The organism is Paenarthrobacter sp. 10N417 (assembly GCF_056394745.1).
Map to the genome: position 1 here is coordinate 56,851 of NZ_JBFTIL010000003.1, position 227,347 is coordinate 284,197.

Below are 227,347 nucleotides of genomic sequence, written 5' to 3' on the forward strand. Positions count from 1 at the left end.
GTGATGTTCAGGCCGTTGAAGCCCATACGCTGGGCGGCGGTGAGGAGATCCCCGACGGCGGTGGCCGGCAAGGCCAGATCCAGCAGGTCGATGGGACGGTACAGCAAGCGAAGGCCCTGCACGTCGGCTTCGCGTTCGTGCATGGGCGGCGTGAGCGAGGGCATGACGCCTTCGCCTATGAGGCCCACCAGAACGGACTCGGCTCGATTGCTCATCCTAAAGCTCCTTTGACTTCAGCACCCCGGGCTGTTGGCGCTTTTCGGGCGTCGCCAGGCCGGGTGCTATTGAGATTACTACAAGTGTTCATATTCCGCACGCTTGTTCTTATCGCGAACATTTCCGCCAACCTCACCCAACCAAGTAGCACTAGTGCGCGTTTGGGACCTTCTAAGCGCGCTTAACTGCGACCTAGTTGGGTTAGCGCTGGGGCAGGCGGGCGGCGAGTTCAGCCGCGGCCTCCTGCAACGTGGGTACGTGGGCGATGAGTTCGTCCATGGTGAGACGAAAAACTGGCACGGCCGTGGCGAGAGATGCAAAGGCGTGGCCTTGGGAATTGAGGACCGGCACCGCGACGGCACGCATGCCGATCTCGTTTTCTTCATCCATCACCGCATAGCCCTGCCGGCGCACCTGCTCAATCTCCGCCCGGAATGCGGCCCGGTCGGTAATGGAGCGCTCAGTGAGAGGCTCCAAAGGCAACTCTTCGAGCAGTCGTTCGCGTTCGGCGTCGTTCTCAAAAGCGACAATCGCCTTACCCACGGACGTCGTGTGCAGCGCGCCCAAATGACCGGGATCGCTGGTGACACGGAAGGTCTTGGGGCCGTCCACCTTATTGACTGTCAGATGATGGTTGCCATCGCGCACGGAGAGGATGGTTGCTTCCTCGGTCTTCTCGGTGACGCGCTGGAGTACGGGAAGGGCGGTTGCTGCGAAGCCATGGTGGTTCGACACCCGCTGGCCCAGCTGGAAAACCCGCAATCCCAGGTGATATCGACGGCCGTCCGGCTCGTAGTCCACGAATCCATCGCGCGTCAGCGAGCCGAGCAGGCGGTAGGTGGTGCTGAACGGAAGTCCCGCACTCCTGGCCAGATCCGCGGCACTAGCGCCCTTGGGCTCATTTCCCAGCAATACCAACAGGCCCAGGGCCTTGCCGACCATGTCGGTCTTTGTGTCCTCTTTCACACTCATGCTTAGATGCTCTCACATAGTGAGAGCTATTTCTAGATAGTGGGGACAAGTCTTGACAAGTGACCCCAGTCACGGCCACTATTGCTGTATTGCACAAGTAGCTCTCACCATGTGGTTACTTTGGGATTGATCCGGCCGCACCTCGCTCTGGTCTTCCCGCAGAAGCCAGACCCGCGACATCGTCGTCACAGAAGGAACACCCATGAGCCACACAATGCCGTCAGCGACGCCAGGCACAGTTACCCCAGCAGGAACACCCAAGAAGGCGGCACTCGCCAGCTTCCTGGGAAGCGCAGTGGAGTACTACGACTTCTTCATCTTCGGCTCCGCCGCAGCCCTGATTTTCCCGCACGTGTTCTTCCCGGACGCGGACACCAACGCATCGATCATGTCCTTCGCAACGTTCGGCTTCGCCTACGTTGCCCGCCCTGTGGGCGCTGTCATCCTGGGCCACTTCGGCGACAGGATCGGCCGGCAGAAGGTCCTCATGTTCACACTGGTCCTGATGGGTGCCGCGACCTTCGTGATCGGCTGCCTCCCGGACTTCAAGACCATTGGCTGGTGGGCTCCCGTCCTGCTGGTACTTGCCCGCCTTGCCCAAGGTCTTTCGGCTGCCGGTGAGCAGGCCGGTGCCTCGTCAATGACGCTGGAGCACGCTCCGGACAACCGCCGCTCGTTCTTCACCTCGTGGACCCTGACCGGCACCCAGGGCGGCCAGATTTTGGCAGCGCTCGTCTTCATTCCAGTACTCGCGCTCCCGGACGAGATCAAATACGGCATTGGCTGGCGCATCCCGTTCTGGCTCAGTGCCGTAGTAGTGATCGTGGCGTTCTTCATCCGACGCACCCTGCACGAGCCGCCGGCATTCGCCGAGGCCAAGAAGAACAACCAGATCGCCAAGCTGCCCATTGCCGATCTCCTCAAGCTGCACTGGCGCGACGTCCTCCGCGTGGTGTGCTGCGCCTTCATCGCCGCCGTGAGTACCGTATTTGGAACCCTGGCCATCAAGTACGCCCAGGACGTGGCCCACGTCAGCGGCACCATCACCTTGTGGCTCGTTGTAGTAGCCAACATTGTGGCCCTCGGTACCCAGCCACTGTTCGGCATGCTCGCGGACAAGATCGGCCGCAAGCCAGTCTTCATCTACGGCGCCATCGCCAGCGCCATCATGACTCCGGTGTTCCTGCTGACTTTGGAATCGGGAGTCGTCCCGCTCATGTTCCTGGTCTCCGTGGTGTTCTTCTCCTTTGGGTATGCCGCCGCCAACGCCGTGTGGCCGTCCTTCTACGGTGAAATGTTCAGCACCAAGGTCCGCTTCTCCGGTCTCGCCATCGGCACTCAGCTCGGCTTCCTCATGGCCGGTTTTGCTCCGACCATCGTGACCGCGCTCGGTGGCACCAAGCCTGGCGGCTGGGTCCAGATCTCCATCTTCACCGCAGTCATCTGCCTGATCGCAGCGGTCTCAGCCATGACCGCACGCGAGTCAGCAAAGGTCCCGACGGCGGAACTCGGCTTGCACAAGTAAGTCGCCGCAGCTCCCACCTTGGCAGGGCGCAGACGGTGACCTCGAGCACTGGAACCCCGAGAAGGACCAACCCTCCAGCGCCATCCTCAAAAGCTTCCAAGACCAGCTCGCGCCCAAGATCCGCCGGGCATTGGAAGGCGACAGCAACGACGACGAACACGAAGCCCTCTTCGAGATCGCCGAATTCTTCGGGATCGAATACCGCGATCCCTCCACCTACGACAGCCCGAAGGGCGACGAATGACATGACCCCCACCAAGAACATCCGCGGCCGCGCCACGCTTGCCACTGCAACCCTCCTGATCAGTGCACTGGCGCTGCTCACCGGCTGCGCAGGCGCCCCGTCCAACACGACCACATCCACTGCAACCAGCGCCGAGCCAGCGCCCTCCCAAACCGCGACTCCAACGCCGACAGAGTCGCTGGATCTGCGCGGCTTTGATGCAGACAAAGCTGAGGAGTACATCGCCTTCCTCATGAAGCGTGACATGGGTATGCGCGACTACATGGCCATGGACTTCGCCTTCAGGACATGCACGGGTCTCGAAGCCCGACGCGAACTCGGAGATCTCTCCGATGAACTGGCTGACGAGTTTCGGGGGCAGCGGTACATGATCGGCAATCTCATGGCCGTGACCACGTCGCAGTTCTGCCCCGAGAACAACGCGTACCTGAAGGAACAGGGAAACGCCCTCGCCGGCTACACCATCGAGAACATTCCCTAAGCGTCTGCAACCCACGCAGCACTTCAGCCACACCCACACTCGAGCCCCCGGAGCGCCTCACATGGCGCTCTGGGGGCTCTTTCTACCTAGCCACGAGAGGAGCGGAACCGAACTGTGTCATTCCCCATAGCCGGACCGAACTACCTGCACCCCTCGAAGCAGGCTCATCTCGCAAGAGTGGCCGCCTCACGAGCTCGCCTTGAGGCCTTCAACCACCGGGTGACAATCAACCAGATCCTCGGTAAGGAGAGAGCGCTCCAGCTGGCAGCAGCTCGCTTCTTACCAGCCGGCGAAACACTCACCTCGCCCCGGCATCTGGATCTCGCTCAATGGCCGTACTCCGGCACCGACAAGCATCCCTACAACGTGCCTTTCGCAAAGAGAGCTCAGGTGCTCAAGGACGACGCTGTCTGTGTGTGGTGCCGGCTGAATCCCTCCACAACGATCGACCACGTTCGCCCGCTCAGCCGAGGCGGCAGCAACCACCCACTCAACCTGGTGGGCGCCTGCGAGCCCTGCAACTCGGCAAAATCCGACTTCATGCCACGCGAGCTCGGCTGGGTGATGCGGCTTCCGTTGCGGGCATTCGCGCTCGAGGTCATCGTCGGCGGCACCAAGCCTGGCGGCTGGGTCCAGATCTCCATCTTCACCGCAGTTATCTGCGTGATCGCAGCGGTCTCTGCCATGACCGCACGCGAGTCAGCTAAGGTCCCGACGGCGGAACTCGGCTTGCACAAGTAAGTCGCCGCAGCTGCCACCTTGGCAGGGCGCAGACGCTGGAAAAGCCCGGAATGTCCTATGACATTCCGGGCTTTTCGCTGTCCAACACAGAACTACCTACCGCGGGTTCAGCGCCACCGGCTTGAACTTCCCCGTGCCCGTCCCGGAGTACATCAGCAGCGTTCCGTCCCCAGCGACTCCCACCACGGAGGGGTCGCCAGTACCGGTAAACCCGTTGCCGAGGGCCGCGATGCTGGAGAACATGTTCCACCCTGAACCAAGGTAGGAGCGTGCAAGGAAGCCACCAGCGCCGTTCCCCGGGTAGAGCCAGAGTCCGCCATCACCGGAACGGCCAACCAGGTCTTCCCTTCCATCGCCGTTGAAGTCACCGGCCTGCAGGACCAGGTTGAACATGTCCCACCCGGTGCCGATCTGCTTGCGGGCAAGAAAGCCCCCGGAGCCGTTGCCGGGGTAGACCCACAGCACGCCATCGCCGGACTGGGCAACGATGTCCGGCTTTCCGTCGCCCGTGAAATCGCCCGGGGCCAGCAACTGCTCGAAGCCCTGCCATCCGGTGCCGATCTGTTTTCGGGCAAGGAACTGTCCCGTGCCATCGGTCGGGTAGAGCCACAGTGTCCCATCGGAAGCCCGGGCTACAAGATCGGGGTGCGAATCGCCGTCGAAATCTCCCGCACTCAACACAGACGTGAACTGGCCCCAGCCCCACCCGACTTGAACACGCGGAAGGAAACTGCCGGATCCGTTGCCCGGGTAAAGCCACAACGCGCCGTCGGTGCCTCGCGCCAGGATGTCGGCGGCAGCATCGCCGTCGAAATCGCCTGCTTCCCACACCTGAAGGAACTGGTTCCAGCCGGTCCCGATCGCAAGCCGATCCGCGAAGCCACTGCCGTCACCTGGATAGAGGGTCATACCCCCGCCCGCTGCAGCCGTCAGGACGTCCACGCGCTTGTCGCCCGTGAAGTCCCGGCCGCCGACGATGTCACCTACCCCGTTCCAACCGGTTCCGACGGCGGCGCGCGGCAGGAAGCCGCCCTTGCCATCCCCGGGGTAGACGTAGAGGGTGCCGTCGCTGGCACGTGCCAGCAAACCTGGAGCGCCGCCGCCGAACGAACCTGACGCTGCCAGGCTGTTGAAGGAATCCCAGCCCTGGCCGATCTGCGTTTGGGCGAGGAAACCACCCGTGCCATTGCCTGGATACAACCACAGGCGGCCATCAGAGCCGGCAGCAATCAGGTCACTCCGGCCATCCGCGTTGAAGTCCCCCGCCGCAACCAATTGGGTAAAGCCCTGCCACCCAAAACCGATCTGGCTCCGGGTCAGGAATCCGCCCTTGCCGTTGCCCGGATACAGCCAGAGTGCGCCCTCGCTGGTCCGGGCCAGGATGTCCGCGAAGCCGTCACCATTGAAGTCCGACGTTCCAAGTACGGCGTTGAAAATGCCCCAGCCCGAGCCGATCTGCACCGGATCATCCAGCCGGTTTCCCGGGAGGCCAGTGAAGAGCAGCAGGGAACCGTCGGCCTCGCGCGAGATGACGTCCGCCAGTTTGTCGCCGTCAAAGTCGCCTGCGGAGAAGCGCATGCGCGCCTTGAGTTTGGGATCGGCGTTGATGGTGACAGTCGCCGACGTTGTGGAGACGGAGTTGATGGTGACCTGCGTGCCCGTGTACGTGGTGAAGGTGCTGCCGGCTTGCCAGGCGTGGTTCTTGGCGTAGTACTGTTCCTGGAACGGGATGGTGGAAGGCATGAGAATCAGCGATGAGGCGATCGTGGCGCCGCCGCGTTGGACGATCTTGACGCCCCTGTTGCCAGCGGGCCTGCCCTGCTCCCCGAGATAACTGTCGTACCCCGCAGGCTCTCTCAGCTCCAAATAGTAGGCTTCCCCGCTGACGGGGTCCGTGAACTTGATGGCCCTCTGCGCCTCGGTGCCTCCCCAGGGCTTCAGCGTGTAGCTTTTGACGCCTGTGGCCACCCCGACATCCCGAATTTCGTCGCCGCGGCCCAGCCCCGCGTAGTCCCAGAAGCTGGAGCTCACCACCGGCTGGGCGTACTGCGCCGCGCCCATGAGGTCCGTGGTGTCCCCGTATTCGCGGATGTAGCAGGAGCTGTCCGTGAACCGCCCGGTGCTGTCCACGCCGACGTCGGACGCGCCGCTGTTGCACTGCAACGCGTCGGCGTGCATCAGTCCGATCACGTGCCCGAATTCATGGCTCATGACGTTGTTGGAGAAGTTGCTGATTTGCGGCATCAGCACCCGCCCGCTGTAGCTGCCACTGCTGTAGCCCACGCCCAGGGCGTTCCCGGAAAGCGTGGACGCCGGAATGAAGATCACCAGTGCCGTGTACGGGCTGGCTGTCCACTTCAACTCGCTGGTGATGGTGGACATGATGGTGCTGTAGCTGTCGGTCGACTTGGCTTTGGATTGGAACCCGGAGACCTTGCTGTCCACGGTCATGGACAGCTTGTTGTCCGTCATGGCTTTCCAGTAGCTGCTGGTGGCCGCCACCGTCTGCTCGGCCCCTGACATGGAGATTGGGTTGGTATTATCGGCCAGTTTGGCCGTCACCAAACGGACCCGGATATCGCCATTGGGGCCGGTTGCTGCTGCGCCCGCGCCGAGAAGGGATTCGACGTCGGTGGTCGCGCCACTGCTGGATGGCGCCTGACCGGGTGGCGTCTCGAAGACGTGCTCGGAATGCGGTGTCCCCTCGAAGAACCGTACGTTCGGATTATCGGGCGTGGGTTCCGGCACTGCCGAAGCAGGGGCCTGGACGAAAAACAGGCCGGTGGCGAAAACCACCAAGCCTGTGGACACCGCGATCGCACGTCGCAAAAAACCCATTGAATCTCCCGGGGACGGAGTCTGCGGTCCCTGTGAGTCTCAAGAACCGAGATCAGGCTACAGCCGAGCCGGCAGGCGTCTCTGGACGTGCGCGCCAACCGTCGGCGAGTCCTGCCGCCGGAGGCGCGTACCGGCGTCGGGCTTAACCCGAAACGCAAGCATCCCGGAATGCTAACCGGACCCTAACCACGCCGAAATACTCCGGCAACAATGCCCCGCCACACTGGAATAGCCGGCAAGTGCAGGCACCAGCTCCAGTTCAGGAGGACACCATGCTGAAGGAAGTCACCACTCACACAACACGTATACGCGCTCTCAGCCAGCTCCACCGCGGAGACGAGATCGAGGCCCGCATGTCCGTAGGTCCCGCTTACGATGACGTGGTCATCCGTCGTGGACGGGTCCAGGAAACCGCACCGGGAATCGGCGTCGTCTGGATCATGGACCAAGCCTCCGGGATGAGGAAAGCCATCAATACCGACGAATGCAGTGTTTGGCGCGTCGCCTGAACCCCGGCTTGACCCCAAACACCCGCTTAGCCGCCGGCCACGGACTGGATTATCAAGACCTCCTGGCCGGCCGCAACTTCCGTATCAAGACCCTTCAGACGCCGGACCTCATCGCCGTTCACGTAAATATTCACGAAACGGCGGAGGGCACCGGTTTCATCACGCAAACGCCTGGCCAGCACCGGATATTCTCCGGTTACCGAGTCCAGCAACTGTCCAACGGTCACAGCCCCGTCGGCGGACGCAGTCAGATAGGACTGTCCGCCGACGAGAGGCTGCAGGACACCCGGCAACACCACCGTAAAGTCAGCCACAACGGGCCTAACCAGGTACCGGGGCGCTGGCTGATGCTTCCCGCTCCACGCCGCTGCGGTTTCCAACCACGACGGCGGCACGCACGCACAGCACGTCCGGCAAGTGCGAGGCCACTTCAGTGAAGGTCTCGCCCTCGTCGGCGCTGGCATACACCGATCCGCCGCGGGTTCCGAAGTACACGCCAGTCGGTTCGGCCGTGTCCACGGAGGCAGCATCCCGAAGGACTGCGTTGTATTCATGGTCCGGCAAACCAGTGTGAAGCTCTCTCCACGTTCCACCGGCATCCTCCGTGCGGTGGACACTGAGCTTGCCGTCCGGCGGGATGCGTTCGCCGTCGGCCTTCAGTGGGATAACCCAGGCTGTCCCCTCGCGCCGGGGATGGGTCAGCATCACGAAACCAAAGTCCGCGGGCAGCCCGTCCGCGATGGAGTTCCAGTTCTCGCCGTCATCGTCCGTGCGGTACACACCGTGGTGGTTCTGTGCGTACAAACGGCCCTCGACGGCGGCATCCGCAGCAATCTTGTGAACGCACTGGCCGAACTCGGGATTGGGATCGGGCATGAAGTAGGCCGAGATTCCCTTGTTGCGGGGCTCCCAGGAGGTCCCGCCGTCGAGCGATCTGTAAACGCCGCCCGTGCTCATGGCGACATGGACCTTCTCGCCGGAGGGATCCACCACGATCGAGTGGGCCGCCGCGCCACCATAGCCTGCACCCCACTCACTGCGGTGGGGGTGGTCCCACAGTCCGCGGTTCAGCTCAAAGTGCTCGCCGCCGTCGGTGGATTTCCACACTGAAATCGGTTCGCACCCGGCCCAAACTACGCCAGGACGGGACTCGGTGTCGGGGTAAATCTGCCAGATGCGTTCCAAGGCAGCGTCTGCGCCGTCCGGGAACTTGATGGCGCCCTGCTCGGGCTCGGTCCAGGTCGCGCCAAGGTCATCGGAATGGGCAATGGTGGGTCCCCAGTGCTCCGAACGCACCCCCACCATGATTCTGGTTTTGCCGTCCCGGGTGTCTATCCCGATGCTGGGGATCTCGCTCATCAGGAAGTGCGGGCCGGAGAGGGACCATTCTTTGCGGTCTGGGCTGGTTGCCAGCCACAAACCCTTCTTGGTCCCGATCGCTAGGACATAACTTTCTGCGGTAGCCATGAACCCCATCGAACCATCAGGGCGCACGGGTGGCAACGGGTTCCTTGGAGCATGTGGATAACCACGGTGGTTTGGATGGCAGCCTGCGACGAGACCCGCGTCATCTTTCGCTAGAGGAGGTCCCGGATGAGTTCCGTTGCAGCATCCATGCTGTACAGCTTGTTCAACGTATCCAGAATCTCCTCCGGGGCACATGCAGTACCCTTTCGCCCTGACCGAAGAGACATGGTCCAAACAGCGCGAAGACCCAGGTCAGGCCTCATGGATACCGTGTCAAAGGCAAACTCCTTGGCACTCACGATCTGGATTCCCCCGGGGAGATTTTCTTCAGGGAAATCGCGGAAATTCTCCGTAACGATACTTCCGGCGCCGCCCACAACTGCGGCGGCCAGCACATGCTCGTCATCAGGATCAGGCAAGCTGTAGGTTCCCTCGAGCCCTTCCCACTGCGTGACAATCGCGTCTCCAAAGCTGAAACGCATGCGCCCGACCAGATGTGCAGCCTTTTTCCGTGCCTCTTCTTCGCTATCCCCCCGCTCGAGACGCCTAATCTCCTCATTAGCTTCGACCTCCGCCAGGATGGCCTCACTGAAGATGAAGCGGTAAGCCCCCTCGAATGCCAGAGACAACAGAAAATCGCGTTGCGTGCTCGGCCAAAGGACGCAGCTGTCAAGAAGGGCCGTGAACATGGCCCTATCGTGTCACCCTTTGTGCTGCCGGCGCCGCTCCGCCGCTACAGCACGAGCCTTCTTCATCCTGTTGATCGCCGATTCCGGGTCCTCATCGTCAATCGCTCCCATGGAATCCAAAGCTTCGTACTGCTCGGCTTTTCGGACTTCCTTGAACGCCAGTACGTCTTCAAGCTTGATACGCCGGTGAGTTCCAGGCTTTTCGAAGGGAATCTTTCCAGCATCGAGGAGTCGAACGATTGTAGGCCGGGTCACGCCCAAAAGCTCTGCCGCCTGCTGGGTCGTCAAAGTCATCGAACTGGGTGTGATCGTAATTGCCAGGCCCTTACGCATAGCCTCAACGGTCTTAACGAGCACTTCGTAGATTTCGTGAGGGATCTCAACCTGATCACCGGCATCCGCACCGGAAAGGAAGAAGTGAGGAGAAGGCTGAGAACCATTCTTCTCAGCATGGGCCTCCATGAAGTTGTAGATCTTCCCCGTTTGAGGTGCCTCTGGTGCGAGGAAGGTTTCTTTGGTCGCTGCACTCATAGCCATGGTGTGCTCATTTCCGTTTCCTGCGAATTTATCGTTTTGTTCGTTTTGGCTCATGCTAGTCCCTAGAGATAGAGGAAGCCAGCCACGGTGGTTTGAAGCCCTCCACGGTTATCCACATATGGAAGTAGTACACGGAAATACTCCGTACTGTGTCCGGCCTCACCCGTACTCTGTTTATATGCCTCGTTTTGCACTCGACATCGATTCCGTTCCTCGTCCCGTTCGCTCCCAGTCGCTTCTGGACGCAGTTAACCAGCGCGTCGTCATTGCTGATGGTGCGATGGGCACCATGCTGCAGGACAGGGAATTGTCGCTTGAGGCCGACTTCCAAAACCTCGAGGGCTGCAACGAGATCCTCAACCACACACGTCCGGACGTTATCGCGGACATCCATGACGCCTACTTCGCAGTGGGAATCGACGCCGTCGAAACGAATACTTTCGGAGCGAACTGGTCCAACCTCTCCGACTACGGCATCGATGATCGCATCGAGGAACTGGCCAACAAGGGGGCCAGAATCGCCCGCGAGCGCGCCGAAGCGGCAGAGGCCGAAGACGGTCGGATGCGCTGGGTCCTGGGGTCCATGGGGCCTGGCACCAAGCTCCCCAGCCTCGGCCACACCAGCTACGACTACCTCAAGAAGACCTTTGCCCTGCAGGCCGAAGGGCTCATCGACGGCGGAGCCGACGCATTCCTCATCGAGACGAGCCAGGACCTCCTGCAGACCAAAGCCGCCGTGAACGGCTGCAAGCAGGCGATTGTCTCCCGCGGCGTCCGCCTCCCCATCTTCGTGGAGGTGACGGTGGAAACCACCGGAACCATGTTGATGGGTTCCGAAATCGGCGCTGCACTCACCGCCCTGGAGCCGCTCGGCGTCGATGCCATCGGCCTGAACTGTGCCACCGGGCCGGATGAGATGAGCGAGCACCTGCGGCACCTCTCCAAGCAGTCCTCTGTCGCAATCGCCTGCATGCCCAACGCCGGGCTGCCGATTCTCGGCGCGAACGGCGCGCACTATCCGCTCTCCCCCACGGAACTCGCCACTGCGCACGAGCAGTTCGTGCGCGAATTCGGCTTGGGTCTGGTGGGCGGCTGTTGCGGTACGACGCCGCAGCACATGGCCGCCGTCGTCGAACGTCTTGAGCCCTTCCGTACCAACGGCAACGCGCCCGACGCCGGGACCGTCACCGGCGGCGCGAAAAGCGCTGGCGGCCGGGTCCCCACCGAGCGGGAGGCCGGCGTCGCGTCCCTCTACCATCACGTTCCCTTCGACCAGGAGTCGGCTTATCTGGCCATTGGTGAGCGCACCAACGCCAACGGTTCCAAGGCGTTCCGTCAAGCGATGTTGGAAGAGCGCTGGGACGACTGCGTCGATATCGCCCGCGAGCAGGTCCGGGTGGGCGCGCACTTGCTCGATGTTTGCATCGACTATGTGGGGCGCGACGGCGTAGCCGACATCAAGGAGATCGTCTCGCGTTTCGCGTCGGCCTCCACCCTGCCGTTGGTCATCGACTCCACTGAGCCCCCGGTGCTGCAGGCTGGACTCGAACACATCGGCGGACGTCCGGTGGTCAACTCCGTCAACTACGAGGACGGCGACGGCCCGGACAGCCGCTTTGCGCGCATCATGCCGCTTGTTAAGGAACACGGAACGGCCGTGATTGCCCTGACTATCGACGAACAAGGCCAGGCCCGCACCACCGAAGGCAAGGTGGCCATCGCCTCCCGCCTCGTAGACGCCCTGGTGGGCGAATGGGGGATGCGCGTTGAAGACATCATCGTGGACGCCCTGACCTTCCCCATAGCCACCGGCCAGGAAGAAACCCGCCGGGACGCTATCGAAACCATTGAAGCCATCCGCCAGATCTCGACGAAGTACCCCGGCATCCAGACCACCCTCGGCGTGTCGAACGTGTCCTTTGGCTTGAACCCTGCCGCGCGCATGGTGCTGAACTCGGTGTTCCTGCACGAGGCCGTCCAGGCGGGCCTGACCAGCGGCATCATCGACGCCGCGAAGATCGTCCCGCTCGCGTCGCTGCCGGATGAACAGCGCAAGGTGGCCCTGGACCTCGTCTGGGACCGTCGCGAGTACGACGCCGATGGCAACGTCACCTATGACCCCTTGGCGATCATGCTCGACCTCTTCGCCGGCGTCGACACCGCCGCGCTTAAGGACCAGCGCGCCGCGGAACTCGCGGCGCTGCCTACCGGCGAACGTCTGCAGCGACGCATCATCGACGGCGAAGGCAAGGGCCTCGAAGAGGACCTCGACCTCGCACGCAGCGAAGGCATGACCCCGCTCGGCATCATCAACGACCAATTGCTGGAGGGCATGAAGGTTGTGGGTGAACGCTTCGGCGCCGGTGAGATGCAGCTTCCCTTCGTGCTGCAATCCGCTGAGGTGATGAAGAACGCGGTCGCACTACTCGAGCCGCACATGGAGAAGTCGGATTCATCGGGCAAGGGCACCATGGTGATCGCGACCGTTCGCGGCGACGTGCACGATATTGGTAAGAACCTCGTGGACATCATCCTTACCAACAACGGCTACAAAGTGGTCAACATCGGCATCAAACAGGGCATCGCCGAGATCATGGCCGCGGCCGAGGAGCATGACGCCGACGTGATTGGCATGTCTGGCCTGCTCGTGAAGTCCACTGTGGTGATGAAGGAAAACCTTGCCGAGCTCCAGTCCCGGGGCCTGGCGAAAAAGTGGCCCATCATCCTCGGCGGTGCAGCCCTGACGCGTGCCTACGTGGAGCAGGACCTGGCGGAGCAGTTTGAAGGGACCGTCAGGTACGCCAAGGACGCCTTTGAGGGCCTCGCTCTCATGGAACCGTTGGTGCAGGTGGCGCGCGGCGCTGACCCGGACGCGGTCGGCCTCCCGCCACTGAAGAAGCGGATCCACAAGAGTGGCCCGAAGTTCACGGTCACCGAACCGGAGGCAATGCCCGGCCGGTCCGACGTCACCGCCGAAAACCCTGTGCCTGCCCCACCCTTCTGGGGCACGCGAATTGTCCGCGGCGTCGCGTTGCACGATTACGCTGCTTTGCTCGATGAGCGCGCCACTTTCATGGGCCAGTGGGGGCTCAAGCCCGGGCGGGGCGACGACGGCGCCTCCTACGACGAACTGGTGGAACTCGAAGGCCGCCCGCGTCTGCGGTATTGGCTGGACCGGATCCTCGCGGAGGGCATGCTCGATGCATCGGTCGCCTACGGCTATTTCCCGGTAGTGGCCGAGGGCGAACAGGTGGTGGTGCTGCACCATGGAGAGGACCTCGACGGCGTCCTCGGCACTCCCGGGCTGCTCGCCCCCGATGGCGGCTCAGGCGGTCCAATCGGCACCGAGCGCCTGCGCTTCGACTTCCCACGCCAGCGGCGGGACCGGCACTTGTGCCTCGCCGACTTCGTTCGTTCCCGTGAATCGGGCCAGATCGACGTCCTGCCGATCCAGCTGGTCACCGCGGGCTCGAAGATCGAAGAAGTGACTTCCAAGCTGTTCGCAGGAAACCACTACCGCGACTACTACGAGCTCAATGGCCTGGTCATGCAGCTCACCGAGGCGCTGGCTGAATTCTGGCATGCGCGGATCCGTTCCGAGCTGGGTTTCGCAGCCGAAGAGCCCAAGGACAAAGCCGGATACTTCAAGCTCGACTACCGCGGTGCGCGCTTCTCGCTGGGATATCCGGCGTGCCCGGACATGGAGGATCGCCGCAAGGTCACGGAGCTGCTGAAACCGGAACGGATGGGCGTGATCCTCAGCGATGAACTGATGCTGCACCCGGAGCAGTCAACTGACGCTTTCGTGTTCCACCACCCGGAGGCCAAGTACTTCAAGGTATGAGGCGGCGGCTCAAGGTGTAAGTTGGCGCCGGTCCTTGGCTTTGGGGCCTTGGGGGCGGGCACTCTTTGTGCCCGCCTTCTTGGTGCTCGTCCTCCTGGATCCAGCGTCCTCAACCCGGGTGGTTTGGCCGTCCTGGCTGGAGACTGGCTTCGCTCGCCTGAAAGCGGCCAGGATAGCCCGCCCCACAGCAGCGATTCCGATGATCGTGGTGATGCCACGCAGGGTGTCCCATCCCGCCGTCGAGGTCACTAGGGAGTAGAGCAGGAAGCTGCTGAGGTTGGTGCCCAGCGGGGCACCGGGCGCGTACGAAATGCCGGTTCCGGCACCGACAGCGAAGGGCCAGAACCAGAGATTGGTCAGCAGGCCGAAGATATAGGACGCCACAACGCCGTAGCCACAAAGCATCCATAGTTCAGCCCGTCCTCGAACCCGGCGTGGCAACAGGCCCGCCCCCGCCCCCACCCAGGCGCAGGCGAAAATCTGGAACGGCGACCAAGGGCCGATACCGCTCCACAGGACACTGGAAACGGCTATGGTCAGCGCCCCGAGGAGCATGCCGAAGCGGGGACCGAAGGCGCGGCCGGCCAGGATCAGCAGGATGAACACTGCTTCAACGCCCCCGACGCCGGTGCTCGCCACCCGGACGGCTGAACCTACTGCGGCCAGTACGCCGAGCAACGCCACCGTATGCGCGGAGCGGACGGAACCGTCGAGGGAGACCACGACGGCCACTACGGCCAGAGGTGCGATCGCCAGGGCTGCGAAAGGTACGGCCGCGGCGGCATCCTCGGGTAGGGCCGCCGCGAGCAACGGCCAGCAGAACGCTGCGAGGGCCAAAGCGTTGGCAGCCGCGAGAACCGCGATCTCCAAGGCCCGCGGCAATCGGAGGTGGCGTTGCGGGGTCCGCTCTGCGCCGCGCAGAGCGGGCCCCACAACCGCGGGAGTCGCAACTGCGGGCCTCGCAGCCGGGGGAGTCACCGAAGTGGTGTCTCCACTGGATGCGTGTGCGGCGTCGGCCTGCGCGGCTGGCGCCACGCCTTCGTCCATCTGCACGATGCGGGCACCCAGGCCGTGGGCGAAATCGAGGTCGTGAGTGGCGATCAGGACTGCTGCGCCAGTGTCCGCCAATGCGCGCAAGGCGGCCGAGACTCCTGCGCGGGCCTCAGGATCGAGCCCGCGGGTGGGCTCATCAATAAGGAGGACTTGGGGGTCGCCCGCAGTCTGAAGCGCGATGGCGAGGATACGGCGCTCTCCGGCCGACAGGTCCCGCGGGTGCTCGTCTCCTATCGGAATCCGAACGTCACCACGCAATCGGGCCAGGCGTGATGTTGCCGGCTGGGACAGGGTCCTGTCCGAGCCATTCCGGTCTGATTTACGCCGGGCCCGCGCTTCGCGTCGATCTGCGGCCCGGAGCTCAGCGGCCACTGTGTCCCTCGTGAAAAGGTCATCAGAGGCGTCCGGAACCAGGGCGACGCGGCCGCCGCCGACCGTGCCGCTGGTTCCTTCCCCGAGCGCGAGGGCCACCAGGAGCGAGGACTTCCCGGCCCCGTTCGGCCCAACCAAGGCGACCACTTCGCCTGGGTGCAGGGTCAATGAGGCGTCGCTGACGAGCGCCTTGCCGTCGCGGTGCACAGCGAGGTTGATCGCAGACAGCACCGGCGCGTCCTGCGGTTTCGACGTCGGTGAGACGGCCGGCATCGGTGACGGTGCCAACCCAGGTGACACTATCGACGTCGAACGGATCTCACCCGGACGTGACAGTACTGGGCGTGAAGGTGCCGGCGCAACGCCCGCTACGAGGCCGCCGTCGTAAATTCTCCACCATGAATCGGCGACGGGTAGCAGCGGCTCCGCCCGATGCTCAGCCACAATAATGCAGATGCCCGATCCATGGGCGAGGGCATCGAGTACTGCGATAACGCGGGCCCTGGCTGTGGTGTCGAGGTCGGCAAGCGGCTCGTCGACCAAGAGCAGGGCCGGGTGCTCCACCACGGCAGCGGCGATGGCCACGAGCGTTGCCTCGCCGGCCGAGAGGGAATTGAGGTTCCGCTCCAGGAGCGCCGACACACCAATCCACTCCGCGACCTCCACCGTGCGGGCCCGGGCGATGCCGGCTGCAACGCCGCGCAGTTCAAGCGAAAGTGAGATTTCGTCCCGGACGCGGGTGCTGGCGAAAGCGGCGCGTGGGTTTTGCAGGACAACGCCGACGACGCCGGCGGTATCGCGTGGCGGCGCGGGGGCACGGTCCACTCCGGCGACACGGACCGTGCCCGTGAGTTCTCCACCGTCGACATGTGAAAGGAGGCCCGCAATACCTCGCAGGATGGTGGACTTTCCGGAACCGGTGGGCCCGGTAATGACCGTTACTGTGCCGGGATCTGGCTTGAAGTCTTCAACGTGCAGCCGCGTGCCGCCGATGCGGAATTGGGCGTCCCGGATCTCAAGGGGCAAGCCGGAATCGCTGCCGGCTTGGTGCGGAGCCCTGCTCCCAAAGCCACGCAATTCCAAGGCCGCGGCTACCCGGCTGGCGTGCTCAAGAGTTCGCTCAAGTACCGGAACAAGGGCTCTCGGCCCCAGGCGTTCGCCCCGCAACCGGAAGGCCAAGCGGACGGAGGCAACGGCGTCCGCGAGTGCGGGGAGCGCCGCCCAAGCCACCACAAGCGTGCGGGCGATGCCTTGGAATGGACCGCCGCGGGCCAGCCGCATGAAGCCCCTTGCCACGTCCACGAAGGCGTTGAGCAGTCCGAAGGCAAGGATCATTCCGGCAATTGGCAGGGCTGAAACAACCGCCTCCCACAGACCAGGCGATGTTACGGGTCCGAGGAAGACCACGTGGGCGTATGGGGCGGGCAGCCGCACTGACGGCAATTCCAGCAGCACCGGCCCAACAGCGCCCGCTCCGTTGAAAAGGATGCGATAAATGACCCGCGCCGCTATGAATACGACGGCAAGCGCCGCGGCAGCACGTAACGGCGCGGGTCGAAAGGTCATGCCGTGGGTGCGGCCGGTGCACCGTCGATCGTGTAGAGCAGTTCCAGGCTCTCGCCTGGCTTCACTTGCTGGGTGGCGAGGCCTTCCTGGGCGTAGGCCCAGTCACCGGAGGCCGGCTTGACCCAGATGGACCAGTAGGCGAAGGCAGCGGGCATCTTGCCGCATTCTTCGCGGTAGGTGCCGCCCTTGTGGGTGATGTCGAAGTCGGCAGCGGGCACGCCGTTGACCCGGCATACCAGTTCGGTGGGGTATTGCTTTGTTCCCTCGGTTTTCACCTTCGCCTCATCGAGCACCTTGGCAGCGGTCGTCGGCGCATCCACCGCTACGCAAACAGTCTTGTCGGCGGCGGGTTGCTTAAGGGCGCCGGAATCGACGATGACCTTCACACCGGTGCAGGGCCCGGCGTCAGCGCTGGAAGAAGGGGCTGCCGATGCTGGGGTGCTTGCCTGGGGGGCAGCCGGTGTGGAACAGGCGGCGAGTGTAATCAGGAGACCAGCGGCGGCGAGGGAGCTCGCGGCGGCGGTGCAGATCTTGGAAAAAGTCACGATCCAAGGGTAGGACGTTGCTTGGTTGGATTGGGATGTGGCGGGTTGTGTGACGTTCGGAGGCAGGCGGTTCGCCGATGGAGCCTCTGAACAAATCTCTAGGAAATTGTTGACAATTGACAGTGAGGCATTTAGATTCATAGTGAATCAAAACCCCAACACCTCCACTGAAGGGACCCATCATGGCTTCTACCAACTCCCGCCCGCAGTACATCTCCTTTGACATCTACGGCACACTGATCAACTGGGATACTGACGCCACTACCCGCCGGCTGCTCGCGGGCCGTTTGCCTGAAGAGCAGTGGCCTGCGTTCAAGAAGGTGTTCCGCGGGTACCGCTTCGACGAGGTCACTGGCGACTACAAGCCCTACGAGCAAATCCTTCAGGATTCCTTTGACCGGGTATGCAAGTTTTTTGGCATTGGGCCAACCCCCGGCGCCGGCGCAGAGTTCGCTGACGCCGTTCGCGGCTTTGATGCCCACGACGACGTGCCGGCGCCGCTGAAGCTCATGGGCGATAACTACAAGCTTGTTGCTCTGTCCAACGCCGACGACAGCTTCCTGGAGATCAGCATCCCCAAGCTCGGCGCTGACTTCCACGCCGTGCTGACCGCCGAACAGGCCCAGGCCTACAAGCCCCGCTACCAGGCCTTCGAGTACATGCTCGATACCCTGAACGCCAAGCCGGAAGACTTCCTGCACATTGCCTCGCACACCCGGTACGACATGCACCCCATGCACGACATGGGCTTCCGTAACCTCTGGGTACTGGACCGCGGCTACGACCCCATCACCGGCGGCTATGACTACAACAGCGTTAAGTCCCTGGACGAGATCAACAAACACCTCGGTCTCTAAACCGGCTGCTGGCTCTCCGTCGATGAAAGGGTGAAATGAGCGATTCTGCTTTTATCCAAGCAGTGGCATCAGAGAGTGGACTCCTGGCGGAGCATCCGCAGTTCGCTGACCCCGCCGTCCTGGAGCTGCTTGAACAGTTCTACGGCCTGAAGGGAACGCTGGTCCGGATTCCCACGGAGAAGGACGAGACTTTCCGGCTCCGGGACGGGGACGAAACGTATCTGGTGAAGATTTCACCCTCGGATGAGGATCCGGTGATCGTCCACCTCCAAACGGCTTGCATGGAGCATTTGGAACGGACTGCCCCTGAACTTCCTGTCCAGCGTCTTGTCAGGAGCCTTGGCGGAGAGCCACAAGTCCTCATTCCGGAGCCTGCGGGCGCCTTTGATCGGGTACTGCGGGTGATGCGCTTCCTGCCTGGGGACTTGCTGGCCAATCACGACGCGTCGGCTGGCCAGCTTCGATTGGTGGGCTCAAGCCTGGCCCGCCTGGGCATTGCCTTGCAGGACTTCGATCATCCTCGCGCGGACCGTTTGCTCCTCTGGGACCTCAAGCACTTTCATAGGATGCGCCCGCTTCTTGACTATGTCGATGAGAAGGAAAAACGATCCCTCGCGGAGGACATTTTCGATCAGTTCGACGAAAAGGTGGTTCCGCTCCTCGGCACGCTGACATCCCAGGTTATCCATGGTGATTTCAGTCCGTTCAATGTCCTGGTCAACCCCAGCAGGCCCGATTACGTGACGGGGATTATCGATTTCGGAGACGTCGTGCGGACCCCCGTAATCTTCGACATCAGTGTCACCATGGCCAACCTGTTGGGGGCAGACCCGGGCCACCCCTGGGAGCACGCACTCCACGTCATGAACGGCTATCGAGGCATCCTCCCCCTGCCGGGGCAGGAGTTGGAGGCCCTGATCGTCTCCGCCCAGGCGCGCCTGCTGCTGCGGGCCCTGATAACCCAGTGGCGCGCAAGCCAGTTGCCGCAACGGCGCGACTATCTCCTCTCCCACTCAAAACCCGACTGGGACCGGCTCGCCTCCACTGCCGCGGCCCCGGCACCAGAACTTTCTTTCACACCATGAACCCCACCGCCTAGCTTCCAGGAGAAAACATGGGTACTTCCCCAATCCGCAAGCCCTCCAACCCCATGGTTAACGGCTTCGATCCCAGCCGCCTGGACGAGCTCCCGGACCAGATGCAGAAGAGCATTCGACGCCGGGACAAGAGCCTCGGGCCTGGTTACAGGCTCTTCTACGACGAGCCCTTGGAAATCGTTCGTGGCAAGGGCGTCACGTTGTTTGACCGGGATGGCAATGAATATCTGGACGTTTACAACAACGTCCCTTCCGTCGGTCACGGCCACCCGCGTGTCATTGAGGCTGTCCACCAGCAGATGCAGACGCTGAACACCAACACCCGCTACGTCCAGGAGTCCATCCTGGATTACTCGGAGCAGCTTCTTTCAACGTTCCCCGCCGAGCTTGGCCATGTCATGTTCACGTGCACCGGTTCAGAAGCCAACGACCTCGCGATGCGCGTCGCAAAATATGTGACCGGACAGCAGGGCATCATCGTCACGGCCGGCGCGTACCACGGCCTTACCGCCGAGGTCTCTTCGTTCTCGCCTTCCTTGGGCAAGGGCGTACCCCTGGGTCCGAACGTGCGGGTTATCGACGCCCCTGACGCCCTGCGCTATACATCAGATCAAGGCTCGTCATCAGATCAGGGCTCTCTGCAGGATCACCTGCGGGACCAGGTGCGCGCAGCCATCGCTGACCTGCACCGCCACGGTATCGGAGTGGCTGCTTTCATCGCCGACAGCATCTTCTCCTCCGACGGTGTCTTCGCTGGTCCCGCAGGCTTCCTGCGCCCCATCGTCGAAGAGATCCATGCCGCGGGCGGCCTGTACATCGCCGACGAAGTACAGCCAGGGTTCGGTCGTACGGGTGAGGAATGGTGGGGCTTCCAGCGCCACGGAATCGTCCCCGACATCGTGACCATCGGCAAACCCATGGGTAACGGCATTCCAGTAGCGGCAGCAATCTTCAAGCCCGAATTGCTGCAGGAGTTCGGGAAGAACATCCGCTACTTCAACACGTTCGGCGGAAATTCGGTAGCCATAGCGGCAGCCCAGGCCGTCCTGGACGTGATCCGGGATGAATCGCTCATAGAGAACGCTTTGAAGGTTGGCGGAAAGATCCTCACCGGCCTGAAGGACCTTACCCAGAATCTGGAACAGGTGGCAGAAGTACGCGGGAGCGGCTTCTTCATCGGCGTCGACCTCGTCACCGATCGATCCACCCTCACACCCAACGGGGAGGCCGCCGCCAGCATCGTCAATGCCCTCCGGCAGGATCGGATCCTGATCTCGGCTTGCGGCGCCCAGGGCAACGTCCTGAAACTCCGTCCGCCAATGCCCTTTTCCAGTGACGACGCCGATCGCCTGCTGGAAGGACTGGGCCGTGCCTTCAAGGCACTGCGCTGAGGCGCAACAACAAACAAGCCGGCCTAGTGCTGACACCAAATGCTTGGGGATTGTGCCTTCCACTGTGAAAGCACTCTGTGTATTACACCAGCTGAAATCACTTGAAGGGTTGCACCATGAAGACAACACATAAGATCCAAACAGCCGCCGCGGGGCTCGCTGTCCTGTTGGCCCTGAGCGCCTGCGGCGGCGCCGCAACGGGCAGCCAGGCGACAGAAATCCCCAAGACGCAGAACACCCGTGACATCTCAGAGGGCGTCCAACCGGACGCCGCCGCGGTGGCGTTGCTGCCGAAGGCCATCAAGGACAAGGGCGAGCTAACGGTCGCGATGGACCTCAGCTCCCCGCCGATGACGTTCCTCGCCGAGGACAACACAACCCCCATTGGCGTAAACCCGGACCTTGCCCGTTTGGTGGCAAAGAAGCTGGGCCTGAAGCTGAAGTTCGAGAACACGGCGTTCGACACGATCATTCCCGGCATCGACGGCGGCCGTTACGACTTCACCGCCACGACCATGTCCGCTACAGCCGAGCGGCTGAAGGTGCTGGACATGATCAACTACCTCAAGGGAGGCTCGGCCGTAGCCGTAGCGAAGGGCAACCCGCTCAATCTGACCAATGACACGCTCTGTGGCAAGAACGTTGGCGTGACCAAGGGCTCAACACAGCAACTGAAGCACCTGCCCAACGTCTCGGAGTGGACCTGCACCTCCCAGGGCAAGCCCGCCATCAACGCCATCACCCTGCCCAACGTCCAGGAAGCCCTGACACAACTGGACTCCAAGCGGATCGACGCTGTCTTTTACGATGCCAGTGCCCTGGCGTGGGCCAACGATCAGCAGCCCAACCACTTCACCACCTTGCAGCCACGCATGGATACCCGCACGGACACCAATGTCGCCATGGGCCTGAAAAAGGGATCACCCCTGACCCCGGCACTCCAGAAGGCCATCCAGTCCGTTCTGGAAACCCCCGAATACAAGAAGTCCCTGGACTACTGGGGCCTGGGAGAATCAGCTATCACCGAAGCCAAGATCCGCTAACGATTGTGCTGTCCGGTCCCGGCTTCGCTCTGATATCTCATTAAGGTTGTGCTATGCGTACCAATCCCACCGCTAGGGACCACACCAAGGCTTGGGTTCTTGATGCTGTCCTTTCAGAGGCGCCCTTGACGCGTACCAGGCTCATCGAATTGACGCGATTAAGCCAGGCCACGGTATCCCGGAAGGTGGATGAGCTTCGTTACGACGGTCTCGTCGTCGAACAGGGAGTCAACTCGGTTGCGCGCCGTGGCCGGCCCTCCACCTATCTGGATGTGCCAGGCACGGCGGGGCATGTTGTGGGCATCTCGTTCGGAGCACGGACCACATGCATCCTGGTGACGGACCTGCGGGGCCGCGAGGTCAGGCACGTGATCGTGCCCAGTCTGGAGGGCGGCGATGAGGAAGCCATTGCCGAGTGGTTGCTGGACCTGGTTGTGGATACCAGCGATTCCGCCGAGGGGCCACTGCGTCAAATCGTCGCCGCCCTGCCTGGCCGCGTCCGGACGGGTACGGCAATTCTTCAAAAGACCTTCGAAGATCGGTTGAATGCTCCCGTGCTGCTCGAGGGCGATGCCAGCGCCTCCCTCCGGGGGATCCTGAAGGACGACGCGACCATAGGAAACGCCGTTTTGTTCATGCTCAGTACCGAGCTGAGCTTCGCCAGTTGCACTGATCATGAAATCGCCAAAGGGCGGACTTCGGCTTTCGGCCACCTCGGTGAGGTTCTCTTCTCCGGTGTTGGCAACGAGACATTGGAGGGACTGTTAAGCACCAAGGGACTCCTCCACTTCGCCAGTGGACGCGGACTGGACCTGGACAACATCCAAGCGCTCTGGTCCCAACAGAAGGATGCGGCGTCCCGCGCGGAAGTGATGGAGGCATTTACGACGGCGGTGGTCGCCGCCGTCGGTGCCGTTGCCGTGACGCTTGACCCCGAGTCCGTTTATTTCGTGGGCCGCCTGAGCCCGCTCGTGGACGAAGTCCTTCCGGAGGTGCAACGGAGGCTCGCACAAAGCCTTCCGGTAGTCCCTGGGATCACGGTGGTGCCGCAAGTCGTCGGGCTCTCGGTGGCCCAAGGAGCCGCGTATGCGGGACTGGCGTTGGTCCAGTCGCGGCTGCGGGACTCTATGCTCGAAGCCCCGTAGCAACCACGGAATCGACAAGAACCGTTGACAATCTACAACTACCCGGAGTATTGTCGACAATCGACGATACTTCTCAAGCAAGTCTCGTCGACAATCGACGAAGATGACAATCCAAACTGGAGGAAAAAATGGCATTCGACATCAAGCCGAAGTTCGCAACGTTCGACATGAACGGAACATTGATCAAGTTCGCTATCGCCGACGCGACCCGCGCGGTCCTGGGCGATCGCCTGCCGGCAGAGCTCGCCGATGAATACTTGCAGGCCACCAAGGCATACCGGATCGATGAGTGCATGGGGGATTACAAGCCCTTCCACCAAATCATCGCCAACTCCATGGAACGCGCCTCACGCCGGCTCGGCCTTGAGTACCGCGAGGCCGACGCAAGGGCGGTTTACGAAATTGTCCCCACGTGGGGCCCGTACCCAGGTGTGACCGACGCCCTGAACCGCCTGGCCGAGGCAGTCCCCCTGGTCATCATCACCAACAGCGACACTGTGCATGCTGAGCGACTTTCGGAAAACCTCCAAGCTCCGTTCGCAACCGTCATCAGCGCCGAGCAGATGGGCATGTACAAGCCCCGGCTCGGAGCGTTTGAGTACATGTTCGACAAGCTTGGCGTCACGCCCGATGAGATTGTGCACGTCTCTGCGAGCCCGATGTACGACCACCGCTCCGCAGCCACCATGGGCATCAAGAACAAGGTGTATGTGGACCGTGGCTTCGAGCATGACGAGCACTGGCTCGGCTACGAGCGGATCACCGACATCGCCGAGCTCCCCGTCCTCTTCGGCCTGCCGCGTCTTTCCGCTGCTTCGTAAGAAAGACCTGTGAACAGATGAGCATCACTAAGGCGGGCTCGGCTTTGGATAGGCTCCAGGCCTTGGGCCTGGAGCTTCCAACCCTCGCTGATAGCCCTTATTACTTGGACCACCGCGCGGTGGGTTCCAGTATCCACATCGCCGGCCAACTGCCTTACAAGGACGGTGTGTTGCTGGGCCAAGGCATCGTGGGCCGGGACGTGGGGCTGGAGACAGCGCAGGAGCTCGCCCGCCATGCCGCGCTCAATTGCCTTGCCGCGGCTGTGCAGGCAGTGGGGGACCTGGACCGGGTCCGGATCGTGCAGATGCTGGTGTTCGTGGCCAGCACACCGGACCTCGGCCTGCAATCGCGGGTCGCCAACGCGGCCAGCGAACTGCTCATCGAGGTGTTGGGGGAGAACGGACGGCACGCCCGGACCGCAATCGGCGTCGCCGGGCTGCCGGCCAACACTCCTGTAGAGATCCAGATGATCTGCACAGCCGTTTAGGCGCGGTTATGTTGGCGGTAAATTCATGAGGAGAAACAGCGTGAACCGTATCCAAGGAGCACTCAACGCTCTGGTCGGGCGCGTCGATACCCCGGCGCCGATCGTGCTGGTGGACGTTATGCAGGACAACATCGATCGTATGCAGGGCTTCGCGGCCAAGCAGGACCTCGACGTCAGGCCGCACGTAAAAACGCATAAATGCGTCGAAATCGGTCGTCGCCAGATCGAGGCCGGAGCTGTGGGAATCACAGCAGGCAATGTTGGTGAGGCCGAAGTCTTCGCCGCAGCGGGCTTCGACGATATCTTCATCGCCTACCCCATCTGGCCTTCGGGAACGAAAGGCCTGCGCATCCGCAAACTTGCCGTAACCACCCGACTGCGGTTCGGCGTCGACAATTTCGCGGCAATCGATGCCCTTGCTGATGCGATGGGATCTGAGGCCGAACGGCTCCAGGTTGTGATCGAGGTGGACTGCGGTGCGCGTCGTTCCGGCGCACCACCCGAGTTCGCCGGCGACCTCGCCGCCGCCGCGCGCAGGCGTGGACTGGTGCCGGTGGGTGTCTTCACCTATCCAGGTCATGGAAGCGCCAGCCCGGACGCCCGCCAGCGAGCAGCGATGGACCAGGAAGCCGCGCTCACCACAGCGGTGCGGAGCTTCAGCGCGGTGGGCATCAGCGCAGACGTCGTCAGCGCGGGCTCAACACCCACCATTGAGTACGCTACGAGCAACGTGATCACTGAGATCAGGCCCGGCGAGTACGTGTTCAATGACTTGAACAACGCCCGACTCGGAGCCTGCACGGAAGATCAGATTGCCCTGTTTGTCGCTGGCACGGTGGTCAGCGACTGGGTTCCCGATCAGGTCATTCTCGACGTAGGAACCAAAGCACTAAGCCGGGAAGGCAGCCCCGAGATCGGTTATGGCGCTGTCCCCGGTACGTCGGCCGTTCTCTCCAAGCTCAACGAGTACCACGGGTTCCTCCCACTGCCGACTGGCGACTTCCATCCGGGCATCGGCACGGTTCTCCCGATCGTGCCGAACCACGTTTGCCCGGTTGTGGTCAATTTCGAGGAGTACATCGTCACTGACAGCACGGGCACATTGCTCGAGCGGTGGCGGGTGGATGCCCGCGGCTTCCTGAGCTGATTCGTGGGGGCCGACATGTCCGGACCCCAGCCCGCAACCCCAGACGGGCAACCCGCAGAAACAAACCGTACAAGGACTGACCACTATGAGACTTGATAAGACCACTGCCGTCATAACCGGCGCCAGCAGCGGAATCGGGGAAGCAGTGAGTTCCCACTTCCGCCGCGAAGGTGCCCGTCTGCTGCTCACCGGCCGCAGGGAGCAACTCGACAGCGCCCAAACTGATGACGTGTACGTCCCCGGAGATCTCAATGACGAGGCGTTCGTCGAAGGCCTGGCCCGGCAGGCCGCCGAAGCGTTCGGAACCGTTGACGTCGTCGTCCTTAACCATGGCCTGCAGGTAAGCGGCCCGCTGACGGAGATGGCGTATGAAGATGCCAAAAACGTGCTCCACAGCAACCTCCTCAGCTCCTTCCTGATGATGAAGCATTTTGCACCGTTGATGCCGGCCACGGGAGGTTCGTTCGTCTTGGTCAGTTCACGGCTGGGCATGGTTGGCAAGCCTGATGAAGTCCTTTACTCCGCAGCCAAAGGCGGCCTCATCATGCTCGCCAAGGGCGCTGCAATCGAGTGGGCCTCACGCAATATCCGCGTCAACGTCGTCGCGCCAGGACTGACCGTCACTCCGGTCATCGAGGCATCGTTCCAGCGCAGGGAGAACCCTGCGGCCTACCGGGCAGAACGCGAGGGCCAGATCCCGCTCCGGCGCCTGGCCACTCCCGAAGAAATCGCCGGCGCCATACTTTTCATGGCGTCCCCGGAATCGTCCTACATCACCGGCGCGGTACTGCCCGTCGACGGCGGCTACACGGCCGCCTGAACACCACACCGCCTTCCACTGGCTCACCAACTCCCCACAAAGTAGGACAACGATGAAAGCCCTCACAGCAACACCCCGAAACGGAGACCTCGGCTTCTGGATGGCAGGACTCGCGGAAAACCGGCCGGCATACCCGCGTTTCGCAGGGCAGGGGTCCGTGGATCTGGCCATCATAGGCGGTGGCTACACAGGCCTCTGGGCTGCATACTTCGCCAAGAAACTCGAACCCTCACTCGAGGTCGCGGTTTTTGAGGCAGAACAGATCGGCTACGGAGCCTCCGGGCGAAACGGCGGCTGGCTTTCTGCGATGCCCCCGGGAAACCGGGCCACCTTCGCCCGCGCATCAGGAGATGGGTTGGACGCAAGCCGGGCATTGCAGCGGGAGTTCGTGACCGGCGTCGACTCCGTCCTTAGTATCCTTCAGGCCGAGGGTATCGACGCGGATCAGCACAAGGGCGGCGCGCTCGTCGCTGCCCACACGAAGGCGGGGCTGGGGCGGCTGGTAGCCAGGCGTGACGCCGACTGGAAGTATGGGTTGACCGAAGACGATGTTCACTTGCTCGACCGGGACGAGTTCCAGAGCAAGATCAACATCTCCACCGTCCACGGCGGGCTCTTCTACAAGCCCTGCGCCCGCATTCATCCGGCGAAACTTATCTATGGCCTCGCGGACACCCTCACGTCCATGGGCGTGGAGATCTACGAAAACAGCCGGATAAACAGTATTGACGGCAAGACCCTGACCTTGGCCAACGGACAGGTCACGGCGGCCAAAAAATTCATCTGCACGGAAGGGTACTCCGGGCAACTCCTGGGCAGCAGGGCTTTGATACCGATCAACTCCTCCATGATCGTGACCAAGCCCCTGTCCGAGGAGGCCTGGCAGCAGATCGGCTGGAATGGGCGTCAGTGCCTGAGCGATTCCGCCCACACATTCATCTATTCGCAGCGAACAGCGGACGGACGCATCGCCATTGGCGGCCGTGGAAGGCCCTACCGCTACGGCTCCGGTACAGGCGGCGCCGGTGCCACAGCCCAGTCCACGGTTGACTTGATCTCCACAAAGCTTCGGTCCTTCTTCCCGGGTATCCACCTCGAAGTGGACCACGCGTGGTCCGGAGTCCTGGGCGTTACCCGTGACTGGAACGGCGGCGTGCACTGGGACCAGGCCTCCGGAATCGGATCGTCCACCGGCTATGCCGGACACGGTGTTACAGCCGCCTACGTGGGCGGGCGAACACTCGCGGAATTGGCTTTCGAACGGGAAACGGAACGCACCACACTCCCCTGGGTTGGCTACCGCGCACGGAAATGGGAACCGGAACCCATTCGCTGGCTGGGTGTTCACGGCATGTACCGGCTTTTCGGTCTTGCTGATCAGTGGGAAGAGCGCAAGGATTCCACCAAGACGTCCCTCCTGGCCAGATTCGGCAGCAGGCTCGCCGGACTTCACGAATAATGCACTATCCAAAAACCTTCATTTGAAACGCCCCCGGAGGTACGTCATGAAGAGCATCAGCAGGATCCAGGCTGCAGCCGCAGGTTTTGCAATGCTGGTGGCCCTCACCGGCTGTGGCGGGGCAACAAGCACCTCCCCATCGGATCCGAAAACCGCCGACATCTCCGAGGGTGTCCAGCCTGACGAAAAAGCTGTGAGCCTGTTGCCCGCGTCCTATAAGGACAAGGGCGAACTGACGGTCGCGATGGACCTGCATTATCCGCCGACGACGTTCCTCGCTGAGGACAACTCGACGCCGATCGGCCTGAATCCGGACATTGCCCGCCTGATAGCCAAGAAGCTCGGCCTGAAGCTGAAGTTCGAGAACACCGTCTTCGACACGATCATTCCGGGCATTGACGGTGGCCGCTACGACTTCACGGTCACCACCATGGCACCAACACCGGAGCGGCTGAAGGTCCTGGACATGATCGACTACTTCAAGGCCGGCAACTCAGTGGCAGTCAGCACTGGAAATCCGTTGAAACTCACCAACGAAACCCTGTGCGGCAAAAACATTGCCGTCACAGCCGGCTCCACGGGCCAACTGAAGCGCCTCCCGGCCCTCTCGGAACAGACCTGCACCTCCAAGGGACAACCAGCCATCAACGCCGTGACCCTGCCCAACGTCCAGGACGCCCTCACGCAGCTGGCGTCCAAGCGGATCGACGGCATCCTCTACGACACAACTTCCCTCGCCTGGGCCGAGAAGCAGCAGCCCAAATCGTTCACCATCCTGACTCCCCAGGTCAACGTCGGCTCCAGTGACGTGACGGCTATCGGCCTGAAAAAGGGCTCTCCCCTGACCCCCGCCCTCCAGGCCGCCGTCCAGTCCGTCCTGAACAGCCTGGAGTACAAGAAGTCCCTCTCGAACTGGGGCCTCGAATCCGGTGCCATCACCGACGCCAAGCTCAACTAGGAGACGTGGTCCCCACATGCAAAACATCAGTCGCAGAAGCAAGGGCTTCGCCCGCCCAACAGCAGACACCGCGCTGTTCATGAATGAAGATCTCGAGGTGCTCTAAGCATGGACGGAAAACTCGCCGTCATCGGCCTGGGCAGCATCGGCAGCATGGCGCTCTGGCAGGCCTCCCGTCTTTCCGGTTCCGTGGTCGGCTTCGAAGCACACACCCCGGCCCATGGGCGCAGCGCGGTAGGCGGGGACACCCGGCTGTTCCGCATGATCTACCGCGGCAGCCCGGCGCACTACCCCATCCTGGAGCGCTCACGCGATCTCTGGGCGGAACTCGAGGCAGAAACCGGACAGGACATCCTCACCCGCTGTGGCGGACTCTCCATCGGCACCACCGACGGGCCATACCTGCGCAGCGTTCTGGAGACTGCCCGGACCAATGGGGCTGCCCACCAACTCCTGAGCCGTGAGGAAATGGCTGAACGCTACCCCCAGCACAACCTCCGGACCGACGACTCCGCGGTGTTCGACCCCAACGCCGGGGTCCTACGGACCGACCGTGCAGTAACGGCCGCCATTGCCGCTGCACAAGCCAACGGGGCAACGGTCCTTAACAACACTCCTGTTACCGGCATCCGGGACACCAACGACGGCGTTGTCGTCACCTCCGGGGACAGTACCTGGACTTTCGAGAACGTCATCGTCGCCTCAGGGGGTTGGTCCCAGCGGCTCATGCCCGATTACCTGAAGGCGCACACGGAAACCCGCAGGGTTTTCCTGAGCTGGTTCGTTGCCCGCGACGCAGCCCACTTCACCCCGGAGAAGTTCCCCACTTTCAGCCGGATGTACGAGGACCGCTCCATGTACGGAGCACCGGCCGTGGACGGCGTTACCGTCAAAGCCACGCTGGACGGCCGGGGCACGGTGACGACTGACCCCGATGCTTTCCCCAGGGAGCTCTCAACAGCCGAAATTGCCGACACCTTGGAAACCATCACCGAATTCCTGCCCGGCCTGGTTCCCAGCATCGTCCGATCTGACGCCTTCCCTGACCTCTACACCGAGGACCGGAACCCGCTGTTGGGCTGGCTCGGCGGGTCAAGCAGGATCTACGGCGCCACAGGCTTCTCCGGAGGCGGATTCAAAAACGCCACGGGCTTCGGCCACATCGCCGCGTACGAAGCGCTCGGAAAACAGTCGGTCGACGGCCTGGAATTCGTACGCCCTGAGCGGTTCAGGACGAGCTAGGCCGGTATAATCGACAATCGACAGGGAGGTGGCACATGGACCGCAAGTTCACGTGGCAGGAACAGCGGATGACGACGCCGGATGGTGTCTACCGCGTGCTCCGCACCGCCATCCTGAACGGAACTGTGCCTCCGGGGGAACAGCTTCGCGAAACGCACATCGCCGCAGACCTCGGTATCAGTCGGTCCCCGCTACGTGAGGCGCTGACCAAACTGGAGGAGGAAGGGCTGGTGGTCAAGATCCCCTTCCGGGGGTCCTTCGTTGTGGAAGTCAGTGCCCGCGACGTCGCTGAGATCGCATCGATCCGGGTACTCGTTGAACCGTATGCTGCCGAGCTTTCAGCCCCCACCCTGCGGGGTCCCGAGCGGCTCCGGCTCAAGCAGACCATCGAGGAACTGTACCGGGCCACGGACACCAACGACATCCCCGGCAGCATTGACGCCCACCTTCGTTTCCATAGGCTCTTCTACGAATTTTCGGGGAACACCGCCCTGCAAAACATGTGGAACGGGTGGGAGAACAAGCTGCGCCTGTACCTGGCGGTCGATCACCGCACCTATAGCGACCTGCACGATATTGCTGTTGAGCACGAGAAATTGGCTGAGCTAGCTCTGGCAGGAGATTTCGATGCCTTCCGCCAGGAAATGGTCAGCCAATTCCGGAATGCCCTCCACGAAGAACCTTTAGAGCAGAAGTAAACCTGGCAAGCCCCGCCCTAGTCCACGAACGCTTAGTCCACGAACTCCGACTGCGTCTCAATGAAGTCCCAGTCCTGCAACGTCAGCACCCCGCTGACCTTGTCTGTATGAGGCCCGCCAGCCTCGGCGATATGCTGCAGGACCTGCAACGGAAGTTCCTCGGCACGCAGGTTTTCGCGCAGCCACTCCTTGCTGTCCAAGTGCAGGTCCAGCCACCACATGAAGATTTCCATCGCAGACCACCTTCCTTCGGGTTAACCGTAGGCCGGGGTCGGGTCGTCTACAAGGGCTGCCCTACAAGGGTTGCTCCATCACGGCCTCGGTTATCAGGGTCTTGTGGGGAATCGGGTGAGGGGCCAATCTGTACCTAGGACGCTGGCGCACAGGTTTCAAGAACCCGTGCCGACGCCCGCTCGCACAAGGGATCCGCGATGGACTGTGACATCGAGCTGGAGATCGATACCGGCTCTGCACGCGGCGAATACACGGTGCACGTGGTTCGTGCTCCGGCGGGAGGCCACGCTTCGGGGACGTTCACTTTGGACGTTGACGGCATCCTGGACCGGCTGCCCCAGCTTGAAGCCACTGTTCTTGCCTCCGCGGTAGCTGCCCGCCGCACCATGCCCGTGGCCGAGATGGCAGTCCGCGAAGTGGGCCAGCAGTTGTTCCAGGCTCTGTTCACCCGCGAGGTCTACGGCACGTACCGGGCCAGCCTTGGCGCGGCCCAACACGCTGGCCAGCAACTCAGAGTGGTCTTGCGGCTGGCCGCCCCGGAATTGGCAACCATGCCGTGGGAGACCCTCTTCGACCCCGAAACCGAAACGTACCTGTGCCAAACGGAACCCCTGTTGCGGCATATCCCTGCTCCCGACTACAACCAGAACCCCTTGGACGTGGCTCCCCCGCTGCGGATCCTGGGCATCGTTGCTTCGCCCCGGGACCTTCCTACCCTCGATGTCGATGCCGAGAAGGACCACCTGAGCAGAGCGTTGGCTGGTCCTGTAGCCGAGGGACGCGTGGAACTGGTGTGGTCCAGGAGCGGAACCTGGGACGACGTTCAGTCCCTGCTGCTCGCCGGCCCATGGCATGTGGTCCATTTCGTGGGCCACGGCGATTACGATTCCCGGACCGACGAAGGCAGGATCGCTCTCGTCGGACCCGACGGCAGGGCCGCAATGGTCCGCGCCGTGCGGCTCATGGCCTTGCTCAGCGTTGCCGCACCACGCCCGCGACTCGTTGTGTTGAACTCGTGTTCCTCCGGCGAGATGGGCCAATCGGACCTCTTTTCCGGTACCGCTTCGTCCTTGGTCAGGAGCGGGATAGGCGCCGTCGCGGCAATGCAGTTCGCCATCAGTGACTCCGCGGCCATCGCCTTCGCCCACGGCTTCTACGCCGCGATCGCCAACGGCCGAACGGTGGACGAGGCAGCACGCGTCGGCCGAATCTCGGTTATGGCCAGCCCGGACGGCACACTTGAGTGGGTCACGCCGGCCCTCTACGTCCGGGGCGGCTCCACTCAACTCTTTACGCTGCGCGGCACGCCACGCGCAACGGTTTCGGAAGCACGTTCGACGCCGGCACCCACCTCGGGCGGGCAAGCCGGCCAAGCTACGGTCCCGACGCCGGCACCCACCGTGGGCGGGCAAACGTCAGTCCCGCTGCAGGCCCCGGGAAGCTCCGGCGCGGGAGACGGCGCCGCCGCGAAGGCTGCACAAGCGAACGCCGACCAGGCCATGAAGCGAGCCCAACTGCGAGCCCTATACGTCCAGGCCTCCGCGGAACTAAGGGCACGACGCTTTGAGCAAGCCGTGGAATTGTTCGATGACCTCCTGACCTTGGAGCCCGGCTACCGTGACGCCACGGCGCTAAGGGAGAGCGCACAGCATCGTCTGGACATGTCCCGCACCTACCGTGAGGCACTTAGTGCTGAAGAGGCCGGCGATTGGCTGGCGGCGGCGGACGCCTTTGCCTTGGTGCAGGAAGATCCGGAGTTCCCGGAAGCAGCGAGCCGCAGGCAGGACTGCGAACGCCGTCAACGCATCTCCGACCTTCAGGGCGAACTGCGCTACCACTCGTCTTTGGGCTCATGGGGAGCCGTGGTGGATGTGGCGGCTGAACTTGCGACCCTGGACCCGGACGCGGCCGACCCCGACGGACTTGCGAGCGCTGCCAGGGCTGAGATCGAGAAGGCGAAGCCACCAGAACCGGAGCCGGCAAAGCAGCCTTCCCCGGAAAGAGGTTCATACACGGCGGCGGACCTGTCTCCAGAGCCCCGGCGGCCATCGGCAGCCCGCGCAACGGCACCCCCCGCAGCGCGGGTCCCGGCACCTACCAAAGCCCCGGCACCTACCCAAGCCCCGGCGTCGAACGCTCCATCGGCGAAACAGGTGCAACCAGAACTCGCTTGGCTACCGCTCGCGTGGGGCGGTGCCGCCTTGGCGGTGGCGGGCGCCATGGGGGCGTGCATCGTGGTGTTCTTCATGTGGTTCGACGAGACTTACTGGCAGGACAACGGCGGCGACATCGTGCTCCGGATCCTGTACGGTCTGCTGGCACCACTCGGTTATGTGCTCCTCATGGTCGCCGGACTGCCCGAGCGGACCGTACCAGCGCGTGTTGCGATGACCGGCGTCGTGCTTTCCGCCGCGATCTTTGGGCTCGCCGGCCTGAACTACACGGTGGAAGTGACCGCCGTCGTGGCCAGTTTTATCCTGGCCGCCTTCGGACTTTGGGCGGGCATCCTGGCTCTAAAGGATCCGGCCCGGCGAACGTTTGCCTGGCTCCTGCTGCTGCCCACCGTGTTGCAACCGATCATCTGGATCCAAGGGAAAGGCGTGTTCATGGAGAGCTGGTACATGTCGCAGGCGGTGCCGTTGCTGCTGCATCTGATGCTTCTTTGCGCGGTGGGCGTGGTGTTCGTCGTGATGGCCCGGCGCCTTCGGCCAGCCACTGCAGCGGGACCAGCTGCCAAGAGCGGAACATCGCCGTGAGCCGCCTGGTTGAGTTCACCACCGACGACGGCGGCACGGTAGTTGTGGAAGTCGCGAGCACAGCCGGGAGCATCGTGACCCGGGGTGGCGATCACGCGGGGGATCATTCCGGCGTCTTCGCGAGAGCCCAACAGACGTTCCAGCGGGCCCTCGAGCACGTCCGACCCGCAGTCCAGGGCGTGATCGATGAACTGTTGAGTCTGGAGAACCGGCCCGATGAGGTCAGCGTTGAGTTCGGCATAGACCTCCACGCCGAGGCCGGAGCTTTCATTGCATCGGCCAGCACGGCATCCAACTTCAAGGTGCGGCTGACGTGGAACAAACCGTCCCCACCCAAGTAGGTCGCAGCTGAGCGCGTTCTGAGCCCTCAAAACGCGCTCAACTGCGACCTACTTGGGTGAGCAGACGGCCTGTTCAAGGACACCTCGCGGCGCAACAATAAGGTATGGCTGCGGAGAATTTCAGCGGACGGATTCCTTTGGTTGTCGGCGTCTTGCCCGACCAGCACGTGGAGGTGCTGCAAACAGCCCGGACGCTGGCTGAGCAACTCGGCGTGCCGCTGGTTTGTGCCTACGTGGACGAGGCCAGTTACCTCGTGGAATGGGACCCGGCGCGGGAGACACACCGAATGTCGCTTCATCCGGAGAAAGATGACGAGGAGGTCGCAGCTGTCCGCAGTGATCTGGGCAAGGTCATCGGCGAAGCCATGGATGGCGGCTCAGCGGATTGGACTCTGCGGTTGCTCGCTGGAGATCCTGCCCGCGCCCTGGGCCGACTCGCCGAGGACATCCACGCCTCGATGATCATTGTCGGAACGCCGGAACCTGGCCTGGGACACCGCATTTCCGAGGCTTTGAACGGCTCGGTGGCGGCATGGCTGAGCCATCATCAACGCCGGCCGGTGCTGATCGTGCCGCAGAAAAAGCCCCAGGAAGCTGCCCGTAAAAACTAAAGCGAAAGTACTTATTCGAGGTGGTGGCAATGCCGTCCCGCCCAACGTAGAGTGATTACTGCAGGAAGCGGAAGCACCTGCTCAAAGACCGCTCCGGAGTGCGTATCCCCCAATAACGCACTCCGGAGCTCTTTGTTTAAGCTGCACTCTCATGGGGACAAGCGCACGACGCCGGCACCCGGCTTGGGTGCCGAAAGGTCACCTCACGAACGTGTACAGCAGCGCCGCCATTGCGAAGCCCACGATCGACAACACTGTCTCCAGAACGGTCCAGGTCTTCAGGGTGTCCTTGACTGACATGTTGAAGTACTTGGAGATGATCCAGAAGCCGCCGTCGTTGACGTGGCTGGCAATGATGGAGCCGGAGGAGATGGCCACCACGATCAGGGCGAGCTGCGGCTGGGTGTAACCCGAGGCCAAGCTCGGGGCCAGGATGCCGCCGGTGGTGACGATCGCCACGGTCGCCGAGCCCTGCGCAATGCGCATGCCCGCGCTGATCACGAAGGCGGAGAGGATGATCGGCAGGCCGGCCTGGGCCAGCGAGTCCGCCACAGCCTTGCCAACACCGGTGGCTGAGAGAACTGCGCCAAAGAAGGCACCGGCGCCAACAACCAGCAGGATCATGCCGACGGGACGAAGCGATGAACCCGTGATTTCGCTGAGTTCGGCGGAGCTCATGCCGCGTCGGATGCCCAGGAGCCACATGGCCAGCAGCACGGCGACGGTCAGCGCGATGGCCGGGTTGCCGAAGAACTGGAGTACGTCCCGGAAAACACCGGGAGGAGCAAAGATGTTGCCGAAGGTGCCACCGAGGATGAGGATCATGGGCAGGCCGATAGCCAGCAGCACCAGTCCGATGGACGGCTCGTGGCCACGGGCTTCCTCGGCCTCAGCAACGATGCGGTCCTCGGGAACATTCACCATCACGCGCTTGCCAATCCACGTGCCCCACAAAATACCGGAGGCGAACCAGGCCGGGATGCCGCAGATGAGGCCCATGAGGATGATCCAGCCAAGGTCCACATGGAACAGGCCTGCGGCAGCAACGGGTCCGGGGTGCGGAGGCAGGAAGGCGTGTGTCACGGAGAGGCCGGCCAGCAACGGAAGTGCATACAGTGCCAGCGACTTACCACCGCGAATTGCAGCGACGTAAACCAACGGCGCCAGGACGAAGATGCCGATATCGAAGAACACCGGAATACCCAGCACAAAGCCGGTGATACCCATGGCGAGCGGGGTGCCCTTTTCGCCGAAGATCTTCACGAGCCTGCCGAGCAGCACTTCCGCGCCACCAGAACGTTCGAGGATGGCACCGAGCACAGTACCGAGGCCGATGATCACGGTGATGTGGCCAAGGATGCCGGCGAAGCCCTTCTCAATCAGGGCGTCGCTGCTCTTGGTGGCCGAGCCGACCAACGCTTCAACCGAGACCCCACCCACCAAAGCCACGATCACGCCGGTTCCCACCAGGGCGATGAACGGTTCGAGCTTGACCTTGATGATCAGGAACAGCAGGAGGGCGATGCCCGCGCCTGCCAGGAGGAGCAGGCCGGCGGTGTCGTGCCGCAGCCATTCGAGAAATTCATTCATGGGGATTCTTTCTGGGTGAGTCCTACTTGAGGGTGCCGGTAAACGCGGCGGCACGGGCCGCGATGTCTGCCCAGTTGCCTGCAGCGACCGCTGCGGGCGGGACCACGCTGGTGCCGCAGCAGACTGCGGCAGCACCGGCGTCGAGGTAGCTCTTGGCGTTGGAAGCGTCGATGCCTCCCGAAGGCAACAAACGGATGCCTGGGTAGGGGCCCTGCAGGTCCTTCAGATACGCAGGTCCGAGTTGCCGGGCAGGGAAAATCTTGACGACGCCGGACCCAAGGTCCAATGCCTGCGCCACTTCGGTGGGCGTCATGGCGCCAAGGCTGAAGGGTATGCCGGCGGCCACGGCGACTGCGGCGACCTCGGGCCGAATGCCAGGTGTCACCAGGAACTTGGCTCCGGCGTCGATCGCTGCGCGGGCTTGGTCAGCGGTCAGGACCGTACCGATTCCGACGGCGGCACCATGGTCTGCTGCAGTCTCTGTCGCGCGCTTGACGTGCTTGAGGGCATCAGGGGTGGTGAACGTCAGTTCCACGCTGCGGATGCCTCCGCCGCATGATGCCGGATCCGGAGGTTCTGGTCATCAAGAACGAGGCGATCAGCGCCATCTCTTTGGACCGGACCGGCACCCGGGAGGAAGTTCCCGCACTGTCCGTCGCCGTCGTCGAGCCTGTTGGCGCGGGTGACTCGTTCGCCGCCGGTTACCTCAGCGGCATGCTGTTCGGGCTGGGACAAAAGGAGAGCCTCCGGCGGGGGCACGTCGCGGCTGCGTGTACCCTGACCGTCCATGGCGACCGCGGCCCCCTGCCTGACGCTGTTGAGCTCGCGGCCATCCTCGATTCTTCGGATGAGGACTGGGCTGCTATCCATGTTGAAGAGGGACATTTCAACACCAGAACCGGAGCGTGACATTTTGAGCCAGAGCCTCATGCGGGCCATCGACCTGCTCGCCGAACTCGCAGCGAAGCCCGCCACCCTTGACGAGCTCTCGTCCAAAGCGTCCGTGCACAAAACCACCGTGATGCGGCTGCTGCACGCCATGGAGGAGAAGCGGTTCGTCGTACGGGACGAAGAGCAGCGGTTCATGCTGGGTTCCAAACTGTTCGAACTGTCATCGCTGGCCCTTGAGCAGAGGGACATCCGCAAGGTAGCGCACCCGCACCTGGCCGAGCTGAATGGCCGCACCGGGCACACCGTGCACCTCGCGGCATTTGAAGGGAATGAGGTGGTGTACATCGACAAATTCGAGTCGCACCACCCCGTCCGCATGTACTCGCGCATCGGCCTGACTGCATCGCTGCACTCGGCCGCTGTGTCCAAAGTCCTTCTCGCCGACATGCCGCGGAGCCGGCAGGAAAAGATCGCGGCGGGGCTGGACTACATCAAAGTTACCGAGAACACCCTGACCTCGCCGGAGGCCCTGCTGGCCGAACTCGAGCAGGTCAAGGAACAGGGCTGGGCCCACGACAACGCTGAGCACGAGGCATTCGTGCACTGCATCGCGGCCCCCATCCGCGACGCCAGCGGCGCCGTTGTGGCCGCAGCCTCTTGTTCGGTACCGGTAGTGATGCTCAGCTATGAAGGCTTGCTGGAGCTGCTGCCCGACCTCAAAGCCAGCACCGAGGCTATCTCGAATGACCTCGGCTGGATCAGCCACGAAAGGAACTCAGCATGAGTGAAAAGAACGTAGTACTGACCGAAAGCGCCCCCGCCCCGGCGCACGTATTTTCCCAGGGCATCAAAAAGGGCGGGATGTTCCAGGTCTCCGGCCAGGGCCCCATGGATCCCGCCACCAACCAGTACATCGGCGAGGGCGACGTCCGCGTCCAGACACGTCGGACGCTGGAGAACGTGAAGGCCATCCTCGAGGCCGGCGGTTCCTCCGTTGAAGACGTCATCATGTTCCGCGTCTACCTCACCACCCGTGATGACTTTGCCGCGATGAACGAGGTTTACGGAGAGTTCATCCGCGAGAACGTGCCCAGCGGATTGCTGCCGAGCCGCACCACCGTGTTTGTGGACCTCCCGCACGAGGTCATGCTGGTGGAGATCGACGCCCTGGCTGTTACTGCGTAATTTTTCCGCCACGCCAACGGGCTAGCGACACCCAATCCGGGCGTCGCTAGCCCGTTTTTGCGTCCGCCACGAATTTGGGTGTCGTGCATCAGTCCAAGGCTTCTCCACCTGTGGATAACGCTCGTATATCTGCTGATGTTCGATGCAACATGGCAGACTATCGATGGCTACTTCTTCCTGTGCGCACATTCCGCTGGGACAAAAACTCCGTAGGAGGTCTTCTTGATGAGCAATCGTAGGAGCGTCGTCTCTGGACGGCTGCTAAAGGATTTCAAATGAGCATATCCGTCCCCGAGAACAGCCTTCCCGATCTTGTTGTGGAACTCGCGTCTCTACCAAACGAAACCGAATGGGTCGAATTTAAGGAGAATATCGCTGACCCCGCCGCGATTGGAGAATACATCTCGGCTCTCTCCAACTCCGCAGCCATGGCGGGGCAAGTCTACGGATATATGATCTGGGGCGTCAGAGACGATGATCATGCCATTGTTGGTACCAACTTCAAGCCACGGCAAAAGAAGATCGGCAATGAGGAACTTGAAAACTGGCTCTTACGAGTCGTGTCCCCCAAAATCAACTTCGAGTTCTTTGAAGTCATTGTTCAGGCTCACGATGTTGTTGTACTGCGCATAGAGCGCGCATATGGACATCCTGTGCGGTTCCAGGACACCGAATACATCCGAATCGGCAGCTACAAGAAGAAGCTCAAGGAGTTTCCTCAAAAAGAGCGGGAGCTTTGGAGACTTTTTGACCGAACGCCCTTTGAACGGCTGATAGCTCTCGAAAACGTCCGCGGCGATGATGTTCTCAGGCTACTGGACTACCCCGCATACTTTGATTTGATGGGACAGCCACTTCCGGGAACCCCCAACGAAATCCTTAACGCCCTCGCATCCGAACGTTTCGTTGAGCTCTCAGGGTCCGGAGATTGGAACATCTCCAACCTCGGAGCCCTTCTGTTTGCCAAGCGGCTCTCCGAGTTCCAGAATCTGTCCAGAAAGGCCGCCCGAGTCATTCAATACCGCGGTGCAGGTCGAATCGAAACTCTCAAGGAGCAGGTGGGCACCAGAGGCTACGCGAATGGATTTGATGGGCTTGTTGGGTACATCGAGGCCTTGCTGCCAGCCAATGAGGTTGTAGAACGAGCTTTGAGGAAAGATGTTCCGATGTTTCCTCCTCTCGCCATCCGTGAGATTCTTGCCAATGCGCTGATCCATCAAGACTTCACTGTCGGTGGTTCCGGGCCAATGTTTGAAATATTCGAGGATCGCATCGAGTTTACGAGCCCTGGCGTTCCGCTGATGGACCCCGCCAGGTTCGTCGATACACCTCCTCAGTCCAGGAACGAAGCACTTGCTTCTGTCATGCGAAGGGCCGGAATCTGTGAAGAACGCGGAAGCGGCTGGGACAAGATTGTTTTTCAAACTGAGTACCACCAGCTCCCGGCGCCGCTTGTAGAGGTGACGGAGAACCACACCCGGGTCGTGCTCTTCGCGTATCGGCCGCTTACGAAAATGGACAAACAAGATCGAGTTCGAGCAGTCTACCTTCACGCGTGCCTGCGGCACGTCACCCGACAGCACACTACCAACACCTCAGTGCGTGAGCGATTCGGCATAGAACCTCAGAACAGTGCTCAAGCGTCGCGCCTAATTCGCGAAGCTGTTGAGGCCGGATTAATAGCGCCGTTCGATCCCGAAGCCGCACCGAGAATGCGGCGATACGTGCCCACGTGGGCTGCGGCCGAGCCACAGGCAATCACTACGTAGCGGTGAGCTGACAGTGCCGTCGGATTTACTTGATGGGAACTTGATAGAGGAACCAGCCGACCGTTGGGAAAGTCTCACTAGAGCCGGATTAGCAGCATTATTGGTAGAGCGTCTCACTTGATGGGTACTTGATTGGCTAAGCTTCAGGGGCTGATCCGTCAGCACCCACTTTGACGCTCACAGCCCGTCGACACGCCGCATTCCTCGGCGCGCCGCGGGACTCCCGCCGTCAAAGAAGGTCAGGAAGCCACCCGGCGAACCACCGACGGCGGGACGGCCGGCACCCGCTGGCGCTTGGCATAGATCCTGGCCCGTTGGCTGGACAAAGCAAGCAGCACCAGGATGTCCGTGGCCAAACCGGACAGGCCTGCCTCAAGCGTGAGATTGGTGGTCCCCGTGGAGGCATCGATGGCTTGGACCACGATCGAGATGGAGCTGAGTCCCATCGCAATGACTCGGGCGCCGTTGCTGCCGAGGAATATCCGCCAGGCAAGGAATACCTCGCCGAGCCCGAAGACCAGGACGATCGCAGCTATGGTGACGATTGCCGCCGTCGTGGTTTGCGGGTCAAGGTTGGCGTCCTCAATGGTGATGTCGCCGCCCGAGGTGAGCAAGGTGATGGCCAAAGCCAGCGCCGCCAAGGCCCGGATGACCACGAGGAATGCGCCCGTCATGGTGGGTGCGGGACGGCGGTCGCGGCTGTCCGTCTGGCTGGCTGGTTGGTCGGCGGGGACGGGCACACGGCGGGCGTCGATGATGGGCAGATCGCCGTCTGTGGAGATCGAGTCCCCTCCGCCATTGCGCGAGTGATATCCGGTGGAAAAGTCCTTGATGACACGGACGGTTAAGGCAGGCTCAGCCTCCGACACCGTCCGCACGATGTGGTCCCGCTCCACATCGGTATTCTGCTCGATCTTGTGCGTGATCTGCAGGGTGAACAGTGAGAAGCCAACGCTGCGATCGTAGGTGCCGGCGGCGAGCCAGTCCACCTTGTGCCCGCCGGGCAGCATCCAACCCTCCGGGCAGCGCCAAAAGCGGACGTGGTGGCGTTTGCCGGGGTTGCTGTCCACTTCCTGCTGGTAGGCGAAGTCCTGCTGACGGTCAAAGAGGTACAAGGGGCTGACGGGCGCCTGGGTGTAGCTCTGCCGCAAAAGTGTCGAGCTCACGATGCGCCGGCTGCTCGCGAAGGTCACGTCGTCGGCAATGGTCCACCCGGCAGCCCTCATGGTCGCGTGGATCTGCGGCTCGGTGCCCATAAGGGCCACATTCACCGGGTCACCGAGCAGTCCGTCGCTGGTCCGGGCCCGCCCGATGAAGTAACCGGGAACGTAAATGGTGGTCAGTATTCGGTGGAGGCGGGGCAGCAGCAGGTAGGCAAGGAAGGCCCAGAACACAAAGGAGAACCACACCTGGCCCCACCCGAGGTGAAAGCTCTCCCCCACCAACAGGAACGCCAGCCATACGGCAGCGGCTCCCCCGAGAACGAAGAATGCGTGGTCGAGCCGGCTGTCCGTGATTGCCTTGTTCGGCGCTTTGTACATTCGGAACTCCCCCTGGGTGCACGTGCCCCTTAAGCTTCGCCTCCCGCCCTCCTTGTGTACACAGGCTTGGGCGTTAAGGTTCGACGCCGGAACTTGCGTCGGCGCCTATGCAACCAAAAGCATTCCACTTGTGTCATTGACTCACCATTCCACTTGTGTCATTCTTTTCTTAGAAGACGTGATCCGCGTCACGGAATGACCCGCCAATGGAGAGAACAATGAAGCTCGAACACATCCTTCTTGGAGTTCTGCTGGAGCACCCGAGCACGGGCTACGACATCAAGAAGTTCCTGGACACCCACGGCCGCTTCCTGCGCTCAAATACGCAGATGAGCCAGGTCTACCGCTCGCTCGGGAGCATGGAGAGCCAAGGTTGGGTGACCCATAGCGTGGACCCCCGGCCCGGCGCACAGGACGCAAAGACCTACCGCGTCACTGATGAAGGAGCCACAGTGTTCCTCGATTGGCTCACCGGCCCGTACCACCCGGCCAGCCGTTTTCAGGACCCCGAACTCGCCGCGCGGTTGTCCTTTGCGGGTTTCATGAGCGCGGAGCAACTCCTCCGGATTCTGGACGTCGAAATCCAGACCCGCCAGGACGAAATCGCCCGCTACCGCAACCGCGACCGCAGGGAACAATGGGCTCCCACCATCGCCTTTGACACGGAGCTGGCCGAATCCGTGGGAGAGCGCCTGCACCTCATGGGCGCGAGCGCCATCGACGCCCACGTGGCTGGACTGATCAGCCTGCGCAAGGAGCTCCTGGATGGACAATTGTCGTCCCGCTCGCTCACCGCAGTACCGGCGGAGTTGCGACCATGAAGGCCATCATTCTCATGTTCGATAGCCTCAACAGGCACATGCTCTCCCCGTACGCCGCGGACACGTTCGTAGATGCCCCCAACTTTGCCCGCCTCGCAGCAAAGACAGCCACGTTCGACAATTTTTATGCCGGTTCGATGCCCTGCATGCCAGCCCGCCGCGAGATGCACACCGGCCGCCACAATTTCCTGCACCGCAGTTGGGGGCCGCTGGAACCTTTCGACGATTCCATGCCGGAGATGCTGGGAAAGGCAGGAGTGCACACGCATCTCGTGTCAGACCACCCGCACTACTGGGAGGACGGAGGCGCCACCTATCACCCGCGTTACACAACCTGGGAGTTCTTCCGTGGCCAGGAAGGCGACCCTTGGAAGGGTGTAGTAAATCCTTCCGGCGGGAGCCAGGACTGGCGTGCCGGGATGAAGCGGCAGGACCTCATCAACCGCAGTTACATGCCCACCGAGGCTGATCACTCCCAGACCAAAACTGTCGACGCCGGCCTGCACTTCATCGATACCAACCGTGAAGCAGACAAGTGGATGCTCCAGATCGAGCTTTTCGATCCGCACGAGCCCTTCTTCACCCACAGCAAATACAAGGCCTTGTACGAGCATGATTACGATGGCCCCGAATTCGATTGGCCTGGATATCAGAAGGTCACCGAGCCTCAGGATCAGGTGGAGCACGCCCGTTACGAATATGCCGCTTTGGTCTCGATGTGCGACAAGTCGCTCGGACGCGTTCTGGATGCCATGGATCAGTACAACCTGTGGGAAGACACCCTCCTCCTGGTGAACACGGACCACGGCTTCCTGCTGGGCGAGCACGGTTGGTGGGCCAAATCTGTTCAGCCATGGTTCAACGAGCTGGTTCACCTGCCCATGTTCCTGTGGGACCCGCGCACGGGCGGCAAGGACACCCGGCGTGGAGCTCTTGCCCAGACCATCGACATCGCACCCACCATGCTGCGCTTCTTCGGCGTCGAACCTACGCAGGATATGCAGGGCCAGGACCTTGCCGCCGTGCTGCAGGATGACAGCGAAGTACGTGAGGCGGCCCTGTTCGGTATTCACGGTGGCCACGTCAACGTCACTGACGGCCGCTACGTCTACATGCGTGCCGCCGTCGATCCTTCCAACACTCCGCTGGAGGATTACACGCTGATGCCCACCCACATGCGGTCCCGGTTCTCAACGGCCGAACTCGCGCAGTGGGAACCTGCGGAAGCGTTCAGCTTCACCAAGGGACTGCGGACAATGCAACTCCAGACCACCTCCATGATGAACTCGTGGGTCCACGGATCCCTCCTGTTCGACGTGGAAAACGACCCACACCAAACGAACCCGATCATCGATGACGAGTTGGAACTGCGCCTTCTGAAAACAATGGCCAAACTCATGCACGCCAACGATGCACCGGAAAGCCAGTTCCAGCGGCTCGGAATTCCCTTCGATTCCGAACCCACAGCCCAGCACCTGCTCGCCGCCCAGCAAGCGGACAGGGCGCGGCTCGCCTTGGAACCCCTGCCTCCGATCGACAGCTTCGGCGACGGCGGAGCGGCCCTGGCACTGCCCCTTCTGGAACTGCTCCAGGACGTCCGCGGCCGCGAAGCCGTGGAGAGGTACCTCCCCGACCTCATCAGCACTGAGTTGGTAAACATCCCCGCCCAGCTCAGCCTCTACCAGCTCGCAGCCGTCATCCCGGTTCCCCCGAGCGCCCTCGGGTCCATTGCCGAGGAACTGGCTGCCGTCCCCACGGCGTAACTCCAAGCCAGTGACACATCCCCAACCCAGCCTGACAATGTAGACAGGACCTACAGCCCATGACCACCCAACCCAGCCCCGCCCTCGCCACGGAAGCTCCAGCAGAAGGAGCAGCCCAGGCCAGCAAAGTCCCCCACCGCTGGCGAAACCTCGCTGTCCTCACCGGCGTTACCGTCGTGGACAATACGGAAGCCGGCCTCAGTGCCACCCTCTTCCCGACCATTGCGGCGGCCCTGAAACTGCAGAGCAGCCACCTTGGCCTGCTGGCCGCACTCGGCAAAATCATTGCTGTCCCTGCCGGTCCGGCGTGGGCCTGGCTTGCCGGAAAGATCGGCCGACGGAAAGCGCTGATCGCCACTACCTTGGCAGGTGGCGTCTTCGGTATAGCAGCAGGTTTTTCCCAGGATTTCGTGCAACTGTTGATCCTCAACACGCTGATGTCGGCATCGATCATCGGTGGAAGCCCGATCGCCAACGCCATCATCGCGGACTCCTTCGATGACAGCCAGCGCGGCAAGGCTGCGGGCTACTTCTACGGATTCATGAGCCTTATCAGCTCCTTCATTGCCCCGCTCATCGCTTTGTTTACGGGCATTACTGACGGCTGGCGCTTCGGCATGTGGACCATCGGTGGCATCTGCCTCCTGGCCGGCTTGCTTGTGGCACTGCTCCTGAAGGACCCGGGAGTTGGCGCTTCCGAGAAGCAGCTCGCAGACCTCAGCGGCCGCGAGCGCCTGGCCCCTAAAGTCACTGTTCGCTCCGTGGCCTCGCTGTTCCGGATTCCGAGCTTCTCCATCATGATGCTCTCGCGGTTGCTGTCCGGGCACCTCCTCATCGCGATCTTCGGTATCCAGTTCCTCGTGGTGGAACGGGGGTTCACCAACGCTGTCGCGGCCATCGTCCTGGTGCCCTTTGGACTCGGCTACTTTGCCGGAACCGCGGGTGGCGGCTGGCTCGTCGCCCTCTTGGATCGGGTCCTTCCCGATCGCGGCCGGGTTGCCTACCTGCAGGGCGCCCAGGTTCTCTTCGCCGCCGTCGCATTCTTCGCCACCCAATTCGACTACGACAACATCGGCATCTACAGCGCGTTCTGGGCCTTGATCGGCTTCGCCCAAGGAGCCAATCCGCCCGCCAACCGTCCGATCGTCGCGGCCGTCGTCCTGCCGGAACTTCGCGGCCAGGCCTTCGCCATCTTCCTGACCGTTTTCGAGACCATCGGGTGGGCCGTCTTCTCCCTCGGAGCGGGCGCACTGGCCTCAAGCCTCGGAATCCAGGCCGTGTTCCTCTGGACCCTGGTGATCCTCATGCTGGTCAACGCGGCAGTCCTCACGGCCCTCTACTTCTGCTACCCGCGGGACGTGGAGCGTGTCCGCAACGCGCTGGAGGAGCGCCGGCAGGAAGCACTGCACCAAGGCTGACCAACGCAACCGCCAAGGCTCGACGCCGGCACTCACCTGAGGGCCGTCGTCGAGCCTTTTCGGGTGGTTCCGCAACCCACAGGTCAGTCATGGGTCGACAAATGGTGTACTCCGGTGCTTAGCATGAAGACTCCGGGAAGCCGGAGTACGCGACCTCTTGAACGACCCCTCGGAAGGTCGGCGCGAAAGCGGCGACCGCGTAAAGGAGAAAACTGTGCGGGAGCCCATAGCCAGCGAGAACGTGTCAGAGAACCGAAGCCTCGCAGGAGATTCCGGTGGGCAGGATACGCCGGCCAACGGTTCGAAACCGGACGGCGTTAAACCCACGGACGGCGCTGAGCCTGCACAGGGTGTGAACGGCGCAGAGCCTACGAATGGCGCGGAGACCGCCGACATTGCAGCGTCCGAGCCGGCGGAAATTACTTTCGACGAACAGTTCTATCCGGCCCGCCCGAAAGCCCTGCGTCCAATAGCCCGCAGACGGCAATTCTTCGCAGCCCGCCCCTCCTTGGAATTCGACGGACGCAACCCAACGTATGTGGACTGGCTACGCAATCAGTCGATGCTCGGCGATGCCAACACCATGGCCCGGCAACTCTCGGGCCAGGCGAGTATGTGGCAGAACGCCTATGCTCGGCCAAATCCCAGGGCCGCTGTGGAGCGCGCACCCGTGTGGTTCACGGCCTACCCTCTCTCCTTCATCACCCGCGAGGGCCAGTCATTCCTGTCCGCGTTGGGAGATCCGGGGCTCTGGAAAGCGTTCCGGGAGATCGGCATCCGTGGACTGCACACCGGACCCGTCAAGCTGGCCGGAGGCATAAGCGGCTGGTCCCAAACGCCCAGCGTTGATGGTCACTTTGACCGCATCAGCATGGCAATCGATCCGGCATTCGGCACCGAAGAGGAATTCCGTCGGATGTGCGAAGTCGCCGCAGATCATGACGGCACGGTCATCGACGACATCGTGCCCGGGCACACGGGCAAGGGCGCGGACTTCCGTCTTGCCGAGATGAACTTCCGGGACTACCCGGGCATCTATCACATGGTGGATATCCCCGAGGAAGACTGGCACCTGCTGCCTGATGTTCCCGAGGGCGAAGACTCAGTGAACATCAGTCCCGACGCCGAGCAGGCCCTGCAAAAGGCGGGGTACATCATCGGCAGGCTCCAACGGGTGATCTTCTACGAGCCCGGGGTCAAGGAGACGAACTGGAGCGCCACCCGGCCGATCGTGGATACCACCGGCAAGACCCGTCGCTGGGTGTATCTCCATTATTTCAAGGCCGGCCAGCCGTCCATTAACTGGCTGGACCCAACCTTCGCCGGGATGCGTTTGGTGGTGGGCGATGCGCTGCACTCCCTCCTGGACCTGGGCACCGGCGCTCTGCGGCTGGATGCCAACGGGTTCCTCGGCGTCGAGAAGAGTGCTGAGGAGCAGCCGGGCTGGTCGGAAGGCCACCCCTTGTCCGAGGCAGCGAACCAGCTCATTGGTTCCATGATCCGCAAAGTGGGCGGGTTCTCTTTCCAGGAACTCAACCTCACCATTGACGACATCAAGGCGCAGTCGGAATCGGGCCCGGATTTGTCCTACGACTTCATCACCAGGCCGGCCTACCACTACGCGCTGGTCACCGGTGATACCGAGTTCCTGCGGCTGACCCTTCGGCTTGCCATGGAGATCGGCGTGGACCAGGCCTCCCTGGTGCACGCGCTGCAGAACCACGATGAACTGACCTACGAGCTACTCCACTTTGCCGCTGGCCACCGGGAAGACATCTTCGAGCTTGCCGGCGAAGAGCTGACCGGTGCCGAGGTTGCCGAGAAGGTTCAGAACACCCTGCGTGAACGCCTCACGGGCGAGAATGGCCCGTACAACGCGGTCTTCACAACCAACGGCATCGCCTGCACCACCGTCAGCTTCATCATGGCGGCCCTGGGCATCAATGACCCCGCCGCCATCACCAAGGAGCAAGAGTCCCAGGTCCTTGACGCCCACGTGCTCCTGTCCATGTACAACGCGCTGCAGCCCGGGGTCTTCGCCCTTTCCGGCTGGGACCTCACCGGCATCACAGCCCTGGACCGCGCCACCGTACGTGTGCTCACTTCCCAGGGCGATACCCGCTGGATCAACCGCGGCGCACACGACCTCATGGGGACAAGTCCCGATGCCAAGACGTCGTTGGCCGGGATGCCACGTGCTACCAGTCTTTACGGTCCGTTGCCTGAACAGCTCAACGATCCTGGCTCCTACGCCCGGCGACTGCAGCAGATCCTGAAAGTAAGGGAACAATCAGGGATCGCAACCAGCACTTTGCTGGACGTGCCCGACGTTTCCAACCGCGGGCTGCTCGTCCTTGTCAACCAACTCGGCAGCGGCGAGCTTGAAGTCACCGTCCTAAACTTCTCCGACCAGGACATCGCCGGCAGCATCCAGTCCTCGCATCTTGTCCCTGGCGCCAGCGTCCACGATCTCTTCAGCGGCGAAAACGTGGGGCAAGTGGACGATCTTGGCAGCTTCTTCCTCGAACTGCGGGCGTTCCAGGGGACAGCGCTGGTTCTGAAGGAAGCCGAGACCGGATAGAAGGCCCCGACGTCGGCACCCAGGTGAGTGCCGACGTCGAGCCTTCTTGCGTGGTTCAGGACGCGTACGGAACGCGCTGCCAGCTCAGAACATCGCTGCCCCGAGAACTGTTGGGAGCAACCGTCACACGCAGCCACTCGTTGGACGTTGCTGCACCTTCAACGGTCACGCGGCGGATATTCTCTGCAGCGTTCACGCCGTAGATGCCCAGCCAGGGCGAGCCCGCAGTCAACGGTGCATCGTCGTTGTACACGTGGCTGTCGCCGTTGAAGATGTAGACGGGGCCACCGAAGGACGCGGACCCGGCACCAATTGCCTCGACGATCGGGCGGAAGCCGCTCACGAGCTCCGGGTTCGCCTCGGCACCCTGCGAGAGCATGAATGGGTCGAACATGTCGGCCTGGGTCATGATCACGACGGCGCGCGAGCCGGTCTTCCTGGCATCTGCAAACGTTCGCTGCAACTGGGCCACATCCGCTGCTGTCCTTGCCCGGACCTCCGCAAGTTGAGCTTCATTGGGCACGGTCTCACCGAGACCTGACCAGGGCGCGAGTGAATTGTTGGAACCCTGGACGTTGATGACGGAGAAGGCGACCCGCTCCTTGCTGAATGTCACATTTTCGGGCAGCCCCTGCTCCGCGGCGGACTTGACCGGCATGTTGCCACCCAGGGTCTTTCCCGGAGTGTTGAAGAACATTTCGCGCAAGGTGTCGAGCCGCTCCAGCGGGTTGTAGGCGCCATTGTTGGCTCGGTGGCAGTCCACCCATTCGTTGTCGCCGGGCGTATAGATGAGGGGAGCTTCGAAACGGTCAAACTGGGTCCTGATGGCGGCGAAGTACTCGTCCGTGCATTGGGCGGATCCGGCCTTGATGTCGCCCAGATGCGTGACGAACTTCAGCTCGTCCTGGTTGTTCAGTTCGGTGACCATCTGCGGAAAGCGTTCGACTTGGGCGGGACCGTACGGAACATCCCCGATGACGCCGAAGGTGAAGGAGGAGTCACCGGCGTCTGCGCTCGGGGCCGCTTGGGCTGGCAATGCGGGGATGGCACTGAGGACCAAGGCGGCGGCTACGCCCAGGGCACGTTGTGTGAGTGACATATCAGGCTCCAGAGATCGGTTTGGCTTTGGGGGCACCGGCCAAATTACCTGCGCAAGGCTACGGGAACGGGAAGCCGAGCCGTCACGTGGGTGAACAGGCGGCGCCCCCCAGCATTGGAGCCAATCGCCAGACCTTGGTAGCTTTCAACACATGGCCATCAAATTTGAGAACGTGGGCATCGCCGTTCGCGACATCGAAGCAGCAATCGCCTTTTTCACCGATCTTGGTCTTTCAGTCATCGGGCGTGACACGATCAGCGGCGAGTGGGCCGACATGGCTGTAGGACTTGACGGAAACCATGCCAAGATCGCGATGCTACAAACCCCTGACGGTCAGGGTCGCCTTGAGCTATTTGAATACATCCACCCGGAAGCGATCGAGTCTGACCCCACGCGCCCCAACGACATTGGCATGCACCGCGTGGCCTTTTCGGTCGACGATATCGATAAGGCCCTCGAGGTAGCTGCAAAGCACGGATTCCATCCGCTTCGCGGCGTGGCGACCTACGGCGACGTCTACAAACTCACGTACCTCCGAGGCCCCAGCGGAATCCTCGTGATGCTCGCCCAGGAACTGAAGAAAGCCTGACGGCCGAAGTTCCTCACATCACCGGCCCGAGGTTCGGGCGATGTCTTGGGCAGAATCCTTCAAGCCGTCCCCGTACTTGTGAGCTGTGACCAGTGGATCGGGCTTCTGCGAGCTGACTCCGGAAGCAGTCTCGACTGGGAGGCCATTCCTGATCCAGTACTCGATGCCGCCTATCATTTCCTTCACGGAATATCCCAGCTCGGCGAATGCGAGCGCCGCGAATGTGCTGCCGTTGCATCCCGGACCCCATGAGTAGACCACTACTTTTGAACCCGCCGGGATCAAGCCAGCAGCCATCGCCGGAATCTGCGCAGTCGGAATATGTACCGCGTCGGGAATATGCCCGTGGTCCCATGAGGACTGCCTGCGTGTGTCCACCACAACGAGGGAACCGGGCTCCGATTCGGCCACTTCCATGACGTCGATCTCGCACTGCAGCTTGGCGCGGAAAAAGGCGGCCGGATCGAGATTTATGGCGAGCGGTGAGGTTTTCACGTGTCCTCCGTTGAGAAAAGCGGATTCAGCGGCATTCTCCTTCCGCCAAAGCAAAGACTACGTGATCGCCGGCTTGCTTCGCGCTCCTTGGCAACAACTAGCGAGATACCCCTGGGGGGTACTTGATTTGATACCCCCAAGGGGTATACATTCAATGCATGAGCAATGCAGACCTGAGTATTAGTCAGCCGGGCGGTGACTTCCCGACCATTGAAGTGGATCTGGAGCACGCCGCGCCGCACGGTTATACGAGCAACAAGGATGCATACCTGCGCCGCCTGAAACGCATTGAGGGGCAGGTCCGCGGCATCGCGCGCATGGTGGAAGAGGACAAGTACTGCATCGACATCCTCACGCAGGTAGCTGCTGCCACGAAAGCCCTGCACGCCGTCAGCCTTGGGCTCGTCGAGGAGCACATCGGCCACTGTGTGGTTGGCGCTGCCTCCGAGCCCAACCCGGAAGCCCGCGCCGAACAGATCGACGCCAAAGTGAAGGAGGCCACCGATGCCATCGGGCGCCTGCTGCGGTAACTCCGCCACCACACACCACACCATTCAACTCACTACAAAGGAGCGCATCATGAGCCAGACCATCCAGACAAACGTCAACGTTTCCGGCATGACCTGCGGCCACTGTGTTTCAAGCGTGAGCGAGGAACTCGAAGCACTTAACGGCGTGGAAGAGGTCTCAGTGGACCTCAACCCCGGCGGACTGTCCACCGTGACCATCAAATCCACCAACCAGCTCTCGCCTTCAGAAATAGGCGAGGCCGTTGCTGAAGCCGGCTACTTGGTGGTAGCCAACGAAGCCTAGGAGACCTCTTGAGTAACCAGGAGACCTTCAATCAGCCCGAAACCCGGGTCATCGAACTGGACATAGAGGGCATGACCTGCGCCTCGTGCGTCAATCGAGTTGAGCGGAAGCTCGGCAAGCTTGAAGGCGTTGAAGCCAGCGTCAACCTGCCCTTGGAATCAGCCCATGTGACCGTTCCGGCCACGGTAACGGACCAGCAAATCGTGGACACCGTCAACGCCACGGGCTACAAAGCCAAAGTTCGCCAACCCCCGGCCCCCCACACCCGCGAGCGCCACGCCGAGCACCACCACGTTGGACTCACCCCCACCGAGAGCAGCACTGACCTCTCGGATCACAAGGCCCACGCAAACACGTCCACCCATCACAACGCGATGACGCCAGATCAGACAACGCTGGCTGTGCCCAACGGAAGCGGCCACGGCGGAAGCGGCCACGCCCACGGCGGAACCGCCGGAGGCGTGCGGCAGCATGCGTCTAAGCGAGGCACGAGCGAGCATGCAGAGCACGGCTCCGGCGGTTCCGCACCCGCCGACCACGCAAATCACGCAGAGCACGCAGAGCACGCAGACCACATGTCCCACGGCCCTGCCGCGTCAACACTCCGCCCACGCCTGATCACGGCAGCCATACTGACCATCCCCGTCTTCGCCATTTCGATGGTGCCCGCCCTGCAGTTCACAAATTGGGGCTGGATTGTGGGTGTACTGGCGCTGCCAGTGGTCAGCTGGGCTGCATGGCCGTTCCATAGGGCCGCTGCTATCAACGCCCGGCATTTCGCATCCACCATGGACACGCTCGTTTCCATCGGGGTGATCGCGGCTTACCTCTACTCCGCCTGGCAGTTGTTCGCGGATCCCCGGATGACTGAGCATCCCGGCATGGAAAGCATGTCCGGAGGTGGGCTGTATTTCGAGGTCGCCGCGGTTGTCACCACGTTCCTGCTTTTAGGCCGGTATTTGGAAGCGAATGCGAAGGCCAAGGCAGGCGGAGCTTTGAAAGCCCTGCTGAATCTTGGCGCCAAGGATGCCACGATTTTGGTGGACGGCCGGGAGCAGAAAATACCTGCTGAAGAACTCCTGGTAGATGACGTCATTGTGGTGCGCCCTGGTGAGAAGATCGCGACGGATGGCGTGGTCATTGACGGCGCGTCCGCCGTCGACGCCTCTCTCGTTACCGGCGAATCTGTTCCGGTCGAGGTCGGTCCGGGGAGTCAGGTGACAGGCGCCACCATCAACACCTCTGGCCGTCTGTTGGTTCGGGCCACACGGGTTGGGTCCGACACCACCCTGGCGCAGATGGGCCGTTTGGTCAGCCAGGCGCAGACCGGAAAAGCGCCGATCGCACGTCTGGCGGACAGGATCAGCGCGGTGTTCGTGCCGATCGTGCTGGTGCTTGCGCTGGTGACGTTCCTGTTGTGGCTGTTCTTCTCAGGCGACCTCAATGCGGCGTTTACCGCTGCGGTTGCTGTCCTCGTGATCGCCTGCCCCTGCGCCTTGGGGCTTGCAACTCCTGTGGGCCTGCTGACCGGAACGGGCCGCGGCGCCCAGCTGGGCATCCTCATCAAGGGTCCACAAGTGCTTGAGGACACCCGCCACGTGGACACTATCCTTTTGGACAAGACCGGCACCGTGACCAGCGGAAGGCTGGCTGTGGATCATACAGTTGCCCTCAATGGCCACTCACCGGCAGCAGTTCTGACCCTTGCCGGTGCGGTTGAGTCGGCATCGGAGCACCCCATCGCCCACGCGATTGCAGCAGCGGCCAAGGAAGCAATGCCCGACGCCGGTACCTTCCCGGGCGTGGATGACTTCAGTTCCGCTCCTGGCGGCGGTGTCCGGGGAACCGTGGCGTTGGACGGCACCGCAAAAACGATTGTCGTTGGGCGCTCAGGCTGGCTTGAGGAGAACGGCATTGCCCTCGATTCCAGCCAACGGGACGAACTCGCAGCCCAGGAGAACAGCGGTGCAACCGCAATTTGGGTTGCGGTGGACGGTCAAGCTGCGGGAATTGTCAGCCTGAGCGATACCATCAAGCCCAGCTCGGCTGCTGCGATCCAGCGGCTGAAGGACCTGGGAATTCGTCCGATGCTACTGACGGGTGATAACGCTGCCGTGGCCGCCCAGGTAGCTTCCGCCGTCGGGATTTCTCCTGATGACGTGTTCGCCGGTGTCTTGCCCGAAGGCAAAGTGGACGCGGTGCGGAAGCTTCAGGACTCCGGTGCAACTGTGGCTATGGCCGGCGACGGCGTGAACGACGCCGCAGCGTTGGCGCAGTCCGATCTTGGCATTGCGATGGGATCGGGCACGGATGTCGCGATCGAAGCCTCGGACCTTACGGTAATGGGCAGCGATCTGGGTCAGCTCGTCCAGGCCATTGAGCTCTCCCGCAAGACGCTCTCCACTATCAAGACCAATCTGTTCTGGGCCTTCTTCTACAACGCGATTGGTATCCCGGTGGCAGCTCTTGGACTGCTGAATCCGATGATCGCGGGCGCAGCAATGGCAGCGAGCTCCGTGCTTGTTGTGGCGAACTCCCTGCGGCTGCGCTCGTTCGGGAAGTAGCGCCTACTACTTAGCAGCACATGACGTTCCGGGTTCCCGGAACGTCATGTGCTATTCAGGTTGCAGGTGTTCGCCTTAAGCCGTCCCGAAGCGGACAGCAGCCCGGGCCTTTGCCTTGGCGGCTTCCTCGTCACGATTCTTCGCCGGGGCATGGCTCACCAACGAATCCAGCAAGTGCTGAGTGATGTGGGCGATCTCGTGGACAGCCTCAGCGAAAGCTTCCTCGTTGGCCTTGGACGGCTTGGTGGACCCGCTGATCTTGCGCACATATTGCAGCGCGGCGGCCTCCACTTCTGCCGACGTAGCGTGTGGTTCGAAGTTATGGAGAGTCCTGATATTCCGGCACATAACCCCATGCTAACTATGGGCAGCGCTGCATGGGGAGGGGTGCCCATCGACGCTCTTTGGAATCCCACGATAGGTTTTAGCTATTGGATCTTCCGGATGAGCCGGAGGCCGCTGGGGATGCCGAAGAGCTCGGGTCCGAACAAATGAAGGAGAATCTCATGGCTATTTGGGGTGCAGATGTTGATCAGCTTCGTCAGCTCGGTAACAAGCTGAAGGCCGGTGCCGAGAACATCGAGCAGCAGCGTTCACAGCTCAAGGGTGCCCTTGACGGCACCGACTGGAAGGGCCCGGACGCTGACAAGTTCCGCGGCGAGTGGGACAGCCAGCACGCTTCCAACCTGAAGAAGGTTGCCGACGCCCTTCGCGAAGCCGGCGACCGCGCTCAGAAGAACGCTGAGCAGCAGCAGCAGGCTTCCAACTAAGACAGTTGGGAAAACCCCGGACGCAAAGGCGTTCGGGGTTTTCGCTTTTCCAGGATCAAAACTTGCAGTCGCCCCTTAGTCCCGTGGGACCTTGGCGACAGGCCCCGAGGGGACAGGTTCGACGTCGTTCGCGTGATCCAGGACCCTGGCGCGGACGGCCTCTTCAGCATTCCGGGCTGCCTTGCGGTCGCCGCGCAATTCGTCCACGCGGACCAGGACCACACCGCCCACAATCAGAAGTCCGCCCAGCAACTGGATGGGACCCGGCAATTCGCCCAACAGCAGCCAGGCCCAGATCACGGCGAACAGCACCTCTGTCAGCGAAACGAATGACGCCACTTTGGACCCCAGGCTGCGCGCCGCCATGATCCCTGAAACGTAGGCGAGGACGGTCGCAAGGATTACTAGTCCCACGGCGGACACCCACCACGGTATTGTCCATGGGCCAAGGGTGGTATCAGCGGTGCTGAAAGTCATGGGAATCAGCCCCAAGGCACCCACCAGCCACATGACCAGCGCGCCCACCAGAAGCCCGCCCGAGGCGAGCACCAGTGGAGGAAGAGTGTCGTTTTCCTTGGCTGTAATGAAGAAGTAGATCACCAGGCATACTGCGGCAGCCATGCCCCAGAGGACGCCGATGAAGTCCACCTTCACAGCGCCGGTCAGGTCCAGGACAAGGACCAGCCCGCCCAACGAAAGCAGCGCGCCGGCAGCGGTGAGGGCTCGGGGACGGCGTCGGCTGGCGATCCAAAGCCACAGCACGATCATCACCGGAGCCAGGTATTCGAGCAGCAGTGCGACACCCACGGACAAGCGGGCCACTGCATTGAAGTAGAACAGCTGACAGCCGGCGACTCCGATGAGCCCGAACAGCAGGATAGTCAGCCAGTTGTCCTTAAGCTGGTGCCAGCGGCCGCGGAGAACTACGACGCCGGGAATCGCCAGAATCAGTGCGGCACCGGTGAGTCGCACGGCAACGGCAGCGCCGGGTGACCAGCCAGTTTCCAGCATGGATTTAGCGAAAGAGCCGGAGGTGCCGAAAACTGCGGAAGAAAAGAGAGCGATGCCAAGTCCTGAGGCCAGGAAACCTTTTGCATCAGCCTTCGTCTTTGTAGCTGACACAGCAGCCTCCTGTCAGGAGTAAAGTGGGCTTATGGTCATGACAGTACCCCCGAACCATGTAAGGAGTCAAAGTGCATTTTGCGCCTGACACCGAGATTGCACTTCGCAGCGTCGTAAATCTCGTCAACACCGCAGCCAACGGCGAGGATTCCCTGACGTCCGTGGAGGACCTCGACGCGTTTCTGGCGGCCGAAGAATTTTCCGGTTCGAGGACTCATGACGAAGCGGAATTGCGCAGTATCAAGCGCCTCCGGAGCGAATTGGCTTCACTGTGGTCCGCCGATCAGGACACCGCCGCAAAGACTGTGAACAAACTGCTGGTTGACGCCAAGGCACTCCCCCAGCTCGTCAAGCACGATCACTGGGACTGGCATCTCCACGCCACAACCCCCGAAGCACCCTTGGCCGACCGCATGGGCACGGAAGCTGCCATGGCAATCATTGACGTGATCCGCAGCCAGGAAATGGATCGCATGCGCGTGTGCGCCGCCGACGACTGCGACGCCGTGGTCCTTGACCTCAGCCGCAACCGCTCCAAGCTCTATTGCGACACGGGCAACTGCGCCAACCGGGCCCACGTCGCGGCATATCGGGCAAGGAAAGCTGCTGAGGGCGAGTAAGCGGGGCCTGGCGCCGCCCCACAAAAAAGCGCCTCCCCACCGAAGTGAGGAAATGCTGGAAGGTCAGTGGCCGCCGTCGGGCGTTTCTGTCTCATCAGCAGCCGAACCCGGGGCTGCGGAGCCGCCGTGCCCTGGGCGCTTTGAACTGAGATTGACGCCCGAGCCCTTGCCCAGGTGCTCGGCGTTTTCCTTGTGGCTCATGGAAAGCATCGCAGCCACTACGAGGCTCACGATGAACGCGATACCGGCGCCGGTGAACGCGAGGTCGAACCGGGGAGTGCGTGCGCTGCCACCCGAGGCGAAGATCAGCACCGCAACAAATGCCAATACTGCGAAGAACGCGGAGAACATGAGGGGTCCCTTGACCGAGGTCCGCATCTTGCGCGGCTCTCTTGGTGCCTGGTCTGCCACGGTCATTCCTCCAATGATGGCGGGCCTGTTCGGCTCCCCGCCGGTTGCAAAAGTTCTACAGCGAGTAGAACGTCCAGCTACTAGTTTACGGCCTCGGGGGAAGCACCCGGCGCAGTGGCCTGAGTCCCCGACCGAACGTCATGCCGGAGGGTAAGTCCGGAGAGCATCCACAACACTCCGGAAAGGATAGCGCCACCACCAGCGACGCCCAAAAGAGCGTGAGCCCCGAGCGAAATGAAGAACGGCAACGCCACGGCAGTTCCCAAAGCGATAACACCGGAAACAAGCCAGTCACGGGTCAACGAGTCGCGATTCCGCAGTCCATGAACCAGTTCAAAGACGCCAAGTACCAGTAGCGCTGCGGCGGCGGAAAGCGCGACGCCGGCGTCGGACTGAGTGACCAAAGCCACCACACCGCCTGCAGCGACCACCACAGGAACGGCCGCAGGCAGAACGCGGGACATCCATAAAGCGCCCGCTGTCCCCAGCAGATACAGGCCGATAGCCCACGCCAGGACCTGCACAGAAGGCGATCCCCAAAAGATCGTGACCAGGCCAAACACCAGTGCAACCGCAGCGCGGATCAGCACGGGTTTCCAGAGCTCGGCCACGGAGGCAGACGGTGTCTGGGCAGAATTCGCTGGGAGAGTCACGCGTCCAGTTTAGTGCGAACCCAGCACCATCCATTTATCAGTGCGCGCACGCAACCCCAACGTGACCCCGCGGGCCAGCATGTAGCCCAGCGCAAAGACGACCCACAACCACACCAGCCCCGCCGCGCCGTCGGGCCTGACGATGTGGACGGCCGCCAGCAGTGGCACATAGACTGCAAGATTTACGAGGCCGGCAATCGCCAGGTAGCGCGCGTCGCCAGCACCGATGAGAACTCCGTCGAGGACAAACACGTAGCCGGCCAACGGCTGCCCAACGGCGAGGACCCAAAGGGCCAGGGTCAAAGCCTCCCGGACACCGGCGTCAGAGGTGAAGAGGTAGCCGGCCCAAGGAGCAACCAACGCCAGCAGAAGCCCGGTGACCACCCCAAAACCGAGACCCCATCGGATCATGGTCCGCGTGAGTTCCCGGACGCGGCCAGCATTTCTCGCACCCAGTTCCTTGCCGATCAAGGCTTGCGCGGCGATGGCGAGGGCGTCCAAAGCGAAGGCCAGGAAGGAGAAAATGGTCATCGCCAACTGGTGCGCGGCGAGGTTCACTGCACCCTGGGCTGTGACCACGAGGACCGTGGCGAGGATGGCGAGGCGGAGGCTGAGCGTGCGCAGCATCAGCCAGGAGCCAACCTTGGTCATGGCCCGGATGCCATGCCAGTCGGGTTTGAAGGACACGTCGTGTTGCCGTGCATTCCGCCCGACCATCACCAGATACACGGCGGCCATGGCCCATTGGGCAATGCTGGTGCCGATCGCCGAACCAGTAACAGAGAGGTGCACGCCGTACACGAGAAACCAGTTCAGCCCGATGTTCAGCGCAAAACCTGCAGTTGCAACCACCAGAGGAGTCCGGGTGTCCTGAAGACCACGGAGCACGCCGGTGCCTGCGAAGATCAGGAGCATCGCGGCGAGCCCGGGCATCGACCAGCGCAGATAATCGACCGCGAACCCACGCACATCGTCGGTGGCGCCCATCAGACCTACGAGAGGTTCGGCAGCGACGAAGCCGACCACAGCGAGCGAAATGCCCAGCACCAAAGCCAGCCACACGCCGTCGCGCCCTGCCGCCAAAGCTTTCGCCAACTTACCGTCACCGATCGCGCGGGCGACTGCCGGCGTCGTCGAATATGCCAGGAAGACCATAAGTCCCACGGCGGTATGCATAACGGTGGATGCCAGGCCAACACCAGCGAGCTGATCGACGCCAAGGTGGCCAACGATGGCGGAGTCGGCCAGCAAGAACAGCGGCTCGGCTATGAGCGCACCGAACGCGGGCACTGCCAGATGCAGAATCTCGCGGGCATTCGAACGAGTGGTGATGGTTGTGGTTTGAGGCACTAAACAAGCCTAGTCTTCTCGGGGACGGGTAAATTTGGGGCCGTGTCACACAAGCATCCCGTTACCGTTTCCGTCGCCCGCACCATCCTTCCGGGGTACATCCGGCAAGCAAACGCCTGGGCGCACGCCGGCCAGGAATTGGCGCGTGAGTGGCCTGGGTATCTGGGGTCGGGATGGGTTCGGAGTGGCGCCGGATCAAACGAATGGCACATGCTCTACCGCTTCGCTGATGCTGAAACGCTGCACGGATGGGAGCAGTCCGAGGAGCGGCGCTGGTGGATTGATAGCGCCCGGGAAATGATGGAGACCACCCGCGTTGAACGGCGCACAGGAATCGAGGGCTGGTTTTCACAGCCCGGTGACGCCTCTGTGGTCGTCCCCGAAACCGTTGTGCCGCCTCGTTGGAAGCAAGCTATCAGCATCTTCCTGCCTTTCTTCCCACTCAGTCTGTTGGCTAATTTCCTGCTGCACCCCCTGACGCAGGGGTGGCCGCTGGTGTTCCAAGTGCTCCTGAATATCGTCATCCTGACGCCGTTGATGACGTACATCTTCCTGCCGATCACGACGCGCCTTCTGCAGCCATGGCTACAAGCAAGGCCACGTGGGAAAAGTCACGGAACTTCTTAATTGGTTGACTCTTCAACTTATCTGGGCAAAGGTTGAAGCTATGAACAAGTCCAGCCTGAGCACCACAGCCCTGACCGTCCTGCGCGTTATTGCAGGTTTTCTCTTCGCCGCGCACGGTTGGCAGAAGTTCAACGAATTCACCATCGCCGGAACGCAGGCCTCCTTCGCGCAGATGGGTGTCCCCGGCGCTTCCGCGGTAGCCCCGGTGATTGCAACCCTTGAACTCGTGGGAGGTATCGCGCTGATTATCGGGCTCCTGACCAGGGTCTTCGCAGCCCTCCTGGCCATTGACATGCTCGGCGCACTGTTCCTGGTTCACGCACCGGCTGGCGTCTTCGTCGCCAATGGTGGATACGAGCTGGTTCTGCTCTTCGCCGGCGCCGCCCTGGCCCTCGCTCTTGCTGGTGCCGGCAAGCTCTCCGCCGACAACGCACTCTTCGCCAGGCAGGGATCCAAGCTCCGCGTCCTCGCCTAAGCGCCCTGCTAACCCCAGACGTTCTCTCACATAACAGCCCATTGAGCCGGATGTTCTCTCCCTTTCGTCAGGAAAGCGATAGAACATCCGGCTTTAAGCCAGTGGACGTGAGAGAAGATCGGCGGAAAGGCCGCTGGAAGTGAGAGAGCGTTTAGCCTTCTACACCAGTCAGTTCATTCGGGACATGCTCCAGCTGAGCCGACTTCTTCACTTTGCCTATCTTCAAGTCCACCGCGTGAATGGTGCTCGTCGCAGGTTCGGTGACGAACGCCGTCGAGCCTTGGACAAACAGCGTGGGACGCGGGTCCTGCCACGTGGTGGATTCTTCCCAAGCGGCGACAACCGGGATCGTCGAGGTCACAGAACCGGAAACCGGGTCGATAACGCGTAAGGAACCATCAGTTCCGAGCACCAGAGCTTCACCGGCAGGTCCGCGCCCCAGCGAGCGGAAGGAGTAGCTGGTTCCAATATCGACAAGCTGAAGGTTTGCGGTCTCAGTGTTGACCAGCGAAATACGGGTTGGGCGTTCCAGCTCAGCGGCCTTGTCCACTTTGTAATCCCCCAGGATCACGGGCGACTTCTCGGAACCCGCCTGATTACCCAGACGTCCGTATGCATCCGGGCTGGCGACCTTGGTAATCACGCCATCCTTGTAGATCAGCATGCCGTTCTCGCAACCGACCACCACAGCTTCTCCGGCAGCAACAGCCTCACCATGGACGCCAGGGCAGTCCTCATTGCGGACGATTTCCTGACGTTCCTGGCCCTTGCCTGCGGAGAGGATGGCGATTCCGGAGCGGCTTTCCTCATTTCCGAGCGTCACCAGCAGCTTGCCGCCTTCAAGTTCGACTGCCACACCGTGATGCGCTTCTGGCGTTGTGTAGACGTCGGTTGCGGGCAGGGCACCATCCTCGATCGAAGCACCCAATGAGGACGACTTGAAGCTCTCGACCTTGCCTGATCCGTCACTGAACAGGACTGTCTTGCCCGCATGATGGACCACGTGACCGGACTTGTCCGCTTCAAACGCCAACTCGGTCAGCTTGGGCTCCGCGACGTAGTGATGACTGTGGTCACCGTGCGGCTCGGTCCAGGCACCTGCGTCGAACAGGCGGAACGAGTCTCCCGTGGAAACAAACACGTGGCGTCCGTCTCCAGCCGGATTCAGTCGATTGAAACCGGACAGCTCCGCCCCTCCCACAGGCTTGAGGGTGGTGGCGTCCAGGACTCCGATGCCGGCGTCGTGCGTGTAAACCAGCCGCGGAGTGGGCGCGCCCGCCTCTTTCGGGCTGGACTTCTCACTGCCGGCTGCGGCGGTCTCTGCGGCGATGCCAGCTGAGCCTCCGGGTGCTCCGCAGGCGCTAAGTAGAAGGGCGGAAAGCCCGACGGCGGCAAGCGGCTTGGCGGGGAACCGGCGTTTCGAGGTGGCTAGGACAGGGGAAACAAGGATGGGATAACGAGGCATGCGTTAAATGATATTGATTCTCATTTGTGTATCAAGTCCAGCGGCTGTGTCTATTAGAAGGACTGCATCAACAGTATGTTGACAACATAATGTTGATATTCCATGCTTGGGGTCGAAGAAGCGAAGGAGCAGCACATGGAAAACGTCGGAGGCTCCCAGGACGCTGACGAAGCGGAGCGGGAAACCAGCGCTGTCCGGTTGCTCATGGACAGAGGTGGATCGGACCTCAATGCCCGGCCGTGGCTCGCCCCGGGTCAGCCTCCTTCCGCCATGGACCTGATCCAGCACGTCCTGTGGCGATCCCGGGGTTCCGGTCAGGGCGAAGATGCCAATCCCGCCCCCGTCGAGGTCGCGGATCTACGTGCCGCCCTCGCGCTGGTTGCCGCCGCTCGTGGTGAGATGGACGCCGTCGAAACCGCGCTTCTGTTTCTTGCGCGGGCAGAAGGCCTCACGTGGCCGCAGATTGCAGAGAGCCTCGGGCTCCGCTCCGCCCAGGCCGCACAACAACGACTGGATCGGCTTTCGGATCGACCCAACCCGGCGGGTGGCCGGTGACGATGGCTCTGACGCTGAGCGGAACCGCCGCGAGCGCAGGGATCGCCTCCGGGACAGCGCGAATCATCAACGGACCTGATGGCTTCGGTCGGTTCCAGCTTGGCGATGTGTTGGTGTGCCGCACCACCGACCCCGCGTGGACGCCACTTTTCGGAATGGCTGCGGCAGTTGTCACTGAGAATGGCGGAATGTTGTCCCACGCCGCGATCGTTGCCCGTGAGTTCGGAATACCGGCCGTAGTAGGTGTCCGGGACGCTATGACGTTGCTCGCGGACGGAAGCTTTCTGATGATCAACGGATCCTGGGGCACAGTTGCCTGTGCTGCCGTTGTGGAATCAGCCGAATGACTGGCGACTTGTTGCTTACACTTCACGCCGTCCGACTCCTCGGGTTCGCCGACACCCAGGCCGTCGCGGATCGATTCAGTCGGGATCACAGCTTGGTCGAATCCGAACTCATCGACGCCGGCGTGCTCGGTTTCGTTTCCCACACTTCATTTGGAGGTAGCAGCGGATGGGCACTTTCCAGCCTGGGGCGGGTCGAGAATGAACGCCTCCTCGCAGCTGAGCTGGAGCGTGAAGATGCCCGGCCGCTGGTGATCGGCGTGCACGGCGAGTTCGTGAACCTCAATCTGACCGTTGTCAGTGCCTGCAGCGCCATCCAACTGCAGCAGGTAGCTGGCACAGCTGCCGCCGGGATCTTGGAGGAGGCGTTGGCTTCGTGGAGTCCGTTGGAAGAACGCCTGACGGGATCATTGCCACGATTCGGGGGCTACTCCCGGAGGCTGATGGACGCGCTCGAGCATGCCCGGAGGGACATGGCCTGGTTCACTGCGACCGACTGCGATTCCTTCCACCGGGTATGGTTCGAGCTGCATGAGGATCTCATCGCAACCCTGGGAATCCAGCGCGGGTAGGCAGCCGATGTCCGGTCACGGGGACAGCAGGTCAGACTTACTCACGTAACAGAAACCTGCCAACAGTAAACTTCCAGCATGAGTGAGACAGCCGACAATTCAGTGACCCTCCGCTTCCTTGCGGCACCGATGGACATTGGACACAGCGGCTCGGTCGACGCCGGCACAGTCCTTGAGTGGGTGGACAAGGCCGCGTATGCCGCAGCGGTGGGCTGGGCTAAGTCGTATTGTGTCACCGCCTACGTGGGCAACATTCACTTCACCGATCCGGTGAACAGCGGCGACATGGTGGAGGTAACTTCCACCATCGTGTATACGGGTCGCTCCTCCATGCACATCCACACGGTGGTCAGTTCCCGTGACCCCAAGGGCGGACCGGAGACGATGCACAGCCAGTGCATGGTGATTTTCGTGGCCGTCGGACCTGACGGCAAGCCGATTCCCGTGCCGCAATTCGAGCCGGCCACCCCGGAAGAAATCGAGCAAAGGGGTCATGCGCTTGCGCGCATTGAAGTTCGTGAACAGATCGTCAATGCGATGAACGCCCAGGAATATACCGACGCCGGGACCGCCGAGCGCGTCGTCCTGCGGTTTATGGCGGCCCCCACTGATGTGAACTGGGGCGGCAAGGTCCACGGCGGCATTGTCATGAAATGGATTGACGAAGCCGCGTACGTTTGCGCCTCCCGATACTGCGGCAAGGACACCGTGGCAGTGTTCTCAGGCGGCGTGCGCTTCTACCGGCCGTTGTTGATCGGCCACGTGGTGGAAGTAGAAGCTCGTCTCGTTTACACGGGCGCAAAGGGGATGCACATCGCTGTCCACGTCCGCTCCGGTGATCCGAAAACCCGCGAGATGAACTTAACAACGTACTGCCTCACCGTGATGGTGGCCCGGGACGAAACGGGAACGGCGGTGCCCATTCCTGAGTGGGTTCCTGTGTCCGAAGAGGACAAGAAGTTGCATGCCCACGCTCGCGAGTTGTTGGAAATCCGAGGCCGGGCTCCGGGGAATCGGCTGCCGGATCATTTGCTCAAAGCGGCCGGCAACTAGCTGAAACTCCATCACCTCAGGCACGAACACCAGTAAAATTAAGCCAAGAGGTGCGTGGAGATGTCTCTGGCTTTTGCTGTTGTCTTAGTCCTGTTGGGCCTGGCTTCCCTTGCCGCCGCAATAGGCGCGGTGGTGTTGATTATTCGCGACGGCCGCGGGCAGATTCCACTGGAACCATCAGTTCAGCCGTGGGTGGCAGGAACCCTCCCAAGTCGCCCCTACTCGACGCTCCGTCGCATTTAGGGTGGTGTAGCCCCCGTCCAATGGTGGAAAGGCTGCCTTCAGGTGGTGGAGGGCCGAGCGCTAAACTGGATCATGACCGGTGCCCGTGCCCGTCTCCTGGCTTGGTTCGTCGCCTTGGCCACCCTTCTCTCGGCCTGTTCGTCCCCGATAGGCGTAGACGAGGCCGCCCCGAATCAACAAACATCATCTTCCACAGCCCAGCCAGTGGCCGGCGGTGTCGCCGGTCCAGCTCAGGGGCCCCCTCAGACAACAGCCCCTGCTCCGATTTCGACACCTGCTCCAGTTCCAACCCCTGTAGCGGTGCCTCAGGCTTATTCCCTGAACCTGTACCAAGAAGGCGACTTCGTACCGCAGTACACGTTTGATTGGTGCGTCGCGGCGAGCATCCAGATCGCGCATAACCTCGTCGACGATACCGGAGGCGGCACGTGGGCTGGCCGCGCCCAGCAGTCCGAGCTTTGGGAAATGGCGCGAATGCGGTCCTCCGACTCATTCAACGGTGCGAATCCATTCGGCTGGGCGGCAGTGCTGACTGCCGTCGGGATGGGACCCTACGAAGTCGTCAGCGTCGCTAATTATGGGGAAGCAATTCGAACTGCCGCACGGGCCATGGCCACTACAGGCCGCCCTGTCGGCCTGGTCATGTGGAGTGGCCGCCACGCCTGGGTGATGAGCGGATTCGAGTCACTCGGGGATCCCTCCCAGTTCCCGGACTTCTCCGTCACGGGAATTCGTGTGCAGGATCCGCTCTATCCCTACGGCAGCGGGCAGTGGGGGCCTTCCCCTGCACCCAACAGCCTGCTGACCCCTGAGCAGCTGGCGACGCAGTTCGTTGTCCGGGAGCCGCGACGCTGGAGCAGCGCGCTCCCCAGCGGGTACCTGCTGGTACTGCCACGGCCCTGAACAACCGCCTTAGTCCTGTTGGAACATCGCCTTTAACCAAGCACCGGATTCATGCGCGGACCGGGAGTCCGCTGGAGAGCGCGTGGGATAAGAGGGCCCCTGCCGTCCACCTCATTGAGGCGACGGCTTCCTCACGACTAAGCCCGCCGACGTCGGTTAGCCAGACGAGGGACTCGATGCCGATGGCACTGCGTATCGCCAGGACCAATTGATGGATGTCCTGGTCCGTCATTGTCCTTTGCAGTGGGGCAAGCGCTTCGGTGATCCAGCCAATTGCCCTGCCCTGCCGGAGGGGAAGGCTGTTGCCTTCTCCGTTTGACTGCTCAAGCGAAAGCCGCAACATGGTGCGTTGCTGGGCTTCGGTTTCAACAATAATCCGAAGGAACTCCACTACCACTGCGTCCAATCGCTCCGCGACACCCTCGGGAGGAGAGGCCGGAAGCAGTGATGTTCGTGCAGTTTCAGGATGGGCGGCAGCCAGAAGCTCCCGCTGTCCGGAGAAATACCTGTAGGCGGTGCTTCGTGGGATGCCCGCCGCTTGAGCGGCCTCATCCACAGTGGGAGAAACGCCGGACGCGATCAGGGTACGGGCTGCCGCGAGGAGCGCCTCCAGGGTGCGACGCTTTTGACCGGTCCGCCCAACGTCAACGTAGGCTCTTGACATACCCCTCATGGTACATGAGTCTTGTCATGAGACATACGTCTCATAAAGTCTTCCTACAACGCATTGAGGCGAGCACCATGGAGACGAAGAAGGCAGCATCGGCAATCATCCGACAGCCCGGAGAAGGGGCCAAGCGCTGGTTCTTCGGTGGCGGCATCCATACTTGGAAAGCGACGGCTGACGAGACAGCAGGGGCGTTCCTCCTCTTTGAAGACGAAATGTCCCTCAATAAGGTGACGCCGATGCATACGCATCCGGACTCTGACGAGACCATGTACATCTTGGCCGGAGAGATCCTGATGAACATGGACGGTGAGGAGCATCGCGTCGCCGCCGGCGGAGTGACCATTGCGCCCCGCGGCGTGCCACACGCGTTCAAAGTTCTTCAGGACGGAACCCGCGTTTTATGCCTCCACACACCCGGCAGCTCGCAGGCGTTTTACGACGGCGCCAGCGAACCTCTTCGCACGGAAGACGAGGCTCAGGCGGTGGACTTCGACCGGATTCGAGAATCCGGTCGGGTAAATGGCGGCATCGAAATCGTTGGCCCTCCCCCGTTCGCGTAGGCCGGGCCCTGAGCCTGAAGGGTTAGAACCCGCCCCCACCACCAGAATCGCCGGCCATGTTCGCGAAGCGCGAGTAGTGGCCCTGGAACGCGACAACAATGTCTTTGGTGGGACCGTTACGGTGCTTGGCGATGAGGATGTCGGCCTCGCCGGCTCTCGGCGATTCTTTGTCATACACGTCTTCACGGTGGAGCAGGATGACCATGTCGGCGTCCTGCTCGATGGAACCTGATTCACGAAGGTCAGACACCATGGGGCGCTTGTCCTGGCGCTGCTCGGAACCACGGTTCAGCTGTGACAGCGCAATGACGGGAACCTGAAGTTCCTTGGCTAGCAGCTTGAGGGCACGCGAGAACTCGGAAACTTCCTGCTGGCGCGACTCAACCTTTTTACCGGAGCTCATCAGCTGGAGGTAGTCCAGGATGACGAGCTTGAGGTCATGCTGCTGCTTCAGGCGGCGGCACTTTGCCCTGATTTCCATGAGCGACATGTTGGGGCTGTCATCAATGAAGAGCGGGGCATCGTTCATGCGGCCCATCGTGGTGGCAATCTTGGACCACTGCTCGTCCTTGATTGTGCCCTTTCGGAGGTCCTGCAGACCGATGGTGGCTTCAGCGGAAAGCAGGCGCATCGCGATCTCGTTCCGGCCCATTTCCAGGGAGAACATAACCGTAGCCAGGTTGTGCTTGATGGCTGCCGATCGGGCGAAGTCCAACGCGAAGGTGGACTTACCAACGGCAGGACGGGCAGCGATAACGATCATCTGGCCCGGGTGGAGGCCGTGGGTCAGCTCGTCGAGTTCGTAAAAACCGGTGGGAACGCCCACCATGCCTTCGCCGCGATGCCCGGAAGCTTCGATCTCGTCCACGGTGGACTCCATGACGTCCTTCAACGCCACGTAATCTTCGGCAGTGCGCTTTTCAGCAACCGCGTAAACCTCGGCCTGTGCCTGGTTGACGAGGTCTTCCACCTCGCCGTCCTGGCCGTAGCCCATCTGGACAATCTTGGTGCCTGCGTTCACGAGGCGGCGCAACACTGCGCGCTCTGCCACGATCTCGGCGTAGTAACCGGCGTTGGCTGCCGTTGGCACAGTTTGGATGAGCTCGTGCAGGTAGGCCGGTCCGCCGATCCTGTTGATCTCACCGCGCTTGGTCAGTTCATCGGAGACCGTTACGGCGTCGGCGGGTTCACCACGGCCATAGAGGTCAATGATGGACTCGTAAATCGTCTCGTGCGCCGGACGGTAGAAGTCGTGACCACGAACGATTTCCACGACATCGGCGATGGCGTCCTTGGACAACATCATGCCGCCCAGGACTGACTGCTCAGCGGGGATGTCCTGCGGAGGTTTCCGGCTCGAATCCGAAGCGCGTGAGCCCTCGATTGAGTCCAAGTGCGTAACTGACAAAGCCGTCCTCCATTTGTGTACCACTGCAGAGAGTTAGTCCCTCAGTGGTGCGTAAAGCGCAGGTGAACCTGGGATGGATTGCCCGAGCCTCCGGACCAGCCGAGTGCTCCTGTTATATCCATGGGGGTCCGACAATTTTCGGCTTTCCCCAATTTCCACAACTTATCCACAGAAGTCTCCCCAAGCATGTTTGCGCGCGGCTGCTTGAAGGTCACTGAGAGGGCAAATTCCATACTGAAACAGGTACCCGAGCCACGTTAGCGGTGTGCAGTCCGGGCGCAAAGTCCGCCGTCAAGTGCACATGTGGATAACCTGTGGAATACCGCCCCCACGTTGTGCACAGTCTGTGCGTTACCCTGTGGATAGAGAAATTCTTTTTGCAGTAACTAGGGTCTGACCTGCGGAAACATTCATCACAGGCTGTGGAGCAAAGAAAGTTTTGGTGGAAAACCATCCACAGACCCAGCTGATCTGGTTGGTCATCAGGGCCTCAAATCCATGCTAAACATGCCGCAAATGTGATGCATCTTACAAAGCGGGCCTTAATTTGACACTGCCCTCTCAGAAGTCTATGCCGAGTCTGGAATGTGCTGTGGATAACCAAGTTCTGGCATAAGCTCTAAGCATGGGGATGAACTTTGGTGACGTGCTGATGATTGCCCTTCCGCTAATTGTCCTCGTGGGCCTGCTGTGGGCGCTTTCAGCGGCCTTCAAACCGCGCGATACAGGCCTTTCTGATGCCGAGCGCTATCAACACGAACTTGCGGCCCGTTCCGCAGCGCACCAAGCCTCGCAAGTTCAGGCTGCACTTGCTGCCAGGGCCAAGATCGAGGCTTCCACCAAGCCAAGCCAGAACGAGGCCCAGCACACCCAGCAGACAGAGCAAAGCCGGGCCGCTCATCAGGCCCAAATCGCCAGGACGGCAGGTACACCAGCGGGGCACCAGCCTGCGGTGCTCCCCAATGGACAGCTGAATCCGCAGCTCGCCTTTGAGTTGCAGAACCTGGTCCGTGGCGGGCGCAAGATAGAAGCCATCAAGGTCTTCCGCCAGGCCACCCATTCAGACTTACTCACTGCTAAGAACTACGTAGATCGGCTCTGACAACGCCATGGATTCCTTGTTTGTCCCGCTCGTGATTTTGATCGCGGTCATTGCGGGCGTATTGCTGCTGATGCGTTCCTTTAGCAAGCGTTCGGCCGAGACAAAGGCTGATGTAGCTGCAGCCAACTCCCCCAAGGATCCGGTTCAGCTGGCCAAAGAATCCGCGGCGAAGCTGAATGAGGAACAGCACAGGCGGCTCTACTCGCTCATTGCCCAGGGTCAGGGCATGGCAGCGATCAAACTGTATCTGCAGGCCACTGGTGAGGGGCTACGGGCGTCGCGCGACGCCGTCGGCGCTCTGGCCGCCCACCCACAGCCCTTTACGCCAGAGGCGCAGCCCAAGGATCTGTTGTCGGACGACGACGACGAGCCCGAGCGTTTCCCCTACCGGTACCGGGCCATCGTCAGCAAGGGCGATGTGACCCGCGAGGTGAGCAGCAACATGCTCAACGACGAGATCTACGGACGAATCCGGACTCTGGCAAAAAGCGGTGATGTGGAGGGCGCAGCTCTGGCCCTGACACGCCACTCGGACATCACCATCAAACAGGCCCGTGAGTTCATCGAACTCCTGGACGACTAAGCGCGACTAAAAGTCGAAATTCGAAACGTTGGTACCTCCGTGCATACTGAACGGATGATCCCTCCGGAGCTGGTCGAAGCACAGCGGCTCATCAAACGGCTTGGGAGGGAGTGCCCCCAACCCACTCCGGAGGCCGACAACGCAGAGTACGGAGCCGCTATCGCCATCATTGGCAGGGCGTCGATTCGTTTCCGGGTCGGCAAGCTCACGCCGACGAAGGTGGGTCTGTTTGTGGCTGTGTGGCGGCGATCGGCCGACGGAGGCACGGAACCTTTCCCCGCGGACCACCCTTCCGCCGACGACGCGGACACCCTGGTGATCTCAGTAAGGGAAGGGGCGAAGTCCGGTCACTTCGTGTTTCCACGGTCAGCCCTGATCAGCCACGGCATAGTTTCCGTCGGCGGCACCGGTGGGAAGCGTGGTTTCCGCGTTTATCCCCCGTGGTCCCTTACGTCGAATCGCCAGGCGCGAAAGACACAGGAGTGGCAATGCGCCTACTTCCACGACTCCAATGACATTGGATTACCTGCCAGCTGAAATACCGGCCAGCAGCTGTTCGAATGGCAGTGACTCCAAGGTTGGGGCCTTGCGCCCAGGCTGGGGGCCGCTGAGCAGTTGCACGAGTTCACCGGCAGCCCGGTCTACGCGGGCCGAGAGGGGCGAGCCGCCGTCGTCGTTTCCCCAGTCCTGGGGCCCGGCGAAGACGCCGGTAGACGCAACCCGGGTCCGCAGGTAGCTGAACAGCGGACGCATGGCGTAGTCCAGGACCATCTGGTGGCGGTCGGTACCGCCGGTGGCGCCAAGCAGTACGGCCTTGCCGTCGAGGGACTTGGGGTCCAGGACGTCGATGAAGGACTTAAAGAGGCCGCTGTAGGACGCGCTGAAAACGGGGCTTACGGCGATGATGCCATCGGAATCCTCGACGCCGGCAATCACCTCTGCGAGGCGCGGAGCGGCGTACCCGGTGACGAAGTTGTTGGCGATGTCCACGGCCAAATCTCGAAGTTCGACGACGTCGATCCTCGCCTCGTAGCCTGCCGCCTGCAGCTGCCGCTCGGCGGAGGCCGCCAACTGGTCGGCCAGCAGACGGCTCGACGACGGGACGCCGAGTCCGGCGGAAAGGACTGTGATGCGGCGGGTTTCCATGGCATTCTCCTGTTGCTCGTTCATTCCCAGCATACATGCATATGCATCTAAATGAGTGAACGGGGGAGCATCACAAACTATTCCCGCACGGCATCTACGGTCGGCGCTTCTTTCCTCCAACACCCGGGACGGCCGTGACCTGTTTCATCCAGGACGCTATTTGGTCTTCGTCGATGTCGTCCACGGATTCGAGCTCCACACCCCGCGTCGCCTTGCCCATTCCCACGGGCGTCACCGGCGGCACGGGCTGGAGTGTCACTCCATTGATAAACATGAGTTTGACGTGGCCCGCGAAGCCACCGCAGCTGAAGCACCAGCCGTCGCCGACGCCGTAATACGCCATGCCCCATTTCACCGAGCGCTGGAGCGTAGGCAACGTCTTGGCTGCCAGCGCATCGATGGCTTCGGCGATGGCACGTTGCGGCTGCGGAAGGCTGGCGACATAGGCAAAGACAGGCCCGTCACCAATTGCGGCCTTCGCAGGGCTTGCCCTGCCGGTCATGGCTTCCGGCAGGGAGAAGGCTCCGGCCTCAATGGGTTCGTCCGAGCGGTCCACAGTATTTCCCTCAATCCGTTCTGGAGGCATGCGTGGACAGGAAGTCGAAGGTCTTGTCCCTCGCATCGCGCGCCTCGGGGAAGTTCAAGTGGAACTGGTACTCATGTGGCAGCTCAGGGTCGTGGTCCGCAGCCCAAAACAATTCGGTCACCGGAACACCCGCTTCCTTCAGGCGATTGCTGTAGGGAACCGACTGAAGCCACGTCAGACCATCGCCATTGCCGCCACTGATGAAGGTCGGCGGGAAATCCTTGGTCACGAAATCGATGGTGGACATGGTGCTGCCGGCATATGTGGAGGACCAGTCCTTCGTTCCCGTGTATGCCCACAGCGAGGTTTTGAAGCCCCACGCCACCAAGCCATTGAGGTCCGCCATCGCCCGGAGATCGTAGACTCCGCAATGCAGGATGGTGGCAGCAAGGTCCGATTTCTGGAGCGCGGGTTTGATCCCCATCAGGTTGGCATACTCGGGATTAACAGTGAGAGTGGTCATTTGGCTGGCCAACTGCGCTCCTGCAGAATCGCCAGCCAGGACAATCCGCGTGGTGTCCACATTCAATTCAATGGCGTGCGCCTTGATGTAGCCAAGCGCATCGTTAATGTCGCCGATGGCCGCCGGATAGACGGCCTCCGGTGCAATCGGGTAGCTCATCCCGATGGTCGTGTATCCCTCAGCGGCAAGAATCCGCAGATAGGGTTCCACATCGCCTTGAGCCCCGGAAATCCATGCGCCGCCGTGAATCCAAACGATGGTCGGGAGCGCCGCGGTGGTGCCCGCAGGGCTGAAAACGTCAAAGGCAGAGCCAGGCTTGTAAACGACACCGGAGCGCTCCTGCAATGGAGTGTCCGGGACGTATGGCTCCATCTCGTCAATGGTGGACTGCGCACCGCGCTCAAAAACGCTGCGAATCAACATGGCGGAGGGCCAAGGAGTAGCGGACAGGGCCAGAAGGATGATCAGGACCAGGATGATGGCCAGGTCCAGTTTCCTCAGGCGGGATGGCCGCCGTCGTTTGGCCTGCAAAACTGCACTGGAACCGGGACCCAAAGGGGAATCGCCTCCCGCCCCGGTCCGGCCTGATGCCGCGCCAGTCATGTTGGTTTGAGTCGATTCCAGTGGCCCCATTACACACTCCCCCAATTGGTGTACTTGGGGACCATGCTAAGCCGCCGGAGTTGCATCACGAAGGGCACGGCAGTGAAATCGCCCGCGTCCCCTTCTTTAGACCTCCGGGCGGGGCGCCCTGAGCAGCAGTCCCTCACCGCCGTCGAACGTTACCGTGTGAAATCCGGGACCGCGGGCCACCTCCTGAAAGCCCCAACGCTGGTGGAGGGCGAGCGACGCCTGATTACGGGAATTGACCACGTACCACGCCGTATCCGCCCGCTCCCAGATCCACTCCAGCCTCGCCTCCGTCAGCGCTGCCGCCACGCCTTGGCGCCGAAAAGGCCGAGCTACCGTGATTCCGCCGAGGTAATAGCCCGCAGGCGCAGGCCCTTCGGAATAGTCCCAGTAGTGCGTTTTGGCCCAACCCACGACGGCGGAACCTCCATCGTCATTCGGCCTACCTTGCGCTGCGAGCTCCAACAAAACGGCTCAGAAATTGTTACCCGCTCCTTCGAGCACCCTTGAGCGGAGCTGGGAAGGGGGCCGCGGCGTGGCGGGCATCGCGAAGCGGGCACGGCCCCCTTCCCAGCGCAGCGACCAATTGGGACAGTCTAATTTGCGCGAAGGCTTTCAATATGAGTTCAAACTCATACTATGGGATTAGCGAATACGCCGCGTCTCACAGGGAACGCATCAGCACGCACGAGAGAAGACCATGACACACGAAACAATCGCCCCCCTGGACGGCGTCCGAGTCCTCGAACTCGGCAATTACATTGCCGCCCCCACGGCTGGCAGGCTGCTTGCCGATTTCGGCGCCGAAGTCATCAAGGTCGAGCGTCCAGGCACCGGCGACGAGCTCCGCAACTGGCGCCTCCACAAGGGCAACACCTCCATGCTCTACCGCACGCTGAACCGCAACAAGAAGTCAGTGGTCCTGGACCTCCGCACCGAGGCCGGCAAGCAGGCTGTCCTGGCCTTGGTTGCCAAGTCGGACATCCTGCTTGAGAACTTCCGCCCCGGAACGCTGGAGAAGTGGGGCCTCGGACCGGAAGTCCTCAACGAAGCCAATCCGGACCTCATCGTCACCCGCATCTCTGCCTTTGGACAGACCGGGCCCCTGTCCGAGCGGCCGGGGTTTGCCGCCGTCGCCGAGGCCTTTAGCGGTTTCCGCAATCTGGTGGGGGATCCGGACCGCGCTCCGGTGCGCGTGGGCGTCTCCATCGGAGACTCGATCGCGGGGCTTTACGCCGCCTTCGGCTCCATGATGAGCCTGTACCAACGTGAAGCACGACGCCGAAGCTCGGCTGGCGCTGTTCCCCTCGCCGAACGCATCATCGACGTCGCGCTGAACGAAGCGATGTTCTCCATGATGGAATCGCTGATTCCTGACTATCAGGCTTACGGCGTGGACCGGCAGCGCGTGGGCGGCCGGATGGAGGGCATTGCGCCCTCGAATGCGTACGTGTGCAAGGACGGTGCCAGCATAGTGGTGGCCGGCAATGGCGACTCGATTTTCCAGCGGTACATGCAGACCATCGGCCGGCCGGACTTGGCGGAGGACCCAGCGCTGCAGACAAATGCCGGGCGCTGGGCGAGCCGGGAGGAACTGGACCAGGCAATCTGCGAGTGGACCGGGCAGCTGACCGCGTCTGAAGCATTGGCGGCCCTGGAGGACGCCGGAGTTCCTGCTGGTCCCATCTACACCGCCGCGGACATCAGCACGGACAGCCAGTACGCGGCCCGCAACATGATCCAGAAGTTCGACGTTTCCACTGGCGAGGAGATTCTCCCTGGAGTAGGTTTCCCGGGCATCGTCCCCGTGATCGGGGACCAGTCCCTGCCCATCCGCAACCTGGGACCGGACCTCGGTGAAAACACTGAAGAAATCCTTGGCGGGCTCCTTCACCTGGATGCAGCGCAAATCGATGCGGCTTCCGGCCGCGAGGAGGCTGTCCGACCATGAACCGTTTTGAAAGCGCACACGCCAACACCCTGGGCAGCGCCATCCTGAGGGACGTCACCTTGCGGGACGGGCTGCAGCTCACCGGAAAACTCCTGCCAACGGAGCAAAAGATCGAAACGGTCCGTGAGCTGCTGCGCCTGGGCGTCCCGGCGATCGAGCTCGGATCCATGGCCCGCGCGGACCTCGTCCCCACCATGGCCAACACACTCGAGGTAGTCCAGGCCCTCACTCCCGAGGAACTCGAAAAGTGCTGGATCTGGGTAGCGACACCCGGCCATGTTGCCAAGGCATCAGCTGCAGGCGCGCGGAATTTCCAGTACTGCCTGTCTGCGTCGGATTCACACAACAAGGCGAACATCGGCCGGACCACGGACGAGAGCCTGGCCGCCTTGCCTGAGGCAGTTGAGTACGCGCGTGCAGTCAATGGCCGGATTCAGCTGTGCATCGCGACGTCCTTCACTTGTCCTTTCGAAGGCTACGTTCCGGAGGAGCGCATCCTCTCGATCGCCAACGATCCCAGGGCGGAAGGCACCACGGACATCGTCATCTGCGACACCTTGGGTCAAGCCGTTCCTGCCCAGGTGTCCAGCCTGATCGCGCGTGTGCGGGATGAATCCCCTGCCCGGCGGATCGTCTATCACGGGCACGACACCTGGGGCTTGGGCGTCGCCAATACGCTCGCCGCAATCCAGGCGGGCGCTGCAATGGTGGACGGCGCTTTGGGGGGCCTGGGTGGCTGCCCCTTCGCCCTGGGCGCCAGCGGCAACACTTCCAGCGAGGACATCGTGTTTGCCACACGTCCCGAATGGCTGACACCGGATGTCTTCGGGGAGCTTGTGGTCTTGTCCGAGAAGCTGCTGGCAGAGCTGGGCGAACCCAACCGTTCAAAGGCTGCCCAAGGCGCCCGCTCCCGGGCGGCAGCCTTTGACTGGGTCATCCGCTCCCCGGCCGTTTAGAAGCTAGGCTTCCCCGCTCCGCCAGCCGCCATCAGCTCCAGCCGCCGCAGAGTTTCGCGGTTGCGGACTGTGATCATTGGATCCCTAAGTACCTTTGGTACCACCTTGCCGGGGCCCCGGATCGCGTCTTCGGCCATGGACACCCGGCACTGGTTGCCACCCAGATCCTCCAAGGTGATGCGGACCTTTGCTTCACCTACGGGCCAGCCACGGGCCAGGAGTTCCAGGCTCCGGCCAGGCTCGACGGCGGTGACACTCGTGCTGTCGTTGAGGAGGAGCGGCCACGATCCCACGGAGTGATGGAGCTTGGATCCGACCTGTGGCCACTGGTCATCCACAGCACGAATTCTTGATGCACCCACCACCCACCCGGAGTATAGCCAGCCGTCAGCGATGACGTTCCAGACGTCTGCGGCAGAAGACTTGAACAGCTGGGTAACGGTGGACATGGAGTTCCCTTCTGTGTGCCTTCGTCATCTGTGGTGAGACTAAGCTAAGCATGCTTATAAATTGTCCGCCATAGGCCGCCTACACTGTTGGCATGGTGTGCAGGGGATGGCGATATTGGGCGGCAGGCCTGGCTCTGTTGTCCACCCTGCCGCTGGCGGCATGTGACGGCTCCCCCGACCAAGAACCTCCGACCAGTTCCGGGCCACAACCCATTTCGGTGGAGGTTAATCAATCCCGGGACCAATACGGCAAGCAAGCCATCCTCATACAGCTCACCAACACCACAGACACTCCCGTTACCGTGAGCGGTGCGCGGCTGAAGTCCGCGTTGTTTGAGAAGGACATCATCTGGGAGCCAACAGGCGGCGCCCTGGAGCTACCACCCCGGCAGCCCAAGAGCCTTCCCGCCAATTTACCTGCTCCGCATTGCAGGCAGTCGCCTACTGAACCCCTCAAGGCCGTCGTTCAATATTCGGAGCCAGCCAAGGGACCCACAGAAACCTCGGTTGAGGCGCGGGATCCGTTCAACGTCCTGCCCCGGAACGCCGACGAGCTGTGCTTGGCAGCCGACGTTGCCGCCGTAGCTGCCATCGTCTTGGCCCCCGATCTTGAGGTGGCCCCGGATGGTCGCACCGCCGTCGTGCGTCTTGTCATTACTCCTGCGAGCACTCCTAGTGAGTCACCGCAAAAGCTCACGATCAACTCCATCGACGGAACCACCCTGCTGGCCGAATCGCCCGCGGATCCTTGGCCGCGGGACATCGCGATATCATCCGGTGCGGCCCCGAAGGAGGTGCCCTTGACTATCCGTCCGGCGCGATGCGACCCGCATGCAGTGGCCGAGGACAAGGTGGGAACGCTGTTGCCGCTAAGGATTTCGGTGGGCGCACGGGAAGGCGTACTGAAAGTTGCGGCATCGAATGAGTTGCGTGGGCGTATCTACGACTTCGTGACGGCGGCCTGTGGTGGAGACGTTCATTAGCCCACTGTCGCCAGAGCGGCCGGAGCGCATTCCACCCTGACTTTCACATGGGCTTCCACCGTCTTCACTTCGCCGTCCATCTGGTACGGCAGGGGTTTGAGCGTAGTGAATTCGTAGCTGCTCACGCTCGGCTGATCGCCCAGGCCTTGGGTGGTCGCTCGGAGGGCAGTCAGCAACACCCTCCATTTGGGCATGTGCGGAAAGATAATTACCTCGAATTTTCCGTCCGACGGGTGATCTTCGGCCTCACTGAGCGTGGCGTATTTGGCCATTTCGGGGATGTTGGCGAAAACCAGGCTGTCGAATTTCCGGCGTTTGCCATCGGATGTGCGGATGGCGAAGGGCTCGAACTTTGAGAAGGTCTTGATGACGGAGACCATTTCAGTCAGGGCTCCCTTGCTGCCCTTTTCCAGTTCGGTGGCCACAACAGGTGTGAGGCCGAAGCCAATGTAGGAATGCGCATACTCCAAAGGCTCGCCGTCTTTTTGGCCAGTGTGAATGCTCAGGAGGTCAATCTTCCGGACGTGGCCCTCAGCAATGGCCTCTTCCAGTGGCTTGGTTCCCGTGATCCGGCGGTGGTCATTGGCGTTGCCCGCAGCCATGACCGCACATACCGCCTGCGGATTTCCGGCGTGCATCACGCCGTTGACAACCTCGTTATAGCCACCATCACCGCTGACAGAGACAACCAGGACGTCGCCTCCCTTTTCTGCCGCCGTCCGGGCCAACTCAACGGCGTGTCCAGCGTGTTCGGTGGGCTGCAGGGTAATCTCCGGCGCGTAGGGAAGCATGTCCTTCAGCTTGACCTGTAATTGCTCGGCCAGTTCGGGCGCATTACCCGTGCTGTTGGGATTGAAAATAATGGCGATCGATTCAAAAGTCCGTGCAGAATCCATAATGTGCTCCTTGCGTGTACGCCCGTTTGATTACTACCCGTTCGCTCTTAATATCCCCTACGACTCCCCCGGGAAACGCCCACCAATGAGTCTGGTCATATGTTCCGCAGTCGCTAGCAAAGGTTCCACCCACGCCTGACACGTTTCCAGTGGCATCCGCAGCGTGGGGCCGCTGATGGTGACTGCGCCCACCAGGGCAGCGGCTGAATCGAACACTGGCGCCGAAAGCCCGGAAGCCCCGTCTTCCCGCTCCCCTACAGTGATCGCAAAGCCATCGGCCCGCGTCTTCTTGACCGCAATCTCCAATTCCTCGGAGCTGGTGATCGTGTAGTCGGTAATGGGCTCCAACGGGTCGCGAAGGACAGCCTCCATTAATTCAGGAGACCAAGCGAGCAGGACCCTGCCGGCCGAACCTGCGTGGAGCGGAATGATCTTGCCAAGGTGCATCTCCCGGCGGAGCGCGTGACGGGTATCTGCCATGGCGACGCATACGCGGTAGTGCTGTTCTGCTTTGAAGAAGCACGCAGTCTCACCGGTAGTATCGCGCAACGTCTTGAGCAGCGGGCTGAGGATGTCCACCACTTCCATGCCACGGGTGGCCGGAGCCGCCCAATAGGCCATCCGCATGCCGATGCGGTACGCGTCGCCCTCCCGGTCCAGGAATCCTTGGGACGTCAGGTTGGTGACGAGACGCTGCACCGTGGATGTCGGCATCCCGGTGTACTCGCGAATGTCGCTCAGCTGCAGCACCGGCTTCGAGAGGGAAAAGGCGTCCAGGATGGACGTGATCTTGCCAAGGACAAGCAAAGGGTTGCCGTTGGCCTTCACGGAAGCATCGGATGCTGACATAAGTCTCACGCTAAACGCTCGCCGGAGGGGACGCCAATCCCCGGGCCGGTAGAACTACAGCAGGACCGTGCCCTGGATGCAAGTAACAGATGCCCCTCCGACCCAGATGTCACCGCCCCCAGCCTTCACATGGATGCGACCCGCCCTGCCCAAGGCAGTGCCCTGCGCCGCCACGTATTCTTCAGGAGCCCGGCCGCTGCCGATCAGCCACTGCGCTGCACCGGCATTGAAACTGCCGGTCACGGGATCTTCCACCATCGCGTCGCCTGGAATGAACGTCCGCACTTCAAAGTCGACGTCGGAACCAGGCTCGTGCGGGCCGATCACCCCGACCTTGAGATCACCCATGGCCACCAGATCCGGTTCGATTGCGAGGACCTGTTCCGCAGACTCAAGCAGGACACCAACCCACTCTGGGCCATTCACCAGCCATGATGCGTCCAGCAAGGAGTCTTCTGTGAGCCTGAGTCCGGCTGCCAGCTGGGAGCGGACTCCAGCATCCACCGGCTCGAAGCGGGTCAGTGGTGGTGCAGCAAAAGCCAGCCGACCGGCGTCGTGCTTCACCCGGACCAAACCTGCGCCACATTCCTGCACCAGAACGCCGTCCGTCTTGGGCTCTCCTCCAGCCTGCAGCCAGGTGTGTGCGGACCCGAGGGTTGGGTGCCCAGCGAACGGGAACTCCTCGCTGCCCGTAAAGATGCGCACACGGTAATCGGCACGCGGATCTGTTGGACGGAGAAGGAAGGTGGTCTCGGAGAGATTGGTCCAATGAGCAAAGTGCTGCATCGCCTCGCTGCTCAGTCCCTCTGCGTCAACTACTACTGCCAGCGGGTTACCGCGATATGGCTGGGCTGAGAAGACGTCAACCTGGTGAAACGGGCGGATACGCAAGGATTCTGAAGTCACCGCTGCAGGCTATCACTGGTGCTTGGCCAGTCGTGCGTCTGCGAAACTACGAGCATGGCAGAGAACAAGACCCAGCCCACCAGCATGTCCGTGGATGAATTCCTGTCCTCCGTGGAGCACCCCGGCCGGCGAGCCGATGGGTTGGAACTGCGGAGGATGATGCAGGAGATCACCGGCGAGGAAGGCGTTATGTGGGGGCCCACCATCGTGGGATTCGGCAGCTACCACTACAAATACGAGAGCGGACGCGAAGGTGACTCCGCCGCCGTCGGTTTCTCACCGCGCAAGGCGAACCTGGCACTCTATGGCCTCACCTACGGTCCCGATGCCGACCGGCTGCTTCCGGAGTTGGGCAAGCACAAGACCGGTGCCGCATGTTTATACGTCAATAAGCTGGACGACGTGGACCGTGAGATCCTCGCAGAGATGATCCGGACGGGCTACCAACACGTCATGTCGGAGCTCCACACCCCGTAAATCTCCGCCGAGGTGGCATTTAATGACAATCCCAGCGCTCCGGATTGGCATTAAATGCCACCTCGGCGCGCGTTGGGGGCAACAAAAGGACCCCCACAACCGGAAACCGGCAGCGGGGGTCCTTCTTAGCAGTCAGAGACTACTTCCCTGCAACGACCTCGAGGTCGATAACAGCGGAAACATCCTCGTGCAGGCGAACGTTGGCCTGGTACGAACCGACAGACTTGATGTGGTTCGGCAGTTCAACGTTGCGCTTGTCGATGGCGCCGAGGCCAGCGGCCTCAACAGCAGCAGCGACATCAGCAGGCTTGACGGTGCCGAAGAGACGACCGGACTCGCCGGCCTTCACCTCGAGCTTGACCTTCTTCGAGGACAGAGCCTGAGCCTGTGCCTGTGCAGCTTCAACAGAAGCGTGGGCACGAGCAGCGCGGGCAGCCTTGATGGACTCAACCTGCTTCTCGCCACCCTTGGTCCAGGTCAGAGCGAAGCCGCGGGGCAGCAGGAAGTTACGTGCGTAACCGTCCTTGACCTCGACAACGTCGCCAGCAGCACCGAGACCGGTTACTTCGTGGGTCAGAATGAGCTTTGCCATGTTAGTTAATCCCTTCCCTTAGCCGCGGCCAGCGCCGGAGTAAGGCAGCAGAGCAACTTCGCGGGCGTTCTTGATTGCCTGGGCGATCTTGCGCTGTTCCTGAACGGTAACGCCAGTAACGCGACGAGCGCGGATCTTTCCGCGGTCGGAGATGAACTTGCGCAGCAGTGCTACGTCCTTGTAGTCGATGACAGTGATGTCAGCGGCCTTCAAGGGGTTGGACTTTGGTTTGGGCTTACGGAGTTCAGCCTTAGCCATCGTGGAGCTCCTTTTCTATGGAGCCCGTGGATATTGATCCACGGGATGGTGGTGTTCGACGGCGGTAGTCGCCCGGATGCCTTGCGGCAGTCCCGGCGGGTTCCGGCGTCGGACTTTTTCTTGGTGTTTAGAAGGGAGGTTCGGAATCCGGGCCGTTGCCCCAGCCGCCTGCATTGCTGACACCGGGCGTAGCCCAAGGGTCATCCTGCTGTGCGGGCTGGTTGCCGCCCCAGTTTCCACCGGAGTTGCCGCCCTGGCTTGCACCAGCTGCTGCACCTCCTCCGAAGCCACCGGCGTTACCGCCACCGAAGCCACCTTGGCCACCGTTTCCGGCGCCGAACTGGCCACCGGAGCGCTGGGTACGGTTGACTTTGGCGTTTGCGTAACGCAAGCTGGGGCCGATTTCATCGACCTCAAGCTCGATAACGGTGCGCTTCTCGCCTTCTTTGGTTTCGTAAGAACGGCTCTTCAAACGGCCGGAGACAATGACGCGCATGCCCTTGGTGAGGGACTCGGCCACGTTCTCGGCTGCTTCGCGCCAGACGGAAGCGCGGAGGAACAGGGTTTCCCCGTCCTTCCACTCATTCGACTGGCGGTCAAAGGTCCGGGGAGTAGAAGCGATGGTGAAGTTCGCTACTGCTGAGCCAGACGGGGTGAACCGCAGCTCCGGGTCATTGGTGAGATTACCGATGACCGTAATAGTGGTTTCGCCTGCCATCTACTGCCTCCTTGTTCGTTCCTGCGGTGTAAAGATCTGGAAGGGGCTGATTACTCAGCAACGACCTTCTGGTCTTCGGGGCGGATGATCTTGGTGCGCATGATCGTCTCGTTAAGAGACAGCTGGCGGTCAAGTTCCTTGGCGGTAGCCGGCTCAGCGGTGAAGTTCACCACTGCGTAGATACCTTCGGACTTCTTCTTGATGTCGTATGCCAGACGGCGACGGCCCCAGATGTCAACCTTCTCGATGGTTCCACCATCGGTGGTGATGACATTGAGGAACTTCTGAAGCGACGGCTCTACGGTACGCTCTTCGACCTCGGGGTCGATGATTACCATCAATTCGTAAGGACGCATATGTGAACCCACCTCCTTTGGGCTAAGCGGTTACGGTATTTCCGTAACAGGAGGTTCATTTGCGATGCTGTGGCTCGCTCCCCCGCCGAAGACTCGGAAGGAGGGCGCAACACAGACTTCAATATCTTAGTGCATCTCCTGCACTCAAAGCTATTCGGTGGGGTCGTGGACCGAAACCTGCCAGTTGCCGTATGTGGATAACCCCGGCTCTGCAGGAAGCTGACGCCCGCTTGAAACGACAAAACCCCTGGAAGATCAGCGATCTTCCAGGGGTCTCCTGTGCGCGGAGGGGGACTTGAACCCCCACCCCCTTTCGAGGACTAGCACCTCAAGCTAGCGCGTCTGCCATTCCGCCACCCGCGCAGGGTGATTCGAAGAAACAGTGTTTCGTTTTTCTCCGTAACAGCGACAAAGACACTAACACGAGGATGCCCATTCCGTAGATTCCTGCGTCCCGGATCAAAAGGGGAACCCGAGCTAGGGTGGGGGCATGGATGCACTGAACTCCCTGGTCCTGACAGTCGTTTTCGCAGCGATCTTCCTCTACGCCCTCTATTTCGTGGTCCGTTCGGGCGTACGGGATGGCATCCTTCAGGCCGACAAGAAGCGCAGCAGTACCGGCGTCGGTGACTAGGTGGCCATGAACAATGTGAGAGTCAGGCGCAGCCGGTTGCGCTTCGTGGTCATGGTGGCAGCGGGCGCCGCAGCCTTCGTGGTCACAGGCTTCGCAGGCAGCTGGGTTGATGCCCCGGCCGTGGGCTGGGCAACGGCCGCGCTGATCTATGTTGCGTGGGTGTGGCTGGTGATAGCGCGGATGGATCCCGCCGAAACGCAGCAACACGCGACCTCCGAGGACCCGTCCCGTGGGGCCACCGACCTTCTGATCCTCATCGCAAACCTGGCCAGCATCGCAGCCGCGGTCGCGGTGATCGTCAACTCGCACACCGAAGGATCGGACACCCGCTTTTACTCGGCCGCACTGTCCCTTGCATGCGTAGCCCTGTCCTGGATGCTGGTCCAAACGCTCTTCACCCTGCGCTATGCGGAGCTCTACTACAGCCCTGACGCCGACGCCGGTGGTGGAGTCGGTGGCATCAGCTTCAACCAGGATCGCCCACCGCAATACACGGATTTCGCTTACCTGGCCACCAGCCTGGGCATGACGTATCAGGTCTCAGACACCAACCTGGGCAACCATAGGATCCGGCTTGAGGCCTTGAAACACAGTCTGCTGTCCTACCTGTTCGGCACCGTCATCCTGGCTGTCACCATCAACCTCGTCATTGGCTTGGCCCAGTAGCCCATACCGCCCGGCGCTCAGTTCCCGGCGGCGCACCCAGGCGTAGGCTACTTGCCATGAAGCCCCGGCTGATATGGGTTGCGGCCGTCATTCTCGTGGCCGCAATCGGCGGACTGGTGTGGTTCGCGGTGGACAAGTCGCGCGTGTGCCCAGCCATTGGGAGCGCCACGCCGATCGAGCTGAAGATAGCGTCGACGCCAAGCCGCGTCCAGGCATGTTTCGGAGACAGCTGCACACCGCGGCCCCTCCAGCAGCAGACGGATGGCCGCTGGCTCGTCCCTCAGGAGCCTCCGTATCTACCTGCCGGGCAGTCAGCTTCCCCTCCCAGCGTGGTGGCCAAGGTCCGTGTTGTGGTCAAGGAGTCCGGCAAACGCCAACGGGACGCCGTCTTCGACATCCCTGCGATTCCGGGTGTTCCCGACACCACCGGCGCACAATGCCCCGGGCCCATCCAGTACCTCCCCGTTGAGGTGCCTTAACCACAAACGGGGCAGCCGCCGTCGAACGCTGACGGCGACTGCCCCGGACGAAACGAACGCTTACGACGCCGGACCGGAACCCAACGTCACACGCTCGGCTTCCCCATCACCCATGGGAGCGGACGGCGTCCCGCGCTTGCGGTATCGGAATACGCCGATGGCTACGACAACCGCAGCCAGGGCCAGCGAGAGGAAGAGCGATTCTCGTGTGGATTCAAGGATCACCATGCCGATGATGAGCGCGATGATGCTTCCAATCGCCATCCACGTGAGGTACGGGAAGAACCACATCTTGAGGTCGAGGTCCTTGGCGGCCGCGCCCATCCGGCGGCGAAGGATGAGCTGTGAGCTGGCGATGACCAACCAGACGAACAAGGCGATGGCGCCGGACGTGTTGACGAGGAACAGGAACACGGTGTCCGGCGCAACGTAGTTCAGGCCAACCGTGATGAAGCCGACCACGGTTGAGGCCAGTACTGCTGCCGCAGGCACGCCGCGCTTGGAAATCTTCATCCAGGATTTGGGGGCGTCGCCACGCTGCGAGAGCGAGAAGAGCATGCGGCTTGCTGTGTACAGGCCCGAGTTCAGGCAGGAGAGAACCGATGTGAGGACCACGATGTCCATGATGGTGCCGGCACCCGGGATTCCATAGAGCTCGATCACGGCAACGTACGGGCTCTTGGCAACTGAAGCGCTGTTCCACGGCAGGAGCGTGACCACAATGGCAATGGAGCCGATGTAGAAGATAAGAATGCGCCATACCGTGGACTTCACGGCCTTCTTGACGGCGTCCACAGGGTTTTCGGATTCACCAGCGGCGATGGTGGCAATCTCGGCACCGAAGAACGAGAAGACCACCACGAGGATGCCGGCCAGGACAGCGCCCGGACCGTTGGGCATGAAGCCGCCCTGATCCAGGAGGTTGGCGACGCCCGGCGCGGAAACGCCCGGGATCAGGCCAAGGATCGCTGCAATGCCTGCGAGCAGGAAGATGACGATTGCGGCCACCTTGATGGATGCGAACCAGAATTCGAACTCGCCGTACGACTTCACGGAGCCAAGGTTGGTAAGTGTCAGAAGCACCATGAGAACCAGTGCCCAAACCCATTGGTCGACGCCTGGAACCCAGCGATGCATGATCGCAGCACCTGCGGTGGCCTCGATGCCCAGCACGATGATCCAGAACCACGCGTAGAGCCAGCCGATGCTGAATCCCGCCCAGCGGCCCAACGCCTTGTCCGCGTAGGTGGAGAACGAGCCTGTCTCCGGGTTGGCCGCAGCCATCTCGCCAAGCATCCGCATGACGAGGATAACCACCAGGCCAGCAGCCAAGTAGGCGACGAGGATGCCCGGGCCAGCCTGTTGGATAGCGGCACCGGAGCCCACAAACAGGCCAGCGCCAATCACGCCGGCGATGGCGATCATAGAGAGATGTCGTGGCTTCAGGGACTTTGAGAGCTGTTGGTCAGCGTGCATGGGTCGGCGCCGTCCTTAGTGTCTTTGGAGAGTGCCCGAGTTGATGTGCAACGGGCCACATGGCTTTCCCACACTAGCCATCCTCGAAGGGCAGAATCCTGTGCGAGTGAACATTTTGCGCTTCTCGAAAAAGGAAGCATGCACAAAAAGTATGATAATAAGCATCGAAAGTTTCCTATAGGAAACTTTGGAAACGCCCTTGAAATGACTCTTTGAGGCTTTTTAGCCTCCTTCGGGAACTTAGACCTGGGTCCGGAAGAACAGTTCCACCGCAGAAGCCAAACGGAGCGGGTCCTCGACGCCGCACAACTCTCGCGCCGAATGCATGGACAGCAGGGGGATGCCGACATCCACCGTCCGGATGCCCAGCCGCGTGGCGGTCAGCGGACCGATGGTGGAACCGCAGGGAAGGTCGTTGTTGGAGACATATTCCTGATACGGCACATTAGAGTCCTTGCACATACGCGCCCACAGCGCAGCTCCCGTCGCGTCGGTGGCGTAGCGCTGGTTGGCGTTGATCTTCAACAGCGGCCCACCGTTGAGTACGGGACGGTTTACGGGATCATGCCGCTCAGCGTAGTTCGGGTGGACGGCGTGGCCGGCATCGGCAGAGAGACAGAACGACGCCGCCAGGGACTGACGCCGCTGGCTCACCGAGGCGCCAAGACCGTCAGAGATTCGGGTCAGGATGTCCTCAAGGATGGGTCCGCAGGCGCCCGAGCGCGAGTTGGATCCGATCTCTTCATGGTCGAACGCGGCGAGGACAGCGATGGGGCCGTCCTGAGCGCCCGCTTTCGCATGTTCGATCAATGCCACCAAGCCAGCATGGGTCGAAGAAAGGTTGTCCAAGCGGCCGGAGGCGAAGAATTCACCCTTGGCGCCGAAAACCGCGGGTGCCTGCGTGTCCGCCACGACGACGTCGTAACCCCCGATATCTGCCGGATCAACGGTGATGCCCTCGATTCGACCGGCAAGCAGGCCTAAAAGATCTTCGTTGGCCGGGTCGCCCAGCCCGAAAATCGGGTTCATGTGCTGCTGCTTGGACAGAAGGAGGCCACTGTCATTGACCGCACGATCCAAGTGGATAGCCAGTTGCGGGAAGCGCAGGAGCGGGCCGGTTGCAGTCAAGTGCTGTGTGCCGTCGCGTAGCACCAAGCGGCCGGCCAGTTGCAGCTCGCGGTCCAGCCAGGAGTTAAGGAGTGGCCCGCCGTACACCTCGACGCCGGCCTGCAGCCAACCGAACTTGCCGGTGGTGGGCTTCGGCTTCAGTTTGAAGGAGGGGGAGTCCGTGTGGGCGCCCAGGATATTGAAGCCTGTGGTTGGACCAGCATTTTGGGGAGTAACCCATGCGATCAGGGCGCCATCGCGGATGACGTAGAACTTACCCGCGCCACCTTCCCACGGCTGCAGTTCATCCAGTGAGGTGAAGCCAGCGCTATTCAGCCGGCGAGCGGCTTCGTGCACTGCATGGAAGCTGGACGGCGAAGCCGAAACATACGCACCGAGGTCCTGGACGTGGTCAACTGCTGCGGAGGCATTCGAAGGCATGCCCCCGAGTCTAGCCGCGCGCTTCGACCTCCTCGCGTCAGACCGTGACGTTCAGCGCGGCTGTGTAGCCTCCCTGGACCGAACCAGACATGGTGGCCAACTGATATATGCCTCCATCGTCACCAAAGACATTGTCATCCGCCAGGGTGCTCTTTGCGAAGTTACGGGCACTCGACTCATATCCCTCCGAGGCGTAGACGTCCTTGCAGGCTGCCTCGGTCAGGGCGATCTGGGAAACTGCCAACACCTGCCCAGCCGCAGACGTGTTGCTCATGGATTCAAATACCTCAAAGTGAATATGAGGCCACCGGCCACTGTAGGCGCCGGGATAGATGGTGGTGAAAGTGACCTGGCCGTTGCTGTCGGCTTCCTGGACGCCCCGGAGGTAGTTCTCGTTCTTCAGCCCCGAGTCGTACAGGGAATACTTTCCATTCTGGTCACAGTGCCATGCATAGACCGCTGCGCCCGCCAGCGGCGAGCACCCGTTGGCGTTGTCCAGCAGCGTTAGCGTGAAGCTCAGCGGGACACCGGTGGCCTTCGTGCTGGAGCTTCCGAAGCTTGGACTGATGTCCTTGCGGACGACTCCCGATGCTTCGAGCACATTCGGCCCATTGGAACCATCGCCGGGGTAGGGGCCGAGTGTTTCCTCGGGGATCTCGACTCCGCATTCAGCGAATGCACGCGTCACGGTACTGGTGGCGGAAGGCGTTCCGGCCGCCGTCGTGCTTTCTATTCCGGTAGCGGCAGCAGCGCTGGAAGACGACGACGGCGATGCGGTGCCACCTCCGGAACCCGGCGTACAAGCAGCCAGGGCTGCTGCCGTCCCGGCGCCGAACAGGACGCCCAATGTGCGCCGGCGGCTAAGGAGAGTGGAGAGATCGAATTCAAGGCCGCGATCGTGGTCTGGATGGGGCTGCGGGGAGGTCATGGGTCCATCAAACCCACAGGGGCTGTGCCTTGTACATGCAGAATCTGTGGCGCGCCTATGAAAGTTGCGCGCGCAGGGCCTCCAGCATCAATGTGCAATATAAACATTTCTATATGCTTGTAATGCTCGTCACCTTGTGCCACGATTGCTCCCAGTAAGCACATCCACGGAAGGCATTGCCCCATGAACATTGAACTTAAAGCCGTGCGGAAGCTGCGCATCCACTGGCCCATCCCGCTGGACACGATGACCCAACTGGCTAGTGGCGATCTGGGGGCCCTGGAGTCTGACCCAGGCATCGCCTCGCTGCTGCAAGCGCTCACTGCAACGCCGGAGCTGGGTGGCTTCGGCAATTACCACCACGTCTTCGAGTCCTCGGCAGGGTTCGAGGGCTTTACCGTCGCGGAAGGTGCCAATCCCACGTTGGGAAGCGTGGGGCAGAGGACCATCTCGCCGACATTCGTGTTCACCACATACTTCGATGACTCGCTCTCTGACCAGGCCGTTCATGAGCTCGTCCAGCGGATCGTGGATATCCACCCGTGGGAAGTTCCCGTCATCGAAGTCTCCGGGCCACTGAGTGTCTCCAGCAGCGCCCATGCTCCTGCCATTGAAAGCCGGGTAGCCTGATGAATTCCAAGTTATGGCAGCAGCTCGCGCCCCTGCTCCAAGGCAGGACGTACACCGATCTGACGCACGCGTTCCATCCGGGTCAGCCGCACTTCGCGGCCTTTCCGGATGAATCCCGCGAAGCCCTCTTTGACATGGAAAAGGGGGACGGCTTTACTGCCCACCGCTACTCGATCGTTGGCCAGTGGGGCACGCACGTGGATCCGCCGTCGCACTTTGTCCGGGGTGGCCGAACGCTTGACGAGATACCCGTGGAACAAATGCTGTTGCCCTTGGTTGTCCTGGATATCAGCGACCGTGTTCGCGACGATGACGATGCCACCCCCACGCTCGCCGACGTTCAGGGCTGGGAGGCGAGGAACGGGCACATTTTGCCAGGTTCGTTTGTGGCGCTCCGCACTGGTTGGAGCCGGCGATGGCCCGATGCCCAGGCCATGGCGAACAAGGACCAAGCCGGTATCAGCCACACTCCAGGCTGGTCACGCGAGGTTCTGGAATACCTGATCGAGAACCGTGCCGTGGCTGCGGTCGGCCACGAACAAACGGACACTGATCCCGGCGTCGCCACTTCCCAACAGGACTTCAGCCTGGAAACTTACGTCCTGGCCCGCGATAAGTGGCAGATTGAACTCCTTGCCAATCTGGACAACGTGCCCGAGGCAGGCGCCGTCCTGGTTGCTACCTGGGCCAAACCCCTGGAAGGCAGTGGCTTTCCGGCCAGGGTTTTCGCCATCCACTAGCTAGAATCAATCCATGTCAAAGACCTCAAGCATGGGCCGCGGCATGATGGCCATCCTTGCGGTCGGGGCCCGTCACGCGCAAGGAAACGACGGCGGTACGGTCGCCGACGTCGCGGCCGACCTGGACAAGGACCGCAGCCAAGTATCGCGGAGCCTCAAGGGCGCCTTGCAGGAGGGTTTCCTGGCCCGCAGGGATCAGAGGAAATACAGCTTGGGCTGGACTATCCTGACGGACGCCCAACTGGTCGCTGAACAACGGCTGAAGACGGACGGGCTAACTGCGCTTGAGGGTCTCGCTTCTGAAACCAACGAGGCATGCTTTCTTGGCGTGCTCAGCGGCAACAGCACGGTCACCATCGGTGAACAAGTGCCTGCCAGCGCCAACCTCGTGGGATCGTGGCTTGGACGTCCCTATCCTGCATATTGCAGTGACGCGGGCCAAGCACTTCTGTGGGACGCCCCGGACGATGAAGTTCGCAAGATCTTCGAGTCTGTTGAATTCGTGAAGCATGGACCCAATACGCCTTCTTCCGTGGAGGACTTCCTGGCGCGGCTCAATGATGCTCGCGAACGCGGTTACTCGATCGTGGACGAAGAAGCTGAGCCCGGACTCTACTCACTGGCTGCGCCTATACGCGACTTCAAAGGGGAGGTTGCTGCGGCCCTGCAGATAGTTGGCCCGAAGTCCCGCATTGAACCTCACCGCGAAACGTACGCCGTCGCGCTCCACTCCTGGCAGGAATGGCTGGAGTCCATGGTGGGTGGACGGCCTCAATAGCCGCCCTGAACTCAGTTCCCCGTTGCGGAACCGAGAGCCCCGGATGCGGAACCGAGCCGGTGCGCTGCCGAATGCAGCAGCGGGGCCAGTTCCGGCGCGGCCCTCTCAAGATCGGAAAGCGTACCCAGGACACTGAGCGCAGCAATGATGGCGCCTGAAGAATCCCGAACAGGTACGCCCAGTTCCCACACACCGTGTTCGAACTCCTCGGCCGCCAAAACAAATCCCCGGGGCCTGTCGCGCTCCATGAGGGCGTCGACTTCCGCCTCGGAATGCGCTGCAGCAGGCCCCCCAACTCCAATGAAGTTGACATCCTTGAGCAGGGCTTCAAGCTCGTTACGGGAGTGGTCCCATAGCAATGCCCGCCCGGAACCCGTACACCACACAGGCGTGACCATTCCCGGCTTCGCGAATCCGCCCAGGACCGAGTTGTTGGTGGAGGAACGCAGCAGCAGAACCTTGACACCATCGCGCACTGACAGCCGGGACCTAAGCCCCAGGGCCGAGACCAACTCTTCCAGTTCTGCCCGGGAATCACGCACCCAGCCAACATTAAGGGAGGCGGCCAGGCTGAAGAACCGGGGTCCCGCACGGAAAGGTCCGCGCTCCAGCCGCTCCAGCAGCCCCAAGTCGCACAGTTCCTGGGCCAGTCGCGAGACCCGGCTCTGCTCCATGTCCAGCTCAGCCGCGAGCTGGGATACGCCAAGGAGCTGACGGCCCTGCTTTTCGCGGTCAGTAACCAACCGAACGAGACGAAGCCCCTGCGCCAACGACGACGCCTCCGGTGACACCTCCAAGAAATCCCGCTCCTTCCGCCAAGCGCTCACGCCATTCTCACACGCCCGTGTCAGGGGCAAGAATCAGGGGCCCTTGGTCAGGACGACAAACGGCTTCACGGCCGGACTCTCTCTGAAGTCCGGCCGTGAAGCCCCGTGCTGGATTGATCAGGCGATCTGCTTAACCGCCGCGCGTCCATGCCTGAAGTGGAAGTAGATGTAGCAGGCGGCCACGAACGGAATACCGAAGTAAAGGGCAGCAACCTGGTTTGGATCGAAGGCAATGCCTATCAGTGAGACCAGGCAAAGCGTGAATGCCAGGATGGGAACCAACGGGAAGAACGGGGCCTTGTAGGCAAGATCGGCCACCTGCCCGCCGTTTCGGATAAATGCCCGGCGATGGAAGAAGTGGGATGCCGTGATTGACATCCATACCCCTACCACTGCGAATCCCGCCACGGAAACAAGGGCAAGGTATACCGTTTCGGGGGCAACCACGCTGCTGATCAGCGATGCCAGCCCGCCAAGCATGCTGACAGAAAGGGCAACAAGGGGAATCCCGCGCTTCGTCAGTCGCTTCAGTGCCTTTGGCGCGTGCCCCTCATCGGACAGCGAGTACAGCATGCGGGCACAGGAGAACAGTCCGCTGTTTCCGGCAGACAACAGTGCCGTGATGATGACGAAGTTCATGATGTCCGCCGCGTAGGGGATGCCCACGGAGGAGAACACGGTAACGAACGGGCTCTCATCCAAGCCCACCTGATCGAAAGGAACGGTGGCGGCGATGACGGCAATGGCACCGACGAAGAAGATCAGCAGGCGGATTACCGTGCTGCGCATGGCTTTGGGGATGTTCCGGGCGGGATCGGTAGTTTCTCCAGCAGCGACACCGATGAGTTCGGAGCCGGAGAAGGCATAGAAGACTGCCAGGGCCGTAACAAGGACCCCGGAGAAGCCATTGGGAAAGAGTCCGCCTGAGGTGTTGAAGTTCTCAAAAAGGAAGGGGTGGTTGCCGGATCCCGAGAGCGGTTGGAATCCAAAGAGCGCGGCTCCACCAAACACGATCAGCGCGATGATCGCACCCACCTTGACGATGGAGAACCAGAACTCGGATTCTCCGAAGAACCTGGAGGAAATGGCATTGAGTCCGAAGAGGATTGCTGCGAACACCACGCACCAGACCCACACGTCCACGCCGGGGAACCACCGCTGCATGAGCAGGCCCGACGCCGTGAATTCGGACCCGATGGCAACTGCCCAGCAAAGCCAATAGAGCCAGGCTGTGGCGAAGCCCGTGGCGGGACCAATGGATCGTGCAGCATAAATGTGGAAGGCGCCTGAAACCGGGTAGGCAATGGCCAGTTCACCGAGGCAAGCCATCACAAGGTAGACCACGAAGGCCCCCACCAGATATGCAAGGACGGCGCCCAGGGGACCTGCTTGCGAAATCGTGTATCCGGAACTGAGGAACAGGCCCGATCCGATAACACCTCCCATCGCGATCATGATGAGGTGGCGCGGACCCATCGTTCGGCGCAGGCCGGTTTCGGCGGCGGTGGACGAGCCGGGAGAAGCGGGAGCATCAGGTAGATGGTCCAATTGCAGGGGTGCTGAAGGTTCCATGTGGTGTCTCCGGTTAATGACAGATGCGAACGGTACGCCTGAGGACATCCGGACTGAGGGTGCCAAGAAGGGCGTCTGTAGTGACGAAGGTAACACAAGTTCGACGCATATGGTCATTAAAAACATTTGTTAATGCATATGTTGCACGCTACATGCGCCGGGGGTTAGTAGTCCGGGTTGCTCGGTACAACAAGTCCGGTCTCGTACGCGTACACCACCACTTGCACACGATCCCTCAATTGCAGCTTGCTGAGGATGCGGCGTACATGGGTCTTAACAGTGGCCTCGGACAGGAAGAACTTGTGGGCGATCTCCGCGTTGGACAGCCCCTCGGCGATGGTCGTGAGGATCTCGGTTTCGCGCGGCGTGAGATCGTCCAACAACGGATCGCGATGTGGGCCGGGCGATTGGCCGGGTACGCTGCCGCCGCGTACGTACGTCTCCAACAGCCTCTGCGTTACGCGGGGCGCCACGACGGCGTCGCCACTGGCCACAAGTCGCACAGCGTGAACGAGTTCAAGCGGGGCCACATCCTTGAGCAGAAATGCTGAAGCGCCCGCTTGCAGTCCCGAGAAGGCGTATTCGTCAAGATCAAACGTGGTGAGGATGATGACCCGGGCTTCGGAACCGGAGTCCGAAATGCGGCGCGTGGCTTCGATGCCATCCATGGTGGGCATTCGGACGTCCATAAGCACCACGTCCGGCTGCAGCTCCTGCACCTGCCGGACAGCCTCGTTTCCGTCCGATGCCTCGCCCACTACATGGAAGTTCTCTTCACCTTCAAGGATGAGTCGAAAGCCCATCCGCAGCAGTGGCTGGTCATCCACCAGCAGGATCTTGATGACGCCGTTCTCTACCACTATTCCCCCTTTTCGCCGTTCCAGTGCAGCTCGGCGTGGACCGCCCAGCCTCCCCTTTTGCTCGGACCGGCACTAACGATTCCAGCATAGATTCCCGCCCGTTCACGCATTCCGGCAATGCCCTGCCGTGTTCCCAGGCTGTCCATTGACTCGCCACCCTCCCGGGTTCCGCGGCCGTCGTCGAGCACGTCAATGGTCACCAGATCGCCGTCGCGGGCTACCTGCACGTCCACGCGGCTAAGAGAGCGCCCATAGCGGAGAACGTTGGTCAACGATTCCTGCACAATCCGGTAAACGGTGAGCTCGAACGCAGGATCGGCCGGAAGCGCGGGCCCAGTGTGCGCGTAGTGCAACGGCAGGCCGGCCGTACGGAATCCATCCAGCAGCTTGGCCAGGTTCAGCCCCGACTCGAGCGGCGTCAGTGGCGCCGGGCGGCCGGAATCGTCGCGCAGGACGCCAAGCACCCGACGCATATCCGCAAGTGCTGCCCTACCCGTTCGGGACAGTTCACCCAGGACGTCGCCGGCGCGATCGGGGTCCTTCTTGACCACGACTGCCGCACCGTCCGACAAACTGATCATTACCGTCAGGGAGTGAGCTACGACGTCGTGCATTTCCCGCGCGATCCTGTTGCGCTCGGTGACCTTGCCCAACTGCGTTGTCCGCGCCGCCCATGCGGCGATCTCGGCCTCATGCTCACGCCGCTGGCGGACCGAGATACCAATGCCCGTGGCTAGCAGGTTGGACAACATGATGGTTACAGCAGTGGCGATGTTGTTGATGAGGTGGAAGTTCTCGGGGACGTCCTGCAGGGTGTTCATACTGCTGGGACTTGTCCACATGAAAAGGTACAGCAGACTCAGTGGCAGACTCGCTGCGCCAAACACCACCAGCGAAATTGGCCGCTTCCGGGTTGTCGCCACCGCGTAGAGGGCGAACCACAGGCCCGCAGACACGTTTGAGCCCCACGGATTCAGCACGGTTGCCAGGACTTCAAGAACCGCGACGGCGGCAACCACCTGAAGCGGGTAGCGCCGCCGGAATATCAGCACAGTGGCGATCAGCAGCAAGAGCCCGACGACGAGCCACTTGCCCGCGATGATCGAGGCGATGATCGTGGGCAAGGCCAACAGCACGTAGCAAAGGACAACCACTGCATCCATCGCGCGGGGACGCTGGAAAAAGTACCGACGGATACGGCCCCGGCGGCGCTGGGCAATTTCAGCGAAGGACGCGTCGGCTGTAGCGGCCGGCGCGTCCTTCACTTGTGGAGCTTCACTCATGGATTGAGCCTAGACGTCCTAGACATCCCGCTTCTTCAACAGCACCATTGCCAGGGCAACGGGCACTACAACCCAAGCGCCGAGAACCAGGGCGGCCTGCCAGACTTCCAGCGTGTCCGGAACATGCTCGACGGCGGTCATCGCATTGATGGTGTTGCCCGGAAGATACTTGCGGGCCTCCACGAAGAAGTCGCCGGGAATGAGCTGGAAAGCAATCGGGGCCACAAAGAAAAGACCCACCAGGCTCATGATGCCTCCGGCCGAGTTGCGGACGATGGTTCCAAGAGACATACCAATCGCTGCTACGGCTGCCACGTAAATGCTGTTGACCAGCAAAAGCTTGACCGACTGCGAGCTACTGAGATCCAGCTTGAGATCGTAGTTGTTCACGATCGGGAGCGCCACGAGACCCGCAATGAAGATGGATACCGCAGTCAAGAGGAAGGCACTGACCATCACAACGATCAGCTTGGCCAGGAACGGCGAGAGCCGCTTCGGGACTGCAGCAAAGGTGGAGCGCGCCATCCCCGTGGTGAACTCGGAGCTCATGAGCAGAACGCCCAAGGAACCGAGGATGAGCTGCGCGAAGGCGATGCCCGACGTCGGGATAGTAACTGCGATGTCTCCACCCTGGGCGGCAAGGGCTGCGGCCGCTTGGGGATCCCTCCCGGCCCGCTCGGCGAACTGTCCCGTTCCCCAGGCCGAAAGTGCTGCGAAGCCAACCATGACCAAGGCTGTGGAAGCCAGGAGAATCAGCGTGGATAACAAAGTGCGGAACTTGATGAACTCGGAGTTCAGTACGCGATGGAACGCCGGTCCGGGACCGACGGAATTACGCATGGACTTGCGGTCCAAAGTGGTGGTGCTCATGTCTATTTCCCTCCGGCCCGAACGGGAACAGAGGCCCCGGCGGTGATGTGCGAGTGGTATTCCACCTCGTCTTTGGTCAACTCCATGTACGCCTCCTCGAGACTTGCCTGGAGCGGGGTCAGCTCGTAGACCATGACCTGGTTGTCCAGGGCAGTCCGGGCGATCCCGCGAGGATCCAGGCCCGAAACTTCCAGCAGCTCACGTTCGTGGACCTCAACGGAAACGCCCGTGCCGGCGAGCAGTTGCATGAGCCGCTCCGGCTGGTCCGTGCGGACGCGGGTGCGGGCCTGGCCCTTGCCGGTGATGATCTCTGCGATGGGTGCGTCCGCAATGATCTTGCCGCGGCCAATCACGATCAGATGGTCTGCCGTCAACGCCATCTCACTCATGAGGTGGCTGGACAGGAATACGGTGCGGCCCTCGGAAGCGAGGTACTTCACCAGGTTCCGAACCCAGACCACGCCTTCCGGGTCCAGGCCGTTGACGGGTTCGTCCAGGATGATGGTCTGTGGATCGCCCAGGAGCGCTGCCGCAATGCCGAGGCGCTGGCCCATTCCGAGCGAGAAACCCTTCACCTTCTTCTTGGCGACTTCTCCCAGCCCGGTCATCTCGATGACCTCCCGCACCCGGCTCTTGGGGATGCTGTGGGTCGCGGCCATGGCGAGCAGGTGGTTGTACGCCGTGCGGCTCGTGTGGACTGCCTTGGCATCCAGGAGCGCACCGATTTCACGCAGCGGCGCAAGATGCTTGGCGAACGGCTCACCGTTCACGGTCACCGAACCCGCAGTGGGAGTATCCAGCCCCATGATCATGCGCATAGTGGTGGACTTGCCGGCACCGTTCGGGCCCAGGAAGCCCGTCACCCGTCCGGCTTGGACAGTGAAACTGACACCGCCGACGGCGGTTTTCTCGCCGTAGACCTTCGTCAGGCCTTTTGCTTCGATCATGGAAGCGTTCCCTCCTCGGAGCACGTGTGCGTGCAGATGAGTTGTTGACTGTACTAACCACGCTAGTCACAGAGGGTGCGGAAATCGCCTGTCTCAGGGATGATTCAGGGTCCAGTCAGGGTAGTCCTCCCGGATGACCCTAGGATCTAGGATCCTGGGTCCACCGGCAGTGGGCAGTACACACGGAGCTCGCGCCTCTTGACAGTGAAGACGGCACTGCGCACCCCTGGCTTAGGCTCACCGTCCACGGCAAGGACCAACGGTTCTCCGATCGCCTCAATGGTCACGGTGGTTGCCTCGGTCAGATGCGTGACTTTGGAAGCGGCAACGGTACCCGTGACCACGGCCCACAGCAGTCGGGCACGGGCAAATGGTTCATCCGCCGTGATCATGCGGACGTCGAAGACGCCGTCGTCCAGCACGGGGCGTCGAAGTGGGGCATGGTCGCTGGGGTAGTACCGTCCTCGGCCCAGGTACAGGATCCATAGCTTGTGCCTCACGCCGTTAACGGTGAGCGTCGTGGGCGAGTTCACGCCGAACGTTCGCAGCGATGCCACCAGACTGGCCAGGGGCTTGCCCATGGCAGGCTGCAGTCTCTCCCTACGGCGTACGAGGTTCGGATAAACACCCACACTGGCCGTATTCAGCATGGCGATCTCACTGGCCTCAGGCTTGTCAGGCAAACCGCGATGTACGGCAACATGCCCGAAATCCACCAAGGCGGCCTGACCTTGCGTGACAGCCTCGATTGYGTCGTCAATCGAACTGGTCCCAAGATCACGCGCAAAGTGGTTAAGGGTGCCCCCGGGCAATACCAGCAGAGGCAGGGAATGCACGACGGCGGCAGCCGCCGCAGTGCCCACCGTCCCGTCACCACCCCACACGCCAAGCGCTATGGTGCCCGGCCGGGTAGCTGCCGCTTCAACTTCCGCGGCTACATCCTCGCCCTCAGCGATTTCATGAATATGCGCCTTAGGGAATACATCCTTCAAGAGTTCGCCGGTTTCCTGAGAGTACGAACCGCCGAGGACGTTGACGGCGATACTCAGCCCCTCGCCGTCGACAATCGCTGGAGCATCTGCCGGCGTTCGGCGGGGTTTGGGCTCGGCGGGCTTGGCCGGCCACCATTTACGAGTCAGCAGTGCAGCACCCGCTCCAAGAGCAGAACCAAACACCACGTCTGACGGCCAGTGGGCGCCTGTGTGCACACGGGAGTAAGCCACACCTGCCGCGAGGGGCGCGAGTACGGCACCCAGGACGGGAGAGACCATCCCCGCTCCCACGGTAAAAGCCACGGCAGAAGCCGAGTGGCCAGACGGCATTGACGAACTAACGGGCTGTGGATGCACGAACCTGAAGACCGGCAAATGCTCGGGCAGGGGTCGCGTCCTGGGGAGTGCCGTCTTGAAGATGACGTTGGTGACGCCGGAGGCAACGCCCAAGGCAAGGAGTCCGTGCAGGGCTGCCCTGCGCGGCTTTCCTGGAACACTCGCCATGATTCCCGCGATACCGAACCAGAGCTTCCCCTTGGTGGCCGCTGCGGAGAGCCGCCGGAAGAGATCATCATGTTCACCGTGAGGCTGGCGCGAAACCGCCCTGACAAGGAAATGATCGAACCTTGCCACGTGCTTGGGCCCTTTGCCCAGGAAACCTCGCATGCCACCACAGTAGCGCGAGCTTGGCCGCACGAGCCTGCGGCATTCCCGTGACGTTCAGATGCTCCATCCAAACTTTCCCTGACTACGATGAGGTGCATGCTCCGAGTCCTGCGTCCGCGTCGAAGGCCCGGCTGGCAGATCGTCGCCCCAGCCTTGTTCTTGCTCTGCGCATTCGCGGTCCCGGGAGCCATGCTTGTGGCCGGTCAGGGAGAACCCGCCCTCAACAGAATCGATACAACATGGCAGGCCTATATCTTCACCCTGCACGCCCCGTTCTGGGACGGAGTAAACGTAGTGCTCAACGCGGTTGGCTATGTAGGGATGCTGGTGTTGCACCTTGTTTTGGTGGTCGCACTGCTCATCTGGCGGCGTCCCAAGGCTGCTATGTTCACTGCACTGTCAGGACTTTCTGCCCTGGGGCTCACGCAACTGACCAAGGCCGTTGTCGGCCGCGAAAGGCCGCAAGGCGCAACGGTCCTCTCGGATACCGGTTCATACCCTTCGGGGCATGTTTCTGCCACAACCGCGTTTCTCGTCGTGTTGGCGTTGCTGATTGGCCGGCAGTGGGCGAAGGTGGTGGCCGTTCTTGGCATACTCACGATGATGATCAGCAGAACCTACCTGTCGGCTCACTGGTTAAGTGATGTCCTGGGTGGCGCTTGCCTTGCCGCCGGCATGGTTCTGCTGTTGTGGTGGCCGTTCTCAAAGATATGCGTCCAGGAGAATGAAACCGCTGGCCGGCCAACTATTTGGCGCGCAGGGGCCTCGCAACGCCAGCAAGAAGCAGGGCAACAAGAATAGGTACTCCGATCGCCAGGAGTGCCATGTGAATTCCGGTTTGATCGCCAAGGTAACCCAGAAGCGGCGGGCCAGCCAGGAACGCGACATAGCCAATCGTTGAGACCACAGAAACCCGTGCCGCTGCATGCTTGGGATCGTCGGCCGCAGCGGACATGCCCATGGGGAAGGCCAACGCCGCACCAACGCCCCAAAGAGCAGCACCAAGGCCGGCCAGCACCACGTTGCCGGCAAAGACGAACAATGCCAGGCCCAGCGCGGCCGCTGCCATGCTGGCCCGCAGGACAGCGACGCGGCCGAACCTGTCGATGACCTTGCCGCCTAGGAAGCGCATCCCCGTCATGGCAGCAACGAAGAGCGCGAAGAGCAGGGCGCCGGTCGCTTCGGAGGTACCGAGTCCATCAACTGCTGCCTTGGCAATCCAGTCATTGCCGGCGCCCTCCGTGAGGGTCGCGCCCAAAACCACCACACCGATGAGCAGGGTCCGGCCGTCCCGCCAAGCCGTGGGTCCCTTGGGAGCCGGCGCGCCGTCGTCGAGCGTTTCAGTCACTGCGGCTTCGTGCGGCAGGAAGTACCGCGGTACGGTCAGTGCGAGTAGGACAGCAAGTCCGGCGATCACGAGCAGATGCTCAGGGAGGCCAACACCAAGTTGGGAGAGCCCCGCCCCGATCAAAGCGCCTACAAAAGCCCCGCCGCTGAACGCTGCGTGAAACTGGGGCATGATGGTCCGCTTGAGCCGGTGTTCGACGTCGGCCCCTTCGATGTTCTGGGCCACGTCCCAGAGGCCGATGCCGATGCCAAAGAAGAAGAGGGCGATCGCTGTGGCCGGAACCGATGCAGCCATGAGGGAGAAGGCGATCGCCGCACCTGCCGCCCCTGCCACGATGCCGGCAAGACGAACCGTTCCGGCGGTACCGATTCGGCCCACCACCCAACCTGCGGATGGCAACGCCATCAAGGACCCGACGGCGGTGCAAAGCAGCAGGGTGCCCATTTGACCGGAGGTCAGGCTGAGAGCCTCAGTGACAGCGGGGATGCGTGCCGCCCAGCTGGCAAACACCAAGCCATTCATGGCGAAGATCAGGAACGTCGCCACCGCCGCCGCGTTGACGTTGGTGGCGCTTCTTGTGCTGGTGGTCATGCAATCACAACTTCCACAGAGAGTTTGTCGAGCCGGGCAAGATCTTCGGGGGTAGGCTTCATGTCCGTCACGATGACGTCCACAGTCTCCATGGCGGCAACCAAGGCCACCGCACTGGCATTCCACTTACTGCCGGAAGAAGCAACGATCACCCGCGACGCCGATTCCAGGCCGGCGCGCTTCACCGCGGCGTCGTCCAGGTCATGGGCCAGCAGTCCATCCTTGAGATTGAGGGCGCAGGGCGTCACCACGGCGGTGTCGAACCGCAACGAGCGGATGTTCCCTTCGGTCATGGGCCCGCGGAAAGACTGTTCGCCTGGAATGAGGCTTCCTCCGGGGAGAATGAGCTGCGGCCTGCGGCCTTCCTTGGCGTGAGTCAGCGCCTCGACGCCGTGCAATGACATCGGCATCACTGTGAGTTCACGCTGGCCCAGTCGCCGCGCAATCTCCGTGGCGGTGGATCCGCTGTCCAACCACACATGCTCGCGGTCCTTCAGCAGCGCGTCAACGGCCGCTGCGATCTTGAGCTTCGCTTCGTGGTCTTCCAGTTCTCGCTGCCCATAGCCGGGGTTGTCACCGCGTGCTACCAGGCTGCGGGCGCCGCCGTGGATCCGCTTCAGTACTCCATTGGCAGCAAGAATCTCAAGATCACGGCGGACTGTGGCGCCCGACGCTCCGGTAGCGGCTACCAGCTCGTCCACTGATATTTCTTCGCGTTTGCGCAGCAGCTCGCCAATGAGCCGATGGCGGTCAGCAGTTCCCATGATTCAACGGTATCAGGCTCGCGCTCACTTAATCACGCAGTGTGATCATTTGCTCACCGATGCTCTCTCACATCCCACCCCTCATACCCGGATGTTCTCTCCCTTGCGTCAGGAAAGTGAGAGAGCATCCGGCCAAAAGGGCAACGATGTGAGAGAACGTGGGGACTAGCGGGCGCGCTCCACGCGCTTCTCATCCCAGACGGGTTCCTCGGACTCGTAGACCTTGCCATCTGAGCCGAAGATCAGGAAGCGGTCAAAGGACTTGGCGAACCACCGGTCATGGGTGACGGCCAGGACCGTTCCCTCGAAAGCATCGATGGCACGCTCCAGGGCTTCGCCGGAGTGCAGGTCCAGGTTGTCGGTAGGCTCGTCAAGGAGCAAAAGCGTGGCTCCCGACAGCTGCAGCAGGAGGATCTGGAACCGCGCCTGCTGGCCACCGGACAGGGACTCGTACTTTTGCTCCGATTGGCCGGCCAATCCGTAGGAGTCCAGAGCACCTGCCGCAGCTTCGCGGGGCAGGCCGGATCGGTGTTCATCGCCGCGGTGCAGGATCTCCAACAAGGTCCGGCCCAGCAGATCAGGACGGACGTGCGTCTGTGCGAAGAATCCGGGCCGGATCCGGGCGCCCAATTTCACAGTTCCTTCATGCGGCACTTCAGCAATGACAACGTCCGACACCGGCAAGTGCTCCCGCTCGGGGTCGGTGCCACCGGTGGCGAGCAAGCGCAGGAAGTGGCTCTTTCCAGAACCGTTGGAACCGAGTACGCCCACACGGTCTCCGAACCAGATTTCCGTGGAGAACGGCTTCATGAGTCCAGTCAGTTCAAGCTTCTCCGCCACGACGGCGCGTTTTGCTGTTCGCCCACCCTTGAGGCGCATCTTCACGTTCTGCTCAATTGGCAGGGCCTCGGGTGGTCCAGCCTCCAGGAACTTGGCAAGACGGGTCTGTGCCGCCTGGTACCTGTTTGCCATGTCAGACCGGAACGCGGCCTTGTTCTTGTACATGTTGACGAGTTCCTTGAGCTTCACGTGCTCCTCGTCCCAACGCTTGCGGAGTTCCTCGAATCGGGCGTTCCTGTCGGCGCGTGCCTCTACATAGGAGCCGAAACCGCCGCCGTGGATCCAGGCTCCGGCACCGTTGATGCCGGGTTCCAGCGTCACGATTCGGCCGGCGGCGTTGTTGAGCAGCTCGCGGTCGTGGCTGATGAACAGCACGGTCTTCTTGGATTCGTTGAGCTTGGATTCGAGCCAGCGCTTACCGGGGACGTCAAGGTAGTTGTCCGGTTCGTCCAGGAGCAGGAGTTCGTCCGGACCAGCGAAGAGGGCTTCCAACACGAGGCGCTTCTGTTCGCCACCGGACAGCGTGGACGCACGTCGGAACTGTGCTTTGTCGAAGGAAATTCCCAAAGCCGCCATGCACACTTCGTCCCAGACCGTCTCGACGTCGTAACCGCCGGCGTCTCCCCAATCCACGATCGCCTGGGCGTACTTCATCTGGGTGGGCTCGTCGTCGTGCTCCATCATGGCGAGCTCTGCGTCTTCTACAGCCTTGGCAGCTGCCGCGAGACCGGCTTGGGCCGTCGAAACCAGCAGATCCCGGACCGTTGATTCATCCCGGACTTGCCCCACGAACTGCCGCATGATGCCCATGTTCCCGGATTTGCCCACGACGCCTTCGTCGGGTGTGAGGTCGCCGGAAATGATCTTGAACAGCGTCGTCTTGCCGGTTCCGTTAGGTCCAATCAGCGCGGTCTTGGTGCCGTCAGGCACCTTGAAGGTCACGCCGTTGAGCAGCTGGGTGCCGTCGGAGAGGAAGTAGTCGATGCCGGAAACGTCAATATGGGCCACCGCCCAATCTTCCCACGGCCAGGTATTAGGGCTCGACGGCGGAACTTGGCCTGGGTGCCCGAGCGGGCTAAGCGTCAGGCTTTCGCCGGGCAAACTGGGGTGCACGCTCGGGTCGTGGGCCGAAGGCAATCATCCGTGCAGGCAACTTCCGGAAGCTGGGAAAATTACGGAGCACAAAGAGCAACAGCTTGGGCGGCTTTGGCTGCTTGCCCGCCATGACCTGTGCGAAGATCACGCGATGCAGCACTCGCTGAAACGTCTGCACAATCACGGTTGGGGCCCACCGCCGCTTCTGGACGGCGGCGAGGTGATCGTCGTCGAGCGTTTTGCTCAGGAGCGGGGAAGCAATGATCCGGGCCGCTGCGACGGCGTCCTGCACCGCCAGGTTGATCCCCACGCCGCCGGCGGGGGACATCGCGTGCGCAGCATCGCCAATCAGCAAGAGGCCTGGCTTGTGCCACTCGGACAAGCGGTTGAGCTTCACGTCCAACAGGTGGAGATCATCCATGGAGCCAATGTGGTCCACGCGGTCGGCAAGATCTGGCCGCAATCTGGCGATGCGTGCGCGAAACGCCTCTACGCCTTCGGCCCGCAACTGCGGATCCAGTCCTTTCGCCGCAAGGTAGGCGATCTGATAAAAGTCCTTGCGGGTCAAACTCAGCAACACGTCCGAGGTCCCGAAGCTGGGCGCAATCGACGCCACGGCTTTCCTCTCGTCCGCATTCCTCGGAAGCCGGAACCACCAGGTATCGAACGGCACCGGAAATTCGCGTGGGATCAAACCTGCCCGTGAACGAAGTACGGAACTACGGCCGTCACATGCCACCGTCAATGAAGCGTTCACTTCGCCCGTCCTCACGGTTTCGCCCGTCAGGGGATCCCGGGTTCTGTAGGCCACGCCCGTCACGGCGCCGGACCCATCACGGAGCAGCTCTGTCGCCTCAGTGTTCATCCGAAGTGTGAAGGTGGGTTCCTGCTTGGCTGCCTCCACCAGAAAGTTCAGCAAGTCCCACTGGGGCACCATGGCCACGTAGTTGTACGGCTCCTTGAGGAGCCCGAAATCAGCGAGGATCACTGAATCCCCGGTCCCGGCTGGCAGTTGGAAATTGCCGAGCTTGCTCTGCGGCAGCTGCCGGAAACCTTCGCCCAGCCCCAACTCGTCCAGGAGGCGAATGGTGGAAGCATGCACGGTATCGCCACGGAAGTCCCTCAGGAAGTCGGCGTGCTTCTCCAGCACAGTGACTTCGACTCCGGCCCTGGCAAGCAGCAAGCCCAGCACAATCCCGGCCGGTCCTCCACCAACCACAACGCACTGTGTGCTGCTTTGCATAGCTTCTCCCGATTTAGCCGGCGGCGGTGAGGAACGACTTCAACAACGGCCCGCTGGTGGTCGCACCCAGCCCGCCGTCTTCCACGAATACTGCAACTGCCAAGTCTCCATGGACGGCAACGATCCAGGCGTGCGTTTTGGGCGGGTCGTCATTGCCGAACTCGGCAGTTCCCGTTTTTGCGCCAACGGGCGCTCCCGGTACCTGGGCGAGGAATCCTGCGTGCCCGGAGGTCACCACTGCCCGCATCATGTCCGACAGTGCAGCGGCTTCTTCCTTGGTGATCGGCTTGGTTGAGGGCGGTGATGCGGGCGCCGTGCTGGCGGAAGCGGACGACGGCGGCGCGCTGCCACTTTCAGTGGGCGTGGCTGTGGCGCTGGAGTTCTGGGCCTCAGGGTTCAGCACGAGTTGAGGCGACACCGGAGCGCCGTTGCCAACAGAGGCTGCCATGATCGCCGCAGACAGCGGGGAGAAGAGCACCTTCCCCTGACCGATCATGGATGCCGCGTGCTCGGTTCCCTCTGCCGCTCCGGGGACGGAACCGAGGAAGGCGTCGGCTCCCAGCTTGGGAGCTTCCACGGCCACGCCCAATGCCATCGCGGCAGACTCGAGCTGGTCCTGGCTGACGGTGTCACGGGCATTGATGAAAGCGGTATTGCAGGAGTGCGCAAAAGCGTCCCGCAGCGTAACAGAGCCCAAGGAGCTTTCCGGGTAGCCCTCGGAGTTCTTGAAGGTCCTGCCGTCAACCGTCAGGGTGGGGGTACATTCCACCTTGGAATCAGGCGTGGCGCCGTCGCGGAAGAGCGCCAGGGAATCGACGATCTTGAACGTGGAGCCCGGCGCATATTGGCCAAGCATCGCCGTGTTGTAGCCGTTGCTGCCCGGACCGGATGCGGCCGCCAGAACAGCTCCAGTAGAAGGCTTCAGCGCCACAATGGCGGACGCTGGCCCTACTCCGGCAAGCGTTTCTTCAGCCAGTTGCTGCAGCTTCAGGTCAAGCGTGGTCTTGAGGGTTGTTCCAGGCACAGGAAGGGACGAGAAGAACACTTTTGTTGCCGGGGTCTCGCCTTCCGACTTCGCTTCCTGCTTGGCGACTACCTCCACGCCGTCCTTTCCGCGGAGCAGAGAATCGTATTTCTGTTGAAGGCCGCCGGTTCCTGTCGCGTCCCCGGCCCTCAGGGCACCATTGGACTTTTCGATCTGCTCCGCACTGGCCTGGCCGACACTTCCCAGGAGCGCCCGGGCGAAAGTGCGTGTTGGTGCCAACGCCATGGAATCCAGGATGCTCGCGCCACCCGGAATGGCAGTGATCTTTGCTTCCGTAATTTCGGGGGTGTAGGCACGGAGGACGATGCCTTCCACGAAAGCTTGCGGACCCGAAGCTGCCACCTGCTTGGCGTACTCTTCAACATCCAGGCCGAGCAAGGCAGCCATAGCCCGCGCGGAGGCATCGGCCTGTTCCGCGGGAAGCTTGGTCTTATCGATGCCAACGCGGAAAACAGGGCGGTCTTCCACAATGGGAGCATCCGCGGCGCCGAGGATCTGTCCCCGCTGGGCAGGAACAGTCTTAACGGAGAGGGTCTCGTCATCCGAAAGTTCGGGCGCGAGGAGCTGGGGATTCCATTGAACAGCCCACTTGTCGCCGGACTTTTTCAACGTAGCTTCGGAGCTGTACTCCCATTTGGCCGAGCCGATGTTCCAGCTGTAGTTCAAAGGGAAGGTGGCTGTCTCGCCGTCGAGCTTCACGTCACCTGACTGAACCGATGGCTTGGCGCCGAGTCCCTCAAACACCGCTTTGAGTTGATCGTTGGCCGCGGAGCTGTCCTTGCCCTCCACGGTGAGCGAACCGACGTCGAGCGCGGCAAGCGAGGAGGCCAACTGCTTCGCTGCACCCTCGGCACCCGCGCGGCCGTCATCGCAGGCGGTCAGCGAACCGGCCATCACCAGCGCCACCAAGCCAAGAACAAGATTCCGTGTTTTCATTTTCCCCATTTGCGACATTATGCCCCGTTCCACTGACACTTTCTTGTCGCGCCCACACCCCGGACCCGTCCCACCCCCGGGTCCACCGAAAATGACTTTTAACGCTGGCGAATGATCCTGCGTTGCGCCGCCACGGCAATCGCCGCCGTTCGGTTGTCCACGCCGAGCTTGGAGTAGATGTGCACCAAGTGCGTCTTCACTGTTGCCTCGGAAATGAACAACTGCTTCGCCATGGCGCGGTTGCCCATTCCGGTGGCCAGGAGTTCCAGCAACTGGACTTCCCTGGGGCTCAATGCAGGGGACGGATTCCGGATCCTGCCCATGAGCCGGGCGGCCACCTCCGGTGCCAGCGCGGTCTGACCAGCGGCAGCGGACACCACAGCTTGCTGGATCTGCTGAGGCGGGGCGTCCTTCAACATGTAGCCGCTGGCACCGGCCTCGACAGCGGCGAGGATGTCAGCGTCCGTGTCGTAAGTGGTGAGGATAAGGACAGGCGGCGGGGGAGTCCCGGCCTCGCCGGCTTTGATCCTGCCTGTTGCCGTCACGCCGTCCATACCGTTACCCATTTGCAGGTCCATCAGCACCAGGTCCACGGGCTCACCCAGAGTGTTCAACCTACCCAGTTCTGCCAGCGCCGCATCACCGTCCGCCGCCTCGGCCACAACGCTGATACCAGGAAAATCGGCGAGCATTGCCCGGAGGCCGGCCCGCACAACAGGATGGTCGTCCACCAGGAGGATGCGGATCTCACTCATGCCGCACCATTCCCGGCAGGCAGCGGCACCCGAAGGGCAACCACCGTTCCCTCGCCAGGCGCCGACTCTATATCCAAGCTGCCTTCCAGCGCCGCCAACCGTTCGCGAAGGCCCTGAAGTCCGACGCCGGTGCCGTCCCCGCGGGCATTGCCAGCCGCCTTCGACGGTTCAAAACCCACGCCGTCGTCAAAAACATCCAGTGTTACCTCAGAGCCGAGGAAGGACAAGGTCACGACGACGGCACTCGCACGGGCGTGGGCCCACACGTTTGCCAGGGAGGCCTGGGCGGCCCGAAGCAGGGTGGTCTGGTACGTATTGGGCAAGTCCAAGGGGGTGCCCACAAGTTCGAAGCGGCAGCGCAGTGCGGTTCCCCGGGCGGCTGCTTCGGTCTCGGTTTTCTCGCAAAGCCTGCGCAACGTGTCCACCAGATTGGACTCCTCCAAAGCAGGTGGCCGGAGATCACGGACAAAACTCCGGGCCTCGGCAAGGTTGGCCGAAGCGGTGTCCTGAACTATCCTCAACCGTTCGTTCGCGGCCTTCACATCCCCCTCGTCCAAGGCTTTCCCCGCAGACCTCCCCATCAGAACGATGCTGGAGAATCCCTGCGCCAAAGTGTCATGTATTTCCCGGGCCAGCCGTTCGCGCTCCGCGAGGACCCCGGCATCGTGCTGGGTTTTGGCCAATTCTGCCCGTGTTCGTCGGAGATCGTCAGCAACAACGCGTTGGTTCTCGGCTTCCAGAAACAAGGCACGGTATGCCAACCCGGTGACCACGGCAAAGCCAGCTCCAAACATGGGTCCCAGGACCATCGCAAGCTGCAGACCGCCGTCGGCCGCGCCCCTGCTGTGGAACCACAGGGCACCAATCAGCAAAGCGGTGCTCACGACGATTGCCGGCAGGGCCAGGCGCCGGGGGAGTACGTGCAATTGGAGGAAGAAGAGTGGGAAGGCAACCCATGCGAAATCGCTGCTGACCAGGAGCAGCAACAGCCACAAGACCATCACGGCAGCAAGCCACCAGCCGGAGTATGGTGTGGGATCGAATCGGGAGCCATTGCCAGCGTGGCGTTTCTCAAGGATGGTTCCCACGAGATACACCAGGGCCAAGGCGGCTGACAGTCCCAGTCCAGCAATGACCGCCACCGGCGACGGACTGCCCGCAGTGCCTGCCAGGAGCCGCACCACTGCCACCAACAGCAGCGCCGCGAAGCCCACATGGAGACTTATCCGCAGCACACGGAGGATTGTGGCGGTGCCCATAGGAGTCTCCTGCATGCGTCCCAGCCTATCCCCGGCCTTGCGCCGCTCCCTGAAAATTCCGCGTCGTGAAGCAGGAATCAACCAATCGGATGATGGCCGGTTCAACCCCTTGATGTGCGCGAATCCATCGGGCTCCCGATGTGCCCGGATCCATTGGCCGGAAGAGTGGATTCAGACGGGACCAAGCCCGCATCCAAGCAAAGGATTCTGATGTTTCTCGCCATCCGCGACATCCGCTTCGCCAAGGGCCGCTTCGCGCTCATGGGGAGTGTTGTGGCCCTTATTACCCTGCTGCTGGTCATGCTTTCGGGGCTTACTGCCGGACTCGGAAACCAGTCGACGTCCGCCATTAAGTCACTGCCCGCACAGCAGATCGTCTTCGGCACACCGGCGGGCGGGGAGCCGAAGGCCTCCTACACCGAGTCTGAAGTTTCCAATGCCCAGCTCGAAGCCTGGCGGGAACAACCCGGCGTTTCATCGGCACAGGCGGTGGGCATTAGCCAAACCCGCTTCCAATCCTTGGCCGGGGATGGCGCTCCTAAAGGCACGGCAAATGTGGCAGTTTTTGGCGGTTCGACGGCTCCTGCCCCTGTTCAGGACGGGACGGTCGTCGTCGGCGAAACCCTTGCGAAGGAACTGACGCTTGAGGCTGGCAGCCGCGTCCGGGTCGGTGGTACGGAGCTGACTGTTTCAGAAGTTGTGCAGGACCAGTGGTACTCGCACACCGGCGTCGTGTGGACCACGCTGGACACCTGGCGAAACATCGCCCACGCTCCCCAGGGCACCGCCACGGTCCTGGCCATAAATTACGACGCCGGTGCCTCCGTCAGCGTTGATGCCGCCAACGCTGCGGCTGGCACGGTGAGCATGGATCCCGTCGGCTCTTTCCAGGCTCTCGCCTCCTACAAGAGTGAGAACGGCTCGCTCATGCTCATGCAGGCATTTCTTTATGGAATCTCTGCCTTGGTGATCGTGGCCTTCCTTACTGTGTGGACGGTGCAGCGGACACGTGACATCGCGGTCCTCAAAGCACTCGGCGGCTCTTCCGGGTATGTCCTGCGAGATGCCTTGGCTCAGGCGGCGATCGTGCTGCTGGCAAGCGCAGTATGTGGCGGTTTGCTGGGCTTGGCGGGCGGACTTCTCGCGGCCAGCGCGGCGCCCTTCCTCGTCACTCCTTTGACCACGTTGGTGCCTGTTGTCGGCGTCGTCATCCTTGGCCTCGGCGGCGCTGTCCTCGCTGTCCGCAATGTCACCAAAGTAGACCCGCTGTTTGCCCTCGGTGGCAACTAGTTTCTGAACATTCCCAGAAAGGCATACATCGTGACCCATGCACTGAATCTCATCAACATCACTCTGGAATACCCCGACGGCGACTCAACCCTCAAGGCTTTGGACGCCGTAGACCTTGCAGTTGGACGCGGGGAGTTCCTCTCTTTGGTGGGTCCGTCCGGTTCCGGCAAGTCCTCACTCCTGGCTGTTGCGGCCACGCTCGTGAAGCCCACCTCCGGACTCGTCCTCATCAACGGGCAGGACGTTTCGGCGCTAAAGGAGGCCGAACGCACGGCCCTGCGGCGCGACAAAGTCGGCATCATCTTCCAGCAGCCAAATCTTCTTCCGTCGCTGACCGCCGTCGAACAGTTGCTGATCCGGGACCATCTTCGCGGCAAAGCTGTCCGTGAGGCCCTTGGCAAAGCACATGAACTATTGGAGATTGTGGGTTTGGGCGCATCGGCAAACAAGAGGCCACACCAGCTATCCGGGGGGCAGCGTCAGAGGGTGAACATCGCGAGGGCCCTCATGGGCAGCCCCACCGTATTGCTGGTGGACGAACCTACCGCAGCACTGGACCACGAACGCAGCGAATCGATCGTCAGGTTATTGCGCCGGATAACGGACGAATTCTCCACGGCTACTGTGATGGTCACGCACGACACCGAGTTTCTCCCTCTGACTGACTCCGTCGCAACCATGCGGGATGGACGAATCAGCCGCGCCGTACTCCCGTCCGCCCTGCCCAATTAGGTCGCAGTTGAGCGCGTTTTGCGTGCTCAGAACGCGCTCAGCTGCGACTTACTTGGGGGAGCCGAGGAGAGCTTCATCCTGCGCGTCATCGTAGGCGTCGCGGGCTTCGAGAATCGTAGGCACGTGGCTCTCGGCCCACTGACGCAAAAGTGTGAGGGGTTGCAGGAGGGATTCGCCCATTGGAGTAAGTTCGTAATCCACTCGCGGCGGCACCTGAGCGTGGACGGTCCGCGTAATGAGCCCATCGCGTTCCAGGGCACGAAGCGTCTGCGTCAGGACCTTCGGCGTGACAACGTTGACCATCTTGCGCATCTCCGAGAACCGCACGGGCCCATCACCGAGGACTTGGATCACCAAAGACGCCCACTTGTCGCCGATTCTTTGGAAGATCACGCGGGATGGGCAATTGGGATCCAGGATGTTGCCTGGCAGGGCATTAGTATCCATCAGGTAACTCAGTTCCTTTGAAGCTATCAGTATCCAATAGATACCTTTGTGTTATCGCAAGGATAGCAACCCAAAGGAGAGTCATGAAAATCGCAGTCTACGGCGCAACAGGCATGGTCGGCAGTGAAATCGTCAATGAATCCATCACCCGCGGCCATGAAGTGACGGCTATCTCCCGCAAGGGCGCCGAGATCGCCGGCGCAACTGCCCAGGTTGCCGATTTGGGCGACGCTGAGGTCTTTGCCTCCATTGCAAAGGACCACGACGTCGTTGTGCTGGCTACGGGTCCCAGCCGCACCGGCGGGGATCACGGAGAGTGGCTCGATGCCATGGCCACTGCTTACAGCAACGCCGAAGGAACCCGCCTCATGATCGTTGGCGGTGCAGGCACCCTTGAGGTAGACGGCGTCCGGCTCCTCGACTCCCCGGACTTCCCCGAGGCATACAAAGCGGAGGCCACCACCGCCGCGAAGGCACTGGAAGCCGTCAAGCAGACTCCCGAGGACGTCGACTGGACCGTCCTTGCCCCCGCTCCGGTTATCCAGCCCGGCGAGCGTACCGGCGAATACAACGTGGCCAAGGATTCCCCCGCCGGAACCAGCATCTCCTCGCAGGACTACGCCGTTGCAATGCTGGATGAAATCGAAAGCCCGGCTCACCGCCGCGCACGCTTCACGGCCGCGAACTAAAGCAGGACCTGAGTCCTAACCGACAGTCAGGCCGAGCCCGGGTACCGGCAGCTGGAATATGTCCTTGAGGGCATGTTTCGCCGCATGGTACCCGGGCATCCCTGTAACACCAGGTCCGGGTGGGGTGGATGAAGAACATAAGTAGACGCCCAGCATCGGTGTACGCCAAGGCACGTTGGACACTACTGGCCGCTGCACCAGGCCCCGCAAATCCAAGAGACCTGCGCTGAAGTCACCGCCCACGTAGTTTTCGTTGTAGGCGGCCAGTTCAGCCGCCGTCGTGGTCTTTGAAGCAACCACCACGTCCCGGAAACCCGGGGCGTATCGCTCAATCCGGGCGGTGACAGCCTCAGCCATGTCCACATCGGAGTCAGCCGGCACGTGGCAATACGTCCACAGAATGTGTCGTCCCGCCGGTGCCCGCGACGAGTCCACCAGAGATGGTTGGGAAACGAGCACATAGGGCTCCGTTGGGTGTTTGCCCATGGCCACCAAATTCTCGGATTCGGCCATGGCCATTCGCGAACCGCCCACATGAACGGTCCCCGCCCGCTTCAGCCCAGATGCAAGCCAGGGAACGGGCTCGGACAGGATGTAGTCCACTTTGCAGGCTGCATTCCCGAAGCGGAATGCATCCAGAGCCCGACGATAGTTGTCGGGTATCTCAGCGCCACCCAGACGTGCGAGCGTCGGGGGTGCAACATCCAGCAGGATCGCCTTTGCCGGCCTGACCTGATCGAAAGAATCCACGCGCTCACCGGTGTGGATGGTTCCGCCGTGGGCAATGAGGTCCTCGGCCATCGCACCTGCAATTGCTGCGGAACCGCCCACAGGCACTACCCATCCGCCGGCGTGGGCCAGGACGGCAAGCATGAGTCCGGCACCGGTCGAACTGAGCGCGGGCTGCGAGCCCAAAGCGTGGGACATCACGCCGGTCAGTAAGGCCGGAGCAGCCTCTTCACGGAAGCGCCGTCCCCAGAACGGTGTTCCTTGGTCCAGGGTTGCGAGGCCAAACAACACAGCCGCAAGCGGGTCCTTGGGCACACGGAGCAACTGGTTCGACGTAAAGTCCACCACCCCATTGACGCGCGCAAGAAGCGGCGCAATCAGCCGACGGTACGCTGGGCCGTCCACCCCCAGTTCCATCGCTGTCCGTTCCAAAGACTGGTAAGCGAGGGCGGCTCCGCCCACGTCGAGAGGAGTCCCGTGCTGGACTTCGGGCACGCGCAACTCAATGCGCTGCGAAAGGTCGAACTCCTTGAAGAAAGGAGACGCCACTGCCATTGGATGCACCGCGGAGCATACATCGTACAGATGACCCGGCTCGATCAACTCGCTTGTCCGGGTTCCGCCTCCGATGGCATCGGCGGCCTCGTACAGATGTACCTCCAGCCCTGCCCGGGCCATGGTCACTGCCGCAGCCAGACCGTTCGGACCAGAACCGACGACGGCGACATCAGCCATCGCTACCCACCTCCAACTGCCGGGGTGCTTCAGGCTCGGCCGGCTCAACCCTTGAACGCCAGGGGAGAACCGACGTGGACGGGTGGAGAACGTTAACCCTGAGCCAATCCTTGGTGCCCTCGAAAGGCCCGCCATGCGGATCGTCTTCGCCCAAAGCACGTAGGGGATCCTGCGATGGATCCCAGATATCCATCACCACCCTTGCCATCAGGTACGCCGTTGCAACCATGTGCAGGGCCACGGCCAGGACGTAGTAGGACATGTCTATGTTGTGCTGCACGGACCCACCGCTGGTCGCTTGGCCCAGGTACATCCAGATGGCGGCCCAGTGCAGACCTTCGGCGGCCTGCCAGACCAGGAAGTCCCGCCAGCGCGGTCTCGCGAGTGCAAGTAGGGGAATAAGCCAGATGACGAACTGGGGCGAGTACACCTTGTTGGTGAGGATGAACGCGGCCACAATCAGGAAGGCCAACTGGGCGAGGCGCGGGCGCCTGGGCGCCGCCAAAGCCAGGGCACCGATCAACGCGCACGCAATGACGAACAGGTTCAGTGCGAGCGAGTTGATCGTGGCGGCGTTGAGTTGGCTCCATTGAAGCCGATCGGCAACGAGGTTGAACGCGAACCAGGGCGAGCTATATCCGGCGGGCCGTTCCTGGGTGAACTCAAAGAAGTAGCGCCAGCCCGAAGGGTTCATTGCCGCGATGGGAAGGTTGACGGCCAGCCACGACGCAGCGGCCGCGGCGCCAGTCATGAAGAAGGCCCTCAAACGGCCACTGCGCAGGGCCAACACCAAAATGGCACCCAGAATGAGGACGGGGTACAGCTTGGTGGCCGTTCCCAGCCCGATGCAGATTCCCGCCAGGACCAGCTTGTCGCGGGAGAAGAAGTACATGGCCAGCGCGAGCAGAGCCACCGCCCACATGTCCCAGTTGATGAAACCCGCAAGGACGATTCCCGGGGCCAAAGCCACCATGGCGGCATCCCAGGGGCGGCGCTTGTTCATTCGGGCGGTCAGGAGGACGGTAATTATCCATACGGCAACGATCAGCGTTGCGTTGACGTCGAAGTAACCCAGAATGCGTTCGCTACTCACCCCTTGGCCAGGCACCAGCAGTGCGGTCAGTCCTGCGACGATCCCCATGAGGACCGGGTACTCAAACAAGCTGCCTTGCGTGAAGAAGGGGAACACGCCATCGCCCAGGCCGCGGTTGCGGAAGAGCTCGGGGAAGTCAGAGTAGCACGTGGCGTAAAACTGTGTTGGTGTCTCCCAGCCGTTGACCCGGCAATAGTCCTTCGCCAGCACCGCCAGCAAAGCAGCGATCACGGTGAGGATAACGAGGACGCGTTCTACCGTGAACGGGGCGGGGGAGATCTGTCCTGGGGCCGAGTGGCGGCCCAAGGGCCCACCTACAACCTCCGTGAAGTTACGAAGCAGGGAGTCGCTGCGGCTTGGAACCACAAAGCGGGCACGTTTTCGCTGCCGGTGCGGCTTCGTCTCCTGCATAAATCGAGCTTACAGTCAGGCAGCTTAACTATCGCCACCAGAGCAGACCGCTAAAAGGGGGAAGCCCACGCGTAGCCGCGTGGGCTTCCTGGGGTTCAGCATGCATCTGCGGCACCGGAAACTCCTTCGAAAGGGCTGAAGGACATCAACGGATGAGTCCCATCTGGTGCAGGACGACGAAGACGTCTTCACGACCTTGCTTGAGCAGCTGGTCGTTGAACAGCGTGCGTTCCTTGGGAGCATCGCTGCTCTTGTAGAAGCGCAGGTCCTTGGGGCGCTTTGGCATATGGTTCACCTCCTTTCATTGCAGGAAATTGCCGGAATTGGGCACAACAAATAAAGCCAATTGAGTTCAGGAGAAATCTAGGCATAAAAGCGCGCGCAAATAGTCCGACGCTAATAAGGGGAGTGGGCAGACCTATACGGGAGCAGCGAGTGATCGTGCACAATTGCGTGTGCTTCCTGCAGTCGTCCCCAACAAGAAGCTGGTTCCGAACTTTGGGGAAACTGCGAACCCGCGGCTTGTTGCGTGGGTCTGCGCCTACAACTGACTGCTCAGAATGCCACCCTTGACGGGTGGCCATGAAGACCGCCGGCGTTGGAGCCGGTCCGGTAGTTCAGGGAGTGGTCAGCGCTTCGAAAAATGCTTCGAAAAAGGGCGTCGATCAGCGCAAGAGGCCGGGGTAGCAGTGACGGTCACATTCCATCCGCTAGTCAAAGTAATCATTTTTCCCAACCTCCTTTTCCGCTGTGGCATTACGTTCCGACTGATTAACCGGAGTAATGCGCGCCTTGTTCCCGGCGGGTCGCTCTGGGAACAAGATATAAGCTACCCCATGAATAGGAGTCTTGGCCAGCGCAATTCGCTATTTAGCCAAAGTTTTTCTAAATTCGCGTTTCAGAGGCCCCAACGGACAATCGCCGGCGTCCGCTTATCCCATCCAAGCGTGCAAACCTTGGCAGTTCCAAGAATGAAGTGGCGGCCTTCCCTGGCGTCCATTTCCAGCCAACGCGCTGTGAGAATACGGGAGAAATGCCCGTGTGCCACTACCAGGACATTGTCCATGCCCGATTCCAGGACACGTCCAATGATCTTGTCAGCGCGGGCGGCCACTTCGTCCAGCGTTTCGCCGTTGGGAACGCCGTCCGTCCAGATGAGGTAGTCCGGATTGTCCTTGCGGATGAGGTCGGAGCTGACGCCCTCGTAGTCTCCGTAGTTCCATTCCACCGCCAGCGGCTCGTGGACAGCATCGGGAAAACCTGCCAGTTCAGCCGTGCGGCGGGCGCGACGCAGCGGTGAGGTCAGAACGAGGTCAAAATCGATGCCCTCAAGGACTTTGCGTGCTTCAACAGCCTGCTGCTCACCCTCGACGGTCAAGGGAAGGTCGGTCAAACCTGTGTACTGGCCGCTCTTGGACCATTCCGTCTCGCCGTGGCGAAGGATCCAAAGTTGCGGACGCGGGGAGATCGCGGCGTTCATGAGGACTCCTTGGTTTCTGCGGCAGTTTCGGTTGAAGGTTCGACGACGGCGGACTCGGGTTGCGCTTCCCACCACGCCAAGAGCTTCTTCTCAGCTTCCTCCGGGGACAGCGGACCGTGTTCCATCCGTTCTTCCAGGAGGAACTTGTAGGCCCTGCCGACGACAGGACCCGGCTTTAGCCCCAGAAGCGCCATGATCTGCGCTCCATCGAGGTCAGGCCGGACAGCCGCCAACGATTCCTGCTCCAAGAGCGCAGAGATTCGATGCTCAAGGTCATCGTAGGCGAAGGATAAGCGGTCGGCCTTGCGCTGGTTACGCGTGGTGACATCGGATCGGGTGAGCCGATGCAAGCGTTCCAGCAGCGGACCGGCATCGGTCACGTAGCGGCGGACGGCAGAATCTGTCCAGCCAGCGTCTCCATAGCCATAGAACCGCATGTGCAATTCGACCAGGCGGGACACGGCTTTGATTGACTCGTTGTCGAAACGCAACGCCTTCATTCGCTTTGCCGTCAGTTTCGCACCCACAACGTCGTGATGCCTGAAGCTCACCGCACCGCCCGGTTCGAACCGGCGCGTAGCTGGCTTGCCGACGTCGTGCATTAGCGCGGCGAACCGAAGCACAAAGTCCGGACCAGGTACGGGACCGTCGGCGCCGGTTTCCAGTGAAGCAGCTTGTTCGAGGACCTGCAGGGAGTGCTGATACACGTCCTTATGGCGGTGGTGTTCATCGGCTTCCAAGCGGAGCGCGGATACCTCAGGGAGGACAAACTCAGCCAGCCCGGCGTCCACCAGGAGATCGATGCCCACGCGCGGGTGCGCGCCATTAATCAGCTTGACCAGTTCATCGCGGACGCGCTCGGCGGAGATGATCTTGATGCGGTCAGCCATCTGGGACATGGCGAGCCGGACGTCGTCGTGAACCGACACGCCCAACTGGGAGGCGAAACGCGCGGCACGCATCATGCGCAGCGGGTCGTCAGAGAAGGAGGCCTCGGGCGCACCGGGAGTGGCGAGTTCGGAGGCGTGGAGGTCCCGGACGCCACCGAAAGGGTCCACCAGCTCCAGGCTCGGCAGGCGCAAGGCCATGGCGTTGATGGTGAAGTCGCGGCGGAGCAGGTCCTCTGTCAGGGAGTTGCCAAAGGCGACTACGGGCTTGCGCGAATCCGGATCGTACGCCTCGGCGCGGTAGGTGGTGACTTCGATCTGGAAGCCGTTCTTCTTCATCCCGATCGTGCCGAAGGCCCGTCCTATTTCCCAGAAGTTGTCCGCCCACTTCTTGATGACGGAGATCGTCTGATCGGGCGTCGCGTCTGTGGTGAAGTCAAGGTCCGGGGAGGTCCTCCCCAGGAAAAGGTCGCGCACAGGTCCACCAACCAACGACAGCTCGAAGCCGGCATCGACAAAGCGCTGCCCGAGATCGAGCACCACCGGATCGATGGTGAAGTTAACTGAAGAGCTGTCCAATACGTGCGCCATAGTTCCTTAAGCTTGGCAGATTTTTCCGCAGCATTGGGCCAGAGTTGCATCCGAAAACCAGCGGGCCCATAGCGCGTGTCTCCTGCAGTCCATCTTGCGGCCATGTCCCGGTCATCACTCGAGGGCAAGAGTCGTTAGAGTGGACTTCATGGCCAATCCGATCCCGAGCGCTCCTGGCAGGAGGACGAACGCACCGTTGCCGTCGGCAATCGGCGCCCACGTCGCGCCTGCCCCGCAGCACCCGGTCCAGGCCTCGCTTCCCACTGTGGAGGAAGTGTCGGCGGGTGGTGTCGTTGTAGACACGTCCGACGGCGAACTCCGGGTCGCGATTATCGCCCGCCTTAATAGGGGTGGCCGGCTTGAATGGTGCCTGCCCAAGGGCCATCCGGAAGGCCGGGAGAACAACGAGGAAGCTGCCGTCCGCGAGATCGCCGAGGAAACCGGCATCGAGGGCAACATCCTGGCGCCCCTGGGCAGCATTGACTACTGGTTCACCGTGAGCGGCCATCGGGTCCACAAGACCGTGCATCATTTCCTGCTCCAGGCCACCGGCGGCGAGCTCACCATCGAGAATGACCCGGACCAGGAGGCCGTGGACGCCGCGTGGGTTCCGATCCAGGAATTGGCACGCAAATTGTCCTTCCCGAATGAACGGCGCATCGCCGATTTGGCACGGGAAGTGCTTCCCGAACACCTCTGACCCGGGTGCATGGGACGATAAAGGCGATGTCTGAAGCCAAAACTACCCAGTCCGTTCAATCCGGAGAAGCACGTTCCAGCGCCATCATGGCGGCCGGAACGTTGGTTTCCCGGTTCCTTGGCTTCGCCAAAACGTGGATGCTCGGCGCTGCACTCGGCCTGGGTTCAACGGTCAATGACACGTTCATCAACGCGAACAATCTTCCCAACCTGATCTTCCTGTTGGTGGCTGGCGGCGTGTTCAACGCCGTCCTGGTCCCGCAGATCATCAAAGCCAGCAAGGGTGCGGACAGCGGCGCTGATTACATCAGCCGCCTCCTGACCCTGGCTGTTCTGGTGCTGCTGGGGCTGACGGCCCTTGTCACACTGGCCGCTCCCGTCGTTATCGACTTAACGACGCAGGGCTACTCGGAACAGCAGAAGGCGCTGGCGGTCACTTTCGCGTTCTGGTGCCTTCCACAGATCTTCTTCTACGGCCTTTACGCACTTCTTACACAGGTCCTGAATGCGCATGGCGCCTTTGGCCCGGCCATGTGGGCTCCCATCCTGAACAACGTGGTGGCCATCGCAGGCCTGGGCATGTTCATTTGGATCCTGGGTGCCAACTACACGAATCCCCACACACTCGATAATTGGGGACCAACCCAGACATTCCTGATTGCCGGGTTCTCCACGTTCGGCGTGATCGCCCAAACCGCCATCCTGATGATTCCCGTCATGAGGCTGAAACTGGGCCTGCGGCCACGCTTCGGATGGCGCGGCGTTGGACTGGGCCAGGCAGCCAAGCTGAGCGTATGGACGCTGCTGACTGCCGCCGTCGGGCAGTTGGCGTTCCTTTACGTAATGAAAATTGCCACAATTCCCGGCGCTGAGCGGCTCCGGCTGGACAATTCAGGCCAGACCACAGCGGCCTCCACTCTCCCAGGTAACGCCGTCCTTGAAGTGGCGAGCCAACTGTACCTGTTGCCGCACTCGATCATTGCCCTTTCTCTGGCCACTGTCCTCTTTAACCGCATGACGCGGGCGTCCCAGGATGGCAACAAGGCCGAACTGCGTGACGCGCTCTCCCATGGACTGCGAACCATGGCTGTCGCGACAGTTTTTGGAGCCCTGGCACTGTTCGCGCTGGCTGGCCCGCTGGGCATGTTCTTCTCCGGCGGGAAGCCCCAGGACGGCGTCATGCTGGCCCAGACGCTCACCATCCTGGCGTTGAGCACGCCGTTCATGAGCGCAAACTTCATGATGTCGCGCGTGTTTTACGCCAACGAGGACGCCCGCACACCCCTCTACGTGCAGCTGTTGCTCGCCGTCGTTTATGTGGTGGGCGCCTTCTTCATCCAGTTCCTTCCCGTAGGCCAGATCATCTATGCGATCGCGGTTCTCTACACCTTGGGCAACATCCTGTCCGTGGTGATCAGCGTCGTGTTCCTGCGCCGCATGCTGGGCCACCTCGACGGTCCACGAATCGCCAACTCCTACATCCGCATGGGTTACGCGGGCCTTGGTTCGGCGATTGCGGGTGCGCTGGCGCTGTGGCTCCTGGGCGCCTACCGTGCCGATGGTTTCGCGTGGAGCAGCCGGCCGGCAGCCTTGGTGACCGTGGTCGTCGTCGGGCCCGTCATGCTGGTGGCCTACCTGCTCCTGCTTCGCGTCTTCCACGTCACCGAGCTGCGCGATCTCATGCGCCCGCTGATGGGCCGCTTTGGCCGCGGCGCACCGGCCATGGCAGGGGCCGCTGCTGAACCCACGACGGCGGCACGCGCCACAGTCTCGGATGATACCGGTTTGATTCCTCGCATCTCGGGCGAGTTCGATGCTGCCTCCTTCAGAGCCGGCCCGGCACTCGAACCGGAGCCCGCCGCCGAGGTTCCAGCCAAAACTTCAGACTTTTCTGACACCTCCGGCTCTGAAGAACTGCACACGAACTATCTGCCGGATGAGGATGTACCGAGCACGGCCAAGGGCGGAAGGTTCCACCCGCAGGTCCCGTTGCCGGGCAGGCGAACTTACCAAGGCGATCCTGGCCACAATCCCTACTTTCCCGCCAACGGGGAAGCTGGACAGCACACCAGGCAGAAGCGGAAGAAGTGAACCGGTGCCGTCAACATGGGCGGCGGGCGCCAATCGGCTAGGCTAGAAATGAATACAGGTAGTTGCAAAAGCGGTACCACCGGCTCGCCGGGCGGACCGCGTGCAGGACCCGCAGCTCCCGGACAGCCTAGGAGGAACACGTGTCCCACCCGATCGACGTCGGATCAGTGCTTGGCGGCCGCTATAAGGTCACGGCCACCGTATTGACCTCGCATGACCAAGATCTGGTGCTCGACGGCGTGGACCAGGTCCTCAACCGCCCCGTCAGCATCCTCGTTGCCGGTCCCGGAAATGCCGAGCAGGTAGCACAGAGCGCCCGCGAGGTCGCCACAGGGGAGCGCCCTGGCCATGTCCAGATCCTGGACCTCGGAGTCAGCGACAACACCACCTACTTGATCACCAACCACAGCACTGCGCCGGATCTTCTTGATCTCGTGGTGGCCACCCACCCGCCGTACGTGGAACCGTTCTTCACGGAAACCCTCGGCAGCGAGATCTTCGGCCAGGCCCGCACCTACGAGCCCGAAACCTATGACGGCCTCTACGAAGACGACGAGCACGAAGCCGAGTACATCCAGTACGACGAAAATGGCTACCCCATCCAATCGGAATCGGATGCTGCCCGCGAAGCGACGGCCACACCTGCCGGTAACGTTCCGCCCATGCCTTCATCCAGCCCGTCGTCGGCCAGGGGTGGTCTCGCCGGGAAGCTCGCTGCGGCTGCGGCTGGCGCCGGGGCAGCAGGAGTTGCTGCCGCTGCCGCTCTGAAGAACGCCGGATCCAAGAACCACGACGCCGGGGCTGCCGCGGATGGAGCTTCCGGTGCTGGCGGTACTTCTGCTGCCGCTGCTAGTACGGAAGCCCAGCCGCGGACGCAGGCTGTACAGTCGCCGTCGTCCGGAGCTTCGCCTGCTACTACACCCGTTGCCCCGGTTCAGCCGCCTACCCAAGCCGTCACTTCGCAGCCGACTCGCGAGCCTGCTGGCGAACCAAAGGTTTCGCTCTGGTCCGAGGAGGACTACGGCCTCGCTGCCGGTGGCGCGTCCCAAGCCACGGAAGGTAGCTCAGACCCTGGTTACGATCGCGCTCCTACCAGCTTCCCGGCGTCGGCCGCTGCCACTGAAGATTACGAAGATGAAGAGGTCTACGAGGACGAAACCCCGGAACGCGAGCCGCGGTCCCTGCGTTGGCTCGTAGGCGGTCTGCTTGCTGCCGTGTTGATCGTGGGCCTTGTCCTGGCGGTCACCAACCTGGGAAGCCTCCTGCCAAGCGGCGCTCCGGCGGCCTCAGACAAAACAACGGCGTCATCGCCATCAGCGGGCACCGAATCCGAACAACCGACGCCCAGCGAGACCGCTGCTCCCGCAACGCCTCCAGCCATCGATGGCATTACGCGCCTCGGGGATTTCCCGTTCGCTGCATCGTTCGACAAAGACCTTCCCAAAGCATTTGATGGGAACCCGGCCAGTTACTGGTCCGACATGGAGTTCGCTTCCGCCAACTGGGGTGGACTCTCTGGTGAGATGCCCTTGGTGGTGAAGCTCAAGGAGCCCACAGAGGTCAAGTCAGTGGTGCTGAACCAGTTGGGCGGCTCGGGTGGAAGCATCAGCGTCTACACCAACGATCGTCCCGCAATGGACGGTGCCAAGCTCGTGGGCACCAACAGCTTCACGTCCCCGGAACTGACAATGCCGCTGGCTGCACCCACGCAGACCCAGTACGTCATAGTGGTCATCAAGACGCTGCCTAAACTTGCTGCCCCCAAGACACAGTTCGGATTTGGTCTGCGCTTGGCCGAGGTCAAGGTCCAGTAGTTCCGTTTTCGCCGCGCTTACCCAACTAGGTTGCAGTTGAGCGCGTTTTGAGCCGCCAAAACGACACCTGCTGCTACCTGGTTTTCGCATGTGGGCCTGTCTTTGTGACTGATGTGGCCATCAGTCATCCGGCGTCCCCGCTTCGATTCGCCACGCCTCCAGACGGTACCCTGAATGATGGTGGGTTTTAGGCCCTCCAAATCCAACGGAATATTTGGACCGTTGAAGGGGTTGAGTCAGGTGGCTGCCCCGAAAGCCGCAGCAYCGACTAAGGAAGAGGTTCACGCCACGTGAGCATTGCAGAAAACAGCGCATCGCAGGTGCGTGACGTCATCATCGTCGGTTCAGGCCCCGCCGGTTACACAGCCGCCGTTTACACCGCCCGCGCCAACATGAAGCCTCTGCTCATTGCCGGCTCCGTCACTGCTGGTGGCGAGTTGATGAACACCACGGACGTCGAAAACTACCCGGGGTTCCCCGACGGCATCATGGGTCCAGATCTCATGGAAAACTTCGAGAAACAGGCAGCCCGCTTCGGCACAGAGATTCTCTTCGAGGATGTCACCGAACTGAACCTCGACGGCGACATCAAGTCGGTCACCATCGGCACGGGGGAGACCTTCCAGGCGAAGGCCATCATCCTGTCCACCGGTTCGGCCTACCGCGAGCTTGGACTTAAGAACGAAAAGCGCTTGTCGGGCCACGGTGTTAGCTGGTGTGCAACCTGCGACGGTTTCTTCTTCAAGGATCAGGACATCGCCGTCATCGGTGGTGGCGACTCCGCCATGGAAGAAGCCCTCTTCCTTACCAAGTTCGCCAAGTCCGTCACAGTGGTCCACCGTCGCGACACCCTCAAAGCTTCCAAGATCATGGGCGACCGCGCCCAGGCGCACGAGAAAATCAACTTCATTTGGAACACTGCTGTAGAGGACGTTCTCGGCGATGACAAGGTAACGGGCCTCAAGCTCAAGAACCTGGTTGACGGTACCGAATCTGAACTCGACGTCACCGGCGTCTTCGTGGCCATCGGCAACGATCCCCGCACGGAACTCGTAAAGGGCAAAGTTGATCTGACCCCCGAAGGAACGATTGCCGTAGAGGGCCGGACTTCCCGTACCAACATCAAGGGTGTGTTCGCCGCAGGCGACGTCATTGATCCCACCTACCGCCAGGCCATCACGGCCTCGGGTTCCGGTTGTGTGGCTGCCCTGGATGTGGAGCACTACCTCGCAGACCTGCATTCCTGAGCTTCACCAGACCAGCAACCATACGAAGGGAAAAGTTATGAGCAACGCTAAAGACGTAACTGACGCAAGCTTCAGCACCGATGTCCTGGCTTCCGAGAAGCCAGTCATCGTGGACTTCTGGGCAGAGTGGTGCGGACCCTGCCGCAAGCTCGGCCCGATCCTCGACGAGATCTCCGTTGAATACGGCGAGAAGGTTGACGTCGTGAAACTCAACGTCGACGACAACCCTGCCATCGCTGCCGAGTACGGCATCACGTCCATCCCGGCTGTGTACCTGTTCAGCGGGGGAGAAGTGAAGAGCACGGTCATCGGCGCCAAGCCAAAGCAGTTCTTCGAAAAGGAATTCGCAGACGTCTTGTCCTAGGTTCCCCTTAGTTAGTCAGTGAAAAGCCGGCGGCTGTCCCTCCTGAAGGAGTGGGAGTCGCCGGCTTTTTGCATTTGGCCAATTTGCACCCCCTAGAGTTTGTTTCTATCGGTGTGATTGCGCCAAAGGCTCTGTGCGTCCGCCGAACTCCTCAATGCGTGTTCCCCTTACCTGGGGTAGGCAAACACGTCCTTCTCTCACATCCTGACGCGTTTCGCCACCCCCTCTCTCACATCCCCACCCCACCCGCCGGATCCTCTCTCACATCCCCACCCCACCCGCCGGATCCTCTCTCACATCCCCACCCCACCCGCCGGATCCTCTCTCACATCCCCACCCCTCCCGCCGGATCCTCTCTCACATCCCCACCCCTCCCGCCGGATCCTCTCTCAGATCCTGAAGTGCTCTGCAGACAGGGCCGTGGAGAATTATGGTCCTGCCTAGCGATGACCACTGATTGGGCGCCTATCTCAGGCCATGTTCAACCGGATACAGCAAACAGCAGCGCGCATACTCATTCTCAGTCCGCCGGGGAAGTTGCGATCGTTGCAGGGCATCAGTCGTGCCGCTCCGACGTCATCTGATGCCAATGTCCGGGTTCGCCGAATAGTTTCACCAACGCCGATGGGTTTGCGGTGGCAAATTGTCGAACAAGCCCGTACATAACGCTCCGGATCGACAGCATCATTTGGATCTGCAACTTCGCAACCGCCTGACTCTTGATAACACCCGGCTCTGAACCTCAATGCCCTTACCTCTCATGTCAAGCAACACCCAGGAGTCTCAAGCGGCCTAGTAGGGGACATGCACAGTTCTTTCCCCTATTCCCCTTCGTGCCGTTCGCTCCGCAGTGGAGGCATGCAGTCAAGATTCCAAGGTCGCTAGTTCATGCGGCTCACGTTCCGTGGAGCATCCCGGAGGCAAACAGGTGCACTTCTGGTCGCTGAGCTCCTCCGGTCAACGTCGGGGCGCTCGAGATGTTTCACGTGAAGCGGCTTCGCCGCGGCCAAACTTCGAGCCCCAAAACCATCCCGGCATCGGCTACAAATTCGGACAACAACTGCTGCCCTGCTCACATCGAGGGAGTCTCGCGGTGTTTCACGTGAAACATCTCCGTGCAGTGGTGAAGAATATTCACCTGGGGAGACAAACACGCTCTGAAGCCAAGGAGAAGGACTGTTTCAGGAAACATAGGCCCGCGAGCACTCGGCAGCATCACAAATAGCAATGAAGCAAGGGGTCGGCAACCCTGGGTACGCTCCACTTGACCGTAGTGAGTTCCCAGCCTTGCTCGTTTGCCCCCTTGCTGCTGTCCTAACCAATGCAATAGACGACTGCGATGACCGGCTTCATGAAATACCCGCTTCGAGAATCTGCCCCGGAACGACTCAATGCAAGCACAGTAATCTCTCGCGAACATCGTCTGAGCTGTTGTCCATGTCAATACGCGTTCCCTGGCGGATCTAGATAATTGAGCTTCGCCTGTCAGGAATACACCAGAAGGTATCGGCATACGCCTGAGAACGGCCACCGCGCTTCAATACGGCGCACTCTACAGTCCGACAGCCCAATAGTTCACTCCAACCTTGATCATGGAGCATAGGGGAGTGCGAACGCTCCCTCGACTTGCTAGCCCTTGCAGGTGTCAAAAGAGCCGCCCCTGCCGTCCTCCTGGGGACTAGAACTGGTGTGGCATTCGACTTAAGGTGGAGCGGCATTTCAACGCTCGTGTCCAATGCGCGAATTCCTTCGTCGGAGTTCAATGCGTAACGGGCATTCGACCCCAGGCTGCATTTGGCGGCTGGAGGACACAGCTCGGGGTGGAGCTCGACTCGTCTGGCGTCGAGAACTACACGATTGTTCCATGGACCCGGCAGGCGTGCCCAAACCTATTCAGAGCAACGAGCTCTCCAGGGCTGGACGTCCGTTTCACGTGAAACATCTTGACTGGCACCTGGCAGCTTCATTGTTTGCAGGAACAGCTCCTGCGCCAACGTGCAAAGAGTGCATTGTGCGTGCTGGTGACACCAGTGAAGCCGTACATACTCCCACACGGCCCAGACGGGGCGGTTGGAACCAAATGCGACTCAGGCCCGCGTACGGGACAGTGGGACTTCATTACTGCGGCGCGCAGACCTCCAGGAGTACCGACTGGCGCTTTCCTGAGCCCCTGCCCGGCAATAGCAAGAAGCTCATCTGGCCTGGCCATGGAAGCATGACCTACAAGTCGAGAGTTCTTCCTGCGACGTGCGTGGGCGGCCAGCTTTCTACTGCGCTCGAGATGACTCCTTCCACCTACCGTCGACGCACCTTGGGAAAATGAAGGAGCGGCAGCTTCATGGAGAACTTGCCGCCACCGGAATGTCCTATCAACTGTCGGGCCGGGAACCACCCAGCACTCGATCACGCTCGACGGCAAGAGATTGATATCGGAACCCAAGCCTTCCAAGGAAGTGCTCTGCGGGGAAACCCCAGGCGATCCGAATGTTTCACGTGAAACACACCAGTGGTACTGAGCCACCATGGTAAGTAACCTGACCGTCTAGCTGTACGTTCACAAGATGGATGGGCCCCCTGCAGAGGACTTCCTAGGCGGAAGGCAGTCTACTCCGACAGAAGCCTTACAATCTCAAGGACGACGCCGCTGACCATACCGCCCGCAAACGCCACTTACGTTAGCGCCCAGTAGGGGACGACCATAGGGAGGCCGTTGACTCGTACACGATGCGCTCCTCGTCCCGACCATTTGGGGAAATGCGTACAGCAACTTGCAGTACGCTGCTACCGTTGCCCGCCCAGCGATGGCCCCAGAAGGACAGTTAGAAATTTTCGGCATAGAGCTCGACCCAGTCCCTGGGGACGAAACATCCGATCAAAGAAGCCGGAGTCGGAGTCGAAACCTGGCTCTGACCGGCCCTCAGTACCTTCCTGCATGAACCGCGGTTCACCGGCGAACCTAATACACCACCGTGACGAGCCCCAGACGGCCTTCGGCATTGAACATGCTGTTGCCCTTGCACGGCAGTCGACTTCGCAGTTATGGACTAGACGCCGGCGCATCGAGGGTCGGTCCAATCTGAGCGATCCCGGGAAGCCAGCAGTGGCACGCAGACCCGGAGACTGGCTCACGTTATTCACAAAGTTATCCACAGGCTTATCCACCGGCCAGTTGGCCTTCAACATATCGATTCCACAGCTCTTCATTGCGCTGATCTTCGCCACCCCGATTCATCTCCCTCTGACTACTCCGGATCTGGTGAGGGTCTCCGTGTCGCCTTCGGTTCGCGTACGCGCCAAATTCCCGCAAATCAAAGTGTTTTGGGATCATGTGACATGAAATACACCCCTTTCCCTGCCGGAGCGTTTCACGTGAAACATGCGTCGAATCTTCCAGGAAGGATCGCGGTGCACGCGTCTCTTACTTTGTGCAACTTGGACACTTCTGGAAACAGGCACTCCTTAGCAAGGGACAGACTTATCCCCAAAGTTATCCACAGGCTTATCCACCTCCCAACTAGGTGTAGTCCCATGCATCTCGATGTCAGCTTCCGCCCGCCGCGCTATGCAGTTGACAGTGCATAATGTTTCACGTGAAACAGACAGTGTCTGCCGTTCGTCCTCGACGAGGGTCCGGCACGTCCTTTCAGGAGGCCATCCACGAAGCCGGGTGACCGGTCGGCCGAGCCAGACCTTTAAGGCTAACGACGATTACCGAGACGGAATATCAAGGCAAACGTACAACATCAGATCTATCAGGCAGCCAATGTCAAATCCATTCAATTCCCAACAGACCAGCCGTGATGCCTCGCTCACCCACGAGGTTCGGTGGTACGTGTAATTGCCCCTGGATAATTGGGTGTGGATCGCGCACCAAGCAAGGGCTGTGGGGTCGCACGACGGAACTCATCGCTGCTGAGCGCCAGGATGCCATGTCGCCGTCTTCCTACGTGGCACTGCGTCTCAAGGTCGACGACGACTTGGAACAAGCCGCGTGGTCCGCATAGGCCATTGCCACTGTGTTCGAAGAATTTGGGTGTGCGAAGATCTTGGATGGGCGAAAAGCTTAGGTAGTCGATGAGCTCGGATGGACATCGTGCCGACCCTCGACCCTCAGTGGCTACTGTGGGAAGTTCACGGACTATGGCTGGAAAGGCATCTGCGTCGAAGACCGCAAACGGGGGAAAGCTTCTCCCTGACGGAGCCTAAGACCTCTTGTCCCAGTTGTCTTTCCGGCCACATTGAACATTGGCGTTCTCCTCAGTTCAAGGTCCGCAGAATCGGCGCTCCATCTGCGTAGTCAGCTCGCTGGGCCAATACCATAAGGGTGGCGGCAATGCATCGGCCTGTATTGTGCAGGCCCCAGGGCGTTGGCAGGAGGGAAAAGGGAGGTCATTTGTGGTGGGGGCGCCAGTGTCGTGAAGACTTCATAGATGTACGCGACAACGGGAACGCCCAGCTCGGACCCCTCGAGCGCGCTACACGAGAACGTTCAGTTTACGATGCTCGAACCGATCGAACACCACCAGACATTGGGACAATGGTCTATCGGACTCAAGATGCCGCCACTAAGCCGTTGCATCTCACGCCGGTCCGTCGCTCCCATACCCACAACCAACAAGCACCGCTAGGACGTACGTCCAGCCGTGGCGTGGCCGGTCCGCTTCATAGGCCCGGATCTACCTCCCACATCAACTGACTCCAAAGCCCGACTGACTTCCCTTCCTGGTATGGAGATCGTTGGAGTGATGGGGAGTACTGGGCTTGATGCTCGTCGGCAGACCCTAGTGGGAGTTCGCGCTACACCATCGCGAATTACAGACTTGTAATTCCATCTTGCCTAGTTGCACTCTCCGTATCCACCAGTCCATGCTCTGCTCCTTCGGTCCAGTTGAGACAACGGGGCATTTCACGTGAAACAATCGATGTCCCTCCCTTTCGATCGCGAAGTTGCTACGCGCCTTCGCAGTGTTTCACGTGAAACGATGACCGGAAACCGTGACCAGCGGGTCATGCGGCCCCAAGCGAGCATCGGAATGACACCGTGCCACGAGAAAAGACTGCAAAGGGCCAAAGTAGTGCATTCAGTTACTCGGAGACATGAGCTCAATCTCATTCCAACGAAATCCAGACCACGGACTGTTTCTACACCTCCGCGTCAGAAGCGCGACCGCTTTAGACCTTCTCCCGGTCGTGCCGGAGTGGAACACTCAACGTCCCACGCCACATCAAATCGCTCACTTTCCTTTTAGCGCGGAGCGGGCTAGTTCAAGCAACCTCCTCCCAACAGGAAGAAGTCCAGCCATGGAAGTCCGAACCAGCCGCAATACGTACCTGCAAGGCGAAGGCTGTTCGAGGGTATGCGACGTCCCAGTTTCACGTGAAACATCCCTCATCATCAGGCAGTCGGGTGCTGCGGGATGCGGCGTCCTTTCAAAAGCCGCTGGAAAACAGCTTCGGTACCGGCCTCGAATGTTTTGGAGATGTGCCTCCACGCGGATTCCGACTCCAGCAGCTTGGCGGCCAAAACGAGGTTATAAACCCTGTTGGTTCAATGCGCGGATATGCTCATGAACGGAACCCATCGAACACGGACTCCCTTCTCCGTTGCCGCGCTGGAGTGATTGCGGCTCGTGCGCGGCAGACTTACCGGAGCAAGAAGAGATGTGTCTTTTTATCCACAACGTCGAACGCTATAAAAGCGCACAGAAAAATAGCATTCTGAAGCCCTGGGAGAACATAGTTTCACGTGAAACCACGCACTCGGAAGGGCGGCCTGCCTACCGAAGACCTAACAACTTAGCATTGAGAAGGACAAGCGCTTCGGAACACAAAGCTCCGGGGCACAAAAATGGGGTCTGCCCACATGGCAAACCCCATTCAGTTGGTCGGGAAAACTAGTCTTCAGAGCCCGGTCCCAAAACATCCATGATGCGGTTGAGATCCTCTACGCTCGCGAATTCGATGCTAACGCGGCCCTTGCGAGCACCCAACGTGATCTTCACGTTCGTATCCAAGCGGTCGGAAAGCGACGACGCCAGGTAGTCCAGGCGCTCGTGCCTCGCGTTGGGCTTGGGAATAGCACTCTTGGCTGGCGCGGTGGGGTCCTGGTACAGAGCTACGGCTTCTTCAGTGGCCCGGACAGACATACCTTCAGCAACGATCTTCTGAGCAAGACGCTCCATGGCGGCCGCGTCAGGCAACGCCAAGAGAGCACGGGCGTGGCCGGCTGACAAGACGCTGGCTGCCACACGGCGCTGCACCAACGGCGGAAGCTTCAAAAGTCGCAGCGTATTCGATACCTGAGGACGGGAGCGACCGATGCGGTCGGCCAGTTGCTCATGGGTAGTTCCAAAGTCTTCCAGGAGCTGCTGGTAGGCGGCTGCCTCTTCCAACGGGTTCAACTGGCTACGGTGCAGGTTCTCCAGCAACGCGTCTCGAAGAAGGTCGTCGTCAGTGGTGTCACGAACGATCGCCGGGATTGTTTCCAGCCCAGCGGCCTGAACTGCACGCCAACGTCGCTCACCCATGACCAGTTCGTACGGTTCTCCACCCTTTTCGGTTGAAGTACGTACAACAATTGGCTGAAGGACACCGATTTCCTTGACGGAGTGCACCAGCTCGGCCATGTCGTCTTCATCGAAGACAGATCGAGGCTGCTTACGGTTGGGATGAATGTCCGTCACCGGTATTTCAGCGAACCTCGCTCCTGGAACCTCAACCAACTCCACCTCGGGCGGAGTAGCTGCAGTGCGAGCAGCAGGGGCGGAAGACGCCGTCGAACTCGTCTCCGCACCACTCGTCTTCACCGAAGCAGACGAAGAGCGCTTTGTAGCTGGCTTGGGCGCGGCGTGCTTCGCCTCGCCGGATGGGGATGCTTCCTTCGCAGCGCCGGTAGGAGAACCACTAGCTACGCTCGACATCCCGGAGTCGGCAGTAGCTGTGGGAGCCGTAGCATCGGGCGCTTCCAGCGGCTCTGCTGTCTTACGCGCTTCCGGAAAGAACAGGTCCACTGGGCGGGAGGGCGCAGCGCCGTTTCCCTGGGCACCCGCGGGTGAGCTAGGAATGAGAGCCCCAAGACCCCTGCCGAGGCCCCTTCGCTTTTCGCTCATTGATTCATCCCTCCGATGGAATTGCCGAGTGCGGACCCGCCCAGGCTGTTGCAGTGTTTCAAGAATTCTAGCGTTCAGCGATTTCGGCAGCGRCTTCCATGTAGGACAACGCGCCGCTCGATGAAGGATCATAGGTCATGACAGTCTGCTGGTAGCTCGGCGCTTCAGAGATACGTACCGAGCGGGGGACCACGGCGCTCAGAACCTGCTCGGGGAAATGTTGGCGGACCTCAGACGCAACCTGTGCTGCGAGGTTGGTTCGGCCGTCATACATGGTCAGGAGAATAGTCGAAACCACCAGGTCAGCGTTGAGGTGCTTCTGGATCATCTCAATATTCTTCAGGAGTTGACTCAAGCCCTCCAGGGCGTAGTACTCGCACTGGATGGGAATGAGAACTTCGCTGGCGGCGCAGAATGCATTGACAGTCAACAGACCCAGGCTGGGTGGGCAGTCGATAAAGATGAAGTCCAAACGTCCCTCACCGTTTTTCTCCCGCTCTTTTGAGTAGACGTCTATGGCGCGGCGAAGCCTCTGTTCACGGGCCACCAATGAAACCAACTCGATTTCCGCGCCGGCCAGGTGGATCGTCGCTGGGGCGCAGATGAGGTTGGGAATGTCAGGGCACGGAGCCACTACATCTTTCAGCGGAAGGTCGTTGATCAGGACGTCGTAGATGCTGTCCACATCTGCGTGGTGCTCAATGCCCAAAGCTGTAGAGGCATTTCCCTGGGGATCAATGTCAATGACCAGGACGTTGAGTCCTGCAGATGCCAGAGCAGCGGCAATGTTGACGGTGGTAGTCGTCTTGCCAACGCCACCCTTCTGATTGGAGACCGTGAAAATCCGGGTCCGATCAGGTTTAGGGAGTTCACGTCCAATCAGCCGCTCGCGTCGGCGTGTTTCGTTGGCCAGTTGGCGAGCGATAGGGCTCGAATCATCGATGGAGTCCATCACGTTGTGAACCTCATCCGTCAGCGTTTCACGTGAAACGGCAGCATTATCAACTGAATTCGTTCGCACAATAGCGGATTGAAGTGACGCCGAGGGTGTGGCCATGGCCCGCGCGGACCCCAGGGACATAAAGGGGGGGATCCGTTGCGTGGAGGTTTCGCTACTGCCCACTGGTCACACTCTCACTCTCATTCGGCGCTTGCTGCCGTTCTCTAGCCTAACTGCTCAGCCGCCGACACGCGGGAAACCGGGCGGTGACTAACCCGTCTTTCCGGGCTTGTTGACGATGATCCTCACCACGGTGGTGGGTTCCTCCAAAAGCTCCTGTCCACAAACCACAACGGACGTTTCCACGCCGCCAAGTTTACGGATGACCTTCTTGGCCTTCTCAATTTCTTCGGCAGCGCTGCGACCCTTGATCGCGACAACCTCCCCCTTGCCATTCAGCAGGGGGATAGTAAGCCCAGCCAGGTTGGAAAGAGCGGAAACTGCCCGTGCCGTAACGACGTCCGCATCCACCAATCCCACAGCCAGTTCAGCGCGGGTTCGCATGATTGTCACATTGTCCAGGCCGAGGTCGTCCACGACTTCCTGAAGCCAGATGACTCGACGCTCCAGAGGTTCAATCAGGGTCAGTTCAAGGTCTGGGCGGGCAATTGCAAGGCACAGGCCAGGAAGCCCGGCACCGGATCCGACGTCTGCCACGTGGCTGTCCATGGCAATGGCTGACTCGATGACTGCACAGTTCAGGACGTGGCGGCTCCACAAGCGCGGGATCTCACGAGGACCGATCAGCCCACGTTCAGTTCCGGACGTGGCCAGATGTTCTACATAGCGCTTGGCGAGATCCAGGCGATCCCCAAAGATCTTCTCTGCTGCCTGCAGTTCAGTTGCCGTAATTTCAACCATGAGCCGCTAGTCAGCCGAGACCACGATGTGGCGGCCAGCGCCCTCGCCCTCGGATTCGGAGACGAATCCGAGATCAGCGACGGCATCGTGAACGATCTTGCGCTCATAGGCGCTCATTGGCTCCAGTGCAACGGTCCCGCCGGATTCCTTGACCTTGGCAACGGCGTCCTCAGCGATCTGCTGAAGTACCCCGGCACGTTCCTTGCGGTAACCGTTGATGTCCAATACCAAGCGGGACCGGCTTTCAGTCGCCGAAAGGACGGACAGACGAGTCAGTTCCTGCAGGGCTTCGAGGACTTCGCCGTCCCGACCTACGAGGCTGTCCAAAGCAGCGGACTCTTCGTCAGTTCCGATGGAGATGTACGTACGGCCGTTCCGGACCTCAATGTCAATGTCGCCATCAATGTCAGCGATATCAAGAAGTTCCTCGAGGTAGTCGGCAGCAATGTCGCCTTCCTCTTCGAGGCGGCTGGCCGTCTTGGACAGCGACTCTTCCTGCGTGTCGTCCTGCTCTTCAGTCTCGGCGGCAGTTACATCTTCAGTGCTCTCAGCAGACATTACTTCTTCTTCCTGTTCTTACGTTGTGGCTGAACGCGCTGGGCCCTGATTTCGGCCGCAGCGGCAGCCGCGGCAGCCTCGGCGTCGTCGTCGTCCTTCCTCTTGCCACCCAGCAGCGGCGGCAGGCCCTTCGCGGCGCGGCGCTCTTCCAGTGCCCTGGCGGCAGGCGAGCCCGGAGTGGGCATGCGGCGGATAACGAAGAATTGCTGACCCATGGTCCAGAGGTTGGTGGTGGTCCAGTAGATCAGGACACCGATGGGGAAGTTGATACCACCGATACCGAACACGAGCGGCAGGATGTAGAGCATCATCTTCTGCTGGCGCATGAACGGGCTGGCCAATGCTTCTTCGGACATGTTCTTGGCCATGATCTGCTTCTGCGTGATGAACTGCGAGGCTGTCATGGCGAGGATCATGATGATGGAGAGGGTCCAGACGGCAACCTCCGTGCCAGGTACCCCACCGTGGAGCAACGATGCAGACAGCGGCGCACCGAAGATGCTCGACTGATCGAATTCGATAACCTGCTCGTGGCTCAGCGCACCAATGCCTTGTCCGGCGTTCTTGGCAGTCGAAATACCAGACAGCACCTGGAACAGGGCGAAGAAGAAGGGCATCTGGATCAGCATGGGCAGACATGCGGAGAACGGGTTGGTGCCGTGCTTCTTGTACAGGGCCATCTGCTCCTGTGCCATGGCCTGGCGGGAGAGCTGATCGGTCTTGCCCTTGTATTTGGTCTGCAGCTTCTTCAAGTCAGGCTGCAGCAGCTGCATGCCGCGCTGGGCCTTGATCTGCTTGACGAAGACGGGAATCAGGGCGGCACGGATCACCAACACCAGGCCAATGATGGAGAGGGTCCACGTCCAGCCGTTGGCGGCGGGCATGCCAAGGAAGCTCAGCCCGTCATGGAAGCCAACCATGATGACTGATACCAACCACTTGAACGGGAACATGATTGTCCCAAAGAAGTCATCCATAAAATATCCCTATTTTCCTCAGGCCGCAGTGCGGCCTTCTTCATCAGCCTGAGCAGCCAGGAACTGGTCCGGGTTGTTCAGTACAACAATTGTGGGCGTCTGGCCTTCGGGCCAATGACGATGGCCGGCGGGAACATGGTCCACTCCACCGGCATTCCAAGGATGGCATTTGGCGAGCCTCTTGGCTGCGAGCCAGCTACCCTTTACGGCACCGTGCACCGTCACCGCTTCCAGGGCATATGCCGAGCAGGACGGAAAGAACCGGCAAACCTGGCCGTACAGGGACGAGATGACCTTGCGGTATGTCTTCAGCAGGAGAATCAGGATATTTCGGGGCAGGTCCCACATGAACTTGCCAACCGCTGCCAACAGGCTCCCRTGGGGAAYCTTGCCRGCGGGGTCGCYAAAACCAGMGGGGTCACCTGAGGAAGGAACGACGGCGGTGCTTATGTCATGCACGCGGTGTCCCTTCCCTTGTGGTGCCGTTGTGGTCTGGCGAAGCGCTGCGTGGAACGGATCCACCCAGTCGCTTCGTCGTCACTGCCAATGCGGCGTTGTAGTCCGAGAGCAGTTGCTCCCAGCTGGCAGATGCAGCTGCGGGCAACGCACGGACCACGACCGCCAGGCCCGTTCCATGCGTGTGCAAGGACAGTGCGCCTGCTTCTCTCAGTCTCCTCTTAACGAGGTTCCTGGTCACGGCGTTCCCGACGGCTTTGGAGACAATGAAGCCGATTCGACTCGGCTCCGCGGCCCCGATAGGGGCCGTATATAACACTAAGTTCCGGCGTCCATTGCGGACGCCGGAACGTACAGTTGTTGAAAAGTCGGTAGACGTCCGCAGACGGTTAGGGGTGGCTAGCACCGTCGAACCCGCAAAAAGACCCTTACCGACAAGTCAGTTATTTACGCCGACAGTTCGACGCGGCCCTTGCCGCGACGTGCAGCCAGGATGGCGCGGCCGGCACGGGTGCGCATACGAAGGCGGAAGCCGTGCTTCTTGGCCCGACGGCGGTTATTCGGCTGAAAAGTCCGCTTGCTCACGTTAGTTACTCCAGTGGATCAAAGGTGCGCCCACCCGATCAAAAGGGGAAGAACTGGCCGACGCTAAGTTTTGTATGTGCCTGCCGCCGTTGCCTGCCGCACGATAAACGTACGTCGATGCAACTGATCACAAAAGCGGACACAAAGGACTTCACAACGTTAGGGCAAAAAGGCACCCCCAGTCAAACCGGGAGCCATTCCTGCAGCTATCCACAGCTGTGCCAAAGGATGCTGCACAGCCTGTGGATGAAGTGGCTCACAAGGCCGAAATCAGAACCACAACGGTGTAATTATCCACAAGCAACTTCCCAGCTATCTTCTAGCGATTCCATCCCCTAGAGTGGCTCAGTAGCCCATTGTCCACCCGCTGTGCATAACTCTGTGGATTAACCCCGGAAACATCGCCAGTCGGAGACACTTCGGCTGCCAGCGACGCCGGCAAGCAAGTATTTAGGAACTGATTGATGACAGTAGACGAAGCCAACCACGCCAATACTGTCGGAAGTTCCTGGCGCAGGGTGCTGAGCCTTCTGGAACAGGACGACCGGGTCACACCCCGCCAGCGCGGTTTCGTCATCCTCGCCCAGGCCCAAGGCCTCATCGGCTCGACGCTTCTGGTAGCTGTTCCCAACGAGCTCACCCGCGAAGTCCTGCAAACGCAGGTCAAGGACGCCCTTGACGACGCCCTGCGCAGCGTTTTTTCCGATGACATCCGTTGCGCGATCGACGTCGACACCGATCTGGTGCCCATCCACGAAGAGCCGGAACCCGCCGTCGAACTTTCCGCGATGCCGGACCTTGCCGCGGAGCCGAAGCCCCAGCCGACACCGCCGAGCACCTCGCATGAATTCGGCCGGCTGAACCCGAAGTACATCTTCGACACCTTCGTGATCGGTTCCTCGAACCGCTTTGCCCACGCGGCCGCTGTTGCCGTAGCCGAGGCCCCTGCCAAGGCATACAACCCGCTGTTCATCTACGGCGACTCCGGGCTCGGCAAGACGCACCTTCTTCACGCGATCGGCCATTATGCCCGCCGCCTCTACAGCGGAATCCGCGTACGCTACGTCAACTCCGAAGAGTTCACCAACGACTTCATCAACTCGATCCGCGATGACGAAGGCACCAGCTTCAAGACCACGTATCGAAACGTGGATGTGCTGCTGATCGACGACATCCAGTTCCTGGCGGGCAAAGACCGGACCCAGGAGGAGTTCTTCCACACGTTCAACGCCCTGCATAACGCCAACAAGCAGGTGGTCATTACCTCCGACCAGCCTCCCAAGATGCTGGCGGGCTTCGAAGACCGGATGACCTCCCGTTTCGAGTGGGGCCTGCTGACGGATATCCAGCCGCCTGAACTGGAAACCCGTATTGCCATCCTCCGCAAGAAGGGCCTCAGCGAGGGATTGTCGGCACCGGACGACGCCCTGGAGTACATCGCTTCCAAGATCTCCAGCAACATCCGGGAACTTGAAGGTGCCCTGATCCGCGTTACTGCTTTTGCCAGCCTGAACCGACAGCCGGTGGATGTGGCCCTCGCCGAGATGGTCCTCAAGGACCTCATCACCGACGACGGCGCCCAAGAGATCACGGCGAAGCAGATCCTGGACCAGACCGCTGACTACTTCAAGCTCAGCATGGAAGAGCTTTGCAGCAAGTCCCGTACGCGAACCCTCGTCACTGCGCGACAGATCGCCATGTACTTGTGCCGTGAGCTCACCGACATGTCCTTGCCGAAGATCGGACAGGAGCTTGGCGGACGCGACCACACCACGGTCATCCACGCCGACCGCAAGATCCGTGAGCTGATGGCCGAGCGCCGTGTGATTTACAACCAGGTCACGGAGCTCACAAACCGCATCAAGCAGCAGCAGCGGGACTCCTGAATCCACATCCTGCCGCGCACTACATACCTTATTAACAGGTGCATGTGGATAACCCTGTGGATACTTAAGGGGACAAGCGCGGTTAATGGGCTTAAAACCCTTAAGGCATCTGTGGATCGTCAAAAACCGGCTTGGGAGTTGTCCCCATCCACACCCTGTTTAAAACCCAGTTAACGCACAATCCGTGAACAGGGCTTAACCGCGAAACGACGCGGCGAGATCGGGTTATCCACAGTTTCCACAGCAGTTATTAACACTACGAATCCCAAAAAATTGAAATCCCTCAAATAACAATCTCGTTCTGCGCCCCATCGGCCTGCCACCGACAGACCGATCAACCAGATCATCGGCCAGCCTGCGGCTGTCCACATACGAGGGGTGAGTGCTGCCGGGGATGGGTTAATCGCGGATCTTCCGGCTAAGCTGTCAGCAGCGCTCCCATCCTTGGGTCTGTTTGTAGTTCGCTTGAGTGCGGACCATGCAGGTTCCGGTACCGGACAGCAAAGGTTTGGTGGGTTCCAAGCAGGAATCCGCAGCTACTACTTGGCAGCAGCAATGAAAGGCGGCACCCTTCCGTGAAGTTCAGAGTCGACCGCGACGTCCTGGCAGAAGCCGTTACGTGGACCGCGCGGTCGTTGTCTCCGCGGCCGCCAGTACCTGTGCTTTCCGGCCTCCTCCTCAAAGCCGAGGCCGGAACAGTAAGCCTTTCGAGCTTTGACTACGAGACGTCGGCGCGCCTTGAGATCCCGGCGGATATCGCCACAGAAGGCACCATTCTGGTGTCCGGGCGTCTCTTGGCAGACATTTGCCGCAGCCTGCCTTCGGCCCCCGTGGAAGTTGAGACTGACGGGAGCAAAGTCACCCTCACCTGCCGCCGAAGCAGTTTCCACCTGGCTACAATGCCTGAGGCCGAATACCCGGCTCTTCCGGCATTGCCAGCCATCAGTGGCACCTTGCCAGGTGACGCTTTCGCACAGGCTGTTTCCCAGGTGATCATCGCTGCCAGCAAGGACGACACCCTGCCGATCCTCACCGGCGTGCGCATGGAAATTGAGGATGACATGATCACCCTCCTCGCTACGGACCGCTACCGCCTCGCGATGCGCGAAGTCCCCTGGAAGCCCGTCACTCCGGGCATTTCCACCAGCGCCCTGGTCAAATCCAAGACGCTGAACGAGGTGGCAAAGACCCTCGGTGGCAGTGGTGACATCAACCTTGCCCTCGCTGACGACGACAGCCGCCTGATCGGCTTCGAAAGCGGAGGCCGCACCACCACGTCCTTGCTGGTGGATGGCGACTACCCCAAGATCCGCTCGCTCTTCCCTGACTCCACCCCGATCCACGCAACGGTCCAAGCACAGGAACTCGTTGAAGCGGTTCGTCGTGTGTCTCTCGTGGCTGAGCGCAACACACCGGTCCGTCTGGCGTTCAGCCAGGGGTTACTGAACCTCGACGCCGGTACCGGCGAAGATGCGCAGGCGTCCGAGGAACTGGAAGCCCAGCTATCAGGCGAGGACATCACTGTCGCCTTCAATCCGCACTACCTGGTTGAAGGCCTGAGCGTCATCGAGACGAAGTACGTTCGTTTCTCGTTTACCACCGCTCCCAAGCCGGCCATGATCACGGCCCAGGCTGAAGCTGATGGCGAAGACCAGGACGATTACCGCTACCTCGTGATGCCGGTTCGCCTGCCAAACTAGCGATCAGCCACGTATCCACCAGCGCAGAAAAGAGTTCACCCCGTGCACATCGGACTGATCGGCCTCGGAAAAATGGGTTTCAACATGCGGGAACGCATGCGGAACGGCGGTATTGAAGTAACCGGGTTTGACCGGAATCCCGATGTCACGGACGTCGCTTCCGTGGACGAACTCATCGTTGCCCTGCCCTCCCCGAAGCTCGTATGGGTCATGGTTCCATCGGGCGAGATCACAGATGCGGTAATCACCGAACTTGGCGAAAAGCTCAACCCTGGTGATTTGGTGATCGACGGCGGCAACTCACGTTTCACCGAGGACCAGAAGCACGCTGCCGCATTAGCCGAGAAGGGCATCCGCTTCGCGGACTGCGGTGTATCCGGTGGTGTGTGGGGATTGCAGAACGGTTATGGCCTGATGGCTGGAGGCGCTGACGAAGACATCGAGCTGGCGTTGCCCGTCTTCGATGCCCTGCGCCCCGAAGGGGAACGAGCAGATAGCTTCGTCCACGTCGGCGGAGTCGGCGCCGGCCATTACGCCAAAATGGTGCACAACGGTATCGAGTATGGGCTCATGCAGGCCTATGCCGAGGGTTACGAATTACTCGCAGCCAAGGACATCGTGAAGGACCTTCCCGGAACCTTCCGCGCCTGGCAAAAAGGAACGGTCGTGCGCTCCTGGCTGCTTGATCTCATGGTCAAAGCACTCGACGAAGATCCGGGCCTGGCCTCGATCGACGACTACGTGGAAGACTCCGGCGAAGGCCGATGGACTGTGGAAGAGGCAATTGCCAATGCTGTCCCGGCGCCGGCAATCACCGCAGCACTCTTCGCCCGGTTCGCTTCGCGCGAAGACAACTCTCCGGCCATGAAGATGGTTTCAGCGTTGCGCCACCAGTTCGGCGGACACGCCACACGTCCGTCCAACTAGGCCGCAGGAGTCCAGCAGACGGCGTGTATCTTGAACATCTTTCGCTGACCGATTTCCGCAGCTACGCCCAGGTTGACCTGAAGCTTGGCCCCGGGGTCACTGTCCTGGTGGGTTCGAACGGGATCGGTAAGACCAACCTCATGGAAGCCATCGGATATTTGGCAACCCTGAGCTCGCACCGCGTCAGCACCGATGCTCCACTCCTTCGCTTCGGCGCGGAACGCGCAATGATCAGGGCCAAGCTGATCCGCGGCGAGCAGTCCACGGTTATTGAGGTGGAAATTAATGCAGGTCGGGCAAACCGCGGCCGGATTAATCGAGGAAACCCAGTCCGCGCAAGGGACATCCTGGGCATCTGCCAGACCGTCCTGTTTGCACCTGAGGATTTGGCGCTGGTCAAGGGCGATCCTTCCAACCGCAGGCGCTTCCTTGATGAGCTCCTGGTCAGCTTGATTCCCCGCCATGCTGCTACCCGCAGCGACTACGACAGAGTGTTGAAGCAACGCAACGCCCTGCTGAAATCCGCGCGGACCGGAAAATTTACCGCAGGCCATGAGGCAACGCTGGATGTTTGGGACCAGCATATGGCCCGCGCTGGTGCCGAACTCCTGCATGCGCGGCTGGAACTTGTGGAACGGCTCCGCCCGCACCTGAACAGTGCTTACGCGCAGCTCACTGACGGTTCAAAAGATGCCGGCGCGGTGTACCGCTCAACCATCCAGGGCGTACTGGACGACGACGGCGGTCCGGCCGATCGCCCAACGGAACCTTCGGCGTCGGGCGAGGACCTCAGGCTGTTGTCGGTGGACGAACTCACCGAGCGCTACGTCCATGCTTTCGCCGCATCCCGCAAGAAGGAACTCGAGCGGGGCATCTCCCTGGTGGGCCCGCACCGGGACGAATTGGAGCTCGTGCTCGGCCAAGCACCTGCCAAGGGCTACGCTTCGCACGGTGAAACGTGGTCAATGTGCTTGTCGCTGCGCCTCGCTTCCTACTACGTCATGCTCGATGATGCCCGCACCGGAGGCACTGCGCCGATCCTCATTCTTGACGATGTCTTTGCCGAACTCGATGTCCAGCGCAGGCGTAAACTGGCAGCAATAGTGGCCGGCGCCGAACAGGTACTGGTCACGGCCGCCGTCGACGCCGATATTCCCGAGGAGCTGGCCGGGCGGCGTATAACCGTTGTTCCCGAGGAGCTGGCCGGGCGGCGTATAACCGTTGTTCCGGGAGGCATCGATGGCGAAGGATAGCCCCGACGGACTTCAACCCGGCCGCGATCCGGACGAAATCGATGCTGCCCAAGCCGCGCTGAACCGTATGCGGGAAGCCGCAGCAGCCAGAGGCGAAGTCAGGCAGCGCGCTCCCCGTCCCGGATCCGCGCCTAAACGCAAGGGCCTTCGCGACACCAGGGGTTTTACCCAGTTCCATGGGACCGGACGTGACCCGTTGGGCCTGGGGAAAGTCGTCGGCCGGTTGGTGGCGGAACGTGGGTGGACATCGCCCGTGGCCGTTGGCTCGGTCATGGCCGAATGGGAAACGTTGGTGGGCGCGGACATTTCTGCACACTGCACGCCGGAGAGCTTTACTGACACCACACTTCACGTCCGTTGCGACTCCACGGCATGGGCAACTCAACTGCGATTGCTGAGTACAAGCCTGCTTGAGATGTTCCGGAATGAACTCGGGGAAGGTGTGGTGACCAGCATCCACGTACTCGGTCCGTCTGCGCCAAGTTGGCGCAAGGGTGGGCGCAGCGTCAACGGTCGGGGACCCCGGGACACGTACGGCTGAACGGCGTGCAGGGCGTTTCAACGCCCCCGAGTCGTATAGGCCCCCATCAGGACCACCATAGGGCCGTTTCAGATAGGCCCAGTGGCCTCCCATAGGCATATTCAGCTCTCGGCTGCCCCCGTATTTGCAAGGATTCGCGCATTTCCACGATAGAATTGGCGTAGATCACTGAGCGCCGGTGAAACGTCGTCGGGGTCCTGGAAGCACTTTCATGGCTTCCAGGACCCCCTTCGTCGGAGTAAACGGCGCAATCAGTCACGTGCTCGTTGAAGGCCTCGGTTTGCCGCGGCCTTCAACGGGAACGGCCGTCATCGAATACAGAGGAGTCGAAAGCGCCTGTGGCTAACGACAATGCAGAGACCTTGGCAGTAGAGCCCGACGAGGACACTGTTCCCAAGCCTGACACGCCCGCGGAAACCCCCCGGGAGTACGGTGCCAGCGACATCACTGTCCTGGAGGGCCTTGAAGCGGTACGCAAGCGTCCCGGTATGTACATCGGTTCCACCGGTCCGCGCGGTTTGCACCACTTGGTCTATGAAGTGGTGGATAACTCTGTCGATGAAGCTCTGGCCGGATTCTGCACCCATATTGAAGTCACGCTCCGTGCCGACGGCGGCGTCCAGGTTGTTGACGACGGCCGCGGCATCCCCGTTGACATCCACCCCACCGAGGGCAAGCCCACCGTCGAAGTCGTGATGACCATCCTGCACGCCGGCGGTAAGTTTGGCGGCGGCGGTTACGCGGTTTCCGGTGGTCTTCACGGCGTGGGTATCTCCGTGGTGAATGCGCTGTCCCGCCGCGTGAATACTGAAGTCCGGCGGCAGGGTCACGTATGGCGTATGTCATTCGCCGACGGCGGCAAGCCCCAGGGCGGACTCGTCAAGGGAGAAGAGACGGACCAAACAGGGACTACACAGACGTTCTATCCTGACGGCACCATCTTCGAGAGCACCGAATTCGACTTCGAGACGCTTCGCGCGCGCTTCCAGCAGATGGCCTTCCTCAACAAGGGCCTGCGAATCACCCTGACTGACGAACGTCCCGCCGCCCGGGAGGGTGAAGATGATCTTGATCTCGATGCCGTCGCTACCGAAGGCGAAGTTGCTGCCGAGCACCGCACGGTCGTCTACCAGTACCCGGACGGCCTGCTGGACTACGTCAAGCACCTGAACTCGAGCAAGAAGGTGGAGATCGTCCATGAGGACGTCATCGCTTTCGAAACTGAAGACACTGAGCGGCACATCGCCGTCGAGGTCGCCATGCAGTGGACAACCGCGTACTCCGAAAGCGTCCACACCTACGCGAACACCATCAACACCCACGAGGGTGGAACCCACGAAGAGGGTTTCCGCGCCGCGATGACCTCGCTGATCAACCGCTATGCGCGGGAGAAAAGCATCATCAAGGAAAAAGAAGACAACCTTACCGGTGATGACATCCGTGAAGGTCTGACGGCCGTCATCTCGGTCAAGCTTTCCGAGCCGCAGTTTGAAGGCCAGACCAAGACCAAGCTGGGCAACTCAGAGGTCAAGGGCTTCGTCCAGCGGGTTGTCACGGACCAGCTCGGCGACTGGTTGGAGCGTAACCCCGGTCCCGCCCGCGACGTCATCCGGAAGGCCATTTCCGCTGCCCAGGCACGTATGGCTGCCCGCAAGGCTCGCGATAATGCCCGGCGCAAGAGCCCGCTGGAATCCTTCGGCATGCCCGGCAAGTTGTCCGACTGCTCCTCCAAGGATCCTTCGCGTTGTGAGGTCTACCTGGTGGAGGGTGATTCCGCAGGTGGCTCGGCCAAGCGGGGCCGCAACCCGGAAACTCAAGCGATCCTGCCGTTGCGAGGCAAGATCCTCAACGTGGAACGCGCACGCCTGGACAAGGCGCTCGGTAATACCGAAGTCCAGTCCATGATTACAGCCTTCGGCACCGGCATTGGCGAAGACTTCGACATCGCGAAGCTGCGCTATCACAAGATCGTTTTGATGGCAGACGCCGATGTTGACGGCCAGCACATCACCACGCTTTTGATGACGCTGCTGTTCCGCTACATGCGCCCGCTGATCGAGAACGGCTACGTCTACCTTGCGCAACCGCCGCTGTACCGTATCAAGTGGTCCAACGCCGCCCATGACTATGTCTACAGCGATCGCGAACGCGACGACACCATCCGTAAGGGTGCGGCCATGAACAAGCGCCTTCCCAAGGACAACGGAATCCAGCGTTACAAGGGTCTCGGTGAAATGGACTACACCGAGTTGTGGGATACCACCATGGATCCAGATCGCCGCACTCTCTTGCAAGTCACTATGGACGATGCCCTGGCTGCCGATCAGACCTTCTCGGTACTGATGGGCGAGGACGTCGAATCGCGCCGTAACTTCATCCAGCAGAACGCCAAGGACGTCAGGTTCCTGGACATCTAGTGCCTCACAAGGCTGTAGATATTCCAGAACTGACATATACCTGAAACGGAAAACTTAGATTATGAGTGACGAAACTCCCGAAGTCCCGGCGGAACCCAGCGTCGACGACCTCATCCTTGAAGGCGAAGTTCTGACTGACCGCGTGGAGCAGGTGGACCTGCAGACTGAAATGCAGCGCTCCTACCTGGACTACGCCATGGCCGTTATCGTAGGACGCGCCCTCCCGGACGTCCGCGACGGCCTCAAGCCGGTGCACCGCCGCGTTTTGTACGCGATGTTCGACGGCGGCTACCGTCCTGACCGCTCTTTCAACAAGTGCGCCCGTGTTGTGGGTGATGTCATGGGTACCTATCACCCTCACGGTGATATGGCGATCTACGACGCCCTGGTCCGCTTGATCCAGGACTGGACCATGCGCTACCCGCTGGCGCTGGGCCAAGGCAACTTCGGTTCCCCCGGCAACGACGGCGCGGCTGCTCCCCGTTATACCGAAACCAAGATGGCCCAACTGGCCATGGAAATGGTCCGCGACATCGACGAAGAAACCGTCGATTTCCAGGACAACTACGACGGCAAGAACCAGGAACCTACCATCCTGCCGGCGCGTTTCCCGAACCTCCTGGTGAATGGTTCCTCCGGTATCGCCGTAGGTATGGCTACCAACATTCCGCCGCACAACCTGCGCGAGGTTGCAGAGGGCGTGCAGTGGGCCCTGGACAACCCCACGGCTTCACGCGAGGAACTCCTCGAAGCGCTTCTGCTGCGGATCAAGGGACCGGACTTCCCCACGGGTGCCACCATTCTGGGCCACAAGGGCATCGAGGACGCCTACCGCACCGGTCGCGGCTCCATCACCATGCGCGCAGTGGTCAACGTGGAAGAACTACAGGGCCGCACCTGCCTGGTGGTCACCGAACTGCCTTATCAGGCAAACCCGGACAACCTGGCCATCAAGATCGCCGAACTGGTCAAGGATGGCAAGATCCAAGGCATCGCGGACCTCCGCGATGAAACCTCGGGCCGTACTGGCCAGCGCCTCGTGATCGTGCTGAAGCGCGATGCTGTGGCCAAGGTCGTCCTGAACAACCTGTACAAGCACACCCAGCTTCAGGACAACTTCTCAGCGAACATGCTGGCAATCGTCGACGGCGTTCCCCGCACCTTGAGCCTGGACGCCTTTATCCGGCACTGGGTGAACCACCAGATGGATGTCATCGCCCGTCGGACCCGTTACCGCTTGCGCAAGGCTGAGGAAGAAGCGCACATCCTGCGTGCACTCCTGAAGGCACTGGACATGCTGGATGAGGTTATCGCTCTTATTCGTGCATCCAACACAACGGAAGCGGCCCGCGAGGGACTCATGGAGCTCCTGGAGATCGATGAACTCCAGGCCCGCGCCATCCTGGACATGCAGCTGCGCCGTTTGGCTGCCTTGGAACGCCAGAAGATCCAGGACCGTCACTCCGAACTCGAAGCCATGATCGAGGAGTACAACGCGATTTTGGCTTCGGAAGAGCGTCAGCGCCAGATCATCAGCGAGGAACTTGCTGAGATCGTTGCAAAGCATGGCGATGACCGCCGCACGCACATTCTCATGGGCTTCGATGGGGACATGTCCATGGAGGACCTGATCCCTGAAGAGGAAATGGTCGTCACCATTACCCGCGGTGGTTACGTCAAGCGCACACGCAGCGACAACTACCGCTCCCAGCAGCGTGGCGGAAAGGGCATCAAGGGTGCACAGTTGCGCGGCGACGACGTCGTGGAGCACTTCTTTGTGACCACCACGCACCACTGGCTGTTGTTCTTCACCAACCTGGGCCGCGTGTACCGTGCCAAGGCTTACGAACTCGCAGAAGCCGGACGCGACGCCAAGGGACAGCACGTAGCAAACCTGTTGGCATTCCAGCCAGACGAGCACATCGCACAGGTGCTGGATCTCCGCGATTACCATCAGGCTCCCTATCTGGTGCTTGCAACCAAGAATGGTTTGGTCAAGAAGACCAGGCTTGAGGACTATGACACCAACCGCACAGCCGGTGTCATCGCCATCAACCTGCGCGACGGTGACGAGCTCGTCTCTGCACAGTTGGTCAGTGAAACTGATGACCTCCTGCTGGTGTCACGCAAGGGCCAGTCCATCCGGTTCACCGCCACCGACGATGCACTTCGTCCCATGGGCCGGGCAACATCCGGTGTGACGGGTATGAAGTTCCGTGAAGATGACGAACTGCTGGCCGCAGATGTGATCCAGGACGGCTCGTTCGTTTTCATCGTGACCGAGGGCGGCTACGCGAAGCGGACCGCCGTGGATGAGTACCGACTGCAGGGCCGTGGCGGCCTTGGCATCAAGGTGGCGAAGCTCGCGGAGGATCGTGGTGACCTTGTCGGCGCCTTGATTGTGCAGGAAGAAGATGAAGTCCTGGTGGTCATGGAGGGCGGCAAGGTGGTTCGCTCTGCCGTCAGTGGCGTCCCGGCCAAGGGCCGTGACACCATGGGCGTCATCTTTGCGAAGCCGGACAAGAATGACCGCATTATTGAGGTCGCCCGCAACAGCGAACGCGGTTTGGAAGGCGAAGAGTCCGAGGACGGACAGGACGATGACGTAACGTTGGCTGCAGAAGACGGAGCCACTGAGGCGACCGTCACGTCAGAAACGGAAAACGACGCGGACCCGGATACAGAAACGGGCGCGGAGCTGAACGAAGACAACACCGGAGGTAACGAGTGAGTAATTCCGACTCATATCCCAAGCCGAGCACAGGTGTCCCCGGCGGACTCCGGCAGCCCTCGGGCAGCACGCAGGCAGGAGCGCCTGCAAGGCCCCAGCAACGCCCGGGAGCCGGCGCCGCCGGTGCCGGAGCTCCTGGACAACGTCCGGCCTCGCCTGGACAGCGCCCCGCCTCAGCCGGACAACGTCCTGCTGCAGCTCCCGGCCAACGGCCCGCACAACCCGGGCAGCGTCCGACTGGTGCGCCCGGTCAGCGCCCCGCGCAGGGTGGGCCGGGACTTGTAAAGCCGGCTCCCAAGGCCAAGGTGCGCCGTGCACGCCTCCTTGTCAGCAAGGTTGACCCGTGGTCGGTACTGAAGATGGCGTTCCTGCTGTCTGTGGCGCTGGGCATCGTCACGGTTGTCGCCGCGATCGTGCTGTGGACTGTGTTGGATCTCACAGGTATCTTCAACCAGGTGGACAGCCTGCTGGGGACCTTGGCCGGTTCCGAAGGCAGTGGTTTCGAGTTGAAGAAGATTGCTTCGCTCGGTCAGGTGGCCTCCTTCGCCACGATTATTGCCGTAGTGAACGTAGTTCTGTTGACCGCCCTGTCGATGCTCTCTGCCGTGCTCTATAACATTTCGGCAACGTTGGTTGGCGGCATCGGCGTCACCCTGACGGACGACTAGCAAAAAACCGCGGATTTACGCCGAAAACGGTGAGATTCAGCGGTCAGAATGCCTCGATTTGAGATCGGGCCGGGATGTGCTGTACAGTCATATCTCGGCCCGATGAGGCATCGGGGCGTATAGCTCAGGCGGTTAGAGCGCTTCGCTGATAACGAAGAGGTCCCAGGTTCAAGTCCTGGTACGCCCACGGAACCTAACAGGTTCAGGTAACACTGAACCGGAATGAGGTGCTTGTGAAGAAGTTGCTGGTAGTAGTCGCAGCGGCGGTCGCAGGCGTCCTGGTCTATAAAAAGGCGCAGGAATCCGAAGCCCGGAAGGATCTCTGGAGCAAGTCAACCGACAAGGTCGACTAGCCGCGGAGCCCGGCCTGGAACTGGCAAAAGCCAGTCCTGACATGGGGTATGATTGACGGGTTGCTTCTTATGGGGGCATGGCGCAATTGGTAGCGCACCTGCTTTGCAAGCAGGGGGTTCGGGGTTCGAGTCCCCGTGCCTCCACCATAAGAAAGTCCCGGTCAGAAATGACCGGGACTTTTTGCATTTAACCCATTCACACACCTGGGGCTCCCAACTGAGTCGCAGCCGAGCGCGTTTTGACGGCTCAAAACGCGCTCAGCTGCGACCTAGTTGGGCGGGACTGTCTTCAGAGCCCGTTCCAGGAAAGCCTTCAGTTCGCTATCCCCCAGCACAGGAGTCACCACCCCGAGCTCCAGTGTCGGCTGCGTTTTGGCATCGGCGGCCGCCAACGCGGCCTGGACATTCCGGCGGGCTTCAGCCACGGCCGAGGAATCCCCGCGCTTAGCGGCCTCGAGCATGATCAGGGCCTCTTCCACTCCTCGTCCGTAATTGGCCGCCGCGGTTGCCCAATGCGTGGCGTCCGCTGCGAACCCCGGCACTGCCATCTTGGGTAACAGTTCCGGCAACCTCTGCAGCAGCTCAGCTCGGGCCTTCAAGTCGCCTGAAGGCGACCTTCCGGCGTCGTAATTCGACCAGAACTGGTCTATATCCCGCCGGAGCTCCGGAGCGGACGGGGTGAGCTCGTCGTCCTGCCAATCTTGGTTCAGGTCCACGAAAGCCTTTACGGCCGAGCGGACCTCCGGATCCGGGCCGGAAACCTGTTTCAGGGCTGCGTCCATGGACTTGCCGGGATCGTACGCTGGTCCATTCCATGAGAGATCGGCGTAGTTAAAGATGGCGGGAAAAGACAGATAGGGCTCAATCATCGGATTGGTCACGATTCCGCGGACTGATTTGTACAGCTCTGGGTCGCGACCGATCACTGGTGCCATGAAGAGGTGGTCCTGCGAAAAGTCGTTGACGGGGTAGTTATCCCAAATGACGAGGTCCCGTGGGGAACCTGGGCTCCCGTAGGAGAGCCGGGCAGTCTTGGCTGAGTCGGCGCTGACCCTGTGGGAGACTACGTCTTCACCGGTCCACTGGACCACGATTCCAGGGTTCAATGACCTGCCAAGTTCCCTCTTGTAAGGATTGCTCCCGGAACCGTTGTAAAAGGTGGGAACCGTTTGCAGGGGCTCGATGTCCGGCTTTGTCGAAATGAACCGGTCATTGACGTCATTCAGGAATGAAGCCTGCGCCTTGGCCAGATTGGCTTGACCGGCACCGAAGTCCTTGAGGTCTTGTGCGCACTGGACCTTGGTGGCAATGTCGTCAAGCGGGATCACAAACGCACGGACACCGATCGAATACAACGATTCAAGCTTGGTCACTGCAAAGTTGAGATCAGCCTCGGCGGAGTAGCAACTATCGATGCCCGGGGACAGTGCGTAAGTAAAGCGGACGTGGTTGGCGGTAGCGGTATCCACCAGTTCCTTTAGTTCCTTGAGGTCCTCGTCCGAGTACAGTGCCCGCCACTTCTCCCGCAAGAATGGATCATCTTTTGGGGAATAGATGAAGGTGTTCATTTTTTGGCGGCCTGCGAATTTGATGACATCCAAACGTGCCTGATGGGACCACGGCGTGCCGTAAAACCCTTCGATGACGCCACGGGTTTCCATCAGCGGCCAATCACTGATGCGGGCAGACGCCATTGCGCCATCCTTGAGCAATTGGCGCGCGGTCTGCACCGCATGGAAAACGCCGTCGGCATCCGCTCCGGCGAGTACCGCCGCGGGAATCCCCGAAGTTCTTCCGGTAGCTATGGCGTAGCCTTCGGCCCGGTTGACTGCGTCCTGGTTATCCGCACCGCTTTCCTTCCCCAGCTCTTTGAGTACCGGGCTTACTACCGGATCTGTTGCGGCGCCAAGGAAGACGGCCGAACTGCCGGCCGCGGGGCTGTTCAGGGCCGGCACAGTTTCTGCAGTACCCCCGGCTACTGCCACCAGGTCTTGGAGGGCGCCAATGGATGCTTGGTCCGTGCCAGGGGAAGCCACGATGTAAACGTGGCCGTTCAGAGGGATGGGATCCCCCGTTCCGGACTGGAAATGTTGAGGAACCGGGAAGACGTTTGCGACTTCGGTCTTGCCCGTCCCCTGGCCACTGGGCCGTTCCCGGGAAACCACAAGCCAGCCCGTGACGACGAGTGCGACAGCCAGGGCCGCAACTGCGATCAGCAGCAGTACTGATCGTCTCCGTCTAGCTCCACCACGGACGGGTGTTGTGTTCAATCAGGTGTCCCCTTGGGAAAGCCGTCACCGGCTGTCTGGAATGTTGAATCAAGACAACCACACTGTCCGCGCCGCACATAGAGGGCAGGACGGGTGCCTCACCAAACTAAGGTTGATCCGTGAACCTTCTCATTTCTGCGCTGGGAGTCCTGGGCGTGGCTTCCTCAGGACCACTGATCGCAGGCACTTTGGGTGCCACGTCAGTGACGGCGTTGGCGATCGCCTTCTGGCGGAACGCCATTGGCGCAGTCGTGATGGCCGCACCGGTCGCCATCCGTGAGCCCAAACAGTTTGGGAACATCAACCGGCGCGAATTTGGCTGGTCCACGGTTGCCGCCGTCGCCCTGGCCTTTCACTTCGCTTGCTTCATCACGGCGCTGCAGCTGACCTCCGTGGCTGCAGCCACTGCCTTGGTCTGCCTCCAGTCAGCATGGATCGCGGTCTTCCAGTTGTTCAGGGGCGCGCGCCACCGGTGGCCGGTTCTGGTGGGCTTGGGTATAGCCTTTGGCGGAGTCGTGGCCATTACAGGATTCGACATGGGCTCCTCGCCGCAGGCCCTGCTGGGCGACGTCCTGGCGCTGGCTGGTGGAGCCCTGGCCGGCTTGTATACCTTGGCTGGCGGCAAGGCCCGCCAATCCATGGGAACAGGCACGTACACCACGCTCTGCTATGGAATGTGTGCCGCGATTGTTGCCGGGTTGGCTTTGCTCAGTGGCCAACCGTTGGCAGGATTCGACGCCGGAGGTTGGCTTGGGATTCTCGCCATCACCGTGTGTGCACAGTTGGTAGGGCACACCGCCTTCAACCATTTGCTGGCCACAATGAGTCCCTTGCTGGTTTCCATGATCATCCTGCTGGAAATTCCGGGTGCGGCGATCCTGGCGGCGATCTTCCTGAACGAGACACTGCCCGCCGGAACATACGCCGGCCTTGCGCTCATTCTTATTGGACTCGCGGTGGTGGTCGCGGGGCAACGGCGTGGCAAAGGCGAAGCAGACCGGCGGGAGGCCGAGCTGGGCACTGACTGAGCGGGCTTAGAGGCTGCTGCGTCGAATGCCCTGCGCCGCGTTGGCCGTGTGAATGGCCCGCAGCAGTTTGGCCGGGAAGTAGACCGAGAAGAAGACCACCATGGGCGCTTTCAGGGCCATCTTTTTAACGTTGTGCGCCTTGTACGTCCGGTCGAAGCGGGTGACGTAATAGCGGTAGTCCCGCGGAGAGTCCTCAAGTCGGCGTGCCGACATGCCGGAAACCATCTGTGGGCAGTACCGGACGTGGAGATCGTGCTCAGCGAGGTGCAGTGAGAGGTCGATGTCCTCGTGCATCTCATCCTTCTCATCGAGGCACGTTTCGTCGCGGATGGTCTCCCATGCGGTACGGCGGAGGGCCATGTTGGAACCGAAGAGGAAATGGTACTGGTGCTTGGCCAATCGCAGCATCAGCTGGCGCATTTTGTCATCAGCTTTGAGCCCAAAGCGGCGCATGGGCATGTCGTAGTAGACAACAGGTCCGGTAGCCGCCTGCACGGACTGGTCCATGAAGGCCTTCTGGACCTGCTCAACCCAGTCAGGTTCGAGGACAGAATCGGCGTCGATGCGCCCAACGATCTCCCCTTTGGCGCTGTTGAGGCCAAAGTTGCGGGTGGGAATCAGCCCCTGCGTGCCGTCCTGCCGTAAAAGGATGATGGGGCTCTCCGGGTATTCCTGCTGCATCTGGCGCACGATCCTGGCGGTGCGGTCAGTGGAGAGATTGTCCACCACGATGATTTCTTCAGCAGGAACAGATTGGTAGATGGCCGCGATGAGGCACTGGCGAATGACGCTTTCCTCGTTATACGCCGGGATGACGATTGAAACCCCCGGAGGCTCGGGGACTTCCTTGAGGGCACCCGCAACGGGTCTATCGGCTGACATCACCTCAAATCTAACACCCGGCAGAGCGTCCCCAGCGGATGGTTTGGTTACAAGCTGGAAAACACTGAAGGGATCCCGGGCTGGCCGGGATCCCTTCAGATGATGTTTCAATGACGGCCTCTATGAACGCAGGCCGATGAGATCTCTAGAGCTGCGGGTCCTTGGAGGGGGACGCAGTGCCGTTGTCCTTTTGGCCGCTTGCCGCAATGTTCCTGACAGCGGTCTTGGCATCCGTAGCGACGTTGGCCGTGGAATCCTTGCCCTTCTCGAACGCATCCTTGGTTGCCTGCTCCACCTCGACAGCGGCATCCTCGGGCGTAATGTCAGACGCTTTGGATTCGGCTGGTGGAGTTGCACCCGTTGTAGCTGCCGTAGCTGATGCTGCAGTGTCTGCGGGAGCCGGCGTAGGGGCAGGGGTTGGATTGACCGGAGCCGGCGTCTTCCAAGGATCCTCCACAGGCTTGGAGGCCTTCCACGCAGCGACACCGGCAGCAACCGCGGCTGCAATAACTGTGACAACCAGCCATCCGCGCTTCTTCGGCTTCTGCTGGACAGCCAATTGCTGGGAAACAGCCTTGCTGGTTTGGTCCGCCACTGCCTTGATCTGCTTGCTGGTGGCCTGTGCCTGCTCCTGCACGCTGTGAACCACACCTGAGTCCACCAGTTTCTGCGCAACGGCATCCACTTGGGCGGGTGCGTTCTCAAGGACGTGATGAACAGCTACCGAAGCCTGGCCCAACTGCTCGGACAGCTTGGGCAGGTACTCCTCAACTACCTTGTCCCGGGCGAGTCCAAGGGCCGGAGTTGCCTTGTTAAGGGTCTCCTGGATCCTGGGCGTGGCGTCTTCCACAGCGTCATGGATCTTTGGCGCGAGATGCGCCAGCCCATCCTGAAGCCGCGGCGTAACTGTTGCCACGCCGTCGGCGAGGTTGTGCGCCGCCGACTTCAGTCCCTCTTGGATCTTGGGGGAAGCGGTATCAATGCCGTGCTGAATACGGGGAACAGCCCAACTGACGGCTGCTTCCACGCGGGGCGCCGCCCAGTCGCGGGCGTTATCCACACCAGCCGCAACGGAGTGTTCAAGGTCGCGGGCAATACGGTCTGATTTCTTCACAATTACCTCCCGATACACATGCTCGTTTGAAGCTAGCCTACGTGCCTTGAGGAACACCGGCTATTCATCTGCAGGATTCTTCCCGGATTTCACCCAGCGCGGAACCGGCTTTACAGCCATGCCGGCGTTGACCCTGCATGAAAGAATGGGGCCATGACCATCGCAACCGCAAAAGCAACGATCCACACGAGCCTCGGCGACATCAAGGTTGACCTCTTCGGCAACCACGCCCCCAAGACGGTCGCCAACTTCATTGGCCTGGCCACGGGCGATAAGTCCTGGACGCACCCCGAAACCGGCGAAGACAAGACCGGCACGCCCCTTTACAACGGCACCATCTTCCACCGCATCATCAAGGACTTCATGATCCAGGCCGGCGATCCCCTGGGCCGCGGTGTTGGCGGACCGGGCTACAAGTTCGACGACGAAATCCACCCCGAGCTGACCTTCAACGCTCCCTACAAGCTGGCCATGGCCAACGCCGGTATCCAGATGGGCAAGGGCACCAACGGGTCACAGTTCTTCATCACCACGGTCAACACCGATTGGCTGTTCGGCAAGCACAGCATCTTTGGTGAAGTAGCTGACGAGGAATCCCGCAAGGTTGTTGACGCCATTGAGGGCGTCCGCACCGGCATGGGTGACCGCCCGGTTGAGGACGTCGTCATCAACAGCATCGATATCGAGCAGCTCTAACAACAGGCTGATTCAGAGCCCATGAGCTACGGAATCCCGTCGGCAGAGCCGTCCGCCACAATTCCGGTGTGCCCGAGGCACCCGGACAGGCCCTCCTACGTGCGGTGCCAGCGCTGTGGGCGCCCCGCGTGCCCCGAGTGCCAGCGGGCGGCCGCCGTCGGGTTCCAATGTGTTGATTGCGTCAACGAACAAAAACGTACGACGCCGACATACCGTTCTCCCTATGGCGGTGCCTTGGCAACCGGCCGGCCTTTGGTGACGTTTACGATCATCGGGTTGTGCGTGCTGGTTTACATCCTTCAATGGATTGTTCCTGGCGACGCGGTATTCCAGAATTTTGCATTCGCAAATTATGCGGCTGCCAGCGAGCCGTGGCGGATGCTTACGGCGGCTTTCCTTCATTCGCAAGGATTCCTGCTCCACATCGTTCTGAACATGTACACGTTGTGGATTTTCGGACAAGCCCTTGAGCCTTTGCTCGGGCGGATCCGGTTCCTGGCCGTGTACCTGCTCTCTGCCGTTGGCGGATCCGTGGGCTATCTGTTGTTGACTCCCACCTTTCCCGTGGTTGGTGTTGTGGGAGCTTCCGGCGCCATCTTCGGCCTCTTCGGTGCCATGCTCGTGGTGCAGCGTCATCGGGGTGGTGAAACCAAACAACTGTGGATCCTCATTGCCATCAACGGCGCCATTGGCTTCTTTGTCCCCAGCATCGCCTGGCAAGCCCACTTGGGTGGCCTGATCACCGGCGGCCTCGCTGCGGCCGCCATCGCCTATGCCCCGCGGGGCAAGAACCAGGCCCTGCTGCAGGCAGGAGGCCTCATCCTCGTGGCGGGCGTCTTGGCCGTGGTCGCGTGGTTCCGCATCACTGCCGGCTAGCTCGGGCGGTTCCTGCAACCGTGACCGGTTGCCGCAGTATCGTCTTGAGTTTCTCCGATGCAGTACGGCGAGGGTCGCTTAGGTAGATCTCGTGAGCGCTTCCTCGAAGTGATCTTGGGTGAGCCAATCCGGGACCATATTCAGCAGGGTCCAATCCCAGCGTGATTTATCCCTGGCGCTTGTGAAGGTATCCATGTCCTCCGCCCACCAGAGGCCTTCCAGCGGCATCACAGTGTAGTCGCGACCCAACTCCTGTTTGCTGAAGAACTTCATCTTGTAAGCAACCGGATAGAGCGCTGCCAGCGCATCTCTGTAGTCCTGGGAGGTGTTCGGATCCCCATGACCGTCGACCATGAGGAACTGCAGGGCTGGAACCGTCACCACGGAAAACCTGCCATGCGAAGCCTTGTAGGTTTCGATGTGCTTTTTGAAGTCCACTTTCATTGGCAAGTAATCCCACTCCCCTAGTGTCGGCGTTGATGACGTTATCCACAGCCGTTGTCCACAGTGTGCGTAACTTACATACGTGTAGTTAGGTCGTTAGAGTGCTGTAAACCCGGTCAGGGCGGTAGATATCCCCCGAAAGGCATGGGTTCATCCACATCTGTGGATAACTTTGTGCCCATACCTCACTGATTTGTGGACAACCGGACCATTTCCAAGCGACCTGTGGATAAAGTTGTTAATGATGGCCTGCAGGGGCCTCTATCAACAGGCTTATCAACAATGTTAATAACTTACACGCGTGTAGTTCCCGACCGTCACGGCTCCTTTTAGACCGCTAGCGCGCGGATCCAGCACCGGAAACCCACAAGTTTTCCCCACCTGTGGATAACTTGTGGGTAGGGGGTTGTTGTTAAGTGGGTAACTCCCCAGGCCGTGAAGGTGATTACTGAGGGAGGAAGGCTTGCTTCGAGATGATTTTGCGCTTCGGTGGCCAGCTAAAACGCTGGTGAGTAAATCCAGCAATGCTCCACCGGTGAACTTTCAATGAAGATGCGGCCACTATCCACAGCGGCATGCACAGTGGGCATAACTCCTGCCCGTCGATCATGGGTCCAGGATCGGTAATGCGACAGGGGTTTCTGGGGAAAGTACGTGGATGTCCACAGAACTTATCCACGCCTGTGGAAAAAGTTACGCACTTCTGTGGAAAAGAACTGTGGGCGTCCGTGGGAGGGCGAAGCCCTACTTTTGGCCTTCTTCCAGCCAAACGCCGGACGTACCCCGCCTGTGGCTGTCAACCAAGTGGGTATCGATGATCCCTACAGCTTCCATGAGCGCATACATGGTGGTGGGGCCAACGAACGCGAAGCCCTTCTTGCGGAGCGCCTTGGACAGAGCAAGCGATTCGGGCGAGGTGGTGGGGATTTCTGCGTAGGATCGGGGCGCAGGGGTGGTTTCCGGCTTGAAAGACCACACGAAGTCCACCAGCCCGCCCTCTGTCCTCAGGGCGATGGTGGCCTTGGCGTTGGTGATGGCGGCCTGGATCTTCAGGCGGTTCCTGACGATGCCTGCGTCCAGCATGAGCCGCTCGACATCCGCGTCTGTGAAAGCAGCGACGCTTTCAGGGTGGAAATCCAGGAAAGCCTTCCGGAAGGCATCCCGTTTCCGAAGAATGGTTGCCCATGACAAGCCGGCTTGGAAGGCTTCCAAGCTGATGCGCTCATACATTCCTTGCTCGTCCCGGACCGGCATGCCCCACTCGTGATCGTAGTAAGCCTGCATCAGGGGATCCGAGGCAGCCCACAACGGCCGCGCCAAGCCGTCCTGTCCGATGATGATGCCGGTTTCCTCCGTGGTCATGAATGCTCCTCTGCGGCCGTCCCGCGGACGCCAACCCTTGCTCTTGCCTTTAGGGACATTCTGCCCGTTACCTGTGACATTTTTGCCGCTGGGATCCAGTCGCTAGGACAACCCGGTGACACGCATGGTGATATTGATTCGTCCATGGGAGAGCCCACATCCTTCCGGACAGGTTCCGGGGAGGACCTTTGGGATGCCGTGATACGCAAACCTTGATGCTCCGCCGAAAACGAAAAGGTCCCCGGATTGGAGTTTGACGTCCGTATATGGCTTGGTCCGCGTCTGGGTGTTGCCGAAGCGGAAGAGGCACGTCTCCCCGATGCTGAGGGACACTACCGGAGCATCGGAACGTTCATCCTTGTCCTGATGCATCCCCATGGCGGCACCGCGATCGTAGAAGTTCACCAGTGCGGCATCGGGTGTGTAATTGCCAGCGAGTTCGCCGAGGGCCTCGTTGCCTTCCGGCCCCGACGAGTAAGCATCCGATACGGCCTTCCTGCCCAAGCGAACCATCCACTCCGGGAACTGGAGTACGGGCTGGCCGTTTACATCCGTAGCTTCCCGCGTGTAGCGGTAGGGCTGCCAATGCCAGCCAAGGCAAACGGTCCGGACAGACATCTGATGCCCTCCCGGCAGCGTGGCCGCACGCAGCGGCACCGGGCCTTTCGTCCATTCGCCAAAGCTTTGCACGATCCACCTCTGCTGCTCCAGGCTCAGCCAGCCGGGCACGTGCACGGCACCTGGAGCTATAACCCGAGGCGCGGCGTCGTGGGTGTCAGGTTGGATAACCGTCAACGGAAACAGGGCGTCCCCGCTCATGCTGCAGCCTCAAGCGTGAGGAGCCTTCGCTTCGCTGCCGTTCCGCCGAGGTAACCGCCGAAAGTGCCGTCGGACTTCACCACGCGGTGGCAAGGAACGATGACCGGCAGCGGGTTGGTGGCGCAGGCGGTTCCAACGGCGCGCACAGCTTTGGGGCTGCCGGCGGCCTGGGCCACCTGTGCGTAACTTTCGGTCCTTCCGTAGGCGATCTGCGGCAGGTGGTGGAGGACGTTGAGGCGGAACCCGCGTGCGAGCTGGAAATCCAAGGGAAGATTGAAATCTTTACGGGTGCCGCTGAAATACTCGTCCAATTGGCGGGCAGCGGCCTCAAGCCGAGATGGCGCATGCAGAATGCGGGGACTCACCGTGTTGGCCAACGACTGCAATACGGCCTCGTGGTTCTCAAGCTCGAACGCTACCCGCACCACGCCATGCTCCGTAGCCGCCAAAAGCAGCTTGCCCACAGGAGAGTCCACCACTGTGTAGGCGATGTCCAGGGAATGGCTTTCCTGTGCAGAGCGGACAAGCCTCGCATGGAGGCTGGCCAGGGCAGGCTCGATTCCGGCGTCGAGGGGTTGAAGTAGTGTGGCAACCGCGGCGCGGTCCGAAAGGGATTCAAGAGTCATCGGATTTCTCCTTTCGCCGATGCTGGGACGGATGATGTAGTCACGGCCGTGGAATGAACCAGGAGGGCTCGTACGGATTCGGGCTCGTCTCGGAGCATGGAACGGAGGGCTTTCACACCGTCGGACCCCGCACGTCGTGCGGCATCTGGTGTCCCGCCGAGAAATGACGCAATGTCCCTATATGGGAGGCCGGCCAAATAGTGGTAGGCCACTGCCTGGCGTTGTTTAGGTGGCAACTGCCCGACGGCGTTGAGTAGCTCCGCTTGGCTGTCACCCGGAATGCCAATTTTCGAAGGCCGCTCGGGTGGCTCATCGACAGGCAAAGCGCGCCGATTGCTGGAACGGATGAGGTCGATGCATTTCCGATGCGCAATAGTGACGAGCCAGGCCTCAAGGTTGGCATCTGCAGGGAGGGCGCCATAAGCCTGCAAAGCCGCAAGAAAGGTTTCGGACCAGGCGTCGTCGGCATCGTGAAGACCCACCACTGCACGGCATACCCGGAGCACAGTGCCGCCATGTTCCTGGACGACTGCTTCGAACGGCCTCTTGGTGTGGGCCTGCTGCCGGCGCTGCATCAGAAGAGCTTGCTCTGTTTCACGGCGGCAGGCTCTTCGAGCTCGAGGAGGAAGCGCTTGTTGCGCAGGCCACCCGCGTAGCCAGTGAGTTGCCCGTTGCGCCCCACCACGCGGTGGCACGGGATGATGATGCTGATGGGGTTTCGACCCACTGCGGACCCGACAGCCTGGGCCAGGTGGGGATCGCCCATCTCGAGAGCCAGTTCACCGTAGCTGATGGTTTCCCCAAAAGGAATGTGTTGGAGCCGCTCCCAGACCTTCTCTTGGAAGGCATTGCCCCGGGCTTCAAAGGGAACGTCGAAGTCGGTGCGCTTTCCTTCGAGATACTCCCCGAGTTCGCCCCGGGTCTGCTCGAAGAGTGGTTCCTCGATCCCTGCCGGGACGCCAAAGTAGTCCGGCGGAGGCATGTGCCAATGGCCTTCGTAAAAGATGCCCGTCAAAAACTCCCCACGGGCAGTCAGCGTCAGCTGCCCCAGCGGGGAATCCATGGTGGTGTGCCTGGTGTTCATATCCTGTAGACGTTCGCGGGCACCGAAATGTGAGGTGTGGGATTCCTAGGCGCGCCAGCGCGTGGTCATGAGGAATCCGACGATTGCGATGCCGAACCCAGCCACGATGTTCCACGAAGCCCAGTCCTGAACCGGGAACCGGCCCTCAGTGATATAGAACGTGATGATCCAGATCAGTCCAATGATCATGAGGCCAAACATGACCGGCTTGTACCAAACGGGATTCGGCTTGTTCTGCTGCGCGGCGGAAGTCTGCTGGACCTGACGGGCAGGCCGCTTGCGGGGCTTGGACTCGGGCACGGATCCTCCTTGGCTGTTCGATTGAAACCCGATGCTGCCGGCCTTGGTATCCTGCAGGAAGGAAAAATTCCAGCGGTCAACGGCCACGCGGTGCTCCGGGTTGTTACTAGCTGTCAAGTCTAGCCGCAACCGGGGTAGGCCGGCGCCGCCCACGCCCTATACGAGGAGACCCTGTGGCGGACCAGCAGACGACGGCGGCTGCCGCCGTGCCGTCCGCCCAAGGGACGCAGGGAAAGCCTCCCAAGGCCCGGCGCACAGCTTCGGACGTTATCCGGAAAATCAGCCAGGTGCTGGGCGAGTTGCTCATCACCGCAGGCATTGTCCTCCTGCTTTTTGTGGGCTGGGAGCTGTGGTGGACCAACGTGGAGGCCGACGCCAAGCAGACCGAAGCCGTAAAGAGTTTTGCACAGGAATTTGCGGGACCGGTGACACCGGCTGCCAGCCAGGCTACGGATTACGGTCCGCCCGTCGTTGGGACAGCACCTGCCCACGGGAAAACGATCGGGATCATGTACATCCCGCGATTTGGTCCGGACTACACGCGGCCAATTATCGAGGGAACAGACCAGGATGTCCTGGACACACTGGGCCTGGGGCACTACGGAAACACCAGCATGCCCGGAGCCCTGGGCAATTTTGCCGTCGCAGGACACCGGCAAACGCACGGCGCTGTCCTGGATAACATCCACACCCTGGTCCCCGGGGACAAAATCTACGTCCAGACGCCAGATGGCTATTACACCTATGTCTTCCGCAACAACCAGATTGTGTTGCCCAGCCAAACCGACGTCCTGATGCCGGTCCCCACCCAACCCGGAGTCACGCCCCGTGAGAGCATCCTGACCATGACCAGTTGCAACCCGCGCTTCGGATCCCAGGAACGCATCATCGCCTATTCAGTCCTTGAGGGTTGGCAACCGGCCTCAGCGGGACCGCCGTCGGAAATCGCCACCCAAGTAGCCCAAGCCCAAGGAAAGGGGTAACGGATGTACGCCTGGATCTTTCGGAATTTGCCCGGCCCCTTGTGGGTGCGGATACTGACATCGGTGGCGCTTGTGGCCGTAGCCCTCGTCCTGATGGTGGAGTTCCTCTTCCCGTGGTTCTCACAATTCACTTCTTTGACCGACTCAACGATTGGTTTAGTGCAGCAGCCATGAGCTCAACAAAAATCCTCGTCGTGGACAACTACGACAGCTTCGTTTACACCCTGGTGGGCTACCTGCAAGAACTCGGCGCCGAGACAACCGTGGTCCGAAATGACGACGTGACACTCGCAGAAGCAAAAGAGCTTGCCGCAGCCCGTGACGGAGTCCTCATCTCTCCCGGTCCAGGAACGCCGGCAGAAGCCGGTGTTTGCATCGACCTCATCAAGTGGTGCGGCGAGGCCGCCAAGCCTATGTTCGGCGTCTGCCTTGGCCACCAGGCCCTTGCTGAAGCCTATGGCGGCGTGGTCACCCACGCGCCTGAGCTGATGCACGGCAAAACCTCGCCAGTGCAGCACGAAGGCAAGAGCGTCTTTGTCGGGCTTCCGTCGCCCGTTACGGCTACGCGCTACCACTCACTCGCTGCGGTTCGCGACTCGATCCCGGATGTCCTGGAGATCACAGCCGAGACCACCAACGGCGTGGTCATGGGCCTGCAGCACAAGACCGCTCCCCTCTGCGGTGTGCAGTTCCACCCGGAATCAGTCCTCACTGAAGGCGGCTACCAGATGCTGGGCAACTGGCTGGAGTCCCTTGGCATGACCGGCGCTGCCGAACGTGCTTCGAAGCTGAGCCCGCTGATCCAGCACTGACGTGTAGCGGCGGCTGAGGGGACGCGAGCCGTTAGTCCTTCTTGGTGGGTGTCGGCTTGGGGCTCGAGGTATCTGTTGGCGTAGGTGTGGGAGTTGGAGCCGGGGCTTTGGCTACCGTTACCGTAACTGTCTTGCCCTGATCCACTTCAGTATTGAAGGTTTCGCTTTGCGCCGTGACCTTGCCGGGGGTCACCTGGGAATTTTCCTGCTCCACCACGGCCATGACGAGGCCGTTTTCCTTCAAAAGCGCTTCGGCTTCCGACTGGGCAAGGCCTATCAGTTGGGGCATCAGCACTTTTCCGGAGGAGACCTGCAGCTCAACGTTGGAACCTGCGGCTATGGGCGCCCCGGGGGCTGGACCCGTGGTGATGACGAGTCCGATGGGAACCGTGGGGCTGTGCGTCCTCACGCTGGAGATGTTGCCCGTGATTCCCAGGCGCCGGAGGGTGTCGCGGGCGTCTGACTCGGTGCGGCCCACAATGTCTGCAGGGATAGTTACCGAGCTGGGACCGCTGGAGATGTTGAGGATGACTTCGGCGTTCTGTTCAAGCATGGAGCCCGCACTGGGCGCCGTGCCGATCGCCATGTCCTTGGCAACCTTGTCACTGGCCACACGTGCCGTTTTGGGGACCAGCTTTGCGGAGTAGAGCTCTTGCAGAGCCTGGGACTCCGACATGTTGGTCACCGAGGGAACCGCCACCTTGGCGGGTGTCGCGGGAGGCGCGTTGACGAGGCTGTAGATCCAGAATCCGGCGCCTGCGAGAACAAGGATAGTGAAGATTGCCAGCGTCGCCGCCCAAGTACGACGCCGGGACTTCTGGTGGGCGGACCGCTCCCGTTCGGGTGGGAGGTCCAGGGGAAGGGCTTCGTCCACCGGTTCCGCCATGGGGTCCTGGGTCGCGTCTTTGTAGTGCTCGACATCCAGGAATCCCACGGCTGTGGCGCTCAAGAGCTGGGTGTCCGGGTCTTCGGATGAAATGAGGTCGTTGGGGTCGGTAGGCGCCTCGCTGGTGGGGAGAGCGGGCACGGGGATGCCATTACTCGCGGCCCTGAGTGCCCGCCGGAAGGCAGCCGCATCCTGGAATCGGTCAGTCCGGCTCTTCTTCAGGGCCTTGGCAAGGACGGAATCCAAAGCCTCTGAAACTTCAGGGTTATGGACGCTGGGAAGGTCCGGTGTCTCCCGGACGTGCTGGTAGGCCACTGAAACCGGGCTGTCGCCTACGAATGGCGGCCGGCTGGTAAGCAGTTCATACAGAAGGCAGCCAGCAGAGTAGAGATCGCTGCGGGCATCAACGGTCTCCCCACGTGCTTGTTCGGGGGAAAGGTATTGGGCCGTTCCCACCACAGCCTGCGTCTGCGTCATGGTGGCAGCGGAGTCAGCCATGGCGCGGGCGATGCCGAAGTCCATGACCTTGACGTCCCCGGTATCGGCACAGACCATGACGTTGGCCGGCTTGATGTCGCGGTGCACAATGCCCGCCCGGTGGCTGTACTCCAGCGCCGCCAGCACGCCAAGGGTATAGCCGATGGAGTCTTCAACACCTAGTTCGTGCGCTTTGATCATGTCCCGCAGGGTCCGTCCTGCGACGAACTCCATCACGATGTATGGGACTCGTACGTCCTCACCCGGCCCACCCGGGACCGAGTACTCACCGGTATCGAAGATGGCCACGATGGAAGGGTGGTTCAGTGCCGCGACAGCCTGGGCCTCGCGTTTGAAACGGGCCTGGAACTGGGGATCGCGGGCCAGGTCAGCGCGCAGGACTTTGACTGCAATGGTGCGCCCCAGCAGCGTATCTGACCCACGGTAGACGTCTGCCATGCCACCACGGCCGATCAGGTCACCTAGTTCGTAGCGACCATTGAGGATGCGCTGCGAAGAGACAGGTGTGCTCTCCTCTCGGTGCGCTGGACCGGGCCGTGGCGTAGACATGGCGGCTACTTATTTGCTCGGGCTGCCGGAGCCGCTGGGGCTGGCGCTCGGGGACGTCGGATTGCTCGGTACAAGCGACTTGGACAGGTGGTATGTGACTACGGAACCAGCGGCAACCTTTGTTCCAGGCGCCGGCTCGGACCGTACGAAGGTGCCTGGTTTCTGGCCGACGGCACCATTGACGGGATCGCCCGGGACCCACCGCAGGTTCGCGGCTTCGATCAGTCCCCGGACCTCGTCTTCGCTGAGGCCGACACCGATGCTGGGCACGGACACCATTTCCGGACCCTTGGAGTACTGGACAGTGATCACTTCCCCTGGATCAACAGGACCGGTGGGGTTAAGGTCGGTTACCGTACCCACCGCGGCAGTGTTGAATACTTCCTGCCCGTTTACCTGCAGACCCAATCCAACAAGCTGGCTGCGGACAGTTTCAAAGGGTTGTCCAAGATACTCCTCGGGGATCAGGTTGATCTTCTGGGGAGTGGACTGCGTTGGTGTCGGCGAGGGGGCCTGGGACGTCTGCGTTGGGGTGGCCGATTGCGACGTTGGACTTGCGCTCCGGCTCGGGCTTGCAGATGTGGACTCGCTCGGACCGGGATTTGGCGAGAAGAAGCCCGACTGTGAAATCAGGAAACCAACCAGTGCGAACAGCACCAGCAGGATCAGGGCAACGAGTGGCCAAGTCCATGGGCTGCGCTTCTTGCGCTCCGGCTCGACGTCGTCGAAGTTGTCGTCATCGCTGTAGATAACGTCTTCTTCGTCGTTCAGCTGCCGCTCTGCCTCAAGTGCATTTGCCCGCGACAAAGGGTTGTCGGCGGAAGCGCCGGCAGCTCCAAGGGCAGCCCCGGCTGCGCCTCCAATAGCGGCGGTGGCGCCGATCACCGGAAGCGCGGAAGTCGACGTCGCGGTGTGCTCCTTGCCAAACGGCGAGGTAACGACGCCGGTGGGGGCCGTAGCGGTATTGACCGGTGCCGTGATGGGTCCAGTAGCGGCTTCGAAGAGAAGCATTCCCGGTACGGCGGCGTGGGCAGTGGTGATATCGCCGTTGCGGATAGCCTCCGCGGCCTCAGCCAGTTTGATGGCGTTGGCTGGACGGTTCTTGGGATCCTTGGCGAGCATGGACATCAGGAGGGCGCGCACCGGAGTTGGCAGCGTCTCCGGAAGCGGAGGCGGAGCGTCGTTGACCTGTGCAAGGGCAATGGCGATCTGCGATTCACCGGAGAACGGACGGTGGCCGGTGAGGCATTCGTAACCGATGACGCCCAGCGAGTAGATGTCAGACGAGCCAGTGGCAGTTTGTCCTGTTGCCTGTTCGGGAGCAAGGTACTGGGCGGTGCCCATGACCTGGCCGGTCTGGGTCAGCGGGACCTGGTCAGCCAGGCGGGCGATACCGAAGTCGGTGACCTTGACGCGGTTGTCAGGCGTGATCAACAGGTTGCCCGGCTTGATGTCGCGGTGGACCAGGCCCTGGGCATGTGCCACGGCCAGGGCGCGCGCCGTCTGGGAGATGATCGAAAGCGTCATGTCAGGCGAAAGGACCTGCTCGCGCTCGAGGATGCCGCTCAACGGATGGCCGGGCACCAGTTCCATGACCAGGTAGGCAGAGCCGGCTTCTTCACCGTAATCGAAGACGTTGGCGATACCCACGTGGTTAAGAAGTGCCGTGTGGCGGGCTTCAGCGCGGAAACGCTGGAGGAAGCCTGGGTCCCCGGTGTATTCCTCCTTGAGCACCTTGATGGCAACGATCCTGCCCAGGATCTGGTCCTTGGCCTTCCAGACCTCGCCCATGCCGCCAATCGCAATGCGACTGGTCAGCTGGAACCTGCCGCCGAGTGTGATTCCCGAAGTAGGTCTCACTTATTCAACACCGCCTCAAAAATCTTCTTTGCGTTCGGACTGGTTAGCTTGGCGCCTGTGAGCACATCCACACCTTCCATGACGATGGTGACGGCCACTTGCGGATCGTTCGCCGGGGCGAACCCGGTGAACCAAGAGTTGTTCAAACCTGAATCGCCGAGCTCGGCGGTACCGGTCTTGCCGGCTACCTGGACCCCCGGGACGGCAGCGCCGCTGGCGATGCCGTTGGAGACCGCGCTGCTCATCCATTGGGTGATCTGGTTCGCGATGGGTTGGGTGGTGCTTGTACGGAGGGCCTCGGGCTTGAACTCGCTGATTACCCGGAGATCGGGAGCACGAACCGTCTTGACCAGGTTGGGCTTCATTTGCACACCACCATTGGCAATTGCCGCCGTCATCAGGTTGATCTGCAGCGGAGTTGCCTTGACGTCGCGCTGGCCTACCGAGGATTGGGCAAGCTGCGCCTGGTCCAGATCCTTCGGGAAGACGCTGACGGCCTGCTGGAGCTTGAGCTGCTCGCCGAAGGTGTCTCCGAAGCCGAACTTCTCTGCCTGATCGCGGATCGCGTCCTGGCCGAGGTCCAGCGCGATGCTCGCAAAGGGAGTGTTGCAGGACTGTTCCAAGGCGAACGAGAACGTGGCCGTTTCACGGACGTTGCAGTTACCGCCAGCGTAGTTGGGCAGGCTCGCACTGGATCCAGGCAAAGGCAGGCTGCTGGGGTTCGGCAGTTCGCTGTCCTTGTTGTACTTGCCGGAATTCAAGGCTGCCGCAGTATCCACGAGCTTGAACACTGAGCCCGGAGACAGCAGATTACCCGTGGGCCCGCTGACATTCTGGTTCAAATTGATGCCAGGAATCTGGTTCAGCTGTGCGTAGTTCGCCGCTGCGGCGTTTCTGTCGTGGGTAGCGATCAGGTTGGGATCGTAGGAAGGCTTGGAAACCATGGCCAGGACGGCGCCTGTTTTCGGGTTGGTCACCACGATTGAGCCGCGTTGGCCTTCCGGAATGAGGTCATACGCAAGTTTCTGGATGGCGGGATCCAGCGTCAGCTCAACCGAAGCGCCCTTGGGCTCATTGCCCAGGAACATTTGGCTGACGCGGTCCAGGAACAGTTGGTCGGAATTGCCGGCCAACTGATCGCTGAGGGACTGTTCGAGCCCGGTGGAACCAAAGCCCCTGGAGAAGTATCCAGTGATGCCGGCATATAGTTCGGGCTGCGTGTACTTGCGTTGGAACGCGCAGGATTCGTTTCCCGCGACAGATTCCGCAATTGGCTTGCCGCCTACGATGATCGCCCCACGGTCATTGCAGAACGATGCCAGGATGGCCCGCTGGTTCCAAGGATTGGCGTTGAGATCGTCAGCGCCGATGACCTGGACGTAGCTGATGGCGCCGAAGATCAAGGCGAACATGGCGACGGCAGCCATCCACGAACTTCTAATTGCCTGGTTCATGGGTGCTTCACCGCTTCCGTGGGTGCGCCCGGTGTGGGTACGGCGGCCGACTTGCGGGCGGCCGGGTTGGTGCTGCTTGCAGGAGGTTTGTTGACCATCGGAGTTGTATCTATGGGCCCACGGGCCGTGTTGGAGATCATGAGCAGGAGGCCGACGATTATCCAGTTGGCCAAAAGCGAGGAACCACCAGCGGCCAGGAACGGCGTTGTGAGGCCCGTCAATGGGATGAGCCGGGTGACGCCGCCGATAACCACAAAGCACTGGAGCGCGATTGCGAAGGAGAGCCCGCAGGCCAACAACTTGCCGAACGCATCCCGCGTGCCCAAGGCGGCACGAAAACCGCGGGTAAAGAGCAACAGGTACAGCATCACGACGGCGAACAGGCCAATAAGGCCCAGTTCTTCGCCAATGAGTGCCACGATCATGTCGCTGTTGGCGAAGGGCACCAGATCCGGCCGGCCCTGGCCAAGGCCTGTGCCCACCAAGCCACCGTCAGCCATGCCGAACAAACCTTGGACGATCTGTCCACTGCCACCGGGGGACCTGCCAAAGACTTCGGGCGTGAAGGCATTGATCCAGCTGTCGATCCGGAAAGCAACGTGCGAGAAGATCTTCGAAGCGATGAAGCCGCCGCCAAGGATCAGGGCCAGCCCGATCACTACCCACGAGATGCGGCTTGTGGCGACGTAGATCATCACAATGAAGAGGCCGAAGAAAAGGACTGACGATCCGAGGTCGCGTTGGAATACGAGGACGCCAATGCTCACCAACCAGGCAGTGATCATGGGGCCGAGGTCCTTGAACCGCGGGAACTGCATGGGGCCAATTTTCCGTCCTGCCAGCAGGATGAGGTCCCGGTTGGAGGAAAGATACCCGGCGAAGAATATTGCCAGTGTGATCTTGGCAATTTCACCGGGCTGGAACGTCATAGGGCCGATCCGGATCCACACGCTTGCGCCCAGAACTTCACCGGCAGAGATGCCCGGAACCAGCGGCAAAATCAGAAGGAATGCACTCGCTGCCAAGGAAATGTAGGTAAACCGGCGCAGGATGCGGTGGTCCTTGAGGAACCAAATCACGGCGATGGATACGGCCATGGCAATAAGCGTCCAACGGAGCTGATTATTACCGGTATCGTCGCCAGGCCCATCCATGCGGTGGATCAAAGCGAGGCCGAGCCCGTTCAAGGCAACAACGATCGGAAGTATTACTGGGTCGGCATACTTAGCGCGCAGCCTCAACACGACGTGGAAGGCAAAGGCAGCGACAGCCAAGAGGCTCGACTGGAACCAGAAGTCGCTGTCCAGTCCGCTTTCGGAGTTGATGCTTACCAAAGCACTGGCGCCGATGCCAACGGCAAGCGCGAGCACGATGAGCACCAGCTCAACATTGCGGCGCGGCTTGGGCGCGGTCTCAGTCTGGATCATTTTGCCGCCTCACAGGGAGTCGGTACGGGCGAAGGCGTGGGGCTGGCAATGGCCGCTGTACTTGGAATGGGAACACTTGTTGTCGCAGATGGAGTGGGGGAAGCGCTGGTGCTGGGACAGGTTCCTGACGTGCTGCCGTAGTTCTTCAGGTTCTCGACAATACGCTGCGCATCATCAAGGTCTCCGGCAGGAACGGTCTGCCGAACACTCTGTTGACCGTACTCGGGAAGGGACTCAACACGGAGGTCAGTGACAGCCTCAAGCCGGGACAGCTGGATGGGGCCGAGCCGCTGCGAAATGCCGTTGAAGATTGCTACACGGGAATCGTACTCGCCAACGTAATAGCGGGTCTGCGTCCAAGCGTAGCCAAGCCATAGGCCCACGACGACGCCGAGCACAACAACAGCAGCAACGGCGGGCATGAGCCAGCGAATGCGGCGTCTTGCCGGTTCTTCGACTTCCAGTCGGTCCTGCTCGGCTTTGTGGGTCAGGACCGTAGCCGCGCGTCGAGCAACTGTGCGGCCTGCCACCGTCGGGATTGATCCCGTTTCGGCAGCTGTAGCTGCAGCACCCACGAGCTCATGGGGACGGCTGGCGAGCTCTTCGCGAAGGACCTCAGCGGAAAGATGCTCACCCAGGTGGGGGTCAGTAGTGGTGGGCGGCTCTTTGGAGGTTCCGTCGTCGTCATCGGACTCAGTCTTCTCCGCAGTTGGGTCGCCATTGCTGAAGGATGCACCGGCGTCGGCAACCTTGCCATCCTTGGTCGCTGTTGCCTTAAGCTCGCCCGGACTGGCGTCTGCGGGCTTGCTGGCGGAGGGACCTTCCGTCGGCTTATCTGCAGCATTTGATTCCGGCTCGTCCAGGGCGGCAAGCGCCGCGGGAGGAACGACGTCGACGGCGGCCGTGTTGACGTCGTCGTCGGTCTCCTCAACAATCTCCAGCACGACCACGGTGACGTTGTCCGGGGCCCCGGCTTCCAAGGTGAGATTAACGAGGGTTTCCGCGCATTCCCGAAGGTCCTTGGTTTCCCGGAATACCCGCTCCACCACGTGCCCTGCTACGTAGTTGAGGCCATCTGAGCAGAGCAACCAGCGTTCGCCCGGCTCGACGTCGAGGGCATCCAAGTCCAGCTCAGGGCTGGCATCGACGTCACCCAGGACGCGCATCAGAACGTTTTTGTGAGGATGTGTTTCGGCTTCTTCGGGGCGGAGCCGGCCTTCATCAATGAGTCGCTGGACGAACGTGTGGTCAATGCTGACTTGCTCGAACTTCTTGTTCCGCAGGCGGTAGGCCCGGGAATCGCCGATGTGGGCGAAATGCAGTTTGCGGTCCTCAAGGAGCAGGGCGGTGACGGTGGTGCCCATGCCGGAGAGTTTGGGATTCTGATGCACCAGCTCAGACAGCAGCGAATTGGCAGTCTGGATCTCATCGGCGAGGATCGTGTCCGCGCCGTCAGGGTAGTCATCGTGATCGAGGTGGATCATGTCCAGCACCGTGGAGGCGGAGGCGACGTCTCCGCCTGCGTGGCCACCCATGCCATCGGCAACGACTGCAAGATGGCGGCCCACGTACGCGGAGTCGTCATTCTTGGAGCGGATCCGTCCGACGTCGGATCGCGCGGCGTAGCGCATGATGAGTGGGCGCTGCGCCGGCGTTTCCTTGCCTTCCGGGGTCTCGGGAGAGGCCATGGACTACGGCCTCAATTCAATAACCGTCTTGCCGATTCTCACGGGAACGCCAAGCTCCACCGGCAGGGCACGGGTGAGCTGTTGATCGGCCAGGTAGGTGCCGTTGGTGGAACCGAGGTCCTCTATAAACCAGCGGCTGCCCTGCGGGAACAAGCGCGCATGGCGGCCGGAAGCGTAGTCGTCTTCCAGGACCAGGGTGGCTTCCTGCGCGCGGCCCAACAGGATGGGGCTTGCCGCCAAGGGGAGGGTGGTGCCTTTGAGAGGGCCCTCAGTCACTACCAGATTGCGCGCATGCTGGATGGCGGGCGCCGGGGAGGCTGCCAATTCGGGGTGCTTGCGGACCTCTCGTGCTGTGGGGGCTCCGGTCACGGCCTTGCGGCCTATCTGGAAGTCGCGGCGCATGGTGGACACGATGCTGAAGATCAAGACCCACAGCAACAGCAGGAAACCGAAGCGAAGGGCCGTGATGGTCAGTTCGCTGATGTCGTTCACGCGTGGCCACCCAGGGTTTGGGGGAGGAGGCGGAAAATGATCTTTGTACGTCCCATCGTGATGGTTGAGCCGTCAGTGAGCTCCACGCTGCCGTCCACCTTGTGACCGTTGACGTAACTGCCATTGGTGGAACCAAGGTCAACGGCCCACGTAGTGCCGTTCTGGGTGCGGACCTCAAGGTGCTTCCTGGAAACTCCGGTGTCATCCACCAGGATGTCCGCTTCCGAAGAGCGGCCCAGTACGACCGACTGGGCATTGAGGGAATACCGCTGGCCGGCAATGTCCAGGACAGGCTGGAGTCGGGTGGGCTGCCGGGCGGGTGCAGCTGGAACATTTGGCCGTGGGGCCTGTGGCGCGGGAGCAGCGTCGTCGGAGGATTTCTCGGTCCGGGAAGTTATTTCGAAGTGTCCGGCGCGTTCCTCTTCATTTCGACGGAACGAAATGCGGACCGCGCCCTGGAGCGTGTAGCCCTGGCTGCGAACGTGCTGGATGACCACATCGCACAGTTCCTCTGCCAGCGGAGTCCCCCACTCTTGGGCGCGTCCGAAATCTTCGTCGCTGAGGAGGACATCGAACACATTGGGGGCGAGAGTGCGCCCGGCTGCGATGGTGATGGACTTATTGTCCAGCTCGCGCCGTAGCTTGCTCGCGATTTCCACCGGCTCAACACGTGCCCGCGACCCCGTGGAGAAGACGTTGCGGACAGCCTTTTCAATGCCGCGCTCGACTTTGTCCAGCAAACCCATGGTCCTTCTCCTTTCCTCGCCGCGGCACCCACTGTGCCTGGTTCAATACTCCGTGCTTCGACCCGTCCACGCACACAGCAAAGTGAGCGCCGAACGGCCCTTCCACTTCCCGATACTACTGGGAGTGTCTGGGAATGGCCTTAATCCACAACGCCTTACGACGCGGAAAAGTTCGATTCCGGCCCGTCCTGACGGGGGAGCGAGGGGGTGAAATTTCCATGCCGTTAAGCAGAAGTTGTGGGGCGTGGGGACCTCCCGGCAGCGTTGTCCCCAACCGTGCAGGGCCTCGATTGGTGTTTTGTCTGGAATGTCCGTTATGCTTGATCTCGCTGCTTTTGAAGGAAATGAAGCTGGGAGACCGGTGGGGAGTCCTGAAAAAGAAGTTGCGCGCGAGTGGCGGAACGGCAGACGCGCTGGCTTCAGGTGCCAGTATCCGAAAGGGTGTGGGGGTTCAAATCCCCCCTCGCGCACGCAATTGAAAGAGCCCCGATCTTAGGATCGGGGCTCTTTTGCTTTGCCCGGAATGCCAGGCCGTACGCGACTCTCAGCCGCGCGGCGAACCCTTGAACCGGCGTCGCGAATTGCTCAGGTGCAGGCGCATGGCGGCCGAGGCAGCGGCTGGGTCGGCATCGGCGATGGCTGCGTATATAGAGGAGTGCTCGTGGACCACTTGCTCGAAGCGTTCACGTGAGTCCTCCTCGTCGCTGGCCAGGAGGCGTGTGCGGGGCATGGTGATCATCGTTTGGCCCAGCGCAGTGATGCAGTCTGTATAAAAGGGATTGCCTGAGGCTGCAGCAACGGCCCGGTGGAATTCGAAGTCAGCCTTCATGGAATGGGCCGGGTGGCCGGAACTTGCCATGAACTGCTCTAAGGCACCGTGCACTGCCTTCAATTGGTGCTCTGTGTGATTCAGGGCAGCCAGCGCTGCGGCTTCCGTCTCGACGCCGATCCGGAAGTCGAGCATCTGCAGCCGGTCTTCCATACTGACAACCGGTCTTGTGCCCGGCGCTTGAACAGGGCCGTCCGATGGCGGGGTCAGCGCGAAGCTGCCCCGCCCACGCTCAGTTTCGACGAGTCCCTCCGCTTGCAAATGTGTCAGGGCTGAGCGGACTACTGTCCGGCTGACGCCGTATTCGCTGATGAGGGTATTTTCGCTGGGGAGTTTCTCACCTGGTTGGATGACGCCGTCGACGATGCGGTTGCGAAGGTCGGCGGCGAGATCCGCAGTCAGGTTTCGGCTCATGGGTTCAAGATTACGCGCCGAATTCCACGGATTCGGTGGTCCAGGCACGGGCCTGCCCGCTCAGCGTCACGCCGAGGCCGGGGCGGTCCGGAACGATCATGCGGCCGTTCTTGGTCTCGAGGCGTTCCTCGAACAATGGATCCAGCCAATCAAAGTGCTCCACCCAGGGCTCGCGCGGATAGGCGGCAGCCAGGTGGAGGTGGATCTCCATGGCGAAGTGCGGAGCCAGGCCAAGGCCACGTTCGTCGGCAAGGGCTGCGAGACGCAGGAACTGGGTGATGCCGCCAACGCGTGGTGCATCGGGCTGGATGATGTCGCAGCTGTTGGCGTTGATGAGGCCCTTGTGTTCAGCAACGGAGGCCAGCATCTCGCCTGTGGCGATGGGCGTATCCAGTACATGGGCAAGGTGCGCGTGACCCTCAAAATCGTAGGCGTCCAGCGGCTCTTCGATCCAGATGAGGTTGAATTCCTCGAGTTGGCGGCCCATGCGCAGGGCGGTCGCCCGATCCCACTGCTGGTTGGCGTCGACCATGAGCGGTGTATCCCAGCCGATGTGTTCGCGGACGCCGGCCACGCGACGGAGGTCCTCCTTGGAATCCGGGAGGCCCACCTTGATCTTGATGCCGCCAATGCCTTCTTCGATGGACTGCGTTGCGCGCGCCTTGACCTCTTCCAACGTGGCGTTGAGGAAGCCGCCGGAGGTGTTGTAGGTCTGCACGGAGTCGCGGTAGGAGCCCAGCAGCTTGGCCAGCGGGAGTCCGGCGCGCTTGGCTTTGAGATCGTAAAGTGCGATGTCTATTGCTGCCAGGGCCTGGGTTGCAACGCCCGAGCGGCCCACTGAAGCTCCGGCCCAGAGAAGCTTGGTGTAGATCCTGCCGATGTCGTTGGGGTCCTCGCCGACGATGCCCTCCGCGACCTCCTTGGCGTGGGCGTACTGGGCCGGACCACCAGCGCGTTTTGAGTAGCTGAATCCGATGCCGCTATGGCCCTGCTCTGTGGTGATCTCGGCGAAGAGGAACACGACTTCGGTCATCGGCTTCTGACGGCCCGTGAAGACCTTGGCGTCGCTGATGGGCACGGTGAGGGGCAAACGGGCCGTTGACAGCTTGATGTGTCGAATGAGATCTACGGGGCTCATGGTTCTCCTAAGGGGTGGGCATCTTTGCCTGAAACTTAGGATACAAGTTATTAACTTGTACTACAAGGAATTGGTTTGGAAACTACTGCCGCAGCGCCCCGAACCCGCTGATCAGAGCCTCAAGCCCCAGGTTAAAAGCAACGTCCGTGGGCCGCGGATGCTGCTCCGAAGCAAGTCGGTCCACAGCGGCGGTGAAATTGGGCACCTGGTCGGCGAGCGAGCCTGCGTCGAAGATGTCTTCCGGCGCAGTGACATCGTAGGCGGCGCCAAACACGAAGGCCTCCAAGGCAACAATTGCTGAAATGATCTTCTCTTCCGGGAAGCCGGCGTCGCGGAATCCGGCGGTCACGGCCTCGTACATGGCCAGGGTCTTCGGGGCGTTGGCGACCGGCAGCACCGCAATGACGGGGATCAGCGGCGTGTGCTCCGAGAACACGTCCCGGTAGGACCACGCCCAGCGGCGCACGGCCACATCCCATGGCTCCACACCAAAAGCGGATACATCAACCATCGCGGCCAAGTGGTCCTCCACCAGCAAGAGCACGTCGTCCTTGGATGCTACGTGGTTGTAGAGGGCGGATGGCGCCACGCCCAGCGAGCGTGCCAGGGCTGCCATGGTGAGTCCGTCGTAACCCTTGCTGCTGATTAACTCCAGGGCCGCCGTCGTGATGCCGTTTTGGTCCAGGATGCGCGCCATGGGGCGTCCGGCGCGCCGCCGCGCCTTGCTGGCAGAAGCGGGGGCAACGCCCGGCTCGGGTTCTGGAGCGGGTGTGGGTGCGGGCATCGGAAGCCTTTCTGCTGCCTGTATCTCCAGCATTATTCCATCGGGTCTTCCCAGTCAGGGACTTGGCCGCTATTATCAAATATAAATGAACGCCATTCATTTATTGGTCAGCCACCACGGACGGCCACGGAGAGGACATCATGCAGAATCTTGATCGCGACGTTGTGATCGTCGGCGCCGGACCGTCAGGGTTGACGGCGGCACGCGAATTGAAGAAGGCCGGGCTCAGCGTTGCAGTGCTTGAAGCACGGGACCGCGTGGGGGGCCGCACCTGGACCGACACGATCGACGGCGCCATGCTGGAAATCGGCGGTCAGTGGGTTTCCCCGGACCAGACGGCCCTCATGGACCTGCTGGACGAGCTGGGACTGAAAATGTACCCGCGGTACCGCGACGGCGAGTCCGTTTACATCGGTGCTGACGGCAAACGCGTCCAGTACACGGGTGACACGTTCCCCGTCAACGAGCACACCAAAGCCGAGATGGACAAGCTGGTAGCCATCCTGGACGGGCTCGCCGCGGAGATCGGACCCACAGAGCCCTGGGCGCACCCCAAGGCCCGCGAACTGGACACCATCTCCTTCCACCACTGGCTCCGCCAGAACTCCAACGACGAGGAAGCCTGCAATAACATCGGGCTCTTCATCGCCGGGGGCATGCTGACCAAGCCCGCCCACGCCTTCTCGGCGCTGCAGGCCGTCCTCATGGCCGCTTCCGCGGGGTCCTTCACGCACCTCACGGACGAAGACTTCATCCTGGACAAGCGCGTTATTGGTGGCATGCAGCAGGTTTCGCTGCTCCAGGCAGCTGAGCTGGGTTCCGACGTCGTGCTTAACAGCCCGGTTCGCACCATCAACTGGGACGTGGACCGCGTGACGGTTGAGTCTGAGCGAGCCACGGTGAACGCGCGGTATGTCATCATGGCGGTGCCGCCCAACCTGTACTCACGCGTTTCCTTCAACCCACCGCTGCCGCGCCGCCAGCACCAGATGCACCAGCACCAGTCACTGGGCTTGGTCATCAAGGTGCACGCTGTGTATAGCACGCCCTTCTGGCGCGAAGAAGGCCTCTCCGGCACCGGTTTCAGCGCCGGCGCCCTGGTCCAGGAGGTCTATGACAACACCAACCACGGCGATTCCCGCGGCACGTTGGTGGGCTTTATTTCCGATGAAAAGGCCGACGCCGTGTTCGAGCTCAGCGCCGAAGACCGCAAGAAGGTCGTCCTCGAGTCGATCGCCGGCTTCCTGGGCGACCAGGCCCTCACCCCCGAGGTCTACTACGAATCGGACTGGGGCTCTGAGGAATGGACCCGCGGCGCCTACGCATCCAGCTACGATCTTGGCGGCCTGCACCGCTACGGCAAGGACCAGCACGCGAACGTGGGACCGATCTACTGGTCCTCGTCCGATCTCGCGGCCGAGGGCTACCAGCACGTGGACGGCGCGGTCCGGATGGGCCAGGCAACCGCTGCCCGCATCGTCGAGGCGCACAAGTTGAGCGCGCTGCCGGTCGGCTAGGGGCGTTGCGCCGGGATGGCACTTAACGCCAATGCTCCCGTCTGGGACCGGTGTTAAGTGTCACCTCGGCGCGCTTAGTCCGGTCTTCGGCGCGGCTTGTCCGGCCGTCGGCACGCCTGCCGCTCGCTCCGCTTCGATGAGTGCCTGGGTCAGACGCTCGACGGCGGCCTGGTAGTCAGTCCCGGGTGTCACCCGGCAGCGCTCAGCCTCCCGCATGGCGCGGGCAAGTGCTGCCGTCTCGGCAGTTCTGACGTCCGTCATCGCCGGGAAGTCTATTGCCTGCCCGGGATCGAGTTCGTAGCGCTGCCACTGCTGGAGAACGCTCGCGTGGCGGGCGGCAGCTTCCGCAAAACCAGGACGACGCCGGGGCTCAGCTGAGTGGAGACGGTCCACCCTGCGACTGGTAGCCAGCGTTGCTGCTGCAGTGGCCATCGCGACGAAGACCATGATCAGTCCGGCTGGCGCCCATTCCACTGCGGGAACGAGGATGGCGGGAAGAATCACCACCAGGCCCGCGAAGAGATCCCAGAAGATCGTGTCCGGTTCCGGGCCGCGCCCATGCGTGAGTTTTCTGTGGAGGACCAACGTGGTTACCGCTGTTGCGAGCACCAAGGCCACGCCCCACAGGAGCATCATGGCGGGCATCTGACCACCTCCAGGCGAGTACGCGCTGCTGTGCTTTCAGTATGCGCCAGAGTGTTTCCGGGCGACACCTCCCTCCGGAGAATTCACGGCTCCCCGGGCGTAGCCTTGGCACCATGAGACTGAAAATGTGCAGCATCCACGTTAAGGACCCGGCTACGGCCCACGCTTTCTATACCGAAACGCTTGGCTTCGAGACCTTGATGGCCATGCCCGAGTACAACCTCTTCATCATCAAGGATCCCGGCGCAGACAACACTTCTGTGGGACTCCTGCTGGAACCCAGCGACAACCCGATCGGCGCCAACTACATGAACGCCCTCCATGAGGCCGGGTTGGCAGCGATCACCTTTGGCGTGCCCGACGTTCAGGCTGAGTATGAGCGTCTGCTGGCTGCCGGCGTGACGTTCCAGGGCGAACCCAGTGAGGATTTCTCCGGTATCAGCGCGGTCTTCGACGACGGGTGCGGGAACTTTGTTCAACTCCACCAGGACTAGTTAAACACCCGTGGCCCTTAAGCAGCTGTGGCCGGGACCAAAGGGTCCCGGCCACAGTCAAGCTCAAAGCTACGCGTGATCACGCTTTGACGTCTTCGGGGCATCGCGCTTGGCCGCTGCGTTGTCCTTGGCTTCCTTGGTGGCTGCCTTCTTCGCAGCTTCGTCCTTGACCCGCTGGGCCTCGGCGCGGACTGCAGCGTGGGTGGCGCGCTCTACAACCAACCACTGGGGCGGAGCTTGCAGCAGCTCGGTGATTTCCGCCGTCGTGAGTGCTTCTTCGACGCCGCCGCGGGCGAGGCCGCTGATGGAGACGTTCAGCTTCTGCGCCACCACAGGGCGCGGGTGCGGGCCGTTGCGGCGGAGCTCGGCGAGCCACTCCGGCGGGTTGGCCTGGAGTTCGGCGAATTCTTCGCGGGAGATGGACGAATCCTGGAACTCCTGGGGTGTCGCTGGCAGGTAGATGCCGAGTTTCTTGGCAACGGTTGCCGGTTTCATGGACTGGGAGTTCGAGGACGTCATGCTTCAAGGGTATCTGGCCGGTACTGTGAGTGTGTGCCAGCCGCTGAAGAATCCACCCAAACAACCGAGCCCCCCACCGAGCTTCGCTTCGCTTATGTTGCGGGTGTGACCCCTGGGAAATGGATCCGGCGATGGGAAGAGCGCATGCCGGACGTCCCGTTGCACGCGTTCATGTCCGACGACGGCGAGCAGCTTTCGGTTTTGCGCGACGGTTCCGCTGACCTTAGCTTTGTCCGGTTGCCCGTGGACAAGGAAGGCCTGAACGTCATTCCCCTCTACGAGGAGCAGCCGGTGGTGGTCGCGCCCAAGGGGCACGAGATCTCCGTGTTTGAAGAAGTAGCTCTGCAGGACCTGTCCGAGGAGAACTTCCTGGACGTGGAGGAAATGGGCGGGCCCGATATGGCCTTGCAGGTGGTGGCTTCCGGGGCCGGACTGGCCATCCTGCCGATGTCAGTCGCCCGGCACCTGAACAACAAACAGACCGTGATGCGCCTTTTAACAGGCGCTCCTGGAACGCAGATTGGCCTCGCTTGGCTTGCTGGTACGGATAGTCCGGTGATCGAGGAGTTCATCGGGATTGTGCGCGGCCGGACTGCGCAGAGTTCACGCCAGCCGTCCGCCCAGCAGGAGAAGCCGAAGAAGGCGCCCAAGCCGGATCGTCGCGGGGGCGGGGCCAAGAAGCCTGCCGTCGCGCAGCGATATGCGCCGAATCCTGATAAAGGCCGCGGCAAGGGTTCGCGCAAGAAGGGCAAGCGCTAATTATTCATCGTGGATGGTGGCCTGCTGCTGCTCTGACCGGTTGAGGTAGGCGAGCAGAAGGTCCCCGGCGCGCTCCAGGTCGCCGGATTCGAGTGCCGAGCAAATCTGCTCGTTTTCCTTGAGCCAGTCGCTGTAGAAGTGCGCGTTCATGGTGGCCTTGTGGAAGTAAAGGCGCATCTCGGCGAGTACTTGGGCCATGATCGTGTTCAGCCTCCCGCTTTCGGCCAGGGCAACGATCGCCCCATGGAAATGCTGGTTGGCGCTGCCCAGGCCCTCGTTGTCATTGGCGGCTGCTGCCCGCTTTCCCTCCTCGACGGCGGCCCTGACTGCGGCAATGCGCGTGGGGGAACCGCCGGCACGGATGGAACTGACCTCAATGGCGCGGCGGACTGTATAGACATCGTGAATGTCCCCTGCTTCCAGGGTGGCGACGTACACTCCGCGGTTGGGGTGACGGACCAGAAGCCGTTCGCTGGCTAGTTCCGCGAAGGCTTCACGGACGGTGTTGCGGGAAACGCCCAAGTCCTCGGCGATGGTTGCTTCCGTGAGCTTGGCACCTGGCACGAGGAAGCCTTCGGCCAGCTGGTAGCGCAGTTCCTCGGCAACCCTCTCCGCAACCGAAGGCACCCGAAGGCGCATACGGGCGCTGGCGCCGTCGATGCCAGTTCTTTCGCTGGATTCCTGATCTGCACTGGCCATGACACCAAAATTACACGATTGCCAAAAACTAGGATCGCTGGATTGTTGAACAATCCGGTAATCTGGTGCATCCTTGATGTAACGCACATCACGAGGCAGGAATCACACCATGGCAGTCATCGACCTGAACAGCGACGTCGGCGAGTCCTTCGGACGTTGGACGCTGGGCGACGACGCAGCCATGTTCGAATCCGTTTCCAGTGCCAACGTTGCATGCGGATTCCACGCTGGCGACCCCAGCGTTATCCGCAGCACCTGCAAGAAGGCGGTTGAGGCCGGCGTCGTGATCGGCGCCCATGTCGGCTACCGGGATCTTGCGGGATTCGGCCGCCGCTTCCTGGACATTGATCCCATGGAACTGGCAGACGATGTGGTTTATCAGATCGGCGCCCTGCAAGCGCTGGCGGCCACGACGGGTGCGAGCGTCCAATACGTGAAGCCCCATGGCGGTCTCTACAACGCGATCGTCACGCACACCGAGCAGGCAAAGGCCGTCGTCGACGCCGTGAAATCAGTTGACCCCACCCTTCCGATCCTCGGTCTCCCCGGTTCCGAAGTCCTCCGTCTTGGAGACGCAGCCGGACTTCGTGGAGTTTCCGAAGCTTTCGCGGACCGCGCCTACAACCCGGACGGAACCCTCGTCCCACGCACCCAGCCAGGCGCCGTCCTTCACGATCCCGCCGAAGTGGCGGAACACGTTGTGCGGATGGCCACCGAACAGTCCGTCAGGACCATCGATGGTTCCATCCTGAAGATCCGCGCAGAGAGCATCTGCGTGCATGGTGACTCACCAGGAGCCGTCGCGATGGCTACCGCGGTGAAGTCCGCTCTCGACGACGCCGGCGTCAGCATCGGCTCGTTCCTCTAAATCCCCAAGCTTGAGCACAACCCCCTCATCCCCCCGGAGGAAACCATGACCAGCACCAACGCAGCCAAGGCCGTGACAAGGAAGCCACCGGCCGGCGCCCTCAAGGCTTACGTAGCCAGCCTCACCGGCACATCGCTAGAGTACTACGACTTCGCTATCTACTCGGTGGCATCTGCACTCGTGTTCCCCAAGATCTTCTTCCCGGGGAATGATGAGTTCGTTGCACTACTGCTCTCCTTCTCAGCCTTTGCCGTGGGCTACTTGGCCCGTCCAATCGGTGGGGTCATCTTTGGTCGCTTGGGCGACAAGATTGGCCGCAAGTACGTCCTGGTATTCACGCTCGTACTTATCGGACTCGCGACCGTCCTCATCGGTGCGCTGCCCGATTACTCAGTGATCGGCGTGGCCGCACCCACCATCCTGGTTCTTCTTCGCCTCGCCCAGGGCATCGGCGTCGGCGGCGAATGGGGCGGAGCGGTTCTGCTGTCCAGCGAATTCGGCGACCCCAACAAGCGTGGCTTCTGGTCCTCCGCCGCGCAGATCGGCCCACCCGCAGGCAACCTGATGGCCAACGGCGTCCTCGCCATCCTTGCTGCTTCATTGAGCACTGAGGCGTTCCTCTCCTGGGGCTGGCGCGTCGCCTTCCTCGCCTCCGCACTCCTGGTGGTCTTCGGCCTGATCATCCGCCTCAAGCTCGAAGAAACCCCCGTCTTCAAGGCAATTCAGGCCCACGGCGAACGACCCAAAGCACCCATCAAGGAGGTCTTCACCACCGAACCCAAGGCCTTGGTTTCAGCAGCGCTCTCCCGGGTCTGCCCTGACGTTCTCTACGCGCTGTTCACGGTGTTTGTTGCGGTGTACGCCACCAAGCAGCTTGGCATGACCACGGGCAATGTCCTGGCAGCCATCCTCATCGGATCCGCATTCCAGCTGTTCCTCATTCCGTTGGCCGGCGCCCTGACCGACCGCTTCAACCGCCGCCTTGTCTACGGCGTCACGGCCGCCGCTACGGCCGTCTATATTCCCCTGTTCTTCCTCATGATCCAGGGCAAGTCAGTGGTTATGCTGACCATCGGCACCGTGATCGGTCTGGCACTCCACGCATTCATGTATGGCCCGCAGGCCGCCTTCATCACGGAGCAGTTCCCCGCCCGCCTACGCTACGCCGGCAGCTCCTTGGCTTACACCCTGGCCGGCGTGATTGGTGGAGCCGTTGCGCCCATCATCTTCACGGCTCTCTACGGCGCGGCGTCCGGTGGCTGGTATTTGATCGCGGGGTACCTCGTCCTGACAGCAGTTGTCACGATCGTGGGCATGGTCCTGGGCCGGGATCCGAAGCCTGAAGAAGACGTTCGCCTGCTTCAGGGGTCGGCCGCCTAATTGGCGACGAAGCGGATGATGGAGACCGTGATGCAAACGACCACCGCGAAGCAATCGGCTACAGCGAAGCAATCGGTTACAGCGAAAAGGGTCCGCTCCGTGCGACCCGTTGGCACCCGTGCCGTCCTTGCCGAACTGGATGGGCTGCAGGACGTACTGGCCCTGCAGGACATGCTCTACAAGTCTCCGCTTCCCGGTCAGGTGGACGTCCTGGCAGCCGCCGAAACGGTGATGGTCGTTGGCGAATCCGCTGCGGCAACGCGCGCCATCGGCGCCCGTTTGCTCGAATTGGAACTCACCGCGACAGAGGTTACTGACTCCGGGCTGGTCGTCATCGATACCGTGTACGACGGCGATGACCTCGCCGATGTCGCGGAGCTTACCGGGCTGAGCGTGGAGGGCGTCATTGCGGCCCACACAGGCCAGATCTGGACCGTTGCATTCGCAGGCTTCGCTCCCGGATTCGGCTACATGGTGGGCGAGAATGAAGTCCTCACGGTTCCCCGCCGCTCTTCACCGCGCACGGCTGTTCCTGCTGGATCCGTGGCCCTCGGCGGCCAGTACTCGGCTGTCTATCCCCGGCGTTCTCCCGGCGGTTGGCAGCTGATTGGCCGAACGGGAGCGCGGATGTGGGACCTCGACCGTCCCCAACCGGCCCTGGTTCGGCCCGGTGACAGAGTGCAGTACCGCGCTGTTCGGGAGGTTGTCACTGCCGGTTCCGAGCACCAGTCGGAACCGGACGCTGATCACCACACGGACTCCGGCCTAYGGATACTCAACCCCGGCGCTCAAAGCCTCATCGAGGACCTGGGCCGCAGAGGTTACGGGGCCTTGGGGGTCTCGGCGGCCGGTGCCTTGGACCGGGCATCCCTGCGCCGCGCCAACCGTCTCGTCGGCAATAGTTCTTCGGCTGCCGCCATTGAGACTGTCAACGGTGGGCTGACTATGGAAGCGGTCGGCGACCAGGTGATTGCCGTGACAGGTGCGCCTGCCACCCTGACCGTCCAGTCGCCGTCGTCAGCTGAATTTGAGGAGTCTGACGGTGACGCCCAGGACGCAGTGCGAACCGTCCCGATGGCTGCTCCGTTCGCGTTGCTCGACGGCGAAGTGCTTAGCCTCGGACCGCCCGAGGCAGGGTTCCGGAACTACGTCGCAATCCGCGGCGGCATAGCGGTTCCCGAAGTCCTGGGGAGTCGTTCGGCCGATACGATGTCCGGGATCGGACCCGCCCCATTGGTGATTGGGCAGGAGCTCCCGACGGGCGATGCCACGGATTCAACGGCCGTTGGAAGCCCGGAGCTGCAGCCGAATTTTCCGGGCCTCGGTGTAACAGTGCTCGATGTGGTTCCCGGACCGCGCGCCGATTGGTTCGACCAGTCCGCAATCGAGTCCCTAACAAGCCAGGAATGGCTGGTCACACCCCAGTCCAACCGCGTCGGCATGCGATTGGACGGTACTCCTCTCCAGCGCGCCCGCGAGGGTGAACTTCCCAGTGAGGGGACTATGGCTGGTGCCCTCCAGATCCCGCCCGCCGGCCTCCCCGTTTTGTTCTTGGCCGACCATCCCATCACCGGCGGTTACCCCGTGATCGGCGTGGTTCGCGACGAACACCTTGACCTTGCCGGGCAGGTCCCCATAGGCGGACGGATCCGGTTCCGGATGGTCCCCGATTCCCCCGACTTCACCAAGAACCCAGAGAAGTGAGTATTTGATGCGAAAGGTCCTGATTGCGAACCGCGGAGAGATCGCCGTTCGCGTCGCCCGAGCCTGCGATGACGCCGGCATTTCGTCCGTGGCCGTCTACGCGGACATCGACGCCGACGCCATGCACGTAGGTGCCGCGGATGAAGCCTATAGCCTGGGCGGAAACAGCCCTGCTGAGACCTACCTGAACGTTGGGAAGCTGCTCGCCGTTGCGGAACAGTCGGGGGCTGACGCCGTCCACCCCGGGTATGGCTTCCTCTCGGAAAACGCCGACTTTGCGCAAGCAGTCCTCGACGCCGGACTCGAGTGGATCGGTCCCTCGCCTGAGTCGATCCGACAGTTGGGCAACAAGATCACGGCCCGCGAGATCGCCATCCGTGCTGGTGCGCCTCTTGTGGCCGGCAGTGATGGGCCGGTTGCCACTGCTGCCGAAGCCCGGGCCTTTGCCGAGGAACACGGACTTCCGGTCGCTATCAAGGCTGCCTTCGGCGGGGGTGGTCGCGGGCTCAAGGTTGTCCGTGAACTCGCCGAAGTGGAGGAGGCTTTCGATTCCGCAGTGCGTGAAGCCATCACAGCATTCGGGCGCGGTGAATGCTTCGTGGAACAGTACCTGGACAGGCCGCGGCACGTGGAGGCGCAGGTCATCGCCGATACCCACGGCAACGTCGTTGTGGTGGGTACGCGCGACTGCTCCCTCCAACGCCGTCACCAGAAGCTTGTGGAAGAGGCACCTGCACCTTTCCTCACCGAGTCCCAGCAGCGACAGATCTATGACGCCGCCAAAGCAATCGTCCGCGAGGCCGGCTACTACGGCGCCGGGACTGTTGAATTCCTGGTCTCCGCAGATGGGGCCGTGGCCTTCCTCGAGGTAAACACGCGCCTTCAGGTGGAGCACCCGATAACCGAGGAAACGGCTGGGATTGACCTCGTTCAGGAGCAGTTCCGTATTGCAGCCGGCCTGCCCTTGAGCATTACCGAGGATCCCATAGCCCGCGGCCATTCGTTTGAGTTCCGCATCAACGCTGAGGACGTTGGCCGCGGATTCCTGCCCTCCCCGGGCACAGTGGCATCGTTCCAAGTGCCCACGGGTCCCGGCATTCGTTTGGACACCGGCGTGCGCGCGGGCTCGTTTATTGCACCGCAGTTTGATTCGCTCTTGGCCAAATTGATTGTTACTGGTGCCGACCGCCAGCAAGCGCTGCGGCGTGCACGCCGTGCACTTGCCGAAATGGAGATCACCGGACTGCCCACCGTGTTGCCGTTCCACCGCGCTGTAGTGGAGTCCGATGACTTTACATCCGTAGCCGGGCTGCGCGTTCACACCCGATGGATCGAGACAGACTTCGCAGACCAGATCCCCGTTGATTCCGAATACAACGTGGTTGCCCCGAGTGGGGTGCGGCGCACCATCACTGTGGATGTCGACGGCAAGCGGCTGGCCGTGGGACTTCCGGCTGATCTTCTGGATGGTTGGGCGCGGTCAGGGCAGGGGCTCCCCTCAGGTTCGGTTGTTACTGGGCTACCGAGTGATTACCTGGAAGGACCTGATTCAGAGGGATCCTCGCCAGTGGAGTCAGCTTTGGTCTCCACCATGGCCGGCACAGTGGTGAAGTGGCTCGTGGAGCCCGGGACCGAAGTCTTGGCAGGTGACCCCTTGCTGGTGGTGGAGGCCATGAAGATGGAAACGCAGGTGGCAGCACACCGTGCAGGTACGCTCTCCGAGGTGCTCTCGGCACCCGGCGGTGTGGTGACCGCGGGAGCCGTACTGGCGCACATTCAGTAGTAGCTACTAGTCCGTGGCCAACCCGCTATTCCGTGGCTGGGCAGCAACGGAATAGCGGCTTGGCAACGTGATGGGCGCGAATGGTTCTAGGCGTGCGTCGCCGCAGAGATGCCCAGCACACTTTCCAGCAGGTCATTCCGGATCTTGCCCGAAGGGTCGTTGGTGACGGCGAGGCTGCAGAAGTCCTCGAAGCGCGGATAGAGCGCGGCGAAGTCGTACAGGCTTGGCGTGAAGAGCTTGCCCCAGTGCGGCCTCGCGCCGAAGGGACGCAGTGCTTCCTCCAGTTCCGGGAGTACCGCTTCCACCTCGGCTTGCAGTGGCTTCCACGTGAAGTGAAGGGCGACGCTTTGCTGCCGATAGAACGGGCTGAGCCAGAACTCATCAGCGGCTACTGTCCGGATTTCGGAGATGAACAGCAGGGGTGCCAGCTTGTCCGCCAGCTCTCGGACAGCTTCAAGCGCTGCGGGTGCGTGCTCCAACGGCAGCAGGAATTCGCTCTGCAGCTCCTCACCGTTGCTTGGTGTGAATTCGTGGCGGAAGTGCGGCAGGCGGTCCAGCCATTTGCCGGGCTCGTCCAGCTGACCCGTGCAGTTCTCCGCAGACATGTCCGGCAAGGGATGCATCGCCGCCCTGGCTGCGGTTGCTCCGAACAGGTCCGGCAACGGAGCTTCGGTGTCCAGCGCCTTGAGCCAGACCTGCGGGATGGACTCGCCGGTGTAATTGGTGAAGAAGCTGACGCTGTACGCGGCAGATGCGATGTTTGCGAAGTCAGACAGGGCCCGCTCCCATGGAAGTCCCGTGAGCACACGCTGCCGCATCTGATAGCTCGGCCGGACGGCCAATTCCAGTCCTGTGACGATCCCAAGGGCTCCGAGTCCCACAACGCTGGCGAGGAACTCGTCGTCGTCCTCAGTAAGTGTCACCAGTTCGCCATTTGCACGCACCAGGTCAATGCCTACGACCGCGCCAGCCAGGGAGGGATTGCCGACTCCACTGCCATGCGTCCCGGTTTGGATCGCTCCCGCTACCGAGATGTGGGGGAGTGAAGCGAGGTTGTGGATGGCATAACCCTGTTCCTCAACTGCCCGGCATAGTGCGCCATAGCTGATGCCGCCGCTGACCTTGACGATGCCCTTTGAGGGATCAAGTGAGATTTCCTGGGGCAAGGCATCCAGGAGAAGGTGGATGCCATCGGTGTCTGCGACGTTGTTGAACGAGTGGCGGGAACCGAGGGCCTTGATCCGCGACGCGTTGGCAACAAGCTCCCGCAGCTGGTCCACGGACGTGGGCCTCTGGACTTCGGCGGACGAGTACTCGAGGTTTCCTGCCCAGTTCTTCATTGCATGATCTTCCCACTTGGTGACTTATCGGCTCCCGCAATTGTTAACGTTCACAACTAATTGCGTCAAGAGGCGTCCAACTGGTTGAAGCAGTCTTAGCTGGAGCCTTGGGACGCTAGTCCTTCAGTGGTCGGCGAGCCAGCCAGGCCGCGACAATCGCGCCGGAGATGTTGTGCCACAGGGAGAAGACGGCAGAGGGCAGCGCAGCCAGCGGACTGAAGTGCGCCGTGGCAAGGGTGGCGGCCAGACCGGAGTTCTGCATGCCCACTTCGAAGGCCAGGGCGCGGCGGGCCTTGTCATCCAGACGGCCGAGCTTCCCAGCCAGGTAGCCCAGGCCCAGCCCAAAGCCATTGTGGAGGACGACGGCCAGGAACACGATGGCGCCGGCTGCGACGATCTTGCTGGCGCTGCCAGCCACGACGATCGCCACGATCAGTGAAATCACGACGGCGGACGCCCACGGAAGTGCCGGAAGCACCTTTGCGACGAGCTTGGACAGGAAGAGTCGAGCGAGCAGGCCTGCGATGACCGGCAGCAACACGGTCTTCACGATGTCCAGCACCATGGCGCCAGCATCAATGTGCAGGAACGAACCGGCCAGCAGGAGCGTAAGTGCAGGCGTGACGATGGGAGCGATCAACGTGGAAACCGAGGCAACAGCGACCGACAATGCCACGTCACCCTTGGCCAGGAACGCCATCACGTTGGACGCCGTACCGGACGGCGCGCAGCCCACAAGAATAAGTCCGACAGCGAGCTCGGGCGGTAGTTGAAGCAAGACAGCGATCAGGAAGCCTGCCCCAGGCATGATCACGTAGTGCGCAACGATGCCCAGTGCCACAGCCCACGGCCGTCGCGCCACAGAAGCGAAGTCGGGCGGCGTCAGCGTGAGGCCCATGCAGAACATGATGACGCCGAGCAGATAGGGGACGGCGACGCCCATCGGCTTGAACACTTCCGGAAGCAGGAACCCGAGGACGCCAGCCACCACAACCAGGATCGGGAAAACCGTTACGGCTATTCGCGCGACCTTTGCTTCTGCGGCGAGGGCCGCGTTGACGGGCGCAGGGGACGAAGTTTCGGTCTGGGAATTCGTTGCCTCAAGCATTTATCCATGCTCACATTTGTCCCGTGGCTTCACCGAGTTCGTTACTTCCGGCGCGGCGTATATGTCAGATGACTGTTCTTTTGTTCCCAACTAAGTAGCAGTTAAGCCCGTTTTGACGGCTCATAACGGGCTTAAGTGCTACTTAGTTGGGATTAACCGTTCAGCTTTCCCGCGAGCCGCTCACGCATGTGGATACTGGCCTCGTTGAGCCCGATGAACTCCACCTCGCGACCGTGGTTGCGGTACTTCTCAGTGACGGAATCAAGCACAGCAATAGTGGATGCATCCCAAAGGTGCGAGTTATGGAGATCGATGACCACACGATCTATTCCTTCCGAGGAATCCTTTGCGTAGTCGAACTGTGTGTACAGATCATTTGACGACGCGAAGAAGAGCTCGCCATCCACCGTGTACGTTGCCACCGTCTCACCGTTGAGCTCCAGTTCGGTCCGCTCTACGGTGGCGAAGTGGGCTACACGCCGCGCAAACAGCACCATCGCGGTCAAAACGCCGACGCCGACACCCACCGCCAGGTTATGTGTTGCCACAACAGCGGCCACAGTGATCAGCATGACGGCGGTCTCTGACTTGGGTAGCCGCTTCAAGGTGGATGGCCGAACAGAGTGCCAGTTGAAGGTGATCAGGGAAACGAAGATCATCACGGCAACAAGCGCCGCCATGGGAATCATGCCCACAACGTCCCCAAGGACTACCACCAGGATCAGCAGGAACACGCCCGCCAAGAACGTTGAGAGCCGGCTCCGTGCGCCCGATCCCTTGACGTTGATCATGGTCTGTCCGATCACGGCACAGCCACCCAAGCCTCCGAGGAATCCTGTGACAATGTTGGCCACCCCCTGGCCCCAGGAAACCCGTGTCTTGTTGGACCGCGTGTCCGTGATGTCGTCCACGAGCTTGGCTGTCAGGAGTGATTCCAGCAGGCCAACGAGGGCCATGGACAATGCGAAGGGCGCAATGATCTGGAACGTCTCCAGGTTCAGCGGGACATTCGGCAGGAAGAACCCCGGCAGGCTGTGGGGGAGCTCGCCTTTGTCACTGACCGTGGGAACATCGATATGCCCCAGAACGGTAACCAGAGTAATGACCACGATCGCCACGAGCGGCGCAGGAATGGCCGTGGTCAGGCGGGGTAGCCCAAAGACCATGGCGAGTCCCACGGCAACAATTGGATAGACCATCCAGGGGACGTTGAAGAGCTCGGGCATCTGCGAGATGAACACCAAAATTGCCAGTGCGTTCACGAAGCCAATCATCACCGACCGCGGAATGAAGCGCATGAGTCGCGTGACACCGAGGACAGCCAGGATGATCTGGAAAACACCTGCCAGGATGATCGTGGCGATCAGGTAGTCGAGTCCGTGCTCCTTCATCACGGGAGCGATGACCAATGCCACAGCCCCTGTCGCTGCAGAGATCATGGCTGGACGACCACCCACGAGAGCAGTCACCACGCCCATGGTGAAGGAAGCGAACAGCCCAATCCGGGGATCCACCCCCGCGATCACCGAAAAAGCAATGGCCTCCGGAATGAGCGCCAGTGCAACTACCAGTCCAGCCAGGGATTCCGTCAGCAGGCGGCGGGGCGAGCGGAAAGTCACCCGCAGTGACATGAGTTGCTCGGGAGTCATGGCGTCCTTACAGTGCAGTCTGGCGGTAACGCTCAATCTGCTTTAGACGCCGCTGGAGGCTGTCGCGCCGCGGGTGCGGAACGACGTCGGGCGCCTCAGCGGTGAGGTCAATATGTTCGGTTCCGTACTGCCACAGCAGGAGGTCATCCAGGAGGCGGTCGGGGCCCGGGGAGTAGCGGTGATCCAGGGCTTTGCGGACCTCTGTGATCCGGTTGGCACTCAAGAGCCCCGCGAGTTCCACGGTTTTGGTGAGTCCGTGGGCCGCAAGGAGTTCGGCAGCCCACCCCCAGTCGTCATCAACTTTACGGTCAACGTGGGGCAGGAGCGTACGCCAGACGTCCCGAACCCGGTTGGGAGTCAGCGGGGAAGCGCCCTCGCCGTGCAGGTCCCAATAGCTTCTGACCTCTTCGTAGCGCTCGTGGAGGTCAGCGAAAGCGCTCTCCACGGTTTCCAGCATGGCCGCAGTGGCGGTGAACTGGCGATCGAAATGCGGAGTCCAGGCGCGCGGATCCTCCGCCTTGAAGCGGATATCATGCTCGATCTCGCTCCAGGCGTGCGCAAAAACCGTGCGGATCTGGCACTCGAAGAAGTAGCTGCCGTTGGCCGGCATGTCCGGGTTGAAGACGTGCTGATACTCCTTGACGGCCTCGTTCTGGATGGTGCGCAGGATGAGGTGCCGGCTGGAGTATCCGTACGTGCCCGATTCGATGGAACCGATGTCCTTCTCGCGGTCTCCGCGGCAATCGAAGAGCTGGCGCTGGCGCTTGATGATGTTGGCTACGGCTGCGTTCTCGGCAGGCAGTTTGGTGATGACGCGGATGCCCACCATATCATTCAAGGTGCGGAAAGGGTCCGGGAATTTGAGGACCCGCGGGCCCCCCGGCTCCAAAGGATCATCCGTGCGTGAGATTTTTTCGCGGAACGACTCCACTGTTTTGGTTCGTCCGGTGACAAACAGGGGAGTGACCTCGGCGTCGTTGAGCATGTCCCTTAGGGTGAGCAGCACATCCCGTGTGACCCGCTTCAGGGCAGGGCGAACGCGCTCATAGAGCGCCACGTTCGCATCCACTGCATCGCGCTGGTCCTGGTCCAGGCTGTCCCAATTGCTTGCCATGCCCCCAGCTTACGGGGCGGGTCCGACACTGGCGCGGGCCACCCGCCGTCGGGGTGCCCTAGCCAAAGTTGCGGGACGTCACGATAGGCTCGGTACAAAGGAGGGCGCAATGTTGCGGCACAAGTACAGCTACGGCGAACACCCCAGTCAATGGGGCGAACTCTTCATACCTGAACCGAACAACGGAAACCATCGCGGCGCGTCAGCCGTCGCGGGTGGCGTCGCGGTTGTGATCCACGGCGGCTACTGGCGCTCACAGTACGGCGCGGAGCTCGGCGAGCCCTTGGCCCGGGACCTCGCGGCGCATGGAATAACGGCCTGGAACCTTGAATACCGGCGGGCCGGCAACGGCGGTGGTTGGCCCCATACGTTCGAAGACATTCTGGCCGGGATTGACCATCTCGCCGAAATCGCCGGAAAGCACGAGCTCCACCTTGGCAAGGTAGTCGCTTTGGGGCACTCGGCCGGAGGTCACTTGGCTGTGTGGGCGGCCGGACGGCAGCGCCTCTCGGCCATCGGAACGCCCGACGCCGACCGCCAACTCGTGCGTGGATCTGAAGATAACGCCGTGCACCTGACCGGCGTTGTCAGCCAGTCCGGCCTGCTGAACCTGGCCGCGGCCGAAAAGCTGAACCTCAGTAACGGTGCCGTCTGCAACCTTATGGGTGGCGATTCAGCTAGATACCCCAAAAGGCATAAATACGCAGATCCCATGAGTTCACTGCCCATTGATGTTCCAGTTTTCGCCGTCCATGCCACCGACGACGAAGACGTTCCAGCCAGCCAGTCCGAGGCCTATGTCGCAGCGGCAACCGCAGCCGGCAGCGCAGCGCAATTGCTGCGTGTCCCCGGGGATCACTTCGATCTCATAGATCCAAAGGCCGTGGCCTACAAGAAATGCCGCGAATTGGTACAACGCCTGCTCTCCTGAATCACTGGTAGCGCCCGCCCTTCCTCTGGCAGAGTGGTCCCATGCTGACTGTGATTGGCGAGGCCTTGGTTGACGTTGTGCAGCGCCCCAGCGGAATCGAGGCGCACGTTGGCGGAAGCCCACTCAACGTCGCCGTTGGCTTGGCGCGCTTGGATCATCCCGTGCAGTTCATTGGGCGGTTTGGCCAAGACGCGTACGGCGATTCCGTCGCGGCGCATCTCCGGTCCAGTTCGGTGATGGTCCCTCTTCCGCCCGACGGCAAACCCACCAGCGTTGCCACGGCAGTGATCGACGACGAAGGCGCGGCCACCTACACCTTCGATCTCACCTGGGATTTACCGGGCCTCGGGGGGCGGTTGCCGCTCATGCTGCAGGGCGCCACTTTGCTGCATACGGGTTCGATAGCCACCGCTTTGGAGCCTGGTGCCGCGGACGTGCTTGCCGCCGTCGAGCATGCCCACCCGAGCAGCACTATCAGCTTCGATCCCAACTGCCGCCCCAGCATCATTACTGACCGCGAGTACGCACGGAGGCAGGCCGAACGCTTCGTAGTGCTCTCCGACGTGGTGAAGGCTTCTGACGAAGATCTCGAATGGCTGTATCCGGGAGCTGATCCGCTGGAGTCCGCACGCCGCTGGTTGTCTCTGGGCGGCACGGAAGGACCTGCATTGGTGGTGGTCACGCGGGGCGCGCGTGGTCCGTGGGGAATCACAGCCATCGGCGAGACCCAGGTCCCCGCACCTTCCGTGACGGTGGTGGATACTGTTGGTGCCGGCGATTCGTTCATGGCGGGGCTGCTGTCAGCGATAGTTGATCGCGGGCTTGACGGTGCGCAAAACCGCGGAGCACTCCGAGCCATGCCGGCTGAGACCCTTGCCGCCATCATGGACCACGCGACGCGTGCTGCCGCAGTCACGGTGTCACGGGCTGGCGCCAATCCGCCGACGCGGGCCGAGCTGAACCATAGGGCTGTTGCAAGCTAAAACTGTTGCCGGCGAAGTCCGGCCAAGAGGAGGTGCGCCATGAAAGACCACGATCCTTATACTGGGACGCCCGCGCCGGAATTACAGGTTGCGAGCGAGTCATTCAGCGGCGGCGATACTCTCGGCCCCGATCAACGGAGCGGGATTCTGGGTGCGGGCGGCCAAGACATTTCTCCTCAGCTGAGCTGGAGCGGAGCTCCGGAAGGAACAAGGAGTTTCGCGGTCACTATGTGGGACCCGGATGCTCCCGGTCCCGGGGGCTACTGGCATTGGGCGGTACTTAATATTCCTCCTGAAGTATCAAGCCTTCCGGCCGGCGCGGGTGGCCCAAACGGTCACGCGTTGCCCGCCGGCGCGTTCCAGTTAAAGAACGACGGCGGCCGCACCGGCTAACTTGGGGCGGCCCCGCCCAGAGGGCATGGACCGCATCGGTACATAGTGGCCGTACATGCGCTGGACGTGGAGGACCTGGGCATCGAAAAGGATTCCGAAGCACGCATACTTGCTTCAGCCCTTCCTTCGCACACCTTGGCGCGCGGAACCATCACGGGTATGTTCGAGCGTTAGTGGCGGCCTTTGGGTTCTCAACAGCCACGTAGACTGACATGATGCGGCTCGTAGCAAGTGATATTGACGGCACCATTCTCGGTCATGACGGCAAGATCAGTGATCGGACCGTCAAGGCCTTCAAAGCATGCCGGGATGCCGGGGTGGAGCTTGTGTTCGTCACGGGCCGCCCGCCGCGGTGGTTGTACCCGCTCCAGGAGCAGCTCGGCCACAGCGGAATCGTGATCTGTTCCAACGGCGCAGTGGTGTGGGATCTCGAAACGGAGAAGCCCATTTCTTCTTGCACCTTGGATATCAAATCCATTTTCGAAGCGCGCCGAATCATCAAGTCCCTGCGGCCGGATGCGTTGTTCGCAGTGGAAACTCTGACTGGTTTCCAACTGGAGCCGGGCTTTCTCGAGAATGAAACCAGTGAGCTCCTCGCGGAGTTCACTCCCGCACCGCTGGATCAGACGCTAACGGCGGATGACGCCGTCGTGAAGTTCCTGGCGATAACCCGTAAGGGCACCCCGGACGAATTCCTTGCCGAAGTGCAGCCCGCTGTTGCCCATCTGGTCAGCACCACGCACTCGGCGCCGCGCACCGCAATGCTTGAGATGTCCGTGCCCGGCATCAACAAAGCCGTCACCCTCGCGAAGTACGCTGAGTCGCTGGGTATCGAGGCCGCCGACGTTGTGGCATTCGGGGATATGCCCAACGACATCGAGATGCTTCGCTGGGCCGGCCACGGCTACGCCATGGCAAGCGGCCACCCGGAAGCGATCCTCGCTGCGGGGCAGCAGGCGCCGCACTTCGACGACGACGGCGTGGCCCAGATCCTCGAGGCGAAATTGACGGAGCAAACGGTCTAAAGCCACTGCATCACGGATGACGGACGCCGCTACCTGCCAGCACTGCTCGGTAGCCCTCCATGTAGGTGGGGAAGACGAACTCGAAGCCAGTCCGGCGCAGCCTTTGATTGGAACAGCGTTTGTCGCCAGGGCCGGCGGGGGCGTCTTCCAACGCCGTCGGTGGTTCAGGGCTTCCCATTTCCAGGGCAAGAAACCGCATGACGTCACCCATCTCGGCCGCATGGTCGTCTACGCCTACATAGACCGGATCCGGGTCCTGACCCATGGTGGTGAGGTGGACGATCATGGCCGCGGCGTCGTCCCTGTGGACACGGTTGGTGTGCCGGGGGCGTGCTGGAATCACGGCTTGTCCTGACCGGACTTGGTTGATCAGTCGGGTTCGCCCCGGACCGTAAATGCCGCCGAGCCGCAGGATGATGGGTTGGGTTCTGGTACCCCGGGTGCGGGCAAGGAACAGATTCTCAGCCTCCACCAGCACTTTGCCGCTGAAACGCGTGGGCTCGGCGGGTGTGGTTTCGTCCACCGCCCCTCCGTTGGAGTCCTTATATACGGCTGTGGAGGAGACGAATAGCATGCGGGCCGGTTCGACAGAATCGCGTTCCAAGGCGTCCAGAACATTTTGCAAGCCTTTTATATACGCTGTCCGGTATGCCTCCTCGGTGGAGGAATCGGCGGCTACAGCGACCACGACAATTTTCACATCTCCTGGGACGGCTGGGACTTCACGTGAGAGGTCCGCCCGCATGCCCCGAATCCCCGCGGGGAGCTTTTCCGGAGAACGGCGGAGACCGATCACGTCCTGGCCCAGCGCTGCAAAACGCAGTCCGGCTTCGGTTCCAAGGTCGCCGCACCCGGCAATCAACACAGTCATGCAACTAGTTTGGCAGCCGTGACGTGCGCAAAGCTGTCACCAACTTCCCAGTCTCCATACAACCCGCGTTCAACTTGCGCCCGTAGGCTTTCAGCCACAGACCCGTTTAGCTTGTTGGATGTAGGGGAATCATGGCCAAGCGCAGGATCAACGACTTCAACACCGCTCCGTTGCGGCGGATCGAACCGGATCACCACTGGAGGTCGCTTCGCGAGGGGGACCGCGTGAGTGTGGCACTAACTCCGGGGTACGAATCGGCTGGCGTAGTGGACGCCGTTACCGGTGATGCAACGGCAGTTTGGGTGGAGCTCGACGGCGGTCGCGGACGCACGCTGGTGCACATCAGCGATGACGTGGCGGTGGTCCCCCTGGAGAAGGCGACGATCACAGAGGAGTCGTAGGCGCCTATGCGCCATGGGCTACGCTTCGGATGTGACGCTGCCATATTTCCTCCGCAAGGACGGCACTGTGGGCCCACTGGCCTTGGCTCATCGCGGATTCTCCATGAATGGCTTGGAGAACTCCATGGCTGCTTTCCGTGCCGCCATTGAGCTGGGCACCCTGCACCTTGAAACGGACGTTCACACCACCTCAGATGGCGTCCTGCTCGTTTTCCACGACTCTTCCTTGGATCGGGTCACGGATTCGTCTGGCCGGATCGCCGAGCTCACGGCAGTCGAGGTGAGGCAGGCCCGGATTGGCGGAGTGGAATCCGTGCCGACTTTGGACGAGCTGGTGGCAGCCTTCCCCGATGCCCGCCTGAACCTGGACGTGAAGGACTGGAATTCCGTTAAACCGATGGCCGAGGCTATCGAGAAGCATGGCATCCATCGCCGGGTGTTGGTGACGAGTTTCTCTGACCGGCGTCGTCGTGCAGTCTTGAAACTCCTCAGCCAGCGGACGGCTTCCTCGGCTGGCAGCACCCTGACCGCGGTCTTCGTACTTCTTGGACCCATGCTTCCCGCGGGGCTGGGCCGCAAGATGCTCACCGGCGTCGATGCTTTCCAGGTGCCGGTCCGCTATGGGCGATTGCCCGTCGTGACTCCAGGTTTTGTTCGTCGCGCCCACCGCTTGGGCATCCACGTTCACGTCTGGACCATCAACGAGCCCGCTGAAATGATGCGTCTGTTGGACCTGGGCGTGGACGGCATTGTGTCCGACCGGCTGGACCTGCTGAAGGACGTCCTGATGCGCCGCGGGCAGTGGGTCTAGCCCCATTTTGTTCCCACCGAGATGGCATTTAATACCGATTCCGCTTCGGAACTTTGGGTTCAAATGCCATCTCGGTGGGAACTTACTCAGTACCCTTTCTATTTTGGGTAGGCCCGGATTAGGGTCGAAGTATCCGTACTCTTCGTTGGCACATGGCTCGCCAACCACGTGCTGGCATCGGAAGGAAGGAAAATCTGACATGGCTTCGGAATCTCACACCACCACGGATCACGACGAGATTCGCAAGTGGGTTGAAAGCAACGACGGTAAACCGGCCAGCGTCAAAAAGACCGGCGACAAGAACGACGTGGGTATCCTGCGTATCGATTTCCCCGGCGGAGCTGGCGAAGATTCGCTGGAACACATCAGTTGGGACGAATGGTTCGACAAGTTCGAGGAGAGCAAGCTGGCTTTCCTCTACCAAGCAAAAAAGGTCAGCGGCGAGGACAGCACCTTCTTCAAGTTGGTGAGCCGTTAGGCGCGACCAGAACGTAAGTCGAGTACATCGGAAGGATGATTACCGTGGCTGAGCGAGGAAACTCAAAGCACGGATCGCATCTGGATGACCAGATGCAGCACGAAACCGAGGGAATGATCAGGGGGAACAAGCCAACCCATGTGGAAGAGGGTCGGGAGACCGAGCCCTTCCCTGATGAAACAGATGCGCGAGAAGTCCGGGAGGCGTTAAACCCGAATACCGCTGCCGACGCCGCGGCGGAGGAGGGGGGAGGGTCCAGTGAGTGAAGCACTGAAAAAGTACGCGGATCTTTACCGACAGCCTGGACCATGGTGCTTGGCCTACCTCGAGGCGAGTACCGGAACAGTGGACAGCCTGGAAGCCGCGGACGTCCAACCCGACAATGTGCGGGATGCGTTGGCGGGTCAGGGAGCGTCCAAGGAAGATCTGGCCGCCATGGAATCCGCCATCCAACCCGCCGAGGGACTGCCCGCCCCGGTTAGTCGTTTTGTGTTGGTGCGGGATGGGCAGGTGATGGTTAACGAGCTGTTGCCCGGGCCACTCTCGGGGCTCGAAAGAATTTCCATGGACTCCATTCCCGACCTGCTGCCTTTGATGAAGCACCAGCCGGACGAGTTCCCATATGTCGTGGCCGAAGTCAGCCGCGATGAAGGCGAAATCAGACTACATCGGGCCGGCAGGCCGACTGTTGAGGAGAGCCAGCACGTCCAGGGCTCGGACGAGAATCTCAAAAAGGTTCCCAGCGGCGGTTGGTCACAGGGGCGGTATCAACACCACACTGAGGAGATTTGGCGGCGCAATGCCGATCAGGTGGTGAATGAAATCGACAAGGTTGTGAGGGAAAAACGAGCCCGCCTGCTGGTCCTTGCCGGTGACATCAGGGCGCGGCAACTCGTTGCCGATCAACTGTCCGAGGCGAGCAAGGCCATCCTGCGCATGGTGGATGCCCATACCCTGGCCCCTGGTTCCGACCGTCAAAAGTTCGACGACGAGGTTAATTCCTTGGTTGCCCAGCAGTGGGCGGAGGAACAACAGCAGCTGATGGAGCGCTTGGCCGAGCAGGAAGGGCAGGCCAACCCCGAGTCGGCTACTGGAAACGGGGCTGTGGTTCACGCCCTCCAGCAAGCCCAGGTGGATGTGCTGATCCTCGATGATCAAGCGCTCTCCGAACACACCCTGCTTGCGCTGGGTGCTGAACCGTGGATCGCCAGCTCTGAGGACGAAGCCTTGGGAGCTGAAGTTCTAGGAAAGGTCCCTGCACCCGCGGCCATGGTGCGTGCTGCGGCTCTAACGGATGCCCGCGTTCAGCTGGTCCCCTCCGCTGCGTTGCCTGACGGCGTCCAGGTGGCAGCCCTGCTCCGGTGGCCCACTGGACCGGAACGGCCGGGAGGCGCGTAACCATTCGACCAGAAAGGCCAAGGCGTCGAGCCTTGGCCTTTCCTTTAGGCGATTGCTTTTATTCGTTGTGGGCTTCGATGGCTGCCTTACGGACCTGGCTGGCCCGGATCCGCTCGAGATCGAACTTGCCCTTCCGATCGAAAGTGAAGATGCCATTCTTTTCCTGGAAGACGTCCGTCAGCTGCGTATAGCAGTAACCGAACATGTCCGGGTTATCCAGGAGCACGCCACATAGTGCGTCGAAGCGAGCATAGAACTCCTCCTCGCTTCTGACGCGCTGCCCGTAACCCCACGACGTCGATACATCAGTTCCGAGGCCCGCTTCTGCTGACGCTTGGCGCGCCTCCGTTTCGTTCCACCAAATGCCGCCGAATTCCGACACGAAATACGGCTGGCCGGCGTAAGGAACGGAGTATTCCTCACCCTGCGGGTTCCGGTTTACAAAGGGCTTCCCGTCCGAAAGGCCCTGCTGCTCGATCCGGAACTTGTCCGGATTCTGCTCGTAGGAATGGGAATCGTAAATGTCTGTTTCGCGGATGCGGTGCGAGTACCCCGATGCATCGATGACAGGCCGCGTGGGGTCGGTCAATTTCGTGGCAAGGAACATGGCCTGCGTGACATCATCCAGTACCGTGAGTCGATCGTGCAGGACCTGGTGTGTTTCGTTCAGCGGGCACCATCCGATGATCGAGGGATGGTTGAAGTCGCGCTGCAGCACCTCAAGCCATTGGGCTACGAAACTCGCTGTCGGCTTCTGGTTGTGGCCAACGGTTCCTCCTCCGGAGACGCCCCAGTCGCCGAACTCGCCCCAGACCAAGTAGCCGAGTCTGTCTGCATGGTAGAGAAAACGCTCTTCGAAGACTTTTTGGTGGAGTCGTGCACCGTTGAATCCTGCCGTCATGGCCAACTCGATGTCCTTGATTAATGCAGCGTCATCCGGCGAAGTCATCAGCGACTCCGGCCAATAGCCCTGATCCAGCACCAGTCTTTGGAACACGTTCTTGCCGTTGAGACGAACCACTTTGCCATCAAGGGCAACTGAACGAACGGCTGCGTAGCTGCTGACGCGGTCAACCGCGGTTCCGGCAGCGTCCCGAACCGTCACCTCAAGGTCATAAAGGAAGGGATCCTCAATGCACCAAGGGCGCAGGGATTCGGCGGGAATGCTCAGCCGGAATGTTGGCGTGAGGTCCAAGTCTGCCTTGGCCGTGGCTTCCACCCTCAGATCGTCCTTATCGCTGAGGACAGCGGTCACCGTGTGCCCCGTGCGGTTCTGGCTGATCGGAACCTCAATCGTGATGCTTGAGTCGGCCAGGTTGGGAGTCATTCGGAGCCGTTTGATGTGGACCTCGGGTACAGCTTCCATCCAGACCGTCTGCCAGATTCCAGTGGTGCGGGTGTACTGGCAATGAGTGTTGTTGTACCAGGTTGCCTGCTTGCCCCGGGCCTGCGTTTCGTGCCGCGAATCGCGGGCCCGGACAACAATGACCGCTTCCGTGCCGGGTTCGGCCACTCCACCAAGATCGGCGGTGAAGGGGGTGAAACCACCCCTGTGGCGGCCCACTTCAATGCCGTTCACCCAGACAGTCGCGTCGTGATCCACAGCGCCGAAGTGCAGGAGGACGTTCTGGCCGGCCCACTCCTGGGGAATGGTCACCGTACGTCGGTACCAAACAGCTTCCATGAAATCCACGTGCGCAATTCCGGAAAGTTCCGACTCCGGGGCGAACGGCACCAGAATCTCACCCGTGAGCTCGCGCTTGGCGAGTCCGCGCTCCAAACCCGAGTCGCCGGCGTCGATCTCAAAACCCCAGGTTCCGTTGAGGTTTATCCAGTTCTCGCGGACAAGTTGGGGACGAGGATGCTCGGGCTTGGGAAGGGCCGGCATCATCTTGGGCTCTGTCAACGCATCTCCTTGGAAGGGGAAGGGTTCAATTTCCAGTCAAGCGCATCGCCGGAAAATGTGCATCTACCGGCCCGCCTGCTCGGCGCACGGCACTAAATTGTCTCTGTCCGCATTGTCTCTGGTCGCCGCATTGGAATCGTGACGTGAGATGGTGTTTGTACACCAGCCGCTGCGCGAGGAGATTGACGTGACGAGTTTCCGCTTGGCCATCATTGATGATTATCAGCAGGTCGCCAGCGACTACGCCCCTTGGGATTCACTGCTCGACGACGGCGTGAAGGTCAGCGTTTTCAGCGCACCATTTGTTTCGGAAGAGCAAGCCGTGGCAGCCTTGGCGCCGTTCGACATCATTGTGGCGATGCGTGAACGGACGCGCTTCCCTCGTCGCGTGCTCGAGTCATTGACCAACCTGAAACTGCTCGTGACTACGGGCATGGCCAATGCTGCGATCGACCTTGAGGCGGCGTCGGAGCGGGGCGTCCTGGTGTCCGGAACGGGCGGTTCGCCTGCAGCGGCACCGGAGATGACGTGGGCGTTGCTGCTCGCTTTTGCCCGCAACCTGGTTATGGAGGAAAACTCGCTGCGGGCAGGCGACTGGCAGACCGCCGTCGGGTTTGAACTCGAAGGCAAGACGCTCGGAATCGTCGGCCTCGGCAAGATAGGGAAGCGGATCGCGGGCTACGCGAAAGCCTTCGGCATGGATGTGCTCGCTTGGAGCCAGAACCTTGCGGCAGAGGCGGCCGAGGAGGCTGGTGCTCGAAAGGTCACCAAGGAGGAGCTGTTCCGGGAATCCGACGTGGTGACGTTGCACCTACGGCTGTCCGATCGGACCGAGGGCATAGTCGGTTCGGAAGAATTGAGGCTCCTGGGTCCCGAGGGCGTACTCATCAATACCGCGCGCGGGCCACTCGTGGACGAGGCAGCGCTGATTCGTGCACTGGAGGAAGGCTGGATTCGCGGCGCTGCCATGGATGTCTTTGATGAGGAGCCGCTGCCGGCTGGGCATGCTTTGCTTCATTCATCGCGAACCGTGCTCTCGCCACATATCGGCTACGTGACACACGAAAGTTACCGGCAGTTCTACGGCGGCGCATTCGAGGACGTTAAGGCCTGGCTTGAGGGCGCGCCCATTCGTGCGCTGAACGACTGACGCCATCTTCGTAATGGGCAACCGCTTTCCCGGCAAAAGCTGGCAAGATGGACCCATGCGTATCCTCATCGCCCCGGACAAATTCAAGGGATCCCTGACCGCCGCGGAAGCCGCATCAGCCATGGCCGAGGGCGCCTTACGCGTCTATCCAGACGCCATAACTACCCAATTTCCGGTAGCTGACGGTGGCGAAGGTACCCTCGACGCCGCCATCGCCGCTGGCTACGAAGAGCGGAACCACGCCGTTGTGGGTCCAATTCTCAAGCCGGTCGGAGCTTCCTGGGCCATCCGTAAAGATTCTTTCGGCGGAGCCACTGCTGTAATCGAAACCGCCCAGGCTTCGGGTTTGGCCTTCATGGAGCCCACCCCCGAGAATTCGTTGCGGGCCCACAGCTACGGCTGCGGACAGCTCATAGCCGCTGCGCTTGACGCCGGCGCCACCGAGATTGTGTTGGGACTTGGCGGTTCCGCAATGTCCGACGCCGGTAGCGGCGCCTTGCGTGCGCTGGGGCTCAAGCCCGTGGACGCTGCCGGAAATGTGGTGCCGCTTGGCGGAGGTTTCCTTGCCGACGTCGTTGCCCTGGACATCTCCGAGTTGGATCCGCGGCTTTCGCGCGCCAAGTTCCGGATCGCCGTCGACGTCCAAAACCCGCTGTTCGGCCCGGATGGCGCCGCGTATGTTTTCGGCCCGCAGAAGGGGGCAGACGAAGACGCTGTTGAAAAGCTCGACGCCGGCCTCCGTAACTGGGCCTCGCTCCTTCGGGAAGCCACGGGCCGGGACGTCAACGTTCCGGGAGCCGGAGCGGCAGGCGGGTTCCCGGCTTCGTTCCTTGCCTTTACCGACTCCGCGCTTGAAGGCGGCTTCGCGCTGGTCGCCGGACTCACAGGCCTTGCTTCGCACCTCAGCGAGGCGGACCTCGTGATTACGGGCGAGGGTTCCATGGATGAGCAGTCGCTCACCGGTAAAGCGCCCATCGCCTTGGCTGATGCCGCAAGCGTGTACGGAATACCCGTGGTCGCTGTGGCAGGCCGAATCACGGTGACGCCCGAGGATCTCGCCAAACACGGGATAGTTGCTGCGGCCCAGTTGTTGGACGTCGCTCAGCGCAAGGACGGTGTTCCGGACGTCGCCGACGCCGTTGCCAATGCAGCCAAGTATGTTGCATGGGCTACAAGTCAGGTGCTTGAGGGGGCCTAGCTTCTTCTGGGCTACTGCCTGTAGCCCTCGACCTCGCCGATGGGTCGCGGTTCGGCGTCGTCGGGATTCTCACCAGCGTGCTTCTTGGCCCGGCGCTGGCGGAGCAAGTCCCAGCACTGGTCGAGTTGAGCCTCAAGCTGGGCCAAGCGGGCGCGGCTGCCGTCGCCGTCGACGTCGTCCTCAATTCCGCCCCCGACCGCTGCATCCCGCAGGCGGTGCTCCTCTTCCACGAGTGACTGAATCCGTTCCAGAAGATCCTGCTCGTCCATGGTTCGCTCTCCTTGGTTCACTGGATAGTTGCTTATACGAACGTAGTCTGGCTGGCCGGATGCGTCTACGGGTGGCCGACGGCATACTGGGGACATGAAATTCACTACGACCATCGTCGGCGATGGCAACAAGGCTGGCATTGAGGTTCCCGAGGATATTGTTAGTGCGCTCGATGCCGGCAAGCGGCCCCCAGTAGTTGTAACCATCAACGGCCAGAGCTATCGCAGCAGCATCGCGGTGATGGGTGGGAAGTACATGGTGGGTGTCAGCTCTGCGAACAGGGACCTGACTGGGGCGTCCGCAGGCGACACCGTGGACGTGAATCTGGAAGTGGACACCCAACCGCGTGTAATCGAGGTTCCGGACGACCTCGCTGCGGCCCTTGAGGCGGAGCCCGAGGCGAAAGCCTTCTACGGGACGTTGAATTACAGTGCCCAGCGCCGATACGTGGAACCGATTGGGGACGCCAAAACGGAGGAGACCCGGGCTCGGCGGATCGCGAAGGCTGTCGCTGATTTGAAGGCGGGGAAGAAGTAGGGTTTAGGCCGGGCCGCCGCGCGGGGCGTTTCAGTCCTGGCGTCGGCTGTAAGTGCTCACAACGTTGCCTTTGCTCGTGGCGTACTGATCCTCCAGAACGAGGCGGCTCAATGGGTCGCCGTCCTCAAAGAGTCGCCGTCCACTGCCGGCAACCACGGGGTGGGTCATGAGGGTCAGCTCATCCAGGACGCCCGCGAACAGCAGTTGTCGCACTACGGAGATGCTGCCGCAGACTGCGATCTCTCCACCGTCACGCCCTTTCAGGTCAGTGACGAACTGCTCCAGCGGCCCATCGATGAGGTGCGAGTTCTCCCATTCGAGGGGCTCGGACAGCGTGCGAGATGCCACGAACTTCTCCACGGGGTTGATGAAGGCGGCAAAATCTTCGTCTTGCGAAGCATTCGGCCAATATCCGGCCCACTCCTGGTAGCTGATTCGGCCTAGAACCACCGTGTCCACAGTGTTGATCATCTTGGTCAGTCCCTTGCCCAGTTCGTCGTCGAAGCTGTCGAACTGGAACTTGAACGGGTCCTGAACTACGCCATCCACGGAGTGGAACAGGCCGGCGGTTACCTTGCGCATCGGTTCTCCTTTTAGGCTGCCGCCGTTGCCAGGCGACGACGGGACGGCAGTTCAGTGACGTTGCTCGACTCAGTGTTCAAGCGGACGGGAACTTCGAAGAGTTCCGCGTAGACCTGAAGCTCGCCGAGCGCGTCCGTGTCAACGGTGGCTTCGGAAAGGTCCATCTCGACGTTCAGGCCGCCGCCAAGGCTCTTGGTTCGCTGCACCACGGGGTAGAGGCCCTGCACGCTCGAAGTAGTGACGTGACCGGTTGCGGCAATCTGGATCTGTTCGACGTCAACGTCGCCTCGAACAACGACGGAGAGGTTCTCGCTGGTCAATGTTCTGCCTTTCATCAGATTGCTGCCACGCTGCAGCGTCCCCAGCGTATGTGCACGGTGTGACCTGCGCAACATTACGGCGGCACGGCTTGCATCGGCGGTGGCCGCCAGCCAGGCCACTGTTAACGCAGGCGTCGATGTTCTGCGCTGCGCTTCAGGGTCAGCGTCATAAGCACTTGCCGGCGTCACGTTGACCCGCATCGGCCGAAGAAGCTGATGGGACTGGTCAGCTAACCGGCCGAACGCTCAGCTACGTCACGGACGTCGAGGTTGAAGCGCTCTACAGCCGAAACCAGGTCGGCATCCTGGGTATGACCGGTCGCTGGATTACCCTTACATGCAGTGCCCCCAAAATACAGTGATGGTATCCCGGCGATCATGACGCCAAATCCTCCTATTTCTTTATTATGACTTCTGATCAGGCTTACAGTCGGCATTATTCCATTGTAATTTCCGTTTTCTGCAGCGACCCCTCAACGACGTGTTAGAGTAAATTTCGGTAAACGGAACAAGAATGATTGGTGTCATTAAGACCGTTCGCATGGACGACGGTCTGGCTTGACCCTTCGGGAATAATTTTCCGAGCCAGACGCATCGAGTAAACATACGGATAAGTTATGGGGACCCGTTGAATAATCCATTTAATTCCCAGTTGCCACGCCTTGGGGTAGGTCCAATGTCGCGGCTTACCGTTCAAGCCATGACTGATGTTGCCTATCGGCAACAGGCACCAATCATGGCGATTGCAAGTCGGCGCCAGATTGACCATAAAGAGGCAGGCGGCGGGTATGTGGAAAATTGGACCTCGGCCGAGTTCGCCTCTTCTCTTTCGGCAAATGACCCCTCCGGCCTCATTGCAATCTGCCGCGACCACGGAGGACCTTGGCAGCAACCACTTCAATGGTCTGCTGATCCAGTGGTGGAGCTCGAGAATGCACTCGCCTCTTTCCGGAGCGATATCGACGCGGGCTTCAACCTTCTGCATATCGACACGTCCAAGGCGTCGAGCGGTTCAGTCGATATCGAGAGCGCCCTCGATCGACTAACTCTGCTCTACAGAGGGGCCTGGGAGCATGCCCGCCTCAAGGGTCGAGACATTTCCTTCGAAATTGGCTTTGAGGTTCAAGGCGAGGAGATGAACGATCCCCGGCAATTTCAAGTGGAACTGAACCGAGCCCTTGATGGTCTTTCCGCAGCAGAATTGCCGATGCCTGTCTTTGTCGTTGCCCAGACGGGCACGAAGGTGGTCGAGGACAAGAATACCGGCGCCCTGGTGCGGGGTGACCGGAACAGGGTCCTCGACGGAATCAGTGTCCTTTCAGCGCTCTGCCATGACGCCTCTGTCCAGCTGAAGGCTCACAACGTTGACTATTTAGACCCCGCCGAGGTCACTCAGCTCATGACGGCCGGCGTAGATGCCATTAACGTTGCGCCTGAGTTCGGGGTCATCGAGACACGTGTCCTTCTCCAAGCCATGCGGGACCTAGATGCCCGTGATCTCCGTGAGGCTTTCGTCAGTGCTGCAGTGGAATCAGGCAGATGGAAGTCCTGGATCGTGGCAGGCAAGACATACGATCCCGAAACGCTCGCCATCTTGTCCGGACACTACATATTCAGTTCGGAAACTGGGAAGCGGATTCGAAACGAGGTCGACCGAAGACGCGCCGAGATGGGACAGCCGTCCGTTGATATCGAAATACTCGACGCGCTCCGCTCGAGCATCGAGGGCTACCAATCCGCAACGCAAAAGACAACGAACAAGACGGAGGCACACGTAAATGGCTGACTGGATTCTTGGCCTTGGTGGATCTTCGCACGACTACTCAGCTGCCCTCATGCACGGCAACGACATCATTGTTGCTATCGAAGAGGAACGCATCTCTCGGGTTAAGTACGGCCTCGGTAACGGCTTCCAAAACCCTATCCGGGGAGCCATTCAGTATTGCTTGGATTACGCCGGAATCGGACTAGACGATATTCATTCAGTTGTCTCAAGCGATTTGCTCCCGCATCGGGTCCGCTCAATGTTCGCGGCGGACCAGTTAACCCTCTACCCTCACCACCTTTCTCACGCGGCATCCGCGTGGCTCCTGACTTCGCCAGGAGAAGAAGGAGGCGTCATCGTCTATGACGGGCTTGGGTCGGTCGCCGAACATCCGGGCCCGGATATGCGCGCCAAGCGTGAGACGTTCACGTTCTATGCAGTGTCCTCGCTAGGCGATTTCACCCGTGTTGGTGGGACGTACGGCGAAGGATTTGTCGAACACACAATGTTTCCAATGGGCTACACCAATTCGGTAGGACAGATTTACGAGATCGTCAATGCAGCTGTTGGGTTCGCCGGCCTCGAGTCAGGCAAAACGATGGGGCTAGCAGGCTGGGGTAGTCCTCAGTACTTGGATGAATTTGCTAAGCATGCCCGGATTGGAGACTCGCTGGACTCGCTCTTCCAATTCAGCCCCTTCGATGGCTTCCTAGAAGAGCTTCAAGCAATTAAAGACCGCGATGGTGACACTTTCGCCACTCATGCGGATCTGGCAGCGACGGTTCAGACGATTCTCGAGAGGGTGCTGCTGCGCGGGTACGAGCTCCTTCGCGACGAGGCCCCCACTGGAACGCTAGCAATTGCGGGCGGTTGTGGGCTCAACACGGTTGCCAACGGAGTTCTTGCCGCACGGGCAGCAGCCGACGGGAGGAGAGTGCTTATCCCACCTCACTCCGGCGATGCCGGTCTTTCATTTGGCGCCCTTTATCTCTTCGCAAAGGAACGTGATGCCGAAGTTCAGGTCACCTTCCGAGGTAAAGCAGTCGATGATCGGGTCGCTCGGCCGTCCAAAACGTACGCTGCAGATGCGGCCCGCGCAGAAGTACGAATGTTCTACCCGGATCTTCTTGTTGAGCCGAGCCTGATGAGTCCTGAACAACTGGCTGCCCGTTTGGCAGATGGAGAAATCATTGCTGTATTCGAGGGTTCATCCGAATTCGGACCTCGCGCCCTTGGCGGCCGCTCAATTCTGGCCGACCCGCGCAAAAGCATGGTCAGGGAGCGAATTAACCGTCAAATCAAATATCGGGAGCCTTTCCGCCCCATAGCTCCTCTCATCCTGGATAGTGAATTTAGCGACTACTTCGAGCCGTCGAGTGCAGCGGACCCTTTCATGCTGAAAGTCGCGCAGGCAACTGAACTCTGCAAGGCATCAGCTCCTGCTGTAGTTCATATTGACGGCGGCTCGCGAGTTCAAACGGTGCCCTCAGAAGGAGACAGCTTTCTTACAAGAACGCTTCGCGAGTTCTTTGCCATCACAGGGGTGCCGATCCTGGTAAACACGTCGTTCAACAGGCGTGGTGAGCCCATTGTCGAGACTCCTCTCCAGGCGCTCCGTGCCCTCCATGAAATGCCTCTCGACGGCCTCTGGCTGGAAGGCCAGTTCGTAACCCGCGTTCCATCGCACTTTCCCCCCGCTGTCAGATGAATGTCGCGTCTCGTGTGATCCCTACGGACGCAGGGCGAAAAGTAGAAATTCTGGCGGGTGTTGACGCGCGAAATCTCATCGTGCGTAAAACCGCAGAAGAAGGGGCGGACGCCTCCCCTTTGCTGGAACAGGCGAGACACCTGCACTACATGCATGACACCCACAATCTGCGCATGTACCCAGAGGTCATTCGGACCTTCGACACTGGCTTTGACATGACTTTTGTGCGCGGCGAAACGTTGTCCTCGTACCTCGATAAATCCAGTCATGCGGACGACGCCATTGCCAATGCTGTTGACGCATTATTCGATCTTGCTCTCACGCTACGGAAGCCGTGGCACCAGGAGGCCGAGCATAGGATCAACTTCCTTCGCGCAGAAGCACTGGAGCGGCGGGGCCGGTTTAAGCGAGCCATCGCCAAGACACACCTATCCTTGAAACCGTCGACGCGATCTCTCGTTTCGCTGCTCGATCAGGTCGTAGCGGACTCCTCGAACTGGGTCTCGCGTGCCATCGACAGCCAAAATGTGGATCAACGGGCCAGACTTTCAATAGCCGTTCACGGTGATTTTGTGCCCTCAAACGTCATTCTCCATGGGCCAGAAACGACGTTTCTAGACGTGCGTGGGGTCTGGTATCAAGGGGTCCCTTTATGGGATCCAATCATGGATCTGGCATCTTTCTGTGTCTTTGCAGAGTCGATTTGGCCAGCTCTGGCGGACTCTGGATTTGCCACGCCCATGCGCCATCCCTTTAGGGAGGGCGAAGTTTTGACGGCCGCCTTAAAATCCATCGCGCTCCAAGCATGGCTTCGAAACGACGCGCATTGGCGGGCGCGGTTCGACGTTTACCGGGGCTTTCGTGTCCTAGGCAATATTGCAAACCATCTCACCACGACTCGCCAAGACGGATTTGACCACGCGATAGCTGTGCTGGGCCCCTACCTATCAATCTCCAAGAGGATTGCTGCTCATGCCACCTGATGTTCGGAATCGGTCGCTTGTCTTCGATTTTGACGGCACTTTGGCGTACCCGAAAGCTCCAATTGGGAAGGACATCTCCGATCGGCTTGGCCTGATTCTTTCCGTCGGAAGAACGTGCATGGGCATCATCACGAGCGCGCCCGCGAAAGACCTTCGGAAACGCATCCCGTCGGTTTTATGGACGTTTGCATGTTCCGATAATCTGATTCTTTTGCCTGACGGGGGAACTTCTCGGATTCCGGAGGGGCAGCCCTCGCCCGAGCCCCCCGGACCATCTGCTAGCTCCGTTGATTCCCTAACGGCCCTCGCTAACTCGGTTGCCCGCGAGCTCGGCCTTCCAAACCCAATGCTCTCGATGTCCGGAAGTCAGCTTCTCGTGTCCTTCACATCCGAGACCGCGGCGCAACAATCGCGCGAGGGCCAAGCACGCGACGCATATTTTCTTCTTGCAGGCCGGGCCAACCTTGGAGTTAACGTCTACCGGGCGGGACAGCGGTCGGTCTCTGTCGTAGCCGACAATTGGAATAAATTGCGAGCGTTGGAATGGCTGGCGACGAGATGGGGCATTGCCCTTGAAGACCTGACCTATATGGGTGATGACTTCGGGCCTGGAGGTAACGACGAGCCCATCCGCAACTCCGCAGCGCATGTTGTGTCGGTCGAGACCCCCCAAGAAACGTTCCTCCGCGTCGACGCCCTGATGAAAGAAGAAGACCTATGAATGAAGCTCACTGGGACCGGCTGGAGGCGACCAGGGCGTACGCAGGTCGCGTGAAGTTGACCGACTACCTCGTTCGCCTGCCCAGCGGCGAGTTGGGCCATTACGAAGTTGACGAGAGCATGCCCTTTGCCGTGGCCGTGCTGATCGAGCAAGACGATGAAATACTTTTGACCCGCCAGTACCGCTTCCCTCTAAACGCCTGGATTTTTGACTTACCGGGAGGTGCCGGCGAGGAAGGAGAACTTCCTGAGATTGCCGCGCGCCGTGAAGTGCAGGAAGAGCTCGGACTAAGCATTGATTCCATAGTGGCCCTTCAACACTTCTTCCCAAATCCTGGACGGTCAGCTTGGCCGGTTTATTTGTTTCTCGCCAAAGTCGCCGAGGAAGGCCTGGCTGCTCTAGACGACCCTTGGGAACGAGTAGCAGGTCGGCGCGTTAAGAAGTCCCATGTCAGGGAAATGATCGCGGCGGGCGAGCTTGTTGATCCGTCTCTTCTCATAGCTTGGCAGAGCGCTACGGCGAAGGGCCTTCTCGGTGTTTAGCGACAGAGCCCCTACCGCCCAGAGAAACAACTCTCTTCTCTTCGGCGCGGTCATGGTTGATGCCGTAGGAGTTGGGTTCTTCCTCCCGATCTCTCTCCTAGTGCTCATTCGACGTAATGGACTCGACTCGGTCGACGCAGGTGCCGCAGTAACCGTCGGGGCGCTCGTGGCCATCTGTACGATTCCGAGCGCGGGCCAGCTGGTGGGTCGACTCGGGCCGCGTCGCGGGCTACAGACCAGCAATTTACTTTCTGCAGTAGGAGCTGGCCTCTATCTGGTTGCGTATTCGTCCCCCTTGGCAGCGGTAGCGAGTTTTGTCGGAATGTTCGGTGACAAGGTATATGGCGCCGCGTGGCCGGCGCTTGTTGCCTCGATGTTCGGCCGCGACAGGGTTGGGAGCTGGCTGGCGACGGCGAATGCTGTTCGTACAGGCGCCGTGGCAGTCGGTTCCATCGCTGCGACTGTGCTTTTGGCCAGCGGTTCAACGCGCGCACTGACTTGGGCAGTGGTAGCCAATACCGCAAGCAAGACGCTCTCTATGCTGGCTGTCGCATGGCTGAGATCCGAGAAGTGGGCTCCATCCGAGAAAACTTCTTTCAAGGATGTACTTGAACCTTTGGCAAACCGTTCATTTATGCGTCTCCTGACAGGGCAGACACTCTTATCAGTTGCTTGGGCGGTGACGCCGGTAGTCTTTCCGCTCCTGCTCGTGGCCGGCCTCGGATTACCCGTTTTCTGGGCCACAGTTGTGCTCGCCGTGCGTTATGGCGTGATCGCTCTCTTGCAAATCCCTATCAGAAAAGCGACCAATAGCTGGTCAGATTCAACCGTCATGGGAACGACGTACGTCCTAGTCCTTGCCTCTCTCATCCTCTGCTCCGTGATGCTGTCGTCTCGTAGCCACAATTTTTCAGTGACGGGATCGGCGGCTCTCATCGCAGTGGTCGGTATAGCACTGGCGGAAATTCTCTCAAAACCAGCCGCGTCGCAAGCAGCTGTACTGGCATCGCCCACCGGCCGCGAAATACCTTTCATGGCCCTCTTTCAACTCTCCTGGACCCTGTCATATGCCGCTGCGCCGCTACTAGTAGGAGTAGGCGTCGAGAAGCCGCTCTTTATGTGGGTTGCCCTGATTCTGCTAGTCGGAGCTGGTGGCTTCGTCCAATTGATCCCCCAACTGAAGGAATGGCATGCAAAGCTTCGATGAGGATGAGACCGCTAGACAAGATGACTGTGAGTTGATAGCCGCAGCCGCAATAACGGCCGTTGACATCAACGCGCCTGCCCAAAGTCTTCCGCGCTGGAAACAGGCAGAGCTGCTTTACGAAGCTGCTCGTATTGCGGTGTCCGAGGTACTGCCTGGCGACCCTTCTTGGTCAACCCTGCAAAATCTGGACGCCCCTCAATCGCGAGCCCTGTACAGAACCGCTGTCATGTCGCTCGAGCTGAGCAAAGCGAATGGGAACGGTAAAACTCGGGAACTTGCTGAGCGCGTGCGTGAAGGCGCAAGGCTCATCTACTTCACTAGTCCCTTTACCTTTTCGATCCAGACGGCGACCAAAGACAGGGTAGTCTCAGGACCTCAGATTCGCGTCGTAGTGCCATTTCGAGACGATTCAACGCGGCAATCTCGGTTTCAGAATCTGATCACACTCGTCGAACGTCTGAATCAACAAACCCTACGGAAACAAATTCGAATCGTGGTCGTGGAAGGCGACATCTCTGAGCGTCACGAGTACTTGCTTTCATGCCTGGTCGATGAATATGTATACGTTCAACATTCGGGTCCGTTCAACAAATCGATGCTCGTAAATCGGGGTGTTGCATCATCCAACGGTGACGAGGATATTCTGATTCTCGACGGCGACCTCTATCTGCCTGACAACTTTATTGAGCTAATCGTCCACGCTCGGCAAGAGAAGGGGAGGAACTTCGTGCCGGGAAACAGGGGGCTTTTTCTCGACAGCAAGTCCTCCGATGATCTGCGCAATCATGACACACCTGACGCCGCCATCGAGCTTTCCGGCTATGCACTAGCCGATCCTCGAGGTCTTTGCGTCGCTACCAACGTTAGAGACTTCCGAGCCATTGGCGGCTTTGATGAATCGTTTATTGGTTGGGGAGGGGAAGATCGGGACTTTCACATGAGGCTGAATGCGGCGAGACGTGTTGGTCGACTCAGGGGTGATTTGTTTCACTTGGCTCATCAGCGTCCCGACATGAATCCGTACACAGAGTCACTCGCCTGAGGCTGCCCCGAGCCCGGACAGGTGGTTAGTTGGTTAGGCTGCCAGTGTGAATTGGCGGCGTTCGTACTCTAACGGGCTGAGACAGCCGATGCTGGAGTGGCGCCTTCGGCCGTTGTACCACCCGTCGATCCAGGTGTAAGCGCTGCGGCGTGCAGCGTCGAGATGGAAGAACCGCGCCAGATCCGCCCGCGCCAGCTCACCCCTAAACCGCCCAAAAACAGCGGTCTGATCATCACTGAGGAATTCCACCGCCACGCCCTCACACTACCGAACCACGAGGCTTAGCGTTCAATCCTGTTCCATTACTACCAAGACCCCGGCCCGCTCCTGCTGCACGATCTCCAATTTGCCAGGCCAGCAGCGCGCGGCTRTCCGTCAGCTTTTCGGCCCCCAGCGGGCAACGATGGCATCCTCAATAGCTTTCCGCTGCGAGATCCCATGTTCAGCAATAGCTTGGTCCAGCAGTTCCATAACCGATATGGAGATTCGAGGGCCGATTGCGATGGTGGCCTCCCGCTTCTTTGTCGTCGCAGCAGCGGGAGTCTGTTGGAGGGCGGGCGCGGAAGCGGGTTGAGTCTTAGTGCGGGCGCGACGATGTCTACGGGATCCAGGCGCTCGTCCGGCGCCGGTTTGGGGCCGCGACGGGCTGGAAGGACCGGCCTGTCTTTCATAGTCTCTGTCATCGGATGATCTTCTCTGCTAGTTCCTTGTAGGCGTCAACGACAGGCGAGCCCTTTCGGTACTCCCCGTACCATTCCTGAGTAAGCCTCATCTTCTGGACGATTGTCCGGTGCGGAACTAGCGGCATCAGCAGCATGCCAGTATCCCTCAGCTGATCGATACTGTTTGCAGCGATCCTGCTGATCGGGCCGTTGATTCAGTGGCTGATGCCCTTGTTTACTGTTCCCGCACGCCCGCAAGAACCCATGCCAGCCGCTGCTGTGCGCAGGCAGTAGGCATTCGGGGAGGGCAGTGACGCCAAGCCACGCCGACTCGCGAAACGCAAGTGCCGCCGTCGTACTTCCTGTGAAAAGTACGACGGCGGCACTCGCCGTTTGTTCCGGGGCTGAACGCTAGGCGGTCTGGCCTGCGTGCTGGCCTTCCGAGATCTCTTCAACAACCTTCGCGTTGAACGCCGGCAGGTCGTCCGGATTCCGGCTGGTGACGAGGCCTTGGTCCACCACCACTTCCTCGTCGGTCCAGTTGGCGCCCGCGTTCCGGAGGTCGGTCTGGAGCGTATGGTATGACGTGACGTTGCGGCCCTTGATGACGCCCGCGTCGATGAGGATCCACGGTCCGTGGCAGATCGAGGCCACCGGCTTGTGTTGCTCGAAGAAGGCCCGCGTGAAGTTCTGGGCGTCCTTGTCGACCCGTAAATGGTCGGCGTTCACGACGCCACCGGGGAGTACCAGTGCGTCAAAGTCGGATGCGTTCGCGTCGGCTACCGCGAGGTCGACGTCGAAGGTGTCACCCTTTTCGACGCCGTTGAATCCCTGGAGCTTTCCCTTGGAGAGGGCTACGAGCGTGGGCTGGCCTCCGGCGTCCTTCACGGCCTGCCAGGGGCTGGTGAGTTCGACCTGCTCCACGCCGTCCGTCAGAAGGAATGCGACCTTCTTGCCTGTGATGCTGTGTTCTGACATTGTTCCTCCTCCATTTGCGCGGTGGATTGCTTCTTGAGCGTGGGCCGCCGCCGTGAGAGTTGTTTGTCTGACTTGTTCAAGCCTAGGGAAGGTCATTTTAGTAAGCAAGCTGAGTATTCATTTGCCGTCGATTCCGGGTGCGCACCGCCGGTCTCCGGGTCTACCCCTACTTCCCCTTCTTCCCCCGCTTAGCCGCAGCATTCATCGCCGACTTCACCGATGGCGGCAGTCCCGCCGTCTCGGTTTCCGGCTCAGCGACCGTCCCGCGCCAGCGGGCCAGTCCTTTCATGCCGTGATAAATCACCAGCGCAGCGGCAGACCCCAAAGCAATGCCGGTGAACTTCAGCTCGCCAATGGTCCACGTGTAATCAGCAATCCCGATAATCAGGGCAACAGCAGCCGTCGTCAGGTTGATCGGGTTGGAGAAGTTGACCTTGTTCTGCACCCAGATCTTCACGCCGAGCACACCGATCATGCCGTACAGCATGGTCGCCGCGCCGCCGAGGACGCCGGGTGGCACGGTTGCGATCAGTTCGCCGAATTTCGGGGAGAAGCTCAGCAGGATGGCGAAGATGCCGGCCACCCAGTAGGCCGCCGTCGAGTAGACCTTGGTGGCGGCCATGACGCCAATGTTTTCCGCGTAAGTCGTAGTACCGGAACCGCCGCCGAAGCCGGCAAGTACGGTTGCGGCGCCGTCCGCCATCAGCGCCCGCCCGGAGACGCCGTCGAGGTTTTGACCGGTCATCGCGGCCACCGACTTCACGTGCCCCACATTTTCAGCGACCAGCACCAACACCACCGGCACGAACAGCCCCACAACGCCGACGTGGAACTCGGGCGTTTGGAACAGCGGCAGGCCCACCCATGCGGCAGCGTCCATCTTCTCGTAGCTGACCTCGCCGCGCATCATCGCCACGAGATAGCCCACCACCACGCCCACCAGAATGCTCAGGCGCCCCAGAATTCCGCGGAAGAGGACGCTGACCAGGATGATCGTGACCAGCGTGACCAGGGCGGTGACCGGAGCGAGGTCGAAGTTGTTCTTCGCGGCCGGGGCCAGGTTGAGGCCGATCAGCGCGACAATCGCGCCCGTGACGATCGGCGGCATGAGCCGGTTGATCCATTCAGCGCCAAACTTCTGGACCACTGCGCCAATAAGGGCCAGCACGACGCCGGCAAGCACCACGCCGCCCAAAGCGCCGCCAACGCCGTACTGCTGCTGGGACGCCATGATTGGGGCGATGAACGCGAAGCTCGAACCCAGGTAGCTGGGCACGCGGCCCTTGGTGATGACGAGGAAAAGCAGCGTGCCGATGCCCGAGAAGAGCAAGGTGGTGGCGGGCGGCATGCCGGTGATGATGGGGACCAGGAAGGTTGCGCCAAACATCGCAACGACGTGCTGCATGCCGATGCCAATAGTCAGGGGCCAAGCCAGCCGCTCGTCGGGCGAGACCACGTGGCCCGGGCGGATCGACTTCCCGTTGCCGTGGAGCTTCCATTTGGTGCCGAGCATGCTCATGGCGGGCCTTCCTCAGAAGAATGTTGGGATTCGGTGCAACATTACCGCCATTGCGGGGCCCGCTCTACGCGCCTCGCTCGCCGTTTGGCAAGCAAAACGGGCCCCGCAAGGCGGAACCTGCAGAAGGACTGTGCCGAACGTCACGGTCCGTCATGGGAAGAGGACATGTGAAGTTGAAGTTGCAACCATGGAAAGCAGAAGCGCCTGGCCATCCCGAAGGCCCGGGCCCAGCGAAAGGTTCACGAATGACGATCGCCCACGAAGAAGCAGTCATTGACGCCGCAGCAGTCGACGCCATTTTTGCCGAAGCACGAACCGCCAACAGCTTTGCCGGTGAGGTCACCGACGAGCAGGCACGCGCCATCTACGAGCTCACCAAGTTCGGCCCCACAGCTTTCAACTCCCAGCCCCTGCGCGTGACTTACGTCCGCTCGGACGAGGCCCGCGCCAAGCTGGTTGATGCGCTCTCCAAGGGCAACCAGGCCAAGACTGCCTCGGCCCCGCTGGTCGCCATCCTCTCCTACGACACCGATTGGCAGGGTCAGTGGGACAAGTTCCTTCCGGCCTACAGCGCCCCCAAGGCCATGTACGACGCCGACCCCGCTTTCGCCGCTGCTACGGGCAACAACAACGCCCACCTGCAGGCCGGCTACTTCATTCTGGCCGTACGCTCGCTCGGCTTCGCTGCCGGCCCAATGACCGGCGCTGACTTCGCCGCAATCGACGCCGAATTCTTCCCGGCGGCGGACCAGAAGAGCTTCCTCGTGGTCAACATCGGCCAGCCCGGCCCGGACGCATGGGGCGAAGCCAAGCCGAAGTTCGCATACGAAGAAGTTGTTCGCACCGTTTAGTCTTTCCGGCTGTTCCGCCGATGCTCTCGTACATGATGTGCGAGAGCATCGGCGTTTAAAGGTCAGGATGTGAGAGAAGATCCGGGGGGTATGGATGTTCTCTCACTTGCTGCGGCTATTTCGGCATCCCTCTCGCAGATCCCGCCAGTTCTGACTCGCTGAGTGGCAAACTATGCCTATGCGGAACCTCATCTGGGTGGCATTTACGGAGCCCGTACGGCCGGGGCTGGTGTTTCCGCGCAGCGACTGGCCCCTTCACATCACGTTGTTAAGGTTCGACGTCGGAACTGACGTGAGTGCCGACGTCGCCGATGTCCTCGCGGACTTGGCCGAAGCGCCGGTCCAGGGAGCCCTCGGAACCCAACTGACTATTGGCGATGAAGCGGGCTTTGGCCACATAGGGTCCATCCCCGTGAGCTTGGTGGAACAAAACCCGCTGCTCCAAGGCCTGCACGAGGAACTCTTTGACGCCGTTGTCAGCGTGGGTGGGCGCATCGCTACGCCGAACTACGTCCTCGAACGCTACCGACCGCACATCTCGCATCACGACGGCAAGCGCCCAAAGCCGGGAGACGTCGTCGTGCTTGACCAGGTGGCGCTGGTGGACATGGCGCCGGAAGGCAACCACACCATCCGGCGCATCCTCAGGCTCTGGACGCAGGACGCTGCAGAGGCTGAGGACTCGCAAACCGCCTGAGGATAYGCAAACCGCCTGAACCTAAGCGATAACCCCATCCACCAAAGCCTTGGCTTCCTCCTGCACCTTGGCCAGGTGGTCGGCGCCCTTGAAGGACTCGGCGTAGATCTTGTAGACATCCTCGGTCCCGGAGGGGCGGGCCGCGAACCAGGCGTTCTCGGTAACAACCTTCAGGCCGCCGATTGAAGCGCCGTTGCCCGGGGCTTCCGTGAGCTTGGCAGTGATGTCTTCGCCCGCCAATGAAGTGGCCGTGACGTCTGCGGCAGAGAGCTTGCCCAGCTTGGCCTTCTGCTCGCGCGAAGCCGCGGCATCGATTCGGGCGTAGACCGGCGCGCCGAACTGGTCGGTGAGTCCCTTGTAAAGCTGCGACGGGGATTGACCCGTGACGGCGGTGATTTCCGAGGCCAACAGGGCCAGGAGGATGCCGTCCTTGTCCGTGGTCCAGACGCTGCCGTCGCGCTTGTTAAAGGAGGCGCCTGCCGATTCCTCGCCACCGAAAGCACCCTCGCCGGACAGCAGGCCAGGCACGAACCACTTGAAGCCAACCGGAACCTCGACCAGCTTGCGGCCGAGGCCTGCAGCGACGCGGTCGATGATCGAGGACGAAACCAGCGTCTTGCCCACCACAGACGCGGGATTCCAGCCACTGCGGTTGCGGTACAAGTAGTCGATCGCGACGGCGAGGTAATGGTTCGGGTTCATGAGTCCACCATCCGGCGTGACGATGCCGTGGCGGTCGGCGTCGGCGTCGTTACCCGTGGCGACGTCGTAGGCGGCCGTACCGTCCGCGCCCACAGACATGCGCTTGATGAGCGAGGCCATAGCCGACGGGGATGAGCAGTCCATGCGGATCTTCTCATCCCAGTCCAGGGTCATGAAGGCCCACTGCGGGTCCACCGTGGGGTTCACGACCGTCAGGTTGAGCTGGTGGCGCTCGCCGATCTCGCCCCAGTAGTCAACGGACGCGCCGCCCATGGGATCGGCGCCGATGCGGACACCGGCGTTTCGGATCGCGTCAAGATCCAGGACGGACGGGAGATCGTCAACGTAGCTGCTGAGGAAGTCGAACTTTCCGGTGGTGTCGGCGTTCAAAGCATCGTTCAAGGGAATGCGCTTGACGCCCCGGAGCCCGTTCTCAAGGAGCTGGTTGGCGCGTTCGGCGATCCAACCGGTGGCGTCGGTGTCGGCCGGTCCGCCGTGCGGGGGGTTGTACTTGAAGCCACCGTCGCCAGGCGGGTTGTGGCTGGGCGTGACAACAATGCCGTCAGCCTGCGGCGTTCCCGGCGCGGCTTCTCGGTTGTACTTGAGGATGGCGTGGCTCAGTGCAGGTGTGGGGGTGTAGCCGTGGCGTGCATCCACGAGAACTGTGACGCCGTTGGCCGCGAGGACCTCCAGCGCGGAGTTCTGCGCGGGCTCGCTCAGGGCGTGGGTGTCGCGTCCGATGAACAGCGGCCCGGTGATGCCCTGGCGGCCGCGGTATTCAACGATTGCCTGCGTGATCGCGAGGATGTGCGGTTCGTTAAACGACGACTTCAGGCTGGATCCGCGGTGGCCCGACGTTCCAAACGCCACGCGTTGCGCGGGATCGCCCAAATCCGGGGTGACGTCGAAGTACGCGTCCAGCAGGGCTGTGATGTCAACAAGGTCTTGGGGGAGGGCAACTGTGCCCGCTCGGCTAGCCATGTCGTCCAGCATGCCAGACCACCAAGCCCCCTGACAGGAAATGTCCCGGGATCCGGCCCCTGTGACGCAGAATGGCGGCGATATGGCGGCGGATGAGCCAAAGATTTACCTCGCGTTTACGAGCGGCGGCTTTAGTGGGAGGATTCCGCCCTGTCGCCCGCCGTGACACCTGCCCTGGCACTGCGCGGAACCGGAAAAGCGCGTTGCCTTATGCGGCGCACCCGGCGGCGGTAGGGTGGGAAACAAAGACTTAGCGAGGGGGATTCCCATGTCAGATCAACCATCCAAGGGCAACGAGGACAAACCGGCGGGCTACGAACCGCCGCAGTACATCCCGCCCGCCGAATTCAGCCCGCCGGAGCAGAGCTCACAGACGCAGCCGCTTCCGCCGTACGACCAAGGCGCATACACGCAGAACGCCCAAGGCAAGGACGATTTCTACACTCAGCCGCTCCCGCCCACGAGCCAGAGCCAGAGCAGTGCCAGCCAGGGCCCGTACACACCCGGTGATTACAGCCAGCCGAGTCCCTCTCCCTACGGGCAGCCGCCGAGCCCTTATAACCAGAGCCAGTACAACCACGGCCAGTTCAACCAGGCCCCGTACCAGCAGCAGCCCTACGGCCAGCAGAACCCGTACGGCCAGCCCGCGTATTACGCCATGCCCACCCAGCCAAAGGGCCTGAGCATTGCGAGCATGTGCTGCGGCATTGCCACTTTTATTGGCTTCGGGTTCTTCATCCTGCCGCAGATCGCAGCCGTGATTCTGGGTCACCTTGCCCTCAATCGCGAGCCCGCCAGCAAGGGCATGGCGATTGCCGGCCTGATCATGGGATACGTGGGCGTGGCGATCACGGTGGTCGTCTTGATCTTCTTCTTCGCGGCGATCGGGGCCTCGAGCGGCAGGTACAACTACTAACGCGTACGACGGCGACCCTTACGTCAGGTGGGAATCCCACAGAACGTAAGGGTCGCCGTCGTTATTTAGCAGGGCGGGTCGGTCACCTGGCGTGAGCGACGCCCGAATTCCTAAGCGACACCCGAATGTGTGAGCGACGCAGCAACGGACCAGCGCTGCCTGGATGTAGGCGGCGCTGGTCCGTTTGCGTGTCGTCAGGCGGCGTTGGTCCGGCGGAGGCCGAAAACCAGCTACCGAACCCCGCCCATCAGCTTCTTGATGGCTGGTGATCCAGCAGCGAGGGCCACAGCCAACACCACAGCCACGCCGCCAATGCCCAGGAAGTACGGGAGTTCGTCGTCGGGGTTGTAAAGGCCGGCAAGGATGCCTGCCAAAGTGGTGCCCAGGGAAACGGACAGGAAGAACAGCGCCACCATCTGGGTATGGAAAGCCTGCGGGGCGAGCTTGGTGCTCACGGACAGGCCAATGGGGGAGAGGAAGAGCTCCGCCAGCGTGAACAGGAACAGGATTCCCACCAGCGCCAGCAGCGGGGTCTTGCCCTCGCCGGCCAGAGGGATGAAGCAGAGGAAAGCGAGGCCCATGATGAGCAGGCCCGCCGAGAATTTCAGCGGGGAGCTCGGCTGCTTGGAACCCAGCTTGGTCCACAGCGCAGCCATGACGCCGGCGAAGATGATGATGAACACCGGGTTGATGGACTGGACCCATGCGGCCGGCATTTCCCAGCCGAACAGGTTGCGGTCCAGTTTCTCCTCGGAATACACGGCGATGAACGTGAACTGCTGCTGGAAGAGTGCCCAGAACGCAGCCGATGCGATGTACAGCGGGATGAAGGCAACTACGCGTTTACGCTCCACACCGCTAACGAGCGGGCTGCGGAAGATCAGGAAAAGGTAGATCACCGAGGCGCCGATGGCGGCATAAGCCATGCTGCGTGCCAGGTTGTCGGCGTTAACGGTGCCCGTGCCGAGCAGTACGCCGATCACGATCAGGATGCCGAGGAAGATCAGCCCGTACCGGGTGCGGTCAGCAGCCGGCAGCGGGTTGGGAACGCGGTGCGCTTCGGCGGGGAGCTTGTTGCGGCCCAGTGAGTAGATGAGAAGGCCGATCGCCATGCCCACTGCCGCTGCGCCGAAGCCCCAGTGGAAGCCGTTGCTCTCCTGCAGCCAGCCGGTGACCAGCGGGCCGATGAGTCCGCCGATGTTGATGCCCATGTAGAAGATGGAGAAACCGGCGTCGCGGCGTTCGTCCTTCTCGCCGTACAGGCTGCCGACCAGCGCCGTCGCGTTGGCTTTCAGGCCACCGGAGCCGATACCCACAAGTACCAGCCCCGCGATCAGTCCGGGAATGCCGGGCAGGAGGGCCAGCGCGATGTGGCCGGCCATGATCATGAGGGCTGAGCCGAAGAGGACCTTTTCGGAACCGAAGATACGGTCAGCAAGCCAGGCGCCCAGGATGGTGGACAGGTAAACGCCGCCACCATATGCGCCCACCAAGCCGGCGGCGAGGCCCTTGTCTATGGACAGCCCGCCTTGGTCGGCGGTGAAGTACATGTAGTAAAGCAGGATGCCCTGCATGCCGTAGAAGGAGAATCGCTCCCACATCTCCACGGAGAAGAGGCTGGCCAGCATCTTTGGGTGGCCGAAAAATGACGTATCGCCCGATGGTTTTTGGGGCGTAGCCGTGGTTAGAGGTGTGCTCATTTCCTCAATGCTGGCATTGACTGCGGGCATTGTCACATCGAAAGGTGCCCATGGCAACCACTTTCCATATGATAGACAACCGCACAATCCCCCTTAGTGAAAGGCCTCCAGAACGGCCGCGAGCTGGAGAAGCTGCAGCTCAGAACCCTCTTTCCCGATCATCTGAATGCCCATCGGCAGGCCACTTGCTGTCACATGGACGGGGATGCTGATTGCCGGCAATCCGCACACGTTGACCATGGAAGACCATGGCGCGTACTCGCATTGCCTTCTGTAATCCTCGTCCGCATCACCGGCCCACTCGCTCGGCCAGGGCTCACTGCTGTGGCCGCCGCCCGTGAACCAGCCGATCGGGCGTGGTGTCTGCGCCAGCGTGGGCATGAGGATGACGTCCCACTCCGCGTATTGCGCGATCGTGTCGTGCTCGAACTGCCGCAGGAAACTCAGGGCTTCATTGACCTTCAACGCGCTGCGCTGCTGCGCACGACGCCGGAACGTCCGCGTGAGCGGGGTCAGGAGCGCCTCGCGCTGGGGTGCGATTCGCGCACTGCCGACGCCGGCAGTCCAAGCTGCGGTGAACGCCTCGGGGTAGCGGTTGTCGTAGCGGATCTCCGCTTCCGCAACACGGTGCCCTGCCTCCTCAAGCAGCTTGATCCCCCGCGCCAGGGCGTCCAATGCTTCCTGTTCCACCTCGAAAGGGAAAACGCCGGCCCACGGGCTATCCAGGCTCACGCCTACATTGAGCGGCGTTGGGGCGTGGTCAACGTTGGCGAGATAACCGCCGTCGGGCGCTTGTCCGCGGGGGACCAGCGCATCCATCAGCAGGGCAGCGTCCGCGGCCGTGCGAGCCAACGGTCCGGCGACCACCAATTTAGCTGCATCGCCCGCGCTCGCTCCGGACGGCACCACGCCGCGCCCGGGCTTGAGTCCCACCAGTCCACAGGCACCGGCCGGAATCCGGATGGAACCGCCGCCGTCGGTCCCGGGAGCGAACGGAACCATGCCCGCTGCCACGGCCGCAGCGCTTCCGCCCGACGATCCACCGGAACTTCGGCTTAAGGAATGGGGATTGCGCGACGGCGGTGCGATGCGGTTTTCGCTGTATGCGGTGAGTCCGAACTCCGGAACCTGCGTCTTGCCTAGCGAGATGCCGCCCTGGCCTCTCAAAGTGGCTGCGAGGGCGCCGTCCTCCGGCGCAGGTTTGTGTTCCAAAGCGGCACTGCCGTGGGTAGTGGGAATACCGGCCACGTCAGTGAGGTCCTTAAAGGCCAGGGGCATGCCATGCAGCAGCGGCAATTCCGTAAGGCGGCCCTCGCGGTGCAGTTTCGAATGGAGATTGTCTGCCCTGCTGGCGTCGTCCATTGCTTGCTCTGCGGTGACAGTAATGAAGGCGCCCAAATGCTTGTTGCGGGCCTCGATGACGGACAGGAAATGGGTAGTCGCCTCCCTCGCCGACAACTCGCCGGATGCGAGGGCGGCGCGAAGCTCCACCGCGGTGAGGGCTTGCGGGGAAAGATCAACCAAGGAAACGAGACTCCAACCTTTCCTCCACAGCGATGGCGTCCACGCTCTCGCCAGCACCTGCAGTAACCCGGAATGCGGCTTTGTTCTTGACTTCGGACACCACTTCCACCAGCTCGGTGCCCCGGTAAACCAGCCCCACGCCGTCGTCGGTGCAATGCGCCTCGCCGAGCGTGCCGTTGGCTACCAGCTTGTGGATGGCAGGCGCGCGGCGGGGTTCGGAATCGTAGTGGACGCCATTTGCGTAGGGAAGAAAGCCAAGCGCGTTGCTGACCGGCTGCAATTCTGGGCCGAAGGAGTCCGTCACGCCGCTCTTGAACCAACAGATGGAACCTGCGGAAACGCCGGCCAGGACCACGCCGTTGTCCCAAGCCTTCCGCAAAATTCCATCCAGGCCGTGTGCCCGCCACACGGCAAGCAGGTTGACCACCGAACCACCGTGGACCCACACCACGTCCTGCTCGAGAAGATGCGCTTCGGGGTCCTCAATATTTGGCATGGTGAAGAGGTTGAGATGGGTGAAATCAAACCCGGCAATCCGGGCGGCCTGATCCATCTCTGCGGCCCACCAGCGTTGGTCGCCTGATGCCGTACCAATGTGGGTCACGCGCGGTGCGCGGCCACTGACGCCGGACAACTCCACGGCGTAGTGCATGAGGTGGTGGAACTCGATGCGGGTCCGGCTTCCCGGCTTGTAACCGCCGGATGTTGCGAGGATGGTGGGTTGGCCAGCCGCCATTGTCCTGCTCCTAACAGCCGATTCGAGGGAGTCTTTGGGTCCAAGTCTTAGTGCCGCAACCGCGGGACGCAAGCGACGTCTCGCTTCGCGGCCGCTGCGACTAGGCTGGATGGTGACCTGAATCGATGGGAAGGAACCGCCATGAGCGACTTCGAAACCGTGCCTGTGGGCGATATTCCAGCTGATGCCAGCATCCTGGACGTTCGTGAAGATTATGAATGGGTTGCCGGACACGCCGAGGGCGCACGTCATATCCCCATGGACCAACTGCCGGCCCGCTTGGATGAACTGGATCCCGACGACGACCTCTTCGTCATCTGCCGGACCGGTGGCCGTTCCTTCCGCGTAGTCCAGTGGCTGGTGGGCCAAGGCTACTCTGCCGTTAACGTGGCCGGCGGCATGGACATGTGGTTCGAGGCGGGCCGGCCAATGGTGTCGGACAACGGCCTCAAGCCAGTGGTTCTGTAACCTCCGGCAAGCCCCGTTCCACGTATATAACCAGCAAGGAATATTCAATGTCAGCACCGACCTATACGTTCCTGGGCCCTGAGGGAACGTTCACTGAGGCCGCCCTCATGCAGGTCCCCGGCGCCGCTGATGCCTTCCGTATTCCTTGCACCAACGTGAACACGGCCCTCGATCGGGTGCGCAATGGTGAAGCCGACGCCGCCATGGTGCCCATTGAGAACTCGGTGGAGGGCGGGGTCACTGCGACGTTGGATGCCATTGCCACGGGCCCGGAACTCCGGATCATCCGTGAGGCCCTGGTTCCTGTTACGTTCGTGCTCGTGGCGAGGCCCGGCGTCGTGCTTTCCGAGATTAAGCGCATCTCCACCCATGGCCATGCGTGGGCCCAATGCCGCCTGTGGGTGGACGAAAATATTCCGGACGCGGACTATGTGCCCGGTTCCTCTACCGCAGCATCTGCCATGGGCCTCCTGGAAGGAGATGGCCCGTACGATGCCGCTATTTGCGCCCCTTTGATTGCGGCTGAGCAGCCGGGGCTCAATGTCCTGGCCGAAAACATCGGAGACAACCCGGATGCAGTCACCCGCTTTATCCTGGTGAGCCGGCCGGGTACCTTGCCTGAACGAACGGGTGCCGACAAGACCACGGTTGTTGTCCCGCTGCCGGAGGACCACCCCGGTGCGCTCATGGAAATCCTTGACCAGTTCGCTTCGCGGGGGGTCAACCTGAGCCGCATCGAATCCCGTCCCACAGGCCAGTACTTGGGCCACTACTTCTTCAGCATCGATGCCGACGGTCATGCGTCGGATTCCCGTGTTGCTGACGCTCTCGCAGGTCTTCACCGGATCAGCCCGGCAACCCGCTTCCTGGGCTCATACGCGCGTGCCGATAAGCAGGCGGCGGTTGTTGCCCCACATACTTCGGACGCCGCGTTTGCCTCCGCGCATGCGTGGGTCCAATCGATTCTGAAGGGCTAGACTGCGCTGGGTTCGGCGGTAAATTATTGAACCTTCAACCCCTTTCGCGGTGATGCAAGTGTGCGTATGCTTGCCTGATCCATAAACGATGGATGAATGCCCAAAAGAAGGGAGCGGTCATGTCTGTCCACCGAGATGACAAAGACGGCCAGGGCATGATCGTCAATCCCAAGCCCTCCGGCGAGAACAAGGACGACTGGGACGGCGACGAAGCTGACCGCGCGGATCGACTCCGTTTTGAAGAAGAACAAGCGATGATCCGTGAGCAGGCCGAGGCCCGGGCTGCAGCGAAGGCGGCGGCTGAAGCAGCCGCAGCAAATGCGGCGCAACCCGAGAAGGGCGCAGTCTAGAGGGTTTGGGCCTTCGGTACCCGCACCAATAGCGAACCCGGCTGGACCTGAACGGTGACTTCCGTGGCCTCGCCCGCGGGGTCGCCGTCGAGCTGCGTCGCCATGGGTTCCTGACTGCGAATGGTGACCTTGCCGGAGCGATAGAAATTCATCACCGGCAGATTCCGCTTGTGCTTGAACAGGATCTTTGCGTACATGGCGATCCATCCGAACGCACTGCGGGGGCTCATGACGACGATATCCAGCATGCCGTCGTCGATCATGGCTTCCGGAATGAAGTCAATGCCGCCCGGAATCAGGCCACAGTTGGCAAAAAGCACGCTGCGGATTTTCCTGGCCTGCTCAAGCTGGTCATCCATGGTGATGGTGACGCGCTTCCGGCGGCCGGGCAGATGCCGGACCCCGGCCTCGGTGTAGGCGAGCCAACCCACAGACTTCTTCAAGTCTTCCTTCGTATCGCCAAGAACCTCCGCATCGAGGCCCATGCCGGCGATCACCAGGAACGTGTGCGTGGATGATTCCCCGGTAATGTCGTTGTCTATGGCCATACTGGCGGTATCGATAAAGCGCTGATGGCCAAAGAGGGCGATCTGGATGCAGTCGGCGATATCGCTGACGTCCAGTTCAATATTGCGTGCCAGGAGGTTGCCGGTGCCCAGCGGAATGAGGCCCATCGCCACGCCTTTATGCGCCAACGACTCAGCCACCACACGCACTGTACCGTCGCCGCCGCACGCAAGAACGACGTCGGCCCCGTACTCCAGCGCTTGGCGCGACTGTCCGTAACCGGGGTCTTCCAGAGTGGTTTCAAAGAACCTCGGGCTGTCCCAACCGGCGAGCTCGCACGCGGCGATGATTGCTTGGCGGGCCTCGTGCGACTTGTTTTTCACCGGGTTGAGGATGACCGCAACCTTCTGGTGCCCAGGCTCCGGCCTGTGGGTGTCCTCCCGAACGGCGCTCCTGATGTGACGGGCTCTCAATCGGCGCACACCCCACCAACTGGAGACGGCAAACGCCACGCCCCCAGCGAGAATCACGTACAGGATCCAGTCGTTCATGGTGCTCCAACACTATCGTCCTGGGTAGTGCTGATTTCACGGCGCTGTCTGGGCGCCTGCACTGGTCAGCGTCCGAACGGGAAATCAGCGGCCCATTCGATACTCTTGTGTGGTGATCGACGTAAAAGACCTCAGCGAAAATCCGGACAAGTTCCGTGCCAGCCAGCGCGCCCGTGGCGCCGACGAGTCCGTTGTGGACGCGATCATCTCCGCAGACTCCGATCGCCGCGCCGCGCTGATCCGCCATGAGACCCTCCGGGCCGAGCAGAACGCCTTCGGCAAGAGGGTTGCCCAGGCAAAGGGCGAGGAAAAGCAGGCCCTGCTGGCCGAGGTCAAGGAACTGGCCAATTCGGTGAAGGCCGCCTCCTCTGAAGCCGCTGCTGCGCAAGCCAAGCAGGAAGAGCTGCTCCGCGGCATCCCCAACCTGATCGTGGATGGCGTCCCCGAGGGCGGCGAGGACGATTACGTTGTGGTCAAGACGGTGGGCACGCCGCGCGAATTCACGGATTTCGAGCCGAAGGACCACCTGGAAATCGGCGAACTTATCGGCGCGATCGACATGGAACGCGGCGCCAAGGTCTCCGGCGCACGCTTTTACTTCCTCCGCGGTGTTGGCGCCCGGCTGGAAATGGCGCTCCTGCAGATGGCCATGGACCAGGCAATCGAGGCCGGGTTCGTCCCGATGATTACGCCCACTTTGGTCCGTCCGGAGACCATGCAGGGCACCGGTTTTGATGTAAAGCACGACGCCGAGATCTACCGTCTCGCTGAAGACGACCTTTACCTTGTGGGAACCTCGGAGGTGGCCCTCGCGGGCTACCATGCAGACGAGATTCTGGACCTCTCCGCTGGCCCCATCCGCTACGCCGGCCAGAGCTCCTGCTACCGCCGCGAGGCCGGTTCACACGGCAAGGACACCCGGGGCATCATCCGAGTACACCAGTTCAACAAAGTGGAGATGTTCATCTACACCACGGTTGAAGAAGCAGCCGCGGAGCACGAACGTCTGCTCGCGTGGGAAGAGGAAATGCTGGCCAAGTGCGAGCTCCCCTACCGCGTGATCGATACAGCTGCGGGTGACCTCGGCATGTCCGCGGCCCGGAAGTTCGATTGCGAAGCCTGGGTTCCTACCCAGAACGCTTACCGCGAGCTCACTTCTACCTCCAACTGCACCACGTTCCAGGCCCGCCGCCTCAACATCCGCGAACGCGTGATCAACGAGGAAGGCGTTGCCAAGGGCACCCGCGCCGTCGCTACCCTGAACGGCACCCTGGCCACCACCCGGTGGATCGTTGCCCTGCTGGAGCACCACCAGAACCCGGATGGCTCGGTCAACGTTCCCAAGGCGCTGCAGAAGTACATTGGCGGGCTTGAGGTTCTGCCGGTCCTGTAGTTCGCTCCGCGGAAGACCCCGCCCAACGGACCATTCACCCTCGCGCGCGGCGGTGAATGGTCCGTTGGACGGGGTTTCTTGTCCTGGAAAGTCCCACTGCTTCGAGCTTTGCAAGCAGCTTCTCCGGCCTGATGGCTGTGGTCCAGTCCCAGCGCACTACCTGGAAGCCCATGGCACGGAGTCTGTCCTCGCGCTTCTTCTCCTTGAGCACGGTTTCACGTGCGGTTCCCCCGTTGAGGTACTCGTCATTGAGGTACTTTGCATCTCCGTCGAACTCGCCAATAATCTTGAGTTCCCGCCAGTAGAAGTCCGTCCTGGCAACGAATCCCAAGGCGTCATGGAATTCGGCCTGAAGCTCGGGGGCTGGAAAACCAAGTAGATGCATTTGGGCACGGCTCAGGGACTCGCCAGCTGAACCCGAGCGAGCGTCGGCGAAGTCAAGGACTGAGCTGACCCAGAGTCTCTTGGCAGCGGATGCCAGGCTCTCTCCTGCATGACGCAGGTCTTCAACGCTGGCGGCCGAAGCTCCGAACCTTTTTTGGCTGATAGCGTGATCGGCGAGAACCACCGCCCGTGCGAAGGGAAGCCGAACCATCACGTCAGCCGCTGTTGAGTTAAGGTCCGTAACGGTCAGCCCGGTCAGGTGCACTGGGCTCGCTTGGTAGGCATGGCGATAGATGCCGTAACTCCTGATGCCCTCCAGTCCTGTGCTGCCAGACTTCGTGCCGCCCGAGGCCTGAGTAGTCGCTCGCTTGGAACCAGCGTGACTGGATGACGAATTGGCTAAATGGATGTGCGCCGGGATTCCGACAACCTGCATCCCCCAGAGTACGGCTGCTGTCTCGTAGCAAAAGTGTGCAGAGGGTAGTTCCAAAGCGACTGCCCTGATGGTCGCGGAGTAGCGCTCCCATGGCTTCAGGGAGATCCACCGGCTCTTGTCCATATAGACTCCCTTGCGCACTCTGACCAGTTCACCCTTCGTAAATCGCCTGCTGAGCGAACGAATATCTCCCGTGGTGGCTCTCTGCTGGGCGGACACTAAGAACTCGGCTGTTTCTTTCATGGAAACAACCTTCGATGGCGGAGGGGGCCCGTGGGTGCGACAGGTGGGGCTATGTGGAAAAGCTCATCACGTTTCACCCACCAGCGGACAATTCACCTCCGCGCGCGAAGGTGAATTGTCCGCTGGAGGGTGTCTGGTGCGGGGGGTGGCGGAGCGCGGGGACGGGGCGGCGGGGAGTGTTCACGCGGCGTTAATCCGGTGCTGTGTCCTCGGTCCTAGTGCGGTGTCAGGGGTGTCTGCTCTACTGGAACCATGACTATTTTGACTGACACTCCAGTTGCTGGCATCGATGACCAGCCAAATGACAACAACAGACTCATGATCGCATTGGACGTTGACGGCACGCTCGTCGACCACGATGGCCACATGTCTCAAGAGGTTCGAGCGGCTGCCCAGGAGGTCGTCGCGAGCGGCCATGACGTCATGATCGCCACCGGCCGGTCCCTGAATGCCACCCTGCCCATCATCGAGCAAATCGGCTTGGAACGCGGCTACGCGGTGTGCTGCAACGGCGGCGTAACTCTCCGGCTGGATCCCACTCTTGAGACCGGCTACGAGATCATCCACAAGGCAACGTTCGATCCCGCTCCGGCGCTGAAGGCCCTGCGCGAACGCCTGCCCAACGCGAAGTACGCACTGGAGGACGAAGACGGGAATTTCCTCTCCACGGAGCGTTTCCAGGATGCCAGCTTCGGCGTCGAGGCAATAGGCGTGGACTTCCAGACCATGTTGGAGGCCACGGCCGTACGCGTGGTGGTCTTCAGCAGTGACAACACCTCGGACGACTTCAACCACGCCATCCGTCACATCGGCCTTTCCGGCGTGACGTACTCGGTGGGCTGGACTGCGTGGCTGGATATCGCGGCGGAGGGCGTCACCAAGGCCAGCGCGCTTGAGGCCCTGCGCCAGCGGATCGGCACGGAACAGGCCAACACGGTGGCAGTGGGCGATGGCCGCAACGACATCGAGATGCTCACATGGGCAGGCAGGGGAGTGGCTATGGGCCAGGCTCCCGAGGAAGTAATTGCCGTTGCGAACGAGGTCACCGCGTCAGTATTCGACGACGGCGCCGCCCTGGTTCTGCGCAGCCTGCTGTAACAGCCGCACGGCTCTCAGGGAGAGCCCGGCTCGCACGGACAGCCCGGCTCAGCCCGGAACAGCCGGACCCCTTAGTCCACCCGCCCCCGCCAGGCACCGGTTTCGTGGCCGCGGTCCTCGATGAATTCCTTGAATTTGTCCAGGTCCGCGGCCACCTGCATCTCGTCGGCGGAGAGTGCAGCGCCGGCCTT

At 61.3% G+C, this 227,347-nt stretch carries 216 protein-coding genes, 4 tRNA genes and 5 pseudogenes (2 of these 225 running past the window's edge); 117 read left to right on the forward strand and 108 right to left on the reverse strand.

Features of this window, described 5'->3' with window-relative positions; all coding sequences use genetic code 11:
* Together AC1DCM_RS04610 and AC1DCM_RS04615 are read right to left on the reverse strand one after the other, a co-directional pair.
* Positions 1–215: the 5' portion of a shikimate dehydrogenase gene (locus tag AC1DCM_RS04610; RefSeq protein ID WP_477517468.1), read on the reverse strand. It extends 703 nt beyond the left edge of the window; only the first 215 of its 918 coding nucleotides appear in the window; its start codon is at positions 213–215; its stop codon lies off the left edge, out of view.
* 202 nt (positions 216–417) lie between these two features.
* The gene (locus AC1DCM_RS04615) at positions 418–1,188 is read right to left on the reverse strand and encodes an IclR family transcriptional regulator (RefSeq protein ID WP_431117236.1); all 771 of its coding nucleotides are present in this window, start codon (positions 1,186–1,188) and stop codon (positions 418–420) included.
* A 202-nt stretch (positions 1,189–1,390) separates the two neighbouring features.
* On the opposite strand from AC1DCM_RS04615, the gene AC1DCM_RS04620 reads away from it, so the two are divergent.
* The 4 genes and pseudogenes from AC1DCM_RS04620 to AC1DCM_RS04635 form a co-directional block, all read left to right on the forward strand.
* Positions 1,391–2,713 carry an MFS transporter gene (locus AC1DCM_RS04620; RefSeq protein ID WP_477517469.1) on the forward strand — a complete coding sequence of 441 codons (1,323 nt, stop codon included), beginning with the start codon at positions 1,391–1,393 and terminating at the stop codon, positions 2,711–2,713.
* A gap of 245 nt (positions 2,714–2,958) precedes the next feature.
* Positions 2,959–3,438: a hypothetical protein gene (locus AC1DCM_RS04625; protein ID WP_477517470.1), complete on the forward strand. Its 480-nt coding sequence runs from the start codon at positions 2,959–2,961 to the stop codon at positions 3,436–3,438.
* A 414-nt stretch (positions 3,439–3,852) separates the two neighbouring features.
* Positions 3,853–3,981, forward strand: a pseudogene (locus AC1DCM_RS04630) (HNH endonuclease); the annotation flags it as partial.
* 63 nt (positions 3,982–4,044) lie between these two features.
* Positions 4,045–4,179, forward strand: a pseudogene (locus AC1DCM_RS04635) (MFS transporter); the annotation flags it as partial.
* Positions 4,180–4,275: 96 nt separating this feature from the next.
* Here AC1DCM_RS04635 and AC1DCM_RS04640 read toward each other — a convergent pair.
* Positions 4,276–7,017 (reverse strand): FG-GAP repeat domain-containing protein, encoded by a 2,742-nt coding sequence (locus AC1DCM_RS04640; RefSeq protein WP_477517471.1) that lies wholly within the window; start codon positions 7,015–7,017, stop codon positions 4,276–4,278.
* A gap of 272 nt (positions 7,018–7,289) precedes the next feature.
* Here AC1DCM_RS04640 and AC1DCM_RS04645 point away from each other — a divergent pair, with 272 nt between their 5' ends.
* Entirely contained in the window at positions 7,290–7,526 is a 237-nt protein-coding gene (locus AC1DCM_RS04645; protein WP_442017259.1) for a hypothetical protein, read from the forward strand.
* Between the two features lie 26 nt (positions 7,527–7,552).
* Here the strand turns inward: AC1DCM_RS04645 and AC1DCM_RS04650 are convergent, their stop codons facing one another.
* The 4 genes from AC1DCM_RS04650 to AC1DCM_RS04665 all read right to left on the reverse strand — a co-directional run bounded on the left by AC1DCM_RS04650 (position 7,553) and on the right by AC1DCM_RS04665 (position 10,273).
* Positions 7,553–7,840, reverse strand: a complete 288-nt coding sequence (locus AC1DCM_RS04650; protein ID WP_216924633.1) for a MoaD/ThiS family protein — start codon at positions 7,838–7,840, stop codon at positions 7,553–7,555.
* Between the two features lie 7 nt (positions 7,841–7,847).
* Positions 7,848–9,002: a WD40/YVTN/BNR-like repeat-containing protein gene (locus AC1DCM_RS04655; RefSeq protein WP_477517625.1), complete on the reverse strand. Its 1,155-nt coding sequence runs from the start codon at positions 9,000–9,002 to the stop codon at positions 7,848–7,850.
* A gap of 101 nt (positions 9,003–9,103) precedes the next feature.
* Positions 9,104–9,682 carry a PIN domain-containing protein gene (locus AC1DCM_RS04660; RefSeq protein WP_477517472.1) on the reverse strand — a complete coding sequence of 193 codons (579 nt, stop codon included), beginning with the start codon at positions 9,680–9,682 and terminating at the stop codon, positions 9,104–9,106.
* A gap of 12 nt (positions 9,683–9,694) precedes the next feature.
* Complete coding sequence (locus AC1DCM_RS04665; RefSeq protein ID WP_477517473.1) at positions 9,695–10,273, reverse strand: helix-turn-helix domain-containing protein; 579 nt, start codon at positions 10,271–10,273, stop codon at positions 9,695–9,697.
* Between the two features lie 124 nt (positions 10,274–10,397).
* Between AC1DCM_RS04665 and metH the strand changes: the two genes are divergently transcribed.
* Positions 10,398–14,063: a methionine synthase gene (gene metH, locus AC1DCM_RS04670; protein WP_477517474.1), complete on the forward strand. Its 3,666-nt coding sequence runs from the start codon at positions 10,398–10,400 to the stop codon at positions 14,061–14,063.
* A gap of 9 nt (positions 14,064–14,072) precedes the next feature.
* Here the strand turns inward: metH and AC1DCM_RS04675 are convergent, their stop codons facing one another.
* Both AC1DCM_RS04675 and AC1DCM_RS04680 read right to left on the reverse strand, forming a co-directional pair.
* Positions 14,073–17,054 (reverse strand): ATP-binding cassette domain-containing protein, encoded by a 2,982-nt coding sequence (locus AC1DCM_RS04675; RefSeq protein ID WP_477517475.1) that lies wholly within the window; start codon positions 17,052–17,054, stop codon positions 14,073–14,075.
* Entirely contained in the window at positions 17,051–17,599 is a 549-nt protein-coding gene (locus tag AC1DCM_RS04680) for a hypothetical protein (RefSeq protein ID WP_477517476.1), read from the reverse strand. The genes AC1DCM_RS04675 and AC1DCM_RS04680 overlap by 4 nt, the downstream gene beginning before the upstream one ends.
* A 182-nt stretch (positions 17,600–17,781) precedes the next feature.
* On the opposite strand from AC1DCM_RS04680, the gene AC1DCM_RS04685 reads away from it, so the two are divergent.
* From AC1DCM_RS04685 to AC1DCM_RS04745, 13 genes are all read left to right on the forward strand, one after another.
* Complete coding sequence (locus tag AC1DCM_RS04685; protein WP_477517477.1) at positions 17,782–18,456, forward strand: haloacid dehalogenase type II; 675 nt, start codon at positions 17,782–17,784, stop codon at positions 18,454–18,456.
* Between the two features lie 35 nt (positions 18,457–18,491).
* Positions 18,492–19,541 (forward strand): phosphotransferase, encoded by a 1,050-nt coding sequence (locus AC1DCM_RS04690; protein ID WP_477517478.1) that lies wholly within the window; start codon positions 18,492–18,494, stop codon positions 19,539–19,541.
* A 29-nt stretch (positions 19,542–19,570) separates the two neighbouring features.
* Positions 19,571–20,944 carry an aspartate aminotransferase family protein gene (locus tag AC1DCM_RS04695; protein ID WP_477517479.1) on the forward strand — a complete coding sequence of 458 codons (1,374 nt, stop codon included), beginning with the start codon at positions 19,571–19,573 and terminating at the stop codon, positions 20,942–20,944.
* A 116-nt stretch (positions 20,945–21,060) separates the two neighbouring features.
* Positions 21,061–21,987: an ABC transporter substrate-binding protein gene (locus AC1DCM_RS04700; protein WP_442017251.1), complete on the forward strand. Its 927-nt coding sequence runs from the start codon at positions 21,061–21,063 to the stop codon at positions 21,985–21,987.
* A 53-nt stretch (positions 21,988–22,040) separates the two neighbouring features.
* Positions 22,041–23,132, forward strand: coding sequence for an ROK family protein (locus AC1DCM_RS04705; RefSeq protein WP_477517480.1), 1,092 nt, complete (start codon positions 22,041–22,043; stop codon positions 23,130–23,132).
* A gap of 128 nt (positions 23,133–23,260) precedes the next feature.
* The gene (locus AC1DCM_RS04710; protein ID WP_477517481.1) at positions 23,261–23,953 is read left to right on the forward strand and encodes a haloacid dehalogenase type II; all 693 of its coding nucleotides are present in this window, start codon (positions 23,261–23,263) and stop codon (positions 23,951–23,953) included.
* A 17-nt stretch (positions 23,954–23,970) separates the two neighbouring features.
* Complete coding sequence (locus tag AC1DCM_RS04715; RefSeq protein WP_477517482.1) at positions 23,971–24,441, forward strand: RidA family protein; 471 nt, start codon at positions 23,971–23,973, stop codon at positions 24,439–24,441.
* A gap of 40 nt (positions 24,442–24,481) precedes the next feature.
* Complete coding sequence (locus AC1DCM_RS04720) at positions 24,482–25,588, forward strand: alanine racemase (RefSeq protein WP_477517483.1); 1,107 nt, start codon at positions 24,482–24,484, stop codon at positions 25,586–25,588.
* An 85-nt stretch (positions 25,589–25,673) separates the two neighbouring features.
* Complete coding sequence (locus AC1DCM_RS04725; RefSeq protein WP_477517484.1) at positions 25,674–26,408, forward strand: SDR family NAD(P)-dependent oxidoreductase; 735 nt, start codon at positions 25,674–25,676, stop codon at positions 26,406–26,408.
* Positions 26,409–26,460: 52 nt separating this feature from the next.
* On the forward strand, positions 26,461–27,867 hold the full coding sequence (locus tag AC1DCM_RS04730; protein WP_477517485.1) for an NAD(P)/FAD-dependent oxidoreductase: 1,407 nt from the start codon (positions 26,461–26,463) through the stop codon (positions 27,865–27,867).
* A 46-nt stretch (positions 27,868–27,913) separates the two neighbouring features.
* Positions 27,914–28,825 carry an ABC transporter substrate-binding protein gene (locus AC1DCM_RS04735; protein ID WP_477517486.1) on the forward strand — a complete coding sequence of 304 codons (912 nt, stop codon included), beginning with the start codon at positions 27,914–27,916 and terminating at the stop codon, positions 28,823–28,825.
* A gap of 108 nt (positions 28,826–28,933) precedes the next feature.
* Positions 28,934–30,067, forward strand: coding sequence for an N-methyl-L-tryptophan oxidase (gene solA, locus AC1DCM_RS04740; protein ID WP_477517487.1), 1,134 nt, complete (start codon positions 28,934–28,936; stop codon positions 30,065–30,067).
* 35 nt (positions 30,068–30,102) lie between these two features.
* Positions 30,103–30,765 (forward strand): GntR family transcriptional regulator, encoded by a 663-nt coding sequence (locus AC1DCM_RS04745; RefSeq protein WP_477517488.1) that lies wholly within the window; start codon positions 30,103–30,105, stop codon positions 30,763–30,765.
* Positions 30,766–30,797: 32 nt separating this feature from the next.
* Here AC1DCM_RS04745 and AC1DCM_RS04750 read toward each other — a convergent pair whose 3' ends face one another.
* Positions 30,798–30,998 carry a hypothetical protein gene (locus AC1DCM_RS04750; RefSeq protein WP_442017241.1) on the reverse strand — a complete coding sequence of 67 codons (201 nt, stop codon included), beginning with the start codon at positions 30,996–30,998 and terminating at the stop codon, positions 30,798–30,800.
* Between the two features lie 198 nt (positions 30,999–31,196).
* Between AC1DCM_RS04750 and AC1DCM_RS04755 the strand changes: the two genes are divergently transcribed.
* From AC1DCM_RS04755 to AC1DCM_RS04765, 3 genes are all read left to right on the forward strand, one after another.
* Entirely contained in the window at positions 31,197–33,755 is a 2,559-nt protein-coding gene (locus tag AC1DCM_RS04755; protein ID WP_477517489.1) for a CHAT domain-containing protein, read from the forward strand.
* Positions 33,752–34,096 carry a CU044_2847 family protein gene (locus AC1DCM_RS04760; RefSeq protein ID WP_442017239.1) on the forward strand — a complete coding sequence of 115 codons (345 nt, stop codon included), beginning with the start codon at positions 33,752–33,754 and terminating at the stop codon, positions 34,094–34,096. The genes AC1DCM_RS04755 and AC1DCM_RS04760 overlap by 4 nt, the downstream gene beginning before the upstream one ends.
* Positions 34,097–34,200: 104 nt before the next feature.
* A complete protein-coding gene (locus AC1DCM_RS04765) occupies positions 34,201–34,707 on the forward strand; it encodes a universal stress protein (RefSeq protein WP_442017238.1) in 507 nt (168 codons plus the stop codon).
* A 198-nt stretch (positions 34,708–34,905) separates the two neighbouring features.
* On the opposite strand, the gene AC1DCM_RS04770 is transcribed toward AC1DCM_RS04765, so the two are convergent.
* Both AC1DCM_RS04770 and AC1DCM_RS04775 read right to left on the reverse strand, forming a co-directional pair.
* Complete coding sequence (locus AC1DCM_RS04770; RefSeq protein WP_477517490.1) at positions 34,906–36,297, reverse strand: GntP family permease; 1,392 nt, start codon at positions 36,295–36,297, stop codon at positions 34,906–34,908.
* Positions 36,298–36,319: 22 nt separating this feature from the next.
* Positions 36,320–36,847: pseudogene (locus tag AC1DCM_RS04775) on the reverse strand (bifunctional 4-hydroxy-2-oxoglutarate aldolase/2-dehydro-3-deoxy-phosphogluconate aldolase); the annotation flags it as partial.
* A gap of 5 nt (positions 36,848–36,852) precedes the next feature.
* Between AC1DCM_RS04775 and AC1DCM_RS04780 the strand changes: the two are divergent.
* The 4 genes from AC1DCM_RS04780 to AC1DCM_RS04795 all read left to right on the forward strand — a co-directional run bounded on the left by AC1DCM_RS04780 (position 36,853) and on the right by AC1DCM_RS04795 (position 40,142).
* Positions 36,853–37,206, forward strand: coding sequence for a carbohydrate kinase family protein (locus tag AC1DCM_RS04780; RefSeq protein ID WP_477517491.1), 354 nt, complete (start codon positions 36,853–36,855; stop codon positions 37,204–37,206).
* A 4-nt stretch (positions 37,207–37,210) separates the two neighbouring features.
* Positions 37,211–37,972 (forward strand): IclR family transcriptional regulator, encoded by a 762-nt coding sequence (locus AC1DCM_RS04785; RefSeq protein WP_477517492.1) that lies wholly within the window; start codon positions 37,211–37,213, stop codon positions 37,970–37,972.
* A complete protein-coding gene (locus tag AC1DCM_RS04790) occupies positions 37,969–38,373 on the forward strand; it encodes a RidA family protein (RefSeq protein WP_477517493.1) in 405 nt (134 codons plus the stop codon). The genes AC1DCM_RS04785 and AC1DCM_RS04790 overlap by 4 nt, the downstream gene beginning before the upstream one ends.
* A 275-nt stretch (positions 38,374–38,648) precedes the next feature.
* Positions 38,649–40,142: an ATP-binding protein gene (locus AC1DCM_RS04795; protein WP_442004879.1), complete on the forward strand. Its 1,494-nt coding sequence runs from the start codon at positions 38,649–38,651 to the stop codon at positions 40,140–40,142.
* Positions 40,143–40,381: 239 nt separating this feature from the next.
* Here AC1DCM_RS04795 and AC1DCM_RS04800 read toward each other — a convergent pair whose 3' ends face one another.
* Positions 40,382–41,683, reverse strand: a complete 1,302-nt coding sequence (locus AC1DCM_RS04800; RefSeq protein ID WP_477517494.1) for an LssY C-terminal domain-containing protein — start codon at positions 41,681–41,683, stop codon at positions 40,382–40,384.
* Positions 41,684–41,901: 218 nt separating this feature from the next.
* On the opposite strand from AC1DCM_RS04800, the gene AC1DCM_RS04805 reads away from it, so the two are divergent.
* The 4 genes from AC1DCM_RS04805 to treS all read left to right on the forward strand — a co-directional run bounded on the left by AC1DCM_RS04805 (position 41,902) and on the right by treS (position 48,266).
* A complete protein-coding gene (locus AC1DCM_RS04805) occupies positions 41,902–42,504 on the forward strand; it encodes a PadR family transcriptional regulator (RefSeq protein WP_442017229.1) in 603 nt (200 codons plus the stop codon).
* On the forward strand, positions 42,501–44,267 hold the full coding sequence (locus tag AC1DCM_RS04810; RefSeq protein WP_477517495.1) for a sulfatase family protein: 1,767 nt from the start codon (positions 42,501–42,503) through the stop codon (positions 44,265–44,267). Before AC1DCM_RS04805 ends, AC1DCM_RS04810 begins: the two co-directional genes overlap by 4 nt.
* A gap of 59 nt (positions 44,268–44,326) precedes the next feature.
* Positions 44,327–45,685, forward strand: a complete 1,359-nt coding sequence (locus AC1DCM_RS04815; RefSeq protein ID WP_477517496.1) for an MFS transporter — start codon at positions 44,327–44,329, stop codon at positions 45,683–45,685.
* Positions 45,686–46,037: 352 nt separating this feature from the next.
* Positions 46,038–48,266 carry a maltose alpha-D-glucosyltransferase gene (gene treS, locus AC1DCM_RS04820; protein ID WP_477517626.1) on the forward strand — a complete coding sequence of 743 codons (2,229 nt, stop codon included), beginning with the start codon at positions 46,038–46,040 and terminating at the stop codon, positions 48,264–48,266.
* Between the two features lie 55 nt (positions 48,267–48,321).
* On the opposite strand, the gene AC1DCM_RS04825 is transcribed toward treS, so the two are convergent.
* Positions 48,322–49,365 (reverse strand): hypothetical protein, encoded by a 1,044-nt coding sequence (locus AC1DCM_RS04825; protein WP_477517497.1) that lies wholly within the window; start codon positions 49,363–49,365, stop codon positions 48,322–48,324.
* Between the two features lie 151 nt (positions 49,366–49,516).
* Here AC1DCM_RS04825 and AC1DCM_RS04830 point away from each other — a divergent pair, with 151 nt between their 5' ends.
* A complete protein-coding gene (locus AC1DCM_RS04830; protein WP_442004885.1) occupies positions 49,517–49,954 on the forward strand; it encodes a VOC family protein in 438 nt (145 codons plus the stop codon).
* An 18-nt stretch (positions 49,955–49,972) separates the two neighbouring features.
* Here the strand turns inward: AC1DCM_RS04830 and AC1DCM_RS04835 are convergent, their stop codons facing one another.
* Positions 49,973–50,371, reverse strand: a complete 399-nt coding sequence (locus tag AC1DCM_RS04835; RefSeq protein WP_477517627.1) for a rhodanese-like domain-containing protein — start codon at positions 50,369–50,371, stop codon at positions 49,973–49,975.
* Between the two features lie 236 nt (positions 50,372–50,607).
* Between AC1DCM_RS04835 and AC1DCM_RS04840 the strand changes: the two genes are divergently transcribed.
* Genes AC1DCM_RS04840 through AC1DCM_RS04850 form a run of 3 tightly spaced genes read left to right on the forward strand, consistent with a single transcriptional unit; the run spans position 50,608 to position 53,826 of the window.
* A complete protein-coding gene (locus tag AC1DCM_RS04840) occupies positions 50,608–50,979 on the forward strand; it encodes a metal-sensitive transcriptional regulator (protein WP_442004886.1) in 372 nt (123 codons plus the stop codon).
* Positions 50,980–51,028: 49 nt separating this feature from the next.
* Positions 51,029–51,262, forward strand: a complete 234-nt coding sequence (locus AC1DCM_RS04845; protein WP_442004887.1) for a heavy-metal-associated domain-containing protein — start codon at positions 51,029–51,031, stop codon at positions 51,260–51,262.
* Positions 51,263–51,270: 8 nt separating this feature from the next.
* Complete coding sequence (locus tag AC1DCM_RS04850; RefSeq protein ID WP_477517498.1) at positions 51,271–53,826, forward strand: heavy metal translocating P-type ATPase; 2,556 nt, start codon at positions 51,271–51,273, stop codon at positions 53,824–53,826.
* Positions 53,827–53,901: 75 nt separating this feature from the next.
* Here AC1DCM_RS04850 and AC1DCM_RS04855 read toward each other — a convergent pair whose 3' ends face one another.
* Complete coding sequence (locus tag AC1DCM_RS04855; RefSeq protein ID WP_216924537.1) at positions 53,902–54,174, reverse strand: DUF2277 domain-containing protein; 273 nt, start codon at positions 54,172–54,174, stop codon at positions 53,902–53,904.
* A 158-nt stretch (positions 54,175–54,332) separates the two neighbouring features.
* Between AC1DCM_RS04855 and AC1DCM_RS04860 the strand changes: the two genes are divergently transcribed.
* Positions 54,333–54,596 (forward strand): WXG100 family type VII secretion target, encoded by a 264-nt coding sequence (locus AC1DCM_RS04860; protein WP_011776688.1) that lies wholly within the window; start codon positions 54,333–54,335, stop codon positions 54,594–54,596.
* Positions 54,597–54,671: 75 nt separating this feature from the next.
* Here AC1DCM_RS04860 and AC1DCM_RS04865 read toward each other — a convergent pair whose 3' ends face one another.
* Positions 54,672–55,718: an EamA family transporter gene (locus tag AC1DCM_RS04865; RefSeq protein ID WP_477517499.1), complete on the reverse strand. Its 1,047-nt coding sequence runs from the start codon at positions 55,716–55,718 to the stop codon at positions 54,672–54,674.
* Between the two features lie 71 nt (positions 55,719–55,789).
* Between AC1DCM_RS04865 and AC1DCM_RS04870 the strand changes: the two genes are divergently transcribed.
* Positions 55,790–56,338, forward strand: coding sequence for a CGNR zinc finger domain-containing protein (locus AC1DCM_RS04870; protein ID WP_477517500.1), 549 nt, complete (start codon positions 55,790–55,792; stop codon positions 56,336–56,338).
* 63 nt (positions 56,339–56,401) lie between these two features.
* On the opposite strand, the gene AC1DCM_RS04875 is transcribed toward AC1DCM_RS04870, so the two are convergent.
* The 3 genes from AC1DCM_RS04875 to AC1DCM_RS04885 all read right to left on the reverse strand — a co-directional run bounded on the left by AC1DCM_RS04875 (position 56,402) and on the right by AC1DCM_RS04885 (position 58,752).
* Positions 56,402–56,755 carry a hypothetical protein gene (locus AC1DCM_RS04875; RefSeq protein WP_477517501.1) on the reverse strand — a complete coding sequence of 118 codons (354 nt, stop codon included), beginning with the start codon at positions 56,753–56,755 and terminating at the stop codon, positions 56,402–56,404.
* A gap of 74 nt (positions 56,756–56,829) precedes the next feature.
* A complete protein-coding gene (locus tag AC1DCM_RS04880; protein ID WP_477517502.1) occupies positions 56,830–57,402 on the reverse strand; it encodes a DUF308 domain-containing protein in 573 nt (190 codons plus the stop codon).
* A gap of 9 nt (positions 57,403–57,411) precedes the next feature.
* Complete coding sequence (locus AC1DCM_RS04885; RefSeq protein WP_477517503.1) at positions 57,412–58,752, reverse strand: MATE family efflux transporter; 1,341 nt, start codon at positions 58,750–58,752, stop codon at positions 57,412–57,414.
* A 42-nt stretch (positions 58,753–58,794) separates the two neighbouring features.
* Between AC1DCM_RS04885 and AC1DCM_RS04890 the strand changes: the two genes are divergently transcribed.
* On the forward strand, positions 58,795–59,379 hold the full coding sequence (locus AC1DCM_RS04890) for a putative antibiotic biosynthesis monooxygenase (RefSeq protein ID WP_442017217.1): 585 nt from the start codon (positions 58,795–58,797) through the stop codon (positions 59,377–59,379).
* A 40-nt stretch (positions 59,380–59,419) separates the two neighbouring features.
* The gene (locus tag AC1DCM_RS04895) at positions 59,420–59,854 is read left to right on the forward strand and encodes a DoxX family protein (RefSeq protein WP_477517504.1); all 435 of its coding nucleotides are present in this window, start codon (positions 59,420–59,422) and stop codon (positions 59,852–59,854) included.
* Positions 59,855–60,005: 151 nt separating this feature from the next.
* Here AC1DCM_RS04895 and aztD read toward each other — a convergent pair whose 3' ends face one another.
* The gene (aztD, locus tag AC1DCM_RS04900; protein ID WP_477517505.1) at positions 60,006–61,319 is read right to left on the reverse strand and encodes a zinc metallochaperone AztD; all 1,314 of its coding nucleotides are present in this window, start codon (positions 61,317–61,319) and stop codon (positions 60,006–60,008) included.
* 135 nt (positions 61,320–61,454) lie between these two features.
* On the opposite strand from aztD, the gene AC1DCM_RS04905 reads away from it, so the two are divergent.
* The 5 genes from AC1DCM_RS04905 (at position 61,455) to AC1DCM_RS04925 (ending at position 64,989) form a co-directional block, all read left to right on the forward strand.
* Positions 61,455–61,874, forward strand: a complete 420-nt coding sequence (locus AC1DCM_RS04905; protein WP_477517506.1) for a MarR family transcriptional regulator — start codon at positions 61,455–61,457, stop codon at positions 61,872–61,874.
* A gap of 2 nt (positions 61,875–61,876) precedes the next feature.
* Positions 61,877–62,221 (forward strand): PEP-utilizing enzyme, encoded by a 345-nt coding sequence (locus AC1DCM_RS04910; RefSeq protein WP_477517507.1) that lies wholly within the window; start codon positions 61,877–61,879, stop codon positions 62,219–62,221.
* Entirely contained in the window at positions 62,218–62,790 is a 573-nt protein-coding gene (locus AC1DCM_RS04915) for a hypothetical protein (protein WP_477517508.1), read from the forward strand. The genes AC1DCM_RS04910 and AC1DCM_RS04915 overlap by 4 nt, the downstream gene beginning before the upstream one ends.
* Before the next feature lie 78 nt (positions 62,791–62,868).
* Positions 62,869–63,843: an acyl-CoA thioesterase gene (locus tag AC1DCM_RS04920; RefSeq protein ID WP_477517509.1), complete on the forward strand. Its 975-nt coding sequence runs from the start codon at positions 62,869–62,871 to the stop codon at positions 63,841–63,843.
* Between the two features lie 543 nt (positions 63,844–64,386).
* On the forward strand, positions 64,387–64,989 hold the full coding sequence (locus tag AC1DCM_RS04925; RefSeq protein ID WP_477517510.1) for a hypothetical protein: 603 nt from the start codon (positions 64,387–64,389) through the stop codon (positions 64,987–64,989).
* A gap of 49 nt (positions 64,990–65,038) precedes the next feature.
* On the opposite strand, the gene AC1DCM_RS04930 is transcribed toward AC1DCM_RS04925, so the two are convergent.
* A complete protein-coding gene (locus AC1DCM_RS04930; protein WP_477517511.1) occupies positions 65,039–65,653 on the reverse strand; it encodes a TetR/AcrR family transcriptional regulator in 615 nt (204 codons plus the stop codon).
* 77 nt (positions 65,654–65,730) lie between these two features.
* Between AC1DCM_RS04930 and AC1DCM_RS04935 the strand changes: the two genes are divergently transcribed.
* Positions 65,731–66,219: a cupin domain-containing protein gene (locus AC1DCM_RS04935; RefSeq protein ID WP_477517512.1), complete on the forward strand. Its 489-nt coding sequence runs from the start codon at positions 65,731–65,733 to the stop codon at positions 66,217–66,219.
* Between the two features lie 22 nt (positions 66,220–66,241).
* On the opposite strand, the gene dnaB is transcribed toward AC1DCM_RS04935, so the two are convergent.
* Positions 66,242–67,627, reverse strand: coding sequence for a replicative DNA helicase (gene dnaB / locus AC1DCM_RS04940; protein ID WP_477517513.1), 1,386 nt, complete (start codon positions 67,625–67,627; stop codon positions 66,242–66,244).
* Positions 67,628–68,258: 631 nt separating this feature from the next.
* Here dnaB and AC1DCM_RS04945 point away from each other — a divergent pair.
* From AC1DCM_RS04945 to AC1DCM_RS04955, 3 genes are read left to right on the forward strand one after another with little or no spacing between them, the layout of a single operon-like run.
* Positions 68,259–68,729, forward strand: a complete 471-nt coding sequence (locus AC1DCM_RS04945) for a hypothetical protein (protein WP_442004937.1) — start codon at positions 68,259–68,261, stop codon at positions 68,727–68,729.
* A gap of 7 nt (positions 68,730–68,736) precedes the next feature.
* Positions 68,737–69,312: a hypothetical protein gene (locus AC1DCM_RS04950; RefSeq protein ID WP_477517514.1), complete on the forward strand. Its 576-nt coding sequence runs from the start codon at positions 68,737–68,739 to the stop codon at positions 69,310–69,312.
* A gap of 39 nt (positions 69,313–69,351) precedes the next feature.
* On the forward strand, positions 69,352–69,849 hold the full coding sequence (locus tag AC1DCM_RS04955) for a MepB family protein (protein ID WP_477517515.1): 498 nt from the start codon (positions 69,352–69,354) through the stop codon (positions 69,847–69,849).
* On the opposite strand, the gene AC1DCM_RS04960 is transcribed toward AC1DCM_RS04955, so the two are convergent.
* The 4 genes from AC1DCM_RS04960 to AC1DCM_RS04975 form a co-directional block, all read right to left on the reverse strand.
* Entirely contained in the window at positions 69,835–70,458 is a 624-nt protein-coding gene (locus AC1DCM_RS04960) for an FMN reductase (RefSeq protein WP_477517628.1), read from the reverse strand. The genes AC1DCM_RS04955 and AC1DCM_RS04960 overlap by 15 nt on opposite strands.
* Positions 70,459–70,552: 94 nt before the next feature.
* Positions 70,553–71,014: a DUF1801 domain-containing protein gene (locus AC1DCM_RS04965; protein WP_477517516.1), complete on the reverse strand. Its 462-nt coding sequence runs from the start codon at positions 71,012–71,014 to the stop codon at positions 70,553–70,555.
* A gap of 10 nt (positions 71,015–71,024) precedes the next feature.
* Positions 71,025–72,140: an alpha/beta hydrolase gene (locus AC1DCM_RS04970; protein ID WP_477517517.1), complete on the reverse strand. Its 1,116-nt coding sequence runs from the start codon at positions 72,138–72,140 to the stop codon at positions 71,025–71,027.
* A gap of 96 nt (positions 72,141–72,236) precedes the next feature.
* Positions 72,237–72,551: a GNAT family N-acetyltransferase gene (locus AC1DCM_RS04975; protein WP_477517518.1), complete on the reverse strand. Its 315-nt coding sequence runs from the start codon at positions 72,549–72,551 to the stop codon at positions 72,237–72,239.
* A 286-nt stretch (positions 72,552–72,837) separates the two neighbouring features.
* On the opposite strand from AC1DCM_RS04975, the gene AC1DCM_RS04980 reads away from it, so the two are divergent.
* Together AC1DCM_RS04980 and AC1DCM_RS04985 are read left to right on the forward strand one after the other, a co-directional pair.
* Positions 72,838–74,088: a CaiB/BaiF CoA transferase family protein gene (locus AC1DCM_RS04980; RefSeq protein WP_477517519.1), complete on the forward strand. Its 1,251-nt coding sequence runs from the start codon at positions 72,838–72,840 to the stop codon at positions 74,086–74,088.
* Complete coding sequence (locus tag AC1DCM_RS04985; protein ID WP_477517520.1) at positions 74,085–75,044, forward strand: beta/alpha barrel domain-containing protein; 960 nt, start codon at positions 74,085–74,087, stop codon at positions 75,042–75,044. The genes AC1DCM_RS04980 and AC1DCM_RS04985 overlap by 4 nt, the downstream gene beginning before the upstream one ends.
* On the opposite strand, the gene AC1DCM_RS04990 is transcribed toward AC1DCM_RS04985, so the two are convergent.
* Entirely contained in the window at positions 75,041–75,493 is a 453-nt protein-coding gene (locus AC1DCM_RS04990; RefSeq protein WP_442017202.1) for an SRPBCC family protein, read from the reverse strand. The genes AC1DCM_RS04985 and AC1DCM_RS04990 overlap by 4 nt on opposite strands.
* 218 nt (positions 75,494–75,711) lie before the next feature.
* Between AC1DCM_RS04990 and AC1DCM_RS04995 the strand changes: the two genes are divergently transcribed.
* Positions 75,712–76,476 carry a hypothetical protein gene (locus tag AC1DCM_RS04995; RefSeq protein ID WP_477517521.1) on the forward strand — a complete coding sequence of 255 codons (765 nt, stop codon included), beginning with the start codon at positions 75,712–75,714 and terminating at the stop codon, positions 76,474–76,476.
* Here the strand turns inward: AC1DCM_RS04995 and AC1DCM_RS05000 are convergent.
* From AC1DCM_RS05000 to AC1DCM_RS05010, 3 genes are read right to left on the reverse strand one after another with little or no spacing between them, the layout of a single operon-like run.
* Positions 76,473–77,372, reverse strand: a complete 900-nt coding sequence (locus AC1DCM_RS05000) for a diacylglycerol/lipid kinase family protein (RefSeq protein ID WP_477517522.1) — start codon at positions 77,370–77,372, stop codon at positions 76,473–76,475. The genes AC1DCM_RS04995 and AC1DCM_RS05000 overlap by 4 nt on opposite strands.
* A 57-nt stretch (positions 77,373–77,429) precedes the next feature.
* Entirely contained in the window at positions 77,430–78,221 is a 792-nt protein-coding gene (locus AC1DCM_RS05005; protein WP_477517523.1) for an IclR family transcriptional regulator, read from the reverse strand.
* A gap of 54 nt (positions 78,222–78,275) precedes the next feature.
* A complete protein-coding gene (locus AC1DCM_RS05010) occupies positions 78,276–79,127 on the reverse strand; it encodes a PhzF family phenazine biosynthesis protein (protein WP_477517524.1) in 852 nt (283 codons plus the stop codon).
* 54 nt (positions 79,128–79,181) lie between these two features.
* Between AC1DCM_RS05010 and AC1DCM_RS05015 the strand changes: the two genes are divergently transcribed.
* Entirely contained in the window at positions 79,182–79,604 is a 423-nt protein-coding gene (locus tag AC1DCM_RS05015) for a DUF1801 domain-containing protein (protein ID WP_477517525.1), read from the forward strand.
* A gap of 139 nt (positions 79,605–79,743) precedes the next feature.
* On the opposite strand, the gene rplI is transcribed toward AC1DCM_RS05015, so the two are convergent.
* The 5 genes from rplI to AC1DCM_RS05040 all read right to left on the reverse strand — a co-directional run bounded on the left by rplI (position 79,744) and on the right by AC1DCM_RS05040 (position 81,891).
* The gene (gene rplI / locus AC1DCM_RS05020; RefSeq protein ID WP_223935139.1) at positions 79,744–80,196 is read right to left on the reverse strand and encodes a 50S ribosomal protein L9; all 453 of its coding nucleotides are present in this window, start codon (positions 80,194–80,196) and stop codon (positions 79,744–79,746) included.
* An 18-nt stretch (positions 80,197–80,214) separates the two neighbouring features.
* Positions 80,215–80,454 carry a 30S ribosomal protein S18 gene (gene rpsR, locus AC1DCM_RS05025; RefSeq protein ID WP_003800144.1) on the reverse strand — a complete coding sequence of 80 codons (240 nt, stop codon included), beginning with the start codon at positions 80,452–80,454 and terminating at the stop codon, positions 80,215–80,217.
* A gap of 127 nt (positions 80,455–80,581) precedes the next feature.
* Positions 80,582–81,172, reverse strand: a complete 591-nt coding sequence (locus AC1DCM_RS05030) for a single-stranded DNA-binding protein (RefSeq protein ID WP_216924481.1) — start codon at positions 81,170–81,172, stop codon at positions 80,582–80,584.
* A 50-nt stretch (positions 81,173–81,222) separates the two neighbouring features.
* Positions 81,223–81,528 (reverse strand): 30S ribosomal protein S6, encoded by a 306-nt coding sequence (gene rpsF, locus AC1DCM_RS05035; protein WP_021473324.1) that lies wholly within the window; start codon positions 81,526–81,528, stop codon positions 81,223–81,225.
* Positions 81,529–81,808: 280 nt separating this feature from the next.
* Positions 81,809–81,891 (reverse strand) — tRNA-Leu (locus tag AC1DCM_RS05040).
* Positions 81,892–82,018: 127 nt separating this feature from the next.
* Between AC1DCM_RS05040 and AC1DCM_RS05045 the strand changes: the two genes are divergently transcribed.
* Genes AC1DCM_RS05045 through AC1DCM_RS05055 form a run of 3 tightly spaced genes read left to right on the forward strand, consistent with a single transcriptional unit; the run spans position 82,019 to position 83,307 of the window.
* Positions 82,019–82,162, forward strand: a complete 144-nt coding sequence (locus tag AC1DCM_RS05045) for a hypothetical protein (protein ID WP_442004922.1) — start codon at positions 82,019–82,021, stop codon at positions 82,160–82,162.
* 6 nt (positions 82,163–82,168) lie between these two features.
* Positions 82,169–82,828, forward strand: coding sequence for a DUF1345 domain-containing protein (locus AC1DCM_RS05050; protein ID WP_442017196.1), 660 nt, complete (start codon positions 82,169–82,171; stop codon positions 82,826–82,828).
* Positions 82,829–82,884: 56 nt separating this feature from the next.
* On the forward strand, positions 82,885–83,307 hold the full coding sequence (locus AC1DCM_RS05055) for a hypothetical protein (RefSeq protein WP_477517526.1): 423 nt from the start codon (positions 82,885–82,887) through the stop codon (positions 83,305–83,307).
* A 60-nt stretch (positions 83,308–83,367) separates the two neighbouring features.
* Here the strand turns inward: AC1DCM_RS05055 and AC1DCM_RS05060 are convergent, their stop codons facing one another.
* The 3 genes from AC1DCM_RS05060 to AC1DCM_RS05070 form a co-directional block, all read right to left on the reverse strand.
* A complete protein-coding gene (locus AC1DCM_RS05060) occupies positions 83,368–84,783 on the reverse strand; it encodes an amino acid permease (RefSeq protein WP_477517527.1) in 1,416 nt (471 codons plus the stop codon).
* A 240-nt stretch (positions 84,784–85,023) separates the two neighbouring features.
* The gene (locus AC1DCM_RS05065) at positions 85,024–86,331 is read right to left on the reverse strand and encodes a M18 family aminopeptidase (protein ID WP_477517528.1); all 1,308 of its coding nucleotides are present in this window, start codon (positions 86,329–86,331) and stop codon (positions 85,024–85,026) included.
* A gap of 37 nt (positions 86,332–86,368) precedes the next feature.
* Positions 86,369–87,259: an intradiol ring-cleavage dioxygenase gene (locus AC1DCM_RS05070; protein ID WP_477517529.1), complete on the reverse strand. Its 891-nt coding sequence runs from the start codon at positions 87,257–87,259 to the stop codon at positions 86,369–86,371.
* A gap of 183 nt (positions 87,260–87,442) precedes the next feature.
* Here AC1DCM_RS05070 and AC1DCM_RS05075 point away from each other — a divergent pair, with 183 nt between their 5' ends.
* From AC1DCM_RS05075 to AC1DCM_RS05085, 3 genes are read left to right on the forward strand one after another with little or no spacing between them, the layout of a single operon-like run.
* The gene (locus AC1DCM_RS05075) at positions 87,443–87,889 is read left to right on the forward strand and encodes a YqfO family protein (RefSeq protein WP_431117318.1); all 447 of its coding nucleotides are present in this window, start codon (positions 87,443–87,445) and stop codon (positions 87,887–87,889) included.
* Complete coding sequence (locus AC1DCM_RS05080; RefSeq protein WP_477517530.1) at positions 87,889–88,629, forward strand: cyclase family protein; 741 nt, start codon at positions 87,889–87,891, stop codon at positions 88,627–88,629. Before AC1DCM_RS05075 ends, AC1DCM_RS05080 begins: the two co-directional genes overlap by 1 nt.
* Before the next feature lie 13 nt (positions 88,630–88,642).
* A complete protein-coding gene (locus AC1DCM_RS05085) occupies positions 88,643–89,407 on the forward strand; it encodes an IclR family transcriptional regulator (RefSeq protein WP_477517531.1) in 765 nt (254 codons plus the stop codon).
* 11 nt (positions 89,408–89,418) lie between these two features.
* On the opposite strand, the gene AC1DCM_RS05090 is transcribed toward AC1DCM_RS05085, so the two are convergent.
* The 7 genes from AC1DCM_RS05090 to AC1DCM_RS05120 all read right to left on the reverse strand — a co-directional run bounded on the left by AC1DCM_RS05090 (position 89,419) and on the right by AC1DCM_RS05120 (position 97,424).
* Positions 89,419–90,204 carry an IclR family transcriptional regulator gene (locus AC1DCM_RS05090; RefSeq protein ID WP_477517532.1) on the reverse strand — a complete coding sequence of 262 codons (786 nt, stop codon included), beginning with the start codon at positions 90,202–90,204 and terminating at the stop codon, positions 89,419–89,421.
* Between the two features lie 147 nt (positions 90,205–90,351).
* Positions 90,352–91,806 carry an amino acid permease gene (locus AC1DCM_RS05095; protein ID WP_477517533.1) on the reverse strand — a complete coding sequence of 485 codons (1,455 nt, stop codon included), beginning with the start codon at positions 91,804–91,806 and terminating at the stop codon, positions 90,352–90,354.
* A gap of 164 nt (positions 91,807–91,970) precedes the next feature.
* Positions 91,971–92,609, reverse strand: coding sequence for a response regulator (locus AC1DCM_RS05100; protein WP_477517629.1), 639 nt, complete (start codon positions 92,607–92,609; stop codon positions 91,971–91,973).
* Between the two features lie 56 nt (positions 92,610–92,665).
* Entirely contained in the window at positions 92,666–93,949 is a 1,284-nt protein-coding gene (locus AC1DCM_RS05105; RefSeq protein ID WP_477517534.1) for a sensor histidine kinase, read from the reverse strand.
* An 18-nt stretch (positions 93,950–93,967) separates the two neighbouring features.
* Positions 93,968–94,819, reverse strand: a complete 852-nt coding sequence (locus AC1DCM_RS05110) for an ABC transporter permease (protein WP_477517535.1) — start codon at positions 94,817–94,819, stop codon at positions 93,968–93,970.
* Between the two features lie 2 nt (positions 94,820–94,821).
* Entirely contained in the window at positions 94,822–95,766 is a 945-nt protein-coding gene (locus AC1DCM_RS05115; protein WP_477517536.1) for an ABC transporter ATP-binding protein, read from the reverse strand.
* A gap of 146 nt (positions 95,767–95,912) precedes the next feature.
* Complete coding sequence (locus AC1DCM_RS05120) at positions 95,913–97,424, reverse strand: phosphatase PAP2 family protein (RefSeq protein WP_477517537.1); 1,512 nt, start codon at positions 97,422–97,424, stop codon at positions 95,913–95,915.
* Positions 97,425–97,520: 96 nt separating this feature from the next.
* On the opposite strand from AC1DCM_RS05120, the gene AC1DCM_RS05125 reads away from it, so the two are divergent.
* Complete coding sequence (locus AC1DCM_RS05125) at positions 97,521–98,225, forward strand: phosphatase PAP2 family protein (protein WP_477517538.1); 705 nt, start codon at positions 97,521–97,523, stop codon at positions 98,223–98,225.
* Here AC1DCM_RS05125 and AC1DCM_RS05130 read toward each other — a convergent pair.
* The 7 genes from AC1DCM_RS05130 to AC1DCM_RS05160 all read right to left on the reverse strand — a co-directional run bounded on the left by AC1DCM_RS05130 (position 98,170) and on the right by AC1DCM_RS05160 (position 107,300).
* Positions 98,170–99,363, reverse strand: coding sequence for an MFS transporter (locus AC1DCM_RS05130; protein ID WP_442005277.1), 1,194 nt, complete (start codon positions 99,361–99,363; stop codon positions 98,170–98,172). The genes AC1DCM_RS05125 and AC1DCM_RS05130 overlap by 56 nt on opposite strands.
* Entirely contained in the window at positions 99,360–100,127 is a 768-nt protein-coding gene (locus AC1DCM_RS05135; RefSeq protein WP_477517539.1) for a DeoR/GlpR family DNA-binding transcription regulator, read from the reverse strand. The genes AC1DCM_RS05130 and AC1DCM_RS05135 overlap by 4 nt, the downstream gene beginning before the upstream one ends.
* Positions 100,128–100,292: 165 nt before the next feature.
* Entirely contained in the window at positions 100,293–101,975 is a 1,683-nt protein-coding gene (locus AC1DCM_RS05140) for an ABC-F family ATP-binding cassette domain-containing protein (protein ID WP_216924442.1), read from the reverse strand.
* Positions 101,976–102,042: 67 nt separating this feature from the next.
* On the reverse strand, positions 102,043–103,305 hold the full coding sequence (locus AC1DCM_RS05145; protein ID WP_477517540.1) for an FAD-dependent oxidoreductase: 1,263 nt from the start codon (positions 103,303–103,305) through the stop codon (positions 102,043–102,045).
* A gap of 13 nt (positions 103,306–103,318) precedes the next feature.
* Complete coding sequence (locus tag AC1DCM_RS05150) at positions 103,319–105,295, reverse strand: penicillin-binding transpeptidase domain-containing protein (protein WP_477517541.1); 1,977 nt, start codon at positions 105,293–105,295, stop codon at positions 103,319–103,321.
* Between the two features lie 89 nt (positions 105,296–105,384).
* Positions 105,385–106,041 carry a response regulator gene (locus AC1DCM_RS05155; protein WP_477517542.1) on the reverse strand — a complete coding sequence of 219 codons (657 nt, stop codon included), beginning with the start codon at positions 106,039–106,041 and terminating at the stop codon, positions 105,385–105,387.
* Positions 106,038–107,300, reverse strand: a complete 1,263-nt coding sequence (locus AC1DCM_RS05160) for a sensor histidine kinase (RefSeq protein ID WP_477517543.1) — start codon at positions 107,298–107,300, stop codon at positions 106,038–106,040. The genes AC1DCM_RS05155 and AC1DCM_RS05160 overlap by 4 nt, the downstream gene beginning before the upstream one ends.
* A gap of 210 nt (positions 107,301–107,510) precedes the next feature.
* Here AC1DCM_RS05160 and AC1DCM_RS05165 point away from each other — a divergent pair, with 210 nt between their 5' ends.
* Both AC1DCM_RS05165 and AC1DCM_RS05170 read left to right on the forward strand, forming a co-directional pair.
* Positions 107,511–108,590, forward strand: a complete 1,080-nt coding sequence (locus AC1DCM_RS05165; RefSeq protein WP_477517544.1) for an ABC transporter permease — start codon at positions 107,511–107,513, stop codon at positions 108,588–108,590.
* Between the two features lie 30 nt (positions 108,591–108,620).
* A complete protein-coding gene (locus AC1DCM_RS05170) occupies positions 108,621–109,322 on the forward strand; it encodes an ABC transporter ATP-binding protein (protein ID WP_477517545.1) in 702 nt (233 codons plus the stop codon).
* A 48-nt stretch (positions 109,323–109,370) separates the two neighbouring features.
* On the opposite strand, the gene AC1DCM_RS05175 is transcribed toward AC1DCM_RS05170, so the two are convergent.
* Complete coding sequence (locus tag AC1DCM_RS05175; protein WP_477517546.1) at positions 109,371–109,769, reverse strand: winged helix-turn-helix transcriptional regulator; 399 nt, start codon at positions 109,767–109,769, stop codon at positions 109,371–109,373.
* Positions 109,770–109,852: 83 nt separating this feature from the next.
* Between AC1DCM_RS05175 and AC1DCM_RS05180 the strand changes: the two genes are divergently transcribed.
* Complete coding sequence (locus tag AC1DCM_RS05180) at positions 109,853–110,458, forward strand: NAD(P)-dependent oxidoreductase (RefSeq protein ID WP_442005267.1); 606 nt, start codon at positions 109,853–109,855, stop codon at positions 110,456–110,458.
* 15 nt (positions 110,459–110,473) lie between these two features.
* Here AC1DCM_RS05180 and AC1DCM_RS05185 read toward each other — a convergent pair whose 3' ends face one another.
* The 5 genes from AC1DCM_RS05185 to AC1DCM_RS05205 form a co-directional block, all read right to left on the reverse strand.
* Complete coding sequence (locus AC1DCM_RS05185; RefSeq protein ID WP_477517547.1) at positions 110,474–111,922, reverse strand: phytoene desaturase family protein; 1,449 nt, start codon at positions 111,920–111,922, stop codon at positions 110,474–110,476.
* The gene (locus AC1DCM_RS05190; RefSeq protein ID WP_477517548.1) at positions 111,915–113,426 is read right to left on the reverse strand and encodes a glycosyltransferase family 87 protein; all 1,512 of its coding nucleotides are present in this window, start codon (positions 113,424–113,426) and stop codon (positions 111,915–111,917) included. The genes AC1DCM_RS05185 and AC1DCM_RS05190 overlap by 8 nt, the downstream gene beginning before the upstream one ends.
* A 145-nt stretch (positions 113,427–113,571) precedes the next feature.
* Positions 113,572–113,712: a hypothetical protein gene (locus AC1DCM_RS05195; RefSeq protein WP_223935169.1), complete on the reverse strand. Its 141-nt coding sequence runs from the start codon at positions 113,710–113,712 to the stop codon at positions 113,572–113,574.
* A gap of 612 nt (positions 113,713–114,324) precedes the next feature.
* The gene (locus AC1DCM_RS05200; protein ID WP_442005263.1) at positions 114,325–114,906 is read right to left on the reverse strand and encodes a histidine phosphatase family protein; all 582 of its coding nucleotides are present in this window, start codon (positions 114,904–114,906) and stop codon (positions 114,325–114,327) included.
* Complete coding sequence (locus AC1DCM_RS05205; protein WP_477517549.1) at positions 114,903–116,384, reverse strand: CCA tRNA nucleotidyltransferase; 1,482 nt, start codon at positions 116,382–116,384, stop codon at positions 114,903–114,905. The genes AC1DCM_RS05200 and AC1DCM_RS05205 overlap by 4 nt, the downstream gene beginning before the upstream one ends.
* Before the next feature lie 196 nt (positions 116,385–116,580).
* On the opposite strand from AC1DCM_RS05205, the gene AC1DCM_RS05210 reads away from it, so the two are divergent.
* The 5 genes from AC1DCM_RS05210 to trxA all read left to right on the forward strand — a co-directional run bounded on the left by AC1DCM_RS05210 (position 116,581) and on the right by trxA (position 122,599).
* Positions 116,581–117,084, forward strand: a complete 504-nt coding sequence (locus tag AC1DCM_RS05210) for an NUDIX hydrolase (RefSeq protein WP_442005289.1) — start codon at positions 116,581–116,583, stop codon at positions 117,082–117,084.
* Positions 117,085–117,110: 26 nt separating this feature from the next.
* The gene (gene murJ, locus AC1DCM_RS05215; RefSeq protein ID WP_477517550.1) at positions 117,111–119,174 is read left to right on the forward strand and encodes a murein biosynthesis integral membrane protein MurJ; all 2,064 of its coding nucleotides are present in this window, start codon (positions 117,111–117,113) and stop codon (positions 119,172–119,174) included.
* A 140-nt stretch (positions 119,175–119,314) separates the two neighbouring features.
* Positions 119,315–120,988 carry a discoidin domain-containing protein gene (locus AC1DCM_RS05220; protein ID WP_477517551.1) on the forward strand — a complete coding sequence of 558 codons (1,674 nt, stop codon included), beginning with the start codon at positions 119,315–119,317 and terminating at the stop codon, positions 120,986–120,988.
* Positions 120,989–121,278: 290 nt separating this feature from the next.
* Entirely contained in the window at positions 121,279–122,235 is a 957-nt protein-coding gene (gene trxB / locus AC1DCM_RS05225; protein WP_442019000.1) for a thioredoxin-disulfide reductase, read from the forward strand.
* 37 nt (positions 122,236–122,272) lie between these two features.
* Positions 122,273–122,599 (forward strand): thioredoxin, encoded by a 327-nt coding sequence (gene trxA, locus AC1DCM_RS05230; RefSeq protein WP_216924410.1) that lies wholly within the window; start codon positions 122,273–122,275, stop codon positions 122,597–122,599.
* A gap of 5,894 nt (positions 122,600–128,493) precedes the next feature.
* Here trxA and AC1DCM_RS05235 read toward each other — a convergent pair.
* The 8 genes from AC1DCM_RS05235 to rpmH form a co-directional block, all read right to left on the reverse strand.
* Positions 128,494–129,708 (reverse strand): ParB/RepB/Spo0J family partition protein, encoded by a 1,215-nt coding sequence (locus AC1DCM_RS05235; protein WP_442019001.1) that lies wholly within the window; start codon positions 129,706–129,708, stop codon positions 128,494–128,496.
* Positions 129,709–129,775: 67 nt separating this feature from the next.
* On the reverse strand, positions 129,776–130,789 hold the full coding sequence (locus AC1DCM_RS05240; protein WP_477517552.1) for a ParA family protein: 1,014 nt from the start codon (positions 130,787–130,789) through the stop codon (positions 129,776–129,778).
* 129 nt (positions 130,790–130,918) lie between these two features.
* Complete coding sequence (gene rsmG / locus AC1DCM_RS05245; protein ID WP_442005256.1) at positions 130,919–131,569, reverse strand: 16S rRNA (guanine(527)-N(7))-methyltransferase RsmG; 651 nt, start codon at positions 131,567–131,569, stop codon at positions 130,919–130,921.
* Between the two features lie 6 nt (positions 131,570–131,575).
* A complete protein-coding gene (locus AC1DCM_RS05250; RefSeq protein ID WP_309930416.1) occupies positions 131,576–132,127 on the reverse strand; it encodes a Jag family protein in 552 nt (183 codons plus the stop codon).
* Entirely contained in the window at positions 132,127–133,104 is a 978-nt protein-coding gene (gene yidC / locus AC1DCM_RS05255) for a membrane protein insertase YidC (RefSeq protein ID WP_477517553.1), read from the reverse strand. Before yidC ends, AC1DCM_RS05250 begins: the two co-directional genes overlap by 1 nt.
* Positions 133,105–133,122: 18 nt before the next feature.
* Positions 133,123–133,452, reverse strand: a complete 330-nt coding sequence (yidD, locus tag AC1DCM_RS05260; protein WP_477517630.1) for a membrane protein insertion efficiency factor YidD — start codon at positions 133,450–133,452, stop codon at positions 133,123–133,125.
* Between the two features lie 103 nt (positions 133,453–133,555).
* Positions 133,556–133,966, reverse strand: a complete 411-nt coding sequence (gene rnpA / locus AC1DCM_RS05265) for a ribonuclease P protein component (RefSeq protein WP_442005253.1) — start codon at positions 133,964–133,966, stop codon at positions 133,556–133,558.
* 41 nt (positions 133,967–134,007) lie between these two features.
* Positions 134,008–134,145, reverse strand: a complete 138-nt coding sequence (gene rpmH, locus AC1DCM_RS05270; RefSeq protein ID WP_011776797.1) for a 50S ribosomal protein L34 — start codon at positions 134,143–134,145, stop codon at positions 134,008–134,010.
* Positions 134,146–134,609: 464 nt separating this feature from the next.
* On the opposite strand from rpmH, the gene dnaA reads away from it, so the two are divergent.
* From dnaA to AC1DCM_RS05325, 11 genes are all read left to right on the forward strand, one after another.
* Positions 134,610–136,031, forward strand: a complete 1,422-nt coding sequence (dnaA, locus tag AC1DCM_RS05275) for a chromosomal replication initiator protein DnaA (RefSeq protein ID WP_431117351.1) — start codon at positions 134,610–134,612, stop codon at positions 136,029–136,031.
* A 575-nt stretch (positions 136,032–136,606) separates the two neighbouring features.
* Entirely contained in the window at positions 136,607–137,731 is a 1,125-nt protein-coding gene (gene dnaN, locus AC1DCM_RS05280; RefSeq protein ID WP_477517554.1) for a DNA polymerase III subunit beta, read from the forward strand.
* Positions 137,732–137,773: 42 nt separating this feature from the next.
* On the forward strand, positions 137,774–138,658 hold the full coding sequence (gene gnd, locus AC1DCM_RS05285) for a phosphogluconate dehydrogenase (NAD(+)-dependent, decarboxylating) (protein WP_477517555.1): 885 nt from the start codon (positions 137,774–137,776) through the stop codon (positions 138,656–138,658).
* A gap of 23 nt (positions 138,659–138,681) precedes the next feature.
* The gene (gene recF, locus AC1DCM_RS05290; protein ID WP_477517556.1) at positions 138,682–139,911 is read left to right on the forward strand and encodes a DNA replication/repair protein RecF; all 1,230 of its coding nucleotides are present in this window, start codon (positions 138,682–138,684) and stop codon (positions 139,909–139,911) included.
* Positions 139,898–140,452, forward strand: coding sequence for a DciA family protein (locus tag AC1DCM_RS05295; RefSeq protein ID WP_224094502.1), 555 nt, complete (start codon positions 139,898–139,900; stop codon positions 140,450–140,452). Before recF ends, AC1DCM_RS05295 begins: the two co-directional genes overlap by 14 nt.
* 338 nt (positions 140,453–140,790) lie before the next feature.
* Positions 140,791–142,869, forward strand: coding sequence for a DNA topoisomerase (ATP-hydrolyzing) subunit B (gene gyrB / locus AC1DCM_RS05300; protein WP_477517557.1), 2,079 nt, complete (start codon positions 140,791–140,793; stop codon positions 142,867–142,869).
* 61 nt (positions 142,870–142,930) lie between these two features.
* The gene (gyrA, locus tag AC1DCM_RS05305; RefSeq protein WP_477517558.1) at positions 142,931–145,600 is read left to right on the forward strand and encodes a DNA gyrase subunit A; all 2,670 of its coding nucleotides are present in this window, start codon (positions 142,931–142,933) and stop codon (positions 145,598–145,600) included.
* Complete coding sequence (locus AC1DCM_RS05310) at positions 145,597–146,268, forward strand: DUF3566 domain-containing protein (protein ID WP_477517559.1); 672 nt, start codon at positions 145,597–145,599, stop codon at positions 146,266–146,268. Before gyrA ends, AC1DCM_RS05310 begins: the two co-directional genes overlap by 4 nt.
* Positions 146,269–146,381: 113 nt before the next feature.
* A tRNA-Ile gene (locus AC1DCM_RS05315) sits at positions 146,382–146,455 on the forward strand.
* Between the two features lie 46 nt (positions 146,456–146,501).
* Positions 146,502–146,621, forward strand: a complete 120-nt coding sequence (locus AC1DCM_RS05320; protein WP_216924378.1) for a DLW-39 family protein — start codon at positions 146,502–146,504, stop codon at positions 146,619–146,621.
* 71 nt (positions 146,622–146,692) lie between these two features.
* Positions 146,693–146,768: transfer RNA gene (locus AC1DCM_RS05325), tRNA-Ala, on the forward strand.
* 122 nt (positions 146,769–146,890) lie between these two features.
* On the opposite strand, the gene AC1DCM_RS05330 is transcribed toward AC1DCM_RS05325, so the two are convergent.
* Positions 146,891–148,891, reverse strand: a complete 2,001-nt coding sequence (locus AC1DCM_RS05330; protein WP_477517560.1) for a beta-N-acetylhexosaminidase family protein — start codon at positions 148,889–148,891, stop codon at positions 146,891–146,893.
* A gap of 119 nt (positions 148,892–149,010) precedes the next feature.
* Between AC1DCM_RS05330 and AC1DCM_RS05335 the strand changes: the two genes are divergently transcribed.
* On the forward strand, positions 149,011–149,919 hold the full coding sequence (locus AC1DCM_RS05335) for a DMT family transporter (protein ID WP_477517561.1): 909 nt from the start codon (positions 149,011–149,013) through the stop codon (positions 149,917–149,919).
* A 6-nt stretch (positions 149,920–149,925) separates the two neighbouring features.
* Here the strand turns inward: AC1DCM_RS05335 and AC1DCM_RS05340 are convergent, their stop codons facing one another.
* Together AC1DCM_RS05340 and AC1DCM_RS05345 are read right to left on the reverse strand one after the other, a co-directional pair.
* Complete coding sequence (locus AC1DCM_RS05340) at positions 149,926–150,801, reverse strand: glycosyltransferase family 2 protein (RefSeq protein WP_442005244.1); 876 nt, start codon at positions 150,799–150,801, stop codon at positions 149,926–149,928.
* Between the two features lie 145 nt (positions 150,802–150,946).
* Complete coding sequence (locus AC1DCM_RS05345) at positions 150,947–151,915, reverse strand: hypothetical protein (protein ID WP_477517562.1); 969 nt, start codon at positions 151,913–151,915, stop codon at positions 150,947–150,949.
* 153 nt (positions 151,916–152,068) lie between these two features.
* Here AC1DCM_RS05345 and AC1DCM_RS05350 point away from each other — a divergent pair, with 153 nt between their 5' ends.
* Positions 152,069–152,611: a peptidylprolyl isomerase gene (locus tag AC1DCM_RS05350; protein WP_477517563.1), complete on the forward strand. Its 543-nt coding sequence runs from the start codon at positions 152,069–152,071 to the stop codon at positions 152,609–152,611.
* 21 nt (positions 152,612–152,632) lie between these two features.
* A complete protein-coding gene (locus AC1DCM_RS05355; protein WP_477517564.1) occupies positions 152,633–153,487 on the forward strand; it encodes a rhomboid family intramembrane serine protease in 855 nt (284 codons plus the stop codon).
* Here the strand turns inward: AC1DCM_RS05355 and AC1DCM_RS05360 are convergent.
* The 7 genes and pseudogenes from AC1DCM_RS05360 to AC1DCM_RS05390 form a co-directional block, all read right to left on the reverse strand.
* Positions 153,474–153,931, reverse strand: a pseudogene (locus AC1DCM_RS05360) (GyrI-like domain-containing protein). The gene AC1DCM_RS05355 and the pseudogene AC1DCM_RS05360 sit on opposite strands and share 14 nt — an antisense overlap.
* A gap of 744 nt (positions 153,932–154,675) precedes the next feature.
* The gene (locus AC1DCM_RS05365) at positions 154,676–155,293 is read right to left on the reverse strand and encodes a DNA-3-methyladenine glycosylase I (protein ID WP_442005241.1); all 618 of its coding nucleotides are present in this window, start codon (positions 155,291–155,293) and stop codon (positions 154,676–154,678) included.
* 102 nt (positions 155,294–155,395) lie between these two features.
* Complete coding sequence (locus AC1DCM_RS05370) at positions 155,396–156,112, reverse strand: alpha-ketoglutarate-dependent dioxygenase AlkB family protein (protein ID WP_442018156.1); 717 nt, start codon at positions 156,110–156,112, stop codon at positions 155,396–155,398.
* On the reverse strand, positions 156,109–156,738 hold the full coding sequence (locus tag AC1DCM_RS05375; RefSeq protein WP_442018155.1) for a methylated-DNA--[protein]-cysteine S-methyltransferase: 630 nt from the start codon (positions 156,736–156,738) through the stop codon (positions 156,109–156,111). Before AC1DCM_RS05375 ends, AC1DCM_RS05370 begins: the two co-directional genes overlap by 4 nt.
* Positions 156,735–157,313, reverse strand: coding sequence for an RNA polymerase sigma factor (locus AC1DCM_RS05380; RefSeq protein WP_442018154.1), 579 nt, complete (start codon positions 157,311–157,313; stop codon positions 156,735–156,737). The genes AC1DCM_RS05375 and AC1DCM_RS05380 overlap by 4 nt, the downstream gene beginning before the upstream one ends.
* The gene (locus tag AC1DCM_RS05385; protein WP_442018153.1) at positions 157,313–157,822 is read right to left on the reverse strand and encodes a methylated-DNA--[protein]-cysteine S-methyltransferase; all 510 of its coding nucleotides are present in this window, start codon (positions 157,820–157,822) and stop codon (positions 157,313–157,315) included. The genes AC1DCM_RS05380 and AC1DCM_RS05385 overlap by 1 nt, the downstream gene beginning before the upstream one ends.
* Before the next feature lie 45 nt (positions 157,823–157,867).
* Positions 157,868–158,122, reverse strand: coding sequence for a cell division protein CrgA (locus AC1DCM_RS05390; RefSeq protein WP_477517565.1), 255 nt, complete (start codon positions 158,120–158,122; stop codon positions 157,868–157,870).
* A gap of 158 nt (positions 158,123–158,280) precedes the next feature.
* Between AC1DCM_RS05390 and AC1DCM_RS05395 the strand changes: the two genes are divergently transcribed.
* Both AC1DCM_RS05395 and AC1DCM_RS05400 read left to right on the forward strand, forming a co-directional pair.
* Positions 158,281–159,105 carry a class E sortase gene (locus AC1DCM_RS05395; protein WP_442018168.1) on the forward strand — a complete coding sequence of 275 codons (825 nt, stop codon included), beginning with the start codon at positions 158,281–158,283 and terminating at the stop codon, positions 159,103–159,105.
* Between the two features lie 170 nt (positions 159,106–159,275).
* On the forward strand, positions 159,276–159,917 hold the full coding sequence (locus tag AC1DCM_RS05400) for an aminodeoxychorismate/anthranilate synthase component II (protein WP_224094520.1): 642 nt from the start codon (positions 159,276–159,278) through the stop codon (positions 159,915–159,917).
* Positions 159,918–159,948: 31 nt separating this feature from the next.
* On the opposite strand, the gene pknB is transcribed toward AC1DCM_RS05400, so the two are convergent.
* The 7 genes from pknB to AC1DCM_RS05435 are packed head-to-tail and all read right to left on the reverse strand — an operon-like array spanning position 159,949 to position 169,517.
* Positions 159,949–161,850, reverse strand: a complete 1,902-nt coding sequence (pknB, locus tag AC1DCM_RS05405) for a Stk1 family PASTA domain-containing Ser/Thr kinase (protein WP_477517566.1) — start codon at positions 161,848–161,850, stop codon at positions 159,949–159,951.
* Positions 161,851–161,859: 9 nt separating this feature from the next.
* Positions 161,860–163,710 carry a protein kinase domain-containing protein gene (locus AC1DCM_RS05410; RefSeq protein WP_442018150.1) on the reverse strand — a complete coding sequence of 617 codons (1,851 nt, stop codon included), beginning with the start codon at positions 163,708–163,710 and terminating at the stop codon, positions 161,860–161,862.
* The gene (locus AC1DCM_RS05415) at positions 163,707–165,164 is read right to left on the reverse strand and encodes a penicillin-binding transpeptidase domain-containing protein (RefSeq protein WP_477517567.1); all 1,458 of its coding nucleotides are present in this window, start codon (positions 165,162–165,164) and stop codon (positions 163,707–163,709) included. Before AC1DCM_RS05415 ends, AC1DCM_RS05410 begins: the two co-directional genes overlap by 4 nt.
* Positions 165,161–166,591, reverse strand: a complete 1,431-nt coding sequence (locus AC1DCM_RS05420) for an FtsW/RodA/SpoVE family cell cycle protein (protein WP_442018148.1) — start codon at positions 166,589–166,591, stop codon at positions 165,161–165,163. Before AC1DCM_RS05420 ends, AC1DCM_RS05415 begins: the two co-directional genes overlap by 4 nt.
* Positions 166,588–168,279 (reverse strand): PP2C family protein-serine/threonine phosphatase, encoded by a 1,692-nt coding sequence (locus tag AC1DCM_RS05425; protein WP_477517568.1) that lies wholly within the window; start codon positions 168,277–168,279, stop codon positions 166,588–166,590. Before AC1DCM_RS05425 ends, AC1DCM_RS05420 begins: the two co-directional genes overlap by 4 nt.
* Positions 168,280–168,282: 3 nt before the next feature.
* Positions 168,283–168,762, reverse strand: a complete 480-nt coding sequence (locus AC1DCM_RS05430) for an FHA domain-containing protein FhaB/FipA (protein WP_416418304.1) — start codon at positions 168,760–168,762, stop codon at positions 168,283–168,285.
* A 5-nt stretch (positions 168,763–168,767) separates the two neighbouring features.
* Entirely contained in the window at positions 168,768–169,517 is a 750-nt protein-coding gene (locus AC1DCM_RS05435) for an FhaA domain-containing protein (RefSeq protein WP_477517569.1), read from the reverse strand.
* Positions 169,518–169,904: 387 nt separating this feature from the next.
* On the opposite strand from AC1DCM_RS05435, the gene AC1DCM_RS05440 reads away from it, so the two are divergent.
* Positions 169,905–169,987, forward strand: a tRNA-Leu gene (locus AC1DCM_RS05440).
* A 74-nt stretch (positions 169,988–170,061) separates the two neighbouring features.
* Here AC1DCM_RS05440 and AC1DCM_RS05445 read toward each other — a convergent pair.
* The 3 genes from AC1DCM_RS05445 to AC1DCM_RS05455 form a co-directional block, all read right to left on the reverse strand.
* Positions 170,062–170,760, reverse strand: a complete 699-nt coding sequence (locus AC1DCM_RS05445) for a FadR/GntR family transcriptional regulator (RefSeq protein ID WP_477517570.1) — start codon at positions 170,758–170,760, stop codon at positions 170,062–170,064.
* 10 nt (positions 170,761–170,770) lie between these two features.
* A complete protein-coding gene (locus tag AC1DCM_RS05450) occupies positions 170,771–171,898 on the reverse strand; it encodes an L-talarate/galactarate dehydratase (protein WP_477517571.1) in 1,128 nt (375 codons plus the stop codon).
* An 82-nt stretch (positions 171,899–171,980) separates the two neighbouring features.
* Positions 171,981–172,715 carry a TetR/AcrR family transcriptional regulator gene (locus AC1DCM_RS05455; protein ID WP_477517572.1) on the reverse strand — a complete coding sequence of 245 codons (735 nt, stop codon included), beginning with the start codon at positions 172,713–172,715 and terminating at the stop codon, positions 171,981–171,983.
* Between the two features lie 65 nt (positions 172,716–172,780).
* On the opposite strand from AC1DCM_RS05455, the gene AC1DCM_RS05460 reads away from it, so the two are divergent.
* Positions 172,781–174,199: a flavin monoamine oxidase family protein gene (locus AC1DCM_RS05460; protein WP_477517631.1), complete on the forward strand. Its 1,419-nt coding sequence runs from the start codon at positions 172,781–172,783 to the stop codon at positions 174,197–174,199.
* 60 nt (positions 174,200–174,259) lie between these two features.
* On the opposite strand, the gene AC1DCM_RS05465 is transcribed toward AC1DCM_RS05460, so the two are convergent.
* Positions 174,260–174,844 (reverse strand): hypothetical protein, encoded by a 585-nt coding sequence (locus AC1DCM_RS05465; protein WP_477517573.1) that lies wholly within the window; start codon positions 174,842–174,844, stop codon positions 174,260–174,262.
* A 113-nt stretch (positions 174,845–174,957) separates the two neighbouring features.
* Between AC1DCM_RS05465 and AC1DCM_RS05470 the strand changes: the two genes are divergently transcribed.
* Positions 174,958–175,338 (forward strand): VOC family protein, encoded by a 381-nt coding sequence (locus AC1DCM_RS05470; RefSeq protein WP_477514242.1) that lies wholly within the window; start codon positions 174,958–174,960, stop codon positions 175,336–175,338.
* A 69-nt stretch (positions 175,339–175,407) separates the two neighbouring features.
* On the opposite strand, the gene AC1DCM_RS05475 is transcribed toward AC1DCM_RS05470, so the two are convergent.
* A complete protein-coding gene (locus tag AC1DCM_RS05475) occupies positions 175,408–175,857 on the reverse strand; it encodes a DUF5997 family protein (protein WP_223935217.1) in 450 nt (149 codons plus the stop codon).
* Between the two features lie 33 nt (positions 175,858–175,890).
* Here AC1DCM_RS05475 and AC1DCM_RS05480 point away from each other — a divergent pair, with 33 nt between their 5' ends.
* Positions 175,891–176,616 carry a LysR family transcriptional regulator substrate-binding protein gene (locus AC1DCM_RS05480; protein ID WP_477517574.1) on the forward strand — a complete coding sequence of 242 codons (726 nt, stop codon included), beginning with the start codon at positions 175,891–175,893 and terminating at the stop codon, positions 176,614–176,616.
* Here the strand turns inward: AC1DCM_RS05480 and AC1DCM_RS05485 are convergent, their stop codons facing one another.
* Complete coding sequence (locus tag AC1DCM_RS05485) at positions 176,617–177,315, reverse strand: GntR family transcriptional regulator (RefSeq protein ID WP_477517575.1); 699 nt, start codon at positions 177,313–177,315, stop codon at positions 176,617–176,619.
* 109 nt (positions 177,316–177,424) lie between these two features.
* On the opposite strand from AC1DCM_RS05485, the gene AC1DCM_RS05490 reads away from it, so the two are divergent.
* The 4 genes from AC1DCM_RS05490 to AC1DCM_RS05505 are packed head-to-tail and all read left to right on the forward strand — an operon-like array spanning position 177,425 to position 183,050.
* Positions 177,425–178,183 carry a LamB/YcsF family protein gene (locus AC1DCM_RS05490; RefSeq protein ID WP_477517576.1) on the forward strand — a complete coding sequence of 253 codons (759 nt, stop codon included), beginning with the start codon at positions 177,425–177,427 and terminating at the stop codon, positions 178,181–178,183.
* Positions 178,184–178,228: 45 nt separating this feature from the next.
* A complete protein-coding gene (locus tag AC1DCM_RS05495) occupies positions 178,229–179,563 on the forward strand; it encodes an MFS transporter (RefSeq protein WP_477517577.1) in 1,335 nt (444 codons plus the stop codon).
* An 18-nt stretch (positions 179,564–179,581) separates the two neighbouring features.
* Positions 179,582–181,267: a 5-oxoprolinase subunit B/C family protein gene (locus tag AC1DCM_RS05500; protein ID WP_477517632.1), complete on the forward strand. Its 1,686-nt coding sequence runs from the start codon at positions 179,582–179,584 to the stop codon at positions 181,265–181,267.
* A 7-nt stretch (positions 181,268–181,274) separates the two neighbouring features.
* The gene (locus AC1DCM_RS05505) at positions 181,275–183,050 is read left to right on the forward strand and encodes an acetyl/propionyl/methylcrotonyl-CoA carboxylase subunit alpha (protein ID WP_477517578.1); all 1,776 of its coding nucleotides are present in this window, start codon (positions 181,275–181,277) and stop codon (positions 183,048–183,050) included.
* 86 nt (positions 183,051–183,136) lie between these two features.
* Here the strand turns inward: AC1DCM_RS05505 and AC1DCM_RS05510 are convergent, their stop codons facing one another.
* From AC1DCM_RS05510 to AC1DCM_RS05525, 4 genes are all read right to left on the reverse strand, one after another.
* Positions 183,137–184,390: a D-arabinono-1,4-lactone oxidase gene (locus tag AC1DCM_RS05510; protein ID WP_477517579.1), complete on the reverse strand. Its 1,254-nt coding sequence runs from the start codon at positions 184,388–184,390 to the stop codon at positions 183,137–183,139.
* Between the two features lie 115 nt (positions 184,391–184,505).
* Positions 184,506–185,498: a bile acid:sodium symporter family protein gene (locus AC1DCM_RS05515; protein ID WP_477517580.1), complete on the reverse strand. Its 993-nt coding sequence runs from the start codon at positions 185,496–185,498 to the stop codon at positions 184,506–184,508.
* Between the two features lie 152 nt (positions 185,499–185,650).
* Complete coding sequence (locus tag AC1DCM_RS05520; RefSeq protein WP_442005216.1) at positions 185,651–187,147, reverse strand: SulP family inorganic anion transporter; 1,497 nt, start codon at positions 187,145–187,147, stop codon at positions 185,651–185,653.
* A gap of 7 nt (positions 187,148–187,154) precedes the next feature.
* Complete coding sequence (locus AC1DCM_RS05525) at positions 187,155–188,261, reverse strand: GTP pyrophosphokinase (protein ID WP_216924310.1); 1,107 nt, start codon at positions 188,259–188,261, stop codon at positions 187,155–187,157.
* 109 nt (positions 188,262–188,370) lie between these two features.
* Here AC1DCM_RS05525 and AC1DCM_RS05530 point away from each other — a divergent pair, with 109 nt between their 5' ends.
* The 4 genes and pseudogenes from AC1DCM_RS05530 to AC1DCM_RS05545 all read left to right on the forward strand — a co-directional run bounded on the left by AC1DCM_RS05530 (position 188,371) and on the right by AC1DCM_RS05545 (position 191,593).
* Positions 188,371–189,192, forward strand: coding sequence for an alpha/beta hydrolase (locus tag AC1DCM_RS05530; RefSeq protein ID WP_442005215.1), 822 nt, complete (start codon positions 188,371–188,373; stop codon positions 189,190–189,192).
* A gap of 41 nt (positions 189,193–189,233) precedes the next feature.
* On the forward strand, positions 189,234–190,175 hold the full coding sequence (locus AC1DCM_RS05535) for a carbohydrate kinase family protein (RefSeq protein WP_477517581.1): 942 nt from the start codon (positions 189,234–189,236) through the stop codon (positions 190,173–190,175).
* 39 nt (positions 190,176–190,214) lie between these two features.
* A pseudogene (locus AC1DCM_RS05540) lies at positions 190,215–190,742 on the forward strand (YbhB/YbcL family Raf kinase inhibitor-like protein).
* A 41-nt stretch (positions 190,743–190,783) separates the two neighbouring features.
* Positions 190,784–191,593 carry an HAD family hydrolase gene (locus AC1DCM_RS05545; protein ID WP_442005212.1) on the forward strand — a complete coding sequence of 270 codons (810 nt, stop codon included), beginning with the start codon at positions 190,784–190,786 and terminating at the stop codon, positions 191,591–191,593.
* Positions 191,594–191,603: 10 nt separating this feature from the next.
* Here AC1DCM_RS05545 and AC1DCM_RS05550 read toward each other — a convergent pair whose 3' ends face one another.
* On the reverse strand, positions 191,604–192,464 hold the full coding sequence (locus AC1DCM_RS05550) for an NAD-dependent epimerase/dehydratase family protein (RefSeq protein WP_477517582.1): 861 nt from the start codon (positions 192,462–192,464) through the stop codon (positions 191,604–191,606).
* A 131-nt stretch (positions 192,465–192,595) separates the two neighbouring features.
* Between AC1DCM_RS05550 and AC1DCM_RS05555 the strand changes: the two genes are divergently transcribed.
* The 5 genes from AC1DCM_RS05555 to AC1DCM_RS05575 all read left to right on the forward strand — a co-directional run bounded on the left by AC1DCM_RS05555 (position 192,596) and on the right by AC1DCM_RS05575 (position 195,552).
* Positions 192,596–192,865 (forward strand): hypothetical protein, encoded by a 270-nt coding sequence (locus tag AC1DCM_RS05555; RefSeq protein WP_477517583.1) that lies wholly within the window; start codon positions 192,596–192,598, stop codon positions 192,863–192,865.
* Positions 192,866–192,878: 13 nt separating this feature from the next.
* Positions 192,879–193,676 (forward strand): glycerophosphodiester phosphodiesterase family protein, encoded by a 798-nt coding sequence (locus tag AC1DCM_RS05560; RefSeq protein WP_477517584.1) that lies wholly within the window; start codon positions 192,879–192,881, stop codon positions 193,674–193,676.
* A gap of 199 nt (positions 193,677–193,875) precedes the next feature.
* Complete coding sequence (locus tag AC1DCM_RS05565; RefSeq protein WP_477517585.1) at positions 193,876–194,154, forward strand: hypothetical protein; 279 nt, start codon at positions 193,876–193,878, stop codon at positions 194,152–194,154.
* Positions 194,155–194,198: 44 nt separating this feature from the next.
* Positions 194,199–194,420, forward strand: a complete 222-nt coding sequence (locus AC1DCM_RS05570; RefSeq protein WP_477517586.1) for a hypothetical protein — start codon at positions 194,199–194,201, stop codon at positions 194,418–194,420.
* Entirely contained in the window at positions 194,413–195,552 is a 1,140-nt protein-coding gene (locus AC1DCM_RS05575; RefSeq protein WP_477517587.1) for a baeRF2 domain-containing protein, read from the forward strand. The genes AC1DCM_RS05570 and AC1DCM_RS05575 overlap by 8 nt, the downstream gene beginning before the upstream one ends.
* A gap of 58 nt (positions 195,553–195,610) precedes the next feature.
* On the opposite strand, the gene AC1DCM_RS05580 is transcribed toward AC1DCM_RS05575, so the two are convergent.
* Positions 195,611–197,443 (reverse strand): glycoside hydrolase family 2 protein, encoded by a 1,833-nt coding sequence (locus AC1DCM_RS05580; RefSeq protein ID WP_442005284.1) that lies wholly within the window; start codon positions 197,441–197,443, stop codon positions 195,611–195,613.
* A 202-nt stretch (positions 197,444–197,645) separates the two neighbouring features.
* Between AC1DCM_RS05580 and AC1DCM_RS05585 the strand changes: the two genes are divergently transcribed.
* Both AC1DCM_RS05585 and AC1DCM_RS05590 read left to right on the forward strand, forming a co-directional pair.
* Entirely contained in the window at positions 197,646–198,608 is a 963-nt protein-coding gene (locus tag AC1DCM_RS05585; protein WP_442005205.1) for a D-2-hydroxyacid dehydrogenase family protein, read from the forward strand.
* Positions 198,609–198,663: 55 nt separating this feature from the next.
* Positions 198,664–199,806, forward strand: coding sequence for a glycerate kinase (locus AC1DCM_RS05590; RefSeq protein WP_442005204.1), 1,143 nt, complete (start codon positions 198,664–198,666; stop codon positions 199,804–199,806).
* 11 nt (positions 199,807–199,817) lie between these two features.
* Here AC1DCM_RS05590 and AC1DCM_RS05595 read toward each other — a convergent pair whose 3' ends face one another.
* Complete coding sequence (locus AC1DCM_RS05595) at positions 199,818–200,075, reverse strand: DUF2630 family protein (RefSeq protein ID WP_442005203.1); 258 nt, start codon at positions 200,073–200,075, stop codon at positions 199,818–199,820.
* Positions 200,076–200,169: 94 nt separating this feature from the next.
* Between AC1DCM_RS05595 and AC1DCM_RS05600 the strand changes: the two genes are divergently transcribed.
* Complete coding sequence (locus AC1DCM_RS05600; RefSeq protein ID WP_442005202.1) at positions 200,170–200,613, forward strand: YdeI/OmpD-associated family protein; 444 nt, start codon at positions 200,170–200,172, stop codon at positions 200,611–200,613.
* A gap of 30 nt (positions 200,614–200,643) precedes the next feature.
* Here the strand turns inward: AC1DCM_RS05600 and AC1DCM_RS05605 are convergent, their stop codons facing one another.
* A complete protein-coding gene (locus AC1DCM_RS05605) occupies positions 200,644–201,195 on the reverse strand; it encodes a dihydrofolate reductase family protein (protein WP_442005201.1) in 552 nt (183 codons plus the stop codon).
* Positions 201,196–201,206: 11 nt separating this feature from the next.
* Positions 201,207–201,515, reverse strand: a complete 309-nt coding sequence (locus tag AC1DCM_RS05610) for a hypothetical protein (protein ID WP_442005200.1) — start codon at positions 201,513–201,515, stop codon at positions 201,207–201,209.
* 736 nt (positions 201,516–202,251) lie between these two features.
* On the opposite strand from AC1DCM_RS05610, the gene AC1DCM_RS05615 reads away from it, so the two are divergent.
* The 7 genes from AC1DCM_RS05615 to AC1DCM_RS05645 all read left to right on the forward strand — a co-directional run bounded on the left by AC1DCM_RS05615 (position 202,252) and on the right by AC1DCM_RS05645 (position 209,483).
* Positions 202,252–203,301: a hypothetical protein gene (locus tag AC1DCM_RS05615; protein WP_442005199.1), complete on the forward strand. Its 1,050-nt coding sequence runs from the start codon at positions 202,252–202,254 to the stop codon at positions 203,299–203,301.
* A 49-nt stretch (positions 203,302–203,350) separates the two neighbouring features.
* Complete coding sequence (locus AC1DCM_RS05620; RefSeq protein ID WP_442005198.1) at positions 203,351–204,988, forward strand: carbamoyltransferase C-terminal domain-containing protein; 1,638 nt, start codon at positions 203,351–203,353, stop codon at positions 204,986–204,988.
* Between the two features lie 14 nt (positions 204,989–205,002).
* Positions 205,003–205,971, forward strand: coding sequence for a phosphotransferase family protein (locus tag AC1DCM_RS05625; RefSeq protein WP_477517588.1), 969 nt, complete (start codon positions 205,003–205,005; stop codon positions 205,969–205,971).
* A 376-nt stretch (positions 205,972–206,347) separates the two neighbouring features.
* On the forward strand, positions 206,348–206,692 hold the full coding sequence (locus AC1DCM_RS05630) for an HAD hydrolase family protein (protein WP_442005196.1): 345 nt from the start codon (positions 206,348–206,350) through the stop codon (positions 206,690–206,692).
* Positions 206,693–206,742: 50 nt separating this feature from the next.
* Positions 206,743–207,234 carry an NUDIX hydrolase gene (locus AC1DCM_RS05635; RefSeq protein ID WP_442005195.1) on the forward strand — a complete coding sequence of 164 codons (492 nt, stop codon included), beginning with the start codon at positions 206,743–206,745 and terminating at the stop codon, positions 207,232–207,234.
* On the forward strand, positions 207,227–208,441 hold the full coding sequence (locus AC1DCM_RS05640) for an MFS transporter (RefSeq protein ID WP_442018123.1): 1,215 nt from the start codon (positions 207,227–207,229) through the stop codon (positions 208,439–208,441). The genes AC1DCM_RS05635 and AC1DCM_RS05640 overlap by 8 nt, the downstream gene beginning before the upstream one ends.
* Positions 208,425–209,483, forward strand: a complete 1,059-nt coding sequence (locus tag AC1DCM_RS05645; protein WP_442005193.1) for a galactosyltransferase-related protein — start codon at positions 208,425–208,427, stop codon at positions 209,481–209,483. Before AC1DCM_RS05640 ends, AC1DCM_RS05645 begins: the two co-directional genes overlap by 17 nt.
* A 1,073-nt stretch (positions 209,484–210,556) precedes the next feature.
* Here AC1DCM_RS05645 and AC1DCM_RS05650 read toward each other — a convergent pair.
* Both AC1DCM_RS05650 and AC1DCM_RS05655 read right to left on the reverse strand, forming a co-directional pair.
* Positions 210,557–211,123 carry a type 1 glutamine amidotransferase domain-containing protein gene (locus AC1DCM_RS05650; protein WP_442005192.1) on the reverse strand — a complete coding sequence of 189 codons (567 nt, stop codon included), beginning with the start codon at positions 211,121–211,123 and terminating at the stop codon, positions 210,557–210,559.
* A gap of 166 nt (positions 211,124–211,289) precedes the next feature.
* Positions 211,290–212,642, reverse strand: a complete 1,353-nt coding sequence (locus tag AC1DCM_RS05655) for a uracil-xanthine permease family protein (protein WP_442005191.1) — start codon at positions 212,640–212,642, stop codon at positions 211,290–211,292.
* 245 nt (positions 212,643–212,887) lie between these two features.
* On the opposite strand from AC1DCM_RS05655, the gene AC1DCM_RS05660 reads away from it, so the two are divergent.
* Both AC1DCM_RS05660 and AC1DCM_RS05665 read left to right on the forward strand, forming a co-directional pair.
* Positions 212,888–213,493, forward strand: a complete 606-nt coding sequence (locus AC1DCM_RS05660) for a malonic semialdehyde reductase (protein ID WP_477517589.1) — start codon at positions 212,888–212,890, stop codon at positions 213,491–213,493.
* 178 nt (positions 213,494–213,671) lie between these two features.
* Positions 213,672–214,190, forward strand: a complete 519-nt coding sequence (locus AC1DCM_RS05665) for a 2'-5' RNA ligase family protein (RefSeq protein ID WP_477517633.1) — start codon at positions 213,672–213,674, stop codon at positions 214,188–214,190.
* Between the two features lie 21 nt (positions 214,191–214,211).
* Here the strand turns inward: AC1DCM_RS05665 and pgm are convergent, their stop codons facing one another.
* On the reverse strand, positions 214,212–215,873 hold the full coding sequence (pgm, locus tag AC1DCM_RS05670) for a phosphoglucomutase (alpha-D-glucose-1,6-bisphosphate-dependent) (RefSeq protein ID WP_477517590.1): 1,662 nt from the start codon (positions 215,871–215,873) through the stop codon (positions 214,212–214,214).
* 268 nt (positions 215,874–216,141) lie between these two features.
* Between pgm and AC1DCM_RS05675 the strand changes: the two genes are divergently transcribed.
* Positions 216,142–216,789: a DUF4190 domain-containing protein gene (locus AC1DCM_RS05675; RefSeq protein ID WP_477517591.1), complete on the forward strand. Its 648-nt coding sequence runs from the start codon at positions 216,142–216,144 to the stop codon at positions 216,787–216,789.
* 230 nt (positions 216,790–217,019) lie between these two features.
* Here the strand turns inward: AC1DCM_RS05675 and AC1DCM_RS05680 are convergent, their stop codons facing one another.
* From AC1DCM_RS05680 to AC1DCM_RS05690, 3 genes are all read right to left on the reverse strand, one after another.
* Complete coding sequence (locus AC1DCM_RS05680) at positions 217,020–218,519, reverse strand: peptide MFS transporter (RefSeq protein WP_442018119.1); 1,500 nt, start codon at positions 218,517–218,519, stop codon at positions 217,020–217,022.
* Positions 218,520–218,582: 63 nt separating this feature from the next.
* A complete protein-coding gene (locus AC1DCM_RS05685) occupies positions 218,583–220,013 on the reverse strand; it encodes an amidase (protein WP_477517592.1) in 1,431 nt (476 codons plus the stop codon).
* Positions 220,006–220,749, reverse strand: coding sequence for a Type 1 glutamine amidotransferase-like domain-containing protein (locus tag AC1DCM_RS05690; RefSeq protein WP_477517593.1), 744 nt, complete (start codon positions 220,747–220,749; stop codon positions 220,006–220,008). The genes AC1DCM_RS05685 and AC1DCM_RS05690 overlap by 8 nt, the downstream gene beginning before the upstream one ends.
* Positions 220,750–220,890: 141 nt before the next feature.
* Here AC1DCM_RS05690 and AC1DCM_RS05695 point away from each other — a divergent pair, with 141 nt between their 5' ends.
* The 3 genes from AC1DCM_RS05695 (at position 220,891) to AC1DCM_RS05705 (ending at position 222,544) form a co-directional block, all read left to right on the forward strand.
* Positions 220,891–221,217 (forward strand): rhodanese-like domain-containing protein, encoded by a 327-nt coding sequence (locus tag AC1DCM_RS05695; protein ID WP_216924267.1) that lies wholly within the window; start codon positions 220,891–220,893, stop codon positions 221,215–221,217.
* Positions 221,218–221,264: 47 nt separating this feature from the next.
* Positions 221,265–222,194, forward strand: coding sequence for a prephenate dehydratase (gene pheA / locus AC1DCM_RS05700; RefSeq protein WP_477517594.1), 930 nt, complete (start codon positions 221,265–221,267; stop codon positions 222,192–222,194).
* A 119-nt stretch (positions 222,195–222,313) separates the two neighbouring features.
* Positions 222,314–222,544 carry a hypothetical protein gene (locus AC1DCM_RS05705; protein WP_216924263.1) on the forward strand — a complete coding sequence of 77 codons (231 nt, stop codon included), beginning with the start codon at positions 222,314–222,316 and terminating at the stop codon, positions 222,542–222,544.
* Here the strand turns inward: AC1DCM_RS05705 and AC1DCM_RS05710 are convergent.
* Positions 222,541–223,602 carry a diacylglycerol/lipid kinase family protein gene (locus AC1DCM_RS05710; RefSeq protein ID WP_477517595.1) on the reverse strand — a complete coding sequence of 354 codons (1,062 nt, stop codon included), beginning with the start codon at positions 223,600–223,602 and terminating at the stop codon, positions 222,541–222,543. The two genes, AC1DCM_RS05705 and AC1DCM_RS05710, sit on opposite strands and share 4 nt — an antisense overlap.
* A gap of 112 nt (positions 223,603–223,714) precedes the next feature.
* Here AC1DCM_RS05710 and serS point away from each other — a divergent pair, with 112 nt between their 5' ends.
* The gene (gene serS / locus AC1DCM_RS05715) at positions 223,715–224,995 is read left to right on the forward strand and encodes a serine--tRNA ligase (RefSeq protein ID WP_477517634.1); all 1,281 of its coding nucleotides are present in this window, start codon (positions 223,715–223,717) and stop codon (positions 224,993–224,995) included.
* 34 nt (positions 224,996–225,029) lie between these two features.
* On the opposite strand, the gene AC1DCM_RS05720 is transcribed toward serS, so the two are convergent.
* Complete coding sequence (locus AC1DCM_RS05720; RefSeq protein ID WP_477517596.1) at positions 225,030–226,058, reverse strand: hypothetical protein; 1,029 nt, start codon at positions 226,056–226,058, stop codon at positions 225,030–225,032.
* 252 nt (positions 226,059–226,310) lie between these two features.
* Between AC1DCM_RS05720 and AC1DCM_RS05725 the strand changes: the two genes are divergently transcribed.
* Positions 226,311–227,156 carry an HAD family hydrolase gene (locus AC1DCM_RS05725; protein ID WP_477517597.1) on the forward strand — a complete coding sequence of 282 codons (846 nt, stop codon included), beginning with the start codon at positions 226,311–226,313 and terminating at the stop codon, positions 227,154–227,156.
* A 71-nt stretch (positions 227,157–227,227) separates the two neighbouring features.
* Here the strand turns inward: AC1DCM_RS05725 and AC1DCM_RS05730 are convergent, their stop codons facing one another.
* Positions 227,228–227,347, reverse strand: partial view of an SRPBCC family protein gene (locus tag AC1DCM_RS05730; RefSeq protein ID WP_477517598.1) — the end only. The gene runs 330 nt beyond the window's last position; the window shows 120 of its 450 coding nt (coding positions 331–450); its start codon lies off the right edge, out of view; it ends in the stop codon at positions 227,228–227,230.

Excerpts from the sequence above, each read along its gene's own strand:
- AC1DCM_RS04615 (WP_431117236.1), bottom strand. The coding sequence starts at position 1,188 with ATGAGTGTGAAAGAGGACACAAAGACCGACATGGTCGGCAAGGCCCTG.
- AC1DCM_RS04620 (WP_477517469.1), top strand. The coding sequence starts at position 1,391 with ATGAGCCACACAATGCCGTCAGCGACGCCAGGCACAGTTACCCCAGCA.
- AC1DCM_RS04625 (WP_477517470.1), top strand. The coding sequence starts at position 2,959 with ATGACCCCCACCAAGAACATCCGCGGCCGCGCCACGCTTGCCACTGCA.
- AC1DCM_RS04640 (WP_477517471.1), bottom strand. The coding sequence starts at position 7,017 with ATGGGTTTTTTGCGACGTGCGATCGCGGTGTCCACAGGCTTGGTGGTT.
- AC1DCM_RS04645 (WP_442017259.1), top strand. The coding sequence starts at position 7,290 with ATGCTGAAGGAAGTCACCACTCACACAACACGTATACGCGCTCTCAGC.
- AC1DCM_RS04655 (WP_477517625.1), bottom strand. The coding sequence starts at position 9,002 with ATGGGGTTCATGGCTACCGCAGAAAGTTATGTCCTAGCGATCGGGACC.
- AC1DCM_RS04660 (WP_477517472.1), bottom strand. The coding sequence starts at position 9,682 with ATGTTCACGGCCCTTCTTGACAGCTGCGTCCTTTGGCCGAGCACGCAA.
- AC1DCM_RS04665 (WP_477517473.1), bottom strand. The coding sequence starts at position 10,273 with ATGAGCCAAAACGAACAAAACGATAAATTCGCAGGAAACGGAAATGAG.
- metH (WP_477517474.1), top strand. The coding sequence starts at position 10,398 with ATGCCTCGTTTTGCACTCGACATCGATTCCGTTCCTCGTCCCGTTCGC.
- AC1DCM_RS04675 (WP_477517475.1), bottom strand. The coding sequence starts at position 17,054 with ATGACCTTTCGACCCGCGCCGTTACGTGCTGCCGCGGCGCTTGCCGTC.
- AC1DCM_RS04685 (WP_477517477.1), top strand. The coding sequence starts at position 17,782 with ATGGCTTCTACCAACTCCCGCCCGCAGTACATCTCCTTTGACATCTAC.
- AC1DCM_RS04690 (WP_477517478.1), top strand. The coding sequence starts at position 18,492 with ATGAGCGATTCTGCTTTTATCCAAGCAGTGGCATCAGAGAGTGGACTC.
- AC1DCM_RS04695 (WP_477517479.1), top strand. The coding sequence starts at position 19,571 with ATGGGTACTTCCCCAATCCGCAAGCCCTCCAACCCCATGGTTAACGGC.
- AC1DCM_RS04700 (WP_442017251.1), top strand. The coding sequence starts at position 21,061 with ATGAAGACAACACATAAGATCCAAACAGCCGCCGCGGGGCTCGCTGTC.
- AC1DCM_RS04705 (WP_477517480.1), top strand. The coding sequence starts at position 22,041 with ATGCGTACCAATCCCACCGCTAGGGACCACACCAAGGCTTGGGTTCTT.
- AC1DCM_RS04710 (WP_477517481.1), top strand. The coding sequence starts at position 23,261 with ATGGCATTCGACATCAAGCCGAAGTTCGCAACGTTCGACATGAACGGA.
- AC1DCM_RS04715 (WP_477517482.1), top strand. The coding sequence starts at position 23,971 with ATGAGCATCACTAAGGCGGGCTCGGCTTTGGATAGGCTCCAGGCCTTG.
- AC1DCM_RS04725 (WP_477517484.1), top strand. The coding sequence starts at position 25,674 with ATGAGACTTGATAAGACCACTGCCGTCATAACCGGCGCCAGCAGCGGA.
- AC1DCM_RS04730 (WP_477517485.1), top strand. The coding sequence starts at position 26,461 with ATGAAAGCCCTCACAGCAACACCCCGAAACGGAGACCTCGGCTTCTGG.
- AC1DCM_RS04735 (WP_477517486.1), top strand. The coding sequence starts at position 27,914 with ATGAAGAGCATCAGCAGGATCCAGGCTGCAGCCGCAGGTTTTGCAATG.
- solA (WP_477517487.1), top strand. The coding sequence starts at position 28,934 with ATGGACGGAAAACTCGCCGTCATCGGCCTGGGCAGCATCGGCAGCATG.
- AC1DCM_RS04745 (WP_477517488.1), top strand. The coding sequence starts at position 30,103 with ATGGACCGCAAGTTCACGTGGCAGGAACAGCGGATGACGACGCCGGAT.
- AC1DCM_RS04750 (WP_442017241.1), bottom strand. The coding sequence starts at position 30,998 with ATGGAAATCTTCATGTGGTGGCTGGACCTGCACTTGGACAGCAAGGAG.
- AC1DCM_RS04755 (WP_477517489.1), top strand. The coding sequence starts at position 31,197 with ATGGACTGTGACATCGAGCTGGAGATCGATACCGGCTCTGCACGCGGC.
- AC1DCM_RS04765 (WP_442017238.1), top strand. The coding sequence starts at position 34,201 with ATGGCTGCGGAGAATTTCAGCGGACGGATTCCTTTGGTTGTCGGCGTC.
- AC1DCM_RS04770 (WP_477517490.1), bottom strand. The coding sequence starts at position 36,297 with ATGAATGAATTTCTCGAATGGCTGCGGCACGACACCGCCGGCCTGCTC.
- AC1DCM_RS04780 (WP_477517491.1), top strand. The coding sequence starts at position 36,853 with ATGATGCCGGATCCGGAGGTTCTGGTCATCAAGAACGAGGCGATCAGC.
- AC1DCM_RS04790 (WP_477517493.1), top strand. The coding sequence starts at position 37,969 with ATGAGTGAAAAGAACGTAGTACTGACCGAAAGCGCCCCCGCCCCGGCG.
- AC1DCM_RS04795 (WP_442004879.1), top strand. The coding sequence starts at position 38,649 with ATGAGCATATCCGTCCCCGAGAACAGCCTTCCCGATCTTGTTGTGGAA.
- AC1DCM_RS04800 (WP_477517494.1), bottom strand. The coding sequence starts at position 41,683 with ATGTACAAAGCGCCGAACAAGGCAATCACGGACAGCCGGCTCGACCAC.
- AC1DCM_RS04805 (WP_442017229.1), top strand. The coding sequence starts at position 41,902 with ATGAAGCTCGAACACATCCTTCTTGGAGTTCTGCTGGAGCACCCGAGC.
- AC1DCM_RS04810 (WP_477517495.1), top strand. The coding sequence starts at position 42,501 with ATGAAGGCCATCATTCTCATGTTCGATAGCCTCAACAGGCACATGCTC.
- AC1DCM_RS04815 (WP_477517496.1), top strand. The coding sequence starts at position 44,327 with ATGACCACCCAACCCAGCCCCGCCCTCGCCACGGAAGCTCCAGCAGAA.
- AC1DCM_RS04825 (WP_477517497.1), bottom strand. The coding sequence starts at position 49,365 with ATGTCACTCACACAACGTGCCCTGGGCGTAGCCGCCGCCTTGGTCCTC.
- AC1DCM_RS04830 (WP_442004885.1), top strand. The coding sequence starts at position 49,517 with ATGGCCATCAAATTTGAGAACGTGGGCATCGCCGTTCGCGACATCGAA.
- AC1DCM_RS04835 (WP_477517627.1), bottom strand. The coding sequence starts at position 50,371 with ATGGAAGTGGCCGAATCGGAGCCCGGTTCCCTCGTTGTGGTGGACACA.
- AC1DCM_RS04840 (WP_442004886.1), top strand. The coding sequence starts at position 50,608 with ATGAGCAATGCAGACCTGAGTATTAGTCAGCCGGGCGGTGACTTCCCG.
- AC1DCM_RS04845 (WP_442004887.1), top strand. The coding sequence starts at position 51,029 with ATGAGCCAGACCATCCAGACAAACGTCAACGTTTCCGGCATGACCTGC.
- AC1DCM_RS04855 (WP_216924537.1), bottom strand. The coding sequence starts at position 54,174 with ATGTGCCGGAATATCAGGACTCTCCATAACTTCGAACCACACGCTACG.
- AC1DCM_RS04860 (WP_011776688.1), top strand. The coding sequence starts at position 54,333 with ATGGCTATTTGGGGTGCAGATGTTGATCAGCTTCGTCAGCTCGGTAAC.
- AC1DCM_RS04875 (WP_477517501.1), bottom strand. The coding sequence starts at position 56,755 with ATGACCGTGGCAGACCAGGCACCAAGAGAGCCGCGCAAGATGCGGACC.
- AC1DCM_RS04895 (WP_477517504.1), top strand. The coding sequence starts at position 59,420 with ATGAACAAGTCCAGCCTGAGCACCACAGCCCTGACCGTCCTGCGCGTT.
- aztD (WP_477517505.1), bottom strand. The coding sequence starts at position 61,319 with ATGCCTCGTTATCCCATCCTTGTTTCCCCTGTCCTAGCCACCTCGAAA.
- AC1DCM_RS04905 (WP_477517506.1), top strand. The coding sequence starts at position 61,455 with ATGGAAAACGTCGGAGGCTCCCAGGACGCTGACGAAGCGGAGCGGGAA.
- AC1DCM_RS04910 (WP_477517507.1), top strand. The coding sequence starts at position 61,877 with ATGGCTCTGACGCTGAGCGGAACCGCCGCGAGCGCAGGGATCGCCTCC.
- AC1DCM_RS04915 (WP_477517508.1), top strand. The coding sequence starts at position 62,218 with ATGACTGGCGACTTGTTGCTTACACTTCACGCCGTCCGACTCCTCGGG.
- AC1DCM_RS04920 (WP_477517509.1), top strand. The coding sequence starts at position 62,869 with ATGAGTGAGACAGCCGACAATTCAGTGACCCTCCGCTTCCTTGCGGCA.
- AC1DCM_RS04930 (WP_477517511.1), bottom strand. The coding sequence starts at position 65,653 with ATGTCAAGAGCCTACGTTGACGTTGGGCGGACCGGTCAAAAGCGTCGC.
- AC1DCM_RS04935 (WP_477517512.1), top strand. The coding sequence starts at position 65,731 with ATGGAGACGAAGAAGGCAGCATCGGCAATCATCCGACAGCCCGGAGAA.
- AC1DCM_RS04945 (WP_442004937.1), top strand. The coding sequence starts at position 68,259 with ATGAACTTTGGTGACGTGCTGATGATTGCCCTTCCGCTAATTGTCCTC.
- AC1DCM_RS04950 (WP_477517514.1), top strand. The coding sequence starts at position 68,737 with ATGGATTCCTTGTTTGTCCCGCTCGTGATTTTGATCGCGGTCATTGCG.
- AC1DCM_RS04960 (WP_477517628.1), bottom strand. The coding sequence starts at position 70,458 with ATGGAAACCCGCCGCATCACAGTCCTTTCCGCCGGACTCGGCGTCCCG.
- AC1DCM_RS04970 (WP_477517517.1), bottom strand. The coding sequence starts at position 72,140 with ATGGGGCCACTGGAATCGACTCAAACCAACATGACTGGCGCGGCATCA.
- AC1DCM_RS04980 (WP_477517519.1), top strand. The coding sequence starts at position 72,838 with ATGACACACGAAACAATCGCCCCCCTGGACGGCGTCCGAGTCCTCGAA.
- AC1DCM_RS04985 (WP_477517520.1), top strand. The coding sequence starts at position 74,085 with ATGAACCGTTTTGAAAGCGCACACGCCAACACCCTGGGCAGCGCCATC.
- AC1DCM_RS04990 (WP_442017202.1), bottom strand. The coding sequence starts at position 75,493 with ATGTCCACCGTTACCCAGCTGTTCAAGTCTTCTGCCGCAGACGTCTGG.
- AC1DCM_RS05000 (WP_477517522.1), bottom strand. The coding sequence starts at position 77,372 with ATGGATTCTGCACGGACTTTTGAATCGATCGCCATTATTTTCAATCCC.
- AC1DCM_RS05005 (WP_477517523.1), bottom strand. The coding sequence starts at position 78,221 with ATGTCAGCATCCGATGCTTCCGTGAAGGCCAACGGCAACCCTTTGCTT.
- AC1DCM_RS05015 (WP_477517525.1), top strand. The coding sequence starts at position 79,182 with ATGGCAGAGAACAAGACCCAGCCCACCAGCATGTCCGTGGATGAATTC.
- rplI (WP_223935139.1), bottom strand. The coding sequence starts at position 80,196 with ATGGCAAAGCTCATTCTGACCCACGAAGTAACCGGTCTCGGTGCTGCT.
- rpsR (WP_003800144.1), bottom strand. The coding sequence starts at position 80,454 with ATGGCTAAGGCTGAACTCCGTAAGCCCAAACCAAAGTCCAACCCCTTG.
- AC1DCM_RS05030 (WP_216924481.1), bottom strand. The coding sequence starts at position 81,172 with ATGGCAGGCGAAACCACTATTACGGTCATCGGTAATCTCACCAATGAC.
- rpsF (WP_021473324.1), bottom strand. The coding sequence starts at position 81,528 with ATGCGTCCTTACGAATTGATGGTAATCATCGACCCCGAGGTCGAAGAG.
- AC1DCM_RS05045 (WP_442004922.1), top strand. The coding sequence starts at position 82,019 with ATGGATGCACTGAACTCCCTGGTCCTGACAGTCGTTTTCGCAGCGATC.
- AC1DCM_RS05050 (WP_442017196.1), top strand. The coding sequence starts at position 82,169 with ATGAACAATGTGAGAGTCAGGCGCAGCCGGTTGCGCTTCGTGGTCATG.
- AC1DCM_RS05055 (WP_477517526.1), top strand. The coding sequence starts at position 82,885 with ATGAAGCCCCGGCTGATATGGGTTGCGGCCGTCATTCTCGTGGCCGCA.
- AC1DCM_RS05060 (WP_477517527.1), bottom strand. The coding sequence starts at position 84,783 with ATGCACGCTGACCAACAGCTCTCAAAGTCCCTGAAGCCACGACATCTC.
- AC1DCM_RS05065 (WP_477517528.1), bottom strand. The coding sequence starts at position 86,331 with ATGCCTTCGAATGCCTCCGCAGCAGTTGACCACGTCCAGGACCTCGGT.
- AC1DCM_RS05070 (WP_477517529.1), bottom strand. The coding sequence starts at position 87,259 with ATGACCTCCCCGCAGCCCCATCCAGACCACGATCGCGGCCTTGAATTC.
- AC1DCM_RS05075 (WP_431117318.1), top strand. The coding sequence starts at position 87,443 with ATGAACATTGAACTTAAAGCCGTGCGGAAGCTGCGCATCCACTGGCCC.
- AC1DCM_RS05080 (WP_477517530.1), top strand. The coding sequence starts at position 87,889 with ATGAATTCCAAGTTATGGCAGCAGCTCGCGCCCCTGCTCCAAGGCAGG.
- AC1DCM_RS05085 (WP_477517531.1), top strand. The coding sequence starts at position 88,643 with ATGTCAAAGACCTCAAGCATGGGCCGCGGCATGATGGCCATCCTTGCG.
- AC1DCM_RS05095 (WP_477517533.1), bottom strand. The coding sequence starts at position 91,806 with ATGGAACCTTCAGCACCCCTGCAATTGGACCATCTACCTGATGCTCCC.
- AC1DCM_RS05100 (WP_477517629.1), bottom strand. The coding sequence starts at position 92,609 with ATGGGCTTTCGACTCATCCTTGAAGGTGAAGAGAACTTCCATGTAGTG.
- AC1DCM_RS05105 (WP_477517534.1), bottom strand. The coding sequence starts at position 93,949 with ATGAGTGAAGCTCCACAAGTGAAGGACGCGCCGGCCGCTACAGCCGAC.
- AC1DCM_RS05110 (WP_477517535.1), bottom strand. The coding sequence starts at position 94,819 with ATGAGCACCACCACTTTGGACCGCAAGTCCATGCGTAATTCCGTCGGT.
- AC1DCM_RS05115 (WP_477517536.1), bottom strand. The coding sequence starts at position 95,766 with ATGATCGAAGCAAAAGGCCTGACGAAGGTCTACGGCGAGAAAACCGCC.
- AC1DCM_RS05125 (WP_477517538.1), top strand. The coding sequence starts at position 97,521 with ATGCTCCGAGTCCTGCGTCCGCGTCGAAGGCCCGGCTGGCAGATCGTC.
- AC1DCM_RS05130 (WP_442005277.1), bottom strand. The coding sequence starts at position 99,363 with ATGACCACCAGCACAAGAAGCGCCACCAACGTCAACGCGGCGGCGGTG.
- AC1DCM_RS05135 (WP_477517539.1), bottom strand. The coding sequence starts at position 100,127 with ATGGGAACTGCTGACCGCCATCGGCTCATTGGCGAGCTGCTGCGCAAA.
- AC1DCM_RS05145 (WP_477517540.1), bottom strand. The coding sequence starts at position 103,305 with ATGCAAAGCAGCACACAGTGCGTTGTGGTTGGTGGAGGACCGGCCGGG.
- AC1DCM_RS05150 (WP_477517541.1), bottom strand. The coding sequence starts at position 105,295 with ATGGGGAAAATGAAAACACGGAATCTTGTTCTTGGCTTGGTGGCGCTG.
- AC1DCM_RS05155 (WP_477517542.1), bottom strand. The coding sequence starts at position 106,041 with ATGAGTGAGATCCGCATCCTCCTGGTGGACGACCATCCTGTTGTGCGG.
- AC1DCM_RS05160 (WP_477517543.1), bottom strand. The coding sequence starts at position 107,300 with ATGGGCACCGCCACAATCCTCCGTGTGCTGCGGATAAGTCTCCATGTG.
- AC1DCM_RS05165 (WP_477517544.1), top strand. The coding sequence starts at position 107,511 with ATGTTTCTCGCCATCCGCGACATCCGCTTCGCCAAGGGCCGCTTCGCG.
- AC1DCM_RS05175 (WP_477517546.1), bottom strand. The coding sequence starts at position 109,769 with ATGGATACTAATGCCCTGCCAGGCAACATCCTGGATCCCAATTGCCCA.
- AC1DCM_RS05180 (WP_442005267.1), top strand. The coding sequence starts at position 109,853 with ATGAAAATCGCAGTCTACGGCGCAACAGGCATGGTCGGCAGTGAAATC.
- AC1DCM_RS05185 (WP_477517547.1), bottom strand. The coding sequence starts at position 111,922 with ATGGCTGATGTCGCCGTCGTCGGTTCTGGTCCGAACGGTCTGGCTGCG.
- AC1DCM_RS05190 (WP_477517548.1), bottom strand. The coding sequence starts at position 113,426 with ATGCAGGAGACGAAGCCGCACCGGCAGCGAAAACGTGCCCGCTTTGTG.
- AC1DCM_RS05195 (WP_223935169.1), bottom strand. The coding sequence starts at position 113,712 with ATGCCAAAGCGCCCCAAGGACCTGCGCTTCTACAAGAGCAGCGATGCT.
- AC1DCM_RS05200 (WP_442005263.1), bottom strand. The coding sequence starts at position 114,906 with ATGAACGCCGCGATCTCCCCGCGTCCGCAACTTTGGATCCTTCGCCAC.
- AC1DCM_RS05205 (WP_477517549.1), bottom strand. The coding sequence starts at position 116,384 with ATGGCGCACGTATTGGACAGCTCTTCAGTTAACTTCACCATCGATCCG.
- murJ (WP_477517550.1), top strand. The coding sequence starts at position 117,111 with ATGTCTGAAGCCAAAACTACCCAGTCCGTTCAATCCGGAGAAGCACGT.
- trxA (WP_216924410.1), top strand. The coding sequence starts at position 122,273 with ATGAGCAACGCTAAAGACGTAACTGACGCAAGCTTCAGCACCGATGTC.
- AC1DCM_RS05235 (WP_442019001.1), bottom strand. The coding sequence starts at position 129,708 with ATGAGCGAAAAGCGAAGGGGCCTCGGCAGGGGTCTTGGGGCTCTCATT.
- rsmG (WP_442005256.1), bottom strand. The coding sequence starts at position 131,569 with ATGGTTGAAATTACGGCAACTGAACTGCAGGCAGCAGAGAAGATCTTT.
- AC1DCM_RS05250 (WP_309930416.1), bottom strand. The coding sequence starts at position 132,127 with ATGTCTGCTGAGAGCACTGAAGATGTAACTGCCGCCGAGACTGAAGAG.
- yidC (WP_477517553.1), bottom strand. The coding sequence starts at position 133,104 with ATGGATGACTTCTTTGGGACAATCATGTTCCCGTTCAAGTGGTTGGTA.
- yidD (WP_477517630.1), bottom strand. The coding sequence starts at position 133,452 with ATGTGGGACCTGCCCCGAAATATCCTGATTCTCCTGCTGAAGACATAC.
- dnaA (WP_431117351.1), top strand. The coding sequence starts at position 134,610 with ATGACAGTAGACGAAGCCAACCACGCCAATACTGTCGGAAGTTCCTGG.
- AC1DCM_RS05295 (WP_224094502.1), top strand. The coding sequence starts at position 139,898 with ATGGCGAAGGATAGCCCCGACGGACTTCAACCCGGCCGCGATCCGGAC.
- gyrA (WP_477517558.1), top strand. The coding sequence starts at position 142,931 with ATGAGTGACGAAACTCCCGAAGTCCCGGCGGAACCCAGCGTCGACGAC.
- AC1DCM_RS05340 (WP_442005244.1), bottom strand. The coding sequence starts at position 150,801 with ATGTCAGCCGATAGACCCGTTGCGGGTGCCCTCAAGGAAGTCCCCGAG.
- AC1DCM_RS05350 (WP_477517563.1), top strand. The coding sequence starts at position 152,069 with ATGACCATCGCAACCGCAAAAGCAACGATCCACACGAGCCTCGGCGAC.
- AC1DCM_RS05355 (WP_477517564.1), top strand. The coding sequence starts at position 152,633 with ATGAGCTACGGAATCCCGTCGGCAGAGCCGTCCGCCACAATTCCGGTG.
- AC1DCM_RS05365 (WP_442005241.1), bottom strand. The coding sequence starts at position 155,293 with ATGACCACGGAGGAAACCGGCATCATCATCGGACAGGACGGCTTGGCG.
- AC1DCM_RS05370 (WP_442018156.1), bottom strand. The coding sequence starts at position 156,112 with ATGAGCGGGGACGCCCTGTTTCCGTTGACGGTTATCCAACCTGACACC.
- AC1DCM_RS05375 (WP_442018155.1), bottom strand. The coding sequence starts at position 156,738 with ATGACTCTTGAATCCCTTTCGGACCGCGCCGCGGTTGCCACACTACTT.
- AC1DCM_RS05380 (WP_442018154.1), bottom strand. The coding sequence starts at position 157,313 with ATGCAGCGCCGGCAGCAGGCCCACACCAAGAGGCCGTTCGAAGCAGTC.
- AC1DCM_RS05385 (WP_442018153.1), bottom strand. The coding sequence starts at position 157,822 with ATGAACACCAGGCACACCACCATGGATTCCCCGCTGGGGCAGCTGACG.
- AC1DCM_RS05400 (WP_224094520.1), top strand. The coding sequence starts at position 159,276 with ATGAGCTCAACAAAAATCCTCGTCGTGGACAACTACGACAGCTTCGTT.
- pknB (WP_477517566.1), bottom strand. The coding sequence starts at position 161,850 with ATGTCTACGCCACGGCCCGGTCCAGCGCACCGAGAGGAGAGCACACCT.
- AC1DCM_RS05415 (WP_477517567.1), bottom strand. The coding sequence starts at position 165,164 with ATGAACCAGGCAATTAGAAGTTCGTGGATGGCTGCCGTCGCCATGTTC.
- AC1DCM_RS05420 (WP_442018148.1), bottom strand. The coding sequence starts at position 166,591 with ATGATCCAGACTGAGACCGCGCCCAAGCCGCGCCGCAATGTTGAGCTG.
- AC1DCM_RS05425 (WP_477517568.1), bottom strand. The coding sequence starts at position 168,279 with ATGGCCTCTCCCGAGACCCCGGAAGGCAAGGAAACGCCGGCGCAGCGC.
- AC1DCM_RS05435 (WP_477517569.1), bottom strand. The coding sequence starts at position 169,517 with ATGGGTTTGCTGGACAAAGTCGAGCGCGGCATTGAAAAGGCTGTCCGC.
- AC1DCM_RS05445 (WP_477517570.1), bottom strand. The coding sequence starts at position 170,760 with ATGAGCCGAAACCTGACTGCGGATCTCGCCGCCGACCTTCGCAACCGC.
- AC1DCM_RS05450 (WP_477517571.1), bottom strand. The coding sequence starts at position 171,898 with ATGAGCCCCGTAGATCTCATTCGACACATCAAGCTGTCAACGGCCCGT.
- AC1DCM_RS05455 (WP_477517572.1), bottom strand. The coding sequence starts at position 172,715 with ATGCTGGAGATACAGGCAGCAGAAAGGCTTCCGATGCCCGCACCCACA.
- AC1DCM_RS05465 (WP_477517573.1), bottom strand. The coding sequence starts at position 174,844 with ATGCCCGCCATGATGCTCCTGTGGGGCGTGGCCTTGGTGCTCGCAACA.
- AC1DCM_RS05470 (WP_477514242.1), top strand. The coding sequence starts at position 174,958 with ATGAGACTGAAAATGTGCAGCATCCACGTTAAGGACCCGGCTACGGCC.
- AC1DCM_RS05475 (WP_223935217.1), bottom strand. The coding sequence starts at position 175,857 with ATGACGTCCTCGAACTCCCAGTCCATGAAACCGGCAACCGTTGCCAAG.
- AC1DCM_RS05485 (WP_477517575.1), bottom strand. The coding sequence starts at position 177,315 with ATGGCCAGTGCAGATCAGGAATCCAGCGAAAGAACTGGCATCGACGGC.
- AC1DCM_RS05490 (WP_477517576.1), top strand. The coding sequence starts at position 177,425 with ATGGCAGTCATCGACCTGAACAGCGACGTCGGCGAGTCCTTCGGACGT.
- AC1DCM_RS05495 (WP_477517577.1), top strand. The coding sequence starts at position 178,229 with ATGACCAGCACCAACGCAGCCAAGGCCGTGACAAGGAAGCCACCGGCC.
- AC1DCM_RS05505 (WP_477517578.1), top strand. The coding sequence starts at position 181,275 with ATGCGAAAGGTCCTGATTGCGAACCGCGGAGAGATCGCCGTTCGCGTC.
- AC1DCM_RS05510 (WP_477517579.1), bottom strand. The coding sequence starts at position 184,390 with ATGAAGAACTGGGCAGGAAACCTCGAGTACTCGTCCGCCGAAGTCCAG.
- AC1DCM_RS05515 (WP_477517580.1), bottom strand. The coding sequence starts at position 185,498 with ATGCTTGAGGCAACGAATTCCCAGACCGAAACTTCGTCCCCTGCGCCC.
- AC1DCM_RS05520 (WP_442005216.1), bottom strand. The coding sequence starts at position 187,147 with ATGACTCCCGAGCAACTCATGTCACTGCGGGTGACTTTCCGCTCGCCC.
- AC1DCM_RS05525 (WP_216924310.1), bottom strand. The coding sequence starts at position 188,261 with ATGGCAAGCAATTGGGACAGCCTGGACCAGGACCAGCGCGATGCAGTG.
- AC1DCM_RS05530 (WP_442005215.1), top strand. The coding sequence starts at position 188,371 with ATGTTGCGGCACAAGTACAGCTACGGCGAACACCCCAGTCAATGGGGC.
- AC1DCM_RS05535 (WP_477517581.1), top strand. The coding sequence starts at position 189,234 with ATGCTGACTGTGATTGGCGAGGCCTTGGTTGACGTTGTGCAGCGCCCC.
- AC1DCM_RS05545 (WP_442005212.1), top strand. The coding sequence starts at position 190,784 with ATGCGGCTCGTAGCAAGTGATATTGACGGCACCATTCTCGGTCATGAC.
- AC1DCM_RS05550 (WP_477517582.1), bottom strand. The coding sequence starts at position 192,464 with ATGACTGTGTTGATTGCCGGGTGCGGCGACCTTGGAACCGAAGCCGGA.
- AC1DCM_RS05555 (WP_477517583.1), top strand. The coding sequence starts at position 192,596 with ATGGCCAAGCGCAGGATCAACGACTTCAACACCGCTCCGTTGCGGCGG.
- AC1DCM_RS05560 (WP_477517584.1), top strand. The coding sequence starts at position 192,879 with ATGGGCTACGCTTCGGATGTGACGCTGCCATATTTCCTCCGCAAGGAC.
- AC1DCM_RS05565 (WP_477517585.1), top strand. The coding sequence starts at position 193,876 with ATGGCTTCGGAATCTCACACCACCACGGATCACGACGAGATTCGCAAG.
- AC1DCM_RS05580 (WP_442005284.1), bottom strand. The coding sequence starts at position 197,443 with ATGATGCCGGCCCTTCCCAAGCCCGAGCATCCTCGTCCCCAACTTGTC.
- AC1DCM_RS05590 (WP_442005204.1), top strand. The coding sequence starts at position 198,664 with ATGCGTATCCTCATCGCCCCGGACAAATTCAAGGGATCCCTGACCGCC.
- AC1DCM_RS05595 (WP_442005203.1), bottom strand. The coding sequence starts at position 200,075 with ATGGACGAGCAGGATCTTCTGGAACGGATTCAGTCACTCGTGGAAGAG.
- AC1DCM_RS05600 (WP_442005202.1), top strand. The coding sequence starts at position 200,170 with ATGAAATTCACTACGACCATCGTCGGCGATGGCAACAAGGCTGGCATT.
- AC1DCM_RS05605 (WP_442005201.1), bottom strand. The coding sequence starts at position 201,195 with ATGCGCAAGGTAACCGCCGGCCTGTTCCACTCCGTGGATGGCGTAGTT.
- AC1DCM_RS05615 (WP_442005199.1), top strand. The coding sequence starts at position 202,252 with ATGGCGATTGCAAGTCGGCGCCAGATTGACCATAAAGAGGCAGGCGGC.
- AC1DCM_RS05620 (WP_442005198.1), top strand. The coding sequence starts at position 203,351 with ATGCACGGCAACGACATCATTGTTGCTATCGAAGAGGAACGCATCTCT.
- AC1DCM_RS05645 (WP_442005193.1), top strand. The coding sequence starts at position 208,425 with ATGCAAAGCTTCGATGAGGATGAGACCGCTAGACAAGATGACTGTGAG.
- AC1DCM_RS05650 (WP_442005192.1), bottom strand. The coding sequence starts at position 211,123 with ATGTCAGAACACAGCATCACAGGCAAGAAGGTCGCATTCCTTCTGACG.
- AC1DCM_RS05655 (WP_442005191.1), bottom strand. The coding sequence starts at position 212,642 with ATGAGCATGCTCGGCACCAAATGGAAGCTCCACGGCAACGGGAAGTCG.
- AC1DCM_RS05660 (WP_477517589.1), top strand. The coding sequence starts at position 212,888 with ATGACGATCGCCCACGAAGAAGCAGTCATTGACGCCGCAGCAGTCGAC.
- AC1DCM_RS05665 (WP_477517633.1), top strand. The coding sequence starts at position 213,672 with ATGCGGAACCTCATCTGGGTGGCATTTACGGAGCCCGTACGGCCGGGG.
- pgm (WP_477517590.1), bottom strand. The coding sequence starts at position 215,873 with ATGGCTAGCCGAGCGGGCACAGTTGCCCTCCCCCAAGACCTTGTTGAC.
- AC1DCM_RS05675 (WP_477517591.1), top strand. The coding sequence starts at position 216,142 with ATGTCAGATCAACCATCCAAGGGCAACGAGGACAAACCGGCGGGCTAC.
- AC1DCM_RS05680 (WP_442018119.1), bottom strand. The coding sequence starts at position 218,519 with ATGCCCGCAGTCAATGCCAGCATTGAGGAAATGAGCACACCTCTAACC.
- AC1DCM_RS05690 (WP_477517593.1), bottom strand. The coding sequence starts at position 220,749 with ATGGCGGCTGGCCAACCCACCATCCTCGCAACATCCGGCGGTTACAAG.
- AC1DCM_RS05695 (WP_216924267.1), top strand. The coding sequence starts at position 220,891 with ATGAGCGACTTCGAAACCGTGCCTGTGGGCGATATTCCAGCTGATGCC.
- pheA (WP_477517594.1), top strand. The coding sequence starts at position 221,265 with ATGTCAGCACCGACCTATACGTTCCTGGGCCCTGAGGGAACGTTCACT.
- AC1DCM_RS05705 (WP_216924263.1), top strand. The coding sequence starts at position 222,314 with ATGTCTGTCCACCGAGATGACAAAGACGGCCAGGGCATGATCGTCAAT.
- AC1DCM_RS05710 (WP_477517595.1), bottom strand. The coding sequence starts at position 223,602 with ATGAACGACTGGATCCTGTACGTGATTCTCGCTGGGGGCGTGGCGTTT.
- AC1DCM_RS05720 (WP_477517596.1), bottom strand. The coding sequence starts at position 226,058 with ATGAAAGAAACAGCCGAGTTCTTAGTGTCCGCCCAGCAGAGAGCCACC.
- AC1DCM_RS05725 (WP_477517597.1), top strand. The coding sequence starts at position 226,311 with ATGACTATTTTGACTGACACTCCAGTTGCTGGCATCGATGACCAGCCA.